This window comes from Chitinophaga sp. G7 BAM 1005, assembly GCF_057126945.1.
Window position 1 is genome coordinate 3,805,509 of record NZ_CP181478.1, and the last position, 230,686, is coordinate 4,036,194.

The window sequence follows — 230,686 nt, forward strand, 5'->3', positions numbered from 1 at the left end:
AAGATGATTTAAACCCGGCAGTACTTTTACGGTTACCTCCGGGTTGCCGCTTTCCCCGATAGCAGCCAGGTTTTCCTTATAAGGCACCATGATGTCCTTATCGCCGTTCAGCGCAAGAAAGGGTACTTTAACCTGCTGCAGAAAAGGCGCAGGGTTGTACCGCAGGTGATACTGGTACCAGGAGCCGGTGGCCTGCCGGACATAAGATTCCAGGAAGAAGCGCATATGGTCTGCTTCCCCGGCTTTGTCTTTTGCGTAGGCGCTGTCGTCCGCATGTTTCCAGGCTGCATAGGTAGCACGGAGCCGTGGCTCCAGCTCCGGCGTATAGGCGTAGCGGTAGGCTGTATCAAACATCCGTGTGGTGATGGTATGATGCCGGTTTTTATCGTATGCTGAAATGGGCGCCGCATCAATGATAGCGCTGTTTTGCAGCTTCAGTGCCTCGATGCCGCTGGTGGCCAGGCCGGCGAGTGTGATCACAAAGGCAACGCGGTTACTCTCTGCTGCTGCGATGATAGCGGCAGCGCCGCCTTCACTATGTCCGATCAATCCTGTTTTGGTGACGCCGGGCTGCTGCCGCAGATAGTAGAGGGCAGCGAGTGCGTCGTCTGCAAAGTCTTTGGTGGTGGCAGTTTCATATACCCCATTTGTTTCGCCGGTGCCGCGGTCATCTGTACGGAGTACCGCAACGCCCATTGCTGCAAGGGAATCTGCCAGTGCCTTAAACATTTTATGGCCGGCCATTGTACCATCGCGGTCTTGCTTACCGGTGCCTGACAGCAATACCACGGCGGGAAAGTTTTTGCGGTTAGCCGGAATGGTAAGGGTACCACCGAAACGGATACTTTTATCTTTGTTGCTGAAATAAACATTCCTGCTTTGGGGTGCGCCTGCCTGGCTATACCCCCGCTGTATGCACGCCATCATACAGATAGAAATTACAGCTAAAAACCTGCCTGCGTTACTCATCCTTCTTTCTTTAGCAACTCAATGATATAGGATATCTCGTCTGCCAGGGCGCTCGGACTTCCTTTGTAACCACTTCCCAGCCAACGGATCATTCCATGCTGATCAATGATCACTTTCGCCGGGATGCCCGAGAAAGACAGCGCTTTGGTGTATTTGTTATAGGTATCATCGAGATGACCGGAGGCGGTGTTTTTAGCATCGAGTAATACGTTCAGGTGCAAACTCTTCGACTGGAGGAATTTTTTAATCTGGTCGCGATAGTCCGGTTTGGTTTCCTCGGTGGCAATAAAGAAGAAGTTTACGTTCTTGTCTTTACTGTATTTATCTACTGCCATCTGCATGCCCGGCATGGCTTCTTTGCAGGGGCCGCACCAGGTAGCCCAGAAGTCCAGCACCACAATTTTGCCTTTCATTTTGGCGAGGTTGGCTACGCCGCCGGTAAGTTGTTCCAGTTTAAAATCCGGGGCTTGCTTGCGGATCAGTTGTGCGCGCAAAGCTTCCTGTTCTGCAGATAATTCATCGGCACTTTTCATACCCTGGAAATAAGCGTCAAACCCCGTTTCTTTTTTGTGCCTGCGTACATACTCCTGTTTCAGCAGCGCAATTATTTCCGGGGTGGCTTTATTAGCCCTGGCGGCATTTTCAGCTACCTGCATAGCATCTGCATGCCGGCCGGTATTTTCCAGTAAGGTAGCATACAGGCTCAGGAAATCAGCCCTTTCAGCACCCGGCTTATCCTTTACTTTCTCCATCCATTGCAGGGCGGTGTTATCATCGCCTTGTTTATGCAGCAGGGAAGCATGGCCCATAAAAGCCGGTAAGGCATATGTCAGCACCTGTTCCTTCCATTGCAGCGGCGAGTAGAACCGGCTGCCGGCGTCATTCATCCTGGTGGTATATGCTTCGATGCGCTCCACCAGCTTTTTGGAATATGGAAATGCATCTGCCAGTTTGATTTCATCGTGTGCCAGTGCATTCATGATGAGGAGGCGATGAAATTCAGTAAGTCCTTCCAATGGCGCTATATCCATTATTTCATCCAGGAAGCCCAGGTTTTTATTGGCCATTACCCGTTCATAAACAATGCTGCGAAAAGCCTTGTTATAATACATTTGCTGTATTTCTGTATTCACTCCTTCAAACTGCTGTGGCGGAAATTTTGTCACAAACTCCTTCCATAGCGGGTAGCGGCCACCCGGTTGCCCCTTGAACATTTTAAACACCATCGCATCCCTGGCTGCCATACCGGAAGGAAAGCGGGCGATGATTACATTATTCATGGAGTCGGCGCGGGCCCTGTCTCCCAACAAATTCTTATACGCTTTGCTCACCTCCATTAACTCCGCTTCGGTAGCATCTTTCAAACTACTGATATAATTAATTTCACGGCGAATGACGGTATCAGCACGTTTCTCGCCGGTGTTTTTCAGGATCGTCATGGCGTTATAAAAAATAGGACGCCTGCTTTCCGGGTGATCCCGGAGTTCGTTGTTCATCCAGAACATGGCCACTTCGTTGGTGATCTTCACGGTATCATCTACTGCAGGCGGTACTTCACCCACAAACGCCGGTGTGCGTAAAAAGGCCCAGGCAGCGTAGGCGGTAGCCATTTGCGGGCCCCGGCGGTCGGCCAACATATAAGCGTAAGTTGGGGCGCCACCTTTATCCGTAATGCCGTTGGCCGTGAAATTACAAACCATCAATGCGGCTTTCTCCGGTAAATAATACCGGGTTACCCAGCCTGAGTCGGTCATCTTCATATGCAGGTCGTGTGTTTCCCACTGATTATTTTTGTAGAGATAGATCACGCCATTAACAGGCGCCTGCCCTTTCAGCATAGTGGTTTCCGGGTTATAACTGATAGTCACCGAATCGCCTGCAATAGCCCTTTTCGGCGTCACTGTCATTGCCTGTTGTGAAAAGGCCATTCCGGAGAACAACATACACGGCATCACAAAGGCGATTTTTACTTTATTCATCTGAAGATTGCTTTTAGTGTTTATCTCGGGTTTTGCTCCAACGACGGATTCAACTGGATATTATATTGCGGAATGGGAAACAGGTACCGGTTGCTGCCAGGCGTAAGCGTATACGTTTCGCCGGTGGTAAAGTTGGTACGGGTGATATTTTCCGCGAAGCGGGGGTCGGTGAAAAGACGTTTCTGATCAAACCAGCGGATACAGGTAAAGCATAATTCCCGTCTTCTTTCCTGCAATACTTTTACCAATGCATCTTCTGCGCTGGTGGCAGTTGCAGGCGTAAAATCAGTTGCTGTAAAGCGTTTGGCCCGGAGTGTATTTACAGCACTCATGGCGCCGTTGGCATCGCCTGCCCTGGCCCGGCATTCTGCTTTAATAAGCAGCATCTCCGGTACAGACAGACCTATATTGCGGTTGCCGCCAATAACGGCTTCTTTGGAATAAACGCGGTAAGTATTTCCTGATACGGTATAATTCTTTGTAAAATAACTATACCGGTAATCTTTGGTGTTGTATAACGACAGCAACTGGCTGCTCATTACCTGCATAGCGGAATATTGATGACTCATTCCTGCTGTTTTGGAAAGAATGATTTCCGGGTTGTCTGTCCGCTGCGGGTAGCTGCTAAGGGTGGTCAGGTCCAGTAAACCTGATTGGATCTTCAATGCGTTGTCTGCATTATTTTCTGCTGCTGTATACTGTCCCATTTGCAGGTAGGTTCTTGCCAGCAGCGCATACGCGGCGGCTTTTGACGGATAAATATTATAGGTATTTTTCTCGGGCAAATCAGGAATAGCTGCCTGTAAATCGCTCAATATCTGATCGTATGCCTGTTGTACTGTAGCGCGGGTGGCTACAATGGCCACATCGGGCTCCAGCAGTAAAGGTACTCCCGGGTCGGTAGCTTTGCTGCTCTCATTGTATTGCTTCCCATACATATTTACCAGCGTGAAATAGCTGTATGCCCGGTGTACCCTCGCTTCCGCCAATACTTGTTTTTTCAGTTGTGCCGTACCGCCGTTACTGTTCATTACATCCCTGATCACAAGGTTGCAGGGATAGATAGCGGCGTAGAGTATTTTCCAGTCAGGGTCGGCGGCTACCACATCATAGTATTGTGCCGCCCACATATAGGCGTTGCGTGACTCGGCCGGTAAACCCTGTTGTATAGCGGCATCACTGTACACAATATCATCTGCGGTCATATCCGGCATGTCTACCGAACGTTCCAGTCCCTGCCGGTTATTCATCAGGTAGCGGTAGTTGATGTAATCATCGGGCGTAAGCGCGCCTTCTGTTTTTATATCCGTGTATTTGCTGCAGGCCTGCATAAGTGTGCCGGCAACAATAAAAAGGAGGAATATTTTATATCGTTTCATTTGACTGCGTTTTGAAGTAAGATCAGAAGCTGACGTTCAGTGAAAAATTATACGATGCAGATGGCGGCAATTTCACATTCCGGGTACTTGGCGGAAAATCGGGATCTAAACCATCTTCATTCTTTGTCCACAGTAGCGCCAGGTTCCTGGCTGCGCCGGTAAGGGAAATACTTTTAACAGGCAGGCGGTGGAACAATGCTGCCGGCACGCTATAGGTGAGCGACACTTCGCGTAACCGGATATGATCGCCGGGCAGTACGTTGATATCTGCATTGATATACCTGATCTGCCCGGTGCTGTTGCCGCTGAGGCCTGGCACATTGGTGAAGGCTTCATCGCCCGGTTTACGCCAGCGCTGATCCAGGAGTTTGTTATAGTCGTAGTTCTGAAAACCGTAACGGCCGGGGTATTCACCGGGTACGGGCCGCTGGAATACGTAGCCCAGCTTATAGGTAACCAGGGCAAACAAAGAGAACCCTTTGTAGCGGATTGTTTGCTGCAGGCTGCCAAAGTACGGGGCCGACAAACGGCCGGCATTTTTCAGATCGCTGATATCTTTGGGCGATTGATAAATAGTCAGCGTATCGCCCTTACCTCCTATCACCAGCGGACTGCCGTTGCCATCCAGTCCGGCGTAACGGAAAACCATCAGGTAATCCGTGGGGAATCCTTTTATTGGACCGCCCACACCGGCGGATTGCAGCAGGGAGTTGGTAATATTGTACCTCGCATCTGTTACCTTATTGGTATTATAGGAGAATACCAGGTTGGCAGACCATTCAAACTGTTTGTTGCGTATAATACTGCCGCCGAGCGACAGGTCTATTCCTTTACCACTCAGGGAGGAAGTATTGCGGGTGATATTATCAAAGCCCACGGTATTGTCGATCGGGAACGAAGCAAAGAGGTCGGCGCCTTTTTTATAATAGAATTCTACGGTTCCGTTCATGCGGTTATCAAACAATGCGTAGTCCAGTCCCACATTATACACGCCGGTTTGTTCCCATCGCAGCGATGGGTTAGCAGGTGATCCCACCATTGAGTAGGGATCAAAAGGGTATTGATAGTCGCTCAGCAGGTATAGCTGATCGTATGGCAATGCGGTGGTGCTGATATTACCGTTGATGCCATAGGTAGCGCGGAGTGTAAGTCCGCTTACCCAGCTAATGTTTTGCATAAAGTCTTCTTTGGACAATGCCCAGGCTGCACCTGCCGACCAGAAAGGTTTTGCGCGGTATTTTTTGTCGAGTCCGAAGTTGTTATAATCATCGTAACGTGCGCTCCCCGACAAGGTATACTTACCTGCATAGGTATACGAAAAATTGCCGTAATAAGAAAGATAGCGCCTGCGTTTGGAGGAGTAGTTTACGCTATATGGCGGCACCGACTGGTATCCGTCTACCGTCACGTACGGGGTTACATAATCAACCGGCTTGCTAAACTGCGTTTGTGTATTAAAGCCAAACATGCGGTTGCTGCCGGAGCCATCAATGGTTTGCCGGGCTTCCATGCCCAGCAGGGCATTCACCTGGTGGTTACCTGAAAAGTTACGGTCTAAATTAAGCTGTCCGCGGATGCTGTAGTTATTTTTTGCGTAATCTGTTGTTTCCATGATACCGCCTAAGGGAATACCATATACCAGTTTGCCGTTGGCATCAATGGAGGTAGCGGTATTCAGCATATTACGGGTATAGTAGGAACTGTCGCTATTATAGTTTTTTACGCCGGAAGCAGCCCGTTCGGCCATATACTGGGCATTAAAGCTCAAACCTTTATACAGCGGGATATTTAAGGCAAAGCTGGCGGCGTAGTTACTTTCATTGGTGGTATTATCCGACAGGGCTTGTTCATCCATATAGTTGTAGCGCCAGGGCATATAACCCTGCGCTTCCAGGTTACTGAGCCTGCCGGAGTAATAAGCGCGTGAATAATTGACGCTGTTGCCGTTATCATCTACCAGTTGATCATAAGGCATCAACGGGTTGGAAGAACGGCCATATACACTGATTCCCAATCCGCCGGTGCGGTAGCGGAACCAGCTTCCACGCAGGTTGGCGGATAAGGTTACATTTTTAAAGAAGGTAAATTCCTGGTTGGCCGTCAGGGTCATTCTTTCCCCGAAGGTATTTTTGGTGCTGGTGCTTTCTTTATCGTAGGCGCCGGAAACGAAATAGGTATGCTTGCCGGTACCGCCGCTCACATTGAGGTCGTAGTGCCTGGTAGAAGCCGGGGTAAGGAGGTATTCCTCTACCTGTTTGCGGGAATCGCGGCCTTTCAGTACGGCAAATGCGGCATCTACCTGCGCCTGGGTAACTTCGCCTCTTTTGAGCCTGAACATCCAATCTATCGCCTCGCTGATGGGCCGCTGGCTGGCGGCCGGCAAACTGGCAGGGTCCGTGATAAATCTTTTGTTCACCAGTTCCTGCTCATAGTCGATCATTTGTGCCGCGTTCATCAGTGGCAGCGAGGATAACCTTGGCTTGCCGTTCATGCCTAACCCTGCAGAGAAAGAGATGCGTGGAGCGCCATCATTTATTTTTCCTTTTTTGGTGGTGATCACAATTACGCCGGCAGATGCGCGTGCGCCCCAGATAGAGGCCGCTGCCGCATCCTTCAGGAAGGTGATCTGTTCCACATCGGCAGGATTGATAGTGCGTATATCCATCTCCGTAGGAAATCCATCTATTACCACCAGCGGTTTTTTATTTACATCATTATTCAGTGTACTGGCGCCCCGGATGGTAATATCATAACTGCCGTTTCCCTGCACAGCGCCATTCAGATTCGTATATACAAAACTATTATCGGATTCTGTGAGGTTCAGCTGTACGCCTGCCACCTGGCCTTCCAGCCGGTGAATCACATTGGGCACGGGAATCTTTTCCAGGTCTTTTGCGGTCACTACGCCAAAGGAACCGGTGGCACGTTCTTTTGGCAGGTTTACATAACCGGTAGATACTACTTCCACCTGCTTCAGGTTACCCACCCGTTCCAGCAGCGTTACGTTATATGTTTTTGCTGTACCCATCATTACGTTCCGGTTTTGAAAACCCACGCTGGAAAAAGACAGCATCGTTTCATCTTCCGGTATCTGAATAAAATACTCCCCGTTATCGTTGGTAAAGGCTGTTTTCTTTGACATCAGGCCCAGGATACTTACGCCTGGTATGCCCTGCTGTTCACCATTGATCACCCTTCCTGCTACCGTTCTGTTTCCCACACGGGCGATGGCAATATCTACCTGCCGCGCGCCGGCGGGTGGTTCGGGACTTTTTTTAATCAGCACATTATTTCCTTTTACCACAAAGGTTAAACCGGTGTTGTGCAACAGCTGTTTCAGCGCTTCCTCCAACGGCTCATTGGTACAATCAAATTGCAGGCGGGGAAGCCCCTCCAGGTCTTTCGACTGGTAACCAAAATACTTCCCTGTTTGTGTTTGCATTTGGCGAAACACTTCTTTCAGTGTGGCATTGGTCAGGTGCAGGGTAACCCTGGTTTCTTTTTGCTGTGCATAAGAAAGGGAATAGTTAAGGCATAGCAATGCCAGCAGCACTACAACAATCTTTTTTGTCATCTCGTACTTTAATTGGTTGATTTAAATGTGTAGTCAGTAAACTACGTAACCGTCCTGATTCCTGGCGTACTTCGCATTGGCCAGTTCACATATTATATCAAGGGCACTGTCAACAGATGTGTTCTTCTTAAATCCGGTGGTGATCAGCAGGTTGGCCAACCCTGGATTACTGATCTTTATATTTACGCCGTAAAAGATCTGAAGATCTTTCATTATATCTTCCAATGGTTCATCGCTGAAACTGATATCTCCTGTTTGCCATCCGGCTGTATTAATGCTGATTATATTGCGTTGCATCACTTCACCGGTAAGCATGGTGAGATGCAGCTCCTGCCCTTTTATGAGGGTGGATATATCTTTTTTATCTTTTGAGATTTTTACTTTTCCGGTAACAACAGACACGATCGCCTGGCTGCGGCCGGGATAGGCTTTAATATTAAAGGAGGTACCGAGTACGGTGGTGGCCATGCCGCCGGCAGAATGGATCACAAAAGGCCACGCTGCCGCATTGGATACTTCAAAGAATGCCTCGCCTTCCAGGAATATTTCCCTTTTTTGCGGATCAAACTGATCGGGGTACCTGATTTCCGTACCGCTGTTTAATACAATGCGGGTGCTGTCTGACAGTACAATCACTTTGCGTTCCTGGTTACCGGTGCGGATGGTGGTAGTTGCTGCAATTAACTCCAGCTTCTCTCCCCTCTGCCCGCCGGCAACCAGCGGAGCAGGGTTACGCTTAGTGGAAAGCATCCAGGCGCCTGTACCCAGTAGTAACAACAGGGAGGCGGCAGCCGCCAGGCGAGTGGTGTTGCGGCGTTTATAAAAAGGCACCACCTTTGCAGGAGCCGAAGGATGAACAGCCAGGTCAATTTCACCGCGGTTATTGACATAGGTAGCCGACGGTGTTTCCAGTCTCACCTCACTATAAAGCTGATCCAGCAGGGAAATCATGGTGTGGTCCTCCTTGTTGGCTTCCAGGAGGTCAAAGAATTCATTCCTTTCTTCCGGCGAGCATTTGCCGGAAATGTATAACCTGAAAAGATGTGTAAAATGTGCCTGATCCAATCTCCGATAGTATTAATGTGACGCGTCCTGATACAGGACTATATATTACTGACGTTTGAAAAAAGGGGATGTCCTATCGGGCGAAGAAAAAAATTAGAATAATTTAATCTGGCCGGCTACTATTTTGCGGAGATAGCTGAGGGCGGCGGTTAGCTGGTTTTTTACGGTAGATGGGGAAATACGGAGTTCTGCTGCAATTTCATTCCGGGTGCGGCCTTCCACCTGGCTCAACTGGTAAATGATCCGGCGTTGTGGAGGCAGCTGGTTGATGGCTTCTGCCAGGGCAAATTCATATTCTTTGGCCACAATATTCTCGTAGGTACGGCTTTCCTCCCACTGGTGGTCGTTGAAGTAGGCTGCGCGCAACCTGCGGTCGTTGGCAAGCTGGCGTAGTACATCCAGCACCTTGTTACGCACCATCTTATAAAGATAATCTTCTATATCCCTGATCTCATTGAACTGATCGCGGACCGACCATAACTTAATAAATACTTCCTGGATGATGTCGCGGGCGAGTAATTCGGATTGGATGGTTTTAAGGGCAAAGCAATAAAGGGGATATTCATACAGGCGGAAGTAAGCAGTAAATTGCTCCTGCTGCAGTTGTTCCTCCCGGTTTGTCAGATCTTTCCCCTTCATCCCTGTTTGCTAAAAATTTATCACAAAGCACAAATGTATTAAAAGTTTGGAAAAATTTATTTACTGGAGAGAAAGGACGCTATTCTCAATGACGTAAATAAGTAAGGATAGCCTTTAAACTTTGAGGAACACCTTCTGCTTATACACAAAATACAGGAACAACCATTTTAGAAATACCAGGGAGATGCTGAGGGCTACCGCTCCAAACGGGTCTCCTACCAACTGCCCAAGCCATTTAAAAAATGCATTGTTGCTGTAACCCCAGTCGATAAAGTGGCCGGAAATATAAATGAGAATAGAGTTCATTCCTATTACCCGGAAGAAGAACGCCCATTTCTGGAAGCCTGCAATATCAATAACGTAATAGAAAAGTGCGAGCAACAACAGGCTGATACCTCCTACCTGCAGCACAAATGAGCTGGTCCACAGATTTTTATTGATGGGAAAATCAAGATTCCACAACTGTGCCAGCACCAGGAAAATCACGCCGGTAAGGGCCATCACTCCCACCTTCTTCACCGGAGGTATGGGACTGTTCCGCAATAAATTGCCGGTGAGAATCCCCAACATCGCGGTGCTGATGGCCGGGAAGGTAGACGTAAATCCTTCCGGATCATGGATACCCAGGTACAGCTTACCCGGAACGATACAGCGGTCGAGGTACGATGCAAAATTCCCTTCCATCGTAAGATCACCTGGCGCAAATCCGGGCGCCGCTGTAAACTTCAGCAGCAGCCAATACGCCACCAGGATACCGGCAAACCAGATCATTTGCGCCCGTTCCTTTGTATACAGATAAATGATGTTGGCAAACATATAAGCCAGGCCGATGCGGCCTAATACGCTGCAGAACCGTATCTGTGATACCGGCTGCAGCTGCAACCCATTATTATAAATGATCCCCAGCAGCACCAGTACCAGTCCCCTCTTTATTACACGCAATAACAACCGGCTCCGGCTTTTACCTTTCTCCAGCTCCCGGCCTACTGAATACGGGGTAGACACACCGGCCATAAACAGGAAAAGCGGGAAGATGAGATCATAGAAATGGAACCCATTCCACGCAGGATGTTCCAGTTGTACATCTATCGCCGCCCAGAAAGGCGATCCGGTGGCTTTGGCAATTTCATGAAAGATGGCGCCGCCGCCCATAATCCAGAACATATCAAATCCGCGGAGGGCATCTAGTGAGTAAAGCCGGGCTTTTTTTTCATTGTCACGGTTTATTGCCGCGGGTGCTTCCGGCAATGCTGTTAATGTGCTCATTGTTGAAGAGATCAAACGATTAGTGTATAGTTTCAAACGTTTTTGGCAGCATACAAGCTAATAAAAAGGACGCTAACTTTCTCTAAAATAAATCCGCAAAGGTAGCCGGCCTGCTGTTCGATCCACTAAAAATATTGATTATCAACACATAACATCACAACCGAAAGTGAAGGCTCCTGACCCTAAAGGGCTGAGCTAAAAGTTGGGGCCTTACCGACCTCAGACGCTCTAAGTGTATGGATAGTGCATTGATAGTGCATTAATAGTCCATGAGGAGTCCATGCGGAGTCCATGCGAACAGTATAGATAGTGCATGGATGATCCATGATATACGCAAGTCCGGGGCACCGGAGAAGCATCCGGGAGGCAGGGGGCCCTTCAACGCTAACCGCGCTTTTTTCCTGCAAATCTCACTACCCCACCTTTTCCTATATGACACGGCCCTTCACTTAAAAGAATTTCCTCTTCCTCCAGCATCAGGATATCATAATTTTCAAAGTCCGCAGTTATCTCTGCTTTGGAGAGTAGCATATCAATATCATTTGGCCCGCCCACGGCAGGGTTCAGCTGCTTGAGGTGTATATGTTTTTTACTGAAAGCCTCTAAAATAATTACGCCGCCCGGTTTGAGATAGCTGCTTAATTGTTTGTGGAAGGAGGATTTCTTACCGGCGGCAAAGTGTGCATACACAAGGCCGATGGCGTCAAATGATTCCTTTTCAAACTTCAGCTGCTCCAGGTCTCCCACTATATATTCCAGGGCAACGTGATGCGCTGCTGCAAGTTGCAATGCCTTCGATTTCCCCGCGGCACTCAGATCAAATGAAGTTACTTTCCATCCAATCCGTGCCGCAAATACGCCGTTACGTCCTTCTCCGTCGGCCGGCATTAATATAGATCCGGGTTCAAATTGCTGAAGCCATTCCTTAAAAAACTCATTGGGGGCTTTCCCATAGGCGTACTCTTCATTCTTATACCTGTTATCCCACATATTTTTGTATTGCTCGTCCCAGGATTGATTCATATGCGTTGATTTATATTTTAAAGTTCCGGCAAAGGTAATTGGGGTGGTACACTAAAGAGTAGGACAAAAATGTAGTACTATAGGATTTAGCGGTGGTCGCGTCTAAACATTTCAGGTGAAGATCCTGTGTGTTTTTTGAAGAACCTGATGAAATAGGAAACATCTTCGTATCCAAGATGATCTGCGATCTGACTTATCTGCCCGGAGGTTGCCAGCAGCTGTCTTTTGGCTTCCAGTATAATATACCCGTTAATAAGCTCCGAACAGGTTTTACCTACCGTTGCTTTGGTGACAGCATTCAGCTGATAGCTGGAAAGGTTCAGCATAGCAGCATACCGGGATACCTGCCTGCAGTTCAACACATGCGTCTCCAAAAGTCCGAGGAACGCATCCAGTTGCTCCTGCATGTAAAGGCTCGCATTACCGGAAGAATGATGGCGATGCTGTCTTATCAGCTCAATAAACAAAACATCCAGATTCGCTTTAATAACATGCTGATAGCTTTCCTGTTTGCCGGTATATTCCCGATGAATATCAGTTAATATCGCCAGTACCTTCTGAAACCCGCTGGTAGTAAACTGATAGTGATTAATATGACTGGCTGCGCGTAACAGCTGGCTGGATACTTTGTGATGAGAAAAACAAAACCCGGCGCTAAATTGCATCATATACCCTGTACTGCCGGCTTTCAGTACCAGCCGGTGCACCTGACCCGGACGCATAAAAAAAACAGCATGGTCGCCAATTGCATAGGGGGTGAAGTCAATATCATGACTACCACCTCCTTTGTCCAAAGCAAGCATATAAAAGAAATCATGCCGGTGATATTCCTGCACCATGTCTTCCCCGGCCAGCAAATCCTGAAGATTCCGGATACCAAAGCCTTCAGACAAATCTGTTTCTTGCTGCGCCGCTACAATATGTCTGATGGGTATCCTGTCCATTTTAACTTCATTGCTGTGAAGTTATTCACTCCCGCAATGTTGATCAAATGTAATTACATTTTAGGTTTGCTGAAAGCACTCTTATTGAATCGTTTCTTTCACTTCGCCACAAGTCAGCCGGGGTTATATATAAACAGCTGGCTGCCGGTATCAAATTGTACGGTTACTGTTGATGCAGTTTCCAGGATAATACCGGCAGTGCGCCAGATCTGTATATTGTTCATGCTTCCTGAAAATTTATTTTAAAGACGTGCCGCTTTCAAACGCAAACTGTTGCTCACAACACTTACAGAACTGAGGGCCATAGCCGCGCCTGCGATCATCGGGTCTAACAAAAATCCGTTAACAGGGAACAAAACACCGGCGGCAATTGGGATACCGATGATATTATAGATGAATGCCCAGAAAAGGTTCTGTTTAATAGTGCTCACGGTTTTGCGCGACAACTTCAGCGCTTTGGGAATGCTGTTCAGATCGGAGGTGATCAGGGTCATCTTTGCCACATCCATCGCAATATCCGAGCCTTTGCCCATTGCAATACTTACGTCTGCCTGGGCCAGCGCCTGTGAGTCGTTGATACCATCGCCCACCATCGCTACCACTTTCCCGGATTGCTGCAGTTCTTTTACAAAGGCAGCTTTATAGGAAGGGAGTACCTCTGCTTTATAGTGTTTCACTCCTACTTTCCTGGCTACAGCTGCAGCAGTGTGGGTGTTGTCGCCGGTAAGCATATATACCTCAATGCCGTCTTTTTGTAAGGAGGCAATCGCTTCCCGGGAGGTTTCCTTTATTTTATCTGCGATAGCGATTATTGCCAGCAGCTGTTTGCCTGCTGCAAAATAGATCACTGTTTTGGCATCTTCCTGTAATGCGGCGGCCTGTGCTGCCAGCTGCGGATCAACAGTAATATGGTTTTCATCTATCAGCTTCCGGTTACCTGCCAGGTAAACGGTTTGCTCAAAAGTTCCCTGTACCCCTTTACCGGTAAGGCTTTCAAAGCCCGACAACTGAACGGGCGTGGCGCCGTCGTTTTTCAGGTAAGCGACCACGGCTTCTGCCAGGGGGTGTTCCGATGGCTGTTCAAGGGAATACAATACAGATCCGGAGGTACTATTGGCGGCTGCATGCCAGATAAGGTCCGTCACCACCGGTTTACCTTCCGTGATGGTACCGGTTTTGTCGAGGATGATGGCGTTCACTTTATGCGCCAGCTCCAGGCTTTCCGCATCTTTGATGAGGATATTATTTTCAGCGCCTTTACCTACACCTACCATGATGGCGGTGGGCGTTGCCAGTCCTAATGCACACGGGCAAGCGATCACCAATACCGTTACCGAAGTAAGCAGCGCATGGGTGAAAGCGTTATCACCGCCTAACACCATCCAGGAAACGAAGGTGAGGATAGCAATACCTATTACCACCGGTACAAAGATGCCGGCGATCTTGTCTACCAGCTTCTGAACCGGCGCCTTACTGCCCTGTGCTTCCTGTACCATTTTGATAATCTGCGCCAGTAGTGTGTCTGCGCCTACTTTCTCGGCCCGGAACCGGAAGCTTCCTTTCTGGTTAATGGTGCCGGCAAATACTGCGTCACCGGCATGTTTAGCCACGGGCACCGGCTCACCGGTGATCATGCTTTCATCCACATAAGAAGCGCCATCTGCTAACTTTCCATCCACCGGAATTTTTTCGCCCGGCTTTACCAGCAGGAGGTCCTGTACTTTTACATCAGAAACAGGGATTTCACGGGTGTTGCCGGATTCATCCACCAGCAATACTGTTTTGGGTTGCAGGCCGATGAGTTTTTTTATGGCAGATGAGGTATTGGATTTGGCTTTTTCTTCCAGCAGCTTACCCAGCGAGATAAACGCTATCACCACAGCAGCTGCTTCAAAATATACATGCGCATGCAATCCGCGCTGATGCCAGAACTCAGGATATATGGTGTTAAAAGCACTGAACAACCAGGCGATACCGGTGCTCAACGCTACCAATGTATCCATATTGGCTTTGCGGTGCCGGGCCTGCTTCCAGGCATTCATAAAGAAGTTCCGGCCCAGGAAGAACACCACCGGCGTGGCAAGCGCCATCATGATCCAGTTACCGTATGGTATATCCATAAAGAACATCCCGATAACAACGATAGGAAGCGATAACACCGACGCCCAGATGGTGCGTTGCTTCACCTCCCGGTAATGCCGCTGCTGCGCTTCTTCCTTTACTTCATCCTGGTTTTCCTTGTCTATCACCAGGTCGTACCCCACTGAGCGAACGCTGCTTTGCAGCATAGCAGGGGTAACAGTGGCATGATCATATTGTACCCAGGCGGTTTGATTGGCGAAGTTAACGCCGGCGTCCTGTACGCCGGGCACCGATTTTAACATGGATTCCACGCTAACAGCGCATGCGGCACAGGTCATTTCCAATACGGGAAAGGTTTCTTTTGTAGTGCCTGCTTTGTGTTGCCTGGTGGCTGTTGATTCCTGTTGTAATGATATAGCTGATGACATATACTGCTGATTTTCTACAAAGCTACGTTCCAATGTGGGCACAGGCGTTACACTATTCAAGGGAATGTTTATATAATTATAATTTACCGTTTATAGATATATTCCAGGGCTTCATCTTTATTATTAATAAAATTTAAAGAACTATATGTAATTCCCTTATCAGGCATTAACGCGCCTTTTTTTCCTTTCCAGTTTTCCCAATACATTGTTGAATAACCGATCACGATCTTTGTGTTTGGCAGCCTGAACCCGCGCACTTCTCCATAGTGGTTAATGTTGCCGCTGGTCATTTGTCCAACCAGGATGGCATTAGTATATCTTTTAAACTCAATGGCATTCATTAAGGCAGAAGAAAAAGTTTGCTTCCCGATAAGTACATAAAAATGTTTCTTTTTATTTAAATAGCTATGTTTAATGCTGTCGATGAAAGGTTCCAGTACAGCGGAATTACCGCCACTGTTAAACCGGAGATCCACAATAATTTTATCGGGATGCCAGCTGTTTATTTTTGAAAACAGTTCCTTATTAAATTGCGCGAATGGATACTGCTCATCATCTATGCAATGAACAAAGTTGAAATAGATCGTTTTCTTTGTTGAGTCATACACATACCAATAGTCTTTTCCGGGTTCCCGGTATGGCAACATGGCGCCATATTGGGGGGACAATGCCAGGTTCAGGCTGTCTTTATTAACGGCTTGAAGTATTACCTGGTGGATTTCACCGTTGCGGCTTTGCAATGTAAATTCCGCGCTTTTATCCGAGTTTAAGATGCCCAGTCCTTTGAGAAAAGAAGGATTATTCAGGAACTGTTGCTGATAGGTCTCAAAATAGGATTGATTGTCGGCTTTAATTACTTCTTTAAACTTCCGGTTAATTTCATCAACAGGATGTCCGTTAATGGCGGTTAATTCTGATAAAAGAGCAACTGACTGCTGAGGAGCAATACCGGTTACAAAAATACCGTCGTCGAATGGGGTAAATTTTATGGGCAAGGCCAATGTAAACCGGGGCTCAATCCGGGTATGCTCATCGCCGATGGACACGTTTAATTTGAACAGCTCCACCATAAAGGTTTCATCATTCAGGGTGTCAATTTTTCCGGCTATCCGGGCAACTTTACTTTCAAATTCGGTTTTGGTAATTTTGTTAAACAGATTTTTGTGCTTTACCGGGAGGGTGTCTCTGTAGTACATTAAGTCCTCCAGCAGTTGTTTTTTTGACAGATTTTGTGAGAAGACGTCATTGGAAATCAACATCAACAGGCCGGATAGGAAAGAGAGATATCTTTTCATTTAGTGCGTTTTTTGTACGGGTATTGACAATATACGTACAAAGGTTTGTGTTTATTATCCTGGCGGGCCTTAAATATGGCTATCTTGTCTTGTTCCATAATTCCTACATTTGTATTTTAAATGATATCCGGAATGGAAGAAAATAAACAGCACTGGGAGAATGTTTACAACACTAAAACGCCTTCGGAAGTAAGCTGGACACAGGATGTACCGCAAACTTCCCTCGATTTCATCTTCCCGGGAAATTTCCCGAAAACGGCGGGCATTATTGATATCGGCGGCGGCGACAGTAAACTGGCCGACTTCCTGCTCGAAGCAGGATTCACCAACATTACCGTGTTGGACATTTCGGCCAAAGCATTGGAAAGAGCGCAACAACGGCTTGGTGAAAAAGCGGGTCTTGTTAAATGGATCGTGCAGGATATTACCACCTTTCAGCCAACTACTTCGTACGACATATGGCACGACCGGGCCACCTTTCATTTCCTCACTGCACCGGAGCAGATTGACCGGTACTTAAATATAGCCAGGCAAAATATCAATGCCGGCGGCTATGCCATTATAGGCACCTTTTCTACTGATGGTCCCGAAAAATGCAGCGGTCTTCCTATAAAACAATATGATGAGGATTCACTGACAGCCCGGCTCTACAACGGCTTTGAGAAGATAAAATGTATCACTGAAAACCATATAACGCCATTTAATACCACGCAACATTTCCTGTTTTGCTCATTTAAACGGACCTTATAAAATCCGCTAGGCTTTCAATTTCTGCCGCTCCGACAGTTTACCGTATTTCAGGTGATATTCCTTCGGGCTCATATCTACCTGCCGGCGGAAAACTTTCCGGAAGAAGCTGATATCTTCATAGCCGCATTGCACCGCCACGCTTTCAATACTCCCGCGGGTATTTTCCAATAGCTTTTTAGCTGCTTCAATGCGTACACGCTGCAGGTATTCCAGCGGAGTATTGCCCGTTGCCTGCCGGAAGCGACGGATGAAATTCCGGACGCTCATGTGATGGTCGCCCGCCAGCTTTTCGAGGATGATTGCTTCCTGGTAGTTGGCCTCGATGAATTGCTGTATCTTTTTTATCGGGTCATCCACATGATCATGCTGGAAGCGGAACACGGAGAAGGCCAGCTGCGAATCTTCATGCGTATTAATCATTAATATTTTTGAAGCCATTACGGCTTCCTGGTGACCTATTAATTTTTCTATCAGGTAGATCATAAAGGTGGTGAAACTAAACGCGCCTCCACAGGAACACACCGCTCCTTCGTCTACAATGATCTTATCGTCCTGCACGCTGACAGCCGGGTAACGCTGCTGGAACCGGTCTGCAAACAACCAGTTGGTGGTGGCTTTTTTGCCGTTCAGCAAGCCTGTTTCTGCCAGCAGGAAAGCGCCCACGCAGATGCTTGCCAGATCGGCGCCTTTGTGGCGTTGCTGCTTCAGCCATGCGATCAGCCGGCCTTCGCGGCCCATCACTTCATCGATCTTATCATAGCGCATGGCGGGAATAATAACTAAGCGGTACCGGTCGCGCGGACTGAGCTGCTGCACCTCGTTGCTCCCCATCGGCCTCCGGCTGAACTGACCATCCGCTTCGGTAATAAAATCGATCCCGATATCTTCTTTTAACGGCATACCGGTTACCAATGGGTACATCCTCTTAAGCCCGCCCCAGATATCAGCGGGACCTGTCACACATGTTGGAACGGCGTCTTTATAATCAAGAATAGCGATACGCAATGGAGTTCTTTTTGGGCTAAAGATATGGCAATATTGCCTTCTTTTTTGTCATTTCCGCCACTTACTTCATCCCGGAAGGATGACTACTTTTATGATGTAATAAGCAACCGGCGATGGCCGGGTACACATCACCTGATAAATCTGAATATTATGACAACAGCCACCAATACCACACTGACAACCCAGGAAGTAGCAACCCGGTTCAACGAATTGGCCCAACAGGAAAAGTGGTTTGAAATCCAGGACGAATTTTTTGCCGATAATGTAAGAAGCGTTGACCCGGCTCATTCTCCCTACTTTGGCTATGCAGAAGGCAAAGCGGCAGTTCACAAAAAGGGTAAGGACTTTGTATCGAAAATCCGGGAAGTTCATGGAGCTTCTACCACCCCACCCGTTGTTGGTGGTAATCATTTTTCCGTAGGCCGGCGCGTGGATATTACCGTAGAAGGATTTGGAAGAATACAAATCGATCAGATCATGTTATATGAAGTGAAAGACGGGGAGATTATACTGGAGCAATTCTTCTATTAGAAAATGTAATATCAGTCCAGTATCCGCATCCGGTAGGCATTCATAGCGGTGGCGCCGAGCTTTGTAACCAGGCGGTAATTTACCACTACGCCCACAGCCGCGCCCACTAAGGGAAGCAACTGACCCATCTTGGCCAGGTCTATATGATCACGGTATTCGATCTGAAAGCGCTGCCAGTCGAAACTGTGAATGTCTTCCGGCAGCTGGCGGCTTTTCTCTTTCCAGTCCACTATATGCTCATACACATTGCGCCGGTGTTCCTGGCTGCTGAAAGCCAGTTGGAAAATATAAAGGATGTACAGCCGCTCCCTATAATCTTTTACATCAAAACCATAAAAGGTAGCGATGTCAAAAAGCAATTTCAGTTTCATGCCAAGTAGTATCGGGAAATCGGCAAGGCCCCATAAGAACCCGCCGGCGCCGGTAAGGCCGCCTTCAGCCGCAGCCGTTTTCCGGTAAAAGTCCACCCGGCGAAGGACCGCTTCTTCCATATCATACAACGAAGCAAAAACAGGTTGGCTGGGTACGGTGTACATAGAACCGAACAAAACACCCCGCACCATTTGTTTAATGGTAACGGTAATAGCATCATGCACTTTCTGCGGAATAATGCGGTTAATACGGGACTGCACCGATCTGGACAACCGGTCTGCGAGAGAAGGCTGATCCTGCATTTTATGCTGCCAGATCTCCAGTTCTACTTTCATCCGCTGTTCATATAACATAACCGAAATTACAAAAAAAAACGCGACAACGCCATAACAGCAGTGCCACGCTTTTTTCGCAAACTATTAAAAGCGTAGAAAGAGGGTCGGTGAAATAATCTTTATCAGGACACCAGGCAAGCAGGCTGAATGCCGCAACCCTGGCGGTGTTCATTGAAAAACATTTTCATCTTCCCGGTCATCATACCGTTCCATCCGGCCTGGCTGAGGTATACCTCGTTGCCCGTCCTATTCCTGAACACGGACGTAGTTGTGATCATCTTCCGCTGATGACCGCCTATTACAAAGTCGATATGCGTAGATTTGGTGGCCATATCACAGTTGTCTGCCGTTTCACCCGGTTGTTGGAACCCGAGGTGGGAAAGACAGATCACTACCTGGCAGCCATGTTCCTTTTTAAGCGTGGCGGCTACCGCATCAGCGGTTTCCACCGGCGGCAGGAAAGTAACGCCATGAACTTCCGGCAGCTGCGGCCCTACCCCGGTGATACCAATCTTTAACGAGCCCGCATATACGATTTTGTGACGTACCACCTGGCGCGCCAGCGATTGATCGGTGAAACGGTAGTTACAGTTTACCAGTGCAAATTGCATATGCGGAATCAGTGCTGCCAGTGCTGCCTGTCCGTTGGCCAGCTCCCGGTTACCGATAGTGGCGGCATGATAACCGGCCTTATTCATGGCCCTGATCATTTCCATACAGGCGTTCACGTTATCCGTTCCATTGGTAAAATCGCCTGCATCCAGGAACACGCCCTGCTCCCCTGCCGGGCGGTGACCGGCCGGCTGACCGTGCAGGTCATTCGTATGCCAGATCAGGAGTTCCCGGTTATCGCCGGGAAGATAAGTGGCGTTTTCTGAAGCGGAAGTCAATGCTCTGAGGGGATTCTGCAACAGCAATAAGCCTGTTACCAGTGATGTATTCCGTAGAAAGGAACGGCGTTCTTTATTCATATTATAGGGGATCTGTAAAAAGTGATGTGAAGATAAACACTTCCTTTGATTTCTTGCTAAACCAAATAAATATTACGCTGAAAAAAAAATAAGCTATACTTTTATACCAGTTTTCCATAGATAACGTAATCAATTTTCCCTTAGTAATACCAGATACAACGATGGCAAATGACTCGATGCCCTACCTATCAGAAATCTTTTTAGTGGCCTTTAATTTTGCGCCAAAAGACTATGCACTATGTAATGGGCAATTCCTTCCCATTAACCAGAATCAGGCTTTATTTTCCTTGTTGGGCACTACTTACGGCGGTAACGGTCAAACTAATTTCGCCTTACCCAACCTCCGGGGACGTGTTCCTATGCACCAGGACGGCGTGCATCTCCAGGGGAGTGTAACCGGCAGTGTTACTACTAAAATAGCCACGGCTAATCTTCCGCTACATGAACATAATATCGCTGCCGTACTCAAAATGCCGGTGGGAGGTACTGCAGATACGGATTCTTCTGCCAATGCCTATCCTGCAGTTGCCTCCAGCGTCAAATACAGCAACAATGCGGATGAACAAATGGCTGCCGTGCAGGGCCAGGACCTGGTAACGGATACCGGGAACGGTGCATTTGCTACAGAGGCCAATCCCTCTCCGAATAATCCCGTTAGTAACATGATGCCTTACCTGACGCTGAATTATATTATTTCCCTGACGGGCATATTTCCTTCAATTCAATAATTTTCAATACACAGATATGTCAGCATCCGATCCATTCGTTGGTGAAATCATTATGATCCCTTTCAATTTTGCACCAAAAGCTTTTGCACTTTGTAATGGACAACTACTCCCCATTTCTCAGAACATCGGGCTGTTCTCCATCCTGGGTACCAATTACGGAGGGGATGGCAAGAGCACTTTCGCCCTGCCGAACCTGCGGGGGAAAGTTCCCATCGGGGCCGGACAGGGGCAAGGATTAGCAGATCGGTTCCTGGGCGAGTCGTCTGGCGCGGAATCAAACGTCCTGACCATCAACCAAATGCCGATGCATACACATATGATCAAACGGCGACCAATGTCTTTGCCCACAGGTGGGAATAACAACACCAACAATCCCATCAATAACTATCCCGGCATAGCCGCTTCCGGCCTTCCCTACAGTAAAACGGCGGGAACCGGAACAATGGCAAATGTTAGGTCGAGGTTAAAAGCAACAAGCTCAGGAGGCAATGCGCCGGTGAACAATTACCAACCAACTCTTACCATTATGTTTGCTATAGCAACGGCAGGAGTATTCCCTCCCCGCCAATAATAAACGATCACACTCAAACACCAATACGAATGCCTTTTATAGGAGAAATAAGAATATTTGCAGGAAATTTTGCACCGGTGGGATGGGCCTTTTGCGATGGGCAATTACTTCCCATTTCGGAAAACGACGCCCTGTTTCAACTTATTGGTACCACCTACGGAGGTGATGGTCTGTCTGTTTTTGGCGTGCCCGATCTGCGGGGCAGGGTGCCTTTACATATGGGCACCGATCCCGTTAGTGGTATAAGCTATCAAATAGGCGAAAATGGAGGAGCAGAAAACATCATGCTGAATGCCAATAATCTTCCACCGCACGTGCATTATATATCAGGACCGGTATTCCTGCCAGCTTTGGGAGAAAACCCCGCCAGCGCAACCAATCCACAGGATCGTTCCTTTGCTATCACCAATTCAGACAAAGTTTACAGCACTGTTAAAAGCGACACCAACAGGCTGGCGCCTTTACAAGTTGCACACACGGGTTTTGCGCCTGACGGTGATTCGTTAATCATGACCGTACAGCCTGTAGGTGGAAATGAAAGCACAGACAACATGCAACCATACCTGGTTGTGAATTTTATTATTTCCCTGTATGGCGTATTTCCTACGACATAATAAGGACCAGTTATATGAAAATAGGAGTACTATTACCGAGATCTACCTTTCACCCACTGTTACAACACGACTTCCTCCAGGGGATGGAAGCTTACCTGCAATATCACGGCGTACAAACAACCTGGTTTACCGCCAATATCGGGTTTGGCACCAATACCGAAATGGTGCTGCAGGAGGCGGAAAAAATGCTGCTGGAGCATCATGCCGATGTATTGGTGGTATATGCAGATCAGCCAGGGGTAAGCAACATAGCAGCCCTTGCAAAGCAGTTGAACCGACTGGTGTTACTGGTACACAACGGCGCAAAATATATGCATGAGTGGGAACCACATCCTGTGGTATTGTCGCATACACTTAATAATACTATTCAGTGCCGGCTTACCGGGATCTATGCTGCCACCGGCTCAAAAGAGGCAGCGGTATGTACCTCTTTTTACGACGGCGGCTATTCTCATAATCATGCGCTGGTGCAGTCGTACGCCGATAACGGCGGTAGTGTTGCCTACAACTTTGTAAGCCAGTATAAAGTGAAGGATTTTATTTCGGAGCCATTGCATGATTTTCTGCGTACTAACGCACACGTACAAACGTTGCTGGCGCTTTACAACGGCGACCTGGCGCACTGCTTTCTTCAGCAGCTGCAGGCGTCGGATGTAGCGGAGGGCTTACAGGTATTCGGCAGCCCCATGCTGCTGGATGAAACCCTGACAACGGTGCATGGCCAGCTGAAAATACCATTCCAGGTAAGCGGATATGTACCCTGGATATCATCTCTCAAAAATAACGCTAATGAATTGCTGAAAATGCAGTTCAACGCTTACACCGGCCGCGAAGTCAATTTACCTGGTATGCATGGCTGGAACACCGGTATGATACTGGAGCATATTTATAATACAGCAGATACACACCGGTTCAGGGCACGGGACATCCTGTTGGCGCTCAACGACGTAACACTGGATAGTCCGCGCGGCCCGCTGTGTATGGATGCAGCTACTCACCATATGATTGCCCCTGCATGGCTGGTGAAAACAAATGAGGCGTTTGAACCTGAAATAATTGGCGGAACAGATAATACGGCGCAGATCTGGCAGGAAATTGTGCATACGAAGATACACGGCGTGTCTTCTGGCTGGATCAACACCTACCTCTGCGCCTGATAAAGATCAGGTGAGGTACTTCTAAATAATTTAACATCCTGAACAACAGGATGCATGTCTATATATTTCTTATACCTAAGGCTCGCCTTCTATGAAGTTAATTTTACGTAGAACCCTGATATCCCTTTTATTACTCACAGGCATTGCCACCTGCACACAGGCACAGGCTTTCGGCCCCGGCGATCTTGTTTTTACAGGCGTCAATATCTTTGATGACGACAATACCGGCAGCGTACAAAATGATGCGTTTTCATTTGTATTGCTCCGTGATTGTCCCGCAAATACGATCATTTATTTTACTGATCTTGGATGGACGGGTAGCGGCTTTCAGCCGATTTCCGCCGACAGCGCCATAGGCCCGAAAACAGATGGGGTCCTCCGATGGTCGCCCGGCGCCACCAAAATGGCCGCAGGAACGCGGGTTACTATTTTCTGTAAATATAGCCCCACCGCGTCTTCCGGAGTACTTAACCTTGCCGGCTCCACCCCTACCGCCAACACTACAGCGGAGGTCAATAAAGAATATATCAGTCTTGGCATCGCCGGCGACCAGTTGTTCGCGCTCACCGGCAACATCAATAGTCCCAACATCATTGCCGGTATCAATGTAAACCGCAAAACCTGGGAAACATCTCTCGATGCCGCTGAATTCACTTCTTCCAAATCATTAAAACCAACTACTACCAGCGTTCTTAATTTTCCCAGCGTAAATGCAGTGAACGCAAGGTATAATTGTTCGGTAGTTACCGGCACTTCCGCCCGGCTGCGTAACCTTGTACTGGATACCACCAACTGGGCGAAGGACTATACCTTGTCGGCGCCAGCCCCAACGGCATTCAGCCTTGTATCCACACCGCCCTGCTCCATGACGGTGGTGAACCCGGATACCAGCGGTATTGTATATGTAAACAAACAGATTTCCATAAGCGGCGACGGCAGCAGCTGGGCCAACGCCCTGCGTGAGTTGAACACGGCACTCCCTGCAGCTGCAGACCCATTGAATGGTATTACACAAATATGGGTGGCCAAAGGAACATATAGCCCTAATTATACCGGGAACATCTTTGTTTCATTTAATATCCCTTCCGGTGTGGCTGTTTATGGTGGCTTTGCTGCTACCGAAACTAAACTTACTGACCGGAATATTCCCGCCAACCCCGTAATCCTCAGCGGGGATGTTGATCTTAATGATGTTCTTACTAATAATGTCACCCAGTCTGCAACCAATATCCGGGGTAGCAACAGCCGCAACGTGGTTACGGTAGTCGGTCCCGCTGCAACTATTCTGGACGGCATGATCATTACCGGAGGCCAGGCCACCGGAGCAGGAGGTGCGATCTATAGTACCTTTGGCGCCTTAACAATAAAGAACACGCAATTTTATGGGAACAACAGCGCCCAGAACGGTGGCGCCATCAACCAACTTGGCGGCGATCTGCAAATAATTAACTGCGTATTCTTTGGCAACAAAGCTGTATTGGATGGAGGCGCTATTATGACTTCCGGTAATATTAATCTTGTGAACATTACGGTGGGTGGTAACACCGCCAGCGGATCTGCTGTAACCAGCACCGGCGGCATCTTTACTTCTTACAACAGTGTGATAGCGAAAAATACCTCTACCAATGGTGGCGGCGACTATTCAGGTCCAACCCAAAACATCCGTTACAGCATTTTTGGTGGCTTGTACTATAGCAGCGCAGGTACTTCACAACCTGTTTCCGACGTGGTGTTTAATGACCCCGCCAACGGCAACCTGCGGTTAACCGCTGCCAGCGCCGGCATCAACAAAGGCGATCCGCAAACCAATAATGCAGGTTATGCAGCACAGGCAGATACACTGGATCTCGACAAAAAAACACGTATCAGCAATAGCATTATTGATCTGGGCGCCTATGAAATACAGGCAATACCGCAAACGATCACTTTCCCGGCCTTCCCGGCCACTCCTGTTATTACTTATGGAGATACAGATATTGATCCGAAAGCGACTACTTCCGGAGATGCCACTGTTACCTATACTTCCAACAATACAGCCGTTGCAGACGTGGTGAACGGAAAAATTAAAACCACCGGCGCAGGTACCGCGGTGATCACTGCTCATGCGGCAGCTACCAATATTTATCTTCCTGCAACTCCTGTAACAAGAACCATCACCGTCGTTAAAAAAGGACTGACTATAAAAGCAGATGATGTGAGCCGGCCCTATAATACGGCGAACCCGGCGGCCACATTTACCTATACCGGTTTTGCCTACACAGATGACGCCAGTGTTATCACCGGCACAGTAAACACTAACTATTCAGGTGATATAAACAGCCCGGTTGGCGCCTATACAATTACCACAGATGTAAGCGGCGCCAGCGCAGCCAACTACAACCTGTCGGCGGCAAATGGCATATTAACTATTACCCAACAGCAGCAAACCATCACATTCCCGGCGCTGACGGGCGTTGTTTACGGCGCGGCCCCGATTACTTTACCACTCAATACAGACGCAGGAAATGCGATTGTTTACACCGTGGTTTCCGGTCCGGCTACCGTTAGCGGCAATACGCTCACGATCACCGGCTCAGGCGATGTAACCATCAACGCCGATCAACCAGGAAATACAAATTATGCTGCAGCGCCACAGGTAACACAAACATTTAACGTTGCCAAAGCCATACTAACGGTAACGGCTAATGATAAAAACAGGGCATACAAACAGGCTAATCCCACATTGGATTATACCGTTACCGGCTTCGTGAACGGTGATAACAGCAGCGTGATAGGCGGTGATGCGGAAATCAGTACCACAGCGGATATCGATAGTCATACCGGCAACTACCCCATCACTGTAAGCGCCGGCAGCGCAACTGCTGTAAACTACCAGTTCAGTTTCACGCCCGGTACGCTCACGGTTAACAAAGCACCGCAGGTAATTACCCTTACTGCCCTGACGAATAAAACATATGGCGACGCTCCTTTTGCCCTGAACGCTACCAGCACTTCCGGCCTCACGGTGGACTTCAGTGTTAGCGGTCCGGCTAACCTCAGCGGCAACACCGTAAGCATTACCGGAGTAGGAAATGTAATTGTTACGGCCACACAAAGCGGCGACACAGATTACGATGCAGCCACCATTGTATCCAGCGGATTTACTGTCCTGAAAAAATCATTACTTGTAACTGCGGATAACAAACAGCGGTTATATGGAGAAAATAACCCTGCATTAACCTATACTTATAACGGTTTGGTGAATGGAGAAGATAACAGTGTGGTAACAGGCACCCCGGCGCTCAGTACTACGGCAGATATCAACAGTGTGCCAGGGGGGTACCAGATTTCAGTTACCAACGCCGCCTCACTAAGTGCTGTTAACTATAATATCGTTCCCGCCAGCGGAATACTGACGGTAACAATAGCGCCGCAAACCATTACCTTCCCGGCGATAGGCAATAAAACATACGGCAATGGACCGGTTACACTCAACACCAACAGCGACGCAGGTTTGCCCATCTCTTACAACGTGGTAAGCGGACCGGCAACACTTAATGGCAATATCCTGACATTTACCGGTGCAGGTGATGTAACCGTCACCGCCGACCAGGGCGGTAACGGCAACTACTCCCCTGCACAACAGGCAACGCAAATATTCAATGTTGCCAAAGCAATACTAACGGTAACGGCTAATGATAAAAACAGGGCGTACAAACAAGCTAATCCAACAGCGGATTATACCATTACCGGTTTTGTAAATGGTGAAAACAACAGCGTGGTCAATGGCGACGCCACTATTACTCACACGGCTGATATCAACAGCGTACCGGGTGTTTATTCTATTACAGTTACCACGGGTACGTTGGCAGCAGCTAATTACGACTTCAGCTTTGTAGATGGATCACTCACCATTACCCAAGCAGCACAAACCATCACCTTCCCGGCTATCACCGGTAAAACATATGGTGACGCCGCCTTTACACTCAGCGCAGGTAGCGATGCAGGGTTAACAGTAGCCTATGCCGTTACTTCCGGTCCGGCTACGGTAAACGGTAACACCGTTACCATCACCGGCGTGGGCAATGTAACTATTACAGCCACACAGGCAGGAGACGCTAACTATACCGCAGCAGCAGCTGTGAGCCAATCGTTCCAGGTTACGCCGGCCACGCTGACGGTAACTGCAGATGATAAACAGAAAGTATACGGCGCTAATAATCCGGCGCTCACTTATACCGTTAGCGGGTTTATGAACGGCGAAAACAGCAGCGTGATTACTGGTGTTGCTACTCCTGGCACCAGCGCCGATAACAGCAGCGTACCCGGCGTATATCCTATTACTGTAGATATAACGCCATTGACCGCAACGAACTACATCTTTACTGCTGCAAATGGCACCTTAACCGTTGGCCTGGCGCCACAAACCATCACCTTCCCGGCCATCGCCGGTAAAACATATGGCGACGCCGCCTTTACACTTAACGCCACCAGCAGCAGTACGTTAGCAGTGAGCTACAGCGTGGTCAGCGGGCCGGCCACTATCAGCGGCAACACCGTTACCATCACCGGCACTGGCGATGTAACCATTGCAGCAGATCAGGCAGGCAACGGCAACTACTCGGCGGCGCCACAGGTCACGCAAACATTCAATGTTGCCAAAGCAATACTAACGGTAACGGCTAATGATAAGAACAGGGCGTACAAACAAGCTAATCCAACACCGGATTATACCATTACCGGTTTTGTAAACAACGAAACCATCAATGTAGTATCCGGCAACGCCATCATTGCGCACACCGCTGATATCAACAGCGTACCGGGTGTTTATCCTATTACGGTTACCACGGGTACGTTGGCAGCAGCTAATTACGACTTCAGCTTTGTAAATGGATCACTCACCATTACCCAAGCAGCACAAACCATCACCTTCCCGGCTATCACCGGTAAAACATATGGTGACGCCGCCTTTACACTCAGCGCAGGTAGCGATGCAGGGTTAACAGTAGCCTATGCCGTTACTTCCGGTCCGGCTACGGTAAGCGGTAACACCGTTACCATCACCGGCGTGGGCAATGTAACTATTACAGCCACACAGGCCGGAGACGCTAACTATACCGCAGCAGCAGCTGTGAGCCAATCGTTCCAGGTTACGCCGGCCACGCTGACGGTAACTGCAGATGATAAACAGAAAGTATACGGCGCTAATAATCCGGCGTTCACTTATACCGTTAGCGGGTTTATGAACGGCGAAAACAGCACAGTGGTGAATGGGACGGCTGCACTCAACACTGTTGCTGATAACAACAGCGTACCGGGTACCTATCCTATTACTGTAGATATAACGCCATTGACCGCAACGAACTACATCTTTACTGCTGCAAATGGTACCTTAACCGTTGGACTGACTTCACAAATCATCACCTTCCCGGCCATCGCTGGTAAAACATATGGCGACGCCGCCTTTACACTTAACGCCACCAGCAGCAGTACGTTAGCAGTGAGCTACAGCGTGGTCAGCGGGCCGGCCACTATCAGCGGCAACACTGTTACCATCACCGGCACTGGCGACGTAACCATTGCAGCAGATCAGGCAGGCAACAGCAACTACTCCCCTGCACAACAGGCAACGCAAACATTCAATGTTGCTAAAGCAATACTAACTGTAACGGCTAATGATAAGAACAGGGCGTACAAACAAGCTAATCCGACACCGGATTACACCATTACCGGTTTTGTAAACAACGAAACCATCAATGTAGTATCCGGCAACGCCATCATTGCGCACACCGCTGATATCAACAGTGTACCGGGTGTTTATCCTATTACGGCTACCACAGGTACGTTGGCAGCAGCTAATTACGACTTCAGCTTTGTAGATGGATCACTCACCATTACCCAAGCAGCACAAACCATCACCTTCCCGGCTATCACCGGTAAAACATATGGTGACGCCGCCTTTACACTCAGCGCGGGTAGCGATGCAGGGTTAGCAGTAGCCTACGCCGTTACTTCCGGTCCGGCTACGGTAAACGGTAACACCGTTACCATCACCGGCGCGGGCAATGTAACTATTACAGCCACACAGGCAGGAGACGCTAACTATACCGCAGCAGCGGCTGTGAGCCAATCGTTCCAGGTTACGCCAGCCACGCTGACGGTAACTGCAGATGATAAACAGAAAGTATACGGCGCTAATAATCCGGCGCTCACTTACACCGTTAGCGGGTTTGTAAACGGCGAAAACAGCACGGTGGTGAATGGGACGCCGGCACTCAGCACTGTTGCTGATAACAGCAGCGTACCGGGTACCTATCCTATTACTGTAGACATAACGCCATTGGTTGCGGCGAACTATACTTTCACTGCTGTTAATGGTACCTTAACCGTTGGACTGACTTCACAAATCATCACCTTCCCGGCCATCACCGGTAAAACATATGGCGACGCCGCCTTTACACTTAACGCCACCAGCAGCAGTACGTTAGCGGTGAGCTACAGCGTGGTCAGCGGGCCGGCCACTATCAGCGGCAACACCGTTACCATCACCGGCACTGGCGATGTGACCATTGCAGCAGATCAGGCAGGCAACGGCAACTACTCGGCGGCGCCACAGGTCACGCAAACATTCAATGTTGCCAAAGCCATGCTGACCATTAAAGCCAAAGGCGAGGTACGCATCTATACCGGTAACGGCTATACGGGGGGCAACGGGATAGATTATACCGGGTTCGTGAATGGCGACGACGCTACCAGTTTAACCGGCACACTTGCCTACACCGGTACCTCACAGGGGGCTGTAGATGCAGGCGCCTACATTATTACGCCTGCAGGCTTAACAGGCAACAATTATAACATCACCTTCATTGATGGTCAGCTGACAATTGCAAAAGCGCCGCAGCAAATTACCTTCACAACAGCAGGTAATAAGAACCAGGGAGATCCTGATTTTATACTTACCGCCACTGCCAGCTCCGGGCTGCCGGTTACGCTTACCAGCGACAATACCGCTTCCATTAGTATCAATGGCAATACGGCGCACGTGGGAACCGCCGGCACTGCCAACATCAGCGCTTCACAGGCCGGTAACAGTAATTACGAGCCGGCGCAAACGGTCATACAAACCATCGTTGTTACCGCATGGGCTGCGCCGGTAATCACGGCCCAGGGCAGTACTACATTCTGCGAATCCAATAGCCTGACGTTACAATCCAGCAGCACAACCACCAATGAATGGTACCGCAACGGCGCCCTGATACGCGGCGCAACCGGCCGGTCGCTGACCGTAAACGAAAGCGGCAGCTACACTGTAAAAGCGATTTACGCTAACAACTTCGGCGTACTCTCCGCAGCAGTGATAGTAACTGTAAACCCATTACCTGCAGGTAATGTACGGGCAAATGGAAACACTACAATCAGTAAGGGAGAAACGATCACGCTCACGGCCTCCGGCGGCCATACCTACTTATGGTCTCCCGCAACAGGACTGAACGATCCAAATACCGCTTCTCCCATAGCCCGCCCGGCGGTTACCACTAACTTCCAGGTAACCATTACCAGCAGCAGCGGTTGTAGCGTTACGAAGGATATTACGATCACTGTTAAAGAGGACTATAAACTGGAAGCCACCAATATCCTGACTCCGAACGGCGACGGTAAAAACGACCTGTGGGTGGTAAAGAATATCGATATGTACCCGCAGAATGAAGTAAAGATATTTGATCGTTCAGGACGAATGGTGTTCCATCAACGTGGCTATACCAACAACTGGAATGGTACCGTAAATGGTCAGCGACTGGCAGAAGGAACCTACTATTATATCATTGATCTTGGCGGTAACACACCGAAGTTTAAAGGGTTTATCACAATTGTCAATGCAAATTACTAAGCAAACGACTATGAAAAAGTATGTGAGATACATCACGCTGCTGGGAGCTTTCGCTCTCAGCAGTCAATATGCAGGCGCGCAAACTGCGGGCAATCCTACCATGATGTATGAGCCATTGGCGGCGCAATACTTCCTGGATCAGTACATGGCCAATGCAGCAATGGCCGGTATCGACACCGGGTTACATGTATATGCGGCTTACCAGCGACAGTCGTCAGATATACCGGGCGCACCGGTGGCCAAAGCTCTTACGGCCGACTATATGCTCGGAAAACGTGTAGGCATTGGCATGAATATTTTTAATGATAAAGCCGGTTTGATTAACAGTACAAAAATAGCATTCACTTATGCTTACCACCTTCCATTGAGTTTGAGCGGCGCGGGTGTATTACACTTTGGCCTGTCGGCCGCATTTATAAACCGCCGGCTGGACACCAAAGGGCTCAATGGCGATATAACCGACACCTACATCAATGCATTCAACAGAAGGGATAATTACTTTGAAGGCGACTTCGGCATGGCCTACACCCGAAAAGGGCTTACGGTACAGGCATCTGTCCCAAACCTGGTTAGCTTTGTTAAAAACAAAGCCGAAGACGATGGAATAGATCGTGCCCTGTACTTCGCCGCAGCCGGGTATAAATTTGAAATGGACGGCCAGCTTAATTCAGTAGAACCCAAAGTGTGTATGCGTGGTGTAAAAGGGTATGATAATATTATTGACGCCGGCGCTAATTTCATCTTCCTGCAACAACAACTGAATGCGTTTGCCATGTATCATTCTTCGAAGAGCTTTAGTGCGGGCGCAGGCGTAAACTACAGGTCCATAGCCGGATTCCAGCTGGTATACAATTCGCAGACGGCAGGCTTGCGTAATTATACCAACGGAACATTTGAAGTAAACCTGGTCATTCATCTTTTCAGATAAAATCTGTTATCATATTTTTTTAAAAGCCTTCGGCCCTGATGATCCGAAGGCTTTTTTCATGCGCCCTCCTCTTCTCCGGTATATAAAAAGCCCTTAATTATATAGCCGGTTATCTTGACGGCAAAGCCATCGTTTTTAGCTGGCTTGTCATGAATCCGAACCTTTACTTCATTTTATAACCCAAATGATGTAAATTACAATCTATGATATAATCCAATCCCTCATATTATGTCACATGAAAACCAGCACACCGGGGTGATACATTCACCATCCTCCGCTGCCGCGTACAACCATAGTATTTCAGGAACATCGAAGCCCGCCGTTCAGCCAGTTCAAAGAGCATCTGTTGAAAAGGATCAGGAAGAAGATCCGTTACAAATGCGTAACGGGCTTAAGCCATTTCAACTAAAGTCCAATAATACCGGTTTGCCCGATCATCTTAAATCCGGCATTGAAAACCTGTCGGGTTATTCAATGGATGATGTAAACGTACATTACAATTCCGGCAAGCCTTCACAATTACAGGCGCACGCTTTTGCCCAGGGAACGGATATACACCTGGCATCCGGCCAGGAAAAGCACCTGCCGCATGAAGCCTGGCATGTTGTACAGCAGAAACAGGGACGGGTAACACCTACCATGCAATTGAAGGGTAAGGTAAACATCAATAATGATTCAGGACTGGAAAAGGAAGCGGATGAGATGGGACAAAAGGCTGTACAGTTGTCGGAAGATCCTGCCACCGGGAGATTCAAACATCAGGCAGCGGCATCAGCTGTACCTACCGCCCAACTGATGCTGATTAACGGCGTGGACGTCACCGAATCCTCAAAACTGGCTGACCTCAGGGAGGCCATAGGCTGGAGCTCCAACCTGGGAATAACCAAGCCGCTGAAAGAGGACGAAAAAACGGAACTGCTAAGGCTGATCCGGCTGCTTAAGAGCGACGATGACAGCGTGGGAGATATAGTTGAAGAACTGGAAAAAGAAGCATCTGAAGAAGAGGAAGATGGAGGATATGAAGAAGGATTTGGGGATGAAGCGGGATTTGGGGATGAAGCGGGATTCGGACAGGAAGATTTTACAGGAGTGCAAAACTTTTCATTACCCGAGGTAAGCCAGCAGCCGAAACGCCGTCAGACGCCCGAAGAGTTTGGATGGGAAAACTTTCCTGAAACCTACAAGGGTCTGAAAAAACTTGGTGTGCATGAAACCGATTTCGCAAACCTGGAGGGCCTTGTAGCCAACGGGCCCGCGGTGGAAAAAGTGGATTCGGCTAATCATATAGGCAAAGGACGTGGTTTTTATGTAACATTTGTAGGAAATAGGAAGCTGGCAAGCGTTGTTGATGGTATCGTATATGGCGATAGTTTTGTTGCCATATATATCAAATCAAACATTGGAGCAGTACGGTCACCTAACGAGGAAAGTAATCATACCGCGATCCTTGATAAGGAACATGGGAACGAATTATGCTACTATATTATGTCCGGAGGTGGGGAAATTGTTATTCCGGAAAGATGCTTTCCTTTTGTAAAAGCGGTATCGGTACGGGATCAGCTAAAGCAAATCAGGGAGGAGAAGAAAGAGAAAACGGGTAAAAAGGAGAAAGAGGCAGAGGTAGGCGAAGATCGTGGCCGTGGCGAACATGAAGTTGGGTTGAACCCGGATCATCAGTTAGCGCTGGCCATTTACAATGACGAGGTGGACTTTGTACAGAGAATGAATAAATTATCAGATGATTACAACAGTGCAACATCGGTGAACGTTAAAAAAAGAATTAAGCAAAGATGGATGTTCCTCGAAGCGAGATTATTTAACAGGTGGCTAACGAATGGTCATCAATATACACTTTGGTTAGATGTAAGGCCAATTGGTACGCATACTGATTTTCCAACGCGTCCATAACGCCATGTTTCGTCCAGTAAATTGCTGCCTGGTTAAACGGAACGCTTACGCGATCCGTTTAACCATTTCTTCTTTCCCGGAAACAATCACCCAATAAATGACAGCGCTTAGGAAAGCGGCAAAGTAACACCAGACTGATATCAGGTACTCATCAAAAAACACCCTCGATATAAGATAGGATGCCAGGAGGATCACGCCAACCAGTTGCAGCTTCCTGTTTCCGGAAATAAGCGGCGATACCACCGTTGGAATGAAATATAGCAACCCGCTATACCAGCCGTGTGTATGTGGATAAGTAAAATCATACCTGATATGATGACCGGTCACTACCGCACTTACAGGGTAAGTAAAGAGGCAGTAAAGAAGATAGGCGCCCAGTAACACGCCCAAAGTCAGGGAAATACGCAACAGCTTTTTACGTACCGGGTCCTTTTCAAGCAACAGCATGGTTAACGGAACAAACACCGGCCAGATCACCTGCGCAAAAAATAAAAAGAAATGTATGGCTGGTTGCTGCCATTGAAGGTAGTTACTACCTGAAAGAGATAGCCATACGATTCCCTCATCAAACTGCTGAATGGAAAACATCAATGGGATACCCGCAAGTACCCTTTGCGGTGTTGACTCCGCTTTATACATACACGCAGAACCCACTCCCAAAAGCATTGCACCAGCTCCAAAACTGGCCCCGGCAGAAAAACACATCGTTCCTCCTTCTTCTTTTAATCTCCAACAACATTATCAAAGATCCCTTCCGGATACACCGGCTACCCGCAAGGTAACACTAATACCAAAGAATACAGCCATATACTATTAAAACAAAAAAGCAGCCGGAGAATCTCCGGCTGCCTGAAAATTCATTCGACGATAACTATAAAGTCTTCTTCAGTTTTATCTCTACTTTTTCGCCTTCTTTGTCAATAGTCACTACCTTTTTAACACTGGCCCCGGCGTTACCGGCATAACTCCTGGTGGTGGTATTAGTACGGGTGCCCTGATAGAGTCCATTTACATAAGTATCCGTATAGCCAACTACTTCAGTTCGCCTGGACGTATGTACATAACCAAATTCTGCAAAGATCAGGTAGTCGCCCGGCATCAGGTTTACAAATTCAAAATGACCCTTGTCGTCATATACCGTTACTGTTTTAATACACTCGGCGGCTTCTTTTGGGAGCGGCACTGCCCTTCCCTTTTTCCTGGATGCCTCATTTAATTTTATCCATTCTTTGAAGAAATCGGTATAAGGGATTAAAACGATGGATGTACCTGTTCGGGCGTATTGTTTTTTATTTATATTGAGTACTGCAATACCACTAAGCGCTCCTTCATTCTCATTGTCTCTTGCGAACGCCTGCCCGCTGATCACTGCACTGCCCGACTTTATCAGTTTCATGGTAGCCACTTTATCAAAAGTGCTCTTAAAAGGATTAAAATCTGTCTCTCTATCCACCATCAGAATATGCTGGCCGGCATTGGAAAATATATCCACCTTCCATAACCTGCGGGTTTCTTTATCGATGTAATACACGTACTTGTCTTTGGTAGCCTGCTCAAAAACACTCACCAGCCAAACTTTATGCGCACCGGTAAGACTGCTGGTATACATACCGCTGGTTACTTCTTCAATAAGCGCCTTTTTCAGATTAACGGTATTCTCTGGTCTGTAATCATACACCGGCATGCTGGCACTGTATCCGGAAGTAAGGGGGAGCAATCCAAGTAAATAAGGATAGCAATAACCATCAAAAAAAGCTTCGTTTACCGGTTCTTTGATGACGCGTTTCTTCCGGCTTTGCTTGTCGTAATGATACCCGGTAACTTCCTTTCCATAGTTGATTATCAAGTTATACTTGCTGTTAAATGAGGACCGGTAAAGAGGGGTGAAAGTTTTCCCATCAGAAATGATGGTGTCAATCCGGGGAGCATCGTCACCAACCTGGTTTAATGTGGTAACGATAGACATCGTCTCTTTGTTCGCATTAATATCAATGATAAATGAGCTGATCTCTGTCTCCCTGCCCCCATCTACAATATAACAGCCCATTTCATACTTCCCGGTTTTGAGATATTTTGTTTCAAAAGGAATCCTTCCCGGTGTTAAGGCAACTTGCGCATTACACAAACCCGCGGTAATAAGAAGTACCAGCGTAGAAAAAATGCCCGGTACCCGGGAATACTTAAAAGGATGAATGATCATGTTGATTTAATATGCTTTGTCCAAAATACAGGTAACCGGTTCTGAAACGGTCTTTTTCCTTGTAATCTGCAATATACTTAGATTACCATCTTTCACCATCAAAAGTAAATGCTTTTCCAGCTCATTGATCTACTGGTAACCAGGGATTTTTTTCTACTGGGTTACAGGGACTTTTCTAACTTCCCGCATGACAAAGGGAATGCCCAGGGCGGGGAACCTACTCTTTTCTCAGGCTTATCACCGGGTTTATTAATGCCGCTTTGATTGCCTGGTAGCTTACTGTTGCGATGGCAATTACTACAGACAGGATACACGCAAGTGCGAATACCCACCAGTGAATGGCAACACGATATTCATAATATTGCAGCCATTTATACATCGTCCAATATGATAATGGCGCCGCTATTACAAATGAAATAATAACCAGCTTTACAAAATCTTTAGCCAATAAGGCAGTAATACCAGCTACTGAGGCGCCCAATACTTTCCGCACACCCACTTCCTTGATCCTGCTTTCTGCCATATACGCAGCAAGACCAAATAACCCCAGGCAGGAAATAAAAATGGTAAGCCCCGCAAACAAAGCGGCTAAAGTGCCCTGGCGTTGTTCATTATCAAATTTCCGTGCATAGGCTTCATCTATAAACTTATACTCAAACGGATAATCCGGGTTGTATTTTTTGAAAATAGACTCCATTTTCTCAAGATTTTTCGCAGTAGCATAATCTCCGTTTAGCTTTATCTGCACCACCTGGAAATTCATGAAGGTGCTTTTGGCGCCGCATATCAATATCGGCCTTGTTGGTTCATAGGGACTGGTAAGAATAAAATCCTTAATAACCCCTACAATGTGCCACTTAATGCCAAGATCACTGATTGTTTTACCAATCGGATCTTTGAACTTCAATACTTTCAGCGACGATTCATTTACAATCAATCCTGTTGAGTCAGTAGGGAATTTTTTAAGATCAAAATCACGGCCTTCAATAAATTGTAGCCCCGCAGTAGCGCCTAACCCTTCATCAGCTAAATACCGGTCGAACGATGTTTTATCATTCGGGTCCTTTCCTTCCCAATCCTGGCCCCATCCATTGCTCCACCTTTCAGTAAGCGGGGAGTTTGTTTTTGTCACTGATTTCGCAATACCAGATTCAAGCAATTCATTTTTTATCAGCGCGTAATTCTTCGATATATCACCTGTCATGAAATGATACACAAGATTATCTTTATTATATCCTGTTTCCCGCTCACGGGCATAGTCTATCTGCTGCTTTACAATAATAGTGCAAATGATAAGAACAGTGGCAAATGTGAACTGTAGTACCACCAATACTTTTCTCGGCGTTACCAGTGCGTTTGCTTTTTTAAAGGTGCCCTTTAATACTTTAACGGGTTGGAAAGAGGAAAGAAAGAAGGCAGGATAGCTACCGGCTAACAAACCGGTAAACAGGATAAACCCGATAAACGCCATCCAGGTATAGACATTGCTGAAATTGAGAAATAGTTTTTTATCCGTAAGCTGGTTATAGGCAGGCAAACTTAGCTGAACAATCAGGATCGCCACCATACCGGCCAGAAAGGCGATAAAAACAGATTCCCCGATAAACTGACTGATAAGTGAACTCTTCTGTGCCCCCACTACTTTTCTTATTCCTACTTCCTTTGCCCGTTTTTCACTGCGTGCGGTACTCAGGTTCATAAAATTAATGCAGGCAATCAATAATATCAACCCGGCGATAATGCTGAATATCTTTACGAATGTGCTGCGTCCTCCGTTATCTTCCACACCATTGGTAAAGCTTGAATACAAACGCCAGCGGTCGAGCGGGTAAATAAACAGCTCCCATTTCATTTCTTTTGCCTCATCGCTGTAGCGCTGTTTCAGATCCTTTATTTTAGCCGCTACGGAAGCATAGCTTACATTGGGTTTTAGCAGTACATAAGTAGATGTACTGTTATCTCCCCAGCCAAAATCCTCTCCATCCCTGTACTTAAAATAGGACCAGGGCAACAGGTATTCAAAATCGAATCTGGTATTGTTTGGCAGATCTTTTAAAACACCGGTAACCGTGAAATTATCTTTATTCTCAATTTTTACAATTTTCCCTACCGGGTCTTCATTGCCAAATAAACTTCTAGCGGTTTTTTCGGTAAGCACCACCGAATGCACGTCGTTTAGCGCCGAAACCGGATCGCCTTTCAGCATGGGAAAACTGAACATCTGGAGAAAACCGGTATCCACCAGGATCCCCGATTTTATCAGCTTTTTATCTCCCACTGAAAAAAGAGAAGTACTACCCGACCCTACCCTTACCGCACGCTCTATTTCAGGCAGATCTTTTTCCACCGCGCGGGCAGTTAATGCGGAAACGGTATTCCAGCTTGAGAGTTTGCCATCAACAGGTACGCGGTTCCATATTTCGTATATCCGTTTTTTGTTGGCATGAAACCCATCGTAGCTCCGTTCGTTCTGTATCCACAGCAAAATAAGTATAGCGGCGGCCATGCCTACAGCAAGCCCCGTAATATTGATGGTTGAAAAACCTTTATTACGCAGCAGGTTGCGGCAAACGACCTTGAAGAAATTTCTAATCATAATACCTGGATGACTCCCGGACTGCAACGTACGGGATTTGCGGGAATGCTGCGCCAAGACAATGCCGGATACTTATTTAATTGATTTACAATAAAGTAATTGTACAATAAATACAGCTTTGTTCATTTTCGATACAAAAATTGTCCGCTTTTGAACACAAAGACCGGACTTCCTACTTATGATAATATAATATCAAAATTGGGTAATACTGCATAGCGTACCTATCTAAAGAAAAGTTATCTTGCTCTGGTCATTATTATGAGCAGTCAAAACCACGATTATACTTCTTTTTGGTCAACAGGGAACCTTTCATCGTTTAAAGAAATGATGAAAGCGTTCACCCCTTCCCTGAAGCATTTCGCCGGTAATATTGTAGGTAATGAGGCAGAAGCGGAAGAAATTGTGGCAGATGTATTTATCAAAATATGGCAACAAAGACTACAAGTCCCCTCCCCTGACGATGTCCGGTATTATCTTTTTAAAGCCGTTAAAAATACCGCGCTCAACTACCTGAAAAGCAATGGCCGCCGCAGTACGCACCATACCGCCTGGGAAATACAGGTAAACCGCGTTACTTCCAAAAACCCGGAAGACATCCTGATCAGTAAGGAACAGCTATCGCACATCAATGCCGCCATCAGCTCTTTACCCCTCCGCTGCCGCCAGATATTCATCCTCGTAAAAGAAGAAGGGCTCACCTATGAACAGGTAGCCACCCTGCTCGACCTCTCCAAAGCTACCGTAAATGTACAAATGACCATCGCCTTCAAAAAAATATCGGCGGCACTGGGTTCCTCCATACAATATTCCTATTCCTGACTTTTTTTTGCCCGCCTTAATTGTTTTTCTTTTTTGCGTTGTCTTAATAGGGAATCAACTGAAATCATACTTTCTGTAAATGACCAAACGATTATGGGAATTACTGGCGCTGCATTGGAGCGGCGAGATTTCCACGGAAGAAAAAACGGAACTGGACAAACTCCTGCTGGAGCATCCGGGAGACTGGATCCGGACGGGACAGCTGGAGCAGCTATCTTTTAAAAAGATACCGGCTGCTGAGGAAGAAGCACACACCAATGCACTGATAAACAAGGTGATGGGAACCATTACTGCAGAACCGCCTTTAACCGGCAAAAGCTCCCGGAAAAAGTTCCTGCACGCTTATAAATACCAGCTATCCGTAGCCATTGCCGTGCTGGGTATAACGACCATGCTCACCTTTGTGTACCTGTACCGGCAACATCCCGGATATAAGATCGTATCCACCGATGCCGGTATGAAAACAAAGATCCGGTTATCTGATGGCAGTATTATCTGGCTCAATGCCGGCAGCACTTTAAGGTATCCCGAAAAACTGGATAGGGCCAAAAGAGAAGTATACCTGAGCGGGGAAGCTTATTTTGATATCAAACAGGCGCCTAACCGGCCATTTATCATCCATGCACAAAAAATGGATATAAGGGTATTGGGTACCGCGTTTAATGTCCGCTCCTATAAAGAAGAGGATTTCGAGGAAACCTCCGTGATTTCAGGAGCAGTGGAAGTAACGGCAACGGATGAACGTAAAGTGATAAAGGTTATGCCAAACCAGAAAGTAATTCTCCGGAAAACAATAAACGATCATACCGGAACAGGCAACAGCATCGCCGGACCGGGTAGTAAAGAACAAACAAAAATTGAACGTCAGCCACTGTCTGTCCTTTCATCAACAGATACCATTCATGTAATGGAAACTGCCTGGATGAACAACCAACTCATATTCCGTAATGAATCACTGCTGGCACTTTCACAACGACTGGAACGCTGGTATGGAGTGAAAATCAACATTGAAAATCAGCAACTGGCCATGTTAAGATTTTCCGGACGGGCAGATAATATTTCTATTGAAAAACTGCTGGAGGTACTCCAGAATATTCAACCATTTAATTATTCCATTCAGGATGATATAGTGACAATCAAGTAAACCAGAAGTTATGAAAAATAGTATCATGATTGGGGAGCGACCTCCCTAGCGGCATTGCTATGCCCGGAATCTCCGTTATGGACCTCCACAGATTTTCAGATTTATTGATTTTATAAGCTCACTTCCAGGTTATGAAAATAGCATTGAAACAAACCACGTTCGCCTTACTTTATAATAGACGAAAATTATTTCTCATGATCAAATTTACCGGTGTATTGTTCCTGCTGTTTTTCCAGGCCACTGCAGCAGGATTTTCGCAGAATACGATATCCGTGTCCTTCGTCAATGCAGATATCGAGAAAGTGTTCCGCTATCTCGAGAAAAAAACGACCTACACATTTTATTACAGCAACAACGAAACAGAGAAAACACCCAAACTCAGTCTCACAATGGAAAAGGCTGATATCCGGGAAGTACTGGATGCCGTGGCACTCAAAACCGGCCTTCATTATACCATCCTCGATAACAGTATGGTGGTATTTAAAAACGCCGGCGACCGGGTTCAAACTAAAAAAATTACCGGGAAGGTGGTAGATGAAAAAGGCCTTCCGCTACCTAACATGACGGTGCAGGTAAAAGGTACTACCATCGGCACATTAACAACGCCGGAAGGGTTGTTTACGTTGCAGGTGCCGGAAAATGCCATCCTGGTAGTATCTGCCATCGGATTCCTCAAACAGGAAATACCCGTTGCCGGTCAATCTTCCTTCAACATCACCCTGAAAGAAGATGTATCGGGATTAAATGAGGTAGTAGTAGTGGGTTACGGCACACAGGAAAAACATAAACTAACCAGTGCTGTGGCTACCATCTCCGGTGCAGAGTTGAACAAACGGGTAGCTACCAACCCCGTATCCCTGCTGCAGGGCCAGTTACCAGGATTGCAGGTAACGCAGGGCTCAGGCGAACCGGGAAATGAAAATATACAGCTACGTATACGCGGCATCAGCACTTTTAGCGGGGCCGGCAACGACCCGCTCGTGGTGATAGATGGCTTACCGGGAAGCCTGAGCGTTTTAAATCCCAACGACATCGAATCCATTTCCGTGTTGAAAGATGCCGCATCAGCAGCCATTTATGGCTCCCGCGGCGCCAACGGCGTAATTGTAGTGAAAACAAAAAAAGGACGCAGCGGTTTTTCGCTCACTTATGGATATAATCTCGGTGTTTCAAAAGCTGCCAAACTGCCGCAGATTATTTCCAACTCGGCAGAATACATGCAGCTGTCGAACGAAGCCCGGACTAATTCAGGTCTCGCACCGCTTTATACCCAGCAGCAGATCGATCTGTACCAACAGGCCACCGACCGGGTTAAATACCCTAATCACAACTGGCTGGACGATATCTTCCGCACGGCTTATACCCAGAACCATTACCTGAATATGAGCGGCGGAAAAGAGAATACTACGTACAGTCTTGGTTTAGGTATCAGCACGCAGCCAGGCGTGTTAATCGGCTTCGATTATAAAAAATATACCCTGGACCTGGGCCTCAGCTCCCGGATCAACAAAAGGGTGACCATCGGCACCAATGTGCAGATGCGGTACGCCGACAGGAAGTATCCTGAAAACGGGGCAGGCGATATGTTCCTTTCTGCCCTGGCGCAGTCGCCCCTCTACCCTGCTTCCAGCGATGGAAAATGGATCAAGAAAGCCTACTCCAATGAACTGGGTAACAAAAACCCCGTGGCGATCGTTGATGAAGATATCCGGGTTAAAACAAACGACTACTACGCACAGGGCAATCTCTCCCTCGACGTGGACATTGTGGATGGATTAAGATGGGAAAACAGGGCCGGCATGAATTACGACAACTACAAATACAGTGACTTCAGACCCGTTGTACCTACCTATTATTTCAGTGACATGAGCCCTGCCGGATTGCTCGACGACGGTACACCCGGACTGACGGTGGGCAACACCGGTAACATCTATACCGTTTATTACAGCCAGTTTACCTATAAAAATAAATTCGGCGACCATAACCTCTCCGCCCTGGCAGGTTATCAGCAGGAGCAAAACAAAGCCGATACCCTCAATGCCAGCCGTACACAGTTTCCCACCAATCTGCTGAGAGAACTGAATGCAGGCCCTACAGAAGGACAGGCCAATAACGGTACGTCCGGTACATGGGCTATCCGCTCATTTTATGGTAATGCGAATTATGATTATAAAGATAAATACCTGCTCGGCGCCAGTGTAAGATACGATGGCACTTCCCGGCTGCCTTCAGATACCCGCTGGGGATTGTTCTATTCCTTTTCCGGCGCATGGCGCGCATCGGAAGAATCATTCCTGAAAAATGTTTCCTGGATAAACGACCTGAAGATACGCGCCTCCTGGGGACAACTGGGCAACCAGAACATCGGTACCTATCCTTATCAATCCACACTCGATAACAGACCCTATGCTTTTGGCTCCAATGTATCCACCGGCTTTACCGGCAGCCAGATTATAGATCCCACCCTTACCTGGGAAACCACCCGGGTGCTGGATATCGGTCTTAATCTCACCGCATTCGATAACCGGCTTACCTTTACCGGCGACTGGTTCAATAAATACACGTTTGATATCCTCCGTAGCTCCCAGGTGCCGCTGTGGCTGGGATTAGCAGCGCCTATTATCAATAACGGAGCCGTAAGAAACAAAGGATTTGAATTCAACGTGCAATACAACGATAAAATCGGTAAAAACTTTACCTGGTATATTGGCGCCAATTTCCAGCGTTACAAAAATATACTGGAAGAATTTGGCAAGCGCGAAATCAGCGGTACCACCATCCGGGAAGAAGGACACCCTTTGGATGAATACTACCTCTACCAATGGGATGGCATTTTTCAGAGCACAGATGAAATTGCCAAATCACCCAAACAACCTGTAGACGCCACTCCCGGCGACCTGAAAATTAAAGATGTGAATGGTGATGGCGTGATCGATGATAAAGACCGGACCTATACCAAAGGAAAATATCCCACTTTCCAATATGCGTTTAATCTTGGCGCATCATGGAAAAACTTTGACCTGAGCGCACAATTCTATGGCTCACAGGGACAAAAGATTTATGTAAACGGATGGGGAATAGAACCATTCCGGCAAGGCTCCGTGCCCACCACAGACTGGCGCAACCGCTGGACACCGGAAAACCCCAGCACCACCATGCCTAAAATATACGTAGCCGATGGATACGCTCCCGTTCAGAACTATGCCTCCACTTATTTCCTGAAAGATGCCTCTTTCCTCCGGCTCAGGAATGTGCAGTTGGGCTACAACCTGCCGGCGGCCACCATCACCCGGATAGGTATAAAATCGCTGCGGGTGTTCTTTACCGCTGAAAATGTATTCACCATCAGCAAATTCCCGGGGCTTGATCCCGAACGCGTAGGAGACGGCAACTATGTTACCTATCCGCAAACCAAAACATACACCTTTGGCGCTATGGTTCAGTTTTAATTTCCTCTGTTAAAAGTTCAGTTATGAAAAAGTTTCAGCAATTAATATTCACGATAACCGCAACGGCTTTTATATTGTGCAGCGGATGCAACAAAGACCTGCTGGATGTAACGCCTCCGGATAAACTATCATCGGCTTTTTTCTGGAAAACACCCGACGATGCAGACAAGGCGCTCACCGGCCTGTACAACTATCTCTACGCCGGCAGTGGTGGATACGCCACCTCACAGTTTACCGTTTTCGCCTGGGATAATTTTACGGACGACTCCTACGGTCAGTATAACTACGGTGGCGGTTTAAGCGCCCTCACTTCGGGTATCACTCCCCAGTCCGGCGATTTTGTATACTCCTATTACAGCAACTGTTATCAGGCGATAGCTGCCGCCAATTCTTTTCTTGCCAACGTAGACAAAGTGCTCAGCGGCGATCAGTTAACAAAATATAAAGCAGAAGCGTATTTCCTGCGGGCATTTCACTATTTCTGGCTGGCGCAGCTCTATGGCAATACCATCATCTTTACGGATGATCCTTTCCAGGAAGACTATAAATCCACCCGGGCTAAATCCGACAGGGCCGAAGTATTAAAACTGGTACTGGCCGACCTGGATCTCGCTATCGCCTCCCTGCCCGATGCAGGTTATACAAATGGCCATGCCGTAAAGGCCACTGCCCAGGGATATAAAGTAAGAGTACTCCTGTTTCAGAAACGCTACGCTGAAGCTGCCGCGCTGGCAAAGGAAATCATGACGGCTAACAAATTCAGTCTCTTTGCAAATTACGCCGCCAACTTTTATAAGCCCGATCAGAATAACAGCAAGGAAATCATGTTCTCTGTGAAATACCAGCGCCCCAATATCCTGCACCAGGATGTGGCTATTTCTGTAAACCTCCAGCGCTGGAAAGGAGAACAGGGAACGCAGGACCTGATCAATGAATATGAAGCCGCAGATGGCAAGGATACCGCTTCCTCAGCTGTATATGTAAAAGGGAAACCGTTTGAAAACCGCGATCCCCGCATGCGCCTGACCTTCTTCTTCCCAGGCGATACCAAAGCGCAGGGATGGCCCTTTACCGGCGCCCTCGCAATAGCCACACCCGGAAAAGATAGCTGGACCACCGGCTACTATGCCGTAAAAAAATGGCTGGATCCAGGCCTTACCGATCCCGACTACGGCACTATCGATGATAACGACTTTGTGCTGCTCCGCTATGCAGATATCCTGCTCATGTATGCAGAAGCGCAGAATGAAGCAACCGGTCCCGATGCCTCGGTATATGCCGCCATCAAACTTGTCAGAAACCGGAGCAATATGCCCGATCTGCCTGCCGGGCTATCCCAGGCCGAAATGCGCACCAGGATCCGGCATGAGAGAAGAGTTGAATTTGCACTGGAAGGCATCCGCTATTTTGACCTGAGACGCTGGGGTATTGCCGTTCAAAAACTGGATGGTTTTGTACCCAATCCACTGCAACCTACTGTCAAAACTAAATACAAAGCCAACTATGAATTCTGGCCCATCCCACAAACGGAGATAGACCGGAACGCGCCGGTGCTGATCCAAAACGATGGATATTAAGCCCACACACAATATCAAAAGCCCTGGAGTAATTCCAGGGCTTTTTTGTTCTATGATATTTTGAACCAAAAAAAGCAGAGGCTGGTTATACACAGAATAGCTGAAAATGCATTAAATTCCGTTGCAGTATAAACACCAATCTGGTGATGATTTGTTGTTACTTAGTATAATTTCTTACAATCCAATAGCATTTTTAATATGAGCAGAGCAATACGCCATGAATCGCAGGATGTCACCGACTACCCCAACAATAACACCATCTTCACCGTCTGGAAGTTTAGGGAGAATGTGAAAATAAAACCTGCTTTTGAGCAGCTTTGCGGCCTGGTACCTAATCTTAATCATACCTTTATTATACGGGCGCCCGGTGGCCGCGCTACCTGCGTAATGGGGGTCGGATACGAAGCATGGGAGAAGTTATCCCGTTCAGTACTACCTTTAAAATGCTGGAACGAATGTTTATCGGCGTGCCGGCAGGCAATTACGACAGGATACTTGATTTCAGTACGGCCCATACCGGCAGCCTCTTCTTTGCCCCGTCAATGGACATGCTGAAGCAGTATACTTCAGATGACACAGCGTGATTTTATCTATCAATAAGTAATATTTAAACGGAATGGATTATATCGATTATTATAAGATTCTGGGCGTCCCTAAAGATGCTTCTGCGGGAGACATAAAAAAGGCATACCGGAAACTCGCGCGTAAACATCACCCGGATTTAAACCCGAATGATCCGCAGGCCGGGAAAACTTTTCAGCAGATCAACGAAGCGAATGAAGTATTAAGTGATCCTGAAAACAGGAAAAAGTATGATCAGTACGGCGCCGACTGGAAGCATGCCGATCAGTTTGAAGAAGCGCGCCGGCAGCAGCAAGCCTCGGGAGGCGCCAGGGGCAACCCTTTTGGAGCCGGTGGTGGCGGCTACCAGTCGTTCAATGAAGAAGACGGCGATTTTTCCGACTTCTTCACCTCCATGTTCGGCAACCGCGGAGCAGGCAGCCGGCAGGCCCGCTTTAAAGGACAGGATTACCGTGCATCCATGCAGGTGAATTTGTCGGATGCCTACAAAACCCACAAGCAAACATTTACGGTCAACGGAAAAAATATACGGATCACCATTCCTGCGGGGATCGAAGACGGCCAGGAGATAAAGATTGCAGGCTTCGGCGCGCCAGGTACAAACGGAGGCCCCAACGGCGATCTCTATATTACTTTTGTGATCCATAACGATACGGCCTTTGTGCGCAAGGGGAACGACCTCTACACCGATATCCCCCTGGATCTTTACAAAGCCCTCCTGGGCGGAGAGGAAACGATAGATACGCTCGACGGAAAAGTAAAACTAAAGGTGGCGCCGGAAACACAAAGCGGCACCCGCGTGCGTTTAAAAGGGAAAGGATTCCCGGTGTATAAACAGGAAGGAACATTCGGAGATCTCTACATCACTTACCAGGTACAAATTCCAAAGAACCTGACAGAAAGGGAAAAAGAATTATTTAAAGAACTTGCTGAAGAGCGCCAAAAAAGGTAGTTATGGATACTTCAAGAAATATATCTGTAAAGCAATGCTGCACTTATTATAGGATTGAAACAACGTTTGTTCAATCGTTGAACGACTATGGCCTGATTAGGCTGACGCAAACAGAAGAGGAATATTTTATTGACTACGACCAACTGCCCGATCTTGAGAAATATGTGCACCTGCACTACGACATGGACATCAACCTGGAAGGCATAGAAGCGATCACCCATTTATTAAACCGCGTCCATGATCTTCAGCATGAAGTAAAACAACTCCGGCGTGAATTGGGACATGGGCCAATAAAACAATAAGATCAGGATTTTCCGGTAAATTTTTATACTCCTTGTATCTTTTCACAAGAAAATCACTGTCCAGCTAACAAAACAAACAGAAACATATTGACACCATTATGCCGGCTGCTATGGACAATCACCTTAACCAGTTGCAGCAGGTAATTGGCGGATGCGAAAGGATTTCCAATATGCCTTTATTACATCGTACGGCTTACCTTCATTGCTTCTGGTTACCTTTGGGTTTGGTGGCCTAATTTAGGCTGGATAATGCCTATTATCGTGTTGCTGATCAGTTTAAAATAAAGTGTTAAATTGACAATTATTATTCAATAATTTATTATTTTCAACCTTCAATAGTCAAATTCCACTTTATTCATAACAACATAGAGATTTATCACCATGATGCGATTAACTGCGCTGATCATCCTCACCACGATATTATCCGGACAGCATGTACAAGGCCAGGACTTTCATAAATGGGCGCCCGTGCCACCAATGGGCTGGAACAGCTGGGATTGTTATGGCCCCACGGTAACGGAGGCGGAAGTAAAGGCCAATACCGACTACATGGCTAAATACTTAAAGCCTTTCGGTTGGGAGTATATAGTGGTGGACATCAGGTGGTATGTGAGCAACGATAAATCACATGGCTATAATGAAACAGATCCTGAATATAACATCGATCAATATGGGAGATTTGTTCCGGCAGTAAATCGTTTTCCGTCTGCCCAAAACGGCCAGGGCTTTAAGCCATTGGCCGATTATATCCACAGCAAAGGATTAAAGTTTGGTATTCATATTATGAGGGGCATACCCGTTAAGGCAGTAGTGGAAAATATGCCGGTGAAAGGTACTGCTGTAAAAGCAGCTGACATCCATTCAAAGGAAGGTCAGTGCCTTTGGCTGCATGATATGTACACCATCGTCCCGGAAAAGGAAGGCGCCCAGGCATATTATAATTCTCTTTTTGAAATGTATGCCGGTTGGGGCCTCGATTTTGTAAAAGTAGATGACCTTTCCTCTCCTATCTATTTTGCAGGCGAAATAGAAATGATCAGGAAAGCAATAGACCGCACCGGGCGAAAAATAGTTTTAAGCACCTCTCCCGGCGAAACGCCCATTGACCACGCAGCCCATGTTCAGCAATATGCTAATATGTGGCGGACTGTAGGCGACTTCTGGGATAACTGGAAACAGTTAAAAGAACACTTCCAGGTGTTTGAACGCTGGAATAAATGGAGAGCGCCCGGCGCCTATCCTGATGGAGATATGCTGCCACTCGGCCGTATCGGGATACGTGCGGAAAGAGGACATCCCCGTATGAGCGGGTTCACGAAAGACGAGCAATACACCCTGATGACATTATGGTCCATTTTTAAGTCGCCCCTGATGTTTGGAGGCAACCTGCCCGACAACGATCCTTTTACGCTTTCCTTACTCACTAATAAAAACGTACTGAAAGTATTAAACTCCAGCACCGGCAACCGTCCGCTTTTTGCGGAAGATGATAAAGCGGCCTGGATGGCAGAAGATCCCGCTACCGGCGCCAAATACCTGGCCGTATTTAACACGGCGGATCAGCCCTCAACGCCAACCATGACTATTCCTATTGACCTCAGCACTTTAGGAATTACCGGTTCCTGTAAAATTACGGACCTCTGGTCTGGAAAATCCGCTGGCAGCTTTTCCGGTACTTTTTCACCAGTTATTGCCAGTCACGGTGCAGGGTTATATAAAATTGAAGAAAAGCGTAAATAACGTTAGCAGTTTCTTAAAATGCGGGATCGTTCATTTTGGAATTTATTAAGTACCTTCCACTACATTAAAATAATCTCCTATGAGCAAATTTGTTGTCTCAAAAAGCAGCAACGGTGAATTCCGCTTTAAATTAAAAGCAGGTAATGGCGAAGTAATACTTGCCAGCGAAGGTTATGCCGCCAGATCAGGCTGCGACAACGGCATTGAGTCCGTGAGAACCAATTCCCAGATCGATGAAAGGTTCGACAAAAAAACTTCCACTAATGGGAAACATTACTTTAATCTCAAGGCCGCAAACGGACAAATCATTGGTACCAGTGAAATGTACGAAAGTACTTCCGGCCGCGACGGTGGCATTACTTCTGTTAAGAACAATGCCCCAACCGCAACGGTGGAAGAACCGGTGGCTTAATAGTATTTACATTTAATAAGAGAGGGCTGGCCGGTGTGTGATCTGGCCAGCCTTTTTAAGCACAGCAGCTCCCCCTTTATCCTTGTCCCCATACTCATCAAGATGGCGGAACCATATTGAATTGCAGACAGTCTATAGACAAGCATAGCAAAAAACTGATTGCATCGAATATCGAGCTGTTCTTAAATTACCGTACCCGTATAGGTTATTGAATCAGGTGAGGATTATTTACATGCCAACTTAACACATATTATTAGTATCTCCCCTTAGCATGACGCTCCAGAAAATCAATCGCTTCCCTCTTGCTCATACAAGTTGCATTAATTACTGTACCGGTATTATACTTTATCACTATTTCATATTTCACAAATGGCAATGCTGACGCTTGTTCCACATAGTGATTAAGGAACTTTACTGCCTCTTCTGTGTTCTCCAGAGAGGAGCCGCTACCATGTAAAGGCCAAACAATTACACTTTCAACTTTACGCGTAACAGATAGTTCCAATGCCTGCAAAAAAGCATCAACCCCAGCCTCATTTGCAGCTAATAGCTCCTGAGCAATATCTTTTCTATAAGGTGTATTTTGCATCGCTGCTATCTTTTCCCTAAATTCATCTTCTGATGTTTTTTCATTTGAACGAACATCAAGACCAAATTTAGCAAAAGCATTTACCACGCTTTCATATGTAAAATAGAGAACCGTAAAACCCTGAGAAGTTAATTGGGTCAATGAGCCACTTGTAAACATTCCGGCTAATAAAACGCCAATAAAAGGAGATGCACTGCTATATCTTTCAATAAGAGGGAGTATGGCTCCCTGTATTTCCTGTGCTTTATTTCTCGAATGTTTAGTATATCTACGCCAGGCCGTTTCTATAAAAGCAACAGGAGTGCCTAACTCTGTATCGGAGCCACCACGTTCTAAAACAAAATCCAAATCATGTTTGTTATTCTTTACATCGATCCAGGTTAACTTAACTCCGGATCTGGTCTTCCGCTCGCCTTTTATATCTAAGAACAACCCATGTTTAGTCGCAAAATCTCTTAAATGGGGTTCAATTGCAATTTCCAGGAAATCGCCGATTAGTTGTCCGAATTTGTGTGCAAGTGATTCTGCCATAATTATCCATTTATCCAAAGCCGCCCTTCGTGTAAGGGAACTGTGTGCTTTCTGTTTTTCCATTTTATGTTACGGTCTCTGAGTTTTTCGAAAGAATAGTCAGTAAACCCGGCAGCAATGGCAATTTTACCCAGCCATTTATCAACAGGCACGTATACCCCGTAAGGTGCTGAATCACCGATAACCCAACACATCTTTACTCCAGGTTTCGTTACTCTCCGTAAAGAATGAAGCACATCAGCCAGATCATTAAAATAAGCCACTATCATAAAGTGATAGTTCTTCTTTCCCCCCTTTGTAAGTCTGACTGCGCCTAATTCATTATATATTTCCCGCAATTCGTCTTTGATAGGAGCCAGCCGGGGATTAGCCATGATTTCCTCTATCTTATCACCCATGCCGGCCACATGTTGAGTACACGCCCTTACTAAATTTTTACGAACAGTATCCTGTAAGTCCCCCCATCCCTCAATATCTCCCCAGAATGTCATTTCTAAACGTGTGGCATCTGCGTAATCATAATTATTGGCGTAGGGAGGTGAGGTAATAACCAAATCGCCCCATCCATCTGGAATTGACCGGATATTTCGGGCGTCTTCATGGTAAACGTTAGCTTTAACCGGCTGCAGATTTTTTTCCTGAATAAACACCATATCTCTGTGTATTTCTAATACCTTCAATTCAAAAGCCTGATAGGCATCAGACACCCTGGCTTTTTTCTTATTAGGTAAAACATACTGCCATTGAGCGGTTCCTACTCCCGAGCTGGTTCTTAATATCGAAGTAATAATAAACCATATAAGCTTTTTAATAGTTTCCTCTCCTTTATAACTTAACCAAACTTGCCTGAGACTTTCAAGTTTCTGAAGTGTTTCTTCAGTATAACATTCCACAATAAGCTTAGGGTACTTCCGGGGCTTTACCTTTTTTCTCTTTGCTTGCTCCAGAAAATCAAGGCAGGCTACTTTAAAAAGATCCGGAGAATAATCCCATAATAGTTTAGCGGAGGCAATCTTATGAATATACTGATGCGCTTCTATCCCGATCGAATTAACTTCCTCAAACTCGGCTTCTAAAAGAACTGTTCCGGATCCGGCAAAAGGGTCAATTATATTCAAACGGCCATTGCCTTTTTCAGTTTTTATCAACTCCTTCACCCAGGCTGCTGAAAACCCGGCGGTATATCGAAACCAACGATGAATCGGCAAAGACATATTGTCTGCAAAAGTAGCCGTGTAATCTTGCTTTTTCTTATTTTCAACCCCTAAGCTCTCCGTTTCAAGAAGTAACATCCCAAATTCATTTATAAAATTAAAATAACATGCATTACCGGCTACTTAAATCTATCATAGACGCAATGCATTCATTGCTAAAACCTAGCAGCTATTCGATTCCTACCAACAAATTTAAGAGGATCAATTTACATTTACTAAAATATTTAGCATAGAAGCGTAAAAGATAGGCATAATATCAACAGATATCCAATATTTTTTCCTTTAGGAATTAACATAACCCCTAATCACCCAACGCCATCTTCTCATCCCTTCACCAAATTCACCATTTCACCTCCCTCCCCGAAATATGCACCCTGGTTTTGCCCCCTGCCTTCACCGGTACTTTCGGCCAATGGAGAAAAGCGGTATAACCCAAAGGATGCTTCGCTTCCGCACTGGTTTCCGACATAACGGCCACGCTGGCATCATAGGCCGTTGGATTGTGTAACGCTATCACCATTCCCTTATTATCGTTCTTAATGATTGTTGCCTCCACGTGGTCAAAAACATAGCATTTTGATTTGTCGCTGATCACATAAATACCTGGCAGTTCAAGTGCCATCAGCATGCCGTTGGTTTCTGTCCAGGAGTTACGGGTATATATAAAATTTCCGATGCTCTCCTTCCCTTCTGCATCGCTTGGCTGAATACGCTCCATAGAAGAGCCTACGAGGTAATTGCTGGTAATATGCCCTGGCATGTTAACCGCCTCTGTGTGTGCATGCTGGATATCCCTGATTAAATCCGCATACAATGATTTTCCGGTGGCTCTGAATAACTTGAAAAGATAGTCGCCGGACGAAGTGCAGATACCCGGCGCTGCATGTTTGTTTTGTATGCTGGCCCAAACGGCTCCCGTCATATTGCATTGTAATTTCCCGATGGTGCTCGACGGGGGAAAAACTGGTGCGTAAGACAAGGTCCAGGTACCGCAAAGAGCGGCCTGTACTTCGGCCATCGACAACCACCTGCGATCACCCGTATAACTATATAGTGCCATTAAAGACTCCAGGAATCCAAAAGCCGATTCTGAATTGGCATCCTGCGAAATATCCCCGCAATCGCCGCCGGTAAGCCCCTGCCCGGCTACATCGCGCCGGTAATAATAATCAGCGGCAGCTGCTGCTGTTTTCAACCAACCGGCCCTGTTAAAATAGTGCGCTGCCAGGGCCAGGCCCGCCGGGACAATGGCGCCTGCAGTAGAGTTAAATACCGCAATCTCACCCGTTTCTGGTGCTATATACTGACCAAACTGACCATTCTTCTCCCAGGTTTTTGCAAAAGCAGTAGCCAGTTTTATGGCTGCATCTTCCCAATCTTTGTTAATCATACCGGCATGCCCGCTTGCCCTGAACAACAACAGATGTTTCATCAACCAAAACAAGGCGTCTCCGTTCTTCCTCACCATTGCCTGTACTTCCGGGAAATCGCGCGACATCTTCTCCCCGATAATTTCGCCGGTTGACTTTATACCTCCATAAAAGTAGCCGCTTTTGCCCTGCAATCTGCGCACTACAAAATCAAGTTCCTCACCTACCCTTTTGCGTTCCTTCTCATCGTTCAGTGACAACATCGGGTAGGTGTTAATCATACCGCTTACCCACCCCAGCTGGAAATCGTTGTTGTTTTCCGGTTTATAATAATTGCCCATCTGCTGTTGTGTAAAATTGCTGCTGCATATGCCCGTTCCCAGTTCCAGCAACTTGCTCATAGGTACCAGGTTCCGGGGAGCAGAAGGGGCGGAAATATCTTTCCGTACTTTAAAAAATTTCGTGAGCAAAGCCGGGATATCCGCTGCCTTAAACACATATAGCCGGAAGCGTAGTGATACTTCATCGCCGGCCTTCCAATCCGGCGCCTGGTCGCCGCTCAGATGAAAGTCGCCGAAGCCGGCAGCCAGTTTACGGATAGCGGGTGCTGAGATGTCAAAAGAAAAATGATCTTTATGGGCATTCTCCGTGATGGTAACTCCATTGTTTCCCCATTCTGTTTGTTGCGCTGTTAACAGGATAAAGCCCGTTTGCGCTGCCGGAGAAAAAAAACAAACAGCGGGAGTAGCCATATTACCTGTTTGTAGTGCTACCAGGGAAGCCTTATCCTGTTCTATCGACAAACGGGGGTTATTTGAAATCGTTAGCGGAACCTGCGGATTATAATACATATCACGCGGATAGCCGGGATTATAACCGTTTCCTATGGAGCGATAGCGGTTTCCGTTATAAAGCGATGCCGGCACCAGCACATAGTTGGCAGCGCTCCAGTTGCTGAAGTCAAACTTCACTGCCACGGTGGTGGAAGTTGCCTGTCCTGCTGTCAGCCTGAAAGTGGCCTCTATATCTATCGCATTGCTGCATTCCTTCACCGCGTCCGCTTTCAGTGCCAGTTTCCAGGAACCCGGCAGCCCGCCGGCGCGAAAAACATTTTCTGCTACCAGGTTGGCGCCATTATATTGTCTTTGCAAAAAAGTAACGGAGCCGCTTACCTGCTGCAGCATCCTGTTCATCTGCGGATCAGGGAGCTGGGAGAAAGACTTATTTGATGTGGCGACAGCTACCAGTAACAATAAGAAATACTTCGTTTTAATGCGATACATACCTGCTGTTTAATACGGCTGCAATAAACCCGAAAGGGACATCTGCCGCAGCGTATAAAGTTCTGATTCGCTTTATAGGAACGCAACCCTTAATTTGACCATTATGGATACTATTTTTGCCACATTAAACTTCTGCCTTATTTTATTATCTTTGAATCGCCTGTAACACACAACCAGACCTACAATCCGATGCAATACATATACGAGAATTTTACATTTCCGCCGGACCAGTCATTTACGGTAAGATCAGAGATTCTTGAAATAAAAAAGTATACTGCCTTAAAATCGCACGTCAATTTTGAGATCGCCTTGCTGGAAAACTGTAGTGGTAAAAGATTTATCGGCGATCACATCGAGGATTTCGACGGGCCGGAGCTGGTGTTGCTGGGCAGTTACCTGCCGCATTGCTGGCAGTATTACAAGGCCACAGATCCGCTTATCCCTACCCAGGCGGTGGTCATTCATTTCTTTCCCGATTTCCTCGGAAAGGAACTGCTGGAAAAACCGGAAGCCAAACAATTGAACCTGCTTTTCGCCAAAGCGGCAAAAGGGGTGCTATTTACAGACAACACACTCCATGACGCCAAAATGATCATGCACCAGATGCTCTATGTATCGGGGCTGAGCAGGGTGGCGCTGATGATCCGGCTGCTGGATGTACTCGCACAATCAGCATCTTCAACCGTCTTATCATCTCCCTATTATAATACCGTTGAAAGCTCCGGAGAAGCAAAAAAACTCAACAAAGTATTTGATTACATCTTTCAAAATTTCAGAGACGACATCCTGCTACAGGACGTGGCAGACCTTATTCCCATGTCGTCTGCAGCCTTCTGCCGCTTTTTCAAACGCAGTACCAACCGTACATTGATCGACTTTGTGAAAGAAGTACGCATCGGGCATTCCGCTAAACTTTTACTGGAAGGACATCACAACGTAGCAGAAGCCTGTTATAACAGTGGCTATAATAATATCTCGAATTTTAATAAACACTTCAAGGAAATAAAAGGATTGTCTCCCAGGGATTTCATCCGGCAATACGAAGACAAAGGAAAAAAGAGCGTCAGCACCCAAAGCCTGTAATCACTCTTTTATAAAACGGTAAAAAGGTGTTGCCTCCACCCATTTTTCATGCTCTCCCGCACCGGGAACACCGGTTTGATAACCATCCATTAACCGGTTCCACTCTGCGCAACGCTTATCATAGGATTCAGCTGTTTTTCCCATTTGCCCCAGATCCGCCCCGGCTGGTACTGTGATGGTCATTACCAGGAGGTATTCATACCGGTAAAGCGTTATTTTCCGGTAACCCGCTTTTTTGAAGCCAGCTTCCACTTCCGGCCATATATGCTGATGATAATCGAGATACGCTTTCAGCTTGTGCGGATCATGTACAATATTCACCACAAAAACATGCTCCTGCAGCGCTGCTTCTTTTTTGGACGCATTACATGCAGTAAATATAATAACAGCAACCAGCAGTAATATCCTGCGCATAGCGGACAATATTTTATTCATGATTCGTTAATTTAATACTATATAGATCGCTGTCATTATTAAGGCCAGCGTTCCCCAGCCTGCCCATAACCACTTATCCATACCCGATCCGGCCTTGTCGGGAAAAGTAAATGGTACCCGGTCCTTTTCGGGCGCCTTAAAAATCAGGGTTATCAGCACCATTAAAATTACCAGGGAAATAAAAATATAGATAGAAAGAAATAAAAAGTGTGGCCAGAATCCTTTATACGGATAGTTCAATACATAACAAACACCCATCACCAGGCAAAGAAATCCGCCGCCAAACAACACCGTTTCTGCCGCTACCCGGTGCGTGCGTTTCCAGAATATGCCGCCTAAAAACACCACCGATAATGGTGGCGCCAGGATAGACACGAGCCCCTGCGTTAATTCAAACAAGCTTTTATCTGAGTAAGAAAACAATACCGCGATACCTCCTCCCAGAAAAGCGCCTACAGCAGTCATCCATCTCCCAACCTTTGTTTTATCCTTTGTTTCTAAAGATACAAACTGCGTAACCACATCCAATGTAAAAACAGTGCTGAAGGAGTTCAGACCCGAAGATACGGTATCGATCAGCGAAGCGACAAGCGCCGCTATACAGAGCCCGCGAAGCCCATCGGGCATCAGGTTTTTGACGAGCGTAATGTAAGACTTATCAGGCGTGGTACTATCTCTGTATAACAGAAAACAGATAATACCAGGCAACACAAAAATAAAAGGCGTGATCACTTTAAGCGCCGCCAGGAAAAGAATGCCCCGCTGTCCCTCTTTGACAGTTTTTGCCGCCAATACCTTTTGTACAATCGTTTGATCTGCGCACCAGTAATAAACAGCTACCACGGGATAACCCGCCACAATAGCAAGCCATGAGTATTCAGGGTCTGACCTGGCGTGAAACAACTTCCAATAGTCGGGAGGAACTCCTTTGGCCGCATCTGCCACATGACCCATTTTTCCAATAGCCAGTACCGTTAGTATCAGGGAAGAAATAATAATGATCAGCGACTGGAAAACACCGGTTCTCACTACTGCCTTTATGCCACCGATAGCGGTATAGCTGGTGGAAATGAGGGTGATCAGCACCACCGCTTCCAGTAGCGAACATTGGAAGATCTCAGAAATAACCAGTCCGCCTGCATACAATGCACTGCCAAGCCACACAAATAATATTGACATCAGGCTGTAAACTACCAGGAAATTATAAGACCTGCGGCCATAACGCAAAAGCAAAAACTGCGGAATAGTGCTGATCCCTGCTGAAATATAACGTGGAATAAAAAATACAGACAACAACATCAGGAATATCCACGCCAGCCACTCGAAATTACCTCCTACCACCCCCTGCGAAAAACCCAGGCTGGATAGGCCTATCAGCATCATCGGGCCCACGTTGGCACTGAACATGGAAAAGCCGATCTGCCACCATTTCAAAGAACGCCTGCCCAGAAAAATATCTCCTCCCGATTGTATCCCGGAAGATTTAAGATAGAAACCAAAAGTGAATAGCGCAATTACATATACAACGAGGACCAGATAATCAATGCCAGCTAATGTTATCTTCACGGAAAAAGCTTAAGAATCACAAAGATACAACCGGCTTGTATTCCCGGACGTTCTTTTTATTCCATACCCGCGTTTTGACCAGTTGGCCGGTATCTTCACAGTGATTCCAATTTATCCTGACAGGAAAACCGGGCAACTCCGGCAGCAAAAATTTCCCGTTGCCCCATGCCGGTTTTACATTGAAATAGCTTTCCAGTCCCGACATAATTGAATACAAGTACTCCACCTCGCATTGTTCAGACGCAGTAGTCATCAGGGAAGCCGTGAACAATGAATATCCACCGGATGAAAAATCTACCTGGTTTTTTGCTGCCAGGTCCCTCACAGACATCCATTCTTTCACACCGGCTAAATGACCGGGCACCGGCTGCAAATGGGCTACGCCTATGTTTACCAACGTGGGAAATACCCTCGCAGTACGTTCTGATTCTCCGAAAGCAATTTTCAACGGTGTTTGTCGGCACAGTGCTTCGATCTGATCAAAAGATGCCGAATGAGTAGGTTCCTCTAACCAGGCCAGGTTTTCCCCGGCTGTTTGATCAATAAACCGGAGCGCCTGTTCACAACTCCATATCTGGTTGGCATCCACGGCAAGCCTGGTATTTTTTCCCAGGAGACTACGTACAAACTTTACACGCTTTACATCTTCTTTCATGTTCATCCCAAAATCCTTCCCCACCTTCATCTTATAACAATCTACACCTGCTGCGGTAAAATAGGCTACCTCTTTTTCCAGTTCCTCATAACTATAATTTGTTCCGCCTCCGCTGCCGTATACTTTTACCTCGTTCCGGTCGGCACCCAGATATTTATGCAACGGAACGCCGAGCCGGCGGGTAGCCAGGTCGTGCAATGCCATATCCACCTGTCCCAACAGCGCAGATGCAGGGCCCCGGAAGCCCTCGTTGCGGATAGACCAGTATAACCTGGAATATAACTGGCTATAGGAAAGATTATGGGAATACAGCAAATGAGGCAACAGGCATGCTTCCAGGATATTGGTATAACTACTGTACACCGGTGCTTCACCAATATTGTTATTTTCATCTTCAATGGTGATCATGGACATCCCAAAAGCAGGGAATGGTCCCATAGTGGCGTCCTGGAACGGCGTAACCACCTGCACCGGGGCTAATTCCCTTATTTGTATACTTCGAATATTAAAGATCTCGTTGTCGATATTACACATCTTAAGTTCTTTTACCCGTTACTGCAATTCAGAATTTCTGTCAGGATAATTTCCGGTAATTTACCTTGATTAAAATTTTCAATACTGGCCGTCAGTTCCGATGTATTGGATGGCCCCAGTACAATATTAAAATCATAGGGTAAAGACAGGAGGAACCGATGCGCCATAGCCGGTAAGGTGAGCTGGTGTTTTACCGCTATCTGCTCCAGGCGTACAGCCATTTCCAGCGCCTCCGTGGGTAGCCATTCCGGGCGCATCTGTTTAAACGATCTGATGCATCTTCCAAGCAGCCCCATATTTAAAGGGCTCGCCGCATAATATTGTATATTACGGGATAAGCAATAAGGCAACGAATCCTGCAATGCTGTTACATTTGAGGCATTAAGACGGTTAAACTCCATCACTACATCAAAAACGCCGGCATCCAGGTATGCTTTCAGCCAGGAAGGCCAGTTCCCTCCCACGCCTAACTGTTTCGCCAGGCCCTGTTCCCTGAACTTTATTAACCTGTCAATGATCCGCTCCGCCTCCGTTTCCGTGATCGCATGGGGATCGTGTAAAAACAGGATGTCGAGAGAAGAAATGCCAATGGTGCGGAGACTGTTCCCGAGGCTTTCCTCCATCGCCCTGTCGGTAAAATCGTAATAAGCTTCGTCGGCAGCGTAAGATTTCAGTCGCCCTGCTTTGGAACTGATAACGGGCCTGTTTCCACGCCATTGCTGCAACGCCTGTCCCAGGTAGCGTTCAGCATCTCCATAAGCCGGCGCAGTATCTATCGCAGTTATACCCGATTCCAGTGCAGATAAAATTGTCAATACAGATTGATGCGGATCAACCTTTCCCCAAACACCGCCTAACCCGGCGGTACCAAGTACCAAACGTTCGCTGGTCATAAACAAATGTGTAGTAGTACCAAACAAAAGTAAAATATTATCAACCTGCTTTGCTACGCATCAGTGTTTGCGGGCTAACCAAAGCTCCATCTGACGCTACTTTGTAAAGCTTCCAGCTGTTATCGTCCAGTTGCTCCAGGTGATACCTGTTTTTTTCTTCCTGCATTTCTTTTTTCAATGCGTTTCCAAATGCACCGGCATTCTTTGCGTTTTCCCAGGTCCGGAAAGCTTTGAATATAGCCTGCTTGTCGGTTCTTTTTTCTACGGCATCCTGGCTTAACCCCAGCATGTAGGTCGCATCCCAGGCAATGGATTTGCATTGAAGATTCTCTATCACCTGTACGGTCCAGTCGCGCTGCAGATTTTGTATCCCAAAAGTAGCCGGAAAATAACTTCCGTTGAAAGAATAACGTATGTCTTTCCCTTCAATACCCCACTTATTATTTACCGGATCAAACATATGGTTACCGCCACCCACATTACATACGCTCATATAGTGCCAGTTTCCTTCAAAAACGCAGGATCCCATTACTCTCAGGTAAGGCGCCCCCATTTTTTCAAGATGGGCAAACATGCCTCTCAGAAAGCGTTTGAAAGAGTATTGTCCATGTCCCTGGTAGGTAAAGCTTTCGAAGCCGTCAAAGTCGATATAGTTCATACCGCCGTCGTGCAGCAGGTTGGCGTAATACGCAGCATAATCATCCTGCAGCGTAATATCCGGGATAAACCCACCATAACAGTTTACCTGGAGTTTGGCCAGTTGTTCTCCGGCACCATGTGCGGCAGCATTGGTTTTGAGGGCGCCACGTTCCACGCCGGTGAGTGTATAGGGCTTTGTGGTGGTTACCCCTTTATACCTGATCAGCTCTTTCCCGATCTTTAATACATTCACTTTATTGTCGTCCCACCCGCCAAATTCATTCAGATAGCTGGTGTCTGCCACCTGTATCAATGTATCATTTGCACTAATTGCTTTAGCGATATGGGTTTTTAACACGGTGCATAAACCATCATTGGGTACCGGGTGTACATCGCTGCTAAATGGCTGAATAAATTCGGTTAACGTATGCAAGCCGTAGGCAATTCCTTCTTTATTGGTTAAGGCTGTTAAGTCGCTGATGGGACGTTTTTGCTGACTGAGCGTCACTTTTTTATCGCCCCACCGGTTGGCGGGATTGGTATAGTATTCTCCCAATCCTTCATCCTGAACGGCTTTCAGCCCTAACTGGCCGGCGTAGGACACCAGGCTGTCGTGCGGCCCCCACCAGGCCATATCCGTTTGATAATTGGATGGATCTTTTACCCATTTCCCATTCCGGGTAATATAAGGTAAGCCTTCTTTTTTTACAATCTGTTCAATTGTCCGCAGCCCCAGTGAATCAGGGCAGGCGTAAAAGGCGATTGCAGAGCCGATATAGTCCACATCAACCGGCGTCAGCTCCATATGACGGGGCGATTTAACACCGGGAAAATCATTAAAATGCGGATAAAAAATGGTGTATGGTTTCTTTCTGTCGCGCGAATGCAATACAATAGAAGAGCCGTAGTCCGGCTCCAGGCTGGCGCCGTTGCCATTCATATACCGGTAATATTCCTCCGGATGCGAATAAAAGGCAACATCATTTATGCCATCTCCACCGATACGGAACCGTTGGCCTTCTTTGAGATGAGCCGGCAGCGGGTACTTCACCGGATCAGGCGAATGAATAACATAGCATGACTGGTACATATCGCCATTACAGGGCGGGCCACTGGTAGTATTGTCGTTAAGGGCCAGTATGCCAATGGCAAAATTATCGCTTCTTACTACGGATAATATTTCGCCGATGGTTTTAGAGATATTGGTTTTATAAGGTCCCCATATAACATTGTCAACACCATTTCGCGGAAACAGCGACAGCAATTCAAAGCGCAGATAATCGTTTTTCTGGTCCACGGTTAATGTGGCGACCGAGCCGTTGGGATAAATCAGCTTTAACTGTTTGCCCTGTAGCTTCGCTCTTGCCGGGTATATATTTTCCCCTTCCTTTTCCAGTGTCAGCAATGGCGAGCTTAGTCCTTTGGGATTATATTCCGTGTTTGATTGTTTATCCCTGATACTGGTAATAAACCCTTTTTCATTGATATCAACAGCTGAATACTTTGTTGTAAACGCCATGTGCTGCGCGCCTGCATGCATGCTAAAAGTCAACAATGTACCAATTATTACCCCCGCGGTTAAACACTTCCCGTTATGCTTATTATTTTTCATTTATTGCTATTGATTGAGCCTTGAAGACTGCGCTGAAACAAGCGCATTAGGTTGTATGACAGTAAAGCAAAATTACTATAAATCAATACATATAAACATCCGCTAATTTTGCAGTCGCCGATGTTTTTTTGCCCTGGGAAAATGGGGAGGCATATAAAGCCTCCCTTTCCCTGGTTACCGGTCAAATCATTTACCTGAAATCTATTGCAGGGGGTCAAAGTCGCCACCCCAGTTATTATTTTGCTTTAACAATGGGTTTCTGTCCAAAACCGCTTTAGGAATACCATAAATATAATACTGATCTTTAATCGCTATATCGCCAGCATCTGTTGGAATAACAGTAGTGGTAAACCTGTTCCATATTGTATTTATATCCGACATGGGGCTTGCATCCGGCTGACCGGCTTTCAGCAATACAGCTATTCCATGACGTTGGGCAAGCCCTCTCAGGTAACCAAACATTTTCCAGCGGCGCAGATCACTCATACGCTTTCCTTCAAAACAAAACTCCACAAAACGTTCTTTCTGATAGGCCTTGCGTATGTCGGGTTGCAGCACCGCTGCAATGCCATAGTTACCGGCAATACCTGGCTGAACACCTGCGCGGGCCCTGATTTGTTTTAATACATCCAATGCTGCTGCCGTGTTACCTGTTTCATTGGCACATTCTCCGTAATTCATTAATACTTCAGCATAGCGGATTTCAACCCAATCAACACCTGCATTGTAAACACTTCCCTTATCAATGGTTTTATCAATTGCTTTTATGCGGTAAAAACTTGAGTTAGACCATAAGGGGTCCGGTGTTATTGCATTATGCACGCCTTCCAGTCCTGTATTACCATTATAATTTGTTATCGAGGTAAAATAAGTCCACAGGTAAGTTTTGCTATCACGCATCCCTTTCAGGTATTGATTAGGAGATCCGTTATAATAGATATTCGCGTAAAACCGGTCGTCCCTGTTAAAAAACAACGTATCATAGCTTCTTGATTGCGATTCCCAGCTGGAGCCATCTTTCATGGGAAAAGTATTCACCAGCTCCAATGAGGGCCGGTCATAACCTACGTCGTCTTTAGACCAATCCAAAGGAATTAAACCTCCCTGGAAATAAACCGCCTGCGGGTAGTTATACCGGCGAACCATTACAACTTCTTTGTTCAGCTCATCATCCCAGATTTTACTGTAAGGGCTGTACAATCCTTTTCCACGGGCATCCAGGAACTCTTTGGCCGCTTTATTGGCATCGTATGCTTTTTGCCAGGTGGCAATGCCTCCCAGACCATTAAACAACGGACTGGCATAAAACAATAATACCCTTCCTTTAAAAGCCATCGCCACGCCTTTATCCACCCGGCCCATATCATCATCCGTGAAAGCGTCGGGCAATAATGTGGTAGCATCATCTATATCTTTTAAGATCTGCGTTACACATTCTGATGTTTTATTGCGGGGTTTCTGCAGTGTTGTTAAATCTGTAGTAGGCTGTTGTGCTTCCAGTATAAGCGGCACACCGCCATAATTACTTACCAGATTATGATAAGCCCAGGCTCTCCAGAACAACGCCTGTCCTTTAATTTTATCCTTATCCACCTGGCTGAAGGTAGCTTTGTCGATATTCCCTAACAGAATATTAATGGTTCGTATATTGTTATACGTTGTAAAGCTGTTTTGCGAGTCGAACGTGGCTGTACCCCTGAACCACTCATTAGTTTGTTTCTGATATGGTACGCCTTCGTCAGTATTGTTGCCACCGCCGGATGTATTACCTGGCATCAGTGCCGAATAGATCTGGTTTAAATAGGCGGTTGCGATATTTACATCCGACCATACCTGGTCCGGACCTACTGCCGAAAGGTTCGTTTTATCAAGTACTTTATTGCAACTCATCAGTAAAAAAGGAACGAAAAAGATGAGGGTTGCTATATTTAACTTATTCTTCATTTTCTTGTTTTTTTAATTTAAACACACTTTTCTACAACCTTATGTCAATTCCTGCGGTAAAGGTTCTCATGGTTGGATAACTCATGAACTGAGACACTTCAGGATCATACAACTTAAATTTGGTGATATTGAACAGGTTTGATCCTGCCAGGAAAATCCTGGTATCTTTAATCGCCAGTTTATTTAATACGATATCGGGCAGTTTATAATTGAGGTTCAGGTATTTCATCCGTAGAAAACCGCCGTTGTATACGTTGAAGGTAGAGGTCCATGTATAACCTGCTGAGTGCGGGTCCCCCCACGGGTACATTTTGGGAGTAGAGCCGTTGGGGTTTTCAGTACTCCAGGAATCAGCGTGGTATTGGGGTACTTTTCCGCCGCCGCCAAAATTCCTGCCCCAGGCATCATTGTAACTTATTTTATATCCCGTGAGCCCGGAAAACAAGGCATCTACCGTAAATCCTTTATACGATAATGAGATGTTTAATCCATAAGACATCGGGGCATTGTCTGCTCCAAAATATTTGCCCAGCACTGTTTGGTCGTAACTGTCTACTTTATTATCGGGCTTACCGTCGGGGCCACTAAGATCCGCCAGCAGCATATCTCCCAACGCAGGCGCCACTCCATTGATGGTGTAACCTGCCGGCAACTTATTTAAATCCTCCTGGGTGCGTAATACGCCCAGCGCCTGGTAACCATATCCGTACGCCAGCGTTTTCCCGATTGGGTTAGCATAGTCCTGGGTATTAGCGGCAACATCTTTCCTGATAGCTTTATTGGTAGCATAAGTAAACACCCCTTTTACATTGTAGCTGAAGTTTTTGCCGATGCTATTGTTATAGCCAAGCTCTATTTCAATACCATTGGAACTAACTTTCCCGTAATTTTCCGGTGGTAAGGATGCTCCAAACTCGTTGGGAATAGCCAGGATCCGGCTACCTAATATATCGTAGGATTGGCGTTTCCAGTAATCGAAGCTGAGGCGTACATTTCTAAAGACCGTTGCATCCACACCAACACCTGCGGAGTTCGACTTTTCCCAGGTTAAATTGCTGTTAGGCAATCCACCGTATGCGAGGCGTGATGCCGGGGTGCCGGAAGCGCCAAGAAAATAGGTACCCCCCTGGATAATATACTGCTCCATCCATCTCCACCTGCTGTTAGGATCATCTTTATCCAGTATATCATTACCGGTAGTAGCATAGGATGCTCTTAATTTTAAGAAATCAACAGCATGACCAATTGCCGACGACTGAAAAAATCCTTCTCTTGAAATCACCCAACCTCCGGACACTGACGGGAACCAACCCCAGCGCTTATCCGGTGCGAAGTTGGTAGATCCGTCTCTCCTGACAGATGCGCTAAAAAGGTATTTGGCATCATAGTCATAGTTAATCCTTCCGATATAAGACAGCCTTCCGATCTGACCTTCGTTACCACTTGTTGACCAGTCGGCATTGTTGGCGCTGGTATATAAAAACTGATCGGTGGCAACGAGCGGGAAATTATACCGGTACATGCTGAAAAAATTAGTGTACCCCTCATATTGCTCATAAACAGCCAGGGCGCCAATCGTATGTTTTCCAAATGTACGGTCGTAATTAATTTGTGCGTTTAGCTGGTAAGTATTGGATTTGTTGTATTCATTACCTAAATACTGGGTGCCGGGATCTCCGCTTAAAACACTACCCACCAGCGTATCAGTATAGATCAAACCATTGGGGCCTGTTTTCTTAAAATTATACAGCTGTTGTTTTTTGGCAAAGGTTTTTATATAGCTATTGTCGAAGTTTTTGCTGTAAGTACCTTTTATACTCAATCCTTCAACCGCAGGTATTTTGTACTCGGCAGTAACCAACGCATCTATCTGCTGGTTGTTATTACGCCAATATCCGCCGTTTTTCATCATCTCTATCGGATTTCCCAACCAGCCGGGGTTATTCGGTTTGCCATCTATATACGGACTTGCAAATACATCCCAGTACAATAGCTTGCCCCAAAGATTATTCAGGTCATCGGAACCATAATCATACGTAAAGTTGAAACGGCTGCGGGTACCATAGCTTGTTCCGAGGTTTAAACCGAGTGTAAGATTTTTCACCAGGTTGGCCTGTACATTTCCACGCAGATTATATTTCTTATAGGATACCTGTGGCAGGAATCCATCTTCTTTAATATAAGAACCTCCTATGTAGGCTCTTATCTTTTCATTACCTCCTGAAACGCTTAATGCGTAACGTTGGCTGGAAGGATTGGTATAAGCGGCTTTGTAGTAATTGTCGCCGTTAGGATTATTTTTAAGCACCCAGTTAATTTCTTCATCGCTTAATCCTCCATTCACCGCTTTGCTTAAATTCAATCCATCTTTAACTGGCATATATTCCGGCAGTTTACCTACACGTTGCGTATTGTAGGTAGCGTTAAAATTGATAACTGCCGTACCACTCTTACCCGTTTTTGTTGTTACCAGGATGGCGCCGTTAGAAGAGCGGGAACCATAAATGGCTGCGGAAGAAGCATCTTTTAAAATGGTAATATCCGCCACTTCATTGGGATCCAGCGCATCGAAACTGGTTTTATCCCGTACTACACCATCAATTACATATAGCGGTTCAACAGCGCTGTTACTGAAGGAAGATGTGGAACGCACTTTAACCTTAGAGCCAATACCGGGTGTGCCTGTTGGCGAACTGATAAAAGTACCCGACATACGTCCTGCCAGTACATTTGACAAATTGGTAGCAGGAATAAGCTGTATATCCTCTGCGTTAATAGAGGAAACAGCAGAAGTCATTTTAGTACGTTTCTGTGTACCATACCCTACCACCACCACATCTGTTAATTCTGTGACAACGGGGTGTAATGTGATGTTCAACTGTGAAGTACCGGAAACAGCAAACACCGTGCGAAAGCCGGTCATCGTAATTCTCAGGCGGCTACCGGGAGGTGTGTTTAATTCAAAACGGCCCTCCGGACCGGATACCGTTCCGTTTTTCAGATTCCCTTCCTGGCTGACAGTTGCGCCAGGCAGCGGCGCTCCCGTGGAATCGGTGACAATACCTTTAACGCTAATCTTGTTTTGGGAATAAATACGCGTGGATTGCAGCAATATGCACAACAACGCAATCGCCCATAATAACGACTTAGTTTGGTTCATAAAAAAAATTGTACAGGTGGCAAATTTGTGGAATAGTAATTCATTGTTCGGTTGATGACATCTCTGGTCTACCTAAAGATCTTACAATCCCACCCGGTGTACAACGCTTAATTTGACCATTACAAATGCTATTTTTGCAGGAGGGCGGTATTATTACACGTAACTACAGCTGCATCGTATTATTGTCATGAAATCTATTATCTTTCCTCCTGCCGCCTGATATCTATATGCGTTATTATTTTAAAAAACGAAATACAGTGATCAATGAAAAGAACGTTAGCATTATTTACACTCCTATTGAGCGTCACGACTATTTTCTCACAAACTACAAAAAGCTGGACACCCGATTTGGGTAACGGATATTTTAAAAACCCCCTCATGTGGGGCGATTGGCCAGATCCGGATATTATCCGGGTGGACGATAAGTTCTATTTTATTTCCACCAGCATGCATTATGTGCCGGGCTGCCCTATTGCTGTTTCCCGCGATCTGGTAAATTGGGAGATGGCAGGTTATGCGGTTTCAAGATATGAAGAAGATCCCCGTTATGATATGAAAGGAGGAGATATGTACCTGAGCGGTTCCTGGGCAGCCACCATCCGCTATCACGACAGCACCTTTTATGTGGGATTCTGCACCCCCCGGATGGATTCAAAGGAAGGACATTTTTCTATCTGTACCGCCAAAAATATAAATGGCCCGTGGACAAGAACGATATTCAATGAGTACCTATATGATCCGGGACTCTTTTTTGATGATAATGGCAAAGTATACGTTGCGCACGGACAGCAAACCCTTTATATCACCGAGTTAAACAGCGATGCGAAGTCTGTAAAAGTTCCTCAGAAGAAAATTTACGACAATCCCGGCTTTCCTTATCTCGAAGGATCGCATCTTTACAAAGTCAATAATAAATATTATATACTCGGTTCTACCGGCGGTACGCGGGGCCGCGAGGTTTGTTTGCGTTCAGATAGTATCTATGGGCCTTATGAATCGAAAGTAGTGATGCAGGATGATCATACCTATCCCGGCAATGGCTTGCATCAGGGCGGTATGGTGCAGTTGAAAGATGGCTCGTGGTGGTTTGTTATTATGCAGGATCGCGGCCCTATTGGCCGCGTACCGAACCTCGAACCTGTTACCTGGATAGATGGCTGGCCCATACCGGGTAAAAATGGGATAGGTGTGGATACGTTCCCTAAACCGGTGACCGGAGTAATTTCCCCAATTATTGTTCCTGCCAGCTCTGATGAATTCAACTCCCCCGAACTGGCATTACAATGGCAATGGAATCATAATCCCGATAACAGCAAATGGTCGTTGAGTGAACGGCCGGGGCATCTCCGTTTAAAAGCAGGTAAAGCTCCCACATTATTTCATGCCATCAACACTTTGAGTCAGCGGGTAGAAGGTCCGTTTTCAGAGGGAACCACAGAAATAGAAATCAGTGGAATGAGAGATAATGATATAGCAGGTTTGGGTATATTCCAGGTTCCTTATGCTTATGTGGCAGTCCGGCAAACCGGTGGTAGAAAAGAAATTATAATGGCTAAAAATGACAGTGTTGTAGCAGTTGTTAATTTAAAGCGTAATAAAATCTGGTTTAAATCCAGCGTAAGGGAGAAAAACTTTGTTGCCACTTTTTCCTATAGTACAAACGGCAAAGATTTTTTCCCGATCGGAAACGAACTAAAAATGGGCCTGGGACTCGACTGGACAGCCAACCGGTTTGCATTATTTAATTTCAATACCGGCACATCTGCAGGTGGCCATGTAGATATAAATTGGTTCCGGCGGTAACCTGATATCTGTATTCTTCTACCTGTTACAACATTATCCTCCCCGCTGCAAACCTGAAATAACCCCTTGTTGCCCCCGTATCAACGCCTCATCTGCATCTATCAGTGCCGCCACATGAATGTTCAATACCTCGCAGGCCAGGGTGTAAAGCGGCGCATGCTGCGGCCCCGCCACCAGGTATACGGAGCTATTGGCTGGTATTGCTTTCAGTTCTGCACCTATGAGGAGGCCACTTAAATAAAAGTGGTTATGGGTAGCCGGGATTTTTTTTAGCAGCTGGTTGGTGCGTACCATAAAGGCTGTATGCAGCAGGTTATCTGATTGTCCGGCATGCACTCCCTCTGTAAAGCAGGTGCGGGAGGCCGGGTCATCCAGTGTTCCCCCGCTACTTACCGATGTGGCCAGGATACTGTGAGTGGATAGCAGGTCAAAAAATTCGCCTGTCATGAAGGTTTGAAAACGAACTGCCTGGTGGCGGTTTACTATCACGTGTTTGGGATGTGTGCCGGGTATCAGCAACCATTGTTCCTTTGTGGTATCCGGTAACAATGCCATGCAGCCTGCTACTTTTGTTTCTTCGCCACGCATCACATCGTACCCGTTGCATACGCCGGAAATAATAATGAACCGGTTGAAGGTATGTACGGCCAGATCTGCTCCGCTCAGGCTAAACGGCAGCTCCCTGTAGGGGAGCTCTATCATGCCAATGCTGGAAGATGCCATGCCGGACAGCACTACGGGCACGTCCTGCAGTGAAATATCTGTTCTCCCGGCCAGTGTATCAATCTGCCGGTTGATGACCGAAGCAAAAAAATCTTCGCGGGGCAGGGACGTTTGCTGCCATTGCTGGTAAGTGGCGGCAATACCTGCACCGGATTTTTCTTCTGCCACGATGTTCAGATTGCCGGCTTCTACCAGTCGTAGCCGGAAGGAGCTGGTGCCCCAGTCACAGCTTAAAAAATAATTCATCTGTTACCTGTTTAAACTATTCATCCTCTCCTATTTTTATCCGTTCCACATTCCCCACCAGGAAAATATACGAGCATGCACCCAGCAGTCCGAGTGCCGCCACAAAAACCAATGCCGGTGCAAAGCTGCCACCGCTGGCCAGAAAACCTATTACGATGGGCACAATAATGCCCGCCAGCTGGCCGATAAAATTAAACACACCACCTGTAAGATTGATGAGGTGTTTGGGCGCCAGCGTAGAAACAAATATCCAGGTGATAGAAGCAAAGCCTACCCCAAAAAATGAGAGGGACATAAAAAAGATGATGAGCCCGGGCATGTTTACGTAGTTCGCGCCCAATATAAAGGCAGATAACAGCAAACCTATGATGATAGGCAGTTTGCGCGCCTTTGCAGTAGATACCCCTTTTTTTACCAGGTAGTCAGATAAAAAGCCGGAACACAAAATGCCTGTAAATGCCGCCACGTAAGGTATGGAAACCCAATAGCCTGATTTGATGAAGTCCAGGCCACGATAGTCTGCCAGGTACTTCGGGAACCAGGTGAGGAAGAACCAGAGCGTGGAGTTTACCGCAAACTGGCCGATATAAATACCCCAGAGTTTACGATAGGAAAGCACTGCCTTCAGGTCGGTCCAGCGAAAAGCGGTTTTCTTTTCGGACTGCTGCTTGTCCAGCAATCCGCCGCCGCGCTCAATATGCTGCAGCTCCGCAGCATTGACTGCCTTGTGTTTGAGCGGGTCCCGGTAAAGCAGGTACCATATGATGCCCCAAACAGTACCAATGAGGCCGGTCACCACAAAGAGCCCTCGCCAGCCCACTTCAAGCTGGATCATCGACAGTACCGGCATCAGGAAGGCAAGCCCCAGGAACTGGCCGGAGGTATATACGGCAATAGCGGAGGCCCGCTCATTGTCAGGGAACCAATTACTCACCACCCGGTTGTTGATGGAAAAGGCTGGTGCTTCAAACATGCCGGTGGCCATGCGGAGGCCAAAGAGAGAGGCAAAGCCCTTTGCAAATCCCTGCATCACGGTAGCAAGCGACCAGCTGATGAGGCAGATGGCATACAGGATGTGTGGGCTGAAACGGTTCACCAGTATGCCGCCCGGTATCTGGAAAACCAGGTAAGTCCAGCTGAAGGCGGAAAAGACCAGTCCCAGTTGTACCGGCGTAAGTCTAAACTCCTTGTCTATTTCAGAAGCGGCTACAGCCAGGTTGCTTCTGTCCATGTAGTTGATCACTACATTCACAAATATCAGGAACAGTACCTGGTAACGTATTTTTGACGGCTTCGCGTTAGGATTGAGTGCTTTCATGTAGTTTTTGCAGATCTGTGTTTACCATTCCGCCACACTGCCGTCAGTATGCCGCCACACGGGGTTGCGCCAGTTATGTCCTTCCGCGGCCATTTTTCTTACATGCGCTTCGTTGATCTCTATACCCAGCCCCGGTTTAGAGGGTATCTCCACATAGCCGTCACTGTATTGGAACACTGTTTTATCCACCAGGTAATCCAGTAGATCGCTGCCCTGGTTATAGTGAATGCCCAGGCTTTGTTCCTGTATAAAAGCGTTGTGGCAGGTAGCGTCCACCTGCAGGCAGGCGGCAAGCGCAATAGGCCCCAGCGGACAATGCGGCGCGGCTGCCACATCAAAAGCCTCGGCCATAGAGATAATCTTTTTGCATTCGGTGATGCCGCCGGCGTGGGAAACATCCGGCTGAATAATGTCTACATAACCATCCTTCAGTAGCGTTTTGAACTGCCATTTGGAAAACATGCGCTCACCGGTAGCGATGGGGATGGCCACGTGTTGTGCAATTTCGCGCAGGTCTTCATTATTTTCAGGCAGTACCGGCTCTTCGATGAACATAGGGCGGAAGGGCTCCATTTCTTTGGCCAGTATTTTGGCCATAGGCTTGTGTACCCGGCCGTGAAAGTCTATACCAATACCTATTCCTGGCCCCACTGTTTCCCGCACGGTGGCAATACGTTTTATGGCAGCGTCTATTTTTTCATAACTGTCTATGTACTGCAGTTCCTCCGTGGCATTCATCTTGACGGCCAGGAAGCCCTGTTCCGCCATTTTACGGGCGGCCTCTCCTACTTCTGCAGGACGGTCGCCCCCAATCCAGGAGTAAACCTTCATTTTATCGCGCGCTTTGCCACCCAGTAACTGGTAAACGGGCGCGTTATAATATTTTCCTTTGATGTCCCACAGCGCCTGATCAATGCCCGCAATGGCGCTCATCAGGATGGGACCACCGCGGTAAAAGCCGGCACGGTACATCACATTCCAGTGGTCTTCAATATGCATAGGGTCCTTGCCCAACAGGTATTCCATCAACTCGTCCACCGCGGTTTTAACCGTAGCGGCTTTCCCTTCTATCACCGGTTCCCCCCAGCCAATAATGCCTTCATCCGTTTCTATTTTCAGGAACAGCCAGCGTGGCGGCACCTGGAATAGTTCATAGCTTTTTATTTTCATAACGATGTATTACTTTTTTCAGGATTGAATGGCGCGGATGAACTGTTGCGCCTTTACTGCAAGTTGCTGCAGGTATTCCGGTGTAATGGTGGCGCCGGCATTCACCAGGGCGCTTCCAATACCAAAGCCGGCAGCACCGGCTTTCTGGAAATCTTTGATATTCCCGGGTGTAATGCCGCCTGTAGGCAACAGATGCATTTTGGGCAGTGGCGCTGAGATGTCTTTGATATAAGCTGCAGAAGTAGCCGGGAAAACCTTGATCATGTCTGCCCCTTGTTTGTAGGCAGCGTAAACTTCTGTGGCCGTGTAGGCGCCGGGGATGCTCACTACACCCAGTTCCCGGGCTGTTCTGATTACTTCAGGCTCCAGTATGGGAGAAAGTATGAAACGCGCTCCCGCCGCAACTGCTTCCCTGGTTGTAGCGGCGTCCAGCACAGTGCCGGCGCCGATGATCATTTTGTCGCCCATTTTCGCAGACACCTCTTTGATAACGGCCAGCGGCTCGCTTGAATTCATCGTCACTTCCAGCAGGCGGATCCCGCCGGCATATACGGCTTCTGCCACCCGCAGCACATCTGCCGGTTCCACACCGCGGATGATAGCAATGATCTTATGTTCGAGTATTTGAGAGAGTGTAGACATGGAATTTACGCGTATGATTGAATACCGGAAAGATAAAAATAATTAAGTGTATTTTCAACATTTCTTACATTCCGGGGCACGGGAACGCCCAAACGTAGTACCACTTCTATTGATGCGTACTTTAATACCGGCCTGAAATATTAACTACGGCGACTTTAACATGGGTATAACCTTGATCTGGCAACTCAATCTCTGATCTGTTACATGAAAAACTGCTCCGAAATAATTTTACCATCTTTCACATGATATACGCAAAGCTCATTCATCTTTGTACGATCGCTGCCAATCAGTTTGACATCCATTGTGAGTACAAAAGCAATAACATTGCCCGCGATCAATGGCGGCGAAACAATGGTACCATACCTGGCTTCCACCATAGCGCTGAACTTTTTATCTTTCTCAATTAAAGCCTCCAACCCTCTGGTTTCTTTTTCAAAGCCAGGGATGACATATGACTCTATGCTGACCGCATCATCCGCATACAGTTCTTTCTGCGCAATATCAAATTTTTCTTCCCGGCAAAGCGCTGCCAAACGTGCTGCAATTTGTTCTATTGTCATAAAATAAGGTTTTTGCTGATGAAAATAAAAATACACATTTTACCTCTCTTCAGATCATTTTCTGAGAGAATGGTACTTTACACCGGATGCATTCGAAATCTTTTTTAGAAAAGAGACAAGTTTCAGCCAGGAGCTAATCAATAATTTGGAATCCTAAGTGTATTGTGAATTCTTTATCTGTTTATATTTAAAAATAGTATTGTCCGACTAAAAGATTTGAGGCATAAAAATGGCGGCGAAAGATAAAATTTTCCCGGACAACCGGTTTTATCACAAAAATCGGATGTAATACCTGATTCGTTAATCGAAAGGCAAACCGCTACTATAAACTTCTACCGCTGCAAAATATCTACATTAAATATCAATTTTGCGTGAAAATTAGGTTATGTTAAATAAATTTCTAACTTAGTAGAATAAAACTAATACGAAACTTAAAACCCTCAAAATAACAACTTATGAAAATTTTGTTCCCCTCCGGAATCGGAAAGTGACAGCATTTTAATTCCAATAACCATTGTCAGGCCCTGCAGATCAATCCTTCGTTACACCCGGTTACTAATGGTGATTGGCTTGAGATTAAATTGTCTCCGGAACTTTTCCGGCTCGTTTCCCCGTGTCAGCCCGGACCCGATTTTACAGATAAATATTCTACTTATGTGAAATTAAAAAACAGTAACCCATGAACACCCTTGAACTGCTTAATACCCAATTTAAGTATCCCTTCCCGACATTAAAGAACCCAAATGCAGATCAGCTGCAGGAAATTACAGAAAACCAATGGATCGATGGAGAATACCTATGGCTTTATGAAAATAACCCCGATCTGCGGAAAAAGTACAAGAAAACCAAAACTGCACATATTGCTGCCCAATGGTTTCCTACAGCACCAATTGAACGTTTTAAACCCATCTGCAGGTTAATGCTCTGGACGTTATATAATGACGATCTCTATGAGGAAAGTGAACCCGATGATATTAAAAATATATGTGCCCAATCTATTGCAATATTGAATGGGAAAATCAGCGCTGCAGAGTCAACAATACCTTTGGGAGCTATGCTGATCTCACTAAGGCAGGAACTGCTTCAATTCATTCCGGAGGAATCAATCTTTCGTTTCAGTCAGATGATCAACAGGTACTTTACCGGATTGGAAACAGAACTGAAGTATAAGAAAAACAAAATATTTCCAACTATAACGGAATGTATTGCCTTAAGGGAAAATTCCATCTGCCTATACCCTTTCCTTCAGCTCACAGAAATTGAAACCGGTATTGTTCTGCCTCCGGAGATACATGAGCATCCTGTCATTTGTCGTTTACAAGCCTTAGCCTGTCATTTGGTGGCTTATTTCAATGAGGTACAGTCTGTAATGAAAGATGAAGCTACAGGAAGCATTTATTATAACATTGTAAAAGTGATCCAGAACGAACAGCAGATTTCTCTCGAAGAGGCCTGTCTTGAAGATCTGCGGCTTCATAATGAAGATCTTAAGGAATTTGTGCAATTACAAGCTTCTCTTCCTGATTTTGGAATATGGCAGGACGCTGTTGTTAACTGGGTACATTATATGAGTATGGTGCTCAGCGGATGGAAAAATATATCCACAAAACTAGCTCGTTATAATGCTATGGAATTTCCGGAAGTAAAAGAATTAAAAGAAAAACTAAATCAAATATAATATTATCAACAAACAGGCTTTTTCAATTTGCTTATTACAGCGACTTGTTAAGCATGAATACTAACTTTTCATCAATTTAAATTAAAAAACAAATATTATGGACAAGCAATTTAATGTGCCTAAACCAATATATCCCTGGGAAACCCTTCAAAGCCCCTTCGCCGGAGCCTTCTACGAAGAAGAAACCAATTGGTATGACCAGGACTATCAATTCTTATCAAAAGAAGCGATGGCAAGGTACAGAAAAATGCGATTAGTTGATGTAGGCCCCTTTATGGTACCTGCTGCTACTCAAAAGGACAGCGTCCTTCATGCAACACGTTTTGCCATTTATATGACAGTAACTGATGATTATGCAGAACTTTTGCCAATAAAGGAAATCGCAGCCTTCAGAGACCGGATTTTTGAGGTAATGATGGGGGACGATCCCAAACCAGGGGAAATGGGAATATTTCGTCAAATGCAAACAAACAGAAAGGAGTGGCTTGCGCTTGGGATGCCAGACTTCTGGCTTGAGCGGATAGCTAAAAATTATAAATATCGTTTTGTTACTGACGGAATTATGGAAGAATCACCCTATAAAATCAGTAAGGACATTCCTCCTATTCCTCTCTTTCATTTAATCCGCGCTAATTCCATAGGAATGATTCCGTTTGTTGATTTGATTTGTCCCACAACTGGTTTTGCTTTACCTGATTATATCTATAATCATACCGTTATCCAGCGTATTATTATGTTGCAATCAATCATTGTTGCCCTTCAGAACGATTTTGCAACTATCGGCAAAGAGCTCGCAATAGAATCAGAAATGTTCAATATCATCAAATTATTACAGCATCATAATAAAATATCTTTTGAGGAAGCCTGCAAGGAAGGAATGAGGATTCATGATGAGCTTGTAAACGAATTTGTAACATTATCAAATCATCTCCCGGATTTCAGTCCGCACCAAAAGGAAACAGCGGAATTTATTTATTACATAAAACAAATGATCAGCGGCCTAAATAATTGGTATTATAAAAGCGGAACAAAACGGTATGAACCTGGCGGATTTGCTGTGCCCCCCAATGGAAAAGGCGAGACGATAGACAGAGTAGAAATTAAGTATCTATAGAGCTGGCATAAGCATGCAGATAAAATGGCCACAGAAAGAACATTATTTGCAAAACTTAAATCCTAAGCAAAATGAAATCAGAAGAATATAATTCAAAGGATTATCTGGCAGCCGGTCATTATCCCTGGCCGGACCTTATCAATCCGCATGCAGAACATATGGGGAAGGATATGGATGGATGGATTGATAATGACTATACTTTCCTTACAGAAAAACAACGCAAAATATACAAGAAAATGAGACTACATATGTGTACTGCACGTATGTGGCCTGACCTGACCTATGAACAGAGTATTCCCTGCAACAGGTTTATGCTCCAGTATGTCGTTCTTGACGACCAGGTAGAACATTCATCCCTGGAGGAAATCCAACAATTACGGATTCGTTGTGTAGACATTCTCAGGGGCGCTCAGCCAAAACCAGAGGAAAATGCACTCTATCAACATATGGCGTTGATAAGGGATGAATTCCGCGCTTTGATGCCTGATCTATGGGTTGAGCGTTTTATTTACTATTTTTATCAATCCTTCAGATATGGGATTGAATTGGAATATCCTTATAAAATAGCACAACGTCCGCCGTCGCTCACGCTTTTCAAAACAATCCGTGAGTATTCTGTTCTTATGCGTCCGTACCTGATTTTTGGCGAGATCGAATCGGGCCTTGTACTACCGAAACATATTTTTGAGCATATTGTTGTTCAAAAAATGATATCTCATATGACCTTGGTTGTTGCATGGCAAAATGACATTCATTCCCTCGCAAAAGAAATGGCGAAGGGAACAGAAGTTTTTAACCTGGTTTTTGTATTGCAGCAGGAATATAATCTTTCACTGAAGGATGCCTGTTTTCAGGCATTCCGCATCCATAATGAAGAATTAGCTAAAGTGCTTGCCTTACAAACAGAATATCGTGAATTTGGTGAATATCAGGAGCATGTAGATAAATTCGTTTATTATGCAGGTGTTGGACTTCAGGGAGTGAATTCTTTTTATCTGGAAACTGAAAGATACCGGCACGGAGGAGTTGGGTTTGCCTGGCCTGAAATCAATAATGATTTGAAAACATAAAGATTTATTGTACCCAAAAGATCTTTATGCCCGGTAAAGCTTAAATTACAGAAAACCCTGATCATGTCTAAAGCTGGACTCGCACATCCTGGTCAACCGGTTAACAACACATCTCTGGAAAATTTCTTCCCTGGTTATTTTGCGCTAATAATGGCTACAGGTATCGTTTCTATAGGATTGTTCCTCTGGTCATATACCCGGATGGCCGGCATTTTCCTCGGTTTAAATGTATTCTTCTACCTCCTGTTATGGATCATCCTTATTCTCCGGATTATAAAATTCCCGGTAGTGGTTTGGAATGATCTTCATCATTCAGCCAGGGGCGTCACCTTCCTTACGCTGGTGGCGGGTAACAACGTGCTGGGCAGCCAGGTGGCGCTTATCACCGGACGCATGGATATTGCCCTGATATTATGGATAGCGGGGTTTGTACTCTGGATACTGTTGTTATATACCTTCTTCCTTGTAAATATTATGAAGGAGCCCAAACCTTCCCTGGAACAGAGCATCAATGGCGCCTGGCTGTTGATTGTTGTATCTACAGAGTCGGTGGCTGTTTTGGGCGCCATTATTGCCAACAGCAGCACGTTTCACTGGCTGATTGCATTTATTTCCCTGTGTACCTATATGATAGGTGGCATGTTTTACTTTGTACTTATCGGGCTAATCCTTTACCGCTGGCTGTTTTTCAGTATGAAAGCAGAAACCCTTACGCCGCCCTACTGGATTAATATGGGCGCGGTGGCGATCATCACGTTGGCAGGGTCCCGACTTGTCATGTATGCCCATACACACCAAACACTCAGTGACTGGGCTGGTTTCGTGCAGGCGTTCACGATGTTTTTCTGGGCTTTCGCCAGCTGGTGGATCCCCCTGTTGTTCATTATGTTCTTCTACCGGCACTTTATTGCCGGCGTGCAACTGAAGTATGATCCCCAGTATTGGTCGATGGTTTTCCCGCTGGGCATGTACGGCGTATGTACATATACCTATGCGGCCATCACTGGTTTCAGTTTCCTGAAACCTATTTCCGCTTTATTTGTTATATTAGCTTTAGGTACGTGGGTGATCGTAATGATTGGTTTATTCATTGATTTTTTTTCAGCAAAAAAAATACAAGAGAAATAACCTTCTTTGTTTTATTTCAGATATCCAAAATTGTACCCATGCGGTATTCTCTCAATAAGAAAGCGGCCATTATTTCAATTATTGCTACCCTCATTTGCGTGGTGCTTTCTTTTTATGGTTCCAGGAAGCTGCAAAATTTTGATCCTGCCTTAATTGCCTATTTGTTCGGAACCCTGTTTGCAGTGTTCGGAGCTATTTACCGTTATTGCGTATGGCTGCAAAGGCCACCTACCTGGATGTATTTCAAACGCACCTGGCAGCTGGTCTTCTCCGGAAAAATCTTCAGTCATATTTTTTCCCTGCTATGGGATTCCATAAAAAATCTCCTGTTCCAGTCTTTTATCTACCCCAGAAGCAAAAAACGCTGGATAGCGCATTTTATGCTGGCCTCCGGTTGCCTGGCGGCATTTGCCATTACCATTCCGCTCACGCTTGGCTGGATCAATTTTACGCTAGACTCCGCATCTGCATTGGATCCGGGAGCCACTAAATTATATGCTGCCAACTTCTTTGGCTTTAAAGTAATGAACTTTAAACTGGGGTCGGTTATGGCATTTTTAATTTTTCATGCTTTAACCTGGTGCTCCTGGTTTGTTATAGCAGGCGCTGTAATTTTTTTAGTAAGAAGATTAACCAATGCGGGACTGATCGCATCTCAAACCTTCGAAGGCGACCTGCTCCCCCTTATTCTCCTGATCATTATCTCGGTAACGGGATTGGGACTGAATTTCAGTTACGCCTTTATGAAGGGTATTGCGTATGATTTTATGTCGGTAACACATGCCATCTCCGTAATCCTTTTCCTGGTGTGGATCCCATTTGGTAAGTTTTTTCATATTATCCAGCGTCCTGCCCAGATAGGAGCGCATATTTATAAGCGGGAAGGAGAAAAAAGAGGCATGGCTGTTTGCCCCCATACCGGCAAAGCATTTACTACCCAATTACATGTAGATGATCTGAAGACCGTCACCAAACAAGTGGGGTTCGACTTCACCCTGGAAGACGGCACCTCTCACCTTGATTACAGCCCGGAAGGGAAACGTTCCCTGCTGGCGAAGGCACACCTGAAAGCCCGGCTGGAAGGCGGTACGCTGTTTGGATAAACGCTAAGAAGCATCACCCGAAAATAAAATACAATCAGCATGGCCAGACTACCCGTATCCATTGATAAAATTATTCACCGTTTTGGTCCTCATCTCAACTTTGCTCCCCAGGAGGGATACACCGGCAGAGATGAACCCGATGCCACTGTTAAAACGCATTGCTGCTTCTGTGGCATGCAATGCGGTATTCAGCTGCTGGTAAAAAATAACAAAGTGGTGGGTTTCGAACCCTGGATGGAATTTCCTTTCAACGAAGGACGGCTTTGCCCGAAAGGTGTACAGCGATACCTGCAGGATAATCATCCCGACCGGTTAATGGAACCACTGGAGCGTGTGGAAGGAGAAGGCTTTAAGCCGGTTTCCTGGGATAATGCCCTCAGCCGGGTTACTACGGCTATCAGGCAAATACAGGCGGATCACGGAAAAGATGCTTTTGCTGTTTTATCCGGCGTGTCACTCACCAATGAAAAAAGCTACCTGATGGGAAAATTTGCCCGGGTAGCCATAAAAACCGCCAACCTGGATTATAACGGCAGATTATGTATGGTGAGCGCAGGCGCGGGGAATAAAAAAGCTTTCGGACTGGACCGCGCCTCCAACAGCTATGCAGACCTGGAACATGCAGAAGTGATCATTGTAACCGGCGCCAACGTCAGCGAAACCTTCCCTACCCTCACCTACTGGCTGTGGCGGGCAAGAGATAACGGTGCAAAACTCATCGTCATAGATCCACGGGTTATTCCTCTGGCCAGAACGGCAGACGTACACCTGGCAATAAAACCTGGAACGGATTCCGCCCTGTATGGAGCCATGCTTAAATACCTGGTGGATCATGATATGCTGGATCATGATTTTATTGATCAGCATACTACCGGGTTCCGGGAAACGATAGCAGCAGTGCAGGATTATACCCTTGAATGGGCGGAAACTATCACCGGTATCGAAAAGGAAAAAATACAAATGGCTGCGGAACTATGGGGCAAAGCCAGTACAAGCTTTCTTCTCCATGCCCGCGGCATTGAACATCATTCCAAAGGAGTGGATAATGTATTAGGCTGCATCAACCTGGTATTGGCTACCGGCCGCATTGGCCGGCCTTACTGTGGTTACGGCACTATTACCGGCCAGGGCAACGGACAGGGAGGCCGGGAACACGGGCATAAATGCGATCAGTTGCCGGGCAACCGGGATATCACCAACCCCGAACACCGGAAATATATTGCCGGCGTATGGAATATCCCGGAATCGGCGCTTCCCGGGAAAGGACTCACCGCCTGGGAATTAATAGAAGCCATACACCGCGGCGAGGTGAAAGGATTGTTGTCTATCTGCTTTAACCCGCTGGTATCTTTACCAAATAATAACTATGTAAGGGAAGCCCTCGAAAAACTGGAATTCTATGTTTGTATCGATTTCTTTTTAAACGAAACCGCCAGGCACGCGGACATAGTGCTGGCAGGATCCCTGCACGAAGAAGAAGAAGGTACCGTTACTACCGCAGAAGGCCGCGTTGTTCGTATACGCCAGGCCGTTACCCCTCCGGGAAATGCCCGTACAGATACTTCCATTATCCTGGAACTGGCAGCCAGGCTGGGAGAAGCCGAAAGATTTACCTACGCCAACTCAGAAGCCATTTTCAATGAACTGCGCATAGCCTCCAAAGGCGGCACAGCCGATTATTATGGCATCACTTATAAAAAAGTGGAAGATAATATGGGCATCTTCTGGCCCTGCCCTTCCGAAGATCATCCAGGCACGCCAAGACTGTGGGAAGATAAAAAATTTGCCACCCCGGATGGTAAAGCACATTTTAACCCGGCGCCCTTCCGGGAACCATCGGAGGTTACGGACAACGACTACCCGGTAGTACTTACCACCGGCCGTGTGGTGTCCCAGTATCTCAGTGGCACACAAACCAGGCGGATCGGCAAACTGGTAGGCCTGATACCGGAACCGCTGCTCGAAATACATCCGGAACTGGCGCAACGTTATAATATCCGGCAACGCGAAACTGTAAGGGTTACCACCAGGCGCGGTACAGCCGATTTCCCGGCAAATATTGTGGAAACGATACGGAAAGATACCGTATTCATTCCCTATCACTGGCCTGGCAAAAAATCAGCCAACCAGCTGACCATCGGCACACTGGACCCCGTGTCAAAGATCCCGGAATTCAAAGTGTGCGCCTGCCAGCTGGAGCCGTTGGGAGTTTTCACCCAGCCCGGCGAAACACAAGCATTTGACAGTATTTGACTCACATAAAATAGGAAAACCTGATGGAAGTTACCGCCTACAAAACCGATATGGAATTTTTCGTGGACATGCAGCGCTGCATTGGCTGCAAAGCATGCGAAATGGCCTGTGCAGAATGCGAAACCAATGGCCACGAAAGCATGATCCATGTAAACTATGTGGAACGTGCAGTGACCATCCAAACTACCGTACAGGTATGCATGCACTGTGATGACCCGGTATGTGCTAAGGTATGTCCTGCTGATGCTATTTCGAAAGATGACTTTGGCGTAGTGCACAGCGCCAATACCGCGCGATGCATAGGCTGCTCCAACTGTGTGATGGCCTGTCCTTTTGGCGTACCGATCAAAGAAGAGAAATACGACATGATGATGAAATGCAACATGTGCTACGACCGGACCAGCGCCGGCAAAAAGCCGATGTGCGCCACCGTTTGCCCCAGCCAGGCTTTGTTTTACGGCACCAGGGAAGAAATTAACCGGATGCGCCCTAACAGCACCCCGGTAAATAAATTCATTTTCGGAGAACAGGAGGTTACCACGAAAGTAAATATCATGATGCCCAAAGGAAGCACCTTTCTGAAAATCCATTAAACTGAATAGTATGTCCGATAAAACCGCAAAAGCACCTCATTGGAAAGAGGATTTTCCGATAGAAAGAACCGAAGCCACCAAAGTAAGCCGGCGGGATTTCGCCCGTTTCCTTTGCCTGGTTTCCGGCGGTCTTGCAGCGGGCAGCGCCTATGTAGCTGTTAAAGCCAATTTCTTTCCACCCGAAGAAGTAACAGGAGAACATTTTGTTTGTAAAGCTGCAAGCGTTCCTGTAGGGGGTACCCGCTCCTTTGTTATTGAAGGAAGCAATATCCCTTATATTCTCATACGCCTGGAGAACGGCAACTGGAGGGCATATGAACAAAAATGCACCCATCTTTCCTGTGCAGTGTATTATAAACCGAACTCCGGGCAGGTGGTATGCCCTTGTCATGAAGGTTTCTTTGATGCCATGACAGGAGAAGTGCTGGCAGGGCCACCGCCCAGGCCACTGCCTTCGCTGGAAGTATTACTGAAAGGAGATGATGTGTATGTGAAAGCCGGGAATCAGAGCGGCGCTAAAAATACAGCTGCTATTTAAGAATCTATCTAACAACATTAAAAATGAGCAATTTTAAAGATGCACAAAATAAAGCGCACCCGAATAAAACAAATACGCTCATATCTGCCCTCATCATTATTCTTATCCTGAATATCAGCATCCAGATATGGCTGCTCTATACCAGTCTTAATAATGCACTCGGTGAGAACACGGATATTGCCCTGCCGGCATTTCTGGCCTCGCTGTTTTTATTCCTTATAGGTTTCTTCTGGTTGTACTTTTTACCTATGGGCTACCGGAAAAATGATCAGAAATAAAGGAAAGTAATTCGGGAACCTGTTTTATTTTGACGACTGAGTATTTATTATTTATCTTTACAATCAAGATAATTAATAATCAAGACATATGCCCGCCAAAGAAGAAATCAGAAAGCTAAGGAAGCTAAGCCAGCAATTTGCCTATACTACTATCCAAATGCACGAAGCCATTGGCAGAAAAGCAGGCATGTCCGGCACGGACCATAAATATTTAGGGTTTTTACTTCAGCAGGGGCAAATGACAGCCGGGGAGTTTGCTAATATAACGGGCCTCACCACCGGCGCGGTTACGAGCTTAACAGACCGTTTTGAGAAGCAAAAACTGGTAAAACGGCAACCTGATAAAGCAGACCGTAGAAAAGTTATCATTGTACCGGACACAGAAAAAATAACGGCGCTGTTCAAACCTCTTTATGGAGATTTCCAGAGCAGCACCGAAAAACTGTTTGCTACATTTTCATCAGAAGAATTAAAAGTTTTGGAGAAGTATTTCTCAGATGCAATGGAAATAATGGACCGTAAAATACAAACGATAAATCAAAAACAGTAACGCAATGAGTACAACCGAAATCCAAACGTCTATTCTGAATCCTTTTTCCCAAACCTTCTTTCATGGCACCAAAGCGGATTTAAAAATCGGGGATCTTATAGAAACCGGTTTTAACTCAAATTTTGTAATCCTACGATGTCCTATCGCTCCATACACCCATTTAAGGTCGTTGGTGAGGTTACTGTATGGCAAAGACATTCACCAGAGCAAATCAAAGCAATGAAAGATGGGCTGGAAATGCTGAAACAGCAAGGGATTATGGCGATAGATGAGTAAATAACCGGAGAAGCGCGCCAGCGCTCTTAAATTATACAGTAATCCCACCGAACTTCCTGCTGGTGGGTATCAAAGACTTATATGAGATTTTGAATTAACACTCCCCCACGGTTTGAAATGTAAAACATTTTTAGCACCTTCGCACATAAGCCAAACTGAATCGTGCAGGATTTATGACTGATGACAAAGATATATGGGATGGTTTTCGTTCAGGAGATGAATCTGCCCTGCAAATTATCTTTGACAAGTATTATACCCCCTTATTCAACTATGGTCACAAGTTTACGCAGGATGACCACATCATAGAAGATGCCTTGCAGGACTTATTCGTTAAGCTCTGGAAACAACGGGAATCCATTAATGCCACCGAATCAGTTAAAAACTATTTATATAAGTCATTCCGTAGGGTACTGCTGCACATGCTGGATATACAGCAGCGCAAATACAGTTTCCTGGTCCTTGATCAGTGGATAGACCAGGATCAGGAGCTTGCTTATGACCAAACAATGATCAGCCGCGAAAGGCTGGAGAACATACGCACCAACCTGGGTCTTGCATTGGAAAAAATGACGCCACGACAAAGAGAAATTATCCACCTCCGGTATTACGAGGAAATGGAATATGAAGAAATTGCTGCCCTGATGCAGATTTCCGTTTCCAGTACCTATAAATTGGTATATAAAGCAATAGATGTACTACGGAATTATCTTTCCAAAACTGATCTCCTTATTTTGACTGTTGTTATATCCTTGAAAAAAATCTAAGATCGCCCTGTTTTTTAAAGTCGTAATTAGAAATTATTCATTTTATCGCCCTTTAAATAAAATTATTATTTATTTAATAAAGGGAGGGATAAAATCTTAAAGGGTCGTGTATATATAATCAGGCATGGAACATCAGCACAGCGATTACAATCATTACACCACTACGTCTTTTTTTAAAGATGAGCAGTTCATCCGGCATGTGTTGAAAGCAGATGATCTGTCTACGGCTTATTGGGAGCGTATTTCCGGTGAATATCCGGACAAAAGGGCGGCGATGGAAGAAGCCCGCACCTGGATACTGCTCATCAACAAACAAAAGCCGTATCACCCTGCCACCGGCAAGTTGCAGCTTTGGGACAGGATTGCCAACCAAATAGCAGCAGATGAACAAAGACAGCAACGGGTGTACCGGCCGCTGAAAATTGCCTCCAGGTGGATAGGCGCTGCTGCAGCAGCCCTGATACTATTAGTCGCATTACGGGAATGGGCCTCATTGGGAGAAAAGAAATTCAGTACCACTTTTGGTAAACGGGAACAGGTAGTATTACCAGATGAAACGGTTGTTACCTTAAACGGCAACTCAGCCATCCATTATGCACGTACCTGGAAATCAGAGAAGCCAAGAGAGATCTGGCTGCGGGGGGAAGCATTCTTCGAGGTAAAACATGTAGCCACGAAAAACCGCCTGCAACAATCAGACTCTTTCCTGGTGCATGTCAGCAACCTGGAATTAAAAGTATTAGGTACAAAATTTAATGTCCGCAACCGTCGCAGCATCACTGAAATCTCCCTGCTGGAAGGTAGTCTGCGAATTGAAAAAAACGGCGCCGGAGCCTTTGTCAAAATGCTCAAACCGGGAGACGCCTTCATGTACGACAGCAGCAAACAGGTATTGACCACCATGAACAGGAAGCCACAGGCCAACAAGGCATGGACCAACAACGAAATGGACCTGGATGGCTACACACTTTCTGAAATACTGAATGTGCTGGAAGATACCTATGGTTATGAGATCAGCTTACAAGCGCCAGCGCTGGCACAGAAAAAGCTTTCGGGAACTGTACCCGCTGCCAATGCCGACGACATCCTTTTTGTTATCAGAAAGGTGTTTAATCTTAAAATCGATCAAAAAGCAAATCATTTAATTATCAGCCAAAATTAGGAGAATGAATAAACGAATGTTATTTGTCATGTGTTTCCTGCTGGGAACACTGCCAGGAAGTTTATTTGCCCAGCAACAAATGAAATTAAAAGCTGCTTTAGAGGAAGTAAAGGCCGTTTACGGTACTAAATTTTCATACGAAGCCCATCTGCTGGACAACATCTATGTGAATTTTAAAACTCCGCTGACGAAGAAAGAACCAGTAGAAAGTGTCCTGAAAGATTTACTCTACAAAAAAGGATTCATCTTCCTTTACGTACAGGAAAACTACTACACCATCATCAGGGATACCCGGCCCGATAAAGGAGAAGAGGCGCGGGAAGCAGCTGGCAGCGTTGCACCTGCTACTGCCTCCGATGATTATGTACAAACACTCACCGGCGTAGTTACGGATAAAGAGGGTCACCCGCTGGTAGGCGTCACCGTGATCCCGGAAGGCTTTGCCATCCGGTTCGGTTCCATCACCAGCAGTGATGGCAGCTATACCCTTCGTTTGAAAGAAAAAACAAACGCCATCATCTTCACCTTCGTAGGCATGAACCCCTTGAAAGTGGATGTAGACGGCAAAACCATCATCAACGCCAAACTGGAAACAGATGTACATCAACTCCAGGAAGTAAGCGTGGTGTCTACCGGTTACCAATCCATACCTAAAGAACGCGCTACCGGCTCCTTCAGCCAGATTACCGCGAAAGAAATCAGAAGTGTACCCGCTGTTAACCTGATGGAACGCCTGGAAGGTGTAACACCCGGCGTACGCTTCGATGTAAGAAACAATCAGATTACCATACGCGGTGTCAATACCCTTAATGGTAGCGGAAGCCCGCTGATCGTGGTAGATGGATTCCCTGCGCTTGACCAGGAACTGTCCAACCGGCTCAATAATAACGCCAGCGGCGGCGCCATACTGAGCAGGTATAACCCGGAAGACATTGAATCCATCACCGTGCTGAAAGATGCTGCCGCCACTTCTATCTGGGGCGCCAAAGCGGCTAACGGTGTGATTGTGATCACCACTAAAAAAGGAAAAAAGAATTCTTCTTCCCTGAACTTCAGTACAAACCTGAGTGTTTCCAATCCCGCCAATATGAAAAATCTGAACCGCATGAGCAGTGCAGAATATATTGACCTGGAAAAAGAAATGAAAGGTTTGGGTTTCTTCAGCGATCCCGCCAAATGGGACAACAGCTGGATGACCTTCAACCAGAACAGACCCGTAAGTGAAGCCCTGGAATGGATGTTCAAGGTGGACCGCGGCGCCGCTACCCCTGCGCAACGCGATTCGGCCCTCACCGCGCTCGGCAATATGGATAACCGCGGCCAGATCCGCGACCTGCTGCTGCAACGCGCGGTTTCACAACAATACAATCTCTCCTTCTCCGGTGGCGGGCAAAACAGCACCTACTATGTATCTACCAACTATACCCGCGACCTGCCGGTATTCAGGGGTAATAAAGGTGAAAACTACTTTGTTACAGCCAACATGAGTAACGAACTATTTAATAACCGCGTAACGGTAAATACCGGTATCAATTATAACTATGCCAACAGCCTGGCTAACACCGCTGCGCTGAATGCAATCGGTGAGGGCCGCCAGGGCCTCCGCCCTTACGAAATGCTGGCGGATGCCACAGGCAACCCTATCGCCCGGTCTATCGATTTCCGCGATGAAGTGGCTGCCGACTTCCTCAGCAAAGGTTACCTGCCCTGGACCTACAGCCCCTTGCAGGAACTAAACTACGGCAATACGACCGACAAGGAAAACCGTATCCGCCTGAACGCGGATATCAACACAAAAATTACCGACTGGGTGAATGTAAGTGTGGCCGGTTCCCTGCAACGTAACAACGGAGAAGATGTATATCTCTCTAACCTGAACAGCTACGAAACAAGAGCGCTGGTAAATAATGGTACTACCATTGGCGCCAATGGCCGCCTGGTATATGGCGTACCATACGGCGGTAAGATGATCAGTCATAACCGTACGGAAACCAGCTATGGATTGCGCGGACAGGTAAACGTAAATAAATCCTGGGGCACTCTTTTCAGTCTCAATGCACTGGCGGGTACCGAAATCCGGGAAAACCAGGCTACCAGCTACCAGCAAACCAGGTTTGGATTTGACGAAGATACCTACTCTTCCGCCTCCTGGAATCCAACCACTTCCTATATGACCGTGATGGGCTGGAGCTCCAGCTTAGGATATAGTGATGGTACCATCCTCCGGTCTATCAACAGGTTTTTGTCGTACTACGGTAATGGCGCCTTATCCATCCTCAATAACCGCTATGTGGTGTCCGGAAGCGTGAGATTTGATGATTACACCCTTGCCGGCGCCTCCCGCAGTCAGCGCGCCAAACCATTATGGTCTGCCGGTGTGAAATGGGACATTACCTCAGAAGACTTTATGAAAGAGGTAAGCTGGATCAATAAACTTGGGCTTCGTCTTACTTACGGAACCGCCGGATCTGTTCCCACCAGCGCCAGCAATGCGGCCATCCTTTCATTAAACGGACTGGATCCCATCACCCGCGAACCATTTGGTAGTGTAATATCCCCCGCTAATAACCAGATCAGCTGGGAGCTTACCCGCACCACCAACCTGGGGCTTGACTTCAGCGTATTAAACAGTCGCCTGAATGTGAGCCTGGATGCTTACCGCAAGCGCACTACCGATCTGCTCTGGACATTCCCGATCAACAGTACCTACGGCTGGACTTCACTCGCCTATAATGCAGCCAGCATGACCGGTCACGGTTTTGATGTAGGCATCCGGGGAGAGATCATCCGGGGACGTAAATTCGGATGGGCATCTACCTTTAACTTCTCTTATAATACCAACAAGGTAACTGATTCCCGCTTCACCAAACCTACCAGCAGCCAGGCAGTAAATAGCGGTACACCCATCGTGGACATGCCGAATGATTATGTATATGCTTACCGTTGGGCCGGACTGGACAACAAAGGCCGCTCCCAGCTATATGATAAAAATGGAAAGATCATTTCAGCAGATGCGGGCAACAACACCATCACCCAGGAAGACCTGGTGTACATGGGCCGTACCACACCTCCTTACTTTGGTGGTTTCTTCAATGACTTCAACTATAAGTCGTTCACTTTCGGTGTGCGTATTACCTATGAAATGGGCCATGTATTCCGCCGTCTTTCTATCGAGAACTATCCGGACTACGCCACCAACAATTACTACGGCGTGATAGGCACTCAGAAAGACCTTGCACTGCGCTGGCGCAAACCTGGCGACGAACAGTTTACCAATGTTCCTGGTCTTCCCAATGTGACTACCAACAGCAGTAACCGTTACAAGATGTCTGACCTGCTGGTAGAAAGTGCCAGCCATATCCGCCTGCAACAAATCAACATCGGTTACCAGGTTCCGGCGGCAGCACTCTCCCGCCTGATGGTAAAATCGGTGGGGCTCAACTTCTCGGTTAGAAACCTGGGCATCATCTGGCGTGAAAACAAATCAGGACTGGATCCCAGCTATGTGATGAGGAACAACTATTCCAACCTTCCTCCTTCACCCAGCTATTTCATGAGTTTGAACGCTTCTTTCTAACACAGAAAAAAATGACCGAAATGAAAATGAAATTTGTTTATATATCGCTGCTGGCTTTTTCAATGGGCGCTGTGTCCTGCCGCAAATATGTGGAAGTAGAACAACCCAACCAACGCCAGTTTAAATACACCGCAGATTTTGAAAAACTGCTGAACAATGTAGACGTAATGGAAAGATCGGCCAGCATGCCGATTCTTTCCAGCGACGACATTAACCTCGAAAGCAATACCAGTATGCAGAATCTCCTGACCAACGGGTTAGGAAATATGTACACCTGGGCCGACACTTATTATACTTCCGATCAAAGCGACGCCGGCTGGGATGCACTCTACAATCTTGTGTATGTGTGCAACCAGGTCACTGCCTTCGTCATGGAAAGTGAAAACGGCACCACGCTGCAAAAGCAGCGTGTTTATGCAGAGGCACAGGTACAACGCGCCACCACCTATCTGACGCTGGTGAACATCTACTCCCGCGTGTATAACAGCAGCAGCGCGGCATCCGATATGGGCGTCCCCCTGTTGCTGTCGCCTGATCTTTTTGTAAGCTTACAGCGCCCATCCGTGCAGGCAGTGTATGATCAGATTATCAAAGATCTGACCGCCGCCATTCCTGTACTGCCGGACGTAACTACCAACAACCTGCATCCCGGTAAAGCGGCCGGTTACGCGGTACTCGCAAGAACATATCTCTACATGCAGCGTTATCCGGAGGCAGCAGAAAATGCGGCGAAGTCGCTCTCCTACCAGTCGTCCCTGCTCAACCTGGGCGACTATGCAGATGGCGCCAAAGCATATCCGAGAAGACTGGAGAATCCCGAGGTACTGATGTCGAAAGAGGCTTCCAGGCCGGGCTATCTTAATCTGCCGCTGAGCAGTAAGCTGGTGAACCTGTTTGATACCCGCGACGTACGGTACTCCCTGTTTACCCGTAATGGCAGCACCTTCCAGCCAGCCTTCACCGGACGCGGCTCTTACCGGGATATGGTATTTCAAGGCGATAACATCGCTGTTGGCGTATCCGTACCGGAAATGATGCTCACACAGGCAGAAGGGCTTGCAAGAGCGGGTAACACAAACGCTGCCATGACCCTGGTCAATTCCCTGCGGCAGCATCGCTTCAGGGCCGCAGATTATACCGCCCTCACCGCCGCCGATGCTCCCGCCGCATTACGTATAGTCCTCGACGAAAGAAGAAGGGAACTGTTTGGTACCGGTCTTCGCTGGTTTGATCAACGCCGGCTAAGCAGGGAACCAGCTTTAGCGGAAGCCGTTACACGCGACTTCAAAGGCGCCATTTATACGCTCACTGCCGGCGACCGCTACGTATATCCCATCCCTCCAAAAAATATTGAATTGAATCCTGAATTAATGCAGAACCCAAGATAAAACTAAAGACATGAGAAGAACAATAGGTTTAATCGGATGTGGTCTTTTACTCTGTACTGCTGCCGCGTTTGCCCAGCAGGTCAACAAGGAGCAATACAGGGATGCAGCTCCCAAAGACCTCATCAAACAAACAACGCTCAACGAGCAACAGCTGAGTGCCATTCAGCGCTACTTCCAGTTTGAGCTGAAAGACACAAAAAGAGGACAGGAACTACAGGAACTGCTGATTCAGAAATATCCCAAAGGGGCCATCGCCCGCCTTGCGGCCTTTCATAAAGCTTCCAGTGCGAAAACAATGGAAGCCATGATCGCGCAATCTGAAGATTTTCTGAAAGCATTTCCATATGATGAGTGGCGCAAACAGCCCAACGGACAGGAGTTTATCTACTATACAACACATCGTACATTAGGCAGTTCCTATTTCGACACCAAACAGTTTGATAAATTCCTGGAGTTGTCATCTCCCCTGAACTTCAAAACAGAAAATGAGCTCTATCGCTGGAATGTGATGCGGGCCACTGTTTTTAAAATGGTGGGCACTGACACCCTGTTCAACATCTCCACCCGGATGATCAATGAACTGGTGAAGAAAGTGAACGACAGGTCTTATGAGGAGCAAGGTGTTTTCAATAAAGAAGAAGCCGCCGCCAATGCTGCCGAACAACTCGATAATGAACTGACCAACCATATTACCCTGCTGCATAGCATGAAAAAATATGCAGAAGCAAAAAAATACTTCCGGCATCTTTCTGCAAAGGGAGCCTATGGCGGAGCCGAACTGAATGCACTCCACCTGGACATCCTGCAGCAAACCGGCGATCAGCCCGCCATTCAGCCATTCCTTGAAAACTGCGTAAGGGCCAATGCGATGACAGGCCCCATGTTCGACAAGCTGAAGGAAGTGTATATCGCTAAAAACAAAGATGGCAAATACGATCAATACCTCGAAAGCCTCAAATCCGTGAAGGATCAGGAAGCGCTCATCGCCGAAGTAAAAGCCGGCATGACCAATAAAGAATATGTGCCTTTTGCCATGCAGGACCCGGAAGGGAAAACCATCAGATCCAGCGAATGGGGCAACAGAATCGTGGTACTGGACTTTTGGGCCACCTGGTGCAAACCCTGTATCAGTGCATTTCCCGGCATGCAGATGCTGGTAGATAAATACAGCAACGACCCACAGGTGGCTATTTACATGGTGGGCACCATGCAGTACGATAACTACAAAGAAAAATCAGAAGGGTATATCAAACAACAAGGCTTCCGCTTCCATTTGCTGCATGATAACATCAACAAAGAAACCGGTCACCAGGATGCTGTTTTCAGAACCTTTGTACCCTTCTTCAACTCTTCCGCTATCCCGAGAAAAGTAATCCTGAAAGATGGTGTCATGCGCTATACCGCAGAAGGCTATTCCGGTAGTCCGAGTAAACTGGTGGATGAACTGACCTACGCGATTGAACTTTTAAAAGCAGAAAAATAATTTATGTTGCTAAAAAGATATTCCCTGATTACTATGGGTTTGGTGGGACTTTCATTCAGTTTGAAAGCACAGGTAAATCCGAAAGAAAAGCTCTGGCAAACATTAAAAGCCATCCAGGGCAACTATGTGGATTCCCTGACAGATGAAGCATTGGTGAATGCAGCCATTGCCGGTATGATGCGTGGGCTGGACCCGCACTCCCGCTACTTTTCAGGCGTTGAATCCACACAGATGCAGGAAGCGATGAAAGGTAAATTTGCGGGCATTGGGATTCAGTTCCTGGCAGAGAAAGACACCGTTTATATTACCCAGGTCATTAGCGGCGGCCCGGCTGAAAAAGCAGGATTGCAGGCCGGCGACAGGATCATCTCTATAGATAATGCACCCGTTACCGGCGCTACCAACTTTGAGGTGATGAAAAAGATCCGGGGAGAAAAAGGGAAACCGCTGACACTGGTCATACGCCACCGGAACAACCCGGCCGATATCACCAAAGAGATCCTTCGTGATGTGGTAGCCGACAGGTCTGTCAGAGCCGCCTATATGGTCAACGACAGCATTGGATACATTTCCCTGCGCATCTTCAGTGAAACCACCCGTAATGAAATGGATAAGGCTATCACTGATTTACAGGCCAAAGGCATGAAAAGCCTGATCCTGGACCTTCAGGGCAATGGTGGCGGATATGTAGAAGCAGCAATCGGGGTGGCAGACGAGTTTCTTCCTAAAGACAAACTGGTATTTTACAGCGTTGGCAGGGACAAAGGCAAAGACTATTATTACACCGGCGGCTTCGGCAGATTCATGGAAGGCCGGCTGGTAGTGCTGATCGACCAGTATACCGCCTCCGCCAGTGAAATACTCACCGGCGCCCTGCAGGATTGGGATCGTGCGGCCATTGTTGGCAGAAGAAGTTTTGGTAAAGGACTGATGCAGCGTCCGGTGCCCGTGTTCGACGGCTCCGTGCTGGAACTGACCGGCGCCCGCTACTACACGCCTTCCGGCAGATCTATTCAAAAGCCCTACCACGGCTCCTCCTACAGCGACAATGTATACACCCGGCTGGCCAGCGGTGAACTCACCAACGAAAAGGTGATTCACTTTCCGGATTCTTTAAAATTCACTACGCTGACGAGCAAACGAACTGTTTACGGTGGTGGTGGTATTATGCCTGATCGCTTCATCCCGCTGGATACCGTTGAATACAACGGCTGGCTGCAGAATGTAGCAGATCATCAACTCACAGGCAAAATCACTTTCGATTACCTGGATACCAACCGTGCAAAGCTGCTGGCCGACTACCCGGATTTCAAAGCATTCAATCAACAATATAACGTTCCGGATTACCTTGTACAGGAAGTAGTTGGTTCCGCAAAAGCGGCAGGACTTCCATTGCTGCCGGGCAGTAAAGACAGGATCCTCCCCCTGCTTTCTCTCGAAATAAAAGGCCAGCTTGCCGCACAGCTGTTCGCCGGCAACGACTACTACCTGCAGGTATTAAACACCGACAACGGCAGCTTTAAAGAAGCACTGCAACTGCTGGAACAGCCCGCGCTGATAAACAGTGTGCTGAAACCCGCCCAGGTAGCTAAAGAGAATGTAAAGGAAACACGGAAAGCAAAGAAAAAGTAATCGTCTTCAAAAAATATAACATGACTTTAAATAAGTTGATAATGATAGCTGGTATGTGTGCCCCGCTGGCAACAGTAGCGCAACAGTCCTATACCATTAAAGGTAGGGTGAGTAATATCAAGGAACCCGTAAAAGTATTTCTGACCTATAAAGTGGACGGTGAACGCATCATAGATTCCACCATCATGAAAGGTGGCAGATTCAGTTTCAAAGGCAGCGTAAATGCGCCTAAAGAAGCTCACCTGGTGGTGAAACACAACAACCTTCCTCCCGACCCTACGACCCGTCCCGTGGAAGATATTCTTCCCTTCCTGCTTGAAGATAAGACCATCGCCATCGCAGCAAAAGACTCCATCAAAAATGCAACTATTACCGGTAGTGTGGCCAACGACGACAACGCGAAAGTTAATGCCATGCTGAAGCCCATCTACGATCAGTACGAAAAACTGAATGACGAGTTTAAATCGAAGTCGCCCGAAGAGCAAAAGGATACCGCTTACCTGAACAGTCTCGACAGAAGAGCCAATACCATCAGAGAGGAGATCATTGCCGCCAAGATGAAATATGTAAAAGCCAACCACAGCAAGTACATGGCGCTGATGGCTTTCAACTCTACCCTGCCGCCTGAATTTGATGCTATTGCCGCGGAGAAGGAATTCAACCTGTTCGATGAATCCCTGCGTCAATCAGATCTGGGTAAGGAATTGGGGACCCGCATCGCAAAGGTGAAAAAAACGCAGGAAGGCGCTGTGGCTCCCGACTTCACACAACTGGATGCCAGCGGTAAACCGGTGAAACTTTCCGACTTCAGGGGCAAATATGTATTGCTTGATTTCTGGGCCTCCTGGTGCGGTCCCTGCAGAAGAGAGAACCCTAATGTGGTAAAAGCCTACAATACTTTTAAAGACAAAGGCTTTACTGTACTGGGTGTATCGCTGGACAAGCCGGAAGACAGGGAAAAATGGCTGGCAGCCATTGAAAAAGATGGTTTACCGTGGACACAGGTATCCGATCTGAAGGCATGGGACAACGAAGCGGCTAAGCTGTACGAAGTAAATGCAATTCCAATGAACTTCCTCATCGATCCAAATGGAAAAATCATCGCTAAATACCTGCGTGGCGAGGCTTTAGAGGCTGCGTTGAAGAAAGTAATGCCATAAATACCTTTCTATTCCAATCATTAACTAATGGTTTGTCATTTCTTCCAGCTGATGGAAATGATTGTACGCGTGCCGGGATCTATCCTGGTGCGCGTAGCCATTAATGGCCCCATTACTCATCCATCCCATCCGCATCATTCCCTGCGGTCTTCTTACTATTCGCCACCAAGGCATTCAAATTATTTACCTCTTCCTTCGTAAAATACCGCCAGCTTCCCTGTGCCAGGTCTTTCAGCGTCATATTCATAATACGTGTCCGTTTCAGCGCCACTACATCATAGCCCAGTGCTTCGCACATCCGGCGTATCTGCCGGTTGAGCCCTTGCGTTAAAATGATCCGGAAACGGTTGGCGCCTTCCTGCTGCACAAAGCATTTCTGCGTCATTACGCCGAGGATGCGCACGCCGTTGCGCATATTTTTGAGAAACTCGATGTCTATGGGTTTGTCGACAGTAACGATATATTCTTTCTCATGCTGATTACCGGCTCTCAGGATTTTGTTCACGATATCGCCATCGTTGGTGAGGAATATCAGTCCTTCGGAACGCTTATCCAGCCGGCCTATCGGGAATATGCGGGAGGAGAAGTTTACGTAATCGATGATATTGGTTTTATCCTTGAGGTCTGTGGTACAGGTGATCCCTTTGGGTTTGTTCAGGGCAATGTACACAGTAGCTTTTTTCTTTTTGAGAGGCTCTCCGTCTACTTCTACCACGTCGCCATCTCTAACGCGATTCCCTTTGGAGGCAATGTTGTCATTGATCGTCACGCGGCCCTGTTCAATATATTTATCAGCTTCGCGGCGACTGCAAAAGCCCGTTTCACTGATGTATTTGTTAACACTTATATCCATAATTAGGCGCAAATTACTTAAAACCGGGCAAAAATGCTTCCACTGCTCCCGTATTGCGATTCCGCAGTTTCATGGTATATAAGAGTACCTGGTGTCATCGGTGCGGGAAAGGAACATCTGCCTGTTTTTATAATCTATAATGATATTCATCTGGTTTATGCTTTGATGTTAATCACTAAGAATGTAACTTGTTACCGGCAATCTGTCCCGCTCCCCGACATGAAAAGAATACTATGCCTGATCACCGGTTTCCTGCTGCTGAAAAGTTCCCCGCTCACGGGCCAGACACCGCTACCATATATACTCAATGGTGCAGCTACCCAGCGTACGTGCAACTGCTATGTGCTCACACCCGACCAGCCGGCTACCAGCGGCACCGTATGGAATAAAAACAAGATCAACCTTAACCAGTCGTTTAATTATGTATTTGATGTAAACCTGGGTTGTAAAGATGCTACCGGCGCAGATGGTATTGGTTTCATCCTGCAAACCAAAGGCACTAATCTCGGCGCTACCGGTCAGGGCATCGGTTTTAAAGGCATTTCACCGTCTCTCGGTATCATTATTGATACCTGGCAAAACAACGATGAAAATGACCCTGCCTACGATCATATTGCCATACAAATGAACGGCATCACGGATCACAGCGATCCCACCGGCAATCTTACCACACCGGTAACCGTGCTGGCCAACAGCGATAATATTGAGGATTGCAACTGGCACCTCTTCCGCATCCAGTGGAACGCGGCGACAAAGCATATGGAAATAAGCGTGGATAATGAACTGCGCCTCACACTCGACAAAGACATTGTAAACGATATTTTCGGCGGAGATCCCAGTGTATTCTGGGGCTTTGCCGGATCTACAGGTGGCAGCACCAACAAACAGGAATTTTGCGCCGCTCTCCGCCCGGAATTTAATTTCAGTCCTCAGCAGATTTTCTGCGATGGTACCCCTATCCAGTTCAGGGACAATTCCAGCTCTTTCGGGTCCATCACCCGTTGGTGGTGGGATTTGGGAGATGGAACCCTTTCCACCGCTCCACTGCCGCCTGCTCACGTATATCCCTCGGCCGGTCATTATGAAGTAAAACTGGTGATTGAAGATAACAGCGGCTGCATGTCCGACACCTTAAAAGCGCCCTTCACCGTAGGTGCGTACCCGGTAGTAGACTTTGGCCCCGATCCCCTTTGCCTCAATGCTAAAATGCAGATGGAAGATCGTACTACCATTACCGTAGGAACACTTCAAAAATGGGAATGGAACTGGGGCGATGGCACAACCGGCGCCGGTCAGCAACCAACAGCCCCCTACACTACGCCAGGTACCCGGCAAATACAACTCTCGGTTACCTCAGCGCAGGGCTGTGGCAGCAACGCCACCAAATCAATCCTGGTCAGCAATACGCCGCAGGTAAGCGGCAGAGGTGAAGACGTATGCCTCGGCGTTCCTACCGGCTTTGAAGGTACCAATCTCACGCCGGTCACGCCTGTCAGCCAGTGGCACTGGGATCTCGGCAACGGCTACACGCTGCAACAACAACAGGGCGCCTTCCGCTTCGCAGATACCGGCTACTACCCCGTACGGTTATACGCTGTTAGCAACGATGGCTGCGTTTCACCCGAAGTGGAAGTTCCCGTCAGGGTCACTTCCGTGTTCGCACAAGCCGGGAAAGATACCATCATTGCCAGCGGCCAGCCCCTGCAGCTCCAGGCGGAATGGCTCAATCCCCGTATCCGCTATGCCTGGTCGCCCGCCACCGGCCTCAATGATCCCTACCTGCCCAACCCCGTTGCCGTCCTGCAAAAGGACCAGACATACCGTCTCACCCTCACCTCCCCGGAAGGATGTGAGGACCATGATGATGTAAGCATAAAAGTGTATGAAGGACCGGCATTCTATGTACCAAACGCATTCACCCCCAACAACGACGGGCGCAACGACATCTTCCGCGTGATTGCCGCAGGCGTACCCAAACTGGATTTCTTCTGTATCTGGAACCGCTGGGGCCAGGAAATATTCCGGAGCGCCGATCTCCCCGGCGGATGGGACGGTAACTGGCAGGGGCGCCCCGCTCCCGCCGCCACCTACGTATGGATGGTGCAGGGCGTGGATTATACCGGACGCCGCTTCAGCAAAAAAGGTACGGTAACGCTTATACGATAATTACATCCGGTAACAAATCGCATTGATGTTCATACCCGCTCCCACAGAAGCAAACAGGATCACTTCGCCGGCATGCACCTCCTGGTTGGCGATATGCCCTTTACGTACCATGTCAAATAAAGTGGGAACCGTGGCCACAGAACTGTTGCCAAGCTCGTGGATATTCATAGGCATAATATCCACCGGTATCTCTTTAATACCATATAATAAGTAGAAAGCCTTGATGATGGCAATATCCATCTTCTCATTGGCCTGGTGTATAAAGATCTTTTTTACATCTGCAATGTTCACGCCGCCTGCATCCAAACAAGCCTTCATTGCCTCCGGCACATGCTTCAACGCAAACTCATATACCTTGCGGCCCAGCATCTTGATATAACGTACACGTTTATCCGCTTCCGGTGCATACGACTTACCCATGTAAATGTAATTCAGCTCCTCCATTGCGTACGACTGTGTGCTCGCACTGATAATTCCCGCCGTATCTGCTGTATCTTTGAAAGCCTCTACAATCACGGCGCCCGCGCCATCACTGAAAATCATACTGTCACGGTCGTAACGGTCAATCACCCGGCTCAGGGTTTCCGTTCCTATTACCAGGCACTTCTTTGCCAGCCCCGCTTTAAAAAACGCATCGGCCTGGATCAATCCCTGGATCCAACCCGGGCAGCCAAACAAAATATCGTAAGGTATACAGGAAGGATTGCGGATACCCAATGCCTGCTTCACCCTGGAAGCCAGCGATGGTACCGCGTCCGACTGAATCGTATCTGTTAATACATTCCCGAAATTATGCGCCAGGATAATCTGATCCAGCGTTTCCGGGTCCACTCCCGCATCTTTAATAGCTGCTGCCGCCGCCGCTACTGCCATCTCCGTGGCGTTCATATCTATATCGGCATACCTGCGTTCAGAAATCCCCGTTACCTCCTCAAATTTGCGGATAATGTCTGCCGCCTCAGATGGGATTCTTTCCTGCCGGTCACTGTAGAATTCCTGTTGCAAAAAATCACTATTTAGTTTTTTGTTGGCAGGAATGAAGCTACCAGTACCGGTTATAACTGTTCGCATTGTTTGAACCATAGATCGATTTTTAAGCTGCCACCTGACAACCCATTACATAAAGATACAATAAAAAGCTACCCCGTATACATCCCCTCAACCTTCACCAGCCCGTAAACACAAAAGGCGCTGTCAAAAACAGCGCCATTATTAATATTGTTCTTTACTTAACTTATAAATTATCCGCGATTCCCTTCAACAGTTCGTACGACCGAAGCCGTGTATCCTGGTCATAAATGTGCGCGGTAGCCATCAGCTCATCTACCTGTGTTTCTTCCAGGAAACGCTGCAAGCCTGTCTGCACAGTAGCGGTGCTACCAATAAAGGAACAACTCAGCATCTGTTGTGCATGCGCCGCTTCATACTCAGTCCACACGCCCTCCATACTATCTATCGGTGGTCCCAGCCTCCGCAGCTTACCACGGATAATACCCAGGAACAACTGGTAAAACGAGGTGGCCAACCGGTTGGCTTCTGCATCGGTATCCGCGGCAATTACATTCACACAGGCCATCGTATAAGGCGCCGATAAAAATTCTGAAGGCTTGAATTGCTGCCGGTATATTTTCAGCGCAGCATGCAATTGTGCGGGTGCAAAATGGCTTGCAAACGCATAGGGCAACCCCATAGCCGCAGCCAGGTAAGCGCTGTCGGTGCTGGAACCCAGTATCCATATAGGGATATCAAGGCCCTCACCGGGTATCGCCCTCACGGCGCTGGTATGGTTATCGAACGATAAGTATTGTTGTAATTCCTGTACCTGCTCCGGGAAATCATGACCAGCCCCAAGCCGGTCGCGGCGCAATGCCCGCGCAGTTACCTGGTCGGTACCCGGCGCCCTTCCAAGCCCGAGGTCAATCCGGTCGGGATACAGCGAGGCAAGGGTACCAAACTGCTCGGCCACCACCAGCGGCGCATGATTCGGCAGCATAATACCGCCCGAACCTACCCGGATCGTGTTGGTACCACCGGCTATATACCCCAGTAATACCGCTGTAGCCGAACTGGCCACGCTCACCATGTTGTGGTGCTCAGCCATCCAGAAACGCTTATATCCCAACTTTTCTACGTGTTGTGCCAGCCGCAGGCTATTCCGGAATGCATCTGCAGGCGTACTTCCTTCTGTTACCGGTGCCAGGTCCAAAACCGACAGCGGCCGTCTTAATCCATGCTTACTCATGGTTACAAATTTAGGGCATTGCGGCCCACGGAAACGGGGGTGATATACTTTAGGTAAGCACTTGCCCCCCGCTAAGCATGCTCCAGCATATGAATAAATTCCGTGGAAAAACGATATGCATCTCCCGGCCAGCGGGCAGATAGATAGTGCCGGTCCTGTACCGTAAACCCCCGCTCCGGATGTTGGGCATCATCCCGGGCCAAAGGCAGCGGCCCGGAAAGGAACTGCGCAGGATCGCCCAGCGCCGCCGTCACCCCGGCCTGCACGGTAACCGGATACGTGAGATAATAATCTTTTAACCACCACCGGGTAAGGTGATAAGCCATACGCTCCTGGCTGGCCAGTAAGGCAGTGGTTTTATAGGAATGTAAAACGGATAACCCCGTCCGCGGGTCTTTGCTTCGCGCGGCCAGCACTACCCCGTGACAAATAGCCCCTACCGGCTTCTTCGCCATAAAAAAATGAGCAACCGCCTCTTGTAACAGGGATGATTCAAGATAAACCTTTACATCCTTATCATGGCCGCCAGGCAACAAAAGCGCGTCGTAATCTTCCGGATGGATTTGAGTATACTTTAAAGGGGTACAAAAAGATTCACTGTTCGACATCCGGTGATAAGCCATTACCGCATCCTCCCGCGCCTGCAACAACCACTTCCACATACCGAGCTGCTCTCCCCTCAGTACCCGGAGATCTGCCATCCCGCTGTAACCGCCCGGCGTGGCAAATTGCACGTCGTATCCCTTTGCCGTCAGCAACAACCAGGGTATAGCCGCTTCAGTGGGATCGAAACCATAATCAGGTAGTGGCACCAGTACCTTCTTCATTCATGAACGTTTAATGTGCAGTCAGTAACCTGAGAAGAAAGATAACAAAAAAAGCAGGAACTGATTATTTTATAAAGATCAATAACGATAGTAAGATAAGATAGATGACCAGCTTGGTGATCCGCCACCGGTTGGTGCGGAAATGACGGGGACGCGTAAAATCAACATTGATCCGCTTCATAAAATACGCCGGTTTACCCTGTCCTATCACGGTTTTAAACATACCCCATTCTGTACTGCACCGCAGCAACGTCATGTAATACGCTACTTTCAATTCACGATACCCCATACCGGCAGCCCTTACATAGTTAATACCCATGTCAATTAAAGGAATAGCTGCTAAAAAGATCAGCCATTTCTGCCAGCTGAGAAATATAAAAAACAAAGGCGCGCAAAGCAATGCCAGCACCCATCCTTCTATGGGATTAGGAAACGCATACCAGGTAAATTTTTTAAACCGCGGCAGCAACAACGCGGTACCTACACCATAACGTTCAAAACGTTTATAGTGCGGCTGCCCGTCGTTCCACCAGGGGTGTGTAACCCTGGCTTCTTTTATACAAATAAAACGCGCATTGTTCCGTAAACAGATCTGCGCCGACAGATCCACATCTTCTCCCCCGCCACTTTTTGGAAAGACCGGAGAAAAACGTAGTTCCTGCATGGCCGCACGGTTGTACATCATATTTGCCGTCACCCCCCACATAAATTCCTCCTTCCTGTTGGCAATCGTAAAAATAGTCGTCAACCCCGCCGCCATCAACGACCGGGTGAAAGTATTCATGGGAGCCGGAAAATCCGTCAGCCCAATAAATCCGATCGCTTCCCGGTGGCCTTCAATCGCCTTCACATATTGAAAAAGCAAATCCTTCTCCGCTACAATATCATCATCCAAAAACAACATCCACTCACCATTACCCGCATTGATACCTTTGTTCCGACTTTCCGCGGCGCCCAGGTTCTCCGGGTTAATAAACAGATGAATCGCCCCCTCCTCCGATAAACGGAGTATCTCCTTTCCCGGTTTTACCTGTGGATTGTCCACCACTACATAGTAGGTGAATTGCCAGCCCGCAGGTTTCGGCAAATGGATCAAGGGTAGCAGATACTGTTCATCCAACCGGAAAGAAGGAATGATAATATCAATCGAATTTGAAATTGTCAACATAGGGCGCGAAGATAAATAACATTTTATTTGCTTTCATAATGCAAATGAAATATATATTTGAAGCTAACCATATTGTTAACATCTATTGATAACGGTGAGGACTAAACGAAATTGACAAGAACATCACTACTTATAAAATGCAGTATAATAGATTACCGGGGAAACAGCGCGCAGCATAGCGGACATAAAAAAAAAGGGGTGGCAAGACTACCTCCCCTTTAATATTTTAACCATATCCTATGAAAAACCTGATACAAAGATATACTCATGGTCGTTAGTTGCCCACCTTATTTTGTGAACGCATAATTATTGCCCGTGAATGCAATGAATCTGCCGTTGTTAACCGGCGGTTAACAAAATAATAAGTGTGGCCCCAACGCTTTCATTAGTTACCTAAAGTCTTCAGTGCGAGATAAGACATCAGCCCGGCGCCGGTTTCCAGCGCTTTTTCATCGGCGTCAAAGGTGGCGGTATGCAAACCGGATACAATGCCCCTGTTTTCATTGCGTACCCCCAACCTGTAAAAACAGGCATCCGCCACCTGTGAATAGGATGCAAAGTCTTCTGCCGCCATCCAGATATCCAGGTCAGCTACCTGCTCTTCCCCCAGGTAGTCAACGGCATACGCCTTGCTGGCAGCCGTCAGTTTATCTTCGTTGATCAGTACAGGATATCCTCTTTCTATTTTAATATCGCAGGAGCCTTCCATACTTTCTGCTATGGAGATGGCCATCTTTTTAATCTTCTCATGTGCCGCATTACGCCAGGTTTCGTCCAGCGACCGGAATGTACCCTCCAGCTTCACTTCGTCCGGGATCACGTTACTGGCTCCGTTGGCATGCATCTTACCAAAAGTCAATACCGATGGCAGCAACGGGTTGGCACGGCGGCTTACGATCTGCTGCAGCGCTATTACCATATGACAGGCAATCACCACCGGGTCAATACCCAGGTGCGGCATTGCACCATGACCGCCCCTCCCCTTCACCGTAATGGAAATTTCATCGTTGCTGGCCATATAGCGCCCGGAACGGAACCCCACCTTGCCCACCGGCAGCTCCGGCATCACATGCTGCCCCAGTATATGATGCGGCCGTGGATTTTCCAATACCCCTGCCTTTATCATCAAACTGGCCCCGCCGGGAATGACCTCTTCCGCCGGCTGGAAAATAAACTTCACCGTACCGGAAAACGCCTCCTTCATCCGGCTGAGGATCCCCGCCACGCCCAACAGGGAAGAGGTGTGCACATCATGCCCGCAGGCATGCATCACCCCCGTATTCTGCGACCGGTAGGGCACTTCATTCAGCTCAATAATGGGCAGGGCGTCTATATCCGCCCGCAGCGCCACCACCTTGTCGGATGGGCCCGCCTCCCCCTGCAATAAAGCAACAATCCCGGTATCAGCCATCCTTTCAAACGGAATGGCCAGCGCGCGCAGCTTCTCTTCTATAAAAAGCGCCGTCTGGTATTCCCGGTAGGAAAGTTCTGGATTCGTATGCAGGTGACGACGGTTGGCCGTTGCCTCCTCCAGCAGTCCGCTGGCTAATTGCCGGATTCTTTCTTTAAGCATGTAGCAGAAGTTTTTTTATTACGCTCCTGTGCCAGGAACGTCTTTACAAAATCGTCATCAGTCAGGTGCGGATACGCCTCCTTATCATCCTCAAGTATACAATTTTTTATCCGGCCAAACACCTGGCACCTTAATAAACGACCGCTCCAGGCCTACCGCTTACGCCAGCTTCTCAGTTTGTACCCGTAAAATGCGTAGAACACCAGGTACAGGTAACACGGAAACAATACCCAGTAGGCCAACCGTACATTGTACATATCCGCCACCAGTCCGTATACCACCGGCAACATCGCATTACCGGATAACCCCATAATCATCACAGACGCCCCCAGTTTGGTGAACCGCCCCAGTCCGTCCAGCGCCAGCGGCCAAATGCCCGCCCACACCAGCGAATTGGCAAAACCCAGCATCACCACAAACCAGATAGAAACATCCGTTACATGCCCCAGCAACGTCACTTCGCCACGCATATATACAATTGCCAGCGTAAACAACGCACCCAGTATAGTACATACCCTCAAGGCATTAGCCTGACTGATCACACGCGGTATCAGCGATATCCCCAACAGGTAACCGCAAATGGTGACGAACAACGTATAGGAAGGAAATGTTTTTGCCTCCAGCAAAGGAATGTGCATAGATCCCGCATAACCAATAATGGTGTCAATGGCCACTACCTGTGTACCTACATGTAAAAATATCGCAAGCGCCCCCAGGATCAGGTGGGGAAACTGGAAAATACTCGTTTTACCCGCATTGGCAGTAGCGACGGCTGCATCTTCATGCTCTGTGTCAATTTCGGGCAAAGGAGAAAAACGCACCATACAACCCAATGCAAACAATACCACCGACACCACTGCATAGGGCGCTATCACTCTTCTGATCAGCCCATCCAGCACAGCGTTGCGGGCATCCCCCGTCATATGGGCAAGCTCCTTAAACAGGTCGCCATCGGTAGCCTTCAGTATCACGGCAGCAAAGATCAGTGGCGCCACTATACCCGCTCCCTTGTTGCAGATCCCCATAATGCTGATACGCGCCGCCGCACTTTCTTTAGGCCCCAGGATGGTGATGTATGGATTGGCCGCTGTTTGCAGCACTGCCAGGCCAAGACCAATAATAAACAACCCCGCAAGAAATATCTCATAAGTGCGTGTATACGCCGCCGGTATAAATATCAGCGCTCCCAGCGACATCACCCAGAAACCTATCATCATCCCCTTCTTAAAACCCACTGCCTTCAACAGGTACGAAGCCGGCACCGACATAAAGAAGTAGGAGATGTAAAAGGCAAAGGCCACCAGGTACGACTGGAAATTGCTCAGTTCACACGCAATCTTGAAATACGGAATCAGGATGGCATTCACCCATGTCACAAAACCAAATACGAAGAACAGTAAACCCACAATGAGTATGGATATCACGGTATCCCGCCTGCTGAGTGATCCCGCTGTTACAGTAGCTGTCCGTTGTTTCATTCAATTAGTTTTTATGGTGTCGTACTTAGTTCTGCTCACTCCATAAAGTAGCCATGCCGATAAAGATAAAGTTTTGCCTCATCCATTTATTTTTTTTCACTGAGAACGTTACCGGTTAAATTTTTCGTCATTTGAGATCACAAAGTCATTATATTTGATCCGCACCCAAATAGCTAAACTCCAAAATATACCCGCTATGAGAATTATTTTCGTACTCCCGTTCCTGTTAATGTCATTTTTCAGCTACAGCCAAACGGCTGCCATTAAATCTATACTGCTGGACCAGTTACGTACTACCCACGATAAAGCCCATGCACAATGGTTTGTACCGGTAAACACTGCTATAGAAGGACTTAATTCTGAACAGGCCAACTGGAAAGACAGCTCCGGTAACCACTCCATTGCGCAACTGGTGAACCACCTCATTTTCTGGGACCTGGGGCTGCTCGAAAAGTTCAAAGGAAAAGAAAAGCCGGAAGGCAACATTAATAACGATGATACCTTTTCCCCCGCTACACAGGAGCAATGGGAAGCTTCCGTTAAACGGATCGACAGCGTGCTCACTGCCTGGGAAACTGCTATTGAACAAGCCGATGAAAAAAAGCTCGCATCACAATACAGCACTATTGCCAATATCAATACACATAACGCCTATCATATTGGCCAGATCCTTTATATCCGTAAATTGCGGGGCAACTGGAATCCTGAAAAAGGAGTGAAATAAAATTAAAGTACCACAATGATTCCGGTTTGTCACCTTCCTCATTGTGGTACGTTCATTCATCACTCATGCATCTAAAACTACCTTCCGCCCAGGTAGGTAAATTTTTCATGGAAATACGTTCTTGGTAAAAACGGAGAAGATATACTCTGCGTCATGATGTAACTCACTTCAAAGTAATCCACTTTACCATCTTCTTTAAATGTGATCTTATTTACACCGGTTGGATCCAGCACCGCAGACCGCATATTACCACCGGATTCCTGGCCATAATAATTTGTTACGCTGGTAATCTTACCGTTACTGTCAAAAAAGAATACAGGGCTGAAGCTGCCATAATACGATGCAGATGTTCCGCTCTTTATCGGGTGCCCATATGTTTTTGCAGCATTACCATCAATATCATATAATGCAACAGAGTTACCCGTAAAGGTGATCAGGTGCATTTTCAGTGGGTAAAAACCGGTGAGACCAGCGTTTAATACGTCTACCATCGGAGCAGTAGCAGCCATCGTATAGGCGCCATCATAATTATTACGGGCTGAAAAGGAATACATGGCTTTACCAAAATTTCCGCTGACGATACCTTTGGAAGCACTGCTAATCTGCAGCGGCAAAGCGTAATTTACGTTAAAATCGAAATTGCCGTTATTGATAATCGCCACCTGGATCTTCGTTTTCCGTGTTCCTTTCTTTATCACAACCGAAGGAGAGAACTTAAACAGATCGGTAGGAGGCGCTACATAGTCTGATCCATTCTGCGTATTGAAAAGTGCCAATGCCGCAGTATCTACTGCCAGGCCCACCGTAATATCTTCCGGCGCATCCGAGGAGCCGGAGTAGCTCACGTTAACATGGAGGAAAACGGTATCTCCCAGCGCCACTACCCCCAGGTCTGTACTGAATCGTGGATAGGTAGAAGCTGCCACCGCCACGTTATCACCTGTATTGGCAAATTCAATGACATTGCCTGTTTTACTGATATCCAGCCCCATCTTATCGTCATTGCTTTTCAAACAGGATGTAAGTCCGGCCAGCAAGAGCATGGAGAAAAATAATGTGCTTATTTTAAATTGTTTCATATCACAGATTTTAATTTGATCATAAAGCCCAAAAGATCAGGGAAGTAAAAGGACTAATGCCTTTAGGCATGTTTGCCGCATTATAAGCCCCTTCGGAAGAAGGGTATAACAGGCGGGTAGGCAGCCTGTCGGGGCGGGTACTTTCCGATACAGAAGATGCAAAGGTGGCGTAACCATCTGCACTGGCTGCGTTACTGATCTTTGGATAATGTGTGCGCCTGTATTCGTTCCAGGCTTCCTGGCTGTTCACGAAATTCAATGCGATATATTTCTGCGTGATAATGGCTTCCATCTTCTGTTCTGTGGTAGCTGCCAGCGTAAAATTCACCAGCGGGCTAAGCTCATTGTCGGATAAATATTTTACCACATCACCCGACGGATCACCATGAATAGTTTTACCATCGGCCATAGTATATAAATATTTAAAAGAAGCACCGATGCCGTTGTTAAAAAGCGCAGCGGCATTACCGGCCGGTATTAAACCTTTGACGGCGCCTTCTGCCTGCAGGAAGTAACTTTCTGCGGCAGTGAGTAAAGGAAACCCGGCGCCGGGACCTTTCAGCACACCGGTAGTATCTACGGCGGCCTTACCATCCCTTCCTGTTGCAGGATACCAGAAATTGCCGGAAACACTGGAAGGCACGCTGTTGTTCTCCACACCAAGCCTGTTCAGACCCGTTGCCGGGAACTTATAATACACGTTACCACCCCTGTAAGGATCTGACAATTTCACCCCGTTATAATAGCTAAATACAAACATATTCGGCATCCATGCCTTGGTGGCATCTGTACCGGTACTGCTATACGCCCAGCTCTCCCATTTGGGGTTCTGCTTTCCGTTATCCTTTATATAGCCCGGGTTTACCAGCGCATCGGTGGTAAGAAATCCATCCGGGCTGAACGTAGTGTTGTTAAAAGTTACTTTACCACTGCCACGTAAAATGATCCTTAATTTAAGTGTATTGGCCAGTTGTTTCCACTTTACCACATCTCCGTTAAAAATCACGTCAGCGTTACCCAGTGCATGAACTGCTACGGTATTATCGCCTTCATTGATAAGCTGGATGGCAGTGTCCAACTGTGCAGCCAGGTCTTTATAGATCAGCTTTGCATCGGTATACTGAGGACTCAGGTTATTGGCGCCGTTCAACGCTTCTGTATAAGGCACATCGTTGTAAGTATCTACCAGCAATTGATAATTATTTGCCAGCATGATCCTGCCTACGGCTTCAAAATACCTGTAAGTAGGCTGGCCCTGCGATTTACTGATAATAGTGGCGTAATCTTCCAGGTTGTCGTAAGTATTATTCCACAAACCGGTAAAGTAAGTGGAAGAAAAACTATAGGAGATTGCTTGTCCGAACCCGCCAAAACCACCGGCATTGGCGCCATAACCGACCAACTCCATACCATAGGAGTTGAATTGATTCATAGCTGAAGCGGTGGCAGTAAGCGCCTGCGGCAGTATCAGTTCGGCGGTGGCGGAAGAGGCCAGCGCCCGGTTCGGATCCTGGTTAATATCCAGGTATTTCTTACAGGAAGCAGCCAGTACCAGCATTCCCATAAATATGATAAAATTCAGTTTTCTCATGGCAAATAATTTTTTTTTGATCTTCATCCAATTTTAAAACTTCGCAGACAGGGTGGCTCCGTAATAACGGGAAGGAGGTGTTTGTCCCAGACCGGTAAGACCAATAGCATTACTGTCGTTACCTGCATCGCTATACTCCGGATCGGTATAGTAGTTGTCTTTTGCCATCCAGAGGAACAGGTTACGTCCCTGTACACTGATGGTTAACCCTTTCACAAATCCTGTTTTTCTCAGTATTTCTGTTGGTACATTGTAGGAGAGAGAAATTTCCCTTAGTTTCCAGAAATCACCGGAGGTTACATAGTTAGAGGTAACGTCCCTGTTGATGCCATCTGTCCAGAAACCATTGTTACCATTACCATTCTTCACGGTTATGTTGGTATTGGTAATATATTTACCCGGATTTGCCGGATCTGCCACCACGGAATTCGGGAATACAAATCTTTCGCGGTTATATATGGCAGTCCTGTAGCCGGTTCCCGACCAGTCCATTTCCGGACCCATTGCATTGTAAACCTGGTAACCACCACGATACTCAAACAACACACTCAGGGAAAAACGTTTATATCTTACCTGTGCATCAAGACTCAAACGATGCCGCGGCGTTGCATTTCCCAGTATGGAAATAGTATCTGCCTTGGAAGGAAGACCAGTGTTACCATCTACAATCACTTTTCCATCCGGGGTGCGGTTGTAATCAAATCCCATAATAACAGGGAATGTTTGCCCCGGTACGGCGTAAGAGCCCGGACCATCTGCACCGTAAGTGGACAGTGCCAGTCTTGGCAGGGCACTATTGATAAAATTCACTTTGTTATCCAGCCAGGTGTAGTTACCGCCTACAGTTACACTCCAGTCTGCTGATCTTACAGGCGTTACATGTGCAGTCACTTCCAGGCCTTTGCTTTGTGTCTGCCCGGTATTGGTTCTCAGTACACTGTAGCCGGTAGCATAGGATACACGGGTGTTTACCGTCTGGTCATCCGTTTTGGTACTGAACCAGGTAAGATTGGAAACAAAGCGGTCATCAAACATATTCAGGTCGAAGCCCACTTCATATCCCTTGGTAATTTCAGGTTTAAGATTGTTTGATACCAGCGTGTTATCAACTGTATAGCCGGCGAGGGTGCCATATGGAAATCCATACGATTTGCCGCTGATGGTAGGCTCCAGCTGGTAAGCGCCGAAGTCGTAACTATCGCCCAGGTTCACCTGTCCTACTTTTGACCAGCCGCCTCTTAATTTCAGGAAGCTGATTGTTTTATTACCCTGCAATGCGGTGATGGCGTCACTGGCCACAAACGAGAGATCTGCCGAAGGATAGAAGAAGGAGCGGTTGGCCGCAGCTAATGTAGATACCCAGTCATTTCTGCCGGTAACATGCAGGAACAGGTAGTTGTTGAACCCGATGGTAGCACTTCCGTAAACACCCATCTGCCTGGCTTTATAATTGGCTTCCGTTGCGCCTGGCGTACCTACTCCGTTGCTTACATTAAATAAACCCGGTACCACCAGTCCGTTCGCTGAGTTGGTAACATATTTTGACTGATCCTCACGCCATTGGCCGCCGCCGAGAAGTTTAATGTCGAAACGCCCCTGCTTCCGCGCGTACTGAACAAAGAAATCAGTGAGATATTGTGTTTTGTAACTGCTGTTGTCTACTACAGAAGCCGCAATGTCCGCCTTGGAACTGGCATCTGTATGTTTGGCAAAGTCGGTATAGGTAAATCCGCCGTTGGTATTTTTGCTGTTATAGTTCTTGGCAACAATTCCCTGGCGGGCAACGAAATCCAGTCCGTCAAGAGGCGTGAATTTCAGTTCTACGTTTCCGGTGAGGTAATTATTTTTCTGATCAGATCTGAAATTATCCTTGCTGAAATAAGGGTTCAGGTACCAGGGATTATAGAACCCGTTTGGATTAGCGAATTTGTTTGTTTTCCAATCGCTGTATTTGGTAATATCCACGTTGCTGGGCATGTTTAGCATGTTCGCATACATGGAAGCGGTGGCATTGGTAATATCATATTTGTTCTGAACATAATCGGTATGATAGGTAATGTTAATCGTGTTGCCTATTTTCCTTGTTCCATTCACCCGGACAGTTCCCCGGTTATATTTATCATCCGGTGTAGTTCCTTTTGTGGTGAGGTATTGTGCTGATAAATAAAAAGTAGATTTTTCATCTCCGGTAGACATCGAAAAATCAGTTTGATTGGTCAGGCCCTTATTCCAGAATTTATTATGACCATCATTGTACTGGTAGTAGGCAGAATCCTGTGATCCATCTTCCAGTGCGGGTCCCAGGGGCCTTTTTACGCCATCAAAAGCAGGTCCGTAAGACTGGTTTTCGAGATAGGAAAAAGGAGGGTTTCCGTTTTCATCTGTACCATAACCGGTACCACCGGCGCCGAATTTTTTCTGGATCTTTGGGAAAAATGCTACCTGTTCAATCGTTGTAGTTTGAGAAACATTTACGGAAGTAACTCCCTGTTTCCCTTTTTTAGTTGTTACAATCACTGCGCCGTTGGAAGCCTGCGAACCATACAGGGCAGCCGCTCCGGCGCCATTCAGCACAGTAACGGTTTCCACATCTTCCGGATTCAGGTAACCGAGAATATCATTGGTAACGATCATGTTGTCCAGCACGATCAGCGCCTGGTTGTTGCCTGTTAAAGAACGCTGTCCCCTCAGAACGATGCGGTAATTGGGATTCACGCCACCGGTGGTGCCATTGATCATCAGTCCGGCTACTTTACCCTGCAGCCCTCCGGCGATGTTGGTAGGTTTTGCCGCCACCAGTGTTTCACTTTTCACTACGGTATTGGCATATCCCAGTTCTTTTTTCCTGCTGGCGATACCACCGGCTGTTACTACTATTTCATCAATTGATTTGGAAGATACTGCCAGTTTTATGGTTACTTCATTATGACCGGCAACCGGGATTTCCTGGCTAACATAGCCTACTGAAGATACCACCAAAATAACATTACCTTTTACATGAATTTCAAAGTCTCCATTTGGATTAGTCATTGTTCCGGTAGTGGTACCTTTAATTTGGACTGTAGCAAATCCAATTCCGGCGCCACTTCCGTCCAATACATGTCCGGTAACAGTTCGGGTTTGCGCAGAAGCGAGCAACCCGAAAAGCATCAGCATAAAGCATAATGATGCATTTTTTTTCATGAGTGCAGTTTTTAGATTTAGAGTTAGATTCAGATGCTGGTTGTTGTTTAAAGCGGCCAATAAGCGGTACTATACCGCACGGGAGTATACCAGGCAACGCCTGCCTGTTTTTTTTCCTGTTTCCTGCGAGCAATTTTTTTTGATACAGGCTATGCATAGGGCATAGCAATCCCGTTGGCGCTGAAACTGTTGATAGTTGCGCGTGTTCAGATGCTGGTTTAGTTGTTAAATAATGTGCACCGGGCAAATGATTATTAATTGCCAATAAGACAATCATTAAAAATTATCCGGAAGATGAGCAATCATTAAAATCAAATAACTATTGATGCAGTGCGCATCACGGCGGGTATTTGCCCATTGTTCAAATTTTGGTTTAGTGATAATATTTCCTCATACAGCATACCATCCCCTGCAGGATAAGAATCCCGGGTGTGATAGTCTGATTATGTTGACATAAATCCCCTTTATGACTGTTTATATAACAGCATAGTTGTGCTTAATTGACAATAGAAACCCCGGGCTTTTTTTGCAAAGCCTGCTCTATTCCGGTTTAGTTAAAGTATGTAATAAACTACGCGAAAACCCAGTGTATGTAAGGTAATTACTATCCATGCAACACCATCCGGGCTGGCGGTTTAAGGCTTTGTTGATTTTGGTTGATCGGTTTAGAAAATATACTTAAACAAGTAGTTTGCTCTCCGGTAAAAGTTAAATAACAAGTGTGATTGATTGCTCAAAACAAATATATAGATTCACCGGAATAAATACAAGATAATTTAAAAAAATATTTATTACTGAAACACCTATGCAGCCTCATTCTGTCAATAATCTTTGTAAAAAATCGTGGATTCTCCTATATTTAAGCTGATTTTCACGTTATAAAGCAGTAAAAAAACGTTTTTGCAAACATTAGAGAATTAAATAGATGTTGATAATTTCCTGTTTTCTTACAATAAATTCCGATCAATGGCAGTGACAAGAAGAGCTGCACTCAGGCAGCTGCTGTATGTGTCAGCCGGTATGGCCATATTGCCTGCCTGTTTGCAGCACACCAGCAGAACATCATTAACATTAAAGAACATTCCGGTAGATGGCGACCAGGAGAAAATGCTGGCCGAACTGGTGGATACGATCATTCCCGCTACTACCACGCCAGGCGCCAAAGAGCTGTCTGCCCACTTATTTACCCTCATTATGATGGACGATTGCTATAAAAAGGAAGACCAGCAACGCTGGATCAACGGCATGAAATCATTTGAGCAGGCATCTGAGAAACTAAACGGACATACTTTCCTGGACAGCACTCCCGCACAACGGGAAGCCCTGCTCAAAACCCTGGAAGCCGCCAAAGACGACAAGGACGACGTTTCTTTTTTCTACCGCGCTACCAAACGTCTTACCATCCAGGCATATACCAATTCTAAATATTTTCTTACCAAAGTAAATATCTATGAACTGGTACCCGCGCGATACCACGGTTGTGTACCGCTGAAACCCATTACCCGGAAGCTTGCCTAACTACTAATTGTATGAGTAAAGATAATACCAGCCTGCAAAACCGTACGTTCGATGCCATCGTTATTGGTTCCGGCATCAGCGGCGGATGGGCAGCAAAAGAATTCACAGAAAAAGGTTTAAAAACACTGGTGCTGGAAAGAGGCCGTGACATAAAACATTTAAAAGACTACCCCACCACCAACCAGTTCCCGTGGGAATTTCCCCACCGTGGCCAGATACCGGAAACCATCAGGGCTGCCAACCCGGTAATCAGCCGCTGCTACGCCTATAAAGAAGATGCCATGCACTTCTTCGTAAAAGATACCGATCATCCTTATGGTCAACCCAAACCGTTCGACTGGATCAGGGGATACCAGGTAGGCGGGAAATCACTGATGTGGGCCAGGCAAACACAACGCTGGAGCGACTTCGACTTTGAAGGTCCCGCCCGCGACGGCTTTGCCACCGATTGGCCTATCCGTTACAAAGACATTGCGCCCTGGTACAGCTATGTGGAAAAATTTGTGGGCATCTCCGGAAACAAAGATGGCCTGCCAAACCTCCCCGACGGAGAATTTCTTCCACCACTGGAGCTTTCCTGTGTAGAGAATTATTTTAAGGATTTTGTAAAAGATAATTATAAAGACAGGCAGGTGATCTACGCCCGTTGCGCCCACCTAACGCAACCCCAGCAGATCCACCTGGACCAGGGCAGAGGACAATGCCAGAAAAGAGATCTTTGCCAGCGCGGATGTCCGTTTGGCGGCTACTTCAGCAGCAACTCCTCCACTATTCCCTGGGCAGAAAAAACCGGTAATCTTACACTCCGCCCGTTTTCCGTAGTACATTCCATCATCTTTGATGAACAAAAAGGAAAAGCCACCGGCGTGCGCGTAGTGGATACCAACACCAAAGAAATGATGGAGTATTACGCAAAAGTGATTTTCGTAAACGCCGCTGCCGTAAACACCAATGCCGTACTGCTCAACTCCACCTCCCACCGCTTCCCTAATGGCCTCGGCAACGATAGCGGCGTACTGGGAAAATATTTCGCCTTCCATAATTACCGCGGACATATCAGCGGACAATACGAAGGGTTCAAAGACACTACCACCGATGGCCGTAGCCCTACCAGCGCCTACCTGCCCCGCTTCCGTAATGTACACAAACAGGAAACAGATTTCCTTCGTGGATATGCGGCAGGATTTTCCTCCGGCAGGGGCTCACATACCAACACCGACGGATTTGGCAAAACGCTGAAAGACCAGCTCTTCAACAGCGAAACAGGCCCCTGGTACGTGGGCTCACACATGATGGGCGAAACTATTCCAAAAGAAATCAGCACCGTTACACTGGACACCCAAAAGAAAGACGAATGGGGCATTCCGCAAATCAATATCAACGTAGACTACGACGATAATGATGAAAAAATGCTGAAGGATTTCTTTGAGCAGATGACCGACATGTTTACCAAAGCCGGTTTCACCAATATACATACCGGCGACTCCAAACAGGCGCCCGGACTGGATATCCACGAAATGGGCGGTGTGCGTATGGGCAACGATCCTAAAACATCCGTGTTGAATAAATGGAACCAGATGCACGCCTGCAATAACGTGTTTGTAACGGATGGCGCCTGCATGACTTCCACCTCCACACAGAACCCATCGCTCACCTACATGGCGCTGACCGCCAGGGCGGTGGACTATGCCGTGCAGCAACTGAAGAAAGGGGAGATATAACCAGGTTCAATATTTTGCTGAAAGACCGGCTGCTACATTGCAACCGGTTTTTTTATGCCCTGATCAAATTAAAATGTTATTTTGATAATAGCATAAACCCTGTATTTTTGTTTTTCTTTAAAACCTATATGTATGAAATTCATCCAGTTACCCGGCCTGCTATTGGCCTGTTTATTAGCCCTCTGCTGCTTTCCGTCACAGGCACAGGTACGTGGCATCTTTGTAGTAAATGGCGATATCGACAAATATTATCCGGTTATATTTACGGACTCCGCATGGAACTATAATGAAGCCTCGGAACTTCAGATAGGCCGCTCCAGCGTACATCAGGACGGTACAAATAGTTGGAAAGGCAGTACTATCGCCACGTTCAGGTATCATACAACCAACTGGGGAAATGGTTCCCAGTTTATTGAGGCTGATATCCGGCAATATATTAACCCCGCGTTGCCCTTCAATAAATTTGTAGCGGGTTGGAGAGATGCAACTGGTGGAAATAACGCAAAGATTATCATTATATGGTTAAGAGGCAGCACCAGTTATAATTATAGCTCCCGTTATAACGACAACGTCGCCGTATATGACGGTACTGCCGGAAGGCTCCTCCCATACATCGAGCCCAATAATGGACCTTCCCATACTTTCAAAACGGCCATCGACAGCTATGTAAATACCAATGGAAGTACCTACACAGGTAGTACTTACTCGCTCGGCGGCCTTAATTATTTTTCCGGGAATATTGGCATTGGCACCGCTGCTCCCACCGCAAAACTTGAAATTTCCGGCGCTGCTCCGTGGACCGCAAATGGCTGGGGGAAAGCGATCAAACTAAAAACCGCCCAATCCATTGAACTGGAAGCAGGCATCCGTAAATTCGGGATTGGCGCCACCAGCGATTCCCTGCTCTGCTTCTTTTCCACCGACACGGATACCACGGCACTGCCCGTGAGATATAACTTTGTAATGACCAACAGCGGCAACATCGGCATCGGCACACTAACACCTAAAAGCTACAAACTCGCCGTAGAAGGCACCCTGGGCGCCCGGCGTATAAAAGTAACCCAACAACCTAACTGGGCGGACTTTGTATTTCACCCGGAATATAAACTACCCTCTTTACAGGAAGTGGAGAACTTCATCGCTAAAAATGGTCACCTTCCGGAAATTCCAACAGCAGCAGAGGTAAAAGAAAATGGTGTAGACGTCGGAGAAATGAATAAACTCCTGCTGCAAAAAATAGAGGAACTGACCTTATACCTCATTCAACAACAAAAAGAAATTGATGAATTAAAACGTAAGATAAAATAACCAGCCCACCGGTTGTTTAAAACGCGGATGAACACCTCTTGTTCACCCGCGTTTTTTATTTAATTTGCACAGATGAAACCTGTTAATGAACTGATTAATACAAAAGAACCAGGCTGGGACCTGGTAAAGGAATGGATTAAAGATGGTAACAACCATATAGAAATTCTCCCGAAAGACAGTGCCCGGGCAGAGCAGGCTTTGTATGAAACCCAGGTAACCACCCGCTCACCGATGGGCGCCATCATCTATGAAACCGGCGGACTGCTGGTAGATCATGGCTGGATCCGGGTGCTCGGTTCCGGCCACCAAAAGCTGGACCGTACACTGCCTGCCTGGAACGAAGGAAAATCGTATATGCATTCCGGTGAGCAACCCGGCTTTTTATTAATAGCGGATGATGTAGTGGGCGGCTTCTTCGCCATCAATGCCGGCGGCATTGCCGCACAGGAAGGAATTGGCAGCGTGTTTTACTTTGCCCCCGATACACTGGAATGGGAAAACATGGAAATCAGCTACAGCGATTTTATTTCCTTTTGCTGCTCCGGTGATATTGACGGCTTTTACGAAGCCTTCCGCTGGAAAGGCTGGCTCAGGGATGTGGCGGAAATAAACGGCAACCAGGCATTCAGCTTTGTGCCATTCCTGTTTACAAAAGAAGGGAAAGACCTGAATAACATAAGCAAAAGGGCTGTGCCGGTGGAAGAACTCTGGTTTTTGCAATTGGATCTGCAAAAGCAATTCGGGCATTAAAGAACACTTTGGCGGCGGCGTGGACTTTATCTTCCACTCCATTGGCATGAGTGTAAACAGGTGTTAAAGAAGCAATTATTCAGCAGATGTCTAAATAAAATATTAAGGATTCAACGTAATCATCTCCCCGGGAACAGTATTTAACTCCAGTTCCGTTTTCGTGACCGGATGTGTTCCCGAGGCATTCGTATAACTTCCTTTACCACCCCACGGTACAACCACTTTCAGCCGCTGACCTTTTTCGCTCAGGATCTTTACGCTGGTTACACGCCCCTGCTGTTGCCTGGCGCTCACGAGGAATGCGCCGGCCGCCCGGAGATTCTCAAATGCGGCATCCTTATTCTTCGGCCAGTTGGGAAATAAACGGATGGTGCCGTTATATCCCTGCATCAGGCACTCGTTGATTACTGCCGGCAACGCAAAGTTCTCAAACCAGATGCCCATGTGCGCCATGTAATCAAACGCGGTCTGATCGCTATAGCGGCCGCCGGTTTGCATTACCATATCCGTAGCCGTACCATTGGGCAGCAAACAATAGCGCACCTGCCGGCTGAAACGATCGAGGTCTAACCGCCCCATACGGGCCGCCTGCAGGTTTTGCATCACCAGGTCGTTCCCTCCTTCATTTTGCTGATGGCGGAAAGTGTTGTTTAAGATTGCTGCAGTATCACCGGTGGTATGTAATCCGTGTTCTTCACCGGGAAATACGGTTACCAGCGGGTTGGGAAGGTTGTACACCACCTGGTCATGCTCCTCCGGCACAGATACCAGTACCTTTCCATACGCTTTCGACATAGCTGTAGCATAAGCCGGATAGTGTGCAAGGATATCTTTAATATCCGCCAGCAACGTTTGTTCGTTACCGGTAGTACCCATTACTTTTGTAGCTTGTTCAAAGGCATGGAAGATATATTTTGTAAGGGTAAGATCCACGGTACAGTCGTAGTTGTATTTAAACCCGGTTCTCAGCGCGTACAGCTCCGGAGGCACGGTAGGAAAAATATGATACCGGTCGTCTTTCCATCTTTCCCCCCCGTGGGCATCGGGTCTTTTCATATAAGCCACCAGGAACTGCACCGCGGCACGGATAGGCTCATAAGCCCTGTTGCGCAGAAAAGCAGTATCGCCGGTATATAGATAGTGCCACCATAACCCTTGTACTGCCCAGGGCGTTTCACTCACTTCCCAGCCCCAGTGTGGCACGGGATAAGGATTCATGGTCATCTCCACCGGGTAGGCAGAATGCGGGAAATATGCGCCGGGAAGATGATAATATTCCTGCGCCCATTTGCGGCTCACCGGCATCAGCGCTTCTATCAGTTGTACATAGGGCAGATTTTTTTCTGTATGATTACTGGAGAAGGTAACCCAGAATGGTTGCTGGGTGTTGTAGTTCATATGATAATCGCCATGCCAGGCGGTACCAATATTATTATAACTCCAGTTGGCAAATAACCCCGGGCAGGTAACGCCTTCCTTCGCTGCGCAATTCAGAAAATAAAGATTACGGTACCAGGTTTGCTCCAGGAAATCATCTCCCAGCTGTACGGCCGATTTACGCCAGTAGTCGGACCATACCCGGCGGCTTTGAGCGGCCGCAAGCTGATACTGCTCTGCAGAAGGTGGCGATAGCGGTGGTACCTCATTATTTACGTTGCTGTTTAATCCTTCCTGTAACGTAACTACGCCGAGAAAGCCGGAACCGTCTCCCATAGCTGCTTCCAGCAACCCCATCTCTTCACGGTCACCACTCCAGTTGATACGCGCCGGCTTCGATAAAGCGCTATTCACCTGTACGGTTAAACGAAGGGCCTTATCTTTCGGATGACCTGTGGTCGCATTGTATTTATCCGGCTCCTGTGAGGGCATGATCTGCCGGAAAGAAAGGATGCCTGCGGCCAGGTCCTCCACTTTACTGCACGTTGGAAATTCATGCGGAGTGGAAGGATCTGCTACCAGTTTTACCCGGTTAAAAATATTGGTCGCCGCTTTACCGGCAGCGCCGGTGAGCTGCATATACAATTCATCGCGCTGCATATTGGTAAACAGCTCCAGCCACACTGTGCTCCTGTCTTCCAGTAAAAATTTCACCGTACAAACCCCGCGCGAAATATCAAGGGTATGACCTATCAGTTCCGCTTTGCGACGGTCAAATCCCAGCACCAATGATCCGCATGGAAACGGCCGCGGATAAGATTTCCGGTAGTTCTCTGCCGCCATTTCACTATATTGCTGGTACCACTTATCTGTTGCGAGGTCGGGGATATCTTTCACCCGGTTAAACACGTAATTAAAATCACGGATGGAGTCGCGGTGATTTTCGGCGATACGGATATCCCACACATTATTATGTCCGAAATAAAGTACCACTGCATCCGGGCGTGTGGTTACCACTACGCCCATTCCGCCGTTACCCAGCAGCGCGCCTTCAAAAAAACCGGGCGCCGGCTTGTCGTAAACCAGCATATGTTTTGCAGCGGTCTTTTCCGCTGAAAGGGATGTCCACTTTGTTTGTGCAGCAACGGTTTGAAAAATAGCTGCTGCAATAACTACGCAATATAATTTCTTCATAACAGGAATTATTATCGGAAAAACCAGTACAGCGCCGCCATCATCAACAATAACACAGCAGACAATACTTTATAATTAGCCAGTCCCGGCCACCCTTTTACCCGCAATGGCGCTAAAGGGCTTTCCCAGTAAAGACGGCTGCTTTCGGCGGTATGCTGCACCGGGAATACAAATGACAACACCACCTGCAATGAAACACAAACCACAAACAGGTAGAAAGCCACCATCAGCGGCGGGATGTTAACCGGGTAAAGTTTTCCGGTAAGATATACGCCCGCACCCAGCGCAGATCCTATCCACAAAGTATATTGCGCCGAAAGGGAAGATGCCTTTTTCCAGAACACACCTAACAGGAACACGCAGGTGATGGGCGGCGCAATATGTGATATTACGTCGTTAATGCCGTTAAAAAGACTCTCATACCTGTTCAGTAATGGTAATAGCCCAATGGATAAAACAAGCGCTAAACCGGCTGCAATACGGCCTGTTTTCACCAGTTGCCGGTCTGTTGCCTGCGGGCGGTTCCGCTTATACAGATCATAGCTCACCAGTGTAGCAATAGAATTCAGCGCACCGGAGATCTGGCTCATCAGGCCCGACAGCAATGCTGCTACCAGCACACCCACCAGCCCGGTAGGCACCAGCCGCGTAATCATTACGGAATAGATGCCTTTTGTATGCAGCTGCCCATCGGCCTGCCGCAACACTTCCAGGTCCAGGTGTCCCTGTTTAAATAACACATACGCCAGTAATCCCGGGAGAATGAATATAAAAACAGGCAACACTTTTATAAAACCACAGAACAGGGCGCCGGTACGTGCATGGTTCTCGTCTTTCGCACCCAGTACCCGCTGTACAATAGTTTGATCCGCACACCAATACCAGATGCCTATAACGGGATAGCCGAGGAACACCGCATACCAGGGCAAGCCATTCGGATCGCCCGCCGGATGCAACATCGACAGCTTATCCATTTGATGCCCCTCCTGCAGCACCTGCACCACCGGCTGCCAGCCGCCCACCTTCCACCACGACAATGCCGTGATGATCACCGCGCCGGCCAGCAACACCACCGTTTGCACGGACTCTGTTACCACCACGGCCCGGAGCCCGCCTACAATAGTGTATGCGCCCGTTACCAACGCAATGAGGATAATACTGGTAAACATGTTTATGCCAAACAACGTTTCCAGCACTATGCCACCCGCCAGGAAAGAAAACGCAATATGGATCACAATTGCCGATACTACGGAAACAATCGCCAGCCAGTCGCGGCACGCCCTGTTGTAACGCCGCTCCAGGAAATCCGGCAGCGTGGCCACCCCTGAACGGATGTAAAACGGGATAAAGAACAGCGCCAGCAATATCAATGTAAAGGCGGCCATCCATTCAAAGTTACCTGCCAGCAAGCCGGTATCAAAGCCACTCTGGGCAAGACTTACCAGGTGCAAACACGAAATGTTAGTGGCAAACAATGCCATGCCTATCATGGGCCAGCGCAACGATTTACCGGCCAGGAAATATTCTCCTGCCGCTGAATCATTCTTCTTACCGGATAATCCCGCCCAGAAACCCAGCCCCACAATAAAGGCCACATAGCAAATGCTGATGATAATATCGGTAGTAGCTATCATCCGGGGAAAGTATTAAGCGACAGCAGATCACAACTGCTGCCCGGTGTTTCAGGCGTCTTGTAAAAGCCGTCTGTAATAAGTGCAGGATGAACGAAGTGCTTACGCAGGTGCGGTATATGCTCCAGGAATAAAGCTTCATGTCCCATACCAATATGATTGAACAACACAAGATGCTGATGCAGCTGTCCCATATCGCCTACGTGCGGTACCACCGGCACGCCAAACTTTTTACATAACAGGCTTACCGTAATAAACTCGCTTACACCTCCTACCCTTACCGCATCTACCTGTATAAACCCGGCGCTGCCTGTTTGCAGGTAATTCTTAAAGATCACTTTATTGGGCACATGTTCTCCTAAGGCCAGTTTCACGGGGTTTAGCGCATCCGCCAGTGTTTTATGCGCAAGGATATCGTCCGGGTGCGTGGGCTCTTCTATCCAGTAAGGATTAATAGCTGCAAGTCTTTTACCGATAGCAATTGCCTGCGGCAGATTCCATTGCTGATTGGCATCTACCATTACTCTGATCTGATCGCCAACTGTATTTCTTACAATATGCGCTCTTCGTATATCCGTGTCCGGGTCCCTGGCCCCTACCTTTAATTTCAGTGCGCGAAAGCCGTTATCCAATGCGCGTTTACAATTAACTTCCAGCTGGTCATCGGAATAATTAAACCAGCCGGCGGAAGTATCGTAGGCCGGGTAACCCGTGCGCAGCACGCCTTCACGCGAAGTCCTGGAGGTCTGCATATCTGTTAACATACGGATTGCTTCTTCACGGGGCAGTACTTCTTCCAGGTACGAGAGATCCAGTGTATTCACTACCTGTTCCGGTGTGAGGTCCAGCAGCAATTTCCACAAGGGCGCCTGCTGTTGTTTGGCCCACAGGTCGTAGCAGGCATTGGTTACGGCCGCGAGGGCCAGGTGCACCACTCCTTTGTGAGGGCCCAGCCAGCGGAACTGCTGCTCATCCGAACGTTGTTTAAACCAATCGCCGAAGGAAGCCATCACTTCTGTAAGTTCTTTTCCTACCAGCTTTTCGCCATAGAACCGCGCTGCAGCGCATACCAGTTCATTGCCTGCTCCCAGGGTGAAAGCCAGGCCGGTACCGCAATTACCTTTGTCGTCGTACAAACAGGCTACCGTGTATGAATATACGGGGTTCTGATGTATGGCATCACTACCGGCGCCATCTGTTAAAGGGAACCGGGCATCTTTTACAACTATCTTACTGATCATTTTATGTTATCATTTTATAGGAGCAACACTAAGCGCCGGCTTATCCGTTTCCAATACCACTACGGTGTCATTGGCATCGGGCAATACAGCGGGCAATGTTATCGTGAACCGATCGGCGGCTGTAGTCAGCTTCACTGCAGCGCCTTTCAGGAGATATGCTTTATTAACTTTTACGCCTGGCATCGCAGGCAGTTCAATGATTGGCTGCGCCGGATCAAAAACATGCACGTATACCTTGTTACCACTCCGCGTAGCGGCATACTTGCTGTTGGGATTGTAAGGACCGCCATGCGTGTTATAAATAGCAACGCCGTATTTATGAAGCCAGTCGCCCATCTCTTTTAAACGGGCTGCCTGTGCAGGTTCTATAGCTCCATCGGAGCGGGGACCTACATTGAATAACAGGTTACCGTTACCACCGGCTACTTTTGCCAGTGTTTGAATACAGGTTTGCAGTGACTTCATTTTATCATCCGGCTTCCAAGCCCACTGTTCGCAGATGGTCATGCAGGTTTCCCAGGGCGTGTTCATGTCCAGGTCGCCGATGCGTTGTTCCGGTGTATCAAAATCGCCCAGGAAGGTAGACGTGCCCGAAGCGCCGGTGCCGGAAAACGCTTTACCAAGACGGTTATTAATGATAAGATCTTTCTTCAGCGTTTTAAGATAAGTGTACACGTCCACCGCCATCTCTGGTGTCCACGGCTTTTCCCAGGGGCCGTCAAACCACAGCATATAAGGATCGTAGCGGGTTACCAGTTCTTTCAGCTGGTTCTTCATATACACCACATACTGGTCCATGCGTGCATTTTTTCGTATACCCTTTGCCGTTGTATCATCCGGATTGTCAACAGGGTATTCCGGATGATGCCAGTCGAGCACCGAGTAGTAGATACAGAACTTAATATGATACTTCTTACATGCCTTTGCCAGCAGGCCCACCACATCTTTCTTAAAGGGAGTGGCAGTAATATTATAATCAGTATAGGCAGATGGCCATAAACAAAATCCGTCATGATGTTTGGCAGTGATGGTCAGGTATTTCATACCGGCATCACTGGCTGTTTTCACCCATTCCTCCGCATTAAATTTCACGGGATTAAACTGACGGTACAGGGTGTCATAATCTGCAGCCGGCACCTTGCTGTGGCGCGACCATCCTATTTCCGTACCTCTCAGGGAAACAGGCCCCCAATGGATAAACAGGCCAAATCGCAGGTCCATAAACTGGTCCATCACTTTTTTACTGGTCAGTATTTTTGGATCCAGTTGTGCATTGGTCTGGGCTTTGCCCTGGAGTGTCAGCAACAACAAACAGAAAGTAGCTAATTTTTTCATTGTTCACTTCATTTTATAAGGTATGCTTATATCCAAGTTCGGCCCCGCCACTTACGGGCATAATACAGCCGGTGATAAAGCGCGCCTGTTCAGATAACAGGAACGCACATACGTCGGCAATCTCATCTGCCTCCGGGCAATATCCCAACGCGTGGATACCATTGAGATATTGGGCTATACGTGCGGGTTCCGGCTGTTCGTTGCTCCACCGGCGCAACATGGGCGTCCATACGCCTGCCGGGGCCACTGCGTTTACCCGGATGCCATCGGCGGCATAGTCGAGCGCCATTGCTTTGGTGAGTGCATTTACTGCTCCTTTACTGCCTGCATAGGCCGCATGGTTTTCCTGGCCTATGTCCCCTACCATACTGCTGGTGTTGAGGATGCAGCCGCGGGAAGCTTTCAGCGCAGCAATGCCATAGCGCGTGGTATAATAGATGCCACGCACATTTACATTCATCACCAGTTCCCACTCTTCTCCGGTGGTATCATGTAAAGGTTTCGAAGGACTGGCAACGCCTGCATTATTATGAATGGCGTTGAGCCGGCCGTAGGTTTGCAGCACCGTGTCAATGCACTGTTGTATAGCCGTGCCGCTGTTAAGATCTGCTGTGAGGAAAATATGCGGCGTGCCCATCAGCTCCTGCAAACGTTGCAATGCCGCAGCGTCTTTATCAATCACCGCCACGGTAGCGCCCTGTTTTGCATAAACCTGTGCACAGGCTTCACCAATGCCGGATGCGCCGCCGGTAATCAGCACTATTTTATCTTGCAGTATCATCGTTTTTCATTTTCCGTGGATAATTCAAAAGTAAGCCGGGATAAGGTAGGGCATCCCGGTGAAATTGACTTAAATCAACACTATTTTGACTTATTTACTGAATTTACCTATTTTAGGCGGATAATATGAAGCCTCTTTTTGCCATACCGGGCGATAAAGCCCTCGAACAAAGTGTATACCTGGTCAAGGAAATTACACAGCCGTACTTTTCCACGGAGTTCCACTTCCATCACGAATGCCAGCTGGTATACGTAGTGGAAAGCGCCGGGCGACGTATCATTGGCGATAACATCAGCTATTTTGAAAGCGGGGAACTGATATTTGTGGGCTCCGGCACCCCGCATGTATGGCACAATGAGCAAAAGTATTTTGAAGGGAAAGACAAGCTCCAGGCAAAGTCCCTGGCGTTGTATATTTCGCCGGATCTCCTGGTAGAACATCTTGGCCCCTTTACCAATACCAGCGCCCTTAAAACCTGGCTCAAAAAGGCGCAGCGGGGCATCCAGTTTCATGGCAAAGCCAAAACTGAGATACTCGCATTAATGCAGCAAATGCTGGAACAGCACGACCTGCTGCAAACCATCTCCTTTATGACCCTGTTACAAAAAATGATGGCCACCAAAGAATATAAACTCCTCGCCGGCACTAACTATGTAAACCTGTATAACGATAAAGATCAGTCGAGGATGGATGATATCTTCAAGTATATTTTCCGCCATTTTAAGAGAGATATCCCATTGTCGGAAATAGCAGCTGTGGCAGGCATCAACGTACACTCCTTCTGCCGCTTCTTCAAAAGCAGAACACAGCAATCATTTACTCATTTTGTAAATGAATTAAGAATCGGTTACGCCTGCAGGCTACTGCAGGAAAAGGAAATGTCGATGGCAGAACTGTCGAATAAGTGCGGGTACAGGAATACCACGCACTTTAACCGCTTCTTCAAAAAAATTAAAGGGAAAACCCCGAGAGACTACAAGAGAGACGTTATCTCGCTGGATTAATTTACCAGGAAATATACCACCCGGCAAACAGATCCATCACCGACCTTTTGCAGGCTGAGCATATGTTTGCCTGGCTTCAGATCATCGCCCAATATGAGATACCACGGCAGGTACAGGCTTTTACTCCACTGCGTGCGCAGGTCTTTTTGCTGCATAGCCCCGCCATCAATACGATAGCTGATTACGCCTGCATCCGGACCGGAAACAATGCCAATACCAATAGTACGCCCGGTGAATGGATACTTAACACTGGCACGCGCCGTGTCTGATACCAGCATAGGCACTTTTACAAATCCTTCGCGGGTACCAACCTTATCAGCGGGCTCCCATGATTCAATGATGGAGAAACCACTTTTATTAACTGCTTCATGTATATCGCCATAGGCGCCGTTTTCATAGTTGAGCGGATCTGCCGCGCGGGGCAGTTTCACTGATGATAAATGTTTGGGCGCCGCTGCGCTAAAATCCTCTTCCAGTAATCGTTTGATCGCATTAAAATATAACTGCTGCCCAAAAGGAGAAGGATGCAGATCTTTGAAATCGTCTTTCCAGGTAAACTCACGGGCATCTATGCGGGTAGTAATTTCTTTGGCGAGATTGATAAACGGCAGATGGTATTTCCTGGCAAGATCTTCATGCACCTGTACCTCTACCGGCACTTTACCGGCATGATAATCGGCCATCTTGTCCTCATCCACAAAAGCCATCAGCACAATATTCACCTGTGGATTGGCTTTCAGTGCATGACGGATAATCCCTTCCATAGCCCTGCGTTGCGTTACTTCATTGGTACCGTTCACCCGGTCGTTTACGGCGGCTTCCAGGAATAGCAGGTCGGTTTTCCCTTTGCCTGATACATCCTGTTCGAACCGGAACGCATGTGGCAGGCTGCCAAGCGAGGGAATCCCGGCATTGATAAAACGGAAGTCCGTAGCCGGGTACGCAGCGGTGAGATAGTCGCACACCTTACCGCGCCAGCCTTCCATATTGGTGATAGAGCCACCCATGAAAGTGATGGTAGCCTTTCTATCCGTTTTGATATGATACCTTGCATTATCGAGACGGCCATAACGGGTGATAAATTGCTCCTGCGCCAGCGCACTAACGGTAACGGATATACTCAATAATAACCCTGCTAATTTCCTGATCATATTTTCGTTGGTTGTATCTCTTTTATTACCCCGTTGATTCTTACTTTTACTTTATGCGTAGCGGCGCCGCGTATTTTATAATTGGTAACGAGACCATTTTTCCAGGTCATGTCTACGGTATAGTTGCCTCGTGCCTTCAGTCCCTTTACCGTACCGGATGCCTTCCAGGCATCGGGCAGTGCCGGCAATAAATCGATAAAGCCTGCATGACTTTGCAGCAGCATTTCCGCCAGTCCGGCTGCGCCGCCGAAGTTGCCGTCTATCTGGAACGGAGGCCCCGCAGAAAACAGGTTTGGATAAATGCCTCCACCGGCGCCGTAGTTGATGTCTGTATTGTAAGTGGGCTTGATCAATCCGGCAAACAATTTAAACGCGCGGTTGCCATCGTGCAGTCGTGCCCAGAATAACAGCTTATAAGCAATAGACCAGCTGGGGCCATCATCCCCTCTCACTTCCAGCGTTTGTTTGCAGGCTTCGGCCAGTTCCGGCGTGGCTTCCGGTGTAATCAGCGAGGCCGGGTACAATCCGTATAAATGTGAAATATGGCGGTGCGTGGGTTCTGTCTCTTTGTATTCTTCCAGCCACTCCATCAGTCGTCCGTCTTTACCTATCCTGCCTGCGGGCGGCAGCTGTTTTAGTTTCTCTGACAGCGTAGTAGTGAATGCAGCATCCTTACCGAGTATTTGGGCAGCGGTGATCACATTCATAAACAGCTCGCGGATGATCTGGTTATCAATGGTAGGTCCGTTGCAGATGCTAGCAGTTTGACCATTGGGCAGATAAAAAGAATTTTCCGGAGAAGAAGAAGGAGAAGTAACGAGCCATCCGGTTTTATCATCCTTTACCAGGATGCTGCTGTAAAATTCAGCAGAGCCTTTTAACACCGGGTATATATCTTCCAGGTACTTTTTATCATTGGTAAAAGCATAATGCTCCCAAAGGTTGTTACACAACCATCCGGACCCTGATTTGGTAACGCCCCACGATGCGCTTTCCCCTGGCTCTGTAAAGCCCCATATATTGGTAATCACATGCGCTACCCATCCTTCTGCATTATAATAAGCTTTGGCGGTTCTTTCACCGGGCTTCACCAGTCCGTGTACCAACTCCGCCAGTGGCAGGTTAAGTTCCGGCAGGTTGCTCACTTCCACCGGCCAGTGGTTCATCTGCACGTTTACGTCGAGGTGGTAATCGCCATTCCAGGGCGTCTGGATCTGGTTAGCCCACAGCCCTTGTAAATTAGGCGGCAGCAAACCCACGCGGGTGCTGCTGATGCTCAGGTAACGGCCATATTGATAAAACAATACGGGCAATCCATTGTCGGCCGCAGGCGCCTTGTGAAAATTGATGAGCCGCTGATCAGTAGGCGCCTGGTCCGCACTGGCGCCGCCCAGCTCCATACTAACGCGGTTGAATAAACGCTGATAGGCGGCTATATGCTGTTGCTTCTGCTGCGCATAACCTTTACGCATGGCTGCAGCGAGCAGTTGTTTCGTTTGTTCCCGGTAACCGGGGTTCCTGAAATCGGTAGCGGTGGATACATACAGGATTACTTCCGTGGCATCTTTAATAACCAGTGTATCCTTGTCCGTTAGCAGCTGACCACCTTTCAGTTTTGCCTGTACCCTGGTCAGGTATTTCATACCAGGATTGGCAGTGCCGCTTTTCAATTCACCGGACATTTGCAGTTCCTGTCCTTCAGTGCGGATGGCGGCCCTTTCCGGGCGACTGATACCAACCCGCATATTAAGCTGGCCGCCTTTGCCGGCCGTTAAACGGATCACGCCCACATCGCCGTTAAAGTCTGTAAAGTATTCGCGCGTATAGGCGACCCCGTTAATGGTATAGGCAGTAGTGGCCACCGCTTCATTCAACGACAAGGCCCTTTCATAACGGGCAGGGCTATCCGCTTTGGGATAGCTGAACTGCAACGATAATTCGCCCAGCATCTGGAAACATCCGAAAGGAACATCCCCGGAACCTTTGCCGGTACATACAAATGATTTATCCATCAGCGCCTGGGCCTCATTATTCTTTCCTTCGGTCAGCAGCTGCCGGATAGCGGGCAGTTGTTTGTAGGCATCGTAATTATTGGCGTCTTGTGGTGCGCCGGACCAAAGCGTGATATCATTTAAAACTATCTTCTCCCGGGTAATTCCGCCATCCGGCATCATGCCCAGGCGGCCATTCCCAAGTGGCACAGTTTCCTCCCAAACCTTTGCCGGCTTGTTATACCAAAGCCGTAATGGTTGCTGCTGTGCTGCAGCTGTACCGGCCATCAACAGGATGCCGGCTATTGCAATATGCCTGAAAGAAAAAGGTTGCTGATCCATGTTTTACGGATAACGTTTTTGATGTAACAGGCAGGTACGCCTGTTATGTATTAATAATCTCCGACTGTGGCAGACCATAGGTATATGACCTCTTCCGTGGAATTTGTATGCCGTCAAAATTAACGGCAACGGCGCAACAACTCTCCCTGAAAATTGACTAAAACAGACACTATATTGACTTAATAAGGCATTTATTATTTATTCCTCACCAACGCCCGGATCTTTAAACAGGTAGGTATGGTAGCAAGATAACCGTTGCTGGCAATAAAAGTGAAGATGAAACCCGTGCGCTTTTTATCGCGGTTTACCCACGGATGGCTGCCAAAGGCGCCTGGGCTGCTGTTTTCAATCAGCGCGCCACCGGGAGCGGTAACATCTCTCCAGTTGCCTGTGCCGTAGAAATCTTTTGTATTGAGCAGTGCAGCGGGGTAAGGGGAATAAGTGACGGTAACATGGGCCGTCTGGCTTTCCTCCATCACTGCTACCGCGGCTTCGCTGAGCACACGGATGCCATTGGCGGCTACGCCTTTGTTCATAATCATGTCGAGGAAGCGGATATAATCGTCCGGTGTACTCCGCGCACCGCCGCCAATCTGCGGATTGGCCGTGAGTCCGAAATCGGTGCTGGTCATGCCACAGGGCGTAAATATTTTATCCGCGGCCAGGGCGCTCCAGCTTTTACCGGAGGCCACTTCACAAATGCGGCCGGCAACCTGCATACTTACGCCGCCATAATAAAAGGTGGTGCCGGGCCGGTTTAACAGCGCCACATTCCGGGCAATACCATCTGCCGCCTGTGTGAGCGTGATCAGTACATTGGACTCATATCCCTGGGAAGAATTTCCGGGGAAACCGGATGTATGGGAGAAGAGTTGGGCGATAGTGATATCTCCCTTATGATAAGTAGTAAAAACGGGCAGATATTTTCCAACACTATCGGTGAGCTTTATTTTTCCTTCATCTACCAGGCTCATGACCACTGCCGCCGATAACCATTTTGAACAGGAGGCAATGAGCTGGCGCGTGCTGCCGGTATAGCCGCCAAATCCTTTGGCATATACGGTTTTGCCATTTTCATGAATCACTGCATAACATTTGCCATCAAAAGCAACAGGTACAGAATCGTTCAGCACCTGGTCCACATCACTATAACCGGTGGCGATAATGGTTTGGGATTCACTTTTACTGCATCCAGCGAATAGAAAAATAGCGATAATAGCGGACAGGGAGTTCCGGAAGAAATCATTCATGTGACAGTTGTATTCAGTTGTAAGCTAAGAAATAATGTAAACTTATTCAACGTCCTCTTTTTAAATTATATTGCAGGCGTTATGAAATACGCCAATATTTTATTTGACCTCGACGGTACACTTACAGATCCTAAAACCGGTATTACCAAATCTGTTCAGTATGCGTTGGCAAAAGCGGGTATTGCCGAGCCGGACCTTCAAAAGCTGCTTCCGTTTATTGGTCCGCCCCTGCAGCAGTCGTTCATCGAATATTATGGCTTTACAGAATCGCAGGCATGGGAAGCGGTGGGCGCTTACCGGGAGTACTTCAAAGTGACTGGTATTTATGAAAACGAGCAGTATGCGGGCATTCCGGAATTACTCACGGCGCTGCGGTCACAGGGCCGACGGTTGTTTGTTGCCACCTCCAAGCCAAAAGTATTTGCCGATATCGTGATCCGGCACTTTCACCTGGAGCCTTATTTTACAGCGGTATATGGCAGTGAACTGGATGGCACACGGGCCGACAAGGCGGAACTGATCCGCTATGTGATGTCCGAACAACAATTGAGCGCCGGCGACACCGTTATGGTGGGCGATCGTAAGCACGACATTATAGGCGCACAAAAAAACCAGCTGCCGGCCATTGCAGTTGGCTACGGTTACGGCAGTACGCAGGAACTACAGGATGCCTCTCCCGATTATATCTTTAATACGGTGAACGAATTACACGCAGGATTTCCCTGACCAGTTACCCTAATACGGCTCCGGGTGAAAAAAAATCAGCCCTAATTTGTTTATTAGCCCTTTATTAATGCACTGATTAGTGCCTCTCTCCTTAATTGCACCAGAAAACTTCCACGTTTCATTATCCATAGCCCGGCATTGTTCTAAGAAAACCACGGTAGCAAATCCGATAGTAATTCCTAATCATCATCAATTGTTCCACACATGAAAAACAAGTTGCATCTTCTCTTCGCAACCCTTGTTGCATTGTCTGTTGGCTGCTCCAAAAAAGAGGCCGTCAATTCACTCCAGTCGCCCGATGGCAAAAAATCAGGCATCAGCGCACTGGGCTCTCCTGTTGGCGACGTAGTCGGCAAAATCACGGTAGGCTACCAGGGCTGGTTTGCCGCCAATGGCGATGGCTCCCCCATCAATGCCTGGTGGCATTGGACACAGAACTGGAGCGCGTCGCCCTCTGCCACGAATAATGGTATTAAGTCCTGGCCCGATGTAAGGGATTACAGCAGCACCTACCAAACCGCCTGGGCAAACCTCGGCAATGGTCAACCCGCGAAACTGTTCTCTTCTTTCAACGACCAAACCGTCAACACCCACTTCGGGTGGATGGAGCAAAACGGTATCGACGCCGCCGCATTGCAGCGTTTTAACCCAAATGGCGCCGAAGGACCGGTACGCGACGCCATTACCGCCAAAGTGAAAACTGCTGCGGAAAATTATGGCCGCAAGTTTTACATCATGTATGATGTCAGTGGCTGGACCAACATGCAATCGGAGATTAAAACCGACTGGACCACCAAGATGTCGGCCTACACCTCCTCTTCCGCTTACGCCAAACAAAATGGCAAGCCGGTGGTGTGTATCTGGGGCTTTGGCTTCAACGACTCCAATCACCCGTGGTCTGCCGCCGTATGCCTGGATGTGATCAACTGGTTCAAAAACCAGGGCTGCTATGTAATCGGCGGCGTACCCACGCACTGGCGTACCGAAACCAGCGATTCCAGACCCGGCTTCCTGGCCACCTACAGCGCGCTGAATATGATTTCACCGTGGATGGTAGGCAGGATCGGTAATGTCGCTGATGTGGATAATTTCTACACCAATGTAAACACACCGGACCAGGCGTATTGCAATAACAATGGGATCGACTACCAGCCCTGCGTACTACCGGGTGATTTACAGGAACACCAACGCGCGCATGGCGACTTCATGTGGCGCCAGTTTTATAACATGGTACGGGTAGGCGCCCAGGGCATTTACATCTCCATGTTCGACGAGTACAACGAAGGGAACCAGATTGCCAAAACAGCAGAAAACGCCTCCTTTATTCCAGCGGGCTCCAACTTTGTGACCCTGGATGAAGATGGCGTGGTTTGCTCCGCGGATTACTACCTGCGCCTGACCGGCGACGGCGGGAAAATGCTGAAGGGACAAATCGGCTTAACGGCTACCCGTCCTACCGCGCCTGTGGCGGGCGACGGTGGCGGCGCTCCCATCGGGCAAACCATCACCCTTAAAAGCTCCGATAACCTGTACGTGTGCAGCGAAAACGGCACACAAGCCATGAATGCCAACCGCACCGCGGCCCAGGGATGGGAACAGTTTTCCGTGGTAAGCGCCGGCAGCGGTAAAGTAGCAATGGTAAACGGCGGCTTTTATGTATGTTCAGAGAATGGTACCCAGGCCATGAACTGTAACCGTACTACTATTGGTCCGTGGGAACAGTTCGACTGGATCAGCAACAGCGACGGCACCATTTCACTCAGGGGCAGCAATGGCAGCTATGTTTCCAGCGAAGGCGGTACACAGCCTATGACCTGCAACCGTACTACTATCGGGGCTACTGAAAAGTTCAGGGTAAACCAGTAATTATTCCCCTCTTTTAATATTTGGTTATTTGGATATGGCGTTACATCATGCCGGGCTATCACAACAAAATATCCAAATAACCAAATAAAAAAAACAAACAAATAGCCCTAATTTTAGCCCCGGTAATCAACTAGTATATCGAATGAATGAACGACCCGGTGATGTATTGATCAGCATAATTATCGCAACATATAATGCCGGTCAGCACCTCAGAGAATGCCTGCAATCTGTTAAGGAACAGACTGTGAAAGGAATTGAGGTAGTGATTGTAGATGGAGACAGCACAGATAATACCCTGGCTATTGTACAGGAATCCGGGCTGGAGCTGGTGAAATGGGTGAGTGAACCGGATAAGGGCATCTATGACGCGCTCAATAAAGGCATCGGGATGGCAAGCGGAAACTGGTTATATTTCCTGGGCAGCGACGACCGTCTCCTGCCGGGTTTCAGTGAACTCTCCTCACATCTCAGCGATGGCCACACTGTTTACTATGGCAACAGCACCGGGTTCAACACAAACGGCCCCGTTGAATATCCGCTTTTACAGGGCAGCTTCAGCGAATACCGGCTTGCCAAGTATTGTATGAACCATCAATCCATTATTTACCCGAAAAGCGTTTTCCGGAAATATTCCTACGATCTGCAATATAAAGTACTGGCTGATTACGCACTTAACCTCCTCGTTTGGGGCGACCGCAGTTTTAAGAAGCAGCATTATCCCGTTGCCATTGTATTGTATAACATGACCGGGTTTTCCTCGGACAATAAAGACAGGCAATTTTTAAAAGATAAATTACAGCTGATCCGCAGGGGAATGGGCTGGTGGATGTATGTGCGTATGCTGGTGAAACGTTACAAGAAAAAACTGCTGCGCGAAGAAGACCTCTGGGCGCCGTAACCGTTAGTGTTGTTCCTGCCTGATTTTTCTACCGTTATCTGCTAAGTATGAAACTCTCTATAGATGTTGTAATGCCGTCCTTCCGGCTGGAGGAAAAATATGTGCTTCCCGTGCTTCGCTTGCCGAGACCGGATAATGTTGTCATTAAGTTTTACCTGATGGCAGATAATCCGGACATAGTGCCTGCTGAAAGTATCCGGGCACTGGCAGATAACAACCATGTATTTCTTTATATCAATGAAAAAAACCTGGGTGCTTCCGGCGCCCGGAACCGGGGCATATCCGTTTCAAAAGGCGACTGGATCCTGTTCCTGGACGATGATGTTACCGTAACAGATGATTTGTTGTTCAGGTATGCCGCTGCTGCCGCAGAACATCCGGATGAAATTGGATTCATTGGTCTTATTCATTTTCCACCGCCACCCGGTGATTTTGCCAGGGCGCTGATGGCCAACGGCAATGTAAATATCTTTTCTGTGGCAGCGAATAAGCCTTCGTTTACCTGGGGCGCCACCGCGAATATCATGGTGAAAAGAAGTGCGGTGGGTGATGTGCGCTTTTCCTGCGATTACCCCAAAGCTGGTGGTGGTGAAGATGTTGATTTCTTCCTGCATGTGCGCGACAGAAATAACGGGCAAAATTTCAGATCATTGCCGGAAGCTGCCGTTACCCATCCCTGGTGGGATGATGGCCGTGCTAATTACAAACGGCCCTACCGGTATGGAATTGGCAACAGCCGTTTGGGCAAGTACAATCCAACTTATACCTACCGCAATTTGCTTAATACCCCCGAAACAATATTGTTTTGCGGCATTACAGCACTGGTGCTGTTGTTTACGGCTCCTGGCTGGATCATCCCTGTGTTGCTGTTTGCTGCAGGTAGCTTACCTGTAGAACTCGCGGCAACGGCGGTGATGATCAAAAAACGTTTCCCGGGCAGCTCCTTTGGAGTGATGTTTCATGTTACCATCCTGAAGCTGGTAAACGATGCCGGGGAGCTGTGGGGAAAACTCGCCCACGGAGAATTCTCCAGGATCACTGAACGCTTTGATGATACCGGCTCCATTAAAAAGAATACCTTTTTCAAAACCAATACTTACAAAATAGTAAAGTGGGTATTATATCTCCTGTTGTTCACGCTGCTCATTATTATCTGGCGTAAGCCCTGATCTGCAGGGACGATGGATTTGGCAGGGTTACCTCCACGCCTGTTTTCTTCAGCAGTCCGCTTTTCAGATCTCTTTTAAAAACAACAATATTCCCTGTTTTCTGATTTGCCACCAGTAAAAACTTACCTGTAGGATCAATCACAAAGTTCCGCGGGTGTTTACCCTGTGTGGATTCCACGCCTATTTGCTTCAACCGCCCGTTCTGCTGGTTAATGGAATAGATAAATATGCTGTTGGCGTCTTCCCTGGTGGAGGCATACAGGAAGTGGCCATCGGGTGAGATATGGATATCGGCGCCGCCAAAATCGGCCTGGGAGGTTGCCAGGCGGGCATCTACCCGCTGGAGGCTATCCAGTTTACCGGCGTGGTACTGATACGCCGTAACAGTGCCGCTGATTTCTTCAATGCAGTAAGCCATTGGCAGCCTGGGATGAAACGTGATATGCCGGGGACCGCTGCCGGGAGTGGTGCGCGTGAACGGCGGATTAGCCGGCTGTAAAGGCTCTGCCGCATCCGGCGCCAGTTGGTAGGCATGGATCTTATCTGCACCCAGATCAGGGAAAAAAGCATACTGACCATCCGGAGAAAAAACCGCCGCGTGGATGTGTGAGCTGAGTTGCCGGCTTCGTACAATGCTGCTGTCTTTAAAAGCAATGGTTTGTTTGGCAGGGGCTATATGTCCGCTGCCGGTGAGTGGGAAAATGGACAGGCTGCCGCCGCTGTAATTGGCGCAGATGAGCCATTTGCCTGTTGGGTCTACTCCTACATATGCGGGGTTATCGCCGCCGCTGTCCTGCCGGTCGAGCAGCGTTACCGTTTCTTTCACGCTGTCGAAAGCGAAACTGCTGACGCCACCCACATTAGGCGTTTGGGCTTCAGAGCAGGCGTAAATATATTTCCCATCGGGCGATAACGTAAGAAAAGAGGGATTGAGAATGCCTTTGGTGGCAGATACCTGCTGCAATGCACCGGTCTGGTAGTTGAACCGGAACAGGTATACGCCGTCTTTGTCCTTGTCGCGGTTATAACTTCCCACGAATAGATAGTATTGCTGTGCATGTGCAACAAAACCGCTGAAAAGCGTAATACCGAAGGCAAAGAATAATTTACGTAACAATGTGATGATGATTTAAGCATGAAGATATCCTCTAAGATAATTATCTCCCGAAAAAAAACGGGAAAATGTATACGACCACCTATCGCCTTCGGCGATTTTAAATTGTCTTGGAGCAGGATTACACTGATTATATTGATTTTTTGGATTTTTGAAATGATTAAGGGAGATATAAGCGAATATTTCCGCTTATATCTCCCTTAATCTATTAAATCAAATATGATCAAATCCTTGTAATCATTATAATCAGTGTAATCCTGCTCCAAGACAATTTAAAATCGCCGAAGGCGATCCCTCCGCTCACCTTGCAATGAGTTCTTATTTTAAAAGATTTTGTAAGGAAACGACGGTTCATCCGTCCAACAGCATAGCCGTCTTTATTACGGATTTAAAGCGGTAATTTTAGGTTATCGTATTATTCACCAGTATTTTTTTGTGAGATGAGAATAATATTTCTTTTAACACTGATCCTGGCCACACAGATTGCCTGCCATAGCCAGAACAGCAACAGTAAACAAGCGCCAGTGAAAAATCCTTACTATTCCAGAACGGATACACGGAAACTGCATATTACCAACGCTGAATGGAAAAGAATACTGCCGCCCGACCTTTATGCCGTAGCCAGGGAAAATGCTACCGAACGGGCATTTACAGGCAAATACTGGGATTCCGACGTAAAAGGCAGTTACTATTGTGCGGTTTGCGGCAATCCCCTGTTCAGATCAGACGCTAAATTCGCCAGCAGCTGCGGGTGGCCCAGTTTTTTTGAACCACTCAAAGCCAACAGCGTGATCTACAAGGAAGATAATTCCTTCGGTATGCAACGGACGGAAGTGATCTGCGAACGTTGCGGTTCCCACCTCGGGCATATCTTTGATGATGGCCCTCCTCCTACGCATAAGCGGTTTTGCATGAATTCCGTATCGCTGGACTTTGAACCGGATCCCGGCGCGCATTAAACGGGGATTCACTCCAGGAAATGATCCAGGAAGGCTTCGCCAAACGCGGAAGCCCTCAGCGTTTTGTTTAAATTACGCCGGAAAGGATTAAACATCCCAATGCCCGGCAAGGGTTTCACCAGGTGATAAAAAGGCCGGCTCAAATCCTGCGAGTTAGCCAGGATAATAAATGTCAGGTCCCGCTCCGGGATCTTCACAAACAGGGCGGAAAAGCCGGTCCACCAGCCGGTATGCCATATTACCTTTACGCCTTTGTAGTACTTTACATACCATCCCAGTGCGTACCGGATGGTTTTACCTTTGGGGGTAACATAAGGCGTAAACACTTTCTCCCAGGTATTATCTGCCAGGAACATTTTCTTATCAATGGCGGTGGAGTAAACCGCCAGATCGGCCACATTGCTCATAATGCCCGCCGCCGGACCAAAACCATATGAAAAGGTAATGGGCTGCAACTGCTTGTTTTTCCAGTCGTACGGTTTGGCTACCCGCTGCATAAACGCCGCTTTATCATAACCGGTTAATGCAAAGTTGACACTATCATCAGTACTGGGCACGGTATTTTTCAGCGACAGCGGCACAATAATCTGTTCCATCAGCAATTCCCCGAAGCTATGCCCGGACGATTGCGCGATTACCTTCCCCAGTTGATTATACCAGCTGCCGTTGTAGCGGAATACGTAGCCGGGTTTATAGCTGTTAAACATGCTGCCCATAGCGGTATGTGTGAGCAGGTGCTTTACTTTGATCCGTGGATCGCTGCCCCAGCGGGCGCCCAGGTTGATCCCGTATTTACCGATAGGATCATCCAGGCTTACCTTCCCGGCCTGTACCTGCTGCATGAGAATAATGGAGCCAAACGTTTTGGTAACGGAAGCCACCTGGTAAACGGTGTTTTCGTCGGGCACGGTTTGTTTTTCCAGGTCGGCATAGCCGAAGCCTTTTTTCCAAACCAGTTTTTGATCATTTACCACGCCCACAGAAATACCGGGGATGTGATATTTTTCCCGGAGATGTTCCAGTTTCTTTTCAAAACGGGTCATTTCTGCAGCATTCCAAACTGCATCACGGGAGGTGACCGGCGCATTGTTTCTGACCGGCCGGCTGGTGCGGCAGGCAAATAAAAATAAGGCGATCATCAAAAAGGAGAAAGTGGAGCGATGTACCATCCGGGTTATTTATTTTGATGGCAAAGCTCTCTGTTTACCGCGTTGCCACCTACTCATATCCGGATTTGAGACATATTAAAGCGCTGATTTCTGCGCTTCGGGGGCGCTTTTCCTGAATTCGGATGGCGACATGCCGGTAAGCTGCTTAAACACCCGCTGGAAAGTAGCCGGTGAAGAAAAGCCGCAATCATATGCGATGCCCGTGAAGGTAAGCTGATCGGCATCCTCCTGTAACAATTTTTCCTTGAACAGGCTAACACGGTAGCCGTTTACGTACTCATTAAAATTTTTATGCAGATGCTGGTTCAGCACCGCAGAAATAGATTTTGGCGGTAAACCGGTATGCTGCGCCACCATTTGCAGGGTAAGTGCGGCATTCAAAAACAGCTGATCTTCCTCCATTGCTTTTTTCAGCAACATTACTGCGGGTGTTGTAGTAGATTCCGGCAATATGGTTTCCGCTTTTCTAGCGGTTGCCAGTTCCTGGAAGGAAATAATATACCCTTTAATCCCCAGCCAGTAGATCAGGAAAGTAATGGGCACATAAATAGGATACCAGTCAAATTTATCGAGTATCACATCGGTATAACGGGGAATAATATACGGCACCAGGTATACCAGCCAGATAACAAGGAAGCCGGCAAACATCCAGGTGAGCTGTTGCAGCCAGCGCAACCCCGCGCCGGGTGGGTGACTGCGTTTATATGCCGCCAGGAATTTAAAAGATAACCCCGTATAAGCAGCCAGCGACATCCATCGCGGAATGTCTGAATATACATTGTAGGCGTCTATAAAGATGCCCCACGGCTGCGGGTTATTCTTCAATACGCCCGCCAGCACGCCCACCACAAAAACATTAGCCGCAACCGGTGCTCCCAGGTCGATGACCACCGGCCAGAAGTGCCGCCGCCGTTGCGGGGTGAGTTTAAATTCACGATCGCAAAAAGATTGTATGTAGAAATACATCAGCGGCCCCACCGGCATTACCACAATGAGCGGTAGTAACTGCGACAGTAAGTTGAGCCACGGAGAGTTAAACCAATGATAATAAGCGCCACATAAACAAAAACCGGCCATGCTGAGCAGGAAGATCAACGCCGCTAAAAAACGGTTTGCCGCCCGTTTCCTGGTGGAAAAAAACAGCAGTCCGCTTACGATAAAACCCTGGACTACGCCCAGTAAAATAATAGTTTGGAATAAACGCTCCATAATATCAATTCCCCGGCAAAATAAGATAAAATATTTACCCTTTGGAGCAGTGGCCCCGCTAGAAAAATTTCTCTATGGTGAGGCCGTAATTCATCAGCAGGTTTTCGCGCTCAGTACGGTTTAATTTATTGTAGGTCATGGCAGCGGTGATAGCCAGCCAGGAACGGAGTTTCACGGAAAGGGAATTATTGCATTTAATGATATAGTCGTTTCCGTGAGACAGCGAGTTTTGCAGGTAATTGGAGCCTTCCAGCACAATCACATCTTTAATCACCCATTTATAATACACCCGGAAGGAATTCCGGAAAGTATGATACACGTCGGGGATGGTGTCGTGCAGGAAAAGATCGCTGTTTTCAAACAGGAGTCCGTCGCTCAGGTTGAGGGTGGCGTTCTTCCGTTTAATGACGTCATATGCCGCGCCGCCGCCGCCCTGGAAGCGATCGTTGATCTTTAAGGAATAACTTTTATCATAGTTGGCCAATCCCCAGAAATACACTTTCTTTTCTCCCCGGTAAATATTAAAATCCATCGCGGTAGAAACATCGTTATTGGTAACGCTATGGTCCTGTTTTCCATATACGTAACTGGCGCCCATATTCAGGGTCATCTTCTTTTTACTGATCTTAAAGCCCACGTTATTATTGAGCAGGAAAGAGTTGCCGTCATTGGTCCTGTTCACCGAACCCGTTGAAGCGTATTTAATGTAGTAATGCACCGAGTCGCTGAACTGGGCGCTGGAACTTAAGCCGTAAAATAATACCATCCATAGTAAAACTAATCTCTTCATGATCACTTGCTTAGGTGTTATAATAATGCGTTTCGGGCGCCGCAATTAACGTGCCTGAACATTCAACAGCTATTATTATAAAAAACAACTTTTTTTAAAGATCTTAGTCCATTATACTGCCGGCGCATATTTTCCGGGCAGTGCATTTTGCTAAAACCACGTAAACAGTATACAAATATGTCATCAAGAAGAAATTTCCTGCTTCAAACGGCGTTGGGCATGGCAGCCACTACTATGGCGCCTTTCACTGTTGCTGCAACTGCCGGCAGCCCGGCAAAAAAAGCACTGCTGCCCATCGGGATGGCGGGCTATACCTTTGCCAAATTTGATCTCGACCAGGCCATCGCCATGATGAACCGGGTGAATATCAAAAACATCTCTATAAAAGATATCCATCTTCCCCTAAACAGTTCTCCGGAAAAAATAAAGGAAGTGCTGGGTAAATTTTCCGCAGCGGGTATTAGCGTATACGCCGTAGGCGTTATTTACATGAAAACAGAAAAAGCAGTAGATGAAGCTTTCGCTTACGCCAAACGTGTAGGCGTTCCGTTAATTGTAGGCGTGCCTAACCCGGAACTGCTGGACTACACCGAGAAAAAGATCAAGGAGTATAATATCCGCCTGGCCGTACATAACCACGGTCCGGAAGACAAGCTGTATCCCGGCCCAAAGAACGCATACGATCTTATTAAAAACAGGGACGAGCGCCTGGGCCTCTGCCTGGATATAGGTCATGCCGCACGCGCCGGGGAAGATCCTTCCAAAGCCATCCTGGCTTATAGAAACAGGATCTTCGATCTGCACATCAAAGATATTTCAGCAGCAGTCAAAGATGGCAAAGCCATTGAACTGGGACGGGGCGCCATTAATTTCAAAAAGCTGGTAACGGCGCTGGAGAAAATTAATTATGCAGGCGTGTGCAGCCTGGAGTTTGAAAAAGATATGAGTGATCCGCTGCCGGGCATTGCCGAATCCGCCGGATTTTTCAGGGGTGTGATCAGTACGGTTAACAGCTGAAAGCTTGTTTGTCCTGCCATCATTTAGCTTAATTCATACGATATGCGTTATTCCGTTCCGTCCTCCTCCAGGAGCATTATTGAAACTATTCTTGTATTACTTTTATTCCTCGCACTGCTTATAGCATTGTACGACGTGCTGAAGGTATTTTTTGGCGTATTTACCTTTGCACTTATCTTCTTTGCCTCTTTCAATCAATTTTATGAATGGCTGTGCAAATTGCTGCATCAACGGCGAAAGCTGGCTGCCATCCTGTATACGGTGGTGTTGCTGATTATTGTGGCCATCCCTTTTGCCTACATCATTACTGCATTGGGAAAGCATATGAAAGACCTGCTGCATTTTGCTGCAACCATCAATGAGCATGGTGTGCCGCCGCTGCCGGAACAGGTTACTACGCTGCCGGTAGTGGGAGAACCTGTTGCCGCCTTCTGGCAGCAGTTGCAGGAAAACCCCAAAGAAACCCTTACGGGGCACGAGCACCAGCTGAAAATTGTATTGCATCATATCCTGACCGGCGGCGCAGGAATTATCGGCGTATCGTTACAGGTGATACTTGGTATTATTATTTCCGCACTGCTGCTGGCAGGCGGCAATAAAATACTGGACCCGCTGAAGCTAACGCTCCGGCACCTGTTGGGAAAAAGAGACAGTCTTACTTTATTGAGTGCTACCTATAACGCTATCCGTGGGGTTTCCATCGGTGTAATGGGCACGGCATTCATTGCCGCAGTTATTTCCTGGATTGGGTTTGCCATTGCGGGTATTCATTTCAAGGTATTGTTTTGCGCCCTGGTATTTTTCTGTGTGCTGATCCAGGTAGGTCCGCTGGCGGTATGGGTACCTATGATGATATGGGCAGCGATGCAGGGACATACGGGCGCCACGGTTTTTGTTATTGCATATGGCTTGTTTGTGTTGGGAATAGATACGGTACTGAAGCCCATTCTCATTTCAAAGAGCGGGAAGAAGCTGCCTTTCCTGGTGCTTTTTATCGGTGTTATTGGCGGGATGGCCGCCTGGGGTTTTACAGGTATGTTCAAAGGGGCTATTATCCTGTCGGTGTTCTATACGATCTTTAATTCGTGGCTGGAGCGGAAAAAAGGCGACAACCCCGCAGAGCTGTCGCCTTCTCTTTAGAATTTTAAGGTGACGCTTGCCAGGAAGTTCACAGGCTTTTGCGCGATACCATTGGTATCCCAGTATTTTTCATCCAGGAGATTATTGCCTTTCAATGCCAGCCGGTATTTCGGTTGATCATAAAATACGGAAGCGCTCAGCAGGGTATATCCCGGCAAAAGAAAAGTATTGCTGGATTCAAACCAGGAGTCGCTTACATAGTTTCCGCCGGCGCCAAAGCCCAGTCCCTTCATCTTTCCGAAGGACATATGATAGCTTACCCAGATATTGGCTATATCTTTAGGACTGCCCACAATCAGCTTGCCCTGTATAGCGGGAGACGCTTTCGTATACCTGTTCTCGTTATGAGCATAGCCAGCAATGATATTCAGGCCCGTTACCGGGTTAGCCGTCAATTCCAGCTCGTATCCTTTGCTGCGTTGTGTGCCATCCTGGAACATAAACGTTTTTCCATCCACGATCTCCGTGCGGGTAACATTGGTAACATCAATGTTATAATAACTGGCGGAACCGCTTAATTTATTGTCGAACAGCTCCACTTTTACACCGCCTTCCCACTGGTTGCCTTGCTGCGGCTTCAGGTTCAGAATAGTATTATCCGGTTGTACAAGCGGCGCCAGGTTTACAAAACCATTCATATAATTGGCAAACAAAGATACCTTGTCTTTCCACACCTGGTATACTATTCCCAGCTTGGGCGACAAGGAGGTCTGATTATAATCACCGGCATATTTACCGGTAGCCACGGTGTAAGTGCCGCCGGTAGAGAAGCGATCCACACGCAGGCTCAGCATGGTCATCAGCGCCGGGGTGATGTTCAGCACATCAGAAGCATAAACGCTGTAGCTGTTAGACTTTGTACGGGTAGCAGAAAATCCTTTCTGATAAGACAGGTCATCAATCAAATCCGGATTCAGTTCTTTTACCGGCTGATTTATATTCACTACATCGTAGTTCACAGTAACCCGGTTCAGGCTATTATAATTATAGTTGTAGTCGATGCCAATCACCAACCGGTTCCTTAATGACGCAATCCGGAAATCGCCTATGAAATTTTGCTGCAGCTGGATATTACCAAACGTTTCGGGTTTCTGGTTCCTCACGCTGCGCGCCATCGTAGAATCGGTGAGCAGGGTCATGTTGGTCCAGTAAAAATGTTTATAGAAGCCTTCGGAAAACAGGTAATTGGTTTGGGAGGTCCAGGCGTCCGATATTTTGTATTCGATCTGGCCCTGGATGTTGTTGATGCCATTGCTGATATCCGCTCCATTATTGATGTATGAGCGCTTATACCCGGTCTTAAGATCTTTAAAGCTTCTGGCGGTCACATTTTTAAAATCGTTTACGGCATAGGTGCCGGTGGCGAAGTTGCCCCTGGTAATTTCCACATCTACCAGGAATTTCAACCGGTCGTTCACCTGGTAGGAAAAACTGGGAGCAATGGTATAATTTTTAGCATATCCCTGGTCCTGGAAAGAACCTTCCGTTTGCCCTGCGGCATTGAGCCTGAACAGCATGGTATGGTCCTCATTGAGCGGGGTATTGATATCTGCGGTAAAGCGCGCAAACTCGAAGCTCCCGCCTGTGAAGCTTACGTTTCCGCCAAACTGTTCGTACGGTTTTTTGGTCACATAATTATAGAGTCCACCGAAAGTGATGTTGCGGTTGCTGCCAAATAAAGTACCGGAAGGGCCCTTTATTACTTCAATACGTTCCAGGATGGCAGGGTTCAAAGGCACGATGGCGCTTGTAACCATGCCGTTCCGCATACCGGTGGCGTTGGAAAAACCGCGGATGGTCATCCCCTGGGAACCGCCTACGGCGAAGTTGGGCACTGCACCGGGAATATTCCTGTAAATATCCGTACGCTCGGTGATCAGTTGTTCCTGCATCAGGGCCTTGCCTACTGTTTGGTATACCTGCGGGTTTTCCAGGTTCTTCAGCGGAAGACGTGCTACCTGGTCCGTATTCTTATCAACAAATTTATTGCGGTTGGTATTAATAACAATTTCCCGCAGTTGTGTATCAGACAGTTCCAGCCGGAGGGATACGTTTGTGGTCTGGCCCTTCTCCACGGTTACGTTTTGTGTGAGCGTTTGGTATCCGATCAGTGAAATTTCCAGTTGCCAGGCGCCGGCAGGTACGCGGTGAATGGTAAATGTGCCATCATTCCCGGTGATGGCATTTCTTGATGTTCCTTTTATCACCACGGTTACCGAGGCGGCGGTTTGGTTATCGCTGGTGGTTATTATTCCTTTAATAGTACCGAAATCAGTTTCTGTATCGGAGAAAGCATACAGCGGCAGTAATAAAATCAGGCAGTACAGCAGTTTCTTCATGGTTGGATGCGAAATTTTTTGCAAAAATAGAACAAGGAAAACGGCATCGTTTTAACATTCCGGAAAAATATCTGCATGAAAAGAAAATTTTGATATTAGCTTAGCGGGCAAAGATCCCTTACATGAAAATTAAGCTTATCAGAAAATTCCTGGAATACGTTTACAATAATTATGTGGGCAATTTTTTAGGATTCGTTATCGGCATGGCGTCTACCCGCCTGGTATCCCACTACTTTACCACCCGCAGCATCCGGAATTTATGGGGACTTACCGCCCATAAAACCGTGGTAGATAAACATACCTACAATACAATGGAATGGACCATCTCTATCGTGATCGGTTTTATTGTGTTTGAAATTGTTTCCAAGTGGCTGAAGAAAAAGCTGAATGAAATATTGCCGAAATATAAATTCACGCAATGGATGGTGGATGCTGAAGAGAAAGGGCCGCCGGCGGTTAATAACAACAGTACTGCCGCATAAAAATGCAGCGGATTTTGTCTTTCTGCCTGATTACACTGATTATACTGATTACCTTGATTTTACTTTTTAGATTTTATAAAGGATTTTAGATGATTTTGGGAGATATAAGCGAAAATATCCGCTTATATCTCCCAAAATCTTTTTAAATCAAAAGTGATCAAATCCCTAAATCAGTATAATCAGTGTAATCAGGCAGAAAGACAAAATCCGCTGCATTAGAACTTATACGTTACGTTTCCGGAAAAACGTCTTGGCATCTGTGGTTCAATGGTGCTCCAGCCTTTGTAGTATTCTTTATTACCGATGTTATCTAGTTTGAAGGCTACATTGAATTTGTTGGTGTTATAAAACAGAGAACCATTTAACACGGTGTAGGATGGTAAAGTGAATACGCCGGTGGTGAGCCTGTTCAGGATCATGTTTTCACTGGCATAGTTACCGCCGAAGCCAATACCAAAGCCTTTCACCGGACCGTTCTGGAATTTGTAGGTTACCCAAAGGTTCGCCAGGTTTTTAGGGCCGGCTTCTTCGGGGCGCCTGTTTTCGTAGTCTTTATTATCTGTTTTCACAAATTTGCTGTCGTTGTAGCTGTAGCCTCCGGTAATGTTCAGCCCTGCTACGGGGTTAGCAACAATTTCAGCTTCCATACCACGGCTGGTTCTTTCTCCGCCTTGTGTATAGCTGCCTGTAGGGCCTCCTCCTACCTGCATGATGATATCTTTCACTTTAATATCATAGTAGCTCACGGAACCGGTGATCATGCCACCTAACAGGTTTACTTTCACACCGCCTTCCATTTGATTGGCCTGTTCAGGACGGAAAGTTTGCCAAACATTATCGCTGGTGCGTTGTCTTGGTGCGCTGTTGGTGAAACCATTCATATAGTTCGCAAAAACGGACAGTGTATTCAGGATGGGCTGGTACACGATACCAAATTTAGGCGACAGGGCGGTTTGTTCGTATTTCTCGTTGGCGCCGGCAGTAAGACCACCATTTTTGAAATGATCTACACGCAAGCTGGCCATTACAGATAAGCTGGGCAGGATATTGAAAACATCCGACACATAAGCGCTATATGTTTCCTGTGTGAGGTTGGAGTTATCTATTGATGAAGCATTCAGCAACGAATCGGTATGTTGTCTGGAGAGGATCCCGTTGTCGTTACCGGCCATATCTACCAGTCCGTTCATTACATACCCCGTGCTGTTGCCTTGTGTCTGACGGCTGAAATAATCCAGTCCGGCTACAACCCTGTTACGGAACTGGCCTATCTTAAAGTCGCCCGTAAAGTTCTGCTGGATATCGGTGGTATTGGTACTACCGTTCTGGTAGCTGATATACCGGGCAAACGTGGGTGAAATATTTGGGAAACCTGGTATGGCTGAAGAAGCTTCATACAGGTAAGAATAATATCCTTCTGATTTGGCGGTTCCTCTTGATACGATGGTTTGTGAGGTCCAGGTATCGGACAATTTATAGATAGCCTGTGCCTGGATGCTGCTGGTAGGCGTTTTGATGCTGAGGTTATTGCTGGTATAAGAGCGTTTGTTATCGTATCCCAGCTCCTGCAGGTTCTTTGCAAACAGCGCGGCGCCGCGGTCGAGGAACAGCATGGTTGGGTTGGTACTTTCCGTAGAAAGGAATTCGGTGCTCAGCATCAGGGTGAGGCGGTCGCTGGCACGGTAAGTAAGCGACGGTGCGATGTAGCGTTTTTTTACGAAGCCTGCATCCTGGAAGCTGTTTTCATCATGATAAGCGCCGGTTACGCGCAGCAGCACTTTGTTATCCTTATCCAGCGGGGTATTGATATCAGCGGTGATGCGGTTGAGGCCATAGCCGCCGCCGGTGTAGCTGATTTCACCGCCGAAGTGGTCGTAAGGTTTTTTGGTAACGGTGTTGATCAAACCGCCGTAGGAAATTACGGAGCTGCCGTACAGCGTACCGGACGGGCCTTTCACTACTTCAATCCTTTCTATGTTGGCTACATCCAGTCCGCCATTAGTTAAGCCTGGCAGGCCGTTTACCAACGTAGGTTGTACCGCGAAGCCACGAAGCGAGAAGTAACCCGCGCCATCGCCGGCACGACCGGTAGATGACCATAGTTTACTGATACCAGGCGCGTTGTTGAGCGCATCTTCGTAGCGGGTTACCACCTGGTCTTTTATCAGTTCGCTGGAGATAACGCTGTATACCTGCGGATTCTCAATATTCTTTAACGGCAGTTTTGCCACATATTCACTGCTTCTTTTAGTGTATTTGTTCCGGGAGGCGGTTACCTCTACTTCATTCAGGTTCTTTTCAGAGATATTCAGCTGAAGATCTACGGTAACGGTTTTATCTTTTTCCACGGTTACCTGCTGACTGGTAGTTTCATATCCTGTGAGCGATACCTGGATAGTATAATTGCCTGGTGTGATGTTGCGGAGTAAATAAGTACCGTTATCGTCTGTGAGGGTTGTTTTTCTGGTACCTTTTAGTGCTACTACCACGCCCGGCGCCGGTTTGTTGTCTGATGTGGTAATGAGCCCTTTGATACTGCCACCGTTCTCTGTTTCTTCGGCGAATGATGTGCCGGATACGATTGTTGTCAGGAATAGTAAGCACCATGCTGTTCTCTTTAAAAATTCCCTTATCATTGATTTCTCCATTGTCTGTTTCCTTAAAATTTGCAGGTGCAAAGTTCGGGACAGATGATATGCGGAGGCAGACGGATACGGAATTTGATTTACGCAATCGGGAAAAAATTATTTTGTAAGCAGGAGTCTGACTAAAGTGATGCAACTAACAGGCTTCTAATGCAGGAATACGTTTAGGCAAAGTAACAAAAAAAGTTGTTCCGCTGCCAGGCATGCTTTCAAACCAGATGCGGCCTTTATGTGCTTCTACAATTTGCCTGGATATGGCCAGTCCCAGCCCGAAAGATTCTTCCCCGGCAGTGCCTCTCCTCTTGGTTTCTGTGAACATCTGAAATATTTTACCTTGCATCTCAGCAGGAATACCAATCCCATTGTCTTTCACAACAATCTCCACTTCGTCCTGTTTTTCCTCCAGCTGTACGCCAATATTAGCTCCGTTGGGGCTGAATTTAATGGCATTGGTGATCAGATTGCTTATTACCCGCCATATCTTTTCCCTATTCACATACGAGGTTATATGGGATGCATGCAAATGAATTTTTTGATTTTTTATTTCTGCTTTGAACTGCAGCAGGTCCACACAATAATGAATCAACTGATACATATCTACTGCTTCTTTTTTTAATTCTTCTACGCGGCTGTTTATCAGTAAAAGATCCGAGGTCAGCTCCAGCGAGTTCTCTCCCGCAGTTTTAATAAGGTTCAGCATCATCTCATCATCCTCAGAGCGCGGCACTTCCTGCAGTAGTAGTGTAGCGATGGAGGTCATAGCGCCAATAGGGCTGCGGAGATCGTGGGCTACTATTCTCATTATCCTTGTGTTTTCGTCCTGGCTTTGCTCCAACACGGAGAGCGTTGTTTGCAGGTTGTTATTCTGCTCGGATATTTTCTGATTCAAACGGTGCAACACCCGGTATTGCCAGTAAATAAAAGCTACCAGCAATGCGCTGATACCGCATATGACGATTAACAGCCAGATTTTCGCTTGTTTGCTATGGTTACTAATTTCCAGTAGTTTATTGTCTTCCTCTACACTATTGTATTTAACATAGTCGCCGATGAAATCTTTCAGGTTTTCGTTTTCTTTTGTAAGCGCGTCTTCCAGTAACTCACGCGCCTGGTCGATCTTTGCGGCATTACCGGTTAAGCGGGTAGCCTCTACGATTGTACGGGACGCCGGTACCATCATATTCATGTAGCCCGATTCTTTTACCAGCTGGTAAGCCTGCTGATAGTATTTCAGCGCACTGTCTGCATTATTCATATGGTAATCACCCAGGAGGGCCAGGCTATTTATTTCGAGGAGTTCCATACTTATAGCCCTGGACCTGTGCAGGGTTTCCTCAATTACGAGTAGAGCTTCGTTCCTGTGGCCTTGCTCAAGCAGGCGGTTTGCCTGTACCTGCATAACAAGAATGCGGACCCATTCCATCTTATACCGGCGGGCAATTGCTAATGATTGGCCCAGGTAATAGCTGATGCTATCATTGCTGAGCAACTGGGTAGACATACAATAATTAACATATAGTAAACCCAGGATACTGTCCTGCTTTAGATGCTGACCTGCCTTCATGGCCTGCCGGAAGAATGATTCAGATTTTATGCTATCAGGTATTGCTGCATACACCAGCGCCATATTCATGAGTACCTGGACAATATTAGAGGTATCGCCCAGTTGCCGGTAACCCGTAAGCGCCCCACTGTACACTGCCAGTGCTTCCCTGTATAATCCTCCACAGCTGAAGGCTGTACCGATAACGTTATCCGCATCTATTGCACCTTTAACATAGTGCAGCCTGCCGGCGAGCGCCTTCGCTTTCATCCCGTAATAAAAACAACTGTCAATACTTTTAGCCTGGTAAAGCAGCCCTACCCGATTCATGCCATCCACCAGTTCGATGCTGTCATGTAGAGACGAAAGCCGCGCCTGTTCTTCCCATATCAAAGCAGACTGGCCATAGGCTTTAGGATATTGGAAGGAAAGTAGTGCGACAAACAGTAGAAATATGGTTAATTTCGTAGATATATCCATGTTATGGGGAAAAAATTCATATATTCAATTTACACTTTTTTAAGTAAATAATTAAGAAGGACTTTCTGCCTATATCCGGGCAGCCAAAAAAAAAGCCACCCCCTTGCGGGAATGACTTTTCTCTTCATCCACTATCTATCTACTTAACTTTTACATTAGGAGCGGGCGCATCATTCCGTACTTCTTCCGTAGCGGTAGCCACCAATGTATCGCCGGCGTTCAGTTCTCCAAACACTTCGGTTTTACCGTTTTCACTGCGACCCGTAGTTACCGGTACCCACTTCGTTTTTTTGTCCTGTATTTTCACCACGAACACGCCGGTGGTGGAATTGAGGACTGCAGAAGAAGGTACCACGAAGTTATTGGCGTTGCCGGTGAGCGGAATGGCTACTTCTGCCACCATACCGGGTAACAATGATTTATCGTTATTGGCCACATCAATTTCAATATGCTGGGAACGGAGCTTGCGGTCCAGTGCGCCTGCAAGGCGGATCACCTTTCCTTTAAACGCTTTATTGTTCAGGGATCTTACTTTAAAAGCCACTTCGCTCTGGTTAGTGAGGTAGCTGGTATAGGCTTCCGGTACACTTACCACCAGCCTGAGTTTCTTTTGCTCCTGTAAGGTGAAGATGGGCATTTCAGAACCCTTTCCGGACGGGCCTACATAAGCGCCGGCGCTTACGTTACGAGCGGTGATCACCCCGCTGAAAGGCGCGCGGATTTCGAGGTAGTTGCGGTTATCGCCTACTTCGCGGTGTGCGGCTTTGGCGGCGTCGAGCTGGGCCAGGTCCGATTTCTGGCGGGCAAAGGCCAGGTCCAGGTCATTCTGCGAAACGGTACCGGGGGTTTTGCTGGTTTCGAGCAGGCGGTCGTAGGTAGCCTTGCTGGACAAATAGATGGCCTCCTGCGACTTTAACCGGGATTCTGCACCGGAGAGTTGTGAGTTGATCTCTGGCGCCTCCATAGTGGCCAGCAGCTGACCGGCGGATACTTCACTGCCCACGTCTACGCTCATCTTCTTAATAAAGCTGCTCACTTTGGCATACAAATCTACCTGCTGGAAAGCGATCAGCTCCCCGGGGATTTGTATGGAAGACGACAAGCTGCCCTGGGTCAGGGAGAAAACTTCAACAGCAGGCGCTGCTGCAATGGCGGATGTTTCTTTCCCCTCTTTGGCGCCGGAGGTACTGCAACTGTACAGTCCCGCGATGGTCACCATTGCTGACAATAAAGGAAATGTAATACGGAAACCGCTGTTCATATAGTATATTTTAATAGAATTAGATAATGGTCAGGCTTTTTCGTCTGATGGGATATAGTGAATACTTTCTTCGTCTCTTGGATGCAGTGATACGCTTTGTGTACCTGCTTTACCTTGTCCCCATGCAAACGCCAGGGGCAAAATAAACAGTGCTGCAAAGGTGGAAGCTATCAGTCCGCCTACTACTGCCCTTCCCAGTGGCGACGACTGATCACCGGCTTCACCCAGTCCGCTGGCCATAGGAATCATACCTACCACCATTGCCAGGGCTGTCATTAAGATAGGCCGCAAACGCAATGCCGCCGCTTCGGTGGCAGACAGGAGCGCATCGCCGTTATGCTTGCGCAGCTGTTCTGCATTCGTGATCAGCAATACCGCGTTGGAAATAGATACCCCTACCGACATGATCATACCCATGTAAGATTGCAGGTTCAGGGTAGAACGGCACAACATCAGCAACACCAGTGATCCCAGCAATACCGCCGGCACAGTGGCCAGTACTACCGCGGATACTTTGAACGACTGGAAGTTGGCCGCCAGCATCAGGAAAATCACCACGATAGCGACCAGCAAGCCACTCTGCAAACTATCCAGCGTATCGGTGAGCGTATTGCTTAACCCGATCAGGTCCACGTTCAGGCCACGCGGCAGCGTACCCAACCCCGCAATGGCTTTCTTTACATCCTTTGCCGCCGAACCAAGATCGGTATTATTCAGGTTAGCCGTTACCGTTAGTGTAGGCATGGCGCCGAGGTTATCTACCTCCCCATAAGTGGTATCAACCGACATGCTGGCCACATCGCTCAGCAACGGACGCGAGTTATTTCTCAGGAGCGGTATTTCACCAATCTGTTCTTTGCTGTTCATCTTACTTTCCGGCACCTGTACCTGTACGTTATAGCTCAACCCGGCTTTTTCATCTACCCATATATTCTTTTCCGTTAACCTGGAAGAAGAAGTAGACGCCACGAGTGAACGGGAGATATCATTCATATCCACGCCCAGCTGCGCTGCCCGGATACGGTCTATATTTACATTGATGGCAGGGTACTTAATGGACTGTCCTATTTGTACGTCGCGGAGGTAAGGCAATTTATTTAATTCGGCGATCAGTTTCTGTGCATATCGCTCACCCAGTTTGCGATCACGACCGGCGAACCTTACTTCAATGGGTGTTGGTGAGCCCTGGCTAAGGATCTTATCCGTTAGTTCTATGGGTTCAAAAGAAAGTTTCATCGTTGGATCAATCGCCTTTGCCTTCTCCCGGATCTTATCTTTTAACTCATCCAGGTTGGTGTGATAATGCTCACTGAGTGATACCTGTAGTACTGCTTCGTGCGGGCCTGCCATCCAGAGGAAGATAGGCGCCGTAGAAAACAGCTGCGGGTGCATGCCAATGTATGCCGAAGTAATGGATACATTTTCTTTTCCCACAATCTGGTTAATACCATCCAGCAATTTGATGGTTTGTTGTTCCGTACGTTCAATACGGGTACCATCCGGTACGCGCATTCTTACCTGGAACTGGCTGCCGTTTACCTTTGGCAGTACATCACGGCCAATGTTGGCGAGCAGTAATACCACGATCCCGCAAACCACCACCAGGTAACCAATCACAATAGGTTTACGGTAAGGCATCATCCTTTTGATAAAGCGCAGGTACCGGTTTCTCAGTTGTTCAAAGCGGCTGATCTTTCCATTGCCGTTAAAATCTCCGCGCTCTACTAATATTTTTTTCTGTTCCCAGGTATCTTTCTCCCCGGAAAGACCAGCAGCCGCAAATTCCTCCGCGTCGGTCATCTCTCCTCCATCTGCTTTCTTGTGATGTTTTACTTTCATCACCCAATTGGCCATAATAGGTACAAATGTTTGTGCAAGGAAGTAAGAGATGACCATGCTGAATCCTATGGCCAGGGCCAGCGGCAGGAACAGGGATCCCGGGATGCCGCCCATTGTAAAGGCCGGCGCAAATACCGCGAGGATACAAAACAGGATCAGTAATTTCGGGAAGGCGATTTCCTGGCAGGCGTCCCAGATAGCCAGCGCTTTGGGTTTCCCCATATCCAGGTGCTGGTGTATATTTTCTATGGTTACCGTACTTTCATCTACCAGGATACCGATGGCCAGCGCCAATCCGCTCAGCGTCATGATATTGATGGTTTGCCCGAACAGGCTCAGGAAAAGTACGGCTGAAATAATGGAGGTAGGAATGGTGAGGATCACGATCATGGCTCCGCGCGGATCGCCCAGGAACAACAGCACCATTAAACCCGTGAGGATAGCGCCGATGGTACCTTCTGTGAGCAAACTTTTTACGGAGTTGATTACGTAGGTCGACTGGTCAAATTCATAGCTCAGTTTCACATCTTCCGGCAACTGGGCCTGCATTTTCGGCAATGATTTTTTCAGGTTCTGCACTACTTCCCAGGTAGAGGCATCCGCGCCTTTGGCGATGCTCAGGTATACCGAGCGGCGGCCGTTTACCAATGCGTAGCCGGCGGTAACATCCGCTCCGTCTTCAACAGTAGCCACATCTCTCAGGTAAAGATTTTGTACATCTCCCTTAAACAAGGGAATATTTTCAAAATCTTTTACGTTACGGATCGTGGTATTGGCGGGCGTGATGTAGTTATTATTCCCGATACGGACGTTACCCGAAGGAGCTGTTTGGTTATTGAGGCGCATGGCTTCCACCAGTTGATCCGGTGTCATATTATGCTGGCGGAGCAGTTCAGGATCGGCTTTGATCACCACGGTACGCATGTTACCACCGAATGGCGTAGAGCCTATCAGCCCCGGAATGGAGGTAAAGGAAGAACGTACATACACGTTCGCCATATCCAGTAATTCGTTGTTGGAGCGTTTATCACTGCTCAATACCAGTTGGCCTACCGGTAAGGTAGAGGCGTCGAAGCGGATAATAAACGGCGGGTTGGAACCCGGCGGGAAGATGGCCTGAATCCTGTTGGAAAAGGCGCTCACTTCAGCGGCAGCCTGCGCCATGTTGGTGCCAGGGTAGAAGTTGATCTTCATCAGCGTAAGCCCCTGGATATTTTTTGTTTCTATACTTTTAACACCATTTACAAACAGGAATATGTTGATGTATTGTTTGGCAAAGAAGGATTCCATTTGTTTGGGAGTATATCCCCCAAAAGGGTGCGACACATAGATTACCGGCATGTCCAGCTTCGGGAAGATGTCAATCTTAATCGTATTGACTGCTTTGATCCCGAAGAAGAACAGGCCGGCAACAAGTACCAGGATGGTAATAGGTTTTTTTAATGCAAAACTGATTAAGTTCATGGTAATGAAGTGTTGATAAATAAAGCCATCAATGGCGTCCGTTTAACGAAAAGCTAATTTTCAAAGATGCTGAAGTCTCCTACTGCGGCGGCTTTCAGCAATAGCGCCTGCCATACATTACTATATGCAATATCCTTGTCTGTTTCTGCCCTGATCAGTGCGTACAGTGCCTGTGTTACATCTACCAGGTTAGTCAGTCCGTTTTTATACAATACTGATTTCTGGAGATAGGCATCTGAGGCGGCTTTCACCTGTACAGGCGATTCCAGGTAGTTATCCAATGCGTTTTTGATTTTTATATCGGAGAGATTCAGCTGTGCGCGGATCTGCTGGTCTGCCAGGTTGTATTCGTCCTGTAAGCCCTGGCTGATGAGCTGTTGCGATCTTACCTGCCGCGAAATGCGGAAGGGCTGCGTGATATTCCAGGTAACGCCTACACCGAACAGGTAGTTGGTGCGGGTAGGTTTTATACCATCCCAGTAGTTATGGGTGAAGTCTGTTTGATCCGTGGCATAGCCATAGCCGAACCCGGAGCCTCTTGTCTGCAATACGCCCACCAGTGTGAACGCCGGGTAATAAAAGGTTTTAGCATACTTTGCCTGTTCATCGCTGAGGGCGATCCTGCTTTGGTACCATTGCAGCAGCGGGTGATTTTCCGGGGAAAATGTTTGCTGCGGCAGTGCCGGGATGCGGGCTACATAAGAGGTGTCCAGAATAAATTCCCGGGGGGTGATGCCCAGCAGTTGCGCCAGTTCATTGCTTTGTGTTTGTTCAAAATCCCTTGCTTTGGTGAGGGCAATTCTGGCGTTGGAGTATTCCGCGTTGGCCTGTGAGGAGTCTACCCCTGCTATCAGTCCGTTTTGCACGCGGGTAACCACTACCCTTCTGATGGTATCTGCACGTTCCAGGTTTTCCTGGTAGGAGCGTGTGAGTTGTTGCGCTGCTACGAGGTTTAAATAAGTGGCCGCCACTTTTATTTTGTGCTTAAAAATCTCCTGTTGCCAGTCTTTATCGTTCTGAGCGGCGGCCGCTAATGCTGTTTTAACTTTCTCCTTTGCCCTGCCGAAAGCGAAGAAATCCCAGTTGATATTAGTAAGGTATAATGCGCCGAAGGCGGCATTCCAGTTCTGATGATCGAGTGGTAAGCCGGAGGAAGCCACGGCTAAACCTCCGAAGCCGTACAGGGGGCCGTTCTGGCCGTTTACGGTACCATAGTCCTGTTGTGCTGCCACATTGAAATTAGGCAGGTAGTCGCGGCGCGCCTGGGACACCTGTTCCCTGGAAGCTGCGGTGTAGCTGGCTTTGGCACGGATAGTTCCATAGTTGGCAATGGCCGTGTCAATAGCCTGCTTTAAGGTAAATACCTGTTGTGCATATAAATTGTAGCCTGAAAACAGGGATACAAGCGCCAACAGCAAATATTTCTTACTCCACATGAATAAATAGATTTTACGGTTGAAATGTCCTGAAGGATATTCAACCGCAAAATTTCTGTATCATTTTGAAGGAAACTTGAAGGAAAGGGGAAATATGGATTTTTTTTTGTGAGATGGACATTTAAACGGCTACTTCGGCCGCTACGGGCAAGGCATCGTTGTTTACTGTCTGTTTTTTGTAAAAACACACCTGTATTTTATGCCATCCATCGGCATAGTTGTAATCCACATCATAGCCGTTCACCTCGCAGATCTGTTTTACGATGGCCAGTCCGAGCCCGATGCTGTCGTTGCTCTGGTTACTTTTCTTAAACCGCTGGAACAGTTCGCACGTAGGGATTTGCGGCGGTATACCGGTATTGCTGATGCTTAGCTCGCGGTGGGTGAGCAACATCTTTATTTGTCCGCCATCGCGGTTATGCCGGATAGCATTGCTCAGCAGGTTGCTGATGAGCATTTCGGCGAGGGCCGGGTGGATATTGAGCGGAATATTTTTATCGAGGTTAGTGGTGAGGGCAATTTCGCGCATGGTAATCCAGTCTTCATAAGTGGCAATCACATCTTTTACCACGCGGCAAAACTTGAGGCTTTCGGTCACTTTAAACTCCTGGTTTTCCAGCTTGGTGAGCAGGATGAGAGAGCGGTTAATATGCGACAGCTTTTCGATCGCATTCTGCATATCTCCTATCAGTGCGGCCTGTACGCCATCGATATTGGTTTCAGACAGTAATTCTATTTTGCTGCGGATTACGGCCAGCGGTGTTTGTAGTTCGTGCGAGGCGTTTTCGCTGAATTCTTTTACGGCGGCGTAATCTTCCATTGCTTTATCCGTCATTTTGCCGAGGAATACATTCAGCTCTTTAAATTCGGTGGTGCTGGTTTCCGGCAGCTGCAGTTTATTCTTTTGTTTCAGGTCGAAGCTGTGAATGGCTTTCATGGTGCGGCGCAGCGGGGAAAATATTTTCCGGGAAAGCAATCTTGCGGTAACCGATACCGCGAAAATCATGAGCAGCATTTTCCATACTACGGTGCTGAGCATACCGCGGAATATTTCTTCCGACTTGATCACATAATTATAGGAGGATATTTTATATTGCTGATCGCCGATTTTGTACCAGGAATCTACCGTGATGCGGCATTCTTTCTTCCCGAGATCTTCTGCTATATAATTATCTTTTGTGGCAACTACCTTCTTTTCCGGCAGCGGGCCTGCTAAGGTAGTAATGGCAATGGGGCGGCCGTGGGTGTAGCGGTCGGGTTTTTCGCCGGCCTTCATTTGTTGTGCCACGCGGTCGTTCACGGCGGTCATGCGGGCTACTTCCGCTTCATCGAGATGTTTCTTGATATTATTACGCGATATCACCATTGTAATAGGTGTTATCAGGAACACGATCCCTATAAACCAGAGTGTTACTTTATTAAGCAGCTTCATGTTTTGGATGTATTAAACTTGTACCCTAATCCATAAACCGTTTCTATGTAGTCTACTCCTTCTGCGGCGCTGATCTTTTTTCTCAGATTTTTTACGTGCTGGTAAACGAAGTCGAAGTTAGCCAGGTTATCGGTATAGTCACCCCAGAGGTGAGCGGCGATGGCCTGTCGTGACAGTACACGGTTCTTATTTACCACAAAATACAACAACAGGTCGAATTCCTTGCGTGTTACGTCCAGGAGGGAGTTATTAATGAGGGCCTCCATTGTGTCGGTATTCAGTTCTATTTCATTAAAAACGACGAGGTTATTGCCATCCAGCTTCTTCCTGCGGTAGATGGCCCTCAGGCGGGCATGCAGCTCCGGCAGGTGGAAAGGCTTGGTAACGTAGTCGTCTGCACCGCGTTCGAGGCCATTTACCTTATCATCGAGTGCATCTTTTGCGGAGATGATCAGTACCCCGCTGCTGATATTCTCCTGGCGGATGAAATTGAGGAGCTCCATGCCGTTGCCATCCGGCAGCATGATATCCAGCAGGATACAGTCGTAAGTGAAAAGAGAGAGCTTTTCCCGGGCTGTTTCCACATCATAAGCCAGTTCGCTGATATACTTTTCCCCGTTGAGGTAATCGGAAATACCACTGGCCAGTTCCTTGTTATCTTCTACAATCAGTACTTTCATAAAAACACACCTGGGTGCAAAGTGCGGAGTAAATTTATAGCAAATTTGAAGTTTTCGCGGATTTTGTCTTTCGCGGATTTTGTCTTTCCCTGGATTACGCTGATTTTGCTGATTTTACTTTTTCTTTTGGGGATGGGGTATTGAAAGATACGCCTGGAGATGACAGAGGCTATACTTTGCCGTTGCTTTGCACATGCTTTGGAGATACATTGAACATGCCTTTGACATGGAGAGAACGTGGAGGTGACGTGGAGGTGACGTGGACTTGATCGGTAACGTATTGGGCATCAATGTGCTATACAGAGTCCGCTTGCGTTCTTTGTGAAGATTTTGCGGAGAAAGATATTGTATATCAATGTTTTACGCATACCATCAAAGATAACCCTGAGCGGCGGAAATACCAAAAAAAATCCCCGCAGTTTTGCTGCGGGGACATTCCTGGTTTTTGCGCCGAAAATCTCTTTCAGTTTCTTATTCATGGCTTCATCGTCTTCCCCGCCACTGCCGTAGCGGCCGATGATCACGCCATTGGGATCGATCAGGATTTTGGTGGGGAGAGAATGGATGCCGTAGTAGTTGCTCACATCTTCAGGGTTGGGCAGGTTCTTTTCGCGCTTGCTCCAATCGAGCCCGCGGAGTACATGCCGCCAGATGCCGATACCATCCTGGTTAACAGCTTTCTTCCAGGCTTCATGGTTAGAATCGTCGTCGGAAATGCCCGATGATTTCAAAGCCTTTGGCGCTGTATTTACCGTATAGCTCCTTCAGGTGGGGATTGCCTTTCCGGCAGGGTCCACACCAGCTGGCCCAGAAATCGTATAAGGGAATGAGAAACAAGGGGAAAGGGAAAAGAGAGATTTGTTGATTGGAAGGAAACGAATTACCTTAATTTGTAAGTTTCAATTTTATGTGTATTAAAATGACAATAAGAGCTATTACGGTGATGTTTTCTTTAATCTTATCTGATATGGGCCAGGGTGCTTATGCCCAAACAGTACCTGATGAGGTGGATGCTTTCATAAAGACCGATATGAGAGAACGTTCAATTCCCGGGTTACAGATGGCTGTTATTCAACATGGAAAGATCGTTAAGATGGGCAACTACGGTGTGGCCAATGTTGAGTTCTCTGTTCCGGTAACAGATAGTACCGTATTCTCCATCAACTCTATCACCAAAGCTTTTACCGGGGTTGCCATTATGCAGCTGGTGGAGGAAGGGAAAGTGAATATTGAATCTCCTGTTTCGCAGTATCTCGACAGTTTGCCCCTGGCCTGGCAAAAAGTTACTATACGGCAACTGATGGGTCATGTTTCCGGTCTTCCGGATGTTACAGATACTATAACGGATGAACTAGTAAGTAAAAAAGGAGAAGACTCCTCCTGGATGAAAGTAAAAAGCCTGCCCCTGTTTTTTCAGCCAGGCGAACGCTTTAATTATAATACCACCAATTATCTCCTGTTAGGAATGATCATTGACAGATTAAGCGGTCAGCCATTCGTGCGCTTTATTCAACATAAACAATTAGAGGTAGCGAATATGCAGCAAACTACCTTTGGGAATTCTTTCGATGTAACCCCTAAAAAAGCGCCTACTTATACTTATTATCACAGAGATGATAAAGGAGAATTTGTAAAGCAGCATCATTTGATGCAGACATATGAGGAGTTCCCGGCATTTCTGTTTACCGATGCGGGGATGTTCAGTACAGCGGAAGAAATGGCCCGTTGGATCATAGCTTTGCAACAGGGCAAACTGCTGAAAGACAAAAAAAGTATTCATACGATGTGGACGCCTGTGCGTCTCAATAACGGATCTCTTGACGGCTTTGGCGGTATCCTCAATGGTTATGCGCTTGGATGGCCCGTTGTGGACCGGCCCAGGCATCCGGCTGTAGCCCCGATTGGAGGAGGGCGCGCCTCCTTATTTATTTATCCCCAGGATGATGTTTCGATTATAATTCTAACCAACTTAACAGGATGTAGCCCGGAATCATTAGTGGAGGGGGTGGCGAAGTTTTATATAGCTGGTTTGAATTGAGTAGATTTTATAGGAGATTTGCTCCATTCTTTTGACATCGAAAAATGAGACAATACTACTGGATAATTCCTGAACATTTATTATATATAACTATTAAGATAATTTGGACTTTATTTTTTTGTACTGTATCATTGTGCCCGAAATGCCATTTTTTAATGAAGCATTTTAAGAAAAAGTAAGAACCTTGTTAATCCATTAAGGAGTTATTTTAAAACCCTATATCAACAAGTTCATTTAATAACCCGATTACCCGATTACTCAAGTTTTTTTTTGCAATTCACATATATTTTCATCTTTTAAACGCTATATATGAAGCAACCAATCGCAACATGGCTAATTGGCTTTACTATTCTCATGTCCGGTTGTCTAAAAGAACGTTAACGCCAATACAACCACAGAAGATTCGGATGAAGTAACCGGTAGTAAAAACGATGTCATAGTTGGAAACCATGACTATAACTGGGGTGGCCCTGGTATTTACAATAGTATTATAGATGGTCAGGTTCACCAGGTGGACTACTACTACTACTACTACTACTACTACTACTACGGCAAGCTGGAAATTATCGGACGTTACGGAACACGTAATCTGCAGGTAATGGTCACTATTCCCTATCAATATGACTACAACAGGTATAATGGCCGCATTTACAAAATTGGTCCCGCTGAACAAGGTGATGGGAATCCAGTGGAGAGCTTTATTGGAACCCCTGGAGATATAGTAGACACCTATTCATATGGTTCTGTAGGAGTTGTTCAGGCAACAAGCCATCTTCAGACACTGCAAACAAACGGAAATGCAATTTATGGTGCCAGCGAAAAAAGAACTATTGTTACTGCTGGTTTTAATGCTGAAGTCATAGAAATTGGTTCGGAAATTGAGGCGGGGTTTACCGTTCAAAGCGCAAAAAATGAAACCGGGGTTCACTCTGGGGAAGTAAGCTATACTTTAAAGATGGCAGTGAGCGGCTGGACCTCTCAATATCCTAATTTCCAAAGAACAGCGAGTTTAAATGGTGCATTCTATGGTACAGTTAAAGATTAAATATCTACTTTCATTTATATTCCCGGCGCTTATTTCCAATAGCTGCTCTACTGATCATCAAAAAGCTTTCACCAGTGAAATATCTCACACTTCCTTTTTTGATCCAAAGGCTGGTTGGGGTAAAGTATATACCTTTAAACCTATCGGTATTGCCTATCCGGTGCTCCATTTTAATCTCATCTCTCAAAAACATACATTATTCAGTACGCAATCTCTTTATCGGATTTGCATTGGCAGCCCCCGTATACCTTCATACTAACAATAACGCCACAGCATTCACTACAGGGGCTCTCCTATCATTAACCCATTTTATTTAATTTCCTGCAACATCTCCTTCACCGCAGCTTCCAGCTGGGCATCCTTTCCCGCCAGGAACTCTTCATAACGAAGCGGCACCCTAATGTCCGGTTCTATCTGGAGGTTTTCGGTGGGGCGGCCTTCTTTACCAATAGTGCCTACCATTGGAATGCCGAATACCATTGTTGGATCGATCTGTGTTTCCCACCAAACCGCAGTACCGGTGCCGGGTACGGGCATGCCGATGAGTTTACCGATGTTCCCTTGTTTGTAGATATAGGGGAAGATAAATGCATCACTGTAGTTGCCTTCGCTCATGAGTACGCAGCTCGGCGCCTGCCATTGGCCGGTAGGTTCACCGCCTTTGAGCTTTTCGCCCTGCGGTGCAAACTCAAGGTACTTTTTACCACTGAGGAAGTTGTACAGGTCGTCGTGCAGCCATCCGCCGCCGTTGAAGCGGGTGTCTACGATGAGGGCTTTCTTATCGCGGTTGCGGCCCATTACCTCATCGTATACGGAACGGTAGCTGGCGTCGTTCATGCCTTGTACGTGTACGTAGCCTACTTTACCGTTGCTGAGTTTATCTACCATTTCGCGGGTATGTTCTACCCAGCGTTTATACATGAGCGTACTTTCTTCACCGGCGGATATAGGTTTCACGGTTTCTTCCCAGCGGGCTTTGGTATCCGGGTTGTAGATGCTTACCAGTATGTTGTTTCCGGCTTTGCGGTTCAGTAACGATGCCCAGTCGGAGGCAGCGGTGATGCTTACGCCATCTATTTTTTCGATGATGTTACCTTTCTTCAGTTTGCTGGCGGCTTTATCAAAGGGACCGCCGGCGATGATGTCGTCTACTTTGAGGCCGTCGGCAGTGGAGGTTTCATCATACAGTAATCCTAAGGATGCGGTAGCGTCGCCATTCAGCAGCTGGGGAGAGTAGCGGCCGCCGGTGTGGGAGCCGTTCAGCTCTCCGAGCAGTTCGCTCAGCAGCTCTTCAAAATCATAGTTGTTGCTGATATGCGGGAGGAAGCGGGCGTAGTTATCGCCGTACATTTTCCAGTCGATGTTACGGATAGTAGGATCATAAAATTTCTCTTTTACCTGTTTCCATGCGTGCCAGAAAATGTATTTACGTTCTTCGTCCTGGTTGAGCGACAGTTCCGTGCTAATAGACACCGGCGTAATTTTACCGCTGCCGGCGTCTACTTTTACTACGCTGCCACGGTTGCTGACGAAGAGGGTGTTGCCATCTTTGCTTAGTTCAATGCCGCCGGGTGTGCCGCCTAATTTGGCGAGGATCTTTGTTTCGCCGGTTCTTGGTTCTGTTACCCACAGGTCGTATCCTTTTTCGAAAGCGGCCATGTAGTATAACTTGCCGGCGTCTTTGCTCAGCACATAGTCGCTGATGGAGGCGCTGTTGATGGTAAGTTTTACTTTCCTGTTTTCGAGGTTATTAAAATCGGGATGGAATGCTTTTTTCGTGTCGGCAGAATCTTTGGCTTTCAGCGCAGAGTCTTTCGCTGCTTTGCCACCGGCTGCTTCTTTTTCTTTCAGGAGATTGAATTCATCTTTCGACAGCTTATAATTGTCGTAAGCTTCCTGGTCGAAGAAGATGGCATAGATATCTACTTCCCGGCTGCCTTGCTGCGCGAGGGATTTACGCCCTTCGCGGCTGCTGGTCCAGGTGAGCATTTTTCCGTTGGCGGCCCATTTGGTGTTGCCTTCGCCGAAGCCGCTGTTCACAGGATAAATGGATGTTCCTTTACCATCGGCGGGGATGAGCGAAGCATTTTTTGTGATGAAATAACCCTGCTGATCATCTGCAGCTATCCATTTACCGTCGGGGCTCCATTCAAAGCTCCAGTCGCCATCCGAGTAGGAATGGTTGCGGCCTGCGGGCAATAGCGTGCGGCTTTTACCGGAGGCGATGTTAAATACTTTGAGGATATTACGGTTTTCTACATAGGCAATTTCTTTTCCATCCGGGGAGAACAGCGGCTGGAATTCTTCTGCTGATGTGGCGATCACCGGTTCTTCCTTCAGCAGGGTGGCGGCAAAAAAGTAGGGTTCTTCTTTACGTACTTTAGTAGTCTGATAGATGTCCCAGTTGCCATTGCGTTCTGCTGCATAGATGAGGTGTTTGCCATCGGGCGACCACTGCACCATTCTTTCCTGTTGCGGCGTGTTGGTAATGCGTTTGGTAAGATTGCCTTCCACGCTGGTAACGAACACTTCTCCCCTGGCCACAAACGCCATTTCCTTGCCATCCGGGCTCATGACGAATTCGGTAGTGTTACCGCTCACGGGTACATTTTTTACAGTACCGGCCCTGCCATCGTTGAAGATGCTTACTTCCAGTTTACGGGGTTGTTCGCCTTCTTTCAGCGTATATATTTCACCGTTATAGGTAAAGCAAAGGGTGTTGTTATCTGCCCTGGACAGGTTACGCACCGGGTGTTTGGTAAAGGTGGTGAGCTGCTGCATGCTGGCTTTATCTGTGAGCGCGCCTTTGAAGAGGTTCTGCGAGATACCGCCTTTTTCGCTCAGATAATAAATATCGTTGCCATTACCGAATACGGGCTCCCTGTCTTCCCCGGTATATTCCGATACTTTTTCGTAGCTACCTTTTGCAAGATCCATTACCCATATATCGCGGGTAACAGACGACACGTGGTGTTTACGCATCGGATCTTCATATCCTTTCCGGTCCTGGAAAATTACTTTATTGCCTGCTTTGTTATAATGCGCTACATCCGCTCCTGCGGCGCTGAGCAGTGTTGCGCGGCCACCGGTTACCGGAACGGTATACATGTTCCTGAAGAGACGGTAAGGAAACCTTACGCTGGCTGCGGGCGCGTTTCTTGCGCTTCCGAAAAGCACCTGTTTGTTATCGGCGGTGAAGTCGTAAGGGAAATCGCCGGCGCTGTTACTGGTAAGCCGTACCGGTGCGCCACCTGTGGCGGGCATCACAAATACATCGAAGTTGCCGTAACGATCACTTGCAAAGGCAATGTATTTGCCATCGTGACTCCATACCGGGAGCATGTCGTGGGCTTCATGAATGGTAAGAGGAACGGCCACTCCTCCTTTCGTATCTACCCGGTAAATATCTCCTTTATAGCCGAAGGCAATAGTATTACCATCGGGAGAGATAGCAGGGTTCCTGAGCCATAGGGCATTTTCCTGGGCATAGGCAGTAGCGGCCATGAGGATGGCTGCACATCCGAATAATAATCTCTTCATAAGCGGTGATTAGAAATCTGTTGTTAACCAGCTAAAGAAGCTGGTGCACCAATGTATAAAAATAACTGCTTTTTATCAAGGGAGATAATGACCAGTGGTTATTTGAAGGTAAGGCGGATAAACCGCGGACGGTACAATTGGGGCTGTGCTGCCAGCTCATTAAAAAAATCGAACGCATTGACATTGTAGCTGATGAGCAGTTCGCCGGGCTTTGATAAGTTGGGATGTGCTTTGGCGTTATATACAAAGAAATGTTTGTTTTCCTTTACTTCCGGGCAATCCCATATTTTGATGACCGGTCCGAAAGGGCCGGCGGGGCTGAGTCCCAGGCGCAGTCCTACTGCGGGGCTCATGCCATCTACCTGGAAGATGAGGGCATAACGGCCATCCTTTAACGGCGTTACGCTCAGTTCATTGGAGACATTTGCGGTTACTGCGGCGGCCTGTTGGATGTTTGCGGCCCATTGTTGTCCGTTCCAGTAGCGCCATCTCCCGAAATCTTCCATATCTGATGGTAATACACGGGCTACCAGCACTTCTTTCTGTGGTCCTTTTACGCCATACACATACACATAGCCATCGGGATTGGGAGCACCGGCCTGCTGGGTGTTTGCGAAGATGCCCGCGCCAAAAGTGATGTTTTGGCTGCTATCAACGGACTGAAACAACGGCGTATCCAGTTGCCGGTGGTTGGCAAAAGGAGGTTTACTACCGGCCGGCAATACAATAAAGGCGTTGCCGGTTTCAGCAAAACCGAAATCTTTGTTGCTGATATTGCGGATACGGTAAGCTACGATGTAGGTGTTGTTTCCTTTTGCGTGATTCACGAAACCATCGCCCAGCCAGTAATAGTCGCCTTTAACGGCAGCGGGCGTACGGGGTTCAAATACGGCAGCGGGACCGGCATTCCAGTAAAAGCGGATATTCTTTTCCAGCGGTTCATTGCCTTTCAGCACTGCTACGGAATTGTGAATCATGGCTACATCCGGTTGGAGTTTACCATCCTGGATGGTACCCGTCATGGTATCGCTGAAAAGCAACAAGGTGCTATCTGCTGCACCGGCGGTATCTACGCCGTTCATGGGAATGCTGAAAATGCCATCGCCGCCAAACCAGCCGGAGTTACGGGTAAAGAGCGCGTTCCAGTCGTTCGCCGGGGCCACGGTATAAGACAGGTGCACCGTATCCCTGCTTTGCGGAGACAGGGTATCGTGGCGGGCTTCCGCGCAGCAATTGCTGATCAGTAATGCCAGTAGCGTTATCATCTCCCGTAAATTAATATATATTTTGGGAGATAGGAAGCGGTATGTTATCCTAAGTTAGAACATGGTACCAAACACGCGGTCCCACAACGTGGAGCTGCGGATTTAACGGGTTGAATTGTTGAAAAAAGAGGGTTACCCGGAGGAGGTTATCCATTCATTGTTACGTTTGAATTGCATAACTTTACCGGATGAAAGCAAAAGAAAGTGTGGCATCCTTTTTTGAATTACACGGAAAGGAATATCCAAGCGGGCAGTTCAGTGTAAACCGGCTGGAGGAATTTGGTTGCAGTGCTACCAATTTACCATCCAACAGGAGGGATTTTTATAAGATCTCGCTCATTGTAGAAGGCGGTGGTATTTTATCTTATTCCGATAAAAGTATCCGGATCGAAGGCGCCTGTCTTTCTTTTATGAACCCCATGATCCCTTATTCCTGGGAACCGGCTACCAACCTGCAAACCGGCTACTTCTGCCTGTTCCAGGAAAGCTTTATAGATGCTCATTTAAAGAATGGCAGTCTTGCGCAATCACCGTTATTTAAAACCGGTGGCAACCACATCTTTTTTCCTGACAAAGAGAAAGTGGATTTTCTCCGGCAGATATTTGAGAACATGCTGCGGGAGATGGATTCCGGCTATGCCAATAAACAGGAATTGCAGAAGAGCTATGTACAGATCATTATGCATGAAGCGCTCAAAATGCAGCCGCCTGAAACCTATTACCAGGCGGGCAATGCGTCTCAGCGGATCAGTGAATTATTTATAGATTTGCTGGAAAGGCAGTTCCCTATTGATCCGCCGCACCAGGTGATCCGGTTGAAAAACGCCAATGAGTATGCCGAGCATTTATCTGTTCATACCAATCACCTGAACCGGGCATTAAAAGAAACCACCGGGAAAACCACTACAGAGTGGATTTCGGAGAAAATAACCGCCGAGGCAAAGGCGCTGCTGTTGCACAGCAACTGCGATATCGCGGAAATTGGTTACTGCCTGGGTTTTGAGCATGCTTCCAACTTTAATATCTTCTTTAAAAAACAAGCCGGTCAAACGCCCAACCAGTTCCGGAAGGCGGCTGTTTCCATTTCATAACTACCTGTTTGATTCGCATAATTCCGGGAGTAACGCACCGGCTATCTTTGTGTCATAAATAAAAAATATATGGCACAGGAAGTATTAAAAAACAAAGTAGCCCTGATTACAGGAGGCACTACCGGTATAGGTTTCGCAACGGCTGAATTGTTTCTGCACAATGGCGCCAAAGTGGTGATTGCAGGGCGCCGGGAAACAGAAGGACAAAAAGCATTACACACTTTACAGCAGATCAGTTCCGATATACATTTTATTGCGGCCGATGTATCGCAGGGTGCGGTGGTGCAAAAGCTGGTAGCGGATACGGTAGCGCGTTTCGGGCGACTGGATATTGCGTTTAACAACGCCGGTATTAAAGGGCAATTCGGGTTGATTGAAAACACGCCGGAAGAAGAATTTGATAAAGTGATTGGTATCAATTTAAAGGGGGTATGGTTATCCTGCAAATATGAAATTGAGCAATTCAAGAAACAGGGTACCGGCGGGGCGATTGTAAATACCTCATCATGGCTGGCCCGCGGGGCCGGCGCCGGTTCGGGCGTATACTCCGCCAGTAAAGCAGGTACCGATGGTTTGATCCGGGCGCTTGCTATTGAAGCAGCGCCGGCGGGGATCCGTGTGAATAATATTCAGCCGGGTTATATTCATACACCGATGTTCGACCGTTTCTTTCCAACGGAGGGCGCCGAAGCATTACAGGAGCCTTTTAAGAAACATGCGCCTCTTGGCCGTTTTGCGAAACCTGAAGAGGTGGCAGAACTGGTGTTGTGGCTGAGTAGTCCGGCGGCATCGTTTGTTACCGGGGAGAGTATCCTGGTAGATGGCGGTTTGGCGATTGGCGGTCAAAGGTTCTAAGTATCATGGGGCTGTCTTAAACGACAGCCCTTTTTTATACCAGCATCGACGGCGCCACGCCAAACGTCTTTTTAAAAGCAAAAGAAAAATGCGACAGGTCTTCAAATCCTACTTCGAGGTATACATCTGATATTTTCCTTCCTTTTTCTTTGATGAGATAGTAAGCTTCCTGGAGCCGTTTCTGTTGGAGCCAGCGGTTGGGCGAGGTATGAAAGATTTTTTCAAAATCGCGTTTAAAGGTGGCGAGGCTTCTGCCGGTCAGGTACGCAAAGCGTTTTATTTCTACATTGAAATGATAATTTTGCTGCATAAAAGCTTCCAGGTCTATTTTACCAGGTTCTGTAAAATCGAACAATATATTTTTGAGTGCAGGATTTACTTTCAGCAGGATGAGGATAGCCTCTTTCAGTTTCAGGGCCGACAAGTTATCGTTGTCCGGTTCGTTCAGCTTTTCGTAGGGCTGCAGTGAGGCCACATAACTTTGCAGCAGCAGGTGGGGTTTCAGTGCTATCACGGTTTCGCTATCCACCGGTTTATCGGCAGTGTAGCCGTATTCCATACTGAAATTCCGCAGTGTGGTTTCATCGAGATAAACGGAGATTGTTTTAAACTCACCATTTTCCGGTGGTTGTTTAAAGAATTTGAGCAGTTTATTCCGTCTGCAGAAACGGAATGTTCCTTCATCAAAAGTTTGTGTGCGTTGTCCGTCGTTGAAGGTGACAGCACCCGCGATCTGGTAACTAAAAACATGTACCGGAACAAACTGTTCTCCTTCCCTGCTCCTGTTCACGTAACAGGAATAAACAATTTCCTTCGACATAATATTATAGAATGATGGTTTTCGGTTCGAGGTATTCTTCCAGTCCGTATGCGCCAAATTCTCTTCCGACACCTGATTGTTTAAATCCGCCGAAGGGCGCCAGGGGATCATGGTTCAGCGTGTTTACCAGCACTCTTCCCGCTACAATTTTTCCCGCTATTTCCCTTGCTTTCTTTTCGCTGGATGAGCTTATGTATGCCATCAGGCCATATACGGTATCGTTAGCGATATCGATGGCTTCTTCGGTTGTTTTGTAAGTCATCACAGACATAACTGGTCCGAATATTTCTTCACTGGCGATCCGCATGTTCCGTGTAACCCCAGTAAATACAGTTGGCTGTACGAAGTTCCCTGCTTCCAGTCCTGCGGGCTGTCCTACCCCGCCTGTCAGTAATTCTGCGCCCTGATCGATGCCCAGTTGAATATACTGCTGTACGCGGTCGTATTGTTTCCTGCTTACGAGCGGGCCTATGGTCGTTGTTTCGTTCATGGGGTCGCCTGTTTTAACGTTTGCTACGGCTGTTTTCAGCAGGGTCTTTACTTCTTCCAGTCTTGCTTCCGGTACCAGCAGTCGTGTACCAGCGATACATGCCTGTCCGTTGTTCATAAAGCAGGCCGCTACTGCCATTGGAATGGCGGTATGGAAGTCGGCATCATCGAGGATGATATTGGCCGACTTGCCGCCGAGTTCCAGTGTGACCCGTTTCATGGTATCTACTGCGCCGCGTGCGATCATTTTGCCAACGGCAGTAGAGCCGGTGAAGGAGATCTTTGCAATATCGGGATGCAGTGTAATTTCTGATCCTACTACGTTACCGAGACCATTTACGATATTGAATACTCCCGGTGGCAGCTGTGCTTCATGAAGCGCTTCTGCCACGATCTGCGTTTGAATGGCGCTCATTTCACTGGGCTTGATAACAGCCGTACAACCTGCTGCGATAGCAGTAGCCAGTTTATTGCAAATATAGCTGGCATTCGCATTCCAGGGGGTAATAATTCCGACTACGCCTAGTGGTTCCATGACCACTTCAGAGGTTCCTGCTTTGCGGGTAAATGAGAAATCTTCCAGGACTCTTTTATAATGCAGGAAGCTGTCGGCCGCCAGTTGATTGCTGGCCAGCGCCCGTTGTGAGGGCGCACCGTATTCGGTGATGGCCGCTTCCACCAGGTCGGGTAGTCTTTTTATCATTGCATCGTGCAGGCGTTGGAGGTAGTTGCTCCGTTGTTGCACGGTAGTTTTTGAGAAAGTGGTGAAGGCTGCTTTTGCAGCGGCGATGGCCCTGTTGACATCTGTTTCATCGCCCAGTGTTACCCGTCCTATCTGTTGATTGGTACTGGGGTTGATGAGATCGAAGGTAGTGGCGCCATGTGGTGTTACGAAGGCGCCGTTGATATAAATCTGATCTATTATTTTCATGATTGTGCTGTTTTTGTGGCGAACTTATCTGTTGCGGTTGTTCCGGAGAAGTCCGCTGCATCGTTGTGATCAGTAGACCTGCTGAATCCGCCGAGGCCGAACTTCGCCGCCTGGTATGTTGTGCGGCGAGGTCGTTTAGCTGTTCGGGGTTGCGGGCGTTAGCGGCCACCAGACCGCCACTGGCGAAGACTGCCTGTGTAAGATTACGGCCCAGGCCCCGGGAGCTTCCTGTGATAAACCAAACTTTTGTCATGAGTATTGTTTTTTGTTTAGGCAAAGGTCGGGTGGAAATGGTTGCGGGATTTTGTTACAGGGCTCAAATGTAGTTTGCCGGGAAGCTCAGGTATTTCTTATTTTTTCCAGTGCGGCAGCGCTGCCTTGTCCTAGTCGCTTTAGTATGATGATGGTTTCTGATACGCTGATGGGCAGGTAGCGAACATCCTGTTTCTCCCTGGCGCAGATCGTGCCTGAAGAAGGAGTTGGCGCCGAAGGGAAGAATATAGAACAGTAGTGCGCTGTTTCATCTACCACAAAACAAATAACTTCATTACCATCTATCAGTACGGTGGCCGGTTTCCAGGTAGAAGCATGGCTATTGGTGAGTTTGTCGGTGGAGAGTGCCTGCAGATAAGAATATCCGGGGATATGTACCAGGATATCATCTTCCAGGATCCTTTTAAAACGCCGGGCAACGCCGGTATGCATAAAGATACCGGCGAGAAAACAAAGTACCAGGAGGATGAGGATGGCTAACAAAGTTTCCTTCCCGATGCCGGGGATCTGAACAGGCAGCCTGTGGGCGATAGGCGTAACCACCCGCTTTATGAGGCTGCCTGCTTTAAGAAGCACGGCTATCACTACAAACAGGGGAATCAGTAATAACGCCCCACCGACAATGGTTACTTTTATATAGCTGAAGAAATTTTTCATTGTGCACCAACTTCCACCTGTACTACTTCATACTGGCTTTTACCATCGAGATTTACCGGCTGGTAGTAGGTTTCTCCCACCTTGACATAGGTTTGATCGCCTACTTTTACCTCCTGCCCGCCAGCAGGCAGATTTTGCACAACTGCTCCTGCGGGTGGAGGAACAACCGTATACTTGCTGCCGTCTTTCTCATAATATGCCCCGCCGTAGTAATAGTTAGTTACATTATTTACCACTACCGGCTGTGCACCTGACGGCACAGTGGTGATGGTAGCCCCTACCGGCGCCTGTACAACGGTATAACCATTATTGGCCTGCTGGTACCACACGCCCTGATCGTAGTGGTACTTTGCATTATTGAGGCTCACAATGATAGCAGTAGTAGCCAGTGTAGCGATAAAGAATCCCCAGGGATGCCAAACTGGTCCCCATACATAGGGTCTGTAAGGGTGATAATAATAAGGATGATATGCGTAATATCTCCGTCCGCCATATGCATATGGTGGTCTGCGGTAGGTATTGATATTATTGTGTTGTACTACGGTGTTGCGGTTGTTGTGTACATTGATATCCCGGCTGTTATCAATATTGATATTTACATTCCGCTGGTTATTATTAACCCGGTTGCCGGAGTTATTGACGCGGTTGCCGGTATTGCGGTTAACGGTATTGTTTTGTGGAGGATTGACCGGGCGGGTTTGTTGCCTTGCGGGCCTGGCCGTTTGCGTGGGCCTTGCAGGCTGAGCCGGACGGGTTCTGGCTGGTGCATTTTGTGGTGTGCGGGCAGGTCTGTTCTTGGCCGGCGCTCCTCCCCGCTTCCTTTCCTGGGCAAAGCCTTCAATAGGCTGTATAGCAGTAAAGGAAATGAACAATAACCATATGGTGAGGTTCCTGATAGCTTTCATATGAGTGGTTTAGTAATAAGGGAATTCCATTTTGAGGGTACTGTCCTTTTACTAACACCGGAAGTGATCAATTTGTTAATGGGGTTTTATGCAGGGGGAACAGCTTCCCGTTTTCCCCCACCCCGAAACGGATGGAGGAAAGGGAGAGCCTACCACTTTGATTGTACACCACTACAATAAAGTGGGTTGTTTTGGTTGGGCTATTTAATGGATGAATGAAGTTCTTGTTCCATGCGATTGCCTCTTCAATATCTGGTATTGAGTCAATGTCCTGTTAACCGGAAGTAAAGATTGAATGTAGCTACTACGGGATTTCGTCTTTTAAAAAGATAATGGATTTGTTGCTTTGATAATGCTTGATTAGTATTTAGCGCTTCGGGATCAAAATTAGGGGATTTGAATTGAATTTTTAATTGATAATTATCAAGAAATAAAATTGATAAATGTCAAGAATCAGCATTGATAAATATCAAGAAATGGAATTGATAAATCGTAGATATTACTATTGGGGCTGTTTTCCAGGTGACCTAAGTGTATAGATAGTGCATTGATAGTGCATTGATAGTGCATGAGGAGTCCATGAGGAGTCCATATAGAATGTATTGATAGTGCATGATATACGCAAGTCCGAAGTATTGGAGAAGCATGCGGGAGGTAATAGCACCATTTCCAGGGAATATTGCCACAACCAGATTTAAAATGTCCAAAAACATGGTGGCACCCGTAAATGCGTCATGGGGAGTTTGTGGAGACTCTCCCATGACGCACCCACCTGGTCAGAAGGGAATATTAATGCCTGCACATGCGCGGATAAGCCCAGAATTTGAAGGAAATATTTTTGGTCAAGACCGATGTAACTTACAGCTGTAACGTTTGCCAGCTGCACTAATTTGTAATAGTCACTACTTACTCTGACAATCAACTAATAAAGACAGCATTTAGTCTTACATTATTCTGTCCTTAAATTCTTCACCGGATTCATCAGCGCGGCCCGCATAACCTGAAAACTGATGGTGACGAGCGCCATCAAAAGCGTTACTGCTCCCGTAGCTGCCAATATCCATCCATTTACCGGCGCTCTGTAGGCATATTGCAGAAGAAAGGAACGCATGAAAAACCAGGCAAGGGGTGAAGCAATCAGGACGGAAACAAGTATTAATTGAACAAATTCCCTGGTCAATAACGACACGATGCCGGCTATACTGGAGCCCAGCACTTTTCGGATGCCGATTTCCCGGGTCCTATTTTCCGTCATATAAATGGCTAAGCCCAGCAGCCCCATGCAGGAGATAAAGATTGCTATAAGAGTAAAAGTGCTGATGAGCATTGCTGTATTCCGGGCTTGCTGAAATTTCGCGGCATAGTCCTTGTCCGCAAACTCCAATCCAGTGAGAAACTCAGGATTGTATTTCTTTAAAATAGCTTCGGCCCGTTGGACATTTTGAAAGAATGGCTGGTTTGAGCTTATGCGAATGCCCATATACCCGGCGTTGATACCTCCTTTGATCAGCACTGGCTGGGAGGCCTGGTCTGCGGCTCCCACGAGGAAGTCTTTTACGACACCAACAATTGTCCAGCGCAGATCCTCGTCCTGGATAATTTGCCCAATCGGGTCTTTAAATCCCAGCACCTTTGCACTGGCTTCATTAATTACACAGGAAAGCGTGTCACCAGGGTAATTTTCGATATCGATGTCTCTTCCGGCTAGAAGCGAAAGTCCGTTGGTCTGGATGAAGTCCCCGTTTTCTATTATTAACACAAACCCAGGATTGGCGTTCGGATCCATTCCGTTCCATTTCAAACCGGATTCTACAGCGCTGATCTGTGTAGCCTTGGCATTGGATTGGGATACGGACAGAGCGACGCCGGTACCAATCAGTTCATTTTTAGCGGAGGTATAGTTCCGGCGTAGATTAGGGGTAAGCGGATGATAAACGAGATTGTCCTTTATAAAACCGACCTCCCGGCTAAGCTGGTATTGTACCTGTTTTTCATAAATGAAAGTGAAATTGATCAGAAAAACAGCGCAGACGAATTGTACAACAACCAATATCTTGCGTGGAGTGACAAGGGCGTTTCCATTTTGTAAAATACCTTTTAGCACCCTTATGGGTCTGAAGGAGGAAAGGTAAAAGGCTGGGTAACTGCCCGCCATTAAGCCTGTAAGGAGAATAAAGGCCAGTGCGGCCACCCAAAACAGCGGGGTTTGCCAGGGAATGGATAGCTTTACGTGGGTTAGAGCGCCCAGGTAGGGAAGGACCAATAGCACCAGTACCAACGCGATTATTCCTGCCAGGAAGGCCAGGAAAACAGATTCCCCGATAAACTGGATGATCAGTGAGCGCCGGGCGGCGCCTACTACCTTCCTTATCCCTACTTCCCTCGCCCTTTTTTCACTTCTGGCAGTACTTAGGTTCATAAAGTTAATAGAGGCAATCAACAGGATGACAACCACCAGGATCGCCAACATTTTCAGGTTATCTATATTCCCCCCGGCAGGCAGGCCATTTTCAAACCTGTTTTCCAGGTAAACTTTTGTCAACGGGTAAAGAAAAGTCGTCTGCCTGGTTAGTGAAGAATGCGTCACGGAGTTATCCGGGAGGCCCACGTGTGCGATCTTTTGATTGACAACAGCAACGTTGGCCTCACGTTGCAATTCAATGAATGTAAGCACGTTCTGGTTGTTCCAGGCGCCGGCATCGCGCAAATATTCCCAGGGTAGCAGGTAGTCGAATTTGAACTGGGTATTGGCAGGCAGATCTTTCAGTACGCCGGTGACGGTAAAAATATCGCCGGTGGGCGCAGTGATGATTTTGTTAACAGGGTCCTGGCTACCGAAAAGTTTTACTGCCAGCTGCTGTGTGATGACAATACTGTTTATATCTTTTAATGCAGTTTGCGCATTCCCTTCTATGAGAGGGAAGCTGAACATGGATAAAAACGCCGGATCTGTGAAGTTACCGGCTGCGGGTATCAGCTTATCCCCATGCCGCAATAATTTATTAGTAGCAGCTAATCTCGCTACATTCCTGATATCCGGATATTTTTTCAAGGCCGGCCCCAAGGGTGCAGCAGTATAATTCCAACACGACAGCCTTCCATTCATGATGCCTTTATGATAGGCTTGATAGATATGTGCTTTCTTTTCATGGAACTGATCTATGCTTAACCCATACTGAATGTTCAACAATAGCGAGATTGCAGCGGCCATACCCAGGGCCAATCCTGTTATATTGATCAAAGCATGAACTTTGTTATTAACAAGGTTGCGGCATGCGATCTTGAAATAGTTTTTAAGCATAAGTCGCTCTCATTTGATCAGAAAAGAACGATAAAAGTGCCGGTTTACTAAACTATTGTAAATCAGACACATGATGATCTGCAATCCCTTCGTTTGTCCGATTTCGTTACAATCTTGTGTTCAGAACCGGACAATCTTGCAGAAAACCCACGTGTAAGGTGCTGCAAATTAATTACTACTGTTGTCCAAATAGTGTCTGTTGCATCTTATCTGTACGATCAAATCCAGATTTTTACAGCTAATTGCTCCTGTGTAAGCGCCTTCCTTTTTTTTGCAATCACTATCCTTTGACGCAATTCCATCCTCTAAGGGTTGTTTTCAAATACAATGCAGGAGATTTTTTGAAAAGATAAAGGTCAATAAATGGCTTTTATTCTTGAGAATGTTTCCTGTGTAATCCCCAGATAGGATGCAATATACTTTGAAGGAACTCTTTGAGCGAGATCGGGATAATTTTGTATGAGGAATTCATATTTCTCGAAAGCAGTCTGTTTTCTGATTGCCAACAATCGCTCTTCACTTTTACAATAGTAGTGCTCAGTAAGTTTCCTCCCAATGATATTAAATTCCAGGGAATTTGCATACAGCTCCATGAGGTCATCATAAGTGATGTATATCAGTTCGCAGCTTTCCAATGCCTCAATGGATTCATAACTTTTAATTCTTCTAAAGAAAGATAAAACGGATATAATAAAATCGTTTTCCATCATAAACCAACTGGTAATCTCTTCATTATCTTTCTCATAATATGCTCTCAATAATCCTTTAGATACAAAAAAGAGATTATCGCAAACATTACCCTGCCACAATATGGTTTGTTTTCTTTTAAACTTTGCAAACTGTAGCCTGGCAGATATTTGTGATTTCAGGTCCTCTGAAACAGGGCCTAACTGTGATAATAAAGCGAATAAGGTATCCATTAGGTTAGTTATTTTGAGATGGGTACTGTTTTCAGGGTCTAAATATAATGAAAATTAAGTCAATACATATATTTGACATATATCAATTTTTTGAATAGGGGAAATCATTTAACTTGATTAGACCAAAATTATGATCCTAATGAAACCTTTTCACTACTGTTTAGCTTTTCTTATACTCATATGTAGCTGTAAAAGAAAAGACCCCATATTATCAGATAAAATTACTATTTCTGAGGCAAAGCAAAGTTATAGCAAAATATATGCGACGTTTGATATCAAGAATTCTATTGGCATGAATGATAGTTTACCAAAAAACGTAAACTGGGAGACTTGTTATGAAAGACAAATTAGTGGAGAGTCCTGTTTGATATTAGACATTCACCCAACTCCGACGAGGCAAATCAAAAACCAGAACGGTAAGTATCCTCCTAATATCGAAAGATATCTCCTATTTCGTAAGAATAAGAGTGGAGTTATAAATTTTGAGCTTGTAACATTTTTTGCCAATAATGATGCAAAAAACAGCCTGTCAATTCTCATTTTTGATAATTCAGGAAGGCTATCACGTAGTTTTGTTTCCGATGGTATCAACCGATTTATCACAAATATAGATACCCTTCGCTATCAAAATCACTTAACAAGAATGCCAGGAGGTTCTTTATGCATTGAAACAGATTGGTATACCTGCTTGTCATTCAGGGGAATCAGCTACGGATGTACATACAATTACAGTACCCGTCAATGTGTGGATGTACCGGACAATGGTGGTGGAAATCCCATAAACAACAATCCTTCGATAGATCCAATTGGCAGCAGTAATTTTGACTATAATTCAGTTCCGGCTATCAGGTTTACGAGATGGATAGTAGCACCGGCAACAGATAGATTGATTGCTGATCTTCAAAAGTACTTCGGTTGTTTCAATATAAATAGTACTTCAATTTACAATATTACACTGTATGTAAAACAGCCGATCCCCAACTCCCGCATCATTGTTTCCGATGGTTACGGTAATAAGCTGCCCAGTTCATTAGATCTAAATTCTTTAACTGTGGGTCATACCTTCTTAGGATTTGCCCAATCTGGTGGGGCATCAACACCGGTTAGCCGGTATGTAGGTTTCTACCCGTCGACAATGGTATCGCCTTTCTTACCTGAAACCCCCGGTGCGATTGCCGATAATTCTAATACGGCATATGATGTTTCTATTACCTTCAAAGTATCAGGCGCCCAATTTAAAACAGCAATGGATCAATTTGCGGCTGCAACAAAAGGCAACTATAATTTAAACTGGAATAATTGTACGGATATCTGTATTTCTGCTTTAAATATCATTGGATTAAATGTGCCTAAAACAATTGGTACATGGCCATTGGGGCAAGGGGCAAATCCCGCAGATTTAGGGGAAGATCTCAGGCTATTTAATTCCACTTCCATAACGCAAAAAAATCTTACAGGTGGGACATCTCCCTCCAATACTTTTCAATGTAAATAACCATCGCTATGAATAACATAATCTTGTATCTTTTAGCATTTCTTTACTTCAATACAAATGAGCAACAGTGCGTCAACTGGAATGAAGCCAGGGATTTTTATTTCTATAATTTACCAAGAAATATCTCCACAGAGAGAATTCAATGGGCAGATATTGAGAAATTAAGGCCAGTAAAAATCAATAATGCTGCACGTATTCTGGGTAACTCGGAATGTAAAGAACAAAAAATTGCTATCTGGAAGGATGAATATTTATTGGTTGTCGAATTCAATGATGGCAAAAAGAGGAAATTTAAAGTAAGTGGCTACGGTGGTTTTCTTTATGATCCGGGGCGTAAATTCTACTTTGTTCAGGAAAAGGACAAAGACGAGTGGCAATCTGTTATACAAACATTAAGAGCCCAAACTAACAGTAACTAGAAGTTCCATTTATTCCTAATACTAAATTCTGAATAGAAATCACGCCACCTTCAAACTCGCCACCTATTGGGTGCTGTTAATGCTGTTTCGCGGTTGCCATACAACATTTTCCAGCTGAAGATGTCAAACATCGTAGAATCAGCAAATGCCAGGTTGCTTTCCTGGAAACGTTTATCAGCATACTGCAGTAATAAAGTCACCGGACTGGTGAACCTGGCTGTCTTTTTTATCTCCGGGAAGTCAGCGGGTAAAGCCGGTGCTGCAGGCGCATTGCCCCATACCTGGTATTCGCCCGGTGCCGGCGGTGGCAGCTTCTTGTCGGATTTCTCACGGTATGCATGCAACACCCGGTAAATCTGTCAGTAGTTTTTATGATACCGGTCGTACGACAATTCATCTTTCACATATAACACTATCAGGATACAACAGGCAATTCCTACGGTCAGGCCAATGATATTGATCAAAGAGTACATTTTACTCCTTGAAAGGCTCCGCCAGGCAATTTTAAAATAGCTGTTGATCATAGTTTCAGGTAATTACGACGATATATCATTTAAATATGCCTCCCTGTCCGGCCAAAACAAATGCCACATCACAGAAACCAGTATCATAGCGGATTTCAACAACCTGCCGCGTTTTTTTGTTCAAACATGAACACTTTTCTGTACAAAAATGAACATTACGGCCTGGCGTCCGATTGTTAATTTTCACTGAACATAAGCCTTCTTCGATTGTTCATACAGTTATTGGCAGTAATTTCGTACTAATCAGTTTGCACCAAAACACATGCATATGAAAACAATGCTTATCCTGACGGATTTCTCAGAAAATGCCTTCCGGGCAACGGAATATGCAGCCCAGCTGGTGGATCCTCTTCAAATCAGCCGGATCGTTTTGTATCACGCTTACCAAAGCACCATTATAGGTACCGATTTACCTGTAACCAATACTGCTAATGACCAGCAGATATATCTCGAAAGTATGGAAAACCTGGGCCTGCAACAGGACCGCTTATCCACGCTCGCAAAAAATGTAAGGATCGACCTCATGGCAGAAGATGTTTCCCTGCCTGTACATATCAGTACTTTATGCAAAAGCGAAGAAATAGATATTGTGGTGATGGGGGTTTCCGGCCGGTCGGGCCTGGAGAAATTATTACTCGGCAGCACTACTTCCATGATGATACAGGAAAGTACCGTACCTGTACTCATTGTTCCCAACAGCACGCTGATTGGCAAACCCATAAATTCTGTGGTATTTACCACCGATCTGAAAGACCATGCGTCCATACCGGCGCATCAGCTGTATGAGTTCCTGGATGCCTTTCCCGGAACCGCTGTACAGGTGATAAACGTTGATAAAGCCGCAGGCGAAAGTTATACAATAGAAACAAAAGAATCTATTGCCACACTGCATGACATTTTTGATAAATACAATGCAACATTTGATTATATCAATAAAGATAATACGGTAGAAGGCATCTTATCATATGCCAATAGTCACCATGCTTCCATCATTATTGTAGTGCCAAAAAAACTGGGGGTAGTCGCTTCTTTTTTCCATAACAGCATTTCCAAAAAACTGGCCTATGATTCCAATATCCCGTTACTATCATTACCGGCAGTGAAGGCATAAAAACAGCTCCGGTTGTGGCCGGAGCTGGTAGTTGTTTTTGTCGAAAAATCGTGCTGCACCACTGTGAAAAAAATCCCTGTTTATATGCACGAGCCTGGCTCAGATCAGCACTTTGTTATCTACGGCGCATTTTATAAGCATCGCGGTATTCCGTGCGTTGAATTTGCCAAGCAGGTTCCGGCGATGACTATCTACCGTATCTGAACTGATAAACAGCTTTTCTGCAATCTCATGATTGGTATGGCCGCTGGCAATGAGCCATAACACTTCCCTTTCCCTTTTGGTAATATGTAACGGCAGCAGGTTTTTTTTAAGCGACTGCTTTAATTCTGCCGAAAGATAGGTGCGCCCGGAATATACGTCGTGTATGGCCCGCAGCAGCTCTTCTTTATCGACATTTTTCATCAGGCAGCCACTTGCACCGCTATCCAGCATCCCGGCAATACCGCTGTCGTTTTTATGGTAACTTAATCCCAGTACTGCCACATCGGGGTATCGTTTTTTAATGCTGGCACAAAGTTCTGCCCCACTGATATCGGGTAGCAGGGTATCCAGTAGTACTACATCGGCGGTGTGCTGATCGAGGAAATGAAGACAGGAAATTCCGTTCCTGGTTTCGCCTGTCAATTGAATATCTTTTTCCCTGCTGAGTAAAGATCGCAATCCTTCGAGTATCAATGGATGATCATCAACGAAATATAAACGGATCATGGTTTTTCTGTTTGCTGTAACGTCTGTATGCGATGGCATAAATAATATCGGGCGAACAACTGAAATGCTCATTTACTATGTATGTAATATAGTAAAAAAATCAAGACAAGTTTAATCTATCAGCATACATTCTCCCCATGCCGGTTTGATAGAGGTATCTGCAAAGCTGATCAACGACAGCCCGATGCCCGCAATACCTTCCAATACATTATGACTGTTGATATAATCGGGATGATGATAAAATTTATATCCTGCGGGCCCATCGTCCCAGGTATTCATTTGCAGGGTATTGTGCAGCCAGTAGCGGGAAGCGTTCAGCAGTGCGGCATCACCACCGGCAGCGAGTCCGGCCTGTTGCAGGATATGGGCAATACCTGCACTGCCATGACATAAACAGCCATCATGCACGGCGCCGTTTTTAACGTTCCGGTGCGTGGCAATATGTTTAAAAAGTTGTTGCGCTTCCTCCTGGTAATCTGTTCTGTTTAACCGTTTGCCGGCGCCCTGCAATGTGAGGGCAATACCAAGATCGCCATAGCACCATCCAAGCCTGCTGTGTGCATCGCCCATTACTTTATTGGCGGTGTTTACTATGGTGGGATAACGCGAATGTGTAGCTTCTGCCGCGGTATTTTTTGTGCGCAGCAGCCATTGAACACTGTGGTCGATTAACCTGCGGGAGCGTTCTTTTGCAATCCCTTTTTCATAGCACCGCGCCAGCACCGAAATAATGGCGGGCACGCCATGCGCCAACCCTAGATTAAAGAGGTCTTCATCCGGATGCTCCTGGCTTCTGCTGGAGAAATGATCTTTCCAGGCGATGCCGCCAGGTAAAGAGATGGCGCTTTCTTCGAGGTGCGCCACCAGGTTTTCCAATTGGGTAACTGCAGCAGTGGCCGGCAATCGTTCCAGGAAATAAAGCGCTGTGCCGAGGCCATGATGCAGGAAATCATTCCTGCCTTCCGCTAACTCGGATGCCATGAAATCCGCTACCAGCAGATCGATGTCTGCAAAGGTATCGTCCGTATCATCTGCTTCAATAAACCCCATAGCGTCCAGGTGCTGGATGCACCAGGACACGCCTGCAATTCCGCTGCAGTGAGAGCCATTCATGGGTTCTTCAGATAATGCCTGCAGGCATTTTTCAATGATGTGATGAACTTTGTCCAAGTGTTCCTCATTGCCGGTAAGCTGATAATAGTAGGCATAAAACAAAGCTACGCCGGTATATCCTCCCAGCAGGCTGGTATTGGTATCTTCCAGGATAAATGGGTCCAGCGCCGCGCAGATCCTTTGCAGTGCGGAGGTAGCCTCTTGCTGTTGATCCATAAAATAAATTGCCGTTATAAAATATATAATGGCAAAACACGTATGCATACTGCAATACATGTTTTGCCATACAGTCAGGTTGCTGTGAATATTATCGATCCGTTATTGATCAGTAGCGACAGGAGTCGAGGCTGCAGATAGGTGCGCCCTGGCTGATGTTGTCAGTACAAATCCGGAGCGAGCACAGAACGGAACAGGTGCCGACAGTAGCCGCCATCTGTTGTCCTGTTGCATTGGAAAGACTGGCCACTTTTATTTTACCCAGACTGAGTTTTTTGCCTGATTCTTTTTTCATGACACAATTTTTTAAACAGTACAATGATGAAATTAGAAAATACAGGAGTCTTCACTGCATACGGGTGCGCCCTGGCTAAGACAGGTGATCTTAATGCTGGGTACACAAGCCAGTGATTGGATAAACTGAGCAGCTTCCCTGTTTTCAGTATTTACTTTGCTGAGGTCGGCCACTTTGATTTTACCGAGGCTCAGTTTCTTACCGGATTTTTTCATGGTTGTTCAGTTTAAATTAGAAGCAAGGATCTTTGGAAATAGGCGGAGTACATTTCATAAACAGGCTGCAGCCGGTATATGTAGGTGCTTTACCATCGGCCTGTTCCTGGCTGCTGATACTGAGTTTAGCCACTTTCAATTTACCGAGGGCCAACTTTTTTACAGGTGTTTTTCTCATTTCGCAAATGTTTATGGTTGAAAAATAAATAGACAATAAGATTTGGCAGGTTTAGTATAATAGGGTCATCCGAAATACAGGTTTATAAGATTTACAGGATGGATGATAAATGTAGGGAGAAAGTAAGAATATCGGGATCACGTAAAAACGTGATTTTTCAGATAATGATGTTTAAACACCCTTTTTACCGGTTTTACGTGATACTTTGCTGTGGCAGAAAAAATTACCTTCATTTTTTTAATGTTGACCTTGCGCCATGATCAGAGCTGAAAACTTCTATGTGGTAAGAACACCGTTATTACCGGTGAATATTGTCACTCAGTTACACCATATCTCTCACGCCTCCCTTGCTCCTGTTATCAAAGCTATTTTCCGGGACGAATTCCTGCAGGAAGCTATCTATATTGCCTCTCCGGAGTTATACCAGGAATTGCAGAAATGGCTGGCCACCGACAGCGAAAACCAGAAGCTGGCATCAGCACTGTACCGCTACCTGCTGCGGATGAGCAGCAGGTGCACGCCTTACGGCCTCTTTGCAGGCTGCGCCACCGGCGGGTTATCTGATCATACGGCTATTCAGCTGAACGATAAACAGTTGCATAAAAAGCATTGCCGCCTCGACATGAACTACGTGGCAGAGCTGACCGCCGCCATTACCGCCGTACCCGCCATCAGGGAACAACTGCTGTATTATCCCAACAACTCCTTATACGCTGCCGGCGCCCAATACCGCTACGCTGCCTACAGCGTTAAAAATAAGATCCGCAATTATTACCTCACGGCCGTAAACTATAGCAGCTACCTGGAAAAAATGCTGGAAACAGCCAGTACCGGCGCTACGCTAACGGATATACGCAACAGCATTGTAAGCGAAGAAGAAGATATCAGCCCGGAAGAAGCTGAAGCCTTTACGGAGGAGCTATTGCAGAACCAGCTGCTGGTAAGTGAACTGGAGCCTACCGTTACCGGCGGGGAGTTTTTTATACACCTGGTGAACCGGTTGAAAAACCTGGAGCATACCGGGGAAGTAACGGTCCCGCTGACGGCCATACAAAGTATGCTTAACGGGCAACAAACAGGCACCGGCAAGTATACCACCACGCATAAACTGGTACAGTCGCTGCTCACAGAAACGAGCAATAAAGACCTGGTACAAACCGATCTGTTTCTTTCCACCGCAAAAAACACCCTGAGTCATACCGTTATCAATGAATTATCGGCCCAGGTAGCACAACTGTGGAAACTGGCCAGCAACGACAATAACAGCGACCTGCGGCAATTCTGCGACGCCTTCCGGCAACGGTATGAAGAGCAGGAAATTCCGCTCAGCCTGGCGCTGGACAGCGAAGCCGGTATCGGCTACGGCGCCCACAGCCAGAGCAATACAGATCATACGCCGCTGGTAGATCATATACATGTTCCTCCACGTAACACTGCAACTGCGGGTACCCGCAGTAAATTGCAGGACTTCCAGCTGCAGCAGTTGCTCCAGTGCCTGAAAGAAAATAAAAAGGTGATCACGCTTACCCGCGACCACCTGGAAAGCTTCCGGGAAAAGGAAATGCCTTCCCTCCCCCACAGCATGTACCTGATGGGAAGCATTTTAAGCAACAGCGCCGCCGCCATCGATAACGGCGACTACCTCTTTGATATGAATGGCTGCAGCGGCCCTTCGGCGGCTAACCTGCTGGGAAGGTTTTGTCATGGTGACGAGGAACTCGCCGCCCATGTAAAAGCCTGCTTAAAAGCCGAGGAAGCCAGCGACCCGGAAAAGATCTATGCGGAAATTATTCACCTGCCGGAATCAAGGACAGGCAACATCCTGATGCGGCCACGGCTACGGGAGTACGAAATTGTATACCTGGCCAACAGTCTCGCGCCGGAAGAGTACCAGCTGCACCTCTCCGACCTGATGGTGAGTGTACAACGTAATAAAGTAGTACTGCGTTCCCGTCGACTGAATAAAATTATTGTACCTCGGCTTAGCACCGCACACAACTACCGGCAGGGATTGCCGGTGTATAAATTCCTCTGCGATCTGCAATTCCAGGACTATCATACCGGCATTGGCTGGCACTGGCAGATCCCCGGCGAGGTTTCCTTTTACCCGCGTGTGCAATACGGCAATATCATCCTCAGCAAAAGCACCTGGATGCTGCACAAAAAAACATACCCGGCGTTGGCTAAAGCAACCCCGGAAAAGTATATGGAAATTTTCCGGGAGATCAGCGCCCGGCTGGAACTCCCCCGCTATGTAGTGGTGAAGGAAGGCGACAATGAACTACCCGCCGACCTGGAAAACGAAGTGGCAGTGCACCTGCTGGTAACCACCCTGCTCAAAAAAGAACAGGTGACCCTGCAGGAATTTCTCCATACACCTGAAAACTGCTGGATCAACGGCCCCGATGGCGCGCATACCAACGAATTTATTATTCCGCTCCGGAATATATCTTCCGAAAAAGAAAAAAAACAAACACCCGGAATACTTACTGCGCATACGGCTACGCCCCAACGAAAATTCAGTACCGGCAGTGAATGGTTATATGTTAAACTGTACGCCGGCACACGGAGCGCAGAAAATATCCTGAAAGAAAAGATCCTGCCGTTAACGCAGGAGCTGATGCAGGAAAACATCATTGACCAATGGTTTTTTATCCGGTACACCGATCCCGGACATCACCTGCGGATCAGGTTTCATCATAGCACTCACCCGCGTTTCTGGAGTACGGTACTGGAAAAATTGCACGCGGTACTGGCCACTGACAGTATATACCGGATTCAGACAGATACTTACGAAAGAGAAATTGAACGTTACGGCGCCGATACCATGCTATTTAGTGAAGCGGTGTTTCACTACGACAGTACCTGCGTAACCGGTATACTGGATCTATTGGAGGAAGAAGAAGGCGAAAACTACCGCTGGATGCTCGCGTTAAGAGGTGTGGACATGCTGCTGGATGATTTCGGGTACACGCTTCCTGCTAAATCGGCCCTGTTAAAAATGCTTCAGAAAAGTTTCTTTGAAGAATTTGGCGGTGAAAAGCCGCTACTGGTGCAGCTCAACGACAAATACCGGGAAGAGATGCGGACAGTGAGCAGTATTCTTGATCCCCTGCAGGATGGCGAACATGGTATTGAAGCAGCGGTGGCTTGCTTTCATATCCGCTCTGCCCGGATACAGCAACAACTTTCGGGCGTACATCTTGCCAACCGCGACGATCTGCTTTGCAGCTACATTCATATGTTCCTTAACAGGATCCTGTTATCCAATCAGCGTAAACATGAACTGGTGATCTATCATTTCCTCAGCAGGTATTATGAATCTATGGTGGCCATCTCTAAAAAACAACTCAAAGCAATTACTCACTAAATACCTATTCCTATGAAAAGGAAATCACCGGCACCCTGTTTAGAGCCTTTCCACTTCACTTAAAGGCAACCTGATTTCCGCCACCGGGTTTACCAGCTTCAACATCAGTTCTCCGTAATACAGGTAAAGATCGGCCACTATAGCGCCGTCTTTTACTTTCCATTTTGTGTTTGTTTGCAGGTAGCTTTTAAGTTTCTCCTGCAACTGTGCGGTACCTTTCCATTTCCGGATCTTCAGCAAGGCTACATACACTTTATATCCTTTGGGTTGCGCGGCAGCAGTCATCAGCTTCTTCATTTCTTCCGGGTTAGCGGCGTGGTAAATGCCTTTTCTATGATCCGCCGAAATGTGCAGCATGTGCTCATTTGCCTGTACAAGGGTTTTATAGGGTGTAACGAGAAAGGTCTCTATGGTGTCTGTATCAAAATGATCTTTCCCGCGCGGATAGCTTTGCCTTACGAAAGCAATGAAGCCATGCTTTGCCAAAGACATCACTAATTCGGGAAAGAGCAACGCCAGGGGATTATGCATGGACTGAATTTAACGTTCCAGGAAAGATACTAAGATAGTTAGTACCCACATAAAATAAAAAAGCCCTGATAGCCACTACAGCATGGTTATCAAGGCTTTTTTACATTATTCATTTGCTTTCTGAAACAAAAATACTAATTTATTTAGTAAATCCTAATTTATTTTTCCACCGGCATTCCCTTTCTTTCCAGCGGTATTTCTTCGTATCATATCCTTTGTTATCCACCTTTATTTCCGAACGGCTTACAATAAACTCATTTTGTCGGAATTCATCCCTCAAGTTGTCGTTTTTACCCCGGGTCAAATCCTGAAGTGAATGCTAGTTTTGTATTGTCAATAAAATTCAAACTAAAATTTAAACGACCTTATGAAAAATTTACTCAGCACACATAATGTTCTTAAATTAATCCTGCTAATTGCAATTACTATGTTTGCAGCATCCCCCTCAAACGGACAAGCCAAATCCTCCGACAGTGGTTACATACCTGTTAATGGCATCAAAGTGTATTATGAAGTACATGGCGAAGGCCGGCCTATCGTTTTACTACATGGTGCTTTTATGACAATTGATACAAACTGGGGTGAATTAATCCCTGAGCTGTCGAAAACCAGGAAAGTAATTGCCATTGAATTGCAGGGACATGGACGTACACAGTTTTCAGATAGAAAATTATCGCATGCAACTTTAGCAAGTGATGTAGAAGGAATAATGGACTACCTGAAAATTGACAGTGCTGATATAGCAGGATATAGTTTTGGCGGCACAGTGGCTTACCAACTTGCGATACAAAGCCCTAAACGGGTAAGAAAATTAGTAATCATTTCTTCTACCTATAAAAGTAATGGCTGGCTACCCGAAGTAAGCAATGCGTTTAAAACAATGAAGCCTGAACTTTTTACCAACACTCCAATGAAAGCCGCATACGATGCAGTGGCGCCTGATAAAACAAAATGGACAAAGTTCCTGGAACAGATGATCGCTTTTAATCATGTACCATTCAACCTGGGCGAAACAAATATTGCGAAAATTACTTCGCCTGTATTACTGATCTCGGGCGACAATGATGGCCTGGATAAAATTGAGTTGATAAAAACATATCAACTACTGGGAGGTGCTATATGTGCTGATTTTGGAGTAATGCCTAAATCGCAGTTGGCCGTTGTTCCTGGGCAAAGCCATGTCGGCCTGATGATGCAGACTAAAACAATATTGGGTTATCTGGATACTTTTTTAAAGTAACCATAATAAGAATAAGAGATATTGCCAGGCATCCTGAAAGCGAATCTTAAATCATAACAAAACCTTTTTTTAAACAATAAACTATAATACTATGAGAAAAATAATTGTTTTATCAATGATTACATTAGATGGCGTAATGCAAGCACCGGGCGGCCCCCAGGAAGACACATCAGGTGGCTTCAAATATGGCGGCTGGACAGCATCTTATGGTGACAAGGTTTTTGGCGAGATTATGCAAGAAGAGATGAAACCGGCAGAATATCTTTTGGGCAGAAAAACATTTGATATTTTCGCATCCTACTGGCCCCAACATGCTGACTTTTGGCCAGGCATCAATGATGGCAACAAATACGTACTGTCGGAGACCCTGGAAAAATCAGATTGGAAAAACACCATTTTCCTCAAAAGTCCGGCAGACATCGAAAAGCTTAAGAATTCGGAGGGAGCGGATATACAGGTTTGGGGTAGTGGTAAGCTCATTCAATTGTTGCTTAAACATGACCTGGTGGATGAATTCCGGCTGAAAATTTACCCGTTGATTCTTGGTGAAGGAAAAAAGTTGTTCGAAAACGGCGCGATCCCGGCAGCATTTACCTTAACAGAAAGCCATGTGACACCAAAAGGAGTTATTATAGCGAGTTACAAGCGGGCCGGAGAAGTCATTACAGGCAATGTTGGAGCTTGATTATAGGCTGAGGCGTTATCGGTCTTTCTCCGGGGTTTGACAAGTGTTAAAACTATATCTGACAGATGGACTAATACTACCGGGAATATGTATTAACTTTTAACTGCGTGATTTTATTTCAGTATTTATCTGATTCAATTTGATTATGCCTGGCAGCATAGTCAACAAACAACCGGGAATAACTGCAATTAGCGCAAAGTTTTGAGTCTTACTTATCAGGTACAAAAGTACCCCTTCCGCAATGAGGAGTACCATGCCAGTTCCAATTAGTACGCCGCTTAATGAACTTTTCCGTTTGTTCAGTTCATCCATTGTTAATTCAGAGAGCTTTTTATCCATAGAGGGGGTATTAAACGTTATTGATTTCCTTGCTAAACTATAAAATTCCGGCTATTCCCCCAATATATGATTTTCCCCTTCCTCCATTCTTCGCTGGAACCCATCCAGGAACTGTGCCACATGAAACCCATCCATCAGCGCATGATGTACATGTACAGACAGCGGCATCATTTTCCGCCCTCCCACTTCTTTCACTTTACCGAAAGTAATTTTAGGGCAGCTATCTTTAAACGAAAAGCTCCGCGCATGGGATACTGCGGTGAAATTAATCCAGGGCAGGGAGGAATAATGGATCACATTCTCTCCTGACACAGCCGGTATCAGCCCTGTACTTTGACGTACTCTTTCAATTTCCGCTTTGCTGCTGGCTTCGAAAGCAGCAGCATCTTCATAAAAATTCATATATGCGAAACCAAAAGTACCATCGGGCCGGTTAATAGTGGGCGATGCGTGTACCTGGTCGTATTCCCAGACTTCGTTGCCGGCAATGCGGTAGCGGAAAGGGGTAACTTCATTGGCGGCTGCCAGTGATTTGTGCAGGTAGCTTAAAAAGAAGGAATCCCCGCTGGCTTTGGCCTTGTTAAAGGCGGTGGTGCAGTCGATATCAGTGGCGACCCCAAAAAAGGGTTCCTCAAACTGGCGGAAAAAATTAAAGTGTTCCTTTCTCACCCAGGTATCCAGGTCTAATAATTGTTTCATAATATTAAGTGCGGCAGGATGTCTGCCATTGTATTAAACTGGTAAAAACGGGGGTCGTCGATGGTATGATCAATGTGTTCGTGCTGCCAGGTGGTATGATACGGAATATGGATAGCATGACCGCCCAATGCCAGCACCGGCAATACATCTGATTTCAGGGAGTTGCCCATCATCAGGAATTCTTCGGGGCGGCAGTCGAGGTGCTTTATTAATTTGCTGTAGTCACGTTCCTTTTTGTCGCTCATAATTTCGATATGATGGAAATAATGCTCCAGGCCCGATTTTCTCAGTTTGCGTTCCTGGTCCAGCAGATCGCCTTTTGTGGCCACTACCAGGCGATATTTGCCGGAGAGGGCCTGCAGCACTTCTTCTACCCCGTCGAGCAGTACAATGGGTTTATCCAGCATTTCTTTTCCGTACTGGAGCACTTTATGGAATACTTCCGGGCTGGCGGTATTTTCAGATACGCGCAACACGGTTTCTATCATGCAGAGCATAAAAGATTTTATGCCATAGCCATAGAGTTCCAGGTTCGCCATTTCTGTTTTAAACAGTTCCTGCGACACGGTATGATGCGGCAGATAATCTTCCAGCAGACTACAAAAAAGGGCTTCTGTTTCCTGGAAGTAGGGCTCATTTACCCAAAGGGTGTCATCGGCATCGAATGCGATCACGCTAATATCAGAGATCATTGTTATTTTTACGTTTTTCCGGATGCAAAAATAGAAACCGGCAGTTTATAAATCGGGACATTTGTCTCACCTCTTAAAAATATGTTACGGACTAATCCTGCTTTTCTTCATTTCATGGAACGGTTCACTGCCGGCGGCAGGGAAAGCGAAGCGGTGGCGATTAAAACCTATGCTACCGGTACGCGGCTCATCCGCCAGGGCGATACCATCAGCCATGTTTATATTATACGGGAAGGTATTACAAAATGTTATATCGAAGAAGATAACGGGAAAGACTATATTTTCGAATTCCTGGGCAAGGGCGAAATTACGGGGGATCTGGAAGGGATCAGGAAAGAAAAATGTCTTTGTAATATTGAAGCCATTACACCCGTAACGGTGTATGCCATTCCGCATACCCTGTTTAGCTGGCTGCTGCTCAACAATAGGGAGTTCAACGGGCTAATGCTGGAGGAACTGGTTATCCGTATCCGTCAAACCTGTATCCGCGCGTCTTACCAGCAGCTATACCCTGTGGAGTATGCGTTGCTTCGCCTGCTGGCACTGGAAGCGGAACAGGACATTGTTATTCCCAAAAAGGATATGGCGGCTTACCTCGGTATTACTACCCGGAGTTTTAACAGGACCTTGAAAGAACTGAGGGCCAAAAATATCCTGGACCCGCAGGGGATGAACATTGATCTGACCAGGAAGCAGCTGGAAGAAATACTGCGCCGGTTTGAGGATATGGGGTAACGGCTACCTGCCTGCGAAAATAAAGGGCTGTTCCTTTTTACAGCAACAGCCCTCCCCTGTTTATTTAAACAATCTCCATTCGCTTAGCTGAAAATCCACACTGCCATTAGTAGCTGTTACATACACGGCGTAATACTTATAGGCCGTGGTATTGGGAATGGCAAACTGCCTGGTTTGATTCCTGGCGCTGAATACCTGGTTGGTTTGCGTATCGAGTACAGTCCAGGTAATGCCATTATCAGAACCTTTCAGCTGCCAGTTTTTAGGATCACGGTCTATGGCGTCGTTACCGGAAGTGAGGGTGTATGATTTCACGGTTTGCGCGGCAGTAAATTGCAGCTGCATTTTAAAATCAGTGGGCACGGCATTTACAAACAATTTAGTGCTATATACGTTATCGGTGAGCTTCAGAGAGCCTTCTGGTGCGGAGGCGCCGCCGTTGTTTTCCTTACTCACGGTAATAGTGCCTGAACCGGTGATGTCGTCCGATGGATAGGTGATGCCCGGGAAATCCGTTTTTGCCTGCTTTAGTTGTGCGGTCCAGTCGTTGCCCTGTTCGTCTTTATTGCCAAAGGCGGTGAGTGCAAGTTGCTTCAGGTCTTTATTGGCTGCGCCGCTCCAGTAATGTACAAACTCCCCGAAGTTAAGCCCGCGGGTATATTCGGGGTAAGTGGTGATGCCGTTGTTGAAGGTTTGTTTGGGGAAATGCTGCGCCAGCAGTACGAAGAATTTATTCAATGCAGTTACACCGCCGTAGTTATTATAGATCGGGTAAAACCAATCCCTGAACCAGTAGGTGCCTGCGCGGGGGTAAGCATCCGTTTGCGTGATCTTCATGTTGTACCAGCGGGTAACATCGGCGCTGCGGCCCAGGGCCAGGTACACATCATACTGGTAGATCTCCATCCATTTGCTGTCGTGCCAGATACCGAAGGCCGGGGAGCCGTGTACCCCTTTGGAAGCGCCTTCCACGATATGCCCTACTTCATGGGTGGTGAGGTCGATGTCGTTGCCTGCGCCGGAGATCCAGGCATTGGGATCGGAGGAGCCTACATCTATTACGTTGCGGTAATCATGACTGGCATCCATATACGTAGAAGGGTGGCCACCGGAATATTTGCCGGAATGCAGGATTACAAAAAGGCGGGAATCGTCGCCAAAAGCGCCGTAGGTACTTTTTGTATAGTTCCATACCTGCGCGAGATAGGTATTGGGCCAGGTAATGCTGCTGTTTACATCGTTATCGAAATACACGGCTACGCTGGTATCATAAAAAACGCGGTTCAGCAGTTGTACGTGTTCAAACCAATGTTCCTGCCAGGTGGCAGGTGGCGTGGCTAATACCTGCAGGTTTGTTTTTCCGGGAACGGGTTGAAGATCACTGCCGGGAGCGCTTTTCTTTTCGCATCCGGACAGTATGCCCAGCACAATACATGCTGCAGCAAACAATAAAGTTTTCATACATTTTTTTTTAAGATGAATTAATGAAGGGGGTTTCGGGTTTTCAATTATGAGCAACTGCCCCTGGTGAGGCAGTTGCTACTCAATGCAGTTTTGGTTGTTCAGGTAGATAAGTTAACACATCTTTTCACGGTAACCTGTCAATAGATTTTAAACAAATGTAAACGGATATTAAAAGGCGTTCCCCGCTTATGCGCAGGCGGAGCTGCAAAAGTGATGGTGAACGACCGCCTGGTACTGCTGGCCGGCATCGACCTGATCCGGTATTTAATGTCCTTGTCTGCCAGCCAGATCTCAAAAATTGAACTGATCAAAAATCCTTCTGCCCGGTATAACACCGGCCACCACTTGATAAGTTATCACAGCCGGATACGTATACTTTTATCGCATTGGCAGCAATTACGGGTGATGGAGACATTCCCGCCGGTCAATTCAAAAAAACCGGCGTGTTGAAATTCAATATCCTGTGCCAGTTCAAGGGCCAGCCCGTGGGCCAGATCATAGAGCATGCCAAAAACAGCAGTTCCGACCTGGGAATTTCCGCAGGTGAAGAATGGATGCTTTTTGGTAGCTTAGCCGCCGGGGAACAGCGAATTACCAATACATTAACAGATAGTTTTGGTTTTTTGTGAAAGATAAAATCCTATATTAGAAGCTTGAAAAAAAGCAATATGCTGGCTTTTTTTGGTATTAACCCATAACTAACTGATTTTGGTAACAAAAAGATTAAACGGGAGCAACTAAATATTACTTATATTAATGTTACGCTATCACATTTTGGATTAACCCTAACAGGTATGCTGTTACAGGGAACCGGACCAACTAACAATTACCGGCGTGACGTAAATGCTATAAAAAGTACATGAACATATACCAACATTATTCTTTTGATCTATGGTTAACTTTAATAAAATCGAATCCTTTATTTAAACAGGAAAGGACGCGCTTTTTTTACAACCATTTCAATCAACACCAAAAAACGCTGGAAGAGGTAGGCCGTATATTCCGCAAAACAGATCTGCTATGCAATGCCATCAATGAAAAAACAGGCGGCAATATTGATGCGGAAGAAATGTATCTCATGGTGATCAGTGAAATGAATGATTACGACAATGCCTTTGGAAACATTGATCTGGCAGGACTTTACCAGGAGATGGATGCCTTGGTGCTTAAATACCTCCCGGTTATTTATTGTTCGGAAACAGTGAAAACATTGCGCAGGATAAAAGAATCGTCCGATAGCACCATCAGTTTACTCAGTAATACGGCCTTTATAAAAGGCAGCACGTTAAGACGCGTATTACAGGAACTGGAACTGGACCGCTTTTTCGATTTCCAGTTGTATTCAGATGAAACCGGTATGTCGAAACCCAATGAAAAAATGTTTCGCCTCATGCTGGAAAACGTGGCAACGGTAAGAAATGATACGGCAATCCCGCTAAGTAACATCATACATATTGGCGATAATGTAAAAGCAGATATCAATGGGGCACAGGTGACAGGCATTTGTACTTTACTGGTCAACTCCAATAATCAATGTATTTCAAGTTTACTTAACTGATGACAACAACCTATTCACTTCATAAGATCACCCATGCCGGCCATTTCGGGTTTTGCCCCGATGACTACAGCCGTTTTAAATTCGGGGACGACGCCGTTGCCGAAAAATTCGGGACCAGCCTGGCCGAAGGGTTTATTGAGCATCACCTGAAAGGACAGGAAGTACCGCAGTTTGTGGTAGTTTCCAGTCCGTACTCCTTCATTCCAACGGCTACCTTTGCCATGAAAAACTATTTCGTTTTTCATTTGAACCGGTGGCTGGCGGCGCACGGACACCCCGTTTTACAGGAAACCAAAGTGCATCGTACCATCACCTACAAGGAGGATTATGGTGAGCTGGATGCTGAACAACGGTTAAAGCTGATCGGCAACGACAGCTTCCACATCGACCGCCACTTCCTGATCGGGAAAAAGGTGATTTTCCTGGATGACATCAAAATTACGGGCGGCCATGAAAGGATGATCCTGAAAATGGTGGATGCCTATGACCTGTCCAATGATGTGTACCTGCTCTATTATGCGGAACTGCAGAATAAAAGCATTCATCCCAACATTGAAAACCACCTGAACTATCATTTTGTAAAGTCTATTTTCCACCTGGAAAAGATCATCCAGGGGGAACACTTTTTTATTAATACACGGATTGTAAAGTATATTTTGAACTACGATTTTGATTCATTTTGTATTTTCCTGCAAAATCAAACAGATAAATTCGTAAATCTTTTGTATAATATGGCCCTGGGAAACGGTTATCATACGATAGAAGTTTACCAGAGAAATCTGAACTTTATTAAAAATTACTTATTTAACAGAAAACATAAAAGCATACAACATGGCAATTAATTTGCAAAAAGGTCAGCGGCAAACGATTAATGCGCCCAAATTCGTAATTGGCCTGGGCTGGGACGCTAATGCTTCATCTACCGGCACCAGCTTCGATCTGGATGCTTCCCTGTTTGTAATGGGAGAGAATAAAAAGATTTTATCCGATCAGCACTTTATTTTTTACAATAACCTCGTAACGCCCGATGGCAGCGTAGAGCACACCGGCGATAACCTCACCGGCGATGGCACCGGCGACGACGAACAGATCAAGATTGACCTGTCCAAAGCAGATTCAAAAATCACCGAAATATGCGTGGTGGTTACCATCCACGATGCGGAAGCACGCCGGCAGAACTTCGGCCAGGTAAGGAATTCCTTTGTACGTATATTCGACCCGGTTACCAACGAGGTATTGCTGAAATACGAACTGGAAGAAGATTTCTCTATTGAAACAGCGGTAGAATTCGGAAGAATTTACAAACGTAACGACGAATGGAAATTTGAAGCAGTAGGCGTTGGCATGAAAGGCGGCCTGCAGGACTACCTGAACAAATACAATTAATCTATACACCACTATATCTAAAAATATAAGTCAATATGGCAATCAATCTTCAAAAAGGTCAGCGTATAAATCTCGAAAAAAGCAATGGTACCAAACTCCAGAATATTTGCGTGGGGATCAACTGGGGCGCCATTGAAAAGAAAGGCTTGTTTGGCCTGTCTAAAACCAAGGAAGCGGTAGACCTGGACGGCAGCTGCGCCATGTTTACAGAACAGAAACAGCTGCAGGAAGTGGTTTACTTCGGTAACCTGAAATCCAAAGACAACGCGGTAAAACATAGCGGCGATGATCTTACCGGTGACCTGAACGGCAACGACGGCCTGGACAATGAAGTCATCACCCTCGATTTTTCCCGGCTGGATGCCAATACCAATTACGTGGCGTTTGTGCTGAACAGCTTCCGCGGACACGATTTCGGTACCATCCCTTTTGCGTCTATCCGCATTTATGAAGGTACCCCTGCCCGCGTGAATGAAGTATTTGCCACCTATGATATTGCCAGCGGCGCCGGCTTTGCAGGACACGTATCTATGGTGATGGGTGTTTTTTACAAGAAGAACGGCGAATGGAAATTTAATGCGATCGGTGAACCTACAAAAGATAAGAAGCTGCAGGAAACCGTGAACACCGTTGCGCAGAACTACCTGTAGGATTTACTTTTGATAAGATAATATCAATTTATAATCAGATACCTTATGGAAGCAAACCCAAATATTACCGACCAAACCCTTCCCGCGGTGAGGCTCGACAAAGAAGGAAATGTGGATCTGGCGGTTATTACGCCGGACGACGCGAAGAAATACGGGGAAATAAGTAAATCACTGGTAACCACCGATGTAAATTCCATCCTGAATTACGGTACAGAAGTACAGAATTCAATGGAAAAATACAGTAACGAGTTCCTGACTTCTGTACGTACCTATAACTCCGGCGAAGTAGGCGGATTGATCAACGATCTGCTGACCGAACTTAATTATATCGACGTAGATGAGCTGAACCAGGGTGCTTTGCAGAGTTTTATCTCTAAAATACCTTTCCTGAAAAAGCTGGTATTTGATGCCAAAAAGCTTTTCCAGAAATACGATACCGTTGTCAGCAACATTGATAAGATCACCAACAAGATTAAAGCGGGCCGTATCAATTCACTGAAAGACAACAGTTCTTTGCAAACCATGTTTGATAGTAACGTATCTTACATCAAACAAATGGAAGATCTCATTATTTCGGGTCAGCTGAAATTTAATGAGCTTAGCCAGAAACTGGCTGAAATGGAGGTGAATGCCGCCAATTACAATGATTATGAGATCGCTGATTTAAGGGATTTCATTACCCGCCTGGATAAAAGGCTGGCCGACATGAAGATTGTACGCTTTATTATGCTGCAGTCTTTAGCCCAGATCAGGCTGGTACAAAATAACAATACTTCTATTGCGGAAAAGGCGCAATCAATCATTTCCACCACGATCCCTGTCTGGAAGAACCAGCTCACCATTGCGGTAGCGTTGCAAAGACAGAAAGCCAACGTGGAAATGCAGAAGAAGATTTCCGATACCACCAACACCATTCTCCAGAAGAATGCCGACCTGCTGAAACAAAACAGTATTGAGGTAGCGAAAGAGAATGAGAAAACAGTAGTATCCATTGAAACACTGAAGAGAACTACCCAGTCGCTGATTGAAACTTTACATGAAGTGAAGAAGATCCACGAACAGGGCACCGAAAGCCGGAAAGTGCTGAATGGTGAATTGCAGACGCTGGAAACAGAGCTGAAGAAAAATGTAACAAACGTTAGCTAACGGAGGATAAGTAATGGAGGATAACCTGGCAATCATATTAAATGACTCAAATAAAACTATCAGCAAATTGCAATTGCTGTCCACTTTTTTTGAAGAAGAGATAATATACAAGATCTATCTCCGAAGCCAGGTTGTCCATAAATTATTTGAAACCAATCCGGAACTCGATATCAATAAGCTGGAACTCTTTCACCTGCAATACACCGCTACTGTGATTGACCTCCTGCGGAAAATAAAAGCCAGCAACGAAAGGAACGTGAGTATTTTATATGATGAAATCCAGATTAACAAGGACCTGATCGAAAATATAAACGACTCCGTTTTTTCAGAGAAAAATTACCAGCAGGATAAGCAGAAGCAATCCCTGAAGATCAATTTATCTTTGCGGAAGCTGTACCAGGTACTGTCTGACAACTCCGAAGACTACCCTTTTTCCAAAAATATCAATGCTTTCAGCGCCCGTTTCTCCCAGGATTTTTATTTCGATATTTCCACCGAAGCCCTCAACGAGCTGATTAAATTCAACCCGGCAGAAGTGTACCGGAACAACTCCGCCATCATACAGCGCAAGCTGATGGGATTGTTGTGCAAAATGGATTTTAAAACCGAGTTCTTTTGCGGGCTCAGTGCCGGTAACCTCATCCTGGAAGTGTACCGCTTCCTTAATATGGACCGTTACTTTCTCTTCTTCCCCGCCAAAAATTTATTCCTGTTCTGCGATCTTTCAAAAATTACAGATGTTGACTGGTCCAATACCCTCTCCAAAAAAACAAGGATTGTACAGGAATTAACGGATAAGAATGACAACCTGATGAGCCGTGCCAATGTACTGAAAACGGTGATCCCGGACAATGTGCAGGCTTTGCTGAAAGAATATTATGAGAAGATTTCCGATGTTGATTTCCTCCAGCATATTGGCCGCTTCGATGTACAGACCAACATTCTCAAAACAATGCTCAATACCAATGTCATTTAAATAAAAAGGCGCCAGTCTCCGGACTGGCGCCATAGAAACCTTTATTAAGTTGATCCGGTTTGTTACCGGCATCATTTTTTCTCCAACTCTGCAGCAGGGGTCCTTTTAGGGAAGTTTAACAGCGCCGATGTAATGATCGGAACCACAAACACACATACTGTTATAATAGAGGTAATGATATCTGCCTGTGAACTTTCCAGGAAATGCGTGATGGGCGATTCCGGGAAGAAGTGTTCATAAATAGAAAGGCTCAGTTTAAGACCGAGGATACCAATAACGATATAGGCTGCTGATTCCAGGAAGGTAAACTTCGTCATCAGTTTCACGAAAGCCTGCGCCACAAAACGCATGGCGAGGATACCGATAAACACGCCCAAGCAAACCAGTAATATATTATCGGTAAAAGCTACCGCAGCAAAAATATTATCTATAGAGAAGGCCATATCCATCAGTTCCACCAGTGCCACTGTAGCCCAGAAAGGCCCGATAGCCCCCACTGTGGCCTTGTATAGCCAGTTCTGACCTTTGTCGATGCTCTCTTCTTCTTTCTCTCCTTCTGTTTGCTTATTTTTCCACCAGCTGAATACCAGGTACAGGAGATATAAACCGCCCAATGGTTTCAGCCACCAGATCTTGATCAGGAAAGACGCAAACAGCATGGCCAGACCACGGAACAGGTAAGCGCCGAAAATACCGTATTTAAGGGCACGGTCGCGTTGTTTTTCGGGCAGGTCCATTACCATTGTAGCCAGTACGGCGGCGTTATCTACCGACAGTAAGCTTTCAATGATCACGAGATTCCCGACAATGATAGCCGAAGGTATTGGGTTATCAATAATTTGTTGGATTAATTCATTCATTTCACTTTATTTTTTATATAGGTTTCTATTTGTTGGCAATCGTTATGATCACTACTCTTCCACCCTCTTCCCTTGACAGCAGCAGTCTTTTTCCATCCGTTAATTCCACCATTGCGCCGATGGGAATTTCTTTGTCTTCCGTCAGATCTTTTAAAGAAGTGAGCTGCTGGTTTACCAGCACCCATTTTCCCTGGTGAAATACAAAATACCCGACCGGCACTTTTTGCGCGGCGGTAATCCTTTCATTGCGGATGGTATTCCTGTTTACGTGCCACTGGAACAGGTACTGATTATTATACACCATCAGCCGGTGGTTTTCCGGTTTCCATACCGTTGGCTTAAACTCGTAATAGAGGTCCAGCACGGGCAGGGTGCCTTTATGCGGTGTGCCGCAGAAGGGGCATTTGGGAGAATGGGTGTTATCAAAAACGTACCATTTCTGTTCGCAGGCGGCATTGCTGCAGGGCTGCATGAGGTCTGTTGTTTTTAATAACGCCTGTTCCCACATTTCCGCCGGCGGGCGTTCGGTTGGCTGGTGTAAACCGGTTACAAACGCCTGGTAGAACAGCTCCTTCAGGTAAGGCCCTGTAATGGTATATGGCAGCTTATTTACATCTGCCCAGGGCAATTCCTTCGGATTAAGGTGATTCAGTTTCGGCCGGTTGGAGGTATCCTGCGGATGTTCAATAAACAGCGCCTTCTCTCCCATTGCCAGCAGGTCGTCTTTTTCTGCGTCGAGATCATGGATCTTCCCTCCTTTTAAGGGATGACGGTATAAAAGATACATATAGATCATTACCGCCAGTGCATGCAGGTCAGTAAGGCGGTTGGGCAGTTTCCTGCCCGGATCTTTCCCGTCCAGGTGTTTGGTGGCCAGTACTTCCGGTGCGATAAAATCGGCGGTGCCAATAACATCGGGTGGAAATAAGCCGGGTACCACGAGGCCATCTATATCGATGATGGTAGCCGATTTACTTACCGGGTCTACCAGCACATTTTTATACGACAGGTCGGAATGTGCGAGTCCGGCTGCATGCAGGCGTTTCACACCTCTTGAAATATTTACACCAATCTGGAAATAGCTCAACCAGTTGCCCAGTTCTGCTTCATCCAGGCGCAGGGTAAACTGTTTGTTCCTGAATTTGGGTGAAGCAAACCATTTCCCTTCTTTTTCCTTTCCTTTAATCAGGTCGTTTGAGGCGTATCCCTTCTTGAAAAAAAAGTTAGCATGATAACACGGTACTACGAGGCCCACCTTTTTATCTGCTTCCACCATATCTGTGGGCCAGCAATAGAGATCCCGGTAGTAGTCGCCGCCTTCGCGGTTAAAGAAGCTGTTATAGTAATCCGTTACAATTTTCCGCAACCGTTCTTTTGAAGCGTAGTCCTGTGCATCACGATAGAATGCCACCACGTATGATTTATCCGGGCTGAAGTAAACGTCCTTCATACCGCCCCGCATAGGTTCTCCGTTATCAACGTACTGATAACTTTTTCCTGCATTGATGACGGAATTCACCGTTTTTGTGCTCATATAGTCCGCATACTTAACTGATGATCATTAAAGTTCTGTCGTCATGATTCCCGGGGCTCCAGAAGTCCATCCAGGCAGATAGCTGGTTGGCGGTTTCCGTTGTATGGCTGGCCAGGTCTACTTTTACGTTGTCATCGTTCTTACCGCCGAGGTCTTCCAGCAGTGCTTTCCATGCTGGAAGCTTCTCCAGGTTGGCTTCTACTTCAAACTTGGGGTCATAAATACCGTCTGTCATCAGCATCAGGTACGAAAAATCCGGCACCAGCCTGAACCCGAAGCGGGTTGCAAAGGTATCACTTTTAAAGATTTCCTGCATGGTAATAAACCGGGTTCCCCCGCTAAATTCCCCTACATCCAGGCGGTTCAGCAACGCAATATCTGAAAAATCCTTATTTATCAAAGCAATGGGGCAGTCGCCTACGCCAAAGCTCATGATCACATAACCTGATTCGTACTTTTTTAAAAGTACAAATATAAGTGTGGAATGAAGATCTTTCACTGGTGCGGCGCAGGTGGCGGCAAATTCTTCCAGCTTTTTATGTATGGTAAACGCTGCTTTGCCGAGGTTATCGTATACAAAGCGGGTGAGTTCTTTTTGTGTTTTGTCGCCTGCTGCGGCGGTGTGTGCAGCAATGAGTGCATCAAATGTATTCCTTAGTTCGGGCGTAAAGTACTGCTCAAAGTACTCCACGATGCCATTGCAGGCTATCCTGGACCCTGCGCGAGAAAGCCGCGCGCTGCCGGCGCCATCTGAAACGGCCAATACACTCCAGCCGGTGTCGGCGAAGTGTTTAAAGGCAAAATCATCTTCCCGGAAGCCGCCGGTATTGGCGTGTGAGCGGCCTCTTTTGGAGGCTGCCAGCAGGTGCCTGTCGCCCAACGGGGCATATTCGGCGACGTTGTCTTCCTTCCAGTAAGGATCGTTTTTATCGCTCTCCATATTTTTCCAGAGCGATTTTGGATTGGGGTTGATCACCAGCGGCACCTTTTTTTCGTTGGGCGCGGCGGTTTCGTCTTCCCCGTTGATGCGGTATTTCAGCGTGAGTTTAAAATCACCGCTTTTAACCGGTGTGCCCCGGATGACTTTTGTTTCCGGATCGTATTGCAGGCCGGATTCTTCCAGCCCATCGATATGGAAATAAGAAAAGTCGTTCCAATTCAGCTGTCCGAAGTCCAGTTTCACCTCGTAAGGCTTTCCGGCAGTGGCATTCGGGATGCTGACGGGTTGTTGCTGAATGTCTGCTAACCGGTTTTTAAACTGCCAGGTATCCATTAGTAGCTTTTTATTTTCCATGATCTGCTTCACGGCAAGCCTGTTTTTCTCCTCGTTTACAAATGCGTCGAACAGGTGCTGCCGGTTAGTGCCAACCGTAATATTATTTGCTTTAAATAATTCCTGGATAAAGGATCTGTCCATGTTGATCTTTTGTCGGTTAGCCTTGTGCCCGGTTTACATCGAAACCGCCTTCGCTGGCGCCATAGGCTGCGGTGTTTCCGCAGGTGGGGCAGGTACTGAGCTTTTCTTCGCCGATGCAATGGATCTGGCCACAGGAGCACAGTGCAAATCCCCACTGGTTGCCGCAGCAGGGGCAGGTGGGGTTGCCGATCAGTTCTTCGCTGTTGATGATAGCTGGTTTGGCGTTGCTGTCGGACAGTTCGTGGTAGGTTTTATCTACCTGGAACGCCCCTACCAGCCGGTAATACAGCCGGTTCAGGTTCAGGCCGTATATTTCTGCGTCCTGTTCAGCGCGGCGGTATTTCATGAGATAGTCGCGTTGCATATGCTGGCATTTCCCTACCATCACCACGAAGTTGCTATCGGTGTAACTGCGGGGAGGTTGTGGCTTTGAGAGATCAATTTTCGACAGTGTATCGGTATCGTGTATTTTCGACAGTTCAAATCCGGAAGCATTTTTCTCAACGCTTTCGCTGCTGGTTTTGATAGAGTCGGTGATCCATCTGAAGAACTGTTTGTACGCTGCCGGAGAGCTGTTTTTAAAATGCACCACGTTCTCTGTCAGTTCTTTGAGCAAATTGGTATCTGCTTCGTTGCCAAAGGAAACGGCCACCATATTGGCGGTACGTTGCCAGTTCTGTTTCCATTCCGTGATGGCTGCGCTGGTATCGTCTGTAGGTACGCCATCTGTGAAAAGAAAGATGATGGGTTTCCAGTCGCCTTTCATATCATAGGTGGTTTTCACCTGGTTTTTTCTCAGTTCATACATGAGGTGTCCCAGTCCCCTGCTTAAAGAGGTACCGCCGCCGATGGGAAAACGTGGCGGATAAAAGTTGATGATTTCCTGCAGGGGTACCAGCGTTTTTGCCTGGCCGGCGAAAACGATAATAGAGATCCACGCTGTTTCTATGGCGTAGGGATCTGTTTTCAGTGCCTGGATGATTTGTGCCAGACCTTCTTCCACCTGTTGAATGGGTTCTCCTACCATTGATTCGGAGACGTCTATGAGGAAATAAACAGGAAGTCTTCTCATTATCCAAAATTTACAGAAGTGATATATACTGTACCCGGACCGGTAATTTTCAACATACTTAATCCTTCTCCTCCCAGGAGATTATTTCCTGAGAAATGTGACGACATCCGGTTTACCATATCTGCATTCATGCAGATGAAGCTTTTTTCATCCACAAAAACGGTTTGCCCGGGTGCGAGGTCCAGCGTAATGGGTGTGCCAATTACATCTAAAAAAACAGTACAAAATCCTGTTATTTTCTGCATGATCAGGCCCGTACCGCCGATGAGGGAGGTAAGGTTCATTTTTACATCAATATCAATTTTGTCGGAGGAGGCTACATAGGCGCCTGCTTTACAAACAATGCCGGTAGTGACTTGCTTGAGATTAATGGGCAACAGCCCTACTTTACCGGCTACCACCAGTTTGCGCGGATTAAGATTAGTATTGCACAGTTCTACCTGGAAAATACTTTCGCCGGTGAGTTTTCTTTTTATCAGCCCGGCTACGCCTTTATCGAATACGTTGACTTTTGAAGTAATTCCTTCTTCATGATAGATCAGTGCGCCTTTCTCGCAGAAGAATTTCTCCTGTTGGGATAATTCTACTTCCAGACATTTAAAATCATGTCCGATCAATTTTACGTTCATTCTTTTTATTATCAGATGACTAAATTCACTTCATTGGGGGGCGGCGGCAGTGTTACCTGCTCGGTGGTGCCCATGCTTTTGTTTCCCTGTTCTATGGTGTCGGATACCCACTTAAAAAATTGTTTAAGTGTGGCGCTGTCGGCGGTATCGAGATGCACCACGGTATCTGTCAGTTCTTTGAGCATGCCGTTGTCTGCTGCTTTTCCTGCCGCGCAACCTACGATGGTGGCGAAGTTTAGCCCTTTTATCAGCGGGATCATTTTGCGGTACAGCTGCAGATCCGAGGGTTTACCATCCGTGAAGAGGAATAACAACGGGCGCCAGTCGCCTTTTTGCGTGGGGGTACCTTTGCGTACTTCGCTATTCACTTTTGCGTGAAGGAATTCCAGTGCATAGCCGGTGTGTGTGGGGCCGCTCTGGGGGCAGGTGATTTCCGGCAGCTGGAAGTTGGCCAGTTCCACCAGTGGTGTCAGTTCTTTTACTTCCCGGTCGAAAGTGATGATGCTGAGCCACAGGGAGTCCATTGCCTGGGGGTCCATCCGCAAAGTGTTTACCATGCCGCTCAGGGCGTTATTGAGCGCCTGAATGGGTTCACCGTACATAGATCCGGAGGTATCCAATAAGAAAAATACCGGTAATCGTCGCATATCAATATTTTAATTTCTTACACCACGATATTCAGTTCTGCCGGTGGTGGCGGCAGTTCATTTAAGCCTATTAATTCTTTTCCGGCATCTTCCACTTTTGTGGAGGTAACGCCAATGGAAGCGGTTACCCATGCAAAGAAGCGGGCGATACTCTGACTGTCGGCAGTATCGAGGCTGAGTACATTATCAGTTATTTGTTTCAGTATGGCGGTATCTGCACCGGAGCCGGCAGCACATGCGATTGTATAAGCTACTTTTCGTTGTTTAAATGCCGTCAATCCGCTTTGCCAGCTATCGGTAGGAATGCCATCCGTCATGATGAACACGAGTGGTTTCCAGTCGCCTTTCCTTTCCGTAGTTGTTTTGGCCACTTCGCGATCGATGCAGTTGCTTACCAGCTGCAACGCTTCTCCCAGTGCGGTGGTGCCGGTGGCTTTTATATCCACCATCTGGAAAGACGCGAGGTCGGTAAGGGGTACAACCTGCCTTGCCGAGCTATCGAAAGTGATGATACTGATAAAGGCGGTTTCAATGGCTTGTGGGTTTTGGCGTAATGAGTTAATCATTATCTGTACACCATTTTTTACTGCCTCAATGGGTTCTCCATTCATAGAACCGGAAGTATCTAATAAAAGATACACGGGTAATCTTCTCATACTGCATTAATTTAATACCAGTGTTGGCATGTTGAAAATGGGTAACATTTCATCCTGCGTTTTCCGCAGGATGAAGATATGCTGAATATAGGTTTTTTGTTATCAGGAATAGGTTAACTTTTTCAATTCATCCACAAAGCTATCGGATTGATGTGGAATACCAATGGCCCTGAATTTCCAGGCGCCATCTTTACGATAAATTTCCGCAAATGTCATGGAGCACATACCGTTGTAGGTGCTGTCGCCCGACAGGCTGAATTTTGCAATTTCTTTTCCCCGGCTGTCGACTGCGCGGATAAAGGCATTATCGATCATACCGAAGTGCTGGTTAGTGGCGCGGCCATTGTAGATGGTGACCATAAACAGGATCTTTTCGTATTTACTTTCCAGCTGATCCAGCTTGATAATAATTTGTTCATCATCGCCGTCGCCTGCGCCGGTGCGGTTATCGCCGGTTAACCAGATATTGCCGGATGGGTGGCGCATGGAATTGAAGAAGATCACATCTCCTTCAAACAATCCTACAGACCGGCCATCCTTTGTTTGAACGGTTCTGCCGAGGTTGGCCACTTTACCGCTACTGTCCAGCAACATGGCTACCGCATCCAGGTCGTATTCAGCTTCTTTTTTTTCGCCGCCGAATAATTTTCCAAGGAAGCCTTCTTTGCTTTTTGTTTGCCGTACGTCCCAGCCTAATCCGATAGTGACCGTTGATAAATCGAATTCTTCTCCTTTGTCGTTTTTACGGAGGTCGATAGTTTGACCTTTTACTAAATTGATAGCCATAGGTGGTAGTTTATCAGGGATTATTTAATAATCTGACCTTTAAAATATTTGGATAAGAAGTAAGCCAGATCTTCCTTATAGCCAATCCCGGATGCTTCAAATTTCCATTTACCATCTTTCAGGTAAAGGCGGCCAAATTCCACGCCTGTTTCAATGGAGAAATCTTCTCCCAGCTCATACTTTGCAATTTCATTGCCGGTGCCTTCATCAACAACACGGATATACGAATCTCTTACCTGTCCGAAATTTTGTCTTCTGCTGATGGCATCATGGATGGTTACCACGAATAAGATTTCCCTTATGCGGGGATCTATTTTTGTGAGATCTACCTGGATGGTTTCATCATCGCCATCGGCGCTGTTGCCGCCGGTAGGGTCATCGCCGGTGTGATGCAGCGAGCCATCGGGAGAATCAGTATTTCCGTAGAAGATAAAGTATTCTTCCTGGAGAATGTGCCGGGTTTCATCGATCATAAATGCAGAGGCATCCAGGTCGAAAGCCGAGCCTGTTCCTTCATTAGGATGCCATCCTAAACCAATACTGATTTTTGAGAGGCCGATGTCGATTCGTTGTCCCTTTTGTAAGTTAATCGCCATTATTCAAAATTTAAACCAGGGGTAATATAGCATATTTATTTCAGAGAATATATAGCGTTAATGTTATCAACACTTAACCAACTTTTCAAGTGTCAAAAAGGAGGCTAATACCGTTTCATTATCTCCACCAGCATATCCGCAATTACGGCAAATCCTTTATCGGAAGGATGCAAACCGTCGTACGTCATATCGATGGCGGAAACGGGGTAAGGGTATTCGTCGGTGTCCGGATGAAAGGGGATGTCTTTATATTCCGGCCAGCGGTAGTCCTTGTATTCACCGGTGGCAGGGTCTTTCAGGCGTTTATACTTCACCATATTCTCCAGGGTGATACCGCTGTTATGATACAGGTCTAATTTATCGAAGTGTTCGTAGCCGGCAATGGAATCGATGGCGGCCACCACCTGTGAAAGTTGCTGTCCCTTCTTTTCTTTGTAGGAACCCCAGGCGTTGTTGTGCATATCGGCAATGTATACAAAATCGCCGCGTTGCAGCGGGGTGATGAGGATGATGTGCGCGTTTTTATTCAGTGACTTCAGCTTATCAATGATGGTGCGGAATGCGCCGTACACGGTGCTCTTGCCGGTTTTATGAAGATAGTCGGAGAAAGTACCGACAGGACGGCCGCCCCACCAGTCGTTGGTGCCGAGGAATACGGAGTATACATCTGCTTTTACGAGATCCAGTTTTTCTATGGCATCGGCGATGCCGCCGGACGTCCATCCGTTATAGCCCTTATTGATGTACTGTATATCCGGGAGCTTTTCTGTTACGCGGGTCAGGTATCCTTTGGTGATCCTGTTACCGGTTTCATCGGGGTGTTCATTCAGATACGTAATAGAGTCCCCGATGGCTACCCACGTGATTTTCCGGGGCGTAAAAGCGGTAACAGCCACTATTGTGGCGATGAGCAGTACCGGCAACCATTTCTTCATAATAACATTTTTTTGATCCCTGAAAATAGTAAATAACAGGGAGATTTACAGGCGGGGTAACAATGGGCTTCCGGGACACGCTGGGCAGCCATTGGCACCGGTATTTTGTTACTTGGTTTTGCCCTGGCTATGACCATAGCGTCAGGTATATCCGCACCGTTGAATTATTCTGTATTTACCGCCTGTGCCGCAAGTTTTTTATTATCCACGTAACCTGCACACGGCTGGAGTGTGGATCTGCTGCGGAGATGAATCATTCCCGCTTCCCTTTGAAGTAGGCGAATATCGCCATAGCATGACCGTGGCCCAGTTCATATTCTTCTTTCAGCCAGTTCACAATTTCGCCTGCTTTTACTTTTGGATCCAGTTCACCGTTTTGCAGGAACTTTTTCTTCTCCGCCAGTTTTTTAAAGTCGTCCGCCGTTTTGCCGGTTTTCGTTTTGATATTGTCTAAATAAGCCTGGAATGACATAGCGCCTGTTTTTTGTTTTGAATAATTTTGTAAGATGTATCTCTTACAACAAAAATATTCATTCCGGAGAATACTCCGGGGTGCGGTTCCGACAATCTAAGGGGTGATTTGCGGCTTCTTTTTTTTATCAGGCGTCTTTTTTCACGGAGCCCATGATCCACCTGGCCAGCCAATTCATTTTCTTTACACGGCAGTTGTGAAAGGCAGACATCTGCCATTGTCCTTCGGGGCTTTTCACCCATACAGTGGTGTTCACCGACTGACGGCTTTCCGGTATTTTTTTCTGCCAGCGGAAACGGATAACGCCGGTGGCTACCACTACCGCTACATTTTCATCCAGGAAACGTACCTGTTCAATGTGTCTGTGTAACCGCGCGCCCCTGAACATAAAGTTATTCATCAGCTGCTCGTGCAGGGTGATGTATTCCTCCCGTCCTTTTAAGTGCATGCCGTTAAATGTAATGTAGTCGCAATCTTCCGTGAGGTACACGGAAGCGCTGCGGAAATCCAGTGTCCGGAAGGAGTGATAGATGGCGTTGTTCGCCTGCCTGATCGCATTAATTTCATATGCCTGGTTCATACGATAATTGTTTTAGGAATGAATACGAAAATAGGCAGCCGGACTACTGCGGCATAGTTAAAATGGGTTAATGACAGTATCACGCCGGCAAAAAAGTTGTTTTTACCGGCAGAGCGGCGGGGCTGCCAACAGCAATCTTGACAGGTACAGGTACTTGAACAAAGTTCTTAATATTTACGGAGACCAATTTGCGATAAATATTTCTTATCCGGAAGAAAGGGAAATATTACAACTAATGTTGGAGCGGGGGAACTTATCTGAGCGTGCTTTTCGGATAATTCTTTAATTGCCTCAAGGCTCCCTTATGCCCTTCCTTTCCTGCCTTTTCAAAATAATACTTTGCCCACCGGTCAGACTGCACCACACCGTGTCCCCATTTATAACACAGGGCTAAATTGTAAAGCGCTGAGAGATCTTGTTTCCTGGCTGCCATTCTATACCAGTAAACAGCCTTCTGAGGATCTTCTGCCACGCCGTGGCCACAAAAATAACTATACCCCAATTCTCTCCAGGCATCAATATCTCCCTGTTTCGCTGAAAGCATAAACCATTCTATTGCTTTTCCATAATCCTGGTTCACATATTCTCCACTCCTGAAAAAGAGTCCCACGTTAAACTGTGCATCCATATGTCCCTGCATAGCGGCTTTCAGGTACCAGTAAAATGCCTCTTCCATATTCTTCTCTACTCCTTTCCCATAGTCATAACAGGTGCCTACATAAAACTGCGCTCTCTTATGGCCATTTGATGCAGCCGGATACCATAAAGCAAAAACCTTCTTCCAGTTGCGCCTTTTTGGCGAACCGTCAAAGGCATAACTGCATCCTGAAAGAAATCTTCTTTGCTGTTCTTTTTTGCTTAATACCTGGGGCATTTCCGGAACCGTTCACCAAATATTATTATTTTTTTTTGCTTTCTGAAACAATTACTTAATTTAGTTTGCCTGAATATGTGAAACGCCAACTGCGTAACCCGGAAAACCTTAAACCAAAATCTGTCGATTCTTACTGTCTTTGTTAATCAATAAATCCGAACAATGAAAAGGAAAAACCTTCATTCCCTGTTAGCAGGTATGCTGTTGCTACCTACCTTTTTTATGGCCTGTAAACGATCTCCCGGCGGGGAGTTGCAGCCCGTAGCAGATAAAAACAAATCCGGCCTGCAAAACTTTGTACCCAGCGCGTACGATCTAAACGTTGTTTACTTTGTGCCCTCCGATGGCGACACCATCGTGAACTACCGGACACGGCTAAACGGTATTTTACAACAAGGGCAACGTTTCTACGGAAAGTGGATGAACCACTACGGCTATGGCGACCGCTCCTTCGGACTGCCACTGGATTCCACCGGTAAAATAAAGATCACGGTAGTAAAAGGCGCCCTGCCAAAAACCGGCTATCCTTATGAAGGAGGCGGCAACACCGCTATCGGTGAACTGAACACCTGGTTTGCCGCACATCCTGCGGATAAGCACAGTGAACACACGCTGGTTATTATGCCCGCCAGCACCTACGCTTCCGATGGCGATCCCGGAGGTGTACCCTTCTATGGCTTGGGCCGGTGGTGCTTTGCGCTGGACTATGCAGAAATGGATACCAGCTACCTGGGTCAGAATACCACGCTGGGCAACCGCGCTACCAAATGGATCGGTGGCCTCATGCACGAACTGGGCCACGGCCTTAACCTGCCGCATAACAAAGAGAAGGTATCCGAAGCTGCTGATCCGGCTAAAGGTACGGCGCTCATGGGCAGCGGTAACTACACTTACGGTAAAAGCCCTACCTTTCTTACTGCCGCCAGCGCCGCTATCCTCAACAACTCGCAGGTATTCCGCACCAGCACCGCCACCGGTATTTACGGCGGCGGAAGCACCACCATTAATATCATCAAAGCCAGTTATACCGGCGGCAACATTGAGCTGAAAGTAAAGTTCTCTTCCACGCAAACGGTGAATAATGTAAACGTATATAATGATCCGGAAGGAGGAAATGATTATGATGCCGTGCCGTGGGTGGCGGCCCCCTCCGGCGATAGTTTCCAGCTGAGTATGCCCATCAGTGAATTTCATAAGAAGACAGGCAACTACGCCCTGCGTATCCGTTTCCTGTATACCAATGGTTCTTCTACAGAAATCTCTTACCCGTATACTTTCGTAAACAATGAACCCGTACTGGATATCAGCACTAAAGATGAACTGAATAAATCGTCCTGGAGTATCACGGCTGTAAGCAGCCAGGAAGACGATGGTCCCGCCACCAACCTGCTGGACAACGACCAGGCAACGGTATGGCACACGCAATGGAAAACGGTACAACCTGCGCATCCGCATACAGTGATCGTAAATATGAGTGCAATAAAATCTATACAAGGACTGGCATTCCTTCAACGGGCAAATCTGAATGGTTCATTAAAAGATATTTCGGTGTTCACCAGTACCGATAATGTAACGTATACATCGAGGGGGAACTTTACGCTAACGAATGTAAACAGTAAGCAGTATATCTCTTTCGGGGCTGCCATTTCTGCAAAATATATCAAGATTGTAACCGCTTCCAATTACTCGGGCTCGCATTATGCGGTGCTATCGGAGTTGGGTGCGTGGTAGTCACTTCTCTCTAAAAAAACAAACAGGGTACGGCTTCATTACCGTACCCTGTTCTTTTTATATCTTCTTTATTAAAAACCATAACGGAGCCCCAGCTGAATCTGCCACGGGTTACCGCCTGGCACTACCACACCTGAATTCACATTCACGTTATATTTATAAGTAGATGTAACAGGATCGAAACCACCTAAAGAATAAATATTCTGTTTGCCCAGTAATTTACTGGTACCCCATTCTTTGTTAAACACGTTGGCGAGGTTAAAGATATCGCAGGATGGTTCAAGATACTGCTTCTTGCCAAACCGGATCTTTGTTGCGATCCTCAGATCCCATACACCGTAGAAACCGTTTATACCGCCGTTTCTTTCTGCTACTTTCCCACTGCTTCTGCGGATGTAGTCTTTCACGCTTTCATCGGCTAAAGGATTATCCAAAATCGCCTGGAGATCGGTACGTATCTTTTGCGGCACATTGGCATTGTTCACGTCAAATACATAGGCCAGGTCGTTTGAGTTTACGAAGTCGCCATTTACGTTACCGCCTACAGCCAGTGAATAACGTGTACCGCCTATACCGGAATAACGCACGCCTACGTTAATTCCCCAGAAAGTGGGCAGTGTACCGTATACCACTACCTTATGACGGAACTGGTTATCGGAATAGCTCATGGTGCTGAGATTGCGCGGATCGTCTTTTACCATCAGCGCTAAAGTAGCGGTGTTGGCTACGTCGCCGTTATAGGAGGTATTATCTTTTGCATCGTTCCAGGTGTAGCTAACGGAAACTTCCCCATCTCTGAAATAACGGAAGGTACCATCCACCACAAATGCAAACTGGTTCACTTTACCGTCGCTGTTCAGCTCCAGCACGCGTCCTACATTTGTGCTCTTACGGCCTTTGGTCCAGTCGGTAGCGCCATTGGTTACATTGATCGTGGATGCGGGCACGTATACACCGCGGTTACCTTCATTCGACAAACGGAAGAAAGGCTGATCAGCCATGTTCCGGTCTACATACATATAATTGTGACGCGCAATAGTGGTGAAGAACGTCACCCCCATTTTAAAGCGGTCGGAGAACAGGTGATTATAGGAGATGTTCGCTTTGTACACTACCGGGATCCTGGCATCTTTACCATTCATATTGATGGTACCCTGGCGCGGCAGTCCGAGCTTATCGAACATTTCCTTACCCGGTGCGGTAGACGGATCTTTGCGGTATGCCGGGAAATCGGGAACGGGTACACCTGCGCCCTGGATATCCACGGTAAGTACTTTTGTACCATCAAACAGCATGTTGTTGATCATGGCATAGTTGTTTATGTCTGATCCGAAGATGGCCGCACCGAAGCGCAGGTAATCTGTATGCTTTTCTTTGATGTCCCAGTTAAACTGGATACGTGGCTGCAGCTGGAAAGTTTTCAGCGAGTTATCTGTGCTCAGGCCCAGCTCATCATACACGGTTTGATTGAAGTTGGGTTTGTTCAGGTAAGTGGTATAATCGGCACGGAGACCGGCGATCATTTCAAAACCGGGGAACAGGTAGGTTTGCATCTGCGCGTACAAAGCGCCGCTGAGAATGTTCTGGTTCACGCTGGGATCATCTGCCAGCGCTACCTCACGGGCATAACGGTAAGGTTTCAGGTTATTGAAATTATCCATACCGGTGAAATAATAACGGCCGTTCATTTCACTGCCATACAGGGAGTTCATGTGGCTGTACATTATATCGGCGCCGAAAGTATAGTTTGCTTTATTGGTATTGTAATAAAGATTATCTACCAGCTGGAATACATTGTTGTAGAAGTGTTCCGGCGAGTAACGTTGTCCGCCGAGTTGGATGGAGGTAAACACGGATTTATTGTCAATGCTGGATTCCACTCTTTCCACGATAGCGCGTGGAATATTTTGTGAAGGCAGCTGGCTGCCGGGTGAACTTTCTTCAAAAGTATACAGGTGTTGCAGTTTCAGCTCATTCGTAATCCTGGGATTCACCACAGTACGCAGGGTAGCCAGCAGGCTGTTGTTGATGGCATGCGCATCTGCATATACTTCGTAAAGATTGATGGCGGTGTTATCGTCACGGCCCAGTGGTGCGCGGTCGTTTACATAGTTATCGCGGATGGTGAGGAGGTTCCGTTCGTTGAGCTGCCAGTCGATACGCGCAAATGCCGCATCTGTGCCGCGTTTCTTGTTGAAAGACCCGAACTGCGGCGTAGAGGCTACTCCGTATTTGCTGCGTGCAATGTCGAGGTAGGTATCCAGTGTTGACTGTGTAACGTTGAACCGTTTTTCATCTGCCGGTGTTTTGATATCCGCCAGCTGCAGGGGACGTGAATCTGCCTGGTGATCCCATGCTACGAAGAAGTGCAGTTTATTTTTAATGATAGGGCCGCCTAAAGAGAAGCCGTATTGATAAGTGGAGAAGTCGTTCTGGCGCCTGTTACCGCGGGCGTCGTATTTACTGGATAACGCATCGGCCCTTACGAAGGTGAAGGCGCTACCTGAAAAAGTGTTGGTACCTGATTTGGTTACCGTGCTGATGGTACCGCCGCCGCTGCGGCCAAAGGTAACATCATACTGGTTGGTAACCACTTTAAATTCCCGGATGGCTTCCATTGAAATAGCGTATGGGCCGCCGATACGGGTGTTGGTACCGCTGCTGGAAGTCGGGTTCTTTGCGGAGGTGCCATCGATGGTGATGTTGGTAGAAGAGCCGAGCTGTCCTGCCAGGTTGCTTCCGCTGCTGAGCGGCGAAAGATCTATGAGGCTGCTGAAGTTACGGCCATTCACCGGCAGACGGGCAATATCCCTTGCCGATACCGTGGTGGCTGCACCAAAGTTTTCTGTTTTATTGCGGAGCGCTGCGCCCGACACCGTGATTTCCCTGATGTCTACCGCAGATGTTTGCATCTGGAAGTTGGCGCGGATCACATCACCCTGGTTGAGTGAGTACCCGGTGCGTTTTTGTTCGGCATATCCCATCGCTGTTACCTGGATAGTATATGGTCCGCCGAGTGGCAACTCTTTAATAAGATACTCTCCTTTGGCGTTTGAAATAGTGCGGCTGCTAAAGCCGGTTGATTCGTTGCGCACCAGTACAGATGCACCTGGAATCAGTTGTTTGGTATCATCAGAGACAATCCCTGAAATCGACGCCTGGGTTGTTTGTGCAAGCAATGGCTGCCTGATTATGCAGCATAATAACAGTACGGACAGAAGTGTGAAGATAGGTTTCATGAGCGCGAAAATATTACAGGATAATTTGAATATTAAGTGTTCACTGCATTCGTAACATAAAGTTCATATCCGGGAGGATATGCCTGCATTACACTACTCGGTTAAGTAGTTAATTAATAACGTGGGTCCTGTTCAACTGGTTCTGCTGAATGAGCGATATGGTTGAATGCTGCTCTCTGCAGGAATTAAGATACGCAAATAGTTGGAGATTTACGCGGATTTTGTCTTTCCCGCTGATTACGCTGATTTTACTGATTTGTTTGATTTTACTTTTTGGATTTTATAAAGGATTTTGGGAGATATAAGCGAATAGATCCGCTTATATCTCCCAAAATCCTTTAAAATCAAAAGTGATCAAATCCCTAAATCAGTAAAATCAGCGTAATCAGCGGGAAAGACAAAATCCGCTGGTGAACCCATCCATCAGCTCCATTGATAAGATGGCCTGCTCTGCGGAACAGGGATTGGCGCCTTTGCCCAGGAAATAAGCCGTTACTTTTTCTATCATGGGTTGCTGCACATGTTGCAGCGCATCAAAAATAAATTCTTTTGTATGCCCGTCTTTGCTCAGTGTTATTTTACTGCCAAACACGGGGAAGCTGATTTTGCCGGATGATCCGGTTATTTCGCAGCAATCTTTCTGATCAGCGGGCGACACCGTAAAACACCACATGCCGTTAAACACCACACCGTTTTCAAATAAGATATGCCCGGTTACGAGATCATCGGCCTGGTTTGCTCCTGCCTGGTTCACGGCGATCCCGGCGGCGTGCTTTGGCTTTCCAAAGAAATAGATCATCAGGTCCAGCTGATGCGGGGCCAGGTCATGAAACAGGCCGCCACCGGAAATAGCGGGGTCTATCCGCCAGTTGACCGCCGAATCTGCAATCAGGCTGGAAGCCGGCGGCTGCAGCATTTGCAGCGATACAAAACGGATATCCCCGATAGCGTTATCCGCCAGCAGTTCTTTTACTTTTAAGAATACGGGCTGCTCGCGCCGGTAGTGCGCCACGCTTAGTTTTACGTTGTATTTATCCGATGCGGCTTTCATCCTGGTGGCCGATGCGGCATCCAGCGTCATTGGCTTTTCCACGTATACCGGTTTTCCTTTCGACAAAGCAAGGAAGGTGTATTCCTCGTGTTGCAAAGGCGGAGTGGCAATGTATATGGCATTGATCTCCGGGTCGTTGATCAGTTGTTCGGCATCGCTGTACCATTTAGGCACGCCATGCCGCAGGGCATAGTCCTGCGCTTTTGCGGCATCCCTGCGCATAACCGCTACCAGGGATGAATGCGGTACTTTATTAAAAGCCGGGCCACTTTTGACTTCTGTCACATCTCCACAACCTATGATTCCCCATTTTATTTCTTCCATAATGGTGTTTATAATTATGCAAATAACATAAATTCATTTTTTAAAACAGGGATATTTATTTCGATGGCTAAGTTAAAGCATGAATTTTATCAGCAGCACGAGGTGACTACCATTGCAAAACAATTGCTGGGAAAAATACTGGTTACGTATATTAATGGCGTTCGTACCACTGGTATGATTGTGGAAACAGAAGCCTATGCAGGCAGCGGCGACAGGGCCTCGCACGCCTGGAATAACCGCCGTACCAAACGCACGGAAGTAATGTACAAGCCGGGCGGATTTGCTTATGTGTATTTATGTTATGGCATTCACTATCTTTTTAACGTGGTTACCAACATCGAAGATACGCCGCATGCGGTATTGATCAGGGCGCTACAGCCTGTTGATGGTATAGAGATGATGAAGCAGCGTTATAACAACAAGCCCTCCGCCAAACTCACAGCGGGTCCGGGTAGCCTCTGCAAGGCAATGGGCATCGATGCCGGCCTGAACGGGGAAAGCCTCACCGGGAAGAAAGTATGGATTGAATCCGGTAAAGATATTCCGGAAGATGCTATTGTGGTGTCCACCCGTGTAGGCGTGCAATACGCAGGGGAAGACGCCTATCTCCCCTACCGTTTCAGCATTAAAAACAATGATTGGGTAAGCAAAGGGAAAGGCTTGTGAAGCTTACTGCCCCATCTTCCTGTTAATTTTCCCTTCCAGTGATGCAATGATATTCACACAGTCTCCGAGGCGCGAATAAGCCGTGCTGCCATCCAGCGCCAGGTCTTTTTTAGTGACCTCCAAACCGCCCAGGAATGCTTCCAGGTAAGATAAATACTTAGGCTGGTCACTGTATAAAGCATTGTAAATTTCTTCGTTGAGTTTATCTCCTTCCGCCTGGAGTTCGGGATTCACCAGGTCGGTTACCCCGCGTAATTTTTCCATCACCGCGCTCATTTTTACTTTCAGCGCTTCCAGGTTATAGTCGTCTTTTTTACCGGGGGCAATATTATTCCGGAACAAGCTGTCTGAAAGTGTTTTCCTGGCTTTGCGGTAATTATTCAATTCCTGTTTCAGGGCTTCCAGCTGTTGGTTCAACTGTTCCCCTTTTTCACGTTTGAAATATTTATCGACATCGTTATCCAGGTGTTTCACCCAGGTAAGCATATGGAAGGTGATATCTGTAACGCCCGGTTTTCCTGATTGTGCCAGCACGCTGGCAGAAAAGAACAGCATACCCCAAAGCGCTGCCCCGGTGAGTACTTTTCGTAGTTTCATCATAATCGTTTAGTGGCCTGTGTCATTGAAAATAAGCAATTTTCCTTTATGTCGGGGAAATCCATCAGCCGCATAAGTTTCTGATTTTATGTTATATTCGGTTTCGTGTTGTAAGTAATATAATATATTATAGCTGGTGAATGTTTAAAAAGATCTGTTTTCATGCTGCGTTGCTCACTGTGCTTACCGGTTGCCTGTCGTCCCCTGCTCCGTTGCGTAAGGGCAAGGTTTACATCGGCAAACAGGGCAACCAATACCAGCTGTACCGCGAGGGGCAACCCTTTACAATAAAGGGGGCAGCTGGTTTTGAAAACCTCCGGGAACTATATGCAGCCGGTGGCAATACCATCCGTACCTGGGATACCTTACACCTCGGTAAGATACTGGACGACGCGTATGCCAATCACATAGCAGTGATAGCAGGTTTCCCCATGCCTGTCAGCGGATTTTTACCTTACTATAACGATACGGCTAAAGTAGCAGCCCAATACGCGGCTTTCAGGAGTGTGGTAAACCGGTATAAGTCGCATCCAGCATTGCTGATGTGGTGCCTGGGCAATGAAATCGACTTCCCCTACAAACCACAGTACAACAACTTTTACACGGCTTATAACCGCCTGCTGAAAATGATCCATACGGAAGATCCCGATCACCCGGTAACTACTGCGCTGATAAATTTCAACAAACGGTGTATCTATAACATCCGGTTAAAAGTAACGGGCCTCGACCTGATTTCTATGAATATTTTTGGCGAGCTGCCGCACCTGCGGCGCGACCTCGAAAAATTCTCGTGGTACTGGGAGGGTCCTTTTATGATCACCGAATGGGGTATTAACGGCCCGTGGGAATCGGAGTTCACCACATGGGGAGCGCCAATTGAAAATACCAGTACTAAAAAGGCGGAACAATACCTGCAACTTTATCAACAGTATATGCCGGTGAAAGATCCGCGCTTCCTGGGCGCCTGCATTTTTTACTGGGGCAATAAACAGGAAGTAACACATACATGGTTCAGCTTATTTACAAAAGAGGGAGAAGCTTCGGAAACAGTAGCCGTGATGGAATACCTGTGGACCGGCAAATGGCCTCCCTACAGGGCGCCGTCATTAAAGTATGTATTGTTAAACGGCAAAGGCGCCAGGGATAACATCTTATTAAATCCTAACAACCTGCAAACCGCGGAAGTGCTGTTACAGGACACCGCCAGCGGCCCCTTACGGATCACCTGGGAGATACTGGCGGAAGACTGGCACACCAAAAACCAGGACGAGCCCAACATACAGCAACCCATTGCTTACAACAACCTGCTGCTGCCTTCGCAGGGAAATAAGATCACGTTCCGTTCTCCTGTAAAAGAAGGACCTTACAGGATCTTTGCTACCGTTTCTGATAATAAAGGACATTTTGCTACCGCCAATACACCTTTTTACGTAGTCAGTCAATGATAGATAGACCGTCACCTATTTTACCACCTTCGCGCCGGGAACGCTTTACGCTTCGGCTCATGATCCTGCTGGGCACCTGCGGCATGATTTACCTGCTGTATTGTCTTTTAAACAAGGCGCAGATAGGTTATGCTCCTTTCTACTGGATATTGATGGCCGGGCTTATTTTTAACTGCCTCACCATACTCCATGAATGGTATCACTATTTTTCCATTTCAGTACCGGAAACGCCGGAACAGCAATATCCCTTTACGGTTGACATCTTTACTACCTTTTGTCCGGGCGAACCTTACGCCATGATCGTGGAAACGTTAACAGCTATACAGGCCATCACCTACCCGCATACCACCTACCTCTGCGATGAAGCCAACGACCCTTACCTGATTGAGGTGTGTAAACAGCTGGGCGTAAAACATGTAACAAGATTTACCCGCGAAGATGCCAAAGCAGGCAACATCAACAATGCGTTGCGGCAGGCCACCGGGGAACTCTGCGTGGTGATGGACCCGGATCATGTTCCTTCACCGGACTTCCTCGATGTGATTGTATCACATTTCAATAACCCGGAAGTAGGGTTTGTACAGATTGTACAGGCATACAGCAACCTGGGCGACAGCCTCGTGGCCAAAGGCGCAGCCCAGCAAACGTTCCAGTTCTATGGCCCTATCATGGCTACCATGAATAGTTATGGTACCGTGCTGGCCATAGGCGCTAACTGCACCTTCCGGAGAGCTGCACTGGATTCTATCGGAGGGCACGCCAGCGGTCTTGCGGAAGACATGCATACTGCTATGCAGCTACATGCCAAAGGCTGGAAATCGGTGTATGTACCGGCGGTACTCTCCAGGGGTCTGGTGCCTGCCACCATGTCGGCCTATTACGCACAACAACTGAAATGGGCCCGGGGTACCCTGGAATTACTGGTTACCTCCTACCCGAAATTATTCCGGTCTTTTACATGGCGGCAACGCCTGCACTACGGCACCATTCCCTTTCATTATTTATCCGGCATTGTTTTCTTTATAAATTTCCTCATCCCTGTTCTCTCCCTGTTTACCGGGCTGATACCTTTGCGGGTAGACTTTATCAACTTTGCCCTGCTGGGATTGCCTACTGTTACAGCGATTATCCTGATCCGTCATTTTGTGCAGCGATGGGTGATGGAAGAAACAGAAAGAGGCTTTCACGTGGTAGGCGGACTCCTGCTGATCGGTACCTGGTGGATCTATATTCTCGGATTAGTGTACACTGTTATCCGGAAGAAAGTACCATATATTCCCACCCCTAAAGATGACAGCGGATCGGATAACTGGCAGCTGAACATACCAAATATATTGGTGCTGCTCATTTCGCTGGCGGCTATTGTTTACGGGCTGTCGTACGACTGGAATCCCTATTCCCTTGTGATGGCCGGCATCGCGGGCGTGAACTGCCTGATCATGATGTTCAATATTATTGCCAGTCTGCGCCTGCGCCGCCTGTCTGTAAAATATCACTGGCTAAGGATCCTGCTCATATACCCGTTACTGCTAAAGAAGCAATTATGGCTTTTCCGGCATCTTCATTTGTATGCTGCCTTCCGTAAACTGGGGTTGCCCTTACTCCTGGCAATTGTTGTATTAACGGGGTATATGATGGGAATCAATCCCGAGCCCGCTGCTGTTGTGCATCCGCCAACACATAAACAAAAAACATTTTACACCGGGATATTCAGTCCGGATGAAACAAACGGTCTTACTGCCATTCAACAGGTAAAGGAATACCAGCAACAGTTTAACACCCGCTTCAACATCATATCGTTGTATCTGCCCTGGGGAGATGCGCCGCAATGCAATTTACCCGACTCGCTGATAGCCGCCATTTACAACAACGGGTCGCTGCCCATGATCACCTGGGAGCCCTGGACCTCCCTGTTTGAAAATGCAGTACTGCATAAAGAACAAAAAGTGTTTGCGCGTATCAGCGCAGGTGTTTTTGATGAGTACCTGCTGCGGTTTGCCGCCCGGATTAAATCATTGAACCGGCCGGTGTACCTTCGTTTTGCGCATGAAGCGGATAACCCCGCCTATCCCTGGTCGCAAACCGGTAACAACACCCCCGAAGAGTTCAGGGCCGCGTGGAAATATGTATACGATCTCTTTCAGCACAATGGCGCCGGCAATGTTATCTGGGTATGGAACCCGTGGCGCGCCACTGCTGCAATGGAGTATTTCCCGGGAACATCGTATGTCGACTGGATCGGGGTGACCGCTCTTAACTATGGACCGCAAAATGAGAACGGGCAATCATATGCGTTCCGGGAGCTGTATGCCCCGTTCCATCAGCTGCCGGCATTCCGCTCCGGCCTGCCTGTGATGGTAGCTGAAATGGGCTCGCTTGCCGCTGCCGGCAACCAACAGCTATGGCTAAACGATGCCTTTAGCGCAATTGATCATTCATTCAGTGAAATACACGCCTTCGTATTATTTAACAGCGACCAGGATAAAAATGTATTACGCCCCGTTGCCGGAGACAAGCTTAACTGGAAATTACAGGAGCCCGGAAAAGTATTTGCCACAGCAGAAAAATACAGCCGTATCCGTGAGTCCGGCAAAACAATCCCTTATGGAAACATCATTACAGCGCCGCCATCTGGCCGGGTAACAGCTGTTATACCGCTACCGGATAGCATCAGGGGAATAAATTATCAGAAAGGAGAAAACTGGTTCAGGAATTTACACGCTCTTACCCGCCGGGAGATCACCAAAGATTTCACCGGTATGAAAGCACTTGGCGCAAATACCATCCGCCGCTTTGGACCCGGTGTATACGACCGGAACATCCTGCATGTGGCAAAAGAGCTGGATATAAATATTCATTACGGCTTCTGGATACCAGCCATAACAGATATGGATAAAGATGCCGCCATGCTGTCTGATCTCCGGAAAACCATTCTTCACCGGGTAACAGCACTGAAACACGACCGGAGCATAGTAGCGTGGAACATCGGCGACACTGTATGGCAGCAGCTTTCAAAGGAGTACTTTAAACCAACGCTGCTTTATCAGCAACAAATCTTTATTACCTGGCTCGGCAACCTGATGACCGCCATTAAGGCCATAGATGCTACCAGGCCACTGACAATAGACGTGGCCATGAACAGCCATATAGCCGGCGACCTGGAAATGCTGCATCAGCAGTTACCACAGGCAGATGCGTTCGGCATTGTGATGGGGAATGATACCACCGGGTTGTCGCAACTGGCATCCATCACCCTTCCGCATTATTTCAGCCAGGTACCGGTAACGGCTTACACCCATCTGCCAGGTCACCGGCAACCTGTTTTCATCACCAGCTGGCAGGACCTGGAAACACGGGACTATGTAACATTTGACGGCCTCACCGACCATTGGGGAAGATATAAATCATCCTTCTACCAGCTGGGATACTTATGGAGCAATACCTTCCGCGAACCTGCTATTCCCCGTATCCATATACTGCGACCGGCCAGAACCACCTATCCAAACAACCGGCTCACCTATCATGCACTTATTTACAACAACAATGAATGGCAACCCGCTGCTAACAGCCCCGGTGTAAAGTTTGAATGGTATCTTGTAAAAACGGATAGTGACGGCAACAACATTTTTTTAAGAAAGCTGGGCACGGGCGCCTTCATTACTATCTCCATACCTGAAAATCCGGAACACTACCGGTTGTACCTCGAGGCAGTAAAAGGTGATCATGTGGCTACGGTGCAATCAAAATTGAATACGCCACTATAATTATATAAATAATTCCCCTGATGAAAAAACAGCTTATAACCGCCACCCTGGTACTGGTAAGTATACTCTCCTTCCGCAGCATATCCGTGGCACAGAACAACGATCAACAACTCTCTGCCATCATCCTGCATAACGATAGTCTTTTCTGGCAGGCGTATAATAACTGTGACGTATCAAAAATGATGAGTTACTTCTCGGAAGACATAGAATTCTACCACGACAAAGGAGGCATCACCCTGGGTATACCTGCTTTGGCGCAATCATTTGAAAAAGGAGTTTGCAGCAACAGGGATAGTTTTATTTTAAGAAGAGAAGTAATCGACAGCGGCATCAAAGTATTCCCGCTCAAAAAAGATGGCGTGATATACGGCGCCATACTTACCGGCAGCCACCTGTTTTATGTACAGGAAAAAGGAAAGAAGGAACGTGCAGAGGGACTCGCAAAATTCACCCATCTGTGGCTGCTGAAAAACGGTAGCTGGAAAATGACGCGGGTACTGAGTTACGACCACGGCCCGGCGCCTTATATCAATAAAAAAAAGGCCCTTGCATTACCGGCTGATGTACTGCGTAGCTACACCGGTAAATATAAAGGCCCTCAAACTGCTGCTATGTATATAAAAGCAGAAGCCGGATCACTCATTATGCAGATAGGCGATAAAAAATTTTCGCTTTATGCAGAGAAAGAAAATCTTTTCTTTTCGAAAGAACGTGACCTCACTTTTGAGTTTATAAAAAAAGGAAATGAAGTGATGAAGCTGATCGTGCGTGAACGCGATGAAGTAGTGGAAGAATTACAACGGATAGCGCCAGGATTATAATCTTTCCCCGTTCTTATTCCGGAGAACAGGGAAAGTTTATTACTGTATGTTTTACCTGTAATATCCGTGATGATAATGATGATGATGACGCGGATAATACCCTGGCCTGTCGCGCACAACCAGGCAACTGCTTAACCCGGATATGAGTATAACTGTAACGATAAGATATTTTAACGTTCTCATGATGGCAAAATTTGAATGTGTGATGAATAGATGGAAGTTAAGCGACTGCAGGCGGTTTAAGCTTCTTGTTCATCTATCATAAATGATAAAACTATGCCAGAGTGATGGGAGAACTGTTATCTATTGTTAACGCCTTGTTGATACGGGGTTACACGAGGCTGTACAGCGCTTCCCGGTTGAATCCCTGCAATTCACCCAACCTGTTTTCTTTTACCTTTTGCACCCAGTAAGGATCTGTAAGAATAGACCGCCCTACTGCCACCAGGTCAAATTCGTTATCGTCCATCCTGCGCACCAGGTTTTCAAGAGATGCAGGCGCGGCATCCTCGCCCCTGTGCAATGAAATAATGTCTTTATCCAAACCTACAGAACCCACTGTAATAGTGGCTTTCCCGGTAAGCTTTTTTGCCCAGCCGGCGAAGTTCAGTCCTGATCCTTCAAACTCAGGCTCCCAGAAACGGCGTGTGGAACAGTGGAAGATATCGATCCCTGCATCTGCCAGTGGCGTTAACCATGCCGCCATTTCCGCCGGCGTTGTGGCGAGTTTACTATGGAGGTCTGTAAGATGCCATTGCGACAGCCGCATCATAACAGCAAAATCATCTCCCACCTGCCTGCGTATTTCTTTGGTGACAGCAATGGCAAACCGGCTGCGTTCCGCCAGTGTTTTACCGCCAAAAAAATCTGTCCGTGTATTAGTGTTGCTGCGGAAAAACTGGTCGATTAAATAACCATGCGCGCCCTGTACTTCCACGCTGTTAAATCCCATGCGTTTTGCATCGGCGGCTGCGCGGCCAAAAGCGATGATCGTATCCGCAATAGCTGCGTCGGTCATGGCGATACCGTTGCCTGCTCCGGAGGGCCCTTCAAACGGCGCGGGCGGCAGCCATCCGGACGCGTGATTTTCCTGTATGCCGCAATGCCAGAGCTGTGGCGCCATCTGGCCGCCGGCAGCCAGTACACTGTCGATCACCTGCTGCCAGCCGGCCAGCGATTCCTCCCCATAAAACCTGGGAACATTGGCATCATTAGCCGAAGAAGGCCGGTTGATCACGGTTCCTTCCGAAATGATCAGGCCCACTTCTCCTTCGGCCCGTCGTTTATAATAGCCGGCTACGTCGGCGGCTGGAACGCCGCCCGGAGAACATGACCGGGTCATAGGGGACATTACAAAGCGATTCTTTGTATGCAATGACTTCAGGGCGAATGGCCTGAATAAGCTGCTGGAATTCATACTGCGTTGTTTATATCCTATGACGATTGACATCGCCGGACGGGGACAACACGCTTAATTTGATAGCTGCAGCGGTTTACTAACGGCGGCATACAACACCTCATAAAGATGGGTTAAATGCGCCTGGGTCAGTTCATCACGATCTGCTGCGGCAGCTGTTTTACATTCATTCATCAGTTGTCTCGCCTGCTCTTTCAATACAGAGCCGGCATCGCCTTCCTTATCCTTGTAAATAGCGATCAGTCCAGCAAGGTCAGTCACATACACTTTTTGTAAAGAACGCCTGTTAACCGTAATAGCGGCGCCTGTTTTCAACTCTGAAAAAATACCGGTGTGCAATGCAGTTAAAAGATCCGTAACGGTATAAACATCCGGCAGACCGGCTATTTCTGCTGCCCGCAGTTTATCAAAGAGTTTCTCATCCAGCAGCTGGCGGAGTGTTTTACGTTGTATATCTTCCACTACGCTGAAATCAGTTCTGGTGAGCAGGTACACCTGTTTGTTACGCAGCCATTCCGGCGTAACAAACAGTTCCTGCAGAAGGAATGCCACCGCTCTTTGCTGTTTATCTTTTGAAAAAAAACTATATACCTCTCCGGCCTGCTCTGTTGTTTTCGGGGTAAAGTACTTCCCGCCAATATTAGCGGTCACGTGTTTGATATACCATTCGTACTGGGCTACGACCGCTTTGTAAATGTCTTCCAGCCGGTTGTAGGAATCGCCCGGCGCCTGCACCCATTTTATCAGTTCCGGCACAATGCGTTTCAGGTTTTTTATACCATAGGCGCCCGCTGTCATGGCATCATCTCCCAGATCTTCCCGCTGATTAGCGGGATATTGGGCAGAAGGATCGTCTCCAATACCAAAGCGGTATCGGTCGCTGATCCTGAGCTTGTCCACCACCCATTGGTTTAACAGCTGTTTTTCCTGTGCATTACCTGTATGCTGAGGCAATAGTTTATATCCCCATTCTATCGCCCACTCATCGTAGTCGCCTATCCTGGGGAACAATCCTGTCTCACTGATACTGTCTTCCGGCTGCGCCACATAATTAAAGCGGGCGTAGTCCATGATGGAAGGTGTGTGGCCATGCGCTTCCACCCATTGTTTGCTGCGCAGCTGTGCAACGGTAGTAGTGGAAGACGCGCCCCAGTTATGCCGCAGGCCAATGGCGTGCCCCACTTCATGAGAAGATACAAAGCGGATCAGCTGCCCCATCAACTCATCGCTGAATGTGGGATGCTGCGCAGCGGTATCTACTGCGCCGGCCTGTGTAAGGTACCATTTGTACAGGATTTCCATTACGCTGTGGTACCACTGAATGTGCGATTCGATGATCTCCCCGCTGCGCGGGTCCTGCAGGGAGTGGCCCATTGCGTTACCGATGGCAGAGGCTTTGTATACAATCACATTATGCCGTGCATCGCTGATATCAAAGGTGCTGTCGGCGGGATCTACTTCTTTGGCGATGATCGCTTGTTTAAACCCGGCTTTTTCAAAAGCTGTTTGCCAGTCCTTCACACCGGCAATGAGGTAAGGCACCCATTTTTTGGGTGTAGCCGGATCAATATAAAACACCACTGGTTTTTGTGGTTCCACCAATTCACCGCGGTAATATTTTTGCAGGTCTTCCGGCCTGGGCTCCAGCCGCCAGCGCCAGATGTTGGCTGCCTGGGTAATCGTTCCATCACTGTTCACCTCTTTAAAGTCGGCCGGCATCACACCGAAAAAGCCCACCCTTTCATCCAGCCGGCGGCCATGCATCGGTATTTGGGGCAACAGGATGATGGAGCTGTTGTATTCGCCGGTCAGTGTGCTGGAGCTGGCGGCATAGGTGCGGGTGCTGGCTACTTCTATATTAACCGGGTAAGCTTTTATAGATGAGATAAAGGAGCGGTCCTGTACAAAAGTTCCCGGCATGGCCAGCCCTTTGATGTCTGCGAGGTAACCAAATACATTGTTGTCGCTGTTGAGGAAATCCGTTACGTCTATCACCACAGAGCGATGCTCTTTTCCGTATGCCTGTACCGGGAAAGAGGCATACACCGGCATCAGGCTGTTTTCCTTCAACGCTTCACCGAGGGCTGTATCTCCGGGCGCAGCGCGTTCCCGGGTGCTGACTGCTTCTAGCCATACTTTATCACCGTCGCCTTTTACAAACCGGAACACCGACTGCCCGATCCAATCATTTCCGTAGCTGCAAAGTCCGCCCAGCGGATTACGCCAGTCCTGCGGCGATTGGGTGATACGGTTTACCGTAAACAGGTCCCTGTCGAAAATACTGTCGGGGATCTCAAATAAATAATGGCTGTTCACCTGGTGCACGGTAATAAAACCGGTGCTGGTAATGGCGCCGGGAGGTACTACCGTGGCGTAGGGCTTTACCGAGTCTTTGAGCAACATTCCCGGTACGCTGCCGGCGGCGCGGGTAGAGATCATCAGTAACAATGCTGCAAAAAATCTGTTTATCTTTCTCATCTTCCTGTGCGTGTTGTTTTATCGGCTTGTTGTTGCGGCAGGTGAATGCCCATATACATGCGTTCGTACAAGTCTGTTAAATGTGATTTTGAGATACCGGTATATACCAGGGATGATTGCTTCAGTTTAGCCATCAGCTGTTTAGCGTGCGACTTGATAACAGCGGGAAGGTCGTTGTCCATCTTTTCCGCAGCCTGTAATTGTGCGAGCAGTTTTATAACATAATACTTCTGCAGTTCGCGGCGGGTAACAGACACCGGTGCATTTGTGCCAAGCTCTGAGAAAATACCTGCGCCCAGATCTTTCAAAAATACCTGCGGCTCGTAAGTTGCTGCAGAAGCGTTGTCGCGCGCACTGAGCAGTTTCATGAGGGTTCTTATATCCATGATATCATTCAGCGCTTCCTTTTGTACTTTCATCACAGTGTCGAAGCTGGCCGCAGTTTTACTATAGAGTTCTTTGTTCACGAGCCAGGAAGGAGTTTCAAATACTTCTTTCAGGAGGAACTGAAGCGCCGGTTTTTGGATGGTCAGGGGCACGAAGTTGAAGAGGCTGCCGGGCTGACTGCTATATTTAACATCTGTATAAATTCCCCCAATCTGGTTAATCACGTAACGGACATAAGTCCGGTATTGGTCCACCAGATCGCTGTACATGCCGGCCGCCTGGTCGTATCCGTTGAGCGGTGTATGTGTCCATTCCAGCAGGTGCGGCACTACTTTCTTCAGGTTATTGATACCGAGGGTAGCAGCCTTTACGGCGTCATTGCTTACGTCTCCCAGCTGGTTTCTCGGGTCTGTTACATTCCGGTTATCTGTTTTGGGAGATTCATCCGGCAGCAGCAGTTTCCCGGTTGCGCTCCGTTCCACGATCCATTTGTTTAATACAGCGCTTTCTTCTGCAGGCAGCAACTGGTATCCCCAGCGGATCAGCCATCCATCTGTGTCTGCTACTTTTGCCAACAGGTTGGCCGGTTCCACATGATCTTCCGGTTGCACCACATAGTTTATCAGTGCTTCATCCATCGCGGAGCCGTTGAATGCGTTGGCTTTCAGCCAGGCATTATTTCTCAGGTCCGGGAGGTGGTTCATGAAAGAGGCGCCGGCATTCGTTCGCAGGCCCAGCAAACGGCCCATTTTCTGGATCGTCCAGGCCTCCACCAGCCGGCCCATTAACGGATCGTCGTATGCGGGCTTATTGGCCGCTTTATCAACTGCGCCTGCCTGGATAAAATATTGTTTATACAAACTGTTCAGGGTGGAGAGGTAGCAATTCAGCCGTACCTGTATTATTTCCCCGCTGCGCGGATCAATGATCATATGTTCCTCTGCGTTACCACTGCCGGGTTTAAATACCACTGCGCTTACATGCGCATCATCGGCATAACGTTTATATTCTTCTGTGCTGAGTGGTAAAACGCGCAGTGCATTTTTAAACCCTGCTTTTTCAAAAGCGGCGTTCCATGCCTCAATCCCCGATTTGAGGTAAGGGGCCCATTTGGCCGGCAGTGCGGGATCCAGGTAAATGGTAATGGGATGAAGCGGCGGCGTGAGTTTACCGGCGGCATAGTCCTGCGGATTCCCGGGTATCAATCGCCAGCGGTAAATATTGCCTTCGTTGATTACGCCCAGCGGGTTCTTATCAAAATCGATGTACCCCGACTCCTGGTAGCCTACCCGTTTATCTGCCAGGCGACCGGTCATTGGCGTTTCCGGCAACAGGATCATGGCGCTGCTCAACCGGAAAGTAAAAGGCACGATTGTGGAAGAGAGTTTACTTACCGGTTTACTGTAGGTGCGGATGAATTTAAAACTGATGTTATCGTCAAATGCTTTTACACTTTCCACGGCGGAGCGGTCTGCCGCCATTGCACCAAGCCCGGAAGCCGCCTTGATCCGGGGGGCAAAGCCAAACAAGCCATTGTCCTGGTTGAGGTAATCGGTGATTTCGATCACCAGCGTGTGTGCGCTGTCGTTAGTAGCGCGCAGCGGAAAATTTTGCACCAATGCGGCGGCGTTGTTCCTTTCCAGTGACTTCGCCAGGCCGTTGGCGGAGCTGTCGGTGGAGCGTTCCTTATAACTTTTCATTTCTGCGAAAATTTTGTTTCCATCTCCTTTTTTAAAGTGGAACATATTTTCCCCGATGAGGTCCCCGGCATATCCAAAAGGGGTTTCGGCGGTTCTGAATCCGGCGGCCGACTGTGAAATGCGGTTCACTGTAAGGATTTCGCGGCCAAGCAGTGTATCCGGTATTTCGAGGAAATACTTATTGTCTACCTCATGAACCTTCACAAAACTGCTGTAGGTAACAGCTTTTGCCGTGATCACTTCTGCATAGGGTTTCAGTCCATTGGCAGGTAAATCGCGCTTTGCACCCGGCATGGCTTTCCGGGAACTATCTTTCTGCTGGCCCTGCACATTATACTGTCCGAGCATGGCAATAGCCAGCAGACCGCAAAAAGCGGTTGCTTTGAAATGTAAATGCATAGTGGATGATTTATAAAAAGGATGCCGCCGGGTTAGCGGCATCCTGTAACATGGTAGCTAGTAACCTGGTGTCTGGATTAAATTTGGATTTGCTTGTATTTCGGATGGAGACACAGGCCAGAACTGCTGGCTTGTTTTCCAGGAGCTATTTTTAAGCAGTACCTCTTCGGACATTACTTTATCCAGCAACCTGCGCCTGCGCAGATCGAAGAAGCGGTGTCCTTCTTCGCTGAACAGTTCTACCCTTCTTTCATGCATAATGGCATCTATCAGGGCGTCTTTAGCGGCAGCAGTACTAACCGGCAATCCAGCCCGCTGCCGGATTACGTTCAGATCGGCCCTCGCACCCGGCAGGTCGCCAAGTTCTGCTTTAGCTTCCGCGCGCAGCAGGTATAGCTCTGCCAGTCGCAGCAACACTACATACTCGGCGCCGTTTACCGTTGATTTATACTTATAAGGGAGATAATATCTTGCAGTATCGCCATTGGTTACCTGGTATGCCGGGAACACCCAGTTGGTAAAGCGTAGATCTCCCGGCTCAAAATTGCTCACAAGCGATTTGCTCATGATACCATTCACACCAAATGAAGTGAGTGTTTTACCGGCGGGTATTTCTTCCGTTGTAACGCCAGCCACGTAGATGTAGCGGTCTTTCACATAAGGATACAGCGAGTTGGTGGAGACAGGCGCCAGCGTGGCGATGGATTCTTTATTACCGGCAATAG

The 230,686-nt window shown here is 47.1% G+C and carries 181 protein-coding genes and 2 pseudogenes (2 of these 183 only partly in view); 77 read left to right on the forward strand and 106 right to left on the reverse strand.

Annotated elements, in window-relative coordinates; genetic code table 11:
• From ACMXI2_RS15000 to ACMXI2_RS15050, 11 genes are all read right to left on the reverse strand, one after another.
• Positions 1-927 carry the 5' portion of an alpha/beta hydrolase family protein gene (locus ACMXI2_RS15000; protein WP_483782376.1) on the reverse strand. The gene continues 108 nt to the left of window position 1, outside the view, so 927 of the gene's 1,035 nt are visible here — the first part of the coding sequence; its start codon is at positions 925-927; the stop codon falls past the left edge of the window.
• A 38-nt stretch (positions 928-965) separates the two neighbouring features.
• Positions 966-2,948: a TlpA family protein disulfide reductase gene (locus tag ACMXI2_RS15005; RefSeq protein ID WP_483782377.1), complete on the reverse strand. Its 1,983-nt coding sequence runs from the start codon at positions 2,946-2,948 to the stop codon at positions 966-968.
• Between the two features lie 20 nt (positions 2,949-2,968).
• Positions 2,969-4,327 (reverse strand): RagB/SusD family nutrient uptake outer membrane protein, encoded by a 1,359-nt coding sequence (locus ACMXI2_RS15010; protein WP_483782378.1) that lies wholly within the window; start codon positions 4,325-4,327, stop codon positions 2,969-2,971.
• A gap of 22 nt (positions 4,328-4,349) precedes the next feature.
• Positions 4,350-7,901 (reverse strand): SusC/RagA family TonB-linked outer membrane protein, encoded by a 3,552-nt coding sequence (locus ACMXI2_RS15015; protein WP_483782379.1) that lies wholly within the window; start codon positions 7,899-7,901, stop codon positions 4,350-4,352.
• 33 nt (positions 7,902-7,934) lie between these two features.
• On the reverse strand, positions 7,935-8,966 hold the full coding sequence (locus tag ACMXI2_RS15020) for a FecR family protein (protein ID WP_483782380.1): 1,032 nt from the start codon (positions 8,964-8,966) through the stop codon (positions 7,935-7,937).
• A gap of 93 nt (positions 8,967-9,059) precedes the next feature.
• On the reverse strand, positions 9,060-9,605 hold the full coding sequence (locus ACMXI2_RS15025; RefSeq protein WP_483782381.1) for an RNA polymerase sigma-70 factor: 546 nt from the start codon (positions 9,603-9,605) through the stop codon (positions 9,060-9,062).
• 114 nt (positions 9,606-9,719) lie between these two features.
• Positions 9,720-10,871 (reverse strand): acyltransferase family protein, encoded by a 1,152-nt coding sequence (locus ACMXI2_RS15030; protein ID WP_483782382.1) that lies wholly within the window; start codon positions 10,869-10,871, stop codon positions 9,720-9,722.
• Positions 10,872-11,255: 384 nt separating this feature from the next.
• Positions 11,256-11,894: a class I SAM-dependent methyltransferase gene (locus tag ACMXI2_RS15035; protein ID WP_483782383.1), complete on the reverse strand. Its 639-nt coding sequence runs from the start codon at positions 11,892-11,894 to the stop codon at positions 11,256-11,258.
• A gap of 86 nt (positions 11,895-11,980) precedes the next feature.
• Positions 11,981-12,838, reverse strand: coding sequence for a helix-turn-helix domain-containing protein (locus tag ACMXI2_RS15040; RefSeq protein ID WP_483782384.1), 858 nt, complete (start codon positions 12,836-12,838; stop codon positions 11,981-11,983).
• 242 nt (positions 12,839-13,080) lie between these two features.
• The gene (locus tag ACMXI2_RS15045) at positions 13,081-15,348 is read right to left on the reverse strand and encodes a heavy metal translocating P-type ATPase (protein ID WP_483782385.1); all 2,268 of its coding nucleotides are present in this window, start codon (positions 15,346-15,348) and stop codon (positions 13,081-13,083) included.
• Between the two features lie 83 nt (positions 15,349-15,431).
• Entirely contained in the window at positions 15,432-16,643 is a 1,212-nt protein-coding gene (locus ACMXI2_RS15050; RefSeq protein WP_483776919.1) for a S41 family peptidase, read from the reverse strand.
• Positions 16,644-16,775: 132 nt separating this feature from the next.
• Here ACMXI2_RS15050 and ACMXI2_RS15055 point away from each other — a divergent pair, with 132 nt between their 5' ends.
• On the forward strand, positions 16,776-17,393 hold the full coding sequence (locus ACMXI2_RS15055; RefSeq protein WP_483776920.1) for a class I SAM-dependent methyltransferase: 618 nt from the start codon (positions 16,776-16,778) through the stop codon (positions 17,391-17,393).
• 6 nt (positions 17,394-17,399) lie between these two features.
• Here ACMXI2_RS15055 and ACMXI2_RS15060 read toward each other — a convergent pair whose 3' ends face one another.
• Entirely contained in the window at positions 17,400-18,398 is a 999-nt protein-coding gene (locus ACMXI2_RS15060; RefSeq protein WP_483776921.1) for a GlxA family transcriptional regulator, read from the reverse strand.
• 150 nt (positions 18,399-18,548) lie between these two features.
• On the opposite strand from ACMXI2_RS15060, the gene ACMXI2_RS15065 reads away from it, so the two are divergent.
• Positions 18,549-18,929 carry a SnoaL-like domain-containing protein gene (locus tag ACMXI2_RS15065; protein ID WP_483776922.1) on the forward strand — a complete coding sequence of 127 codons (381 nt, stop codon included), beginning with the start codon at positions 18,549-18,551 and terminating at the stop codon, positions 18,927-18,929.
• 11 nt (positions 18,930-18,940) lie between these two features.
• On the opposite strand, the gene ACMXI2_RS15070 is transcribed toward ACMXI2_RS15065, so the two are convergent.
• On the reverse strand, positions 18,941-19,654 hold the full coding sequence (locus ACMXI2_RS15070; RefSeq protein WP_483776923.1) for an EcsC family protein: 714 nt from the start codon (positions 19,652-19,654) through the stop codon (positions 18,941-18,943).
• A gap of 104 nt (positions 19,655-19,758) precedes the next feature.
• On the reverse strand, positions 19,759-20,607 hold the full coding sequence (locus ACMXI2_RS15075; RefSeq protein WP_483776924.1) for a metallophosphoesterase: 849 nt from the start codon (positions 20,605-20,607) through the stop codon (positions 19,759-19,761).
• A 161-nt stretch (positions 20,608-20,768) separates the two neighbouring features.
• Here ACMXI2_RS15075 and ACMXI2_RS15080 point away from each other — a divergent pair, with 161 nt between their 5' ends.
• From ACMXI2_RS15080 to ACMXI2_RS15110, 7 genes are all read left to right on the forward strand, one after another.
• A complete protein-coding gene (locus ACMXI2_RS15080; RefSeq protein ID WP_483776925.1) occupies positions 20,769-21,335 on the forward strand; it encodes a phage tail protein in 567 nt (188 codons plus the stop codon).
• Between the two features lie 16 nt (positions 21,336-21,351).
• The gene (locus ACMXI2_RS15085) at positions 21,352-21,906 is read left to right on the forward strand and encodes a phage tail protein (protein WP_483776926.1); all 555 of its coding nucleotides are present in this window, start codon (positions 21,352-21,354) and stop codon (positions 21,904-21,906) included.
• 29 nt (positions 21,907-21,935) lie between these two features.
• The gene (locus tag ACMXI2_RS15090; protein ID WP_483776927.1) at positions 21,936-22,520 is read left to right on the forward strand and encodes a phage tail protein; all 585 of its coding nucleotides are present in this window, start codon (positions 21,936-21,938) and stop codon (positions 22,518-22,520) included.
• A gap of 14 nt (positions 22,521-22,534) precedes the next feature.
• Positions 22,535-23,677, forward strand: coding sequence for an ABC transporter substrate-binding protein (locus tag ACMXI2_RS15095; RefSeq protein WP_483776928.1), 1,143 nt, complete (start codon positions 22,535-22,537; stop codon positions 23,675-23,677).
• A gap of 91 nt (positions 23,678-23,768) precedes the next feature.
• Positions 23,769-31,544, forward strand: coding sequence for an MBG domain-containing protein (locus tag ACMXI2_RS15100; RefSeq protein WP_483776929.1), 7,776 nt, complete (start codon positions 23,769-23,771; stop codon positions 31,542-31,544).
• A 10-nt stretch (positions 31,545-31,554) separates the two neighbouring features.
• Entirely contained in the window at positions 31,555-32,472 is a 918-nt protein-coding gene (locus ACMXI2_RS15105; protein WP_483776930.1) for a PorP/SprF family type IX secretion system membrane protein, read from the forward strand.
• 228 nt (positions 32,473-32,700) lie between these two features.
• Positions 32,701-34,380 (forward strand): eCIS core domain-containing protein, encoded by a 1,680-nt coding sequence (locus ACMXI2_RS15110; RefSeq protein ID WP_483776931.1) that lies wholly within the window; start codon positions 32,701-32,703, stop codon positions 34,378-34,380.
• 45 nt (positions 34,381-34,425) lie between these two features.
• Here ACMXI2_RS15110 and ACMXI2_RS15115 read toward each other — a convergent pair whose 3' ends face one another.
• The 3 genes from ACMXI2_RS15115 to ACMXI2_RS15125 all read right to left on the reverse strand — a co-directional run bounded on the left by ACMXI2_RS15115 (position 34,426) and on the right by ACMXI2_RS15125 (position 39,176).
• Positions 34,426-35,085: a DUF6629 family protein gene (locus tag ACMXI2_RS15115; RefSeq protein ID WP_483776932.1), complete on the reverse strand. Its 660-nt coding sequence runs from the start codon at positions 35,083-35,085 to the stop codon at positions 34,426-34,428.
• Between the two features lie 166 nt (positions 35,086-35,251).
• On the reverse strand, positions 35,252-36,580 hold the full coding sequence (locus ACMXI2_RS15120) for a DUF3108 domain-containing protein (RefSeq protein ID WP_483776933.1): 1,329 nt from the start codon (positions 36,578-36,580) through the stop codon (positions 35,252-35,254).
• Between the two features lie 217 nt (positions 36,581-36,797).
• On the reverse strand, positions 36,798-39,176 hold the full coding sequence (locus ACMXI2_RS15125; RefSeq protein WP_483776934.1) for an ABC transporter permease: 2,379 nt from the start codon (positions 39,174-39,176) through the stop codon (positions 36,798-36,800).
• A gap of 324 nt (positions 39,177-39,500) precedes the next feature.
• Here ACMXI2_RS15125 and ACMXI2_RS15130 point away from each other — a divergent pair, with 324 nt between their 5' ends.
• From ACMXI2_RS15130 to ACMXI2_RS15175, 10 genes and pseudogenes are all read left to right on the forward strand, one after another.
• On the forward strand, positions 39,501-39,995 hold the full coding sequence (locus ACMXI2_RS15130) for an RNA polymerase sigma-70 factor (RefSeq protein WP_483776935.1): 495 nt from the start codon (positions 39,501-39,503) through the stop codon (positions 39,993-39,995).
• 79 nt (positions 39,996-40,074) lie between these two features.
• Positions 40,075-41,139 (forward strand): FecR family protein, encoded by a 1,065-nt coding sequence (locus ACMXI2_RS15135; RefSeq protein ID WP_483776936.1) that lies wholly within the window; start codon positions 40,075-40,077, stop codon positions 41,137-41,139.
• A 194-nt stretch (positions 41,140-41,333) separates the two neighbouring features.
• Positions 41,334-44,588: a SusC/RagA family TonB-linked outer membrane protein gene (locus ACMXI2_RS15140; RefSeq protein ID WP_483776937.1), complete on the forward strand. Its 3,255-nt coding sequence runs from the start codon at positions 41,334-41,336 to the stop codon at positions 44,586-44,588.
• Between the two features lie 23 nt (positions 44,589-44,611).
• On the forward strand, positions 44,612-46,165 hold the full coding sequence (locus ACMXI2_RS15145; protein ID WP_483776938.1) for a RagB/SusD family nutrient uptake outer membrane protein: 1,554 nt from the start codon (positions 44,612-44,614) through the stop codon (positions 46,163-46,165).
• 407 nt (positions 46,166-46,572) lie between these two features.
• Positions 46,573-46,749, forward strand: a complete 177-nt coding sequence (locus ACMXI2_RS15150; RefSeq protein WP_483776939.1) for a hypothetical protein — start codon at positions 46,573-46,575, stop codon at positions 46,747-46,749.
• A gap of 32 nt (positions 46,750-46,781) precedes the next feature.
• Positions 46,782-47,699 carry a DnaJ C-terminal domain-containing protein gene (locus tag ACMXI2_RS15155; protein WP_483776940.1) on the forward strand — a complete coding sequence of 306 codons (918 nt, stop codon included), beginning with the start codon at positions 46,782-46,784 and terminating at the stop codon, positions 47,697-47,699.
• 2 nt (positions 47,700-47,701) lie between these two features.
• Positions 47,702-48,001: a chaperone modulator CbpM gene (locus ACMXI2_RS15160; RefSeq protein ID WP_483776941.1), complete on the forward strand. Its 300-nt coding sequence runs from the start codon at positions 47,702-47,704 to the stop codon at positions 47,999-48,001.
• A gap of 83 nt (positions 48,002-48,084) precedes the next feature.
• A pseudogene (locus ACMXI2_RS15165) lies at positions 48,085-48,237 on the forward strand (hypothetical protein); the annotation flags it as partial.
• 145 nt (positions 48,238-48,382) lie between these two features.
• Positions 48,383-49,741: a glycoside hydrolase family 27 protein gene (locus ACMXI2_RS15170; protein ID WP_483776942.1), complete on the forward strand. Its 1,359-nt coding sequence runs from the start codon at positions 48,383-48,385 to the stop codon at positions 49,739-49,741.
• Between the two features lie 79 nt (positions 49,742-49,820).
• Positions 49,821-50,153, forward strand: a complete 333-nt coding sequence (locus ACMXI2_RS15175) for a YegP family protein (protein WP_483776943.1) — start codon at positions 49,821-49,823, stop codon at positions 50,151-50,153.
• Positions 50,154-50,406: 253 nt separating this feature from the next.
• On the opposite strand, the gene ACMXI2_RS15180 is transcribed toward ACMXI2_RS15175, so the two are convergent.
• The 3 genes from ACMXI2_RS15180 to ACMXI2_RS15190 all read right to left on the reverse strand — a co-directional run bounded on the left by ACMXI2_RS15180 (position 50,407) and on the right by ACMXI2_RS15190 (position 55,140).
• Positions 50,407-51,273, reverse strand: coding sequence for a hypothetical protein (locus ACMXI2_RS15180; protein WP_483776944.1), 867 nt, complete (start codon positions 51,271-51,273; stop codon positions 50,407-50,409).
• A 2-nt stretch (positions 51,274-51,275) separates the two neighbouring features.
• A complete protein-coding gene (locus tag ACMXI2_RS15185) occupies positions 51,276-52,565 on the reverse strand; it encodes a DNA methyltransferase (protein WP_483776945.1) in 1,290 nt (429 codons plus the stop codon).
• Between the two features lie 262 nt (positions 52,566-52,827).
• A complete protein-coding gene (locus tag ACMXI2_RS15190) occupies positions 52,828-55,140 on the reverse strand; it encodes a hypothetical protein (protein ID WP_483776946.1) in 2,313 nt (770 codons plus the stop codon).
• Between the two features lie 189 nt (positions 55,141-55,329).
• Between ACMXI2_RS15190 and ACMXI2_RS15195 the strand changes: the two genes are divergently transcribed.
• Positions 55,330-56,223, forward strand: a complete 894-nt coding sequence (locus ACMXI2_RS15195) for an AraC family transcriptional regulator (RefSeq protein ID WP_483776947.1) — start codon at positions 55,330-55,332, stop codon at positions 56,221-56,223.
• Here the strand turns inward: ACMXI2_RS15195 and ACMXI2_RS15200 are convergent, their stop codons facing one another.
• The 7 genes from ACMXI2_RS15200 to ACMXI2_RS15230 all read right to left on the reverse strand — a co-directional run bounded on the left by ACMXI2_RS15200 (position 56,224) and on the right by ACMXI2_RS15230 (position 67,661).
• Complete coding sequence (locus ACMXI2_RS15200) at positions 56,224-56,658, reverse strand: L-rhamnose mutarotase (RefSeq protein WP_483776948.1); 435 nt, start codon at positions 56,656-56,658, stop codon at positions 56,224-56,226.
• Positions 56,659-56,664: 6 nt separating this feature from the next.
• On the reverse strand, positions 56,665-58,224 hold the full coding sequence (locus ACMXI2_RS15205; RefSeq protein ID WP_483776949.1) for a sodium:solute symporter family transporter: 1,560 nt from the start codon (positions 58,222-58,224) through the stop codon (positions 56,665-56,667).
• Positions 58,225-58,240: 16 nt separating this feature from the next.
• A complete protein-coding gene (locus ACMXI2_RS15210) occupies positions 58,241-59,413 on the reverse strand; it encodes an enolase C-terminal domain-like protein (protein ID WP_483776950.1) in 1,173 nt (390 codons plus the stop codon).
• 11 nt (positions 59,414-59,424) lie between these two features.
• The gene (locus tag ACMXI2_RS15215; protein ID WP_483776951.1) at positions 59,425-60,306 is read right to left on the reverse strand and encodes an aldo/keto reductase; all 882 of its coding nucleotides are present in this window, start codon (positions 60,304-60,306) and stop codon (positions 59,425-59,427) included.
• Positions 60,307-60,346: 40 nt separating this feature from the next.
• Positions 60,347-62,557: a hypothetical protein gene (locus tag ACMXI2_RS15220; RefSeq protein WP_483776952.1), complete on the reverse strand. Its 2,211-nt coding sequence runs from the start codon at positions 62,555-62,557 to the stop codon at positions 60,347-60,349.
• Positions 62,558-62,758: 201 nt separating this feature from the next.
• Entirely contained in the window at positions 62,759-64,501 is a 1,743-nt protein-coding gene (locus ACMXI2_RS15225; protein ID WP_483776953.1) for a RagB/SusD family nutrient uptake outer membrane protein, read from the reverse strand.
• Positions 64,502-64,532: 31 nt separating this feature from the next.
• Positions 64,533-67,661, reverse strand: coding sequence for a SusC/RagA family TonB-linked outer membrane protein (locus ACMXI2_RS15230; protein ID WP_483776954.1), 3,129 nt, complete (start codon positions 67,659-67,661; stop codon positions 64,533-64,535).
• 264 nt (positions 67,662-67,925) lie between these two features.
• On the opposite strand from ACMXI2_RS15230, the gene ACMXI2_RS15235 reads away from it, so the two are divergent.
• Positions 67,926-69,464, forward strand: a complete 1,539-nt coding sequence (locus ACMXI2_RS15235; RefSeq protein ID WP_483776955.1) for a glycoside hydrolase family 43 protein — start codon at positions 67,926-67,928, stop codon at positions 69,462-69,464.
• A gap of 33 nt (positions 69,465-69,497) precedes the next feature.
• On the opposite strand, the gene ACMXI2_RS15240 is transcribed toward ACMXI2_RS15235, so the two are convergent.
• From ACMXI2_RS15240 to ACMXI2_RS15260, 5 genes are all read right to left on the reverse strand, one after another.
• Entirely contained in the window at positions 69,498-70,433 is a 936-nt protein-coding gene (locus ACMXI2_RS15240) for a 2-dehydro-3-deoxygalactonokinase (RefSeq protein WP_483776956.1), read from the reverse strand.
• Positions 70,434-70,449: 16 nt separating this feature from the next.
• Positions 70,450-71,751 carry an MFS transporter gene (locus ACMXI2_RS15245; RefSeq protein WP_483776957.1) on the reverse strand — a complete coding sequence of 434 codons (1,302 nt, stop codon included), beginning with the start codon at positions 71,749-71,751 and terminating at the stop codon, positions 70,450-70,452.
• Between the two features lie 21 nt (positions 71,752-71,772).
• On the reverse strand, positions 71,773-72,921 hold the full coding sequence (dgoD, locus tag ACMXI2_RS15250) for a galactonate dehydratase (protein WP_483776958.1): 1,149 nt from the start codon (positions 72,919-72,921) through the stop codon (positions 71,773-71,775).
• Between the two features lie 18 nt (positions 72,922-72,939).
• The gene (locus ACMXI2_RS15255) at positions 72,940-73,563 is read right to left on the reverse strand and encodes a bifunctional 4-hydroxy-2-oxoglutarate aldolase/2-dehydro-3-deoxy-phosphogluconate aldolase (RefSeq protein ID WP_483776959.1); all 624 of its coding nucleotides are present in this window, start codon (positions 73,561-73,563) and stop codon (positions 72,940-72,942) included.
• 200 nt (positions 73,564-73,763) lie between these two features.
• Positions 73,764-74,123, reverse strand: coding sequence for a SnoaL-like domain-containing protein (locus ACMXI2_RS15260; protein ID WP_483776960.1), 360 nt, complete (start codon positions 74,121-74,123; stop codon positions 73,764-73,766).
• Positions 74,124-74,802: 679 nt separating this feature from the next.
• Between ACMXI2_RS15260 and ACMXI2_RS15265 the strand changes: the two genes are divergently transcribed.
• The 18 genes and pseudogenes from ACMXI2_RS15265 to ACMXI2_RS15350 all read left to right on the forward strand — a co-directional run bounded on the left by ACMXI2_RS15265 (position 74,803) and on the right by ACMXI2_RS15350 (position 95,870).
• On the forward strand, positions 74,803-75,801 hold the full coding sequence (locus tag ACMXI2_RS15265; protein WP_483776961.1) for a terpene synthase family protein: 999 nt from the start codon (positions 74,803-74,805) through the stop codon (positions 75,799-75,801).
• Positions 75,802-75,898: 97 nt separating this feature from the next.
• Positions 75,899-76,915, forward strand: coding sequence for a terpene synthase family protein (locus tag ACMXI2_RS15270; protein ID WP_483776962.1), 1,017 nt, complete (start codon positions 75,899-75,901; stop codon positions 76,913-76,915).
• A gap of 71 nt (positions 76,916-76,986) precedes the next feature.
• On the forward strand, positions 76,987-77,985 hold the full coding sequence (locus ACMXI2_RS15275; protein WP_483776963.1) for a terpene synthase family protein: 999 nt from the start codon (positions 76,987-76,989) through the stop codon (positions 77,983-77,985).
• Positions 77,986-78,048: 63 nt separating this feature from the next.
• Positions 78,049-79,113 (forward strand): tellurite resistance/C4-dicarboxylate transporter family protein, encoded by a 1,065-nt coding sequence (locus ACMXI2_RS15280; RefSeq protein WP_483776964.1) that lies wholly within the window; start codon positions 78,049-78,051, stop codon positions 79,111-79,113.
• Positions 79,114-79,151: 38 nt separating this feature from the next.
• The gene (locus tag ACMXI2_RS15285; RefSeq protein ID WP_483776965.1) at positions 79,152-80,216 is read left to right on the forward strand and encodes a hypothetical protein; all 1,065 of its coding nucleotides are present in this window, start codon (positions 79,152-79,154) and stop codon (positions 80,214-80,216) included.
• Between the two features lie 39 nt (positions 80,217-80,255).
• Positions 80,256-82,469 (forward strand): molybdopterin oxidoreductase family protein, encoded by a 2,214-nt coding sequence (locus tag ACMXI2_RS15290; RefSeq protein ID WP_483776966.1) that lies wholly within the window; start codon positions 80,256-80,258, stop codon positions 82,467-82,469.
• 23 nt (positions 82,470-82,492) lie between these two features.
• On the forward strand, positions 82,493-83,062 hold the full coding sequence (locus ACMXI2_RS15295; protein ID WP_370910607.1) for a 4Fe-4S dicluster domain-containing protein: 570 nt from the start codon (positions 82,493-82,495) through the stop codon (positions 83,060-83,062).
• 10 nt (positions 83,063-83,072) lie between these two features.
• A complete protein-coding gene (locus tag ACMXI2_RS15300) occupies positions 83,073-83,600 on the forward strand; it encodes a Rieske (2Fe-2S) protein (RefSeq protein WP_483776967.1) in 528 nt (175 codons plus the stop codon).
• 23 nt (positions 83,601-83,623) lie between these two features.
• The gene (locus tag ACMXI2_RS15305) at positions 83,624-83,878 is read left to right on the forward strand and encodes a DUF6755 family protein (RefSeq protein WP_483776968.1); all 255 of its coding nucleotides are present in this window, start codon (positions 83,624-83,626) and stop codon (positions 83,876-83,878) included.
• An 88-nt stretch (positions 83,879-83,966) separates the two neighbouring features.
• Entirely contained in the window at positions 83,967-84,428 is a 462-nt protein-coding gene (locus tag ACMXI2_RS15310) for a MarR family winged helix-turn-helix transcriptional regulator (RefSeq protein WP_483776969.1), read from the forward strand.
• A gap of 4 nt (positions 84,429-84,432) precedes the next feature.
• A pseudogene (locus ACMXI2_RS15315) lies at positions 84,433-84,704 on the forward strand (NAD(+)--rifampin ADP-ribosyltransferase).
• Between the two features lie 173 nt (positions 84,705-84,877).
• On the forward strand, positions 84,878-85,468 hold the full coding sequence (locus ACMXI2_RS15320) for an RNA polymerase sigma factor (protein ID WP_483776970.1): 591 nt from the start codon (positions 84,878-84,880) through the stop codon (positions 85,466-85,468).
• A 124-nt stretch (positions 85,469-85,592) separates the two neighbouring features.
• Complete coding sequence (locus ACMXI2_RS15325; protein WP_483776971.1) at positions 85,593-86,630, forward strand: FecR family protein; 1,038 nt, start codon at positions 85,593-85,595, stop codon at positions 86,628-86,630.
• A gap of 4 nt (positions 86,631-86,634) precedes the next feature.
• Entirely contained in the window at positions 86,635-90,207 is a 3,573-nt protein-coding gene (locus ACMXI2_RS15330) for a SusC/RagA family TonB-linked outer membrane protein (RefSeq protein WP_483776972.1), read from the forward strand.
• Between the two features lie 20 nt (positions 90,208-90,227).
• Complete coding sequence (locus ACMXI2_RS15335) at positions 90,228-91,595, forward strand: RagB/SusD family nutrient uptake outer membrane protein (protein WP_483776973.1); 1,368 nt, start codon at positions 90,228-90,230, stop codon at positions 91,593-91,595.
• 10 nt (positions 91,596-91,605) lie between these two features.
• Entirely contained in the window at positions 91,606-93,078 is a 1,473-nt protein-coding gene (locus tag ACMXI2_RS15340; protein ID WP_483776974.1) for a TlpA family protein disulfide reductase, read from the forward strand.
• Between the two features lie 3 nt (positions 93,079-93,081).
• Positions 93,082-94,710, forward strand: a complete 1,629-nt coding sequence (locus tag ACMXI2_RS15345) for a S41 family peptidase (RefSeq protein ID WP_483776975.1) — start codon at positions 93,082-93,084, stop codon at positions 94,708-94,710.
• A gap of 20 nt (positions 94,711-94,730) precedes the next feature.
• Positions 94,731-95,870 (forward strand): redoxin domain-containing protein, encoded by a 1,140-nt coding sequence (locus ACMXI2_RS15350; protein WP_483776976.1) that lies wholly within the window; start codon positions 94,731-94,733, stop codon positions 95,868-95,870.
• A 112-nt stretch (positions 95,871-95,982) separates the two neighbouring features.
• Here the strand turns inward: ACMXI2_RS15350 and rluF are convergent, their stop codons facing one another.
• Complete coding sequence (gene rluF / locus ACMXI2_RS15355) at positions 95,983-96,723, reverse strand: 23S rRNA pseudouridine(2604) synthase RluF (protein WP_483776977.1); 741 nt, start codon at positions 96,721-96,723, stop codon at positions 95,983-95,985.
• A gap of 219 nt (positions 96,724-96,942) precedes the next feature.
• Between rluF and ACMXI2_RS15360 the strand changes: the two genes are divergently transcribed.
• Complete coding sequence (locus tag ACMXI2_RS15360) at positions 96,943-98,889, forward strand: lectin-like domain-containing protein (RefSeq protein WP_483776978.1); 1,947 nt, start codon at positions 96,943-96,945, stop codon at positions 98,887-98,889.
• On the opposite strand, the gene ACMXI2_RS15365 is transcribed toward ACMXI2_RS15360, so the two are convergent.
• The 6 genes from ACMXI2_RS15365 to ACMXI2_RS15390 all read right to left on the reverse strand — a co-directional run bounded on the left by ACMXI2_RS15365 (position 98,890) and on the right by ACMXI2_RS15390 (position 106,177).
• The gene (locus ACMXI2_RS15365) at positions 98,890-99,960 is read right to left on the reverse strand and encodes a 3-oxoacyl-ACP synthase III family protein (protein ID WP_483776979.1); all 1,071 of its coding nucleotides are present in this window, start codon (positions 99,958-99,960) and stop codon (positions 98,890-98,892) included.
• A gap of 163 nt (positions 99,961-100,123) precedes the next feature.
• Positions 100,124-101,131, reverse strand: coding sequence for an LLM class flavin-dependent oxidoreductase (locus ACMXI2_RS15370; protein WP_483776980.1), 1,008 nt, complete (start codon positions 101,129-101,131; stop codon positions 100,124-100,126).
• Positions 101,132-101,202: 71 nt separating this feature from the next.
• Positions 101,203-101,958 (reverse strand): type 1 glutamine amidotransferase domain-containing protein, encoded by a 756-nt coding sequence (locus tag ACMXI2_RS15375; RefSeq protein WP_483776981.1) that lies wholly within the window; start codon positions 101,956-101,958, stop codon positions 101,203-101,205.
• A 64-nt stretch (positions 101,959-102,022) separates the two neighbouring features.
• Positions 102,023-103,126 (reverse strand): glycosyltransferase family 2 protein, encoded by a 1,104-nt coding sequence (locus tag ACMXI2_RS15380; protein ID WP_483776982.1) that lies wholly within the window; start codon positions 103,124-103,126, stop codon positions 102,023-102,025.
• A gap of 385 nt (positions 103,127-103,511) precedes the next feature.
• A complete protein-coding gene (locus ACMXI2_RS15385; protein ID WP_483776983.1) occupies positions 103,512-104,699 on the reverse strand; it encodes a M20 metallopeptidase family protein in 1,188 nt (395 codons plus the stop codon).
• 152 nt (positions 104,700-104,851) lie between these two features.
• Positions 104,852-106,177, reverse strand: coding sequence for a sugar MFS transporter (locus ACMXI2_RS15390; RefSeq protein ID WP_483776984.1), 1,326 nt, complete (start codon positions 106,175-106,177; stop codon positions 104,852-104,854).
• 196 nt (positions 106,178-106,373) lie between these two features.
• On the opposite strand from ACMXI2_RS15390, the gene ACMXI2_RS15395 reads away from it, so the two are divergent.
• Positions 106,374-106,901, forward strand: a complete 528-nt coding sequence (locus ACMXI2_RS15395; RefSeq protein ID WP_483776985.1) for a DinB family protein — start codon at positions 106,374-106,376, stop codon at positions 106,899-106,901.
• A 77-nt stretch (positions 106,902-106,978) separates the two neighbouring features.
• Here ACMXI2_RS15395 and ACMXI2_RS15400 read toward each other — a convergent pair whose 3' ends face one another.
• From ACMXI2_RS15400 to ACMXI2_RS15410, 3 genes are read right to left on the reverse strand one after another with little or no spacing between them, the layout of a single operon-like run.
• On the reverse strand, positions 106,979-107,980 hold the full coding sequence (locus ACMXI2_RS15400) for a DUF1735 domain-containing protein (RefSeq protein WP_483776986.1): 1,002 nt from the start codon (positions 107,978-107,980) through the stop codon (positions 106,979-106,981).
• 19 nt (positions 107,981-107,999) lie between these two features.
• Positions 108,000-109,571, reverse strand: a complete 1,572-nt coding sequence (locus ACMXI2_RS15405; protein WP_483776987.1) for a SusD/RagB family nutrient-binding outer membrane lipoprotein — start codon at positions 109,569-109,571, stop codon at positions 108,000-108,002.
• Positions 109,572-109,604: 33 nt separating this feature from the next.
• Positions 109,605-112,754 (reverse strand): SusC/RagA family TonB-linked outer membrane protein, encoded by a 3,150-nt coding sequence (locus ACMXI2_RS15410; RefSeq protein WP_483776988.1) that lies wholly within the window; start codon positions 112,752-112,754, stop codon positions 109,605-109,607.
• Between the two features lie 966 nt (positions 112,755-113,720).
• Between ACMXI2_RS15410 and ACMXI2_RS15415 the strand changes: the two genes are divergently transcribed.
• The 4 genes from ACMXI2_RS15415 to ACMXI2_RS15430 all read left to right on the forward strand — a co-directional run bounded on the left by ACMXI2_RS15415 (position 113,721) and on the right by ACMXI2_RS15430 (position 118,051).
• Positions 113,721-114,272, forward strand: coding sequence for a gluconate 2-dehydrogenase subunit 3 family protein (locus ACMXI2_RS15415; protein ID WP_483776989.1), 552 nt, complete (start codon positions 113,721-113,723; stop codon positions 114,270-114,272).
• 11 nt (positions 114,273-114,283) lie between these two features.
• The gene (locus ACMXI2_RS15420) at positions 114,284-115,993 is read left to right on the forward strand and encodes a GMC oxidoreductase (protein ID WP_483776990.1); all 1,710 of its coding nucleotides are present in this window, start codon (positions 114,284-114,286) and stop codon (positions 115,991-115,993) included.
• A gap of 132 nt (positions 115,994-116,125) precedes the next feature.
• Positions 116,126-117,301: a hypothetical protein gene (locus tag ACMXI2_RS15425; protein WP_483776991.1), complete on the forward strand. Its 1,176-nt coding sequence runs from the start codon at positions 116,126-116,128 to the stop codon at positions 117,299-117,301.
• 72 nt (positions 117,302-117,373) lie between these two features.
• Positions 117,374-118,051: a DUF2625 domain-containing protein gene (locus ACMXI2_RS15430; RefSeq protein ID WP_483776992.1), complete on the forward strand. Its 678-nt coding sequence runs from the start codon at positions 117,374-117,376 to the stop codon at positions 118,049-118,051.
• Positions 118,052-118,153: 102 nt separating this feature from the next.
• Here the strand turns inward: ACMXI2_RS15430 and ACMXI2_RS15435 are convergent, their stop codons facing one another.
• Genes ACMXI2_RS15435 through ACMXI2_RS15455 form a run of 5 tightly spaced genes read right to left on the reverse strand, consistent with a single transcriptional unit; the run spans position 118,154 to position 125,610 of the window.
• Positions 118,154-120,622, reverse strand: coding sequence for a glycosyl hydrolase family 95 catalytic domain-containing protein (locus tag ACMXI2_RS15435; RefSeq protein WP_483776993.1), 2,469 nt, complete (start codon positions 120,620-120,622; stop codon positions 118,154-118,156).
• Between the two features lie 11 nt (positions 120,623-120,633).
• Positions 120,634-122,256, reverse strand: a complete 1,623-nt coding sequence (locus ACMXI2_RS15440; RefSeq protein ID WP_483776994.1) for a sodium:solute symporter — start codon at positions 122,254-122,256, stop codon at positions 120,634-120,636.
• Positions 122,253-123,494, reverse strand: coding sequence for an enolase C-terminal domain-like protein (locus ACMXI2_RS15445; RefSeq protein WP_483776995.1), 1,242 nt, complete (start codon positions 123,492-123,494; stop codon positions 122,253-122,255). Before ACMXI2_RS15445 ends, ACMXI2_RS15440 begins: the two co-directional genes overlap by 4 nt.
• 9 nt (positions 123,495-123,503) lie before the next feature.
• On the reverse strand, positions 123,504-124,829 hold the full coding sequence (locus tag ACMXI2_RS15450; RefSeq protein WP_483776996.1) for an alpha-L-fucosidase: 1,326 nt from the start codon (positions 124,827-124,829) through the stop codon (positions 123,504-123,506).
• Between the two features lie 13 nt (positions 124,830-124,842).
• Entirely contained in the window at positions 124,843-125,610 is a 768-nt protein-coding gene (locus ACMXI2_RS15455) for an SDR family NAD(P)-dependent oxidoreductase (protein ID WP_483776997.1), read from the reverse strand.
• A 125-nt stretch (positions 125,611-125,735) separates the two neighbouring features.
• Here ACMXI2_RS15455 and ACMXI2_RS15460 point away from each other — a divergent pair, with 125 nt between their 5' ends.
• Complete coding sequence (locus ACMXI2_RS15460) at positions 125,736-126,614, forward strand: AraC family transcriptional regulator (protein WP_483776998.1); 879 nt, start codon at positions 125,736-125,738, stop codon at positions 126,612-126,614.
• Here ACMXI2_RS15460 and ACMXI2_RS15465 read toward each other — a convergent pair.
• The 3 genes from ACMXI2_RS15465 to ACMXI2_RS15475 all read right to left on the reverse strand — a co-directional run bounded on the left by ACMXI2_RS15465 (position 126,611) and on the right by ACMXI2_RS15475 (position 131,348).
• Complete coding sequence (locus ACMXI2_RS15465) at positions 126,611-127,765, reverse strand: SGNH/GDSL hydrolase family protein (protein ID WP_483776999.1); 1,155 nt, start codon at positions 127,763-127,765, stop codon at positions 126,611-126,613. The two genes, ACMXI2_RS15460 and ACMXI2_RS15465, sit on opposite strands and share 4 nt — an antisense overlap.
• Positions 127,762-130,098 (reverse strand): glycoside hydrolase family 95 protein, encoded by a 2,337-nt coding sequence (locus ACMXI2_RS15470; protein ID WP_483777000.1) that lies wholly within the window; start codon positions 130,096-130,098, stop codon positions 127,762-127,764. Before ACMXI2_RS15470 ends, ACMXI2_RS15465 begins: the two co-directional genes overlap by 4 nt.
• Before the next feature lie 194 nt (positions 130,099-130,292).
• Positions 130,293-131,348 carry a serine hydrolase domain-containing protein gene (locus tag ACMXI2_RS15475; protein WP_483777001.1) on the reverse strand — a complete coding sequence of 352 codons (1,056 nt, stop codon included), beginning with the start codon at positions 131,346-131,348 and terminating at the stop codon, positions 130,293-130,295.
• A gap of 81 nt (positions 131,349-131,429) precedes the next feature.
• On the opposite strand from ACMXI2_RS15475, the gene ACMXI2_RS15480 reads away from it, so the two are divergent.
• The 4 genes from ACMXI2_RS15480 to ACMXI2_RS15495 all read left to right on the forward strand — a co-directional run bounded on the left by ACMXI2_RS15480 (position 131,430) and on the right by ACMXI2_RS15495 (position 136,007).
• Positions 131,430-132,074, forward strand: a complete 645-nt coding sequence (locus ACMXI2_RS15480; RefSeq protein WP_483777002.1) for an HAD family hydrolase — start codon at positions 131,430-131,432, stop codon at positions 132,072-132,074.
• A 204-nt stretch (positions 132,075-132,278) separates the two neighbouring features.
• A complete protein-coding gene (locus tag ACMXI2_RS15485; protein ID WP_483777003.1) occupies positions 132,279-133,940 on the forward strand; it encodes a lectin in 1,662 nt (553 codons plus the stop codon).
• Positions 133,941-134,082: 142 nt separating this feature from the next.
• Positions 134,083-134,838 carry a glycosyltransferase family 2 protein gene (locus ACMXI2_RS15490; RefSeq protein ID WP_483777004.1) on the forward strand — a complete coding sequence of 252 codons (756 nt, stop codon included), beginning with the start codon at positions 134,083-134,085 and terminating at the stop codon, positions 134,836-134,838.
• A gap of 47 nt (positions 134,839-134,885) precedes the next feature.
• Positions 134,886-136,007, forward strand: a complete 1,122-nt coding sequence (locus ACMXI2_RS15495; RefSeq protein WP_483777005.1) for a glycosyltransferase family 2 protein — start codon at positions 134,886-134,888, stop codon at positions 136,005-136,007.
• Here ACMXI2_RS15495 and ACMXI2_RS15500 read toward each other — a convergent pair.
• Positions 135,988-137,124, reverse strand: a complete 1,137-nt coding sequence (locus ACMXI2_RS15500; RefSeq protein ID WP_483777006.1) for a lactonase family protein — start codon at positions 137,122-137,124, stop codon at positions 135,988-135,990. The genes ACMXI2_RS15495 and ACMXI2_RS15500 overlap by 20 nt on opposite strands.
• A 437-nt stretch (positions 137,125-137,561) precedes the next feature.
• Here ACMXI2_RS15500 and msrB point away from each other — a divergent pair, with 437 nt between their 5' ends.
• Positions 137,562-138,080 (forward strand): peptide-methionine (R)-S-oxide reductase MsrB, encoded by a 519-nt coding sequence (msrB, locus tag ACMXI2_RS15505; RefSeq protein ID WP_483777007.1) that lies wholly within the window; start codon positions 137,562-137,564, stop codon positions 138,078-138,080.
• An 8-nt stretch (positions 138,081-138,088) separates the two neighbouring features.
• Here the strand turns inward: msrB and ACMXI2_RS15510 are convergent, their stop codons facing one another.
• The 3 genes from ACMXI2_RS15510 to ACMXI2_RS15520 all read right to left on the reverse strand — a co-directional run bounded on the left by ACMXI2_RS15510 (position 138,089) and on the right by ACMXI2_RS15520 (position 141,248).
• Positions 138,089-139,249: a serine hydrolase domain-containing protein gene (locus ACMXI2_RS15510; RefSeq protein WP_483777008.1), complete on the reverse strand. Its 1,161-nt coding sequence runs from the start codon at positions 139,247-139,249 to the stop codon at positions 138,089-138,091.
• A gap of 75 nt (positions 139,250-139,324) precedes the next feature.
• Positions 139,325-140,458, reverse strand: a complete 1,134-nt coding sequence (locus ACMXI2_RS15515) for a helix-turn-helix domain-containing protein (protein ID WP_483777009.1) — start codon at positions 140,456-140,458, stop codon at positions 139,325-139,327.
• A gap of 58 nt (positions 140,459-140,516) precedes the next feature.
• Entirely contained in the window at positions 140,517-141,248 is a 732-nt protein-coding gene (locus ACMXI2_RS15520; protein ID WP_483777010.1) for a DUF481 domain-containing protein, read from the reverse strand.
• A gap of 177 nt (positions 141,249-141,425) precedes the next feature.
• Here ACMXI2_RS15520 and ACMXI2_RS15525 point away from each other — a divergent pair, with 177 nt between their 5' ends.
• Both ACMXI2_RS15525 and ACMXI2_RS15530 read left to right on the forward strand, forming a co-directional pair.
• Positions 141,426-142,265, forward strand: a complete 840-nt coding sequence (locus tag ACMXI2_RS15525; RefSeq protein ID WP_483777011.1) for a sugar phosphate isomerase/epimerase family protein — start codon at positions 141,426-141,428, stop codon at positions 142,263-142,265.
• Between the two features lie 42 nt (positions 142,266-142,307).
• Positions 142,308-143,405: an AI-2E family transporter gene (locus ACMXI2_RS15530; protein ID WP_483777012.1), complete on the forward strand. Its 1,098-nt coding sequence runs from the start codon at positions 142,308-142,310 to the stop codon at positions 143,403-143,405.
• Here ACMXI2_RS15530 and ACMXI2_RS15535 read toward each other — a convergent pair.
• Positions 143,402-145,744 carry a TonB-dependent siderophore receptor gene (locus ACMXI2_RS15535; protein ID WP_483777013.1) on the reverse strand — a complete coding sequence of 781 codons (2,343 nt, stop codon included), beginning with the start codon at positions 145,742-145,744 and terminating at the stop codon, positions 143,402-143,404. The two genes, ACMXI2_RS15530 and ACMXI2_RS15535, sit on opposite strands and share 4 nt — an antisense overlap.
• 122 nt (positions 145,745-145,866) lie before the next feature.
• On the opposite strand from ACMXI2_RS15535, the gene ACMXI2_RS15540 reads away from it, so the two are divergent.
• Complete coding sequence (locus ACMXI2_RS15540; RefSeq protein ID WP_483777014.1) at positions 145,867-146,226, forward strand: hypothetical protein; 360 nt, start codon at positions 145,867-145,869, stop codon at positions 146,224-146,226.
• Between the two features lie 215 nt (positions 146,227-146,441).
• Here the strand turns inward: ACMXI2_RS15540 and ACMXI2_RS15545 are convergent, their stop codons facing one another.
• The 9 genes from ACMXI2_RS15545 to ACMXI2_RS15585 all read right to left on the reverse strand — a co-directional run bounded on the left by ACMXI2_RS15545 (position 146,442) and on the right by ACMXI2_RS15585 (position 159,843).
• The gene (locus tag ACMXI2_RS15545; protein ID WP_483777015.1) at positions 146,442-148,874 is read right to left on the reverse strand and encodes a TonB-dependent siderophore receptor; all 2,433 of its coding nucleotides are present in this window, start codon (positions 148,872-148,874) and stop codon (positions 146,442-146,444) included.
• A gap of 133 nt (positions 148,875-149,007) precedes the next feature.
• Positions 149,008-150,894 (reverse strand): sensor histidine kinase, encoded by a 1,887-nt coding sequence (locus ACMXI2_RS15550; RefSeq protein WP_483777016.1) that lies wholly within the window; start codon positions 150,892-150,894, stop codon positions 149,008-149,010.
• A 139-nt stretch (positions 150,895-151,033) separates the two neighbouring features.
• Positions 151,034-152,155: an efflux RND transporter periplasmic adaptor subunit gene (locus tag ACMXI2_RS15555; protein ID WP_483777017.1), complete on the reverse strand. Its 1,122-nt coding sequence runs from the start codon at positions 152,153-152,155 to the stop codon at positions 151,034-151,036.
• Between the two features lie 30 nt (positions 152,156-152,185).
• Complete coding sequence (locus ACMXI2_RS15560) at positions 152,186-155,458, reverse strand: efflux RND transporter permease subunit (RefSeq protein WP_483777018.1); 3,273 nt, start codon at positions 155,456-155,458, stop codon at positions 152,186-152,188.
• Between the two features lie 53 nt (positions 155,459-155,511).
• Entirely contained in the window at positions 155,512-156,894 is a 1,383-nt protein-coding gene (locus ACMXI2_RS15565) for a TolC family protein (RefSeq protein WP_483777019.1), read from the reverse strand.
• A gap of 121 nt (positions 156,895-157,015) precedes the next feature.
• Positions 157,016-158,326, reverse strand: coding sequence for a sensor histidine kinase (locus tag ACMXI2_RS15570; RefSeq protein WP_483777020.1), 1,311 nt, complete (start codon positions 158,324-158,326; stop codon positions 157,016-157,018).
• Positions 158,323-159,006 (reverse strand): response regulator transcription factor, encoded by a 684-nt coding sequence (locus ACMXI2_RS15575; RefSeq protein WP_079473001.1) that lies wholly within the window; start codon positions 159,004-159,006, stop codon positions 158,323-158,325. The genes ACMXI2_RS15570 and ACMXI2_RS15575 overlap by 4 nt, the downstream gene beginning before the upstream one ends.
• A gap of 287 nt (positions 159,007-159,293) precedes the next feature.
• Positions 159,294-159,737: a TlpA family protein disulfide reductase gene (locus ACMXI2_RS15580; RefSeq protein WP_483777021.1), complete on the reverse strand. Its 444-nt coding sequence runs from the start codon at positions 159,735-159,737 to the stop codon at positions 159,294-159,296.
• Positions 159,703-159,843 (reverse strand): TlpA disulfide reductase family protein, encoded by a 141-nt coding sequence (locus tag ACMXI2_RS15585; protein ID WP_483777022.1) that lies wholly within the window; start codon positions 159,841-159,843, stop codon positions 159,703-159,705. Before ACMXI2_RS15585 ends, ACMXI2_RS15580 begins: the two co-directional genes overlap by 35 nt.
• 130 nt (positions 159,844-159,973) lie before the next feature.
• Between ACMXI2_RS15585 and ACMXI2_RS15590 the strand changes: the two genes are divergently transcribed.
• On the forward strand, positions 159,974-161,044 hold the full coding sequence (locus ACMXI2_RS15590; RefSeq protein ID WP_483782399.1) for a serine hydrolase domain-containing protein: 1,071 nt from the start codon (positions 159,974-159,976) through the stop codon (positions 161,042-161,044).
• 352 nt (positions 161,045-161,396) lie between these two features.
• Here the strand turns inward: ACMXI2_RS15590 and ACMXI2_RS15595 are convergent, their stop codons facing one another.
• Positions 161,397-161,663, reverse strand: a complete 267-nt coding sequence (locus ACMXI2_RS15595; protein ID WP_483777023.1) for a hypothetical protein — start codon at positions 161,661-161,663, stop codon at positions 161,397-161,399.
• Here ACMXI2_RS15595 and ACMXI2_RS15600 point away from each other — a divergent pair.
• A complete protein-coding gene (locus ACMXI2_RS15600) occupies positions 161,643-162,089 on the forward strand; it encodes a hypothetical protein (RefSeq protein WP_483777024.1) in 447 nt (148 codons plus the stop codon). The genes ACMXI2_RS15595 and ACMXI2_RS15600 overlap by 21 nt on opposite strands.
• A 309-nt stretch (positions 162,090-162,398) precedes the next feature.
• Here the strand turns inward: ACMXI2_RS15600 and ACMXI2_RS15605 are convergent, their stop codons facing one another.
• Positions 162,399-165,629, reverse strand: a complete 3,231-nt coding sequence (locus ACMXI2_RS15605; protein ID WP_483777025.1) for a S41 family peptidase — start codon at positions 165,627-165,629, stop codon at positions 162,399-162,401.
• Positions 165,630-165,727: 98 nt separating this feature from the next.
• Positions 165,728-166,894, reverse strand: coding sequence for a DUF4185 domain-containing protein (locus ACMXI2_RS15610; RefSeq protein WP_483777026.1), 1,167 nt, complete (start codon positions 166,892-166,894; stop codon positions 165,728-165,730).
• 188 nt (positions 166,895-167,082) lie between these two features.
• On the opposite strand from ACMXI2_RS15610, the gene ACMXI2_RS15615 reads away from it, so the two are divergent.
• Positions 167,083-167,985, forward strand: coding sequence for an AraC family transcriptional regulator (locus ACMXI2_RS15615; RefSeq protein WP_483777027.1), 903 nt, complete (start codon positions 167,083-167,085; stop codon positions 167,983-167,985).
• 69 nt (positions 167,986-168,054) lie between these two features.
• On the forward strand, positions 168,055-168,840 hold the full coding sequence (locus ACMXI2_RS15620) for an SDR family NAD(P)-dependent oxidoreductase (protein ID WP_483777028.1): 786 nt from the start codon (positions 168,055-168,057) through the stop codon (positions 168,838-168,840).
• Between the two features lie 34 nt (positions 168,841-168,874).
• On the opposite strand, the gene ACMXI2_RS15625 is transcribed toward ACMXI2_RS15620, so the two are convergent.
• From ACMXI2_RS15625 to ACMXI2_RS15650, 6 genes are all read right to left on the reverse strand, one after another.
• On the reverse strand, positions 168,875-169,660 hold the full coding sequence (locus ACMXI2_RS15625) for a helix-turn-helix domain-containing protein (RefSeq protein WP_483777029.1): 786 nt from the start codon (positions 169,658-169,660) through the stop codon (positions 168,875-168,877).
• Positions 169,661-169,664: 4 nt separating this feature from the next.
• Positions 169,665-171,080 (reverse strand): aldehyde dehydrogenase family protein, encoded by a 1,416-nt coding sequence (locus tag ACMXI2_RS15630; RefSeq protein WP_483777030.1) that lies wholly within the window; start codon positions 171,078-171,080, stop codon positions 169,665-169,667.
• A 339-nt stretch (positions 171,081-171,419) separates the two neighbouring features.
• On the reverse strand, positions 171,420-172,010 hold the full coding sequence (locus ACMXI2_RS15635) for a hypothetical protein (RefSeq protein WP_483777031.1): 591 nt from the start codon (positions 172,008-172,010) through the stop codon (positions 171,420-171,422).
• Positions 172,007-172,915 carry a DUF6515 family protein gene (locus tag ACMXI2_RS15640; RefSeq protein WP_483777032.1) on the reverse strand — a complete coding sequence of 303 codons (909 nt, stop codon included), beginning with the start codon at positions 172,913-172,915 and terminating at the stop codon, positions 172,007-172,009. Before ACMXI2_RS15640 ends, ACMXI2_RS15635 begins: the two co-directional genes overlap by 4 nt.
• Positions 172,916-173,864: 949 nt before the next feature.
• Positions 173,865-176,156 carry an ABC transporter permease gene (locus tag ACMXI2_RS15645; RefSeq protein ID WP_483777033.1) on the reverse strand — a complete coding sequence of 764 codons (2,292 nt, stop codon included), beginning with the start codon at positions 176,154-176,156 and terminating at the stop codon, positions 173,865-173,867.
• Positions 176,157-176,572: 416 nt separating this feature from the next.
• A complete protein-coding gene (locus tag ACMXI2_RS15650; RefSeq protein WP_483777034.1) occupies positions 176,573-177,136 on the reverse strand; it encodes a Crp/Fnr family transcriptional regulator in 564 nt (187 codons plus the stop codon).
• A gap of 139 nt (positions 177,137-177,275) precedes the next feature.
• On the opposite strand from ACMXI2_RS15650, the gene ACMXI2_RS15655 reads away from it, so the two are divergent.
• Both ACMXI2_RS15655 and ACMXI2_RS15660 read left to right on the forward strand, forming a co-directional pair.
• A complete protein-coding gene (locus tag ACMXI2_RS15655; RefSeq protein ID WP_483777035.1) occupies positions 177,276-178,631 on the forward strand; it encodes a hypothetical protein in 1,356 nt (451 codons plus the stop codon).
• An 8-nt stretch (positions 178,632-178,639) separates the two neighbouring features.
• Positions 178,640-179,050 (forward strand): hypothetical protein, encoded by a 411-nt coding sequence (locus tag ACMXI2_RS15660; RefSeq protein ID WP_483777036.1) that lies wholly within the window; start codon positions 178,640-178,642, stop codon positions 179,048-179,050.
• Positions 179,051-179,100: 50 nt separating this feature from the next.
• On the opposite strand, the gene ACMXI2_RS15665 is transcribed toward ACMXI2_RS15660, so the two are convergent.
• Both ACMXI2_RS15665 and ACMXI2_RS15670 read right to left on the reverse strand, forming a co-directional pair.
• Positions 179,101-179,394, reverse strand: a complete 294-nt coding sequence (locus ACMXI2_RS15665; RefSeq protein ID WP_483777037.1) for a hypothetical protein — start codon at positions 179,392-179,394, stop codon at positions 179,101-179,103.
• A gap of 15 nt (positions 179,395-179,409) precedes the next feature.
• Positions 179,410-179,514: an ABC transporter permease gene (locus ACMXI2_RS15670; protein WP_483777038.1), complete on the reverse strand. Its 105-nt coding sequence runs from the start codon at positions 179,512-179,514 to the stop codon at positions 179,410-179,412.
• 328 nt (positions 179,515-179,842) lie between these two features.
• On the opposite strand from ACMXI2_RS15670, the gene ACMXI2_RS15675 reads away from it, so the two are divergent.
• Positions 179,843-180,685, forward strand: a complete 843-nt coding sequence (locus tag ACMXI2_RS15675) for a universal stress protein (RefSeq protein ID WP_483777039.1) — start codon at positions 179,843-179,845, stop codon at positions 180,683-180,685.
• A gap of 99 nt (positions 180,686-180,784) precedes the next feature.
• Here the strand turns inward: ACMXI2_RS15675 and ACMXI2_RS15680 are convergent, their stop codons facing one another.
• The 5 genes from ACMXI2_RS15680 to ACMXI2_RS15700 form a co-directional block, all read right to left on the reverse strand.
• On the reverse strand, positions 180,785-181,396 hold the full coding sequence (locus ACMXI2_RS15680) for a response regulator (protein ID WP_483777040.1): 612 nt from the start codon (positions 181,394-181,396) through the stop codon (positions 180,785-180,787).
• A 111-nt stretch (positions 181,397-181,507) separates the two neighbouring features.
• The gene (locus tag ACMXI2_RS15685) at positions 181,508-182,725 is read right to left on the reverse strand and encodes a lanthionine synthetase C family protein (RefSeq protein ID WP_483777041.1); all 1,218 of its coding nucleotides are present in this window, start codon (positions 182,723-182,725) and stop codon (positions 181,508-181,510) included.
• 109 nt (positions 182,726-182,834) lie between these two features.
• Positions 182,835-183,020: a hypothetical protein gene (locus tag ACMXI2_RS15690; protein WP_483777042.1), complete on the reverse strand. Its 186-nt coding sequence runs from the start codon at positions 183,018-183,020 to the stop codon at positions 182,835-182,837.
• A gap of 32 nt (positions 183,021-183,052) precedes the next feature.
• Entirely contained in the window at positions 183,053-183,235 is a 183-nt protein-coding gene (locus ACMXI2_RS15695; protein WP_079472968.1) for a hypothetical protein, read from the reverse strand.
• 16 nt (positions 183,236-183,251) lie between these two features.
• Complete coding sequence (locus ACMXI2_RS15700; RefSeq protein WP_159454461.1) at positions 183,252-183,413, reverse strand: hypothetical protein; 162 nt, start codon at positions 183,411-183,413, stop codon at positions 183,252-183,254.
• Between the two features lie 256 nt (positions 183,414-183,669).
• On the opposite strand from ACMXI2_RS15700, the gene ACMXI2_RS15705 reads away from it, so the two are divergent.
• Positions 183,670-186,783, forward strand: coding sequence for a lantibiotic dehydratase (locus ACMXI2_RS15705; RefSeq protein WP_483777043.1), 3,114 nt, complete (start codon positions 183,670-183,672; stop codon positions 186,781-186,783).
• A 39-nt stretch (positions 186,784-186,822) separates the two neighbouring features.
• Here ACMXI2_RS15705 and ACMXI2_RS15710 read toward each other — a convergent pair whose 3' ends face one another.
• Entirely contained in the window at positions 186,823-187,314 is a 492-nt protein-coding gene (locus ACMXI2_RS15710; protein ID WP_483777044.1) for a hypothetical protein, read from the reverse strand.
• Between the two features lie 367 nt (positions 187,315-187,681).
• On the opposite strand from ACMXI2_RS15710, the gene ACMXI2_RS15715 reads away from it, so the two are divergent.
• Together ACMXI2_RS15715 and ACMXI2_RS15720 are read left to right on the forward strand one after the other, a co-directional pair.
• Positions 187,682-188,554 (forward strand): alpha/beta fold hydrolase, encoded by an 873-nt coding sequence (locus tag ACMXI2_RS15715; RefSeq protein ID WP_483777045.1) that lies wholly within the window; start codon positions 187,682-187,684, stop codon positions 188,552-188,554.
• 91 nt (positions 188,555-188,645) lie between these two features.
• Positions 188,646-189,239 (forward strand): dihydrofolate reductase family protein, encoded by a 594-nt coding sequence (locus ACMXI2_RS15720; RefSeq protein WP_483777046.1) that lies wholly within the window; start codon positions 188,646-188,648, stop codon positions 189,237-189,239.
• A 99-nt stretch (positions 189,240-189,338) separates the two neighbouring features.
• Here ACMXI2_RS15720 and ACMXI2_RS15725 read toward each other — a convergent pair whose 3' ends face one another.
• Genes ACMXI2_RS15725 through ACMXI2_RS15735 form a run of 3 tightly spaced genes read right to left on the reverse strand, consistent with a single transcriptional unit; the run spans position 189,339 to position 190,969 of the window.
• Positions 189,339-189,578 (reverse strand): hypothetical protein, encoded by a 240-nt coding sequence (locus ACMXI2_RS15725; RefSeq protein WP_483777047.1) that lies wholly within the window; start codon positions 189,576-189,578, stop codon positions 189,339-189,341.
• A gap of 51 nt (positions 189,579-189,629) precedes the next feature.
• The gene (locus tag ACMXI2_RS15730) at positions 189,630-190,277 is read right to left on the reverse strand and encodes a CatA-like O-acetyltransferase (protein ID WP_483777048.1); all 648 of its coding nucleotides are present in this window, start codon (positions 190,275-190,277) and stop codon (positions 189,630-189,632) included.
• Complete coding sequence (locus ACMXI2_RS15735) at positions 190,274-190,969, reverse strand: HAD family hydrolase (RefSeq protein ID WP_483777049.1); 696 nt, start codon at positions 190,967-190,969, stop codon at positions 190,274-190,276. Before ACMXI2_RS15735 ends, ACMXI2_RS15730 begins: the two co-directional genes overlap by 4 nt.
• An 81-nt stretch (positions 190,970-191,050) precedes the next feature.
• Here ACMXI2_RS15735 and ACMXI2_RS15740 point away from each other — a divergent pair, with 81 nt between their 5' ends.
• Entirely contained in the window at positions 191,051-191,704 is a 654-nt protein-coding gene (locus ACMXI2_RS15740; protein ID WP_483777050.1) for a Crp/Fnr family transcriptional regulator, read from the forward strand.
• 60 nt (positions 191,705-191,764) lie between these two features.
• On the opposite strand, the gene ACMXI2_RS15745 is transcribed toward ACMXI2_RS15740, so the two are convergent.
• Together ACMXI2_RS15745 and ACMXI2_RS15750 are read right to left on the reverse strand one after the other, a co-directional pair.
• Positions 191,765-193,165, reverse strand: coding sequence for a hypothetical protein (locus ACMXI2_RS15745; RefSeq protein ID WP_483777051.1), 1,401 nt, complete (start codon positions 193,163-193,165; stop codon positions 191,765-191,767).
• Between the two features lie 140 nt (positions 193,166-193,305).
• A complete protein-coding gene (locus ACMXI2_RS15750; protein WP_483777052.1) occupies positions 193,306-193,479 on the reverse strand; it encodes a hypothetical protein in 174 nt (57 codons plus the stop codon).
• A 75-nt stretch (positions 193,480-193,554) separates the two neighbouring features.
• Here ACMXI2_RS15750 and ACMXI2_RS15755 point away from each other — a divergent pair, with 75 nt between their 5' ends.
• The 7 genes from ACMXI2_RS15755 to ACMXI2_RS15785 all read left to right on the forward strand — a co-directional run bounded on the left by ACMXI2_RS15755 (position 193,555) and on the right by ACMXI2_RS15785 (position 198,884).
• Positions 193,555-193,797: a hypothetical protein gene (locus tag ACMXI2_RS15755; protein WP_483777053.1), complete on the forward strand. Its 243-nt coding sequence runs from the start codon at positions 193,555-193,557 to the stop codon at positions 193,795-193,797.
• Between the two features lie 230 nt (positions 193,798-194,027).
• Positions 194,028-194,726: an HAD family hydrolase gene (locus ACMXI2_RS15760; RefSeq protein WP_483777054.1), complete on the forward strand. Its 699-nt coding sequence runs from the start codon at positions 194,028-194,030 to the stop codon at positions 194,724-194,726.
• Complete coding sequence (locus ACMXI2_RS15765) at positions 194,726-195,568, forward strand: phosphoribosyltransferase family protein (RefSeq protein WP_483777055.1); 843 nt, start codon at positions 194,726-194,728, stop codon at positions 195,566-195,568. Before ACMXI2_RS15760 ends, ACMXI2_RS15765 begins: the two co-directional genes overlap by 1 nt.
• Positions 195,558-196,112: a TerD family protein gene (locus ACMXI2_RS15770; protein ID WP_483777056.1), complete on the forward strand. Its 555-nt coding sequence runs from the start codon at positions 195,558-195,560 to the stop codon at positions 196,110-196,112. The genes ACMXI2_RS15765 and ACMXI2_RS15770 overlap by 11 nt, the downstream gene beginning before the upstream one ends.
• Positions 196,113-196,147: 35 nt before the next feature.
• Positions 196,148-196,762, forward strand: coding sequence for a TerD family protein (locus ACMXI2_RS15775; RefSeq protein WP_483777057.1), 615 nt, complete (start codon positions 196,148-196,150; stop codon positions 196,760-196,762).
• Positions 196,763-196,807: 45 nt separating this feature from the next.
• Complete coding sequence (locus ACMXI2_RS15780) at positions 196,808-197,908, forward strand: toxic anion resistance protein (protein WP_483777058.1); 1,101 nt, start codon at positions 196,808-196,810, stop codon at positions 197,906-197,908.
• A 67-nt stretch (positions 197,909-197,975) separates the two neighbouring features.
• Complete coding sequence (locus tag ACMXI2_RS15785) at positions 197,976-198,884, forward strand: hypothetical protein (RefSeq protein WP_483777059.1); 909 nt, start codon at positions 197,976-197,978, stop codon at positions 198,882-198,884.
• A gap of 71 nt (positions 198,885-198,955) precedes the next feature.
• Here the strand turns inward: ACMXI2_RS15785 and ACMXI2_RS15790 are convergent, their stop codons facing one another.
• The 13 genes from ACMXI2_RS15790 to ACMXI2_RS15850 all read right to left on the reverse strand — a co-directional run bounded on the left by ACMXI2_RS15790 (position 198,956) and on the right by ACMXI2_RS15850 (position 209,942).
• Positions 198,956-199,744, reverse strand: coding sequence for a DUF475 domain-containing protein (locus tag ACMXI2_RS15790; RefSeq protein WP_483777060.1), 789 nt, complete (start codon positions 199,742-199,744; stop codon positions 198,956-198,958).
• A 25-nt stretch (positions 199,745-199,769) separates the two neighbouring features.
• Positions 199,770-201,278, reverse strand: a complete 1,509-nt coding sequence (locus ACMXI2_RS15795; RefSeq protein WP_483777061.1) for a protein kinase domain-containing protein — start codon at positions 201,276-201,278, stop codon at positions 199,770-199,772.
• Positions 201,279-201,291: 13 nt separating this feature from the next.
• Positions 201,292-202,695 carry a PP2C family serine/threonine-protein phosphatase gene (locus tag ACMXI2_RS15800; protein WP_483777062.1) on the reverse strand — a complete coding sequence of 468 codons (1,404 nt, stop codon included), beginning with the start codon at positions 202,693-202,695 and terminating at the stop codon, positions 201,292-201,294.
• A gap of 16 nt (positions 202,696-202,711) precedes the next feature.
• Positions 202,712-203,767: a TerY-C metal binding domain-containing protein gene (locus tag ACMXI2_RS15805; protein ID WP_483777063.1), complete on the reverse strand. Its 1,056-nt coding sequence runs from the start codon at positions 203,765-203,767 to the stop codon at positions 202,712-202,714.
• A complete protein-coding gene (locus tag ACMXI2_RS15810) occupies positions 203,767-204,396 on the reverse strand; it encodes an AIM24 family protein (protein ID WP_079472949.1) in 630 nt (209 codons plus the stop codon). Before ACMXI2_RS15810 ends, ACMXI2_RS15805 begins: the two co-directional genes overlap by 1 nt.
• Before the next feature lie 11 nt (positions 204,397-204,407).
• Positions 204,408-205,043, reverse strand: coding sequence for a vWA domain-containing protein (locus ACMXI2_RS15815; RefSeq protein WP_483777064.1), 636 nt, complete (start codon positions 205,041-205,043; stop codon positions 204,408-204,410).
• Positions 205,044-205,060: 17 nt separating this feature from the next.
• The gene (locus ACMXI2_RS15820) at positions 205,061-205,699 is read right to left on the reverse strand and encodes a vWA domain-containing protein (RefSeq protein WP_483777065.1); all 639 of its coding nucleotides are present in this window, start codon (positions 205,697-205,699) and stop codon (positions 205,061-205,063) included.
• Between the two features lie 102 nt (positions 205,700-205,801).
• A complete protein-coding gene (locus ACMXI2_RS15825; RefSeq protein ID WP_483777066.1) occupies positions 205,802-206,485 on the reverse strand; it encodes a TerD family protein in 684 nt (227 codons plus the stop codon).
• Positions 206,486-206,505: 20 nt separating this feature from the next.
• Entirely contained in the window at positions 206,506-207,081 is a 576-nt protein-coding gene (locus tag ACMXI2_RS15830) for a TerD family protein (protein WP_483777067.1), read from the reverse strand.
• Between the two features lie 104 nt (positions 207,082-207,185).
• A complete protein-coding gene (locus ACMXI2_RS15835) occupies positions 207,186-208,016 on the reverse strand; it encodes an SGNH/GDSL hydrolase family protein (RefSeq protein ID WP_483777068.1) in 831 nt (276 codons plus the stop codon).
• Between the two features lie 253 nt (positions 208,017-208,269).
• Entirely contained in the window at positions 208,270-208,488 is a 219-nt protein-coding gene (locus ACMXI2_RS15840) for a DUF4287 domain-containing protein (protein WP_483777069.1), read from the reverse strand.
• Positions 208,489-208,615: 127 nt separating this feature from the next.
• Positions 208,616-209,068, reverse strand: coding sequence for a YybH family protein (locus tag ACMXI2_RS15845; protein WP_483777070.1), 453 nt, complete (start codon positions 209,066-209,068; stop codon positions 208,616-208,618).
• Positions 209,069-209,321: 253 nt separating this feature from the next.
• Entirely contained in the window at positions 209,322-209,942 is a 621-nt protein-coding gene (locus ACMXI2_RS15850; protein WP_483777071.1) for a tetratricopeptide repeat protein, read from the reverse strand.
• A gap of 162 nt (positions 209,943-210,104) precedes the next feature.
• On the opposite strand from ACMXI2_RS15850, the gene ACMXI2_RS15855 reads away from it, so the two are divergent.
• Positions 210,105-211,673 carry a discoidin domain-containing protein gene (locus tag ACMXI2_RS15855; protein WP_483777072.1) on the forward strand — a complete coding sequence of 523 codons (1,569 nt, stop codon included), beginning with the start codon at positions 210,105-210,107 and terminating at the stop codon, positions 211,671-211,673.
• 71 nt (positions 211,674-211,744) lie between these two features.
• Here the strand turns inward: ACMXI2_RS15855 and ACMXI2_RS15860 are convergent, their stop codons facing one another.
• Complete coding sequence (locus tag ACMXI2_RS15860; RefSeq protein WP_483777073.1) at positions 211,745-214,912, reverse strand: TonB-dependent receptor; 3,168 nt, start codon at positions 214,910-214,912, stop codon at positions 211,745-211,747.
• Between the two features lie 385 nt (positions 214,913-215,297).
• The gene (locus ACMXI2_RS15865; protein WP_483777074.1) at positions 215,298-216,287 is read right to left on the reverse strand and encodes a Gfo/Idh/MocA family protein; all 990 of its coding nucleotides are present in this window, start codon (positions 216,285-216,287) and stop codon (positions 215,298-215,300) included.
• A gap of 63 nt (positions 216,288-216,350) precedes the next feature.
• On the opposite strand from ACMXI2_RS15865, the gene ACMXI2_RS15870 reads away from it, so the two are divergent.
• Positions 216,351-216,953, forward strand: coding sequence for a DNA-3-methyladenine glycosylase (locus tag ACMXI2_RS15870; RefSeq protein ID WP_483777075.1), 603 nt, complete (start codon positions 216,351-216,353; stop codon positions 216,951-216,953).
• Positions 216,954-216,956: 3 nt separating this feature from the next.
• Here the strand turns inward: ACMXI2_RS15870 and ACMXI2_RS15875 are convergent, their stop codons facing one another.
• Complete coding sequence (locus ACMXI2_RS15875; protein ID WP_483777076.1) at positions 216,957-217,550, reverse strand: hypothetical protein; 594 nt, start codon at positions 217,548-217,550, stop codon at positions 216,957-216,959.
• Between the two features lie 140 nt (positions 217,551-217,690).
• Between ACMXI2_RS15875 and ACMXI2_RS15880 the strand changes: the two genes are divergently transcribed.
• Genes ACMXI2_RS15880 through ACMXI2_RS15890 form a run of 3 tightly spaced genes read left to right on the forward strand, consistent with a single transcriptional unit; the run spans position 217,691 to position 223,580 of the window.
• The gene (locus ACMXI2_RS15880; RefSeq protein ID WP_483777077.1) at positions 217,691-218,995 is read left to right on the forward strand and encodes a glycoside hydrolase 5 family protein; all 1,305 of its coding nucleotides are present in this window, start codon (positions 217,691-217,693) and stop codon (positions 218,993-218,995) included.
• The gene (locus ACMXI2_RS15885) at positions 218,992-222,759 is read left to right on the forward strand and encodes a glycosyltransferase (RefSeq protein WP_483777078.1); all 3,768 of its coding nucleotides are present in this window, start codon (positions 218,992-218,994) and stop codon (positions 222,757-222,759) included. The genes ACMXI2_RS15880 and ACMXI2_RS15885 overlap by 4 nt, the downstream gene beginning before the upstream one ends.
• Before the next feature lie 20 nt (positions 222,760-222,779).
• Complete coding sequence (locus tag ACMXI2_RS15890; RefSeq protein ID WP_483777079.1) at positions 222,780-223,580, forward strand: nuclear transport factor 2 family protein; 801 nt, start codon at positions 222,780-222,782, stop codon at positions 223,578-223,580.
• Positions 223,581-223,911: 331 nt separating this feature from the next.
• Here the strand turns inward: ACMXI2_RS15890 and ACMXI2_RS15895 are convergent, their stop codons facing one another.
• The 4 genes in view from ACMXI2_RS15895 to ACMXI2_RS15910 are tightly spaced (at most 57 nt apart) and all read right to left on the reverse strand, a layout consistent with a single transcriptional unit that may run on beyond the window.
• On the reverse strand, positions 223,912-224,997 hold the full coding sequence (locus ACMXI2_RS15895; RefSeq protein ID WP_483777080.1) for an NADH:flavin oxidoreductase: 1,086 nt from the start codon (positions 224,995-224,997) through the stop codon (positions 223,912-223,914).
• Between the two features lie 54 nt (positions 224,998-225,051).
• On the reverse strand, positions 225,052-227,475 hold the full coding sequence (locus ACMXI2_RS15900) for a zinc-dependent metalloprotease (protein ID WP_483777081.1): 2,424 nt from the start codon (positions 227,473-227,475) through the stop codon (positions 225,052-225,054).
• Entirely contained in the window at positions 227,472-229,961 is a 2,490-nt protein-coding gene (locus ACMXI2_RS15905; protein WP_483777082.1) for a zinc-dependent metalloprotease, read from the reverse strand. The genes ACMXI2_RS15900 and ACMXI2_RS15905 overlap by 4 nt, the downstream gene beginning before the upstream one ends.
• 57 nt (positions 229,962-230,018) lie before the next feature.
• Positions 230,019-230,686 carry the end of a RagB/SusD family nutrient uptake outer membrane protein gene (locus tag ACMXI2_RS15910; RefSeq protein WP_483777083.1) on the reverse strand. It continues 793 nt past the right edge of the window, so the window shows 668 of its 1,461 coding nt (coding positions 794-1,461); its start codon lies off the right edge, out of view — the gene reads right to left on this strand; its stop codon occupies positions 230,019-230,021.

Coding starts and splice junctions, on each gene's coding strand:
- ACMXI2_RS15440 (WP_483776994.1), bottom strand. CDS start 122,256: ATGATAGCTACTACCGATATTATCATCAGCATTTGCTATGTGGCCTTT.
- ACMXI2_RS15815 (WP_483777064.1), bottom strand. CDS start 205,043: ATGCGACGATTACCGGTATTTTTCTTATTGGATACCTCCGGATCTATG.
- ACMXI2_RS15520 (WP_483777010.1), bottom strand. CDS start 141,248: ATGAAGAGATTAGTTTTACTATGGATGGTATTATTTTACGGCTTAAGT.
- ACMXI2_RS15320 (WP_483776970.1), top strand. CDS start 84,878: ATGACTGATGACAAAGATATATGGGATGGTTTTCGTTCAGGAGATGAA.
- ACMXI2_RS15860 (WP_483777073.1), bottom strand. CDS start 214,912: ATGAAACCTATCTTCACACTTCTGTCCGTACTGTTATTATGCTGCATA.
- ACMXI2_RS15600 (WP_483777024.1), top strand. CDS start 161,643: ATGGTCACTATTCCCTATCAATATGACTACAACAGGTATAATGGCCGC.
- ACMXI2_RS15510 (WP_483777008.1), bottom strand. CDS start 139,249: ATGGTACATCGCTCCACTTTCTCCTTTTTGATGATCGCCTTATTTTTA.
- ACMXI2_RS15550 (WP_483777016.1), bottom strand. CDS start 150,894: ATGGATATATCTACGAAATTAACCATATTTCTACTGTTTGTCGCACTA.
- ACMXI2_RS15090 (WP_483776927.1), top strand. CDS start 21,936: ATGCCTTTTATAGGAGAAATAAGAATATTTGCAGGAAATTTTGCACCG.
- ACMXI2_RS15495 (WP_483777005.1), top strand. CDS start 134,886: ATGAAACTCTCTATAGATGTTGTAATGCCGTCCTTCCGGCTGGAGGAA.
- ACMXI2_RS15360 (WP_483776978.1), top strand. CDS start 96,943: ATGAAAAGAATACTATGCCTGATCACCGGTTTCCTGCTGCTGAAAAGT.
- ACMXI2_RS15235 (WP_483776955.1), top strand. CDS start 67,926: ATGAAAAGAACGTTAGCATTATTTACACTCCTATTGAGCGTCACGACT.
- ACMXI2_RS15825 (WP_483777066.1), bottom strand. CDS start 206,485: ATGGCTATCAATTTAGTAAAAGGTCAAACTATCGACCTCCGTAAAAAC.
- ACMXI2_RS15150 (WP_483776939.1), top strand. CDS start 46,573: ATGGGAGAAGTTATCCCGTTCAGTACTACCTTTAAAATGCTGGAACGA.
- ACMXI2_RS15690 (WP_483777042.1), bottom strand. CDS start 183,020: ATGAAAAAAGAATCAGGCAAAAAACTCAGTCTGGGTAAAATAAAAGTG.
- ACMXI2_RS15865 (WP_483777074.1), bottom strand. CDS start 216,287: ATGGAAGAAATAAAATGGGGAATCATAGGTTGTGGAGATGTGACAGAA.
- ACMXI2_RS15425 (WP_483776991.1), top strand. CDS start 116,126: ATGAAATTCATCCAGTTACCCGGCCTGCTATTGGCCTGTTTATTAGCC.
- ACMXI2_RS15810 (WP_079472949.1), bottom strand. CDS start 204,396: ATGAACGTAAAATTGATCGGACATGATTTTAAATGTCTGGAAGTAGAA.
- ACMXI2_RS15175 (WP_483776943.1), top strand. CDS start 49,821: ATGAGCAAATTTGTTGTCTCAAAAAGCAGCAACGGTGAATTCCGCTTT.
- ACMXI2_RS15650 (WP_483777034.1), bottom strand. CDS start 177,136: ATGGATACCTTATTCGCTTTATTATCACAGTTAGGCCCTGTTTCAGAG.
- ACMXI2_RS15765 (WP_483777055.1), top strand. CDS start 194,726: ATGACAACAACCTATTCACTTCATAAGATCACCCATGCCGGCCATTTC.
- ACMXI2_RS15465 (WP_483776999.1), bottom strand. CDS start 127,765: ATGATCAGGAAATTAGCAGGGTTATTATTGAGTATATCCGTTACCGTT.
- ACMXI2_RS15710 (WP_483777044.1), bottom strand. CDS start 187,314: ATGCATAATCCCCTGGCGTTGCTCTTTCCCGAATTAGTGATGTCTTTG.
- ACMXI2_RS15515 (WP_483777009.1), bottom strand. CDS start 140,458: ATGGAGCGTTTATTCCAAACTATTATTTTACTGGGCGTAGTCCAGGGT.
- ACMXI2_RS15450 (WP_483776996.1), bottom strand. CDS start 124,829: ATGAAAAAATTAGCTACTTTCTGTTTGTTGTTGCTGACACTCCAGGGC.
- ACMXI2_RS15455 (WP_483776997.1), bottom strand. CDS start 125,610: ATGATACTGCAAGATAAAATAGTGCTGATTACCGGCGGCGCATCCGGC.
- ACMXI2_RS15240 (WP_483776956.1), bottom strand. CDS start 70,433: ATGAATTATTTTTTAAGCTGTGACTGGGGCACCAGCTCCTTCCGGCTA.
- ACMXI2_RS15625 (WP_483777029.1), bottom strand. CDS start 169,660: ATGTCGAAGGAAATTGTTTATTCCTGTTACGTGAACAGGAGCAGGGAA.
- ACMXI2_RS15795 (WP_483777061.1), bottom strand. CDS start 201,278: ATGAGCACAAAAACGGTGAATTCCGTCATCAATGCAGGAAAAAGTTAT.
- ACMXI2_RS15720 (WP_483777046.1), top strand. CDS start 188,646: ATGAGAAAAATAATTGTTTTATCAATGATTACATTAGATGGCGTAATG.
- ACMXI2_RS15605 (WP_483777025.1), bottom strand. CDS start 165,629: ATGAAGAGATTATTATTCGGATGTGCAGCCATCCTCATGGCCGCTACT.
- ACMXI2_RS15905 (WP_483777082.1), bottom strand. CDS start 229,961: ATGCATTTACATTTCAAAGCAACCGCTTTTTGCGGTCTGCTGGCTATT.
- ACMXI2_RS15535 (WP_483777013.1), bottom strand. CDS start 145,744: ATGAAGAAACTGCTGTACTGCCTGATTTTATTACTGCCGCTGTATGCT.
- ACMXI2_RS15125 (WP_483776934.1), bottom strand. CDS start 39,176: ATGATTAGAAATTTCTTCAAGGTCGTTTGCCGCAACCTGCTGCGTAAT.
- ACMXI2_RS15270 (WP_483776962.1), top strand. CDS start 75,899: ATGGACAAGCAATTTAATGTGCCTAAACCAATATATCCCTGGGAAACC.
- ACMXI2_RS15400 (WP_483776986.1), bottom strand. CDS start 107,980: ATGAAACAATTTAAAATAAGCACATTATTTTTCTCCATGCTCTTGCTG.
- ACMXI2_RS15155 (WP_483776940.1), top strand. CDS start 46,782: ATGGATTATATCGATTATTATAAGATTCTGGGCGTCCCTAAAGATGCT.
- ACMXI2_RS15345 (WP_483776975.1), top strand. CDS start 93,082: ATGTTGCTAAAAAGATATTCCCTGATTACTATGGGTTTGGTGGGACTT.
- ACMXI2_RS15880 (WP_483777077.1), top strand. CDS start 217,691: ATGTTTAAAAAGATCTGTTTTCATGCTGCGTTGCTCACTGTGCTTACC.
- ACMXI2_RS15655 (WP_483777035.1), top strand. CDS start 177,276: ATGAAACCTTTTCACTACTGTTTAGCTTTTCTTATACTCATATGTAGC.
- ACMXI2_RS15260 (WP_483776960.1), bottom strand. CDS start 74,123: ATGACAATAGAACAAATTGCAGCACGTTTGGCAGCGCTTTGCCGGGAA.
- ACMXI2_RS15145 (WP_483776938.1), top strand. CDS start 44,612: ATGAAAAAGTTTCAGCAATTAATATTCACGATAACCGCAACGGCTTTT.
- ACMXI2_RS15590 (WP_483782399.1), top strand. CDS start 159,974: ATGGGCCAGGGTGCTTATGCCCAAACAGTACCTGATGAGGTGGATGCT.
- ACMXI2_RS15265 (WP_483776961.1), top strand. CDS start 74,803: ATGAACACCCTTGAACTGCTTAATACCCAATTTAAGTATCCCTTCCCG.
- ACMXI2_RS15230 (WP_483776954.1), bottom strand. CDS start 67,661: ATGAACCAAACTAAGTCGTTATTATGGGCGATTGCGTTGTTGTGCATA.
- ACMXI2_RS15115 (WP_483776932.1), bottom strand. CDS start 35,085: ATGTGTTTTTCTGCCGGGGCCAGTTTTGGAGCTGGTGCAATGCTTTTG.
- ACMXI2_RS15740 (WP_483777050.1), top strand. CDS start 191,051: ATGTTACGGACTAATCCTGCTTTTCTTCATTTCATGGAACGGTTCACT.
- ACMXI2_RS15835 (WP_483777068.1), bottom strand. CDS start 208,016: ATGAAGAAATGGTTGCCGGTACTGCTCATCGCCACAATAGTGGCTGTT.
- ACMXI2_RS15560 (WP_483777018.1), bottom strand. CDS start 155,458: ATGAACTTAATCAGTTTTGCATTAAAAAAACCTATTACCATCCTGGTA.
- ACMXI2_RS15555 (WP_483777017.1), bottom strand. CDS start 152,155: ATGAACAGCGGTTTCCGTATTACATTTCCTTTATTGTCAGCAATGGTG.
- ACMXI2_RS15325 (WP_483776971.1), top strand. CDS start 85,593: ATGGAACATCAGCACAGCGATTACAATCATTACACCACTACGTCTTTT.
- ACMXI2_RS15565 (WP_483777019.1), bottom strand. CDS start 156,894: ATGTGGAGTAAGAAATATTTGCTGTTGGCGCTTGTATCCCTGTTTTCA.
- ACMXI2_RS15310 (WP_483776969.1), top strand. CDS start 83,967: ATGCCCGCCAAAGAAGAAATCAGAAAGCTAAGGAAGCTAAGCCAGCAA.
- ACMXI2_RS15705 (WP_483777043.1), top strand. CDS start 183,670: ATGATCAGAGCTGAAAACTTCTATGTGGTAAGAACACCGTTATTACCG.
- ACMXI2_RS15045 (WP_483782385.1), bottom strand. CDS start 15,348: ATGTCATCAGCTATATCATTACAACAGGAATCAACAGCCACCAGGCAA.
- ACMXI2_RS15195 (WP_483776947.1), top strand. CDS start 55,330: ATGCAATACATATACGAGAATTTTACATTTCCGCCGGACCAGTCATTT.
- ACMXI2_RS15715 (WP_483777045.1), top strand. CDS start 187,682: ATGAAAAATTTACTCAGCACACATAATGTTCTTAAATTAATCCTGCTA.
- ACMXI2_RS15305 (WP_483776968.1), top strand. CDS start 83,624: ATGAGCAATTTTAAAGATGCACAAAATAAAGCGCACCCGAATAAAACA.
- ACMXI2_RS15780 (WP_483777058.1), top strand. CDS start 196,808: ATGGAAGCAAACCCAAATATTACCGACCAAACCCTTCCCGCGGTGAGG.
- ACMXI2_RS15745 (WP_483777051.1), bottom strand. CDS start 193,165: ATGAAAACTTTATTGTTTGCTGCAGCATGTATTGTGCTGGGCATACTG.
- ACMXI2_RS15390 (WP_483776984.1), bottom strand. CDS start 106,177: ATGAAACAACGGACAGCTACTGTAACAGCGGGATCACTCAGCAGGCGG.
- ACMXI2_RS15460 (WP_483776998.1), top strand. CDS start 125,736: ATGAAGCCTCTTTTTGCCATACCGGGCGATAAAGCCCTCGAACAAAGT.
- ACMXI2_RS15405 (WP_483776987.1), bottom strand. CDS start 109,571: ATGAGAAAACTGAATTTTATCATATTTATGGGAATGCTGGTACTGGCT.
- ACMXI2_RS15350 (WP_483776976.1), top strand. CDS start 94,731: ATGACTTTAAATAAGTTGATAATGATAGCTGGTATGTGTGCCCCGCTG.
- ACMXI2_RS15100 (WP_483776929.1), top strand. CDS start 23,769: ATGAAGTTAATTTTACGTAGAACCCTGATATCCCTTTTATTACTCACA.
- ACMXI2_RS15210 (WP_483776950.1), bottom strand. CDS start 59,413: ATGTGTAATATCGACAACGAGATCTTTAATATTCGAAGTATACAAATA.
- ACMXI2_RS15215 (WP_483776951.1), bottom strand. CDS start 60,306: ATGACCAGCGAACGTTTGGTACTTGGTACCGCCGGGTTAGGCGGTGTT.
- ACMXI2_RS15635 (WP_483777031.1), bottom strand. CDS start 172,010: ATGAAAAATTTCTTCAGCTATATAAAAGTAACCATTGTCGGTGGGGCG.
- ACMXI2_RS15085 (WP_483776926.1), top strand. CDS start 21,352: ATGTCAGCATCCGATCCATTCGTTGGTGAAATCATTATGATCCCTTTC.
- ACMXI2_RS15845 (WP_483777070.1), bottom strand. CDS start 209,068: ATGAACCAGGCATATGAAATTAATGCGATCAGGCAGGCGAACAACGCC.
- ACMXI2_RS15540 (WP_483777014.1), top strand. CDS start 145,867: ATGAAAATTAAGCTTATCAGAAAATTCCTGGAATACGTTTACAATAAT.
- ACMXI2_RS15080 (WP_483776925.1), top strand. CDS start 20,769: ATGGCAAATGACTCGATGCCCTACCTATCAGAAATCTTTTTAGTGGCC.
- ACMXI2_RS15475 (WP_483777001.1), bottom strand. CDS start 131,348: ATGAATGATTTCTTCCGGAACTCCCTGTCCGCTATTATCGCTATTTTT.
- ACMXI2_RS15160 (WP_483776941.1), top strand. CDS start 47,702: ATGGATACTTCAAGAAATATATCTGTAAAGCAATGCTGCACTTATTAT.
- ACMXI2_RS15820 (WP_483777065.1), bottom strand. CDS start 205,699: ATGAGAAGATTACCCGTGTATCTTTTATTAGATACTTCCGGTTCTATG.
- ACMXI2_RS15800 (WP_483777062.1), bottom strand. CDS start 202,695: ATGGACAGATCCTTTATCCAGGAATTATTTAAAGCAAATAATATTACG.
- ACMXI2_RS15890 (WP_483777079.1), top strand. CDS start 222,780: ATGAAAAAACAGCTTATAACCGCCACCCTGGTACTGGTAAGTATACTC.
- ACMXI2_RS15120 (WP_483776933.1), bottom strand. CDS start 36,580: ATGATCATTCATCCTTTTAAGTATTCCCGGGTACCGGGCATTTTTTCT.
- ACMXI2_RS15245 (WP_483776957.1), bottom strand. CDS start 71,751: ATGAAAGCACTCAATCCTAACGCGAAGCCGTCAAAAATACGTTACCAG.
- ACMXI2_RS15380 (WP_483776982.1), bottom strand. CDS start 103,126: ATGTTGACAATTTCAAATTCGATTGATATTATCATTCCTTCTTTCCGG.
- ACMXI2_RS15180 (WP_483776944.1), bottom strand. CDS start 51,273: ATGGCAGAATCACTTGCACACAAATTCGGACAACTAATCGGCGATTTC.
- ACMXI2_RS15900 (WP_483777081.1), bottom strand. CDS start 227,475: ATGAGAAAGATAAACAGATTTTTTGCAGCATTGTTACTGATGATCTCT.
- ACMXI2_RS15415 (WP_483776989.1), top strand. CDS start 113,721: ATGGCAGTGACAAGAAGAGCTGCACTCAGGCAGCTGCTGTATGTGTCA.
- ACMXI2_RS15775 (WP_483777057.1), top strand. CDS start 196,148: ATGGCAATCAATCTTCAAAAAGGTCAGCGTATAAATCTCGAAAAAAGC.
- ACMXI2_RS15490 (WP_483777004.1), top strand. CDS start 134,083: ATGAATGAACGACCCGGTGATGTATTGATCAGCATAATTATCGCAACA.
- ACMXI2_RS15025 (WP_483782381.1), bottom strand. CDS start 9,605: ATGAAGGGGAAAGATCTGACAAACCGGGAGGAACAACTGCAGCAGGAG.
- ACMXI2_RS15375 (WP_483776981.1), bottom strand. CDS start 101,958: ATGAAGAAGGTACTGGTGCCACTACCTGATTATGGTTTCGATCCCACT.
- ACMXI2_RS15675 (WP_483777039.1), top strand. CDS start 179,843: ATGAAAACAATGCTTATCCTGACGGATTTCTCAGAAAATGCCTTCCGG.
- ACMXI2_RS15685 (WP_483777041.1), bottom strand. CDS start 182,725: ATGGATCAACAGCAAGAGGCTACCTCCGCACTGCAAAGGATCTGCGCG.
- ACMXI2_RS15110 (WP_483776931.1), top strand. CDS start 32,701: ATGTCACATGAAAACCAGCACACCGGGGTGATACATTCACCATCCTCC.
- ACMXI2_RS15285 (WP_483776965.1), top strand. CDS start 79,152: ATGCGGTATTCTCTCAATAAGAAAGCGGCCATTATTTCAATTATTGCT.
- rluF (WP_483776977.1), bottom strand. CDS start 96,723: ATGGATATAAGTGTTAACAAATACATCAGTGAAACGGGCTTTTGCAGT.
- ACMXI2_RS15885 (WP_483777078.1), top strand. CDS start 218,992: ATGATAGATAGACCGTCACCTATTTTACCACCTTCGCGCCGGGAACGC.
- ACMXI2_RS15480 (WP_483777002.1), top strand. CDS start 131,430: ATGAAATACGCCAATATTTTATTTGACCTCGACGGTACACTTACAGAT.
- ACMXI2_RS15220 (WP_483776952.1), bottom strand. CDS start 62,557: ATGAAAAATAATAAGCATAACGGGAAGTGTTTAACCGCGGGGGTAATA.
- ACMXI2_RS15570 (WP_483777020.1), bottom strand. CDS start 158,326: ATGAAGCTGCTTAATAAAGTAACACTCTGGTTTATAGGGATCGTGTTC.
- ACMXI2_RS15095 (WP_483776928.1), top strand. CDS start 22,535: ATGAAAATAGGAGTACTATTACCGAGATCTACCTTTCACCCACTGTTA.
- ACMXI2_RS15130 (WP_483776935.1), top strand. CDS start 39,501: ATGATGAAAGCGTTCACCCCTTCCCTGAAGCATTTCGCCGGTAATATT.
- ACMXI2_RS15280 (WP_483776964.1), top strand. CDS start 78,049: ATGTCTAAAGCTGGACTCGCACATCCTGGTCAACCGGTTAACAACACA.
- ACMXI2_RS15290 (WP_483776966.1), top strand. CDS start 80,256: ATGGCCAGACTACCCGTATCCATTGATAAAATTATTCACCGTTTTGGT.
- ACMXI2_RS15760 (WP_483777054.1), top strand. CDS start 194,028: ATGAACATATACCAACATTATTCTTTTGATCTATGGTTAACTTTAATA.
- ACMXI2_RS15855 (WP_483777072.1), top strand. CDS start 210,105: ATGAAAAGGAAAAACCTTCATTCCCTGTTAGCAGGTATGCTGTTGCTA.
- ACMXI2_RS15545 (WP_483777015.1), bottom strand. CDS start 148,874: ATGGAGAAATCAATGATAAGGGAATTTTTAAAGAGAACAGCATGGTGC.
- ACMXI2_RS15275 (WP_483776963.1), top strand. CDS start 76,987: ATGAAATCAGAAGAATATAATTCAAAGGATTATCTGGCAGCCGGTCAT.
- ACMXI2_RS15620 (WP_483777028.1), top strand. CDS start 168,055: ATGGCACAGGAAGTATTAAAAAACAAAGTAGCCCTGATTACAGGAGGC.
- ACMXI2_RS15610 (WP_483777026.1), bottom strand. CDS start 166,894: ATGATAACGCTACTGGCATTACTGATCAGCAATTGCTGCGCGGAAGCC.
- ACMXI2_RS15170 (WP_483776942.1), top strand. CDS start 48,383: ATGATGCGATTAACTGCGCTGATCATCCTCACCACGATATTATCCGGA.
- ACMXI2_RS15525 (WP_483777011.1), top strand. CDS start 141,426: ATGTCATCAAGAAGAAATTTCCTGCTTCAAACGGCGTTGGGCATGGCA.
- ACMXI2_RS15365 (WP_483776979.1), bottom strand. CDS start 99,960: ATGCGAACAGTTATAACCGGTACTGGTAGCTTCATTCCTGCCAACAAA.
- ACMXI2_RS15830 (WP_483777067.1), bottom strand. CDS start 207,081: ATGGCGATTAACTTACAAAAGGGACAACGAATCGACATCGGCCTCTCA.
- ACMXI2_RS15035 (WP_483782383.1), bottom strand. CDS start 11,894: ATGAATCAATCCTGGGACGAGCAATACAAAAATATGTGGGATAACAGG.
- ACMXI2_RS15335 (WP_483776973.1), top strand. CDS start 90,228: ATGAAAATGAAATTTGTTTATATATCGCTGCTGGCTTTTTCAATGGGC.
- ACMXI2_RS15575 (WP_079473001.1), bottom strand. CDS start 159,006: ATGAAAGTACTGATTGTAGAAGATAACAAGGAACTGGCCAGTGGTATT.
- ACMXI2_RS15435 (WP_483776993.1), bottom strand. CDS start 120,622: ATGAAGAAATTATATTGCGTAGTTATTGCAGCAGCTATTTTTCAAACC.
- ACMXI2_RS15895 (WP_483777080.1), bottom strand. CDS start 224,997: ATGAATTCCAGCAGCTTATTCAGGCCATTCGCCCTGAAGTCATTGCAT.
- ACMXI2_RS15200 (WP_483776948.1), bottom strand. CDS start 56,658: ATGAATAAAATATTGTCCGCTATGCGCAGGATATTACTGCTGGTTGCT.
- ACMXI2_RS15075 (WP_483776924.1), bottom strand. CDS start 20,607: ATGAATAAAGAACGCCGTTCCTTTCTACGGAATACATCACTGGTAACA.
- ACMXI2_RS15530 (WP_483777012.1), top strand. CDS start 142,308: ATGCGTTATTCCGTTCCGTCCTCCTCCAGGAGCATTATTGAAACTATT.
- ACMXI2_RS15870 (WP_483777075.1), top strand. CDS start 216,351: ATGGCTAAGTTAAAGCATGAATTTTATCAGCAGCACGAGGTGACTACC.
- ACMXI2_RS15770 (WP_483777056.1), top strand. CDS start 195,558: ATGGCAATTAATTTGCAAAAAGGTCAGCGGCAAACGATTAATGCGCCC.
- ACMXI2_RS15255 (WP_483776959.1), bottom strand. CDS start 73,563: ATGTCTACACTCTCTCAAATACTCGAACATAAGATCATTGCTATCATC.
- ACMXI2_RS15875 (WP_483777076.1), bottom strand. CDS start 217,550: ATGAAACTACGAAAAGTACTCACCGGGGCAGCGCTTTGGGGTATGCTG.
- ACMXI2_RS15420 (WP_483776990.1), top strand. CDS start 114,284: ATGAGTAAAGATAATACCAGCCTGCAAAACCGTACGTTCGATGCCATC.
- ACMXI2_RS15050 (WP_483776919.1), bottom strand. CDS start 16,643: ATGAAAAGATATCTCTCTTTCCTATCCGGCCTGTTGATGTTGATTTCC.
- ACMXI2_RS15065 (WP_483776922.1), top strand. CDS start 18,549: ATGACAACAGCCACCAATACCACACTGACAACCCAGGAAGTAGCAACC.
- ACMXI2_RS15680 (WP_483777040.1), bottom strand. CDS start 181,396: ATGATCCGTTTATATTTCGTTGATGATCATCCATTGATACTCGAAGGA.
- ACMXI2_RS15225 (WP_483776953.1), bottom strand. CDS start 64,501: ATGAAGAATAAGTTAAATATAGCAACCCTCATCTTTTTCGTTCCTTTT.
- ACMXI2_RS15140 (WP_483776937.1), top strand. CDS start 41,334: ATGATCAAATTTACCGGTGTATTGTTCCTGCTGTTTTTCCAGGCCACT.
- ACMXI2_RS15840 (WP_483777069.1), bottom strand. CDS start 208,488: ATGTCATTCCAGGCTTATTTAGACAATATCAAAACGAAAACCGGCAAA.
- ACMXI2_RS15295 (WP_370910607.1), top strand. CDS start 82,493: ATGGAAGTTACCGCCTACAAAACCGATATGGAATTTTTCGTGGACATG.
- ACMXI2_RS15805 (WP_483777063.1), bottom strand. CDS start 203,767: ATGAGAAGACTTCCTGTTTATTTCCTCATAGACGTCTCCGAATCAATG.
- ACMXI2_RS15055 (WP_483776920.1), top strand. CDS start 16,776: ATGGAAGAAAATAAACAGCACTGGGAGAATGTTTACAACACTAAAACG.
- ACMXI2_RS15790 (WP_483777060.1), bottom strand. CDS start 199,744: ATGAATGAATTAATCCAACAAATTATTGATAACCCAATACCTTCGGCT.
- ACMXI2_RS15615 (WP_483777027.1), top strand. CDS start 167,083: ATGAAAGCAAAAGAAAGTGTGGCATCCTTTTTTGAATTACACGGAAAG.
- ACMXI2_RS15630 (WP_483777030.1), bottom strand. CDS start 171,080: ATGAAAATAATAGATCAGATTTATATCAACGGCGCCTTCGTAACACCA.
- ACMXI2_RS15030 (WP_483782382.1), bottom strand. CDS start 10,871: ATGAGCACATTAACAGCATTGCCGGAAGCACCCGCGGCAATAAACCGT.
- ACMXI2_RS15485 (WP_483777003.1), top strand. CDS start 132,279: ATGAAAAACAAGTTGCATCTTCTCTTCGCAACCCTTGTTGCATTGTCT.
- ACMXI2_RS15700 (WP_159454461.1), bottom strand. CDS start 183,413: ATGAGAAAAACACCTGTAAAAAAGTTGGCCCTCGGTAAATTGAAAGTG.
- ACMXI2_RS15395 (WP_483776985.1), top strand. CDS start 106,374: ATGAGAATTATTTTCGTACTCCCGTTCCTGTTAATGTCATTTTTCAGC.
- ACMXI2_RS15850 (WP_483777071.1), bottom strand. CDS start 209,942: ATGCCCCAGGTATTAAGCAAAAAAGAACAGCAAAGAAGATTTCTTTCA.
- ACMXI2_RS15300 (WP_483776967.1), top strand. CDS start 83,073: ATGTCCGATAAAACCGCAAAAGCACCTCATTGGAAAGAGGATTTTCCG.
- ACMXI2_RS15340 (WP_483776974.1), top strand. CDS start 91,606: ATGAGAAGAACAATAGGTTTAATCGGATGTGGTCTTTTACTCTGTACT.
- ACMXI2_RS15385 (WP_483776983.1), bottom strand. CDS start 104,699: ATGCTTAAAGAAAGAATCCGGCAATTAGCCAGCGGACTGCTGGAGGAG.
- ACMXI2_RS15040 (WP_483782384.1), bottom strand. CDS start 12,838: ATGGACAGGATACCCATCAGACATATTGTAGCGGCGCAGCAAGAAACA.
- ACMXI2_RS15470 (WP_483777000.1), bottom strand. CDS start 130,098: ATGGATCAGCAACCTTTTTCTTTCAGGCATATTGCAATAGCCGGCATC.
- ACMXI2_RS15640 (WP_483777032.1), bottom strand. CDS start 172,915: ATGAAAGCTATCAGGAACCTCACCATATGGTTATTGTTCATTTCCTTT.
- ACMXI2_RS15730 (WP_483777048.1), bottom strand. CDS start 190,277: ATGAAACAATTATTAGACCTGGATACCTGGGTGAGAAAGGAACACTTT.
- ACMXI2_RS15410 (WP_483776988.1), bottom strand. CDS start 112,754: ATGAAAAAAAATGCATCATTATGCTTTATGCTGATGCTTTTCGGGTTG.
- ACMXI2_RS15735 (WP_483777049.1), bottom strand. CDS start 190,969: ATGATCTCTGATATTAGCGTGATCGCATTCGATGCCGATGACACCCTT.
- dgoD (WP_483776958.1), bottom strand. CDS start 72,921: ATGAAAATAAAAAGCTATGAACTATTCCAGGTGCCGCCACGCTGGCTG.
- ACMXI2_RS15005 (WP_483782377.1), bottom strand. CDS start 2,948: ATGAATAAAGTAAAAATCGCCTTTGTGATGCCGTGTATGTTGTTCTCC.
- ACMXI2_RS15660 (WP_483777036.1), top strand. CDS start 178,640: ATGAATAACATAATCTTGTATCTTTTAGCATTTCTTTACTTCAATACA.
- ACMXI2_RS15185 (WP_483776945.1), bottom strand. CDS start 52,565: ATGTTACTTCTTGAAACGGAGAGCTTAGGGGTTGAAAATAAGAAAAAG.
- ACMXI2_RS15445 (WP_483776995.1), bottom strand. CDS start 123,494: ATGATCAGTAAGATAGTTGTAAAAGATGCCCGGTTCCCTTTAACAGAT.
- ACMXI2_RS15725 (WP_483777047.1), bottom strand. CDS start 189,578: ATGGATAAAAAGCTCTCTGAATTAACAATGGATGAACTGAACAAACGG.
- ACMXI2_RS15190 (WP_483776946.1), bottom strand. CDS start 55,140: ATGTATCGCATTAAAACGAAGTATTTCTTATTGTTACTGGTAGCTGTC.
- ACMXI2_RS15695 (WP_079472968.1), bottom strand. CDS start 183,235: ATGAAAAAATCCGGTAAGAAACTGAGCCTCGGTAAAATCAAAGTGGCC.
- ACMXI2_RS15015 (WP_483782379.1), bottom strand. CDS start 7,901: ATGACAAAAAAGATTGTTGTAGTGCTGCTGGCATTGCTATGCCTTAAC.
- ACMXI2_RS15330 (WP_483776972.1), top strand. CDS start 86,635: ATGAATAAACGAATGTTATTTGTCATGTGTTTCCTGCTGGGAACACTG.
- ACMXI2_RS15010 (WP_483782378.1), bottom strand. CDS start 4,327: ATGAAACGATATAAAATATTCCTCCTTTTTATTGTTGCCGGCACACTT.
- ACMXI2_RS15070 (WP_483776923.1), bottom strand. CDS start 19,654: ATGTTATATGAACAGCGGATGAAAGTAGAACTGGAGATCTGGCAGCAT.
- ACMXI2_RS15430 (WP_483776992.1), top strand. CDS start 117,374: ATGAAACCTGTTAATGAACTGATTAATACAAAAGAACCAGGCTGGGAC.
- ACMXI2_RS15105 (WP_483776930.1), top strand. CDS start 31,555: ATGAAAAAGTATGTGAGATACATCACGCTGCTGGGAGCTTTCGCTCTC.
- ACMXI2_RS15370 (WP_483776980.1), bottom strand. CDS start 101,131: ATGAGTAAGCATGGATTAAGACGGCCGCTGTCGGTTTTGGACCTGGCA.
- msrB (WP_483777007.1), top strand. CDS start 137,562: ATGAGAATAATATTTCTTTTAACACTGATCCTGGCCACACAGATTGCC.
- ACMXI2_RS15135 (WP_483776936.1), top strand. CDS start 40,075: ATGACCAAACGATTATGGGAATTACTGGCGCTGCATTGGAGCGGCGAG.